The sequence below is a fragment of the Methylobacterium sp. D48H genome, assembly GCF_053345715.1.
In genome coordinates this window covers 774,869-1,000,744 of record NZ_JBKFAP010000001.1, presented here as the reverse complement: position 1 = coordinate 1,000,744, position 225,876 = coordinate 774,869, and the positions used below count along the sequence as shown (strand labels likewise).

Here is a 225,876-nt window from a genome sequence, read left to right as displayed (position 1 = left end):
GTGCGCGACGCTGCCCGGGCACGACGGGCTGATCGTCCCGGCCGGGGCCCGATGAGCGGTCCGCAGCGCATCATCCCCATCCGCCGGGACTACAACCGCTTCGTCGCCGACGAGACGCTGGAGGATTACGCCCTCCGCTTCACCGCTAAGAAGGCGCGGCGCTGGTCGAGCCTCGAGGTGGCGCAGACGGCCCTCGGCTCGATCTCGTTCCTCGCGCTGGAGGCGATCGGCGGGACGCTGGCGCTCACAGCGGGATTTCCCAACACGGTGGCGGCCGTGCTGGTCGTCGGCCTGATCATCTTCGCCACGGCGGCGCCGATCACGGTCTACGCCGCCCGCTACGGCGTCGACATGGACCTGCTCACCCGAGGCGCCGGCTTCGGCTATCTCGGCTCGACCGTCACCTCGCTGATCTACGCGAGCTTCACCTTCCTGTTCTTCGCCATCGAGGCGGCGATCATGGCGCTGGCGCTGCAGCTCTGCTTCGGGCTGCCGCTGGGCATCGGCTACCTGCTCTGCGCCGGGGCGGTGATTCCCCTCGTCGTCTACGGGATCCGGCTGATCAGCCGGTTCCAGATCTGGACGCAGCCGATCTGGATCGGGTTGAGCCTGCTGCCGCTGATCTTCGTGGCGGCGCAGGGCGCGGGGCCGCTGCGGGCGCTCGCCGGCTACCCGGGCCTCGACGGCGCCGGGGGCGGCTTCGACCTCGCGCGCTTCGGTCTCGCCACCGGCGTCCTGCTGGCGCTGCTCGCCCAGGTCGGCGAGCAGGTCGACTTCCTGCGCTTCGTGCCGGAGCCGCAGGGCCCGCGCGACCGCCACTGGTGGCTGGCGGTCCTGTCGGGGGGCGCCGGCTGGATCCTGCCCGGGATGCTGAAGATCCTGCTCGGCGCCGCGCTGGCGGTCCTGGCGCTGGGCCACGGCGTCCCGGCCGAGCACGCCGCCGAACCGACCCGCATGTACGCGGTGGCGTTCGGCTACCTGACGGGGGAGGGGAGCCGGGCGGCCCTGCTGCTCACCGGGCTGTTCGTCCTCGTGTCGCAGCTCAAGATCAACCTGACCAACGCCTATGCCGGCTCGATCGCGTGGTCGAACTTCTTCTCGCGCCTGACCCACAGCCATCCGGGGCGGGTGGTCTGGCTCGTGTTCAACGTCGCCATCGCGGTGCTCCTGATGGAGCTCGGCATCGACAAGACCATCGAGAGCACGCTGCCGCTCTACGCCTCCGTGGTCTCGGCCTGGGTCGGCGCGCTCGCCGCCGACCTCGCGGTCAACAAGCCGCTCGGACTCTCGCCCCCGGGCATCGAGTTCAAGCGCGCCCATCTCTACGCGGTGAATCCCGTGGGGACCGGCGCCATGGCGCTGGCCCTCGCGGCCGGGGGCGCGTCCTATGTCGGCTGGCTCGGCGCGACCCTGCAGCCCTTCGCGCCATTGCTGACCCTGGCGATCGCGTTCTGCGCCGCGCCGGCGATCGCCTGGGCGACGGCGGGGCGCTGGTACCTGGCGCGGGTCCCGAAGCGGGATTGGGGCGCGGCCGAGGTGGTCTGCCGGGTCTGCGAATTGCCCTTCGAGGGCGAGGACATGGCCCATTGCCCGGCCTACGACGCCCCGATCTGCTCCCTCTGCTGCTCGCTCGACGCCCGCTGCGGCGACCTGTGCAAGCCCCACGGGCGCCTGGAGGTGCAGGCGCAGGCCGCCGTCGCGCGGATCCTGCCGGGCCGCACCGCTGCCTGGATCGGCGCGCCACTGGGCCGCTACCTCGCGGTGATGCTGACGCTCTGCGCGGTGATCGGCCTGATCCTCGGCATCGTGCACGCGGGCGCGACGATCGCCCACCCGGAGAATCGCGAGTTCCTGCGCACGGCGCTGACCAGCGTGTTCTTCACCCTGGTGGTGATCCTCGGCGTCGTGGCGTGGCTCTTCGTGCTCGCCCAGGAGAGCCGGCGCGTCGCCCAGGCCGAGACGATGCGCCAGACCGCGCTCTACCAGGCCGAGATCGCCGCCCATAAAGTCACCGACGCCAAGTTGCAGGAGGCCAAGGAGCGGGCCGAGGCCGCCAACCAGGCCAAGAGCCGCTACGTGGTCGGGATCAGCCACGAGCTGCGAACGCCGCTCTCAACGGTGCTCGGCTACGCCCAGCTCCTCGAATCCGACCCCGCGATCCCGGCGCACCGCGTCAACGGCCTGCGGGTGATCCGGCGCAGCGCCCAGCACCTGTCGGGCCTGATCGACGGCCTCCTCGACATCTCGCGCATGGAGGCCGGGCGCCTCCAGATCCACCGCGACGAGGTCCGGCTGACCGACTTCCTCGACCAGCTGGTCGACATGGTCCGCCTCCAGGCTCGGGAGGCCGGACTGGAGTTCCGGTTCTCAAGGCCCGAGATCCTGCCGGCGGTGGTCGCCACCGACGAGAAGCGCCTGCGGCAGGTGCTGCTCAACCTGCTGTCGAACGCCATCAAGTTCACGGAAGCCGGCACCGTCTCGCTGGACCTCAGCTACCGGAGCCAGATCGCGGTGTTCACGATCCGCGACACCGGCCCCGGCATCCCGGAGGCGGACCTCGCGCGGGTCTTCGAGCCCTTCGAGCGCGGCTCGACCCCGGCCGCCCGGAGCACGCCGGGCACGGGGCTCGGGCTCACCATCGCCAACCTGCTGGCGCAGCTGCTGGGCGGCGAGATCACCGTGACCGCCGCCCCCGGCGGCGGCACGCAGGCGCGGCTGCGCCTGATGCTGGCCTCCGTGGCCCAGCCCGCGCCGATCGCCCCGGCCGCGCCGGCCGCACCCCCGGAGCGGGCCTACGCGGGCGCGCGCCGCACCGTCCTGGTCGCCGACGACGACAGCGCGCACCGCGCGCTGATGCGGGCGATCCTGGAGCCGCAGGGCATCTCGGTGCGGGAGGCCGGGTCGGGAACCGAGTGCCTCGCGACGGTCGCGCAGGGCGGCGTCGACCTGATCCTCCTCGACATCGCGATGCCCGGGATGAGCGGCTGGGCCGCGGCGGCGGCCCTGCGGCAGGCCGGGCATACCGGCCCGATCGCCATGATGTCCGCCAACGTCCACGAGATCAGCCCGACCCGGGGCGACGACGCCCCGCACGACGCGATCTTCGCCAAGCCCTTCGACCTGCGCGACGTGATGGAGCGGATCGGCAAGCTCCTGCACCTCGAATGGACCGAGGGCGCCGCGCCGGGGCGGTCCGGGGCGGCCGCGGCCACGGCGGACGTCCCGGGGCCGGGGCCCGAGCATGTCGGCGAGCTCCTGCGCCTCGGCCGGATCGGGCATATCCGCGCCATCGAGGCCAAGCTGACCCAGATGGAGCAGGACCCGACCGTGCCGCCCGCTTTCGTCGCCCGGATGCGCGGGCTCGTCGAGGGATACGACCTTCGCCGCTACCTCGCGGTCCTGCAGGAACTCGCCCGCCATGACTGAGGCGCCGAAGGTCCAGCCGCACCGGGACATCGTCCTGGTGATCGACGATTCGCCCGACACGCTGAGCTTCCTCACCGAGGCGATCGAGCGGTCCGGCGCCACCGTGCTGGTCGCGGTCGGCGGCGACCTCGCCCTGACCCTGGTGGACGAGATCACCCCCGATGTGATCCTCCTCGACGCGGTGATGCCGGGCCTCGACGGGTTCGAGACCTGCCGGCGGCTCAAGGCCAAGCCGCAGCTCGCCGGCGTGCCGGTGATCTTCATGACCGGGCTGAGCGAGACCGAGCACATCGTGAAGGGGCTCTCCGCCGGCGGGATCGACTACGTCACGAAGCCCATCGCCCCCGACGAGATCCTGGCCCGGATCCGCGTGCATCTCGCGAGCGCCCGCGCCGCGCAGAGCGCCCGGACCGCCCTCGACACGGCCGGGCGGACCCTGTTCGCGGTCGCCGAGGACGGCACGATCCTGTGGTCGACCCCGCAGGCCGGACGCCTGCTCGCCGGGCTCGGCGCGGTACCCTCCGGCGCCCCCGCGCTGCCCGCCGGCGCCCGCGAGTGGCTGCGCGGTTGCCTCGCCGGCGCCGCCCAGCCCCTCGCGCTGACCGATCGCGACGGCGTCGCCTACGCCCTGAGCTTCATCGGCCGCACCCCGGACGAGATCCTGCTCCGCCTGTCGCGCGACGCGCTGTCGGCGGGGGTCGAGCGGCTGCGGGTGCGCCTGCCGGTCACCGGGCGCGAGGCGGAGGTCCTCCTCTGGCTGTCCCGGGGCAAGTCGAGCCGCGACATCGGCGAGATCCTCGGGCTCAGCCACCGGACCGTGACGAAGCACCTCGAGAGCATCTACGCGAAGCTCGGCGTGGAGAACCGCACGGCCGCCTCGATCATCGCGGCGCGGCACCTGCAGGATTGAGCCCGCGCGGAGGCCTGTCGGCAGGGTTGCGCCGGCCGCGGATCCCCAAGCTTGTCCACAGGCGTCGATCCCCGGCGAAACGCCTTGGTAAGCCCCGCCGCCCCACGGTCCCGGCTCAGCCCGACAAGCCGAGTCCGGATGCGATGATGACCAGCCAGCAGCTCGCCGACGAACTGAAGCGGATCGCCACCACCCAGGTCAGCGACATCACGCGGGCGGTGAAGGAAGGCCAGAAGTCGATCGCCCTCAACGAGGTGCGGGACATGGCGCGGCGCCTCGGCCTGCTCGCGGACGCCTTCGATCCGAAATCCGCGGCCGAGAGATCCGAGGCCGACGGCGCGAGCGTCGCCGAAGCGGTCGACGACGCCCAGGCCGCCTGACACCCGTTGCCGGCGGCGCCCCGCCGGTCCCCTCCCAGGAGCGCTCCATGGTCCGCGCGCACTTCACCATCCGCCTCGGCAACGCCTCACTCCCGGCCTCGGCGGCCCAGTGGGTCGAGGATGTCGAGGCCGCCCGGTCGACCGCGCGCACGATCGTGCAGGGGCTGATGCGTCAGCACGGCGGCGACCCGCGCCTCATGGAGGCCGCGATGGTGATCACCGACGACGACGGCGCCGTGCTGCTCGAGATGTCCTTCTTCGACACGCTGTACCTGCCGGTCGAGCCGGTGCCCGACGCCGACCGGCGCCGGCCACGCGCGCCCCGCAGGGCCGCGCCGCGGGGACTGACGGCCGCCCTCGGCCCGGTCCGGCGCCTCGCCGGCGCGCTGGGCATGCGCGCGCAGCCGCAGCCGCGACCGCTGCCCGGGCGCTGAGACGCTTCAGCCGTAGAGATCGCTGACCACGAAGCCCCGCGGCGCGAGGCGCTCGGCCAGTACGCGCCGGTGGCAGCCGGCCGGATCGCGCTCGAAGCAGAGCAGGCAGATCGGCGACGCCTCGGCGAGCGCGGCGAGTTCGTCGAGCGCCGCGATCCCGGCAGCGGTGTCCAGCACTTCCTCGCAGTAGATCCGGCGCATCAGCGCCGCGTCCCCGGCCCGCGCCGCTTGCCGGCCGGATTTCGGGGTGCCGAGGCTGCGCAGATGCGCGTAGCCGAGCCCGGCCTCGCGCAGGGAGGTGCCGAGCGCGCCCTTCGAGAAGCCGCGCTTGCGCGAGTTCGCCACCGCCCGGACATCCGCCAGCACCGCGACCCCGGCCGAGCGCAGGACGCCGACGAGGCGCTCCGAGTCGAGGCCTTCGTAGCCTATGGTAAAGAGTTGCTTACTCACGGTGCCCCGTCCGGACTCGCGTTGCGGGACCGCGACTTAGCCGTATGCGGCCCTGTGAACCAGCCGGGGATCGACGCCGTATGTCGCGGGGATGCAACGCGTCCCGGAATTCCGCCGCAATGATCGCAAAGCTCCGTTAACCGCGCCAGGGCCATCGAATACGCCTGTCTGTGGCGCATCTTCGGTGGCGGGCTAAACACTGATGTCGCGGATCTACACGCCTTCGCGGTCACCGATCGAAGATCTCGCTCGGGGCCTGATCAGTCGCCTCAAGCCGGCCCGGCGTCTCGCCGGGCGCTTCGCCGCCGCCGCGATCCTGGCCGGCCTCGCCGCCTGCGCGTCGAACAACGACTTCTATCCGACGAAGGGCGACGCCAAGCCCCATCCGGGCGTGGCCAAGGCCAAGCTTCACCCGATCCAGGGCATCGATATCTCGAAGTGGCAGGGCAACGTCGACTGGGCCTCGGTCCGCGCCGCCGGCACCCAGTTCGCCTTCATCAAGGCTACCGAGGGCGGCGACCACGTCGACGAGCGCTTCCGGACCAACTGGGACGGCGCGGCCCGGGCCGGCGTGCCGCGCGGGGCCTACCACTTCGTGTTCTGGTGCCGCTCCGCCCGGGAGCAGATGGACTGGTTCAAGAAGAACGTCCCCAACGACCCCACCGCCCTGCCGCCGGTCCTCGACGTCGAGTGGAACGGCCACTCGCAGACCTGCCCGAAGAAGCTGCCCAAGGCCCAGGCCCTGGCGATGGTCACCGAGATGCTGGAGGAGATGGAGCGCTACACCGGCAAGCGCCCGATCATCTACACCGACATCACGTTCCACAAGGACGTCCTGGAGGGCGAGCTCCCCGATTACCCGCACTGGCTGCGCTCCACCGCGGCTGAGCCGGAGCAGCGCTTCGTCAACCGCAAGTGGATGCTGTGGCAGTTCACGTCCACGGGCCGGGTTCCGGGCGTGCGCGGCGACGTCGACCGCAACGCCTTCTACGGCACCCCGTCCGAATGGGCCTCGTTCCTGACGACCGACTGCGACCCGCGCGAGCACAAGCGGCTCTCCGAGCAGGGGCTCTGCACGGACAAGTAGATGAAAGGCGTCGGCGAAACCTAGGTTAGTTCAAGGACGTAGAGCGCGGGGTATGGCTGACCAGCCCGCGCACCGGCGGGCGAGCCCGAGAGGATCCTGACGGGAGACTCTCCTCCCGCACCTCTCCGTCCCCCATGCCGATCGACTCTGCCGCCTCCACCGGCAACCTGCTCCTCGACGCGCTGCCGGGTTCGGATCGCGCCCTGATCGCCCCCCACCTGGAGCCGGTGACCTTCGCCAAGGGGGATACGGCGCTGGCGGCGGGCGCCGCGGCGAGCCACGTCATCTTCCCCCGCGACCAGACCGTCGTGGCGCTGATCGTCGCCACGCGGGACGGCCGGACGGCCGAGATCGCGAGCGTCGGGCACGAGGGCGCGATCGGCGGGATCATCGGCGAGGGGCGGCTGCCGCCCGCGGTCAGCGGGCTGGCGCAGATCGGCGGCGCGGCATTGCGCCTCGACGCGGCGCGGCTCCGGCAGGCAGAGCTCGAGTCATCGACGCTCCGCGACCTGTTCGCGCGCTACGCCGACTGCTTCCTGGCTCAGCTGTTCCAGATCGCGGCCTGCAACGCCCTGCACCCGATCGAGCAGCGCTGCCTGCGCTGGCTGCTGTCGCTGCAGGACCGGACGGGCGGCGACACCCTCCCGATCACGCACGAGGTCCTGGCCTCCATGCTGGGGGTCCAGCGGACCTACCTCACGCGGATCCTGCGGGTGCTGCAGGAGCAGGGCCTCATCCGGGTCGGCCGTGGGCGCATCACGATCCTCGACCGCCGGGCGGTCTCGAACGCCGCCTGCGAGTGCCACGCCCGCGTGCGGATGCAGTGCGAGGCGGTGCTCGGCGCGGTTTTCCGGGCCGAGGAGCCCCGCCGGACCGAGCCGGTCGAGACGCTGTCGCGCGCCGGGTGAGGGACCGGCCCGCGATCCGTCGACCACGTCAGGCGACGACCGGCACGCAGACCGGCGCCGCGAGGCCCGGCACCGGCGCCACCACCACGTCGATCCCGTAGATCAGGCGCAGCAGCTCCGGCGTGACCGTCGCGGCGGCGGGTCCGTCGGCGACGAGGCGGCCCGCGTGCAGGGCGATGAGGCGGTCGGCGCAGAGCAGGGCGTGCCCGGGATCGTGCGTCGAGAACAGCACGGCGATGCCGGCCTGGGCGAGGCGGCGGACCTGCTCGAGGACGCGGGCCTGGTTGCCGAAATCGAGGCTCGCGGTCGGCTCGTCCATGACGAGGAGCCGCGGCTCGCCGCTGAGCGCCCGCGCGATCAGCGCGAGCTGGCGCTCGCCGCCGCTGATCTCGGTGTAGACCTGATCGGCGAGATGCCCGATCCCGAGCGCGGCCAGCGCCCGCTCGGCGGCGGCGACGTCCGACGGCCCGGGGGCGGCGAACGGGCCGAGCCGGCTCGCCCGGCCCATCACGACGACCTCGCGCACCGTGAACGGGAAGTACGCCGCGTGCGCCTGCGGCACGGCGGCGATGGTGCGGGCGACGGCTTTCCGCGACAGGCGCGACAGGTCGGTGCCGTCGAGGATCACCCGCCCGGAGCGGGCGGGCAGCAGGCCGAGCAGCGTCTGGAGCAGCGTGGTCTTGCCGCCGCCGTTCGGCCCGACGAGGCACAGCACCTCGCCGGCGGCGAGGTCGAACGACACGTCGTGGCCGACGATCCGGCTGCCGTAGCCGAAGGCGAGGTCCCGGACCCGGAGCAGCATCAGCTGAAGCCCCGGCGCCCGGACGCCAGCAGCCAGAGGAAGAACGGCGCCCCGACCAGGGCTGTCAGGATGCCGAGAGGCACCTCGACGGTGCCGAGATTGCGGGCGATCAGGTCGACCAGCACGAGGTAGCCCGCCCCGAGGACAAGCGAGGCGGGCAGCAGGCGGCGGTAATCCGGCCCGACCAGCAGCCGGGCGACGTGCGGCACGATCAGCCCGATCCAGCCGATGACCCCGGTCATCGCCACGGCCGCCGCCGTGATCAGGGTCGCGCCGGCGATCAGGACGGGGCGCAGCACCCGCGTCTCCACGCCGAGGGCCCGCGCCTCCGCGTCGCCGAGGCTCATCAGGTTCATGCGCCAGCGCAGCAGCACCAGCGGCACGAGGCCGAGAAGCAGCATCGGCAGGGTGGCGGCGACGTCGCCGAGGGTGACCGAGGACAGGCTGCCGAGGAGCCAGAAGGTGATCGCCGGCAGCTGGTTGTAGGGATCGGCCAGCACCTTGAGGAGCGAGATGCCCGCCCCGAGCACCGCGCCGACCGCGACGCCGGCGAGGACCAGCGTCAGGACCGGGTCGTGCCGCCGCACGGCGAGGCCGACGCCGTACACCGCCGCGACGGCGCCGAGCCCGCCCAGGAAGGCCAGGGCCTGGATCGGCGCCACCGGCAGGCCGAGATAGATCCCCAGGACGGCGCCGAGCCCGGCGCCGGCCGAGACGCCGAGGATGTCGGGCGAGACCAGCGGGTTGCGGAACAGGCCCTGGTAGGTCGCCCCCGCGGCCGACAGGGCCGCGCCGACGACCAGCGCGGCGATCACCCGGGGCAGGCGCACCTGCATCACGACCGTCTCCGCCGTCGCCGGAACCCGGAGGGGCAGCCCGAGCAGGCGGTGGCCGAGGATCGCGGCGAGGTCGGCGGGCGCGACCGGGTACTTGCCGACCGCCAGCGCCACGGCGGTCAGCGTCAGCAGGGCGAGCCCGGCCAGCAGCGCCGCGGGCAGGCGGAGGCGGGTGCGCGCCCGGATCGTCTCGGCGGCGGCCGGGACGCGACTCACCGCGCCGGGCCCGGGGGGGCGCCCGGCGGCGTCGGGGCGAGGAGGGCGTCGGCCTGACCGGCATCGAGGTCGACATGGTAGAAGCGGCCGTAGAAGGCGCGCACCACCTCGGGCATCGGTTGCGGGAACAGGTCCGGATGGAGCCGGGCCGCCAGCCAGCGCAGGCCGATCAGCCGGTTGACCCCCGGCGGGGCGTCGAACCACGGGAAAGGCTGGAGCGGCGCCACGTAGACCCGCCCGGTCTGCACGGCCCGGACGTCCCGCCACAGCGGGTCGGCGCGCAGCCCGGCCGCGAAGGCCGGGTCGAGGGTGACGATCACGTCGGGGTTCCAGGCGAGAACCTGCTCGGGCGAGACGTTGCCGAGGCGGCCGCCCCCGTCCTGCGCGACGTTGCGGCCGCCGGCGGCCTCGACCAGCTCGGTGTTGATCGAGCCGGCGAACCCCGTCTCCAGCCCGCGCGGCCCGCGCGCGTAGTAGACCCGCGGCCACTTGTCCTCCGGGACCGTCGCGACGGCGCGGTCCACCGTGTCGGCGAGGCTCTGGGCCTCCGCCGCCAGGGCGTCCGCGTCGGACTGACGGCCCAGGGCCGCGCCGAGCTGCCGATACGCCTCCGGGGTCTTCGCGAAGCTGCCGTCGAGCAGGATGTAGGGGATCCCGGTCTGCGCCTGGACCCGGTCGGCGAGCGACGCGTAGGTCGGCCCGAGGCTGCCCGAATCCACGATCAGGTCCGGCTTGGCGGCCAGCACCGCCTCGACGTTCGCCGTGCCGCCGCGCCCGGTCAGGCGGCCGTAGGCGGGGAGGGCCCGGGTCCGGGGCGCGAGCAAGGGCAGCGCCTCGGGATGCGGGGCGCTCACCCAGCCGGCCATGAGGTCGGGCGCCAGCGTGTAGAGGAGCACCGCGGCCGGCGGTCCCGCGGCGAGCACCCGCCCGACCCGTTCGGGGAGTTCGACCGTGCGGCCGGCCGCGTCCGTGAACGGGCGCGCCGCCGCCCCGCCGGACGCCGCCAGCAGCAGGATCAGCGCCGCGGTGAGGGCGCGGCGGCGCGCGGGTCGCGGCGCCATCAGGCGGATCTCCGCTCCAGGATCTCGATCAGCGCCCCGTCGGGGCCCTCTACGAAGGCGATCCGCAGGCCGGGGCCGCGCTCCGTGATGCCGGTCCGCACGGGCACGCCCCGGGCGGTGAGATCGGCCATCGCGGCCTCGATGTCGGCGACGCGCAGCCCGAAATGCTCGATCCCGAGGCAGGGCGTGGCGGTCGCCGGCGCGATCTCGTCCGGGGCCTGCTCGATGAAGACGGCGAGGCCGCCGAGGTCGAGCACGACGCGCTGCACCGGGTCCGCGCCGACGCGCTTCACCTCCCGGGCCCCGAAGGTGTCGACGTAGAAGGAGGCGGCCGCGACGGCGTCGCGGCTGCGCAGGTGGAGGTGGTCGCAGGCGTAGTGCATCGGCTCTCCGGTTTCAGGTGATCCAGACGGGCGCGGCCCCCGGCCCGGAGGCGCCGTTCCGCGCCGTGTCCGACGATAGGGCCGGCGCGGAGCCGCGGCGAGATCGGCCGCTTGACGTTCGGCCCGAACCCGCAGACTTTCGCCGCCAGAACCGTTGCAGGGATGCAACATCCATCCCACATCCCGGTTGCGAACCCACATCGCACAGCCAACCGCACAGCCAAGAGATCCATGCGCAATCCCTACGACGTGCTGGGCGTGGCCAAGGGGGCGAGCGAGGCCGAGATCAAGAAGGCCTATCGCAAGCTCGCCAAGGACTTCCACCCCGATCGCAACAAGAACGACGCCAAGGCCAAGGACCGGTTCGCCGAGGCGAATTCGGCCTACGAGATCCTGGGCGATTCCGAGAAGCGCAAGCAGTTCGACCGCGGCGAGATCGACGCCGAGGGCAAGCCGCGCGCGACCGGCTTCGAGGGGTTCGGCGGCTTCGGCGGCGGGCGCGGGGGCAATTTCGATTTCGAGAACATGGCGCGCGCGCAGCGCGGCGGCGGCGGCGGGATGGGCGAGGACATTTTCTCGCACATCTTCGGGGAAGCGTTCCGCGCCGGCGGGGCCGGTCCGGGCGGCCAGCGCCAGGCGGCCAGGGGCGAGGACGTCGCCGCGGAGCTGCTGGTGACGCTGGAGCAGGTCGCCAGCGAGGAGAAGCTGCGCCTCGCCCTGCCCACGGGCCGCGAGGTCGACGTCGTGATTCCCCGCGGCGTGGTCGACGGCCAGACCATCCGACTGCGCGGCCTCGGCCAGAGCGGCGGCCTCCGGGCCGAGCCGGGCGACGCCCTCCTTACCATCAGGATCCGGCCGCACCCGCGCTTCACCGTCGAGGGGGCCGACCTGCGCACCAGCGTCGACGTCCCGCTGGAGGATGCCGTGCTCGGCGGCACGATCCGCGTGCCGACGCTCACCGGCGCCGTCGAGATGAAGATCCCGGCGATGACGAGTTCCGGCCGCACCTTCCGCCTGCGCGGCAAGGGGCTTCCGAAGAAGGACGGCACCCGCGGCGACCTGTTCGCCACGACGGCGATCGTCCTGCCGGAGGGCGAGGACGCGGCACTGACCGAATTCGCCCGCGGCCGCCGGGCGGCCAACGCGGCCTGACGCGCCGGCGTAGCCACCGGGGCGCGCATGAAGGCGCTCGGCGGCGTCCCGGACTTCCGTCGCCGGGCCGCCTCCGCTAAGGAGGCCCCCCGGCCCCGAGAGGGGTCGCGCGGCTTCGGGATCGATCATGGCGGAACACGGGCAGGGCCTTCTGGCGGGCAAGCGGGGCATCGTCCTCGGGGTCGCCAACAACCGCTCGATCGCCTGGGGCATCGCCCGCAGCGCCCGCGCCCACGGGGCCGAACTGGCCTTCACCTACCAGGGCGACGCCCTGCGCAAGCGCGTCGAGCCCCTGGCCAAGGAACTCGACGCCCACGTAATCGGGCACTGCGACGTCACCGAGTCGGCCACGATCGACGCGGTCTTCGCGGAGGCCGCCAGGGTCTTCCCGGACGGCATCGACTTCGTCGTCCACTGCGTCGCCTTCTCCGACAAGGACGAGCTGACCGGCCGCTACATCGAGACCTCCGAGGACAACTTCACCAAGTCGCTCCTGGTCTCCTGCTACTCGTTCACCGCCGTGGCCCAGCGCGCCGAGAAGATCATGCGCCCGGGCGGCTCGCTGGTGACGCTGACCTATTACGGCGCCGAGAAGTGGATGCCGCACTACAACGTCATGGGCGTCGCCAAGGCAGCGCTCGAGGCGTCGGTGCGCTACCTCGCGGCCGATCTCGGCCCGAAGAACATCCGGGTCAACGCCATCTCGGCCGGCCCGATCAAGACCCTCGCGGCCTCCGGGATCGGCGATTTCCGCTACATCCTGAAGTGGAACGAGTACAACGCGCCCCTGCGCCGGACCGTGACGATCGGGGAGGTCGGGGAGACCGCGTCCTACCTCGTCTCCGACATGGCGGCCGGCATGACCGGCGAGATCCTCCACGTGGATGCCGGCTACCACGTCGTCGGCATGAAGAATCCCGAGGCACCGGATCTAACCCTCGACAAGGACTGAGACGGGTCGCTCGTCGCGGCGGCCCAGACCTGAGGCGTGAGCGGCCCGGTGCGGCTCACGCGTCCTCCCCCTCGTCGAACTCCCCCGAGAGCGTGAGCCCGTCGATCCAGGTCTCGCCGTCGCGCTTGATGACGGTGCGCGGCCGGACCTTCCCGTGCTCCGCGATGCCGGCCGCCAGCCGCTCCGAGTGCGTGACGAGCCAGACCTGCGTGCGCTCCGCGGCCCGCGCGATCAGCCGCGCCAGCGGATCCATGAGATCGGGATGCAGGCTGGTCTCGGGCTCGTTCAGCGCGATGAACGGCGGCAGCCGGTAGCCGAGCAGCGCGCCGGCCAGGGCGAGGTAGCGCAGGGTGCCGTCCGACAGTTCCGGCGGATCGAAGGTCCGGCCCGGGAAGTCGGGGAAGCGCAGGCCGAAGCGCGCGTGACGGCCCGGCTCCGGCAGCACGAGTGCCGCGCCCGGGAAGGCGCCGTCGACGGCCTCGTCGATCTCGGTCGTGTCCTCCCGGATATGCGCCAGGGTGGCGAAGACGGCGGCGAGGTCCGCGCCGTCGGACGCGAGGGTCGGCGTCGTCACCGCGAGGCATGGCCGGCGCAGGGGCGACTCGGCATCCGTCCGGAAATCGTGGTGGAAGCGCCACCCCGCCAGGGCGAGGCGGACCACGGCGATCTCGGGATGGCCGGTGGCGTCGAGGAGGCTGCCGAGGGCGGTCTCGGTCGGCAGCAGGTCGCCGCCGAGGGTGCGCTTGCGGCCCTCCGCGTCCCGGACGAAGCCGCTCCGCCCGTCGCGATCGAGGATCACGGCCGCGCGGCCGCGGGTGCGGACCGTCAGGCGCTCGGCCTTGACCTGCGGCTCCTTCCGGAAGGCGGCGCCGAAGGTCGTCCCGCCGACCTGCTGCACCAGCCCGATCTCGACGGCGTAGACGAATTCCTGCCCGATCGTGTCGTGGCGCAGGGTGGCCGACAGGCGGATCCGCGCCGCCTCGCCCTGCCGCCGGCGGCCGGCCCAGAGGGCGGAGTCCATGCCGCCCTCGGCGGCGAGGTCGCGGGTGAGGGTGCCCCGGGCGGCGGCCTGCAGCAGCTCCAGGGCCCGGTAGAGGTTGGTTTTGCCGGTGCCGTTGCCGCCGACGAAGACCGACAGCGCGTCGACCGGGAAGCCGATCCGCCGCAGCGAGCGGTAGCCCGAGACCGCGACCTCTCGAACCACCAGCATCCCGGATTCTCCCGCGTCAGTCGGGGACCGTCAGATCCGCGATGCCTTTGGCGGCCTCGGGGAATCGCGGGTCCATGGCCTCCAGCGTATCCGCCACGGTCCGGGCAATCACGTAGTTGCGGAACCACTTGTGGTTGGCCGGCACCACCAGCCAGGGCGCCTCGGGCGTCGAGCAGCGGCCGAGGGCGTCCGCGAAGGCCTGCTGGTAGGCGTCCCAGGATTTCCGCTCGACCAGGTCGGCCGGGTCGAACTTCCAGTGCTTCTCGGGGTCGGCGATCCGGGCCTCCAGGCGCCGCTTCTGCTCCGCCTTGGAGATGTGCAGGAAGAACTTCACGACCGTCGTGCCCGACTCGGTGAGCAGGCGCTCGAAATCGTTTATCCGGCCGTAGCGGCTCTGCCAGACCGCGTCCGGCACGAGGCCTTTCACCCGCACGACGAGCACGTCCTCGTAGTGGCTGCGGTTGAACACACCGATCATGCCGCGCCCCGGCACCCGGGCGTGGTAGCGCCACAGGAAGTCGTGATCGAGCTCCTCGCTCGAGGGCACCTTGAACGAGGCCACCGCGCAGCCCTGGGGGTTCACCCCCTTGAGCACCGACCGGATCGTGCCGTCCTTGCCGCCCGTGTCGATCGCCTGGAACACCAGCAGGAGGCTCCGGGCGCGCTCCGCGTAGAGGCGCTCCTGGAGGGCGACGATGCGCGCCCGCTCCTGGGCGAGGGCGTCCTTGGCCCAGTCCTTGTCGAGACCGCCGACGTCGTCGGGATCGACCGTGCCGAGATCGAAGGGCGCCCCCGGTTCGACCGCCACGATGCCGGGCGCCGGGCGGATCGGTACGGGCCCGTGCCGGCCGAGCGCCGCCGGGACGGATTCGGCCACGCTGTCGACGCTGCCGGCCCAGCGGGCCGTCGACGGGCGGTGATCCACGGTGGCGCCATGCAGATCAGCCTCACCTGTCATGCCGTCACCGCGTTTGTGGCCGCGATGATGCTTGCCGTGCTTCTTGGACATGGGGCAGGACCTAGTTCCGGATATTGCCGACCGCCGGCGAGAACGGCCGGTAGTCCAGGCTGTTCCGGACGCCTGTGCAGGACGGGGTTGAGACGGTTGGGTACGATCTACTTCATCCGGCACGGCCAGACCGCCTGGAACGCCGAGGGGCGCCTCCAGGGCGGGCGCGACACCGACCTCAATGCCCAGGGGGAGGCACAGGCCGCGGCCGTGGCGGAGCGCCTCGCCGCCGCGGCGGGGCCGGCCCTGGCAGAGGCCGATTTCGTCGCGAGCCCGCTCAAGCGCACCCGGCGCACCATGGAGATCCTGCGGGGCGCCCTCGGCCTGCCGCCCGAGGCGTACCGCGTCGACCCGCGCCTGCGGGAGATCGGTTTCGGCAGCTGGGAAGGCTCCACCTGGGCGGAGATCCGCCGCCGCGACCCGGCCGGGGCCGCCGGCCGCGACCGGGACCGCTGGCACTACCGCCCGCCCGGCCTCGGCGCGGAGAGCTATGCCGGCCTCGTCGAGCGCGTCGGGCCGATGATCGCGGGGCTGGAGCGGGACACGGTCATCGTCGCCCATGGCGGCGTCGCGCGGGCAGCGCTGGTCGCCCTCGGCCACCTCGACGTCTACGCGGCGCCCCGCCTGGGCATCCGCCAGGGCGAGGTCCTGATCCTCGAGCCCGGTGGCTGGCGCTGGGCTTGATCCCGTGCGCCGGCGCAGTGCAAAGCCGCCTCGATAACGGCATGATCGGCAGGCTATAGGGCGGCGGCCAGGACAGGCGCCGGCCCGAGCGGGCGGCCAGCGGAGCAGCGGATGAGCGACGTCGCCGAGAAGACCCGGCCCGGACCGACGGCCGGGGAGCCCGCGCCTCTCGGAGCCGCGGCGGCGATCCTGCGCGGCGACCACCGGCCCGACCTCATCCGCGACGAGGTCCTGGCCGAGATCTTCCTGCACGCGGCCGAGACCCGGCCCGATCATCCCTGCCTGGTCGACGGCGCCGGCGTCGGCGCCGGGGGCGTCCACCCGCACCTGACCTACGCGGAGGTCGCCGCCCGGGCCGGCCGGATCGCCGCTGGCCTCGCCCATCGCGGCATCGGGCTGGGTGACATCGTTGGCCTCTGGATGGCCCGTGGCCCGGACCTCCTCGTGGCGCAGATCGGCATCACGATGTCGGGCGCGGCCTGGCTGCCCTTCGACGCCGAGGCGCCGGCGGACCGGGTGGGCGTGTGCCTCGCCGACGCGGGCGCGAAGGCGCTGCTGGTCTCCCCGGCGCTCGCCGCGGCGGCGCCCGACGCCGCCCCGGCCCTGACGCCCGCCGATCTCGACTCCGGGACGCCCGCCGGCGCGCCGCTGCCCGATCCGCGCGCGGCCGGGCTGACACCCGAGCACCCCGCCTACCTGATCTACACCTCGGGCTCGACCGGCGTGCCCAAGGGCATCGTCATCAGCCACGCCAACATCTGCCACTTCCTGCGGTCCGGGAACGCCCTCTACGGGATGCGCGCCGACGACGTGGTCTTCCAGGGCGCCTCGGTGGCCTTCGATCTCTCGATGGAGGAGATCTGGGTGCCGTATCTCGTGGGCGCGACCCTGTTCGTGGCGAGCCCCGTCATGATGGGCGACCTGGAATCGCTCCCCGGCATCCTGGAGGCCGAGGGGATCACGGTGCTCGACACCGTCCCGACGCTCCTGGCGATGATCTCCGGCGACCTGCCGCGGGTGCGCCTCGTCCTGCTCGGCGGCGAGGCGCTGCCCGAGCCGCTGATCGCCCGCTGGGCGACCGGCGGCCGCCAGCTGTTCAACACCTACGGCCCGACGGAGGCCACCGTGGTGGCCACCGCGGCCGAGATGCGGCCCGGCGAGCCGGTGACCATCGGCGGCCCGATCCCGAACTACTCCGTCTACGTCGCTGGCGAGGATCTGACCCTGCTCGGCCGAGACCAGCAGGGCGAGCTGCTGATCGGTGGTCCCGGCGTGGCGCGGGGCTACCTCGCCCGTCCCGAGCTGACCGCGGAGAAATTCATCGCCAACCCGTTCGCGTCGGACGGGACCGACCCGGTGCTCTACCGCTCGGGCGACGCGGTCTCCCTCGACGCCGCCGGCCGGATCGTGTTCCACGGCCGGATCGACGACCAGGTGAAGATCCGCGGCTTCCGCGTGGAACTCGGCGAGATCGAGTCCCGGATCCGGGCGGTGCCCGACGTCAACCAGGCCGCCGTCGTGCTGCGGAACGACGACGGCGTCGACCGCCTCGTCGCCTTCCTGATCCCGGAGCGCGGCCGGTCCATCGACGCCGCCGCCCTGCGCCGGACCCTCGCCGGGCAGATGCCGCCCTACATGGTGCCCGGCCATTTCGAGGTGGCCGAGACTCTGCCCAGGCTCACGTCCGGCAAGGTCGACCGCAAGGCACTCAAGGTCGCCCCGCTCACGGTGGTCGCCGCTGACGGAGAGCAGGAGACGCCCGCCAACGAGACCGAGGCGGCCCTGGTCGCCGCGGCCAAGCAGATCTTCGGCAACCAGCCGATCGCCCTTGAGGGCGACTTCTTCGCCGATCTCGGCGGCCACTCGCTGCTCGCCGCGCGCTTCGTCTCGGCGGTGCGCGAGAACCCGCCGCTGGCCGGCATCACGCTGCCGGACGTCTACGCCCTGCGCACCGTGCGGGCGATGGCCGACGCGCTCATCGCCCGCACGGGCGGCATGGGCGCCGGGGCCGCGACCCGCGACCTGAGCTTCGCGCCGCCGCCGCTGCTGCGCCGGGCGCTGTGCGGCCTCGGGCAGCTCGTCGCGCTGCCCTTCGTGATCGCGCTGGCCACCGCGCAGTGGCTCGGCATGTTCGTGACCTACCTGCTGCTCACCGGCGGAGGCCTGAGCTTCTTCGCCGAACTCGGCGTGCTGCTCCTCGTCTACGTGGCGATCAACGGCGTGACCGCGGTCGCGGCGGTCGCCGGCAAGTGGCTGATCCTCGGCCGGACCAAGCCGGGCCGGTACCCGCTCTGGGGCACCTACTATTATCGCTGGTGGCTCGCGCAGCGACTGGCGCCCCTCGTCCACGTGAAGTGGCTCCAGGGCTCGCCCGCGATCGCCGTCTACCTCCGGCTGATGGGTGCGAAGGTCGGACGCGACACGCTCATCTCCGACATCGAGATCGGCGCGGCCGACCTCCTGACCATCGGGGACGGCGCGTCCCTGGGCGGCCGCCTCGTCATCGCCAACGCGGAAATCGTCGGCAACGAGCTGGTCATCGGCAGGGTCGAGATCGGCGCGGACGCGGCGGTCGGCACCTCCTGCGTGATCAGCCACGACGCGGTGATCGGGCCGCAGGCGGAGATCGCCGACCTCACCACGATCCCCACGGGCTCGCGGGTGGGCGCGGCCGAGCGGTGGGACGGCTCGCCCGGCCGCAAGGTCGGGATGGTCGACCCCGCGGAGCTGCCCCCCCCCGCCGAGGCCTCCTTCGCGCGCCGCGCGGCGTTCATGGCGGCCTACGTGGTGCTGCTCGGCGCGATCCCCGCGGTGGGTCTGCTGCCGATCTTCCCGGCCTTCTTCATCTTCGACCAGATCTCGGACTCGCTCTCCGACATCACCGACATCGACTACCACTGGTACCTGCCGATCCTCACCTGGCCGACCGCCATGCTGATGACCGCCGGCACGGTGCTGCTGATCGCCGGCATCCGCTGGGTGGTGCTGCCGCGGACCCGCTCCGGCACCTACTCGGTCCACTCGCTGTTCTACCTGCGGAAATGGTCGCTGGCGCTCGCCGTCGAGGTCACCCTGGAGACGCTCTCGTCGCTGTTCGCGACCGTCTACATGCGGGCCTGGTACCGGCTGATGGGCGCCAATATGGGCCACGGCGCCGAGATCTCGACCAACCTCGCGGGCCGCTACGACCTCGCCGAGGTCGGCGCGAAGAACTTCATCGCCGACGAGGTGGTGTACGGCGAGGAGGAGATCCGGCGCGGCTGGATGCACCTGGAGCCGGTGCGCACCGGCGCCCGGGTCTTCGTCGGCAATGACGCCGTTGTGCCGCCCGGCGCCGTCATCCCCGACGACGTTCTCATCGGCATCAAGTCGAAGCCGCCCGAGAACGCCGCGATGAGCCCCGGCGAGACGTGGTTCGGCTCGCCGCCGATCCGGCTGCCGGCCCGCCAGAAGGTCGATCTCGGCTCGACCGCCCAGACCTACGAGCCCGGCGCGTGGCCGAAGATCCGGCGCGGCGTCTTCGAGGCCTTCGCGACCTCGTTCTCGCCGATGCTCTACATCACCCTCGCGATCACGGCGATCGACTGGTACTTCTACCCGGCCATCCTGGAGCAGGACTGGTGGGGTCTGGCTTACAGCTTCGTCGGTGCGAGCGTCGCCATCGCGCTGATCCAGTCCTCGGCGGTCATCGCGATGAAGTGGCTGCTGATGGGCGTCTACAAGCCCGGCATGCAGCCGATGTGGTCGTGGTGGGCGATGCGCACCGAGGCGATCGCGGTGGCCTACTGGGGGCTCGCCGGCAAGGTGCTGCTCGAGCACCTCCAGGGCACGCCCTTCCTGCCCTGGGTGCTCCGGCTGTTCGGCGTGAAGGTCGGCAAGGGCGTCTGCATGCTCACCACCGACATCACCGAATTCGACTGCGTCACCATCGGCGACTACGCCACGATCAACCGCGTCTCGGCACTGCAGACGCACCTCTACGAGGACCGGATCATGAAGATCGGCCGCGTCGTCGTCGGGCGCGGCGTCTCGGTGGGTGCGTTCTCGACCGTGCTCTACGACACCAAGGTGGGCGATTTCGCCCGGCTGCGCCCGCTCACCATCGTCATGAAGGGCGAGTCGATCCCCGCCAACACCGAGTGGGAGGGCGCGCCCGCGGTCCCGGTGATCCACCGCGCCTGACGGGCGGGCCGCACCGCGCGTTCCGGCCCCGGCGTTCCGGGGCCGTGCGGGGGCGGGCCCGCGCCGAGGTCAGAGTCGGCGACCCTGCGGCACTCAGCACGGGAGACCCGGCAGGCTCCGGGACGAATATGCCGGTGTACTAGCACCCTCGTCCCGGTTGGCCGTTCTAATCTAGCTTACAGTGGCTTCCGGCAAGATAGAGCGATATACTCTGCCGGCTCGTATCGTTGCTCGGCCATAGTGCGACGCGGGGGCGGGGGCGGCTAACGTCCGGGTCGAGGATAGACAGGCGTCCGTGCAACTCGATCCCGCCACCCTGCTGGTCGTCAGCGCGGCGACGACCTTCCTGGTCGGCACGCTCTTCATGGCCTCGTGGCGGCAGGCGCCCGAATCCCGGGTGCTCGCCTACTGGGGCGCGGCGCATCTCGTGGGCGCGGCCGGATCGGCCGGCCTCGCGATGCGCAACCAGATCCCCGACCTGATCTCGGTGGGCTTGGCCAATGCCGTGGTGCTCGCCGCCTACGGCCTCATCTGGAGCGGCGTCCGCTCCTTCGAGCATCGGGAGCCGCGGGTGGGCATCGCCATGGCCGGCGCCCTCGGCTGGTGCGTCCTGTGCCTGATCCCGACCTTCTACGCGTCGATCGAGGCCCGCATCATCTACGCCTCGGGCACCGCGGCGCTCTATTGCTGCGCCGCGGCCGCGGAGATCTGGCGCGGTCGCGCCGAGCGGCTCGCCTCCCGGATCGCCGCCGCCATCATCCTGGGACTGCACGGCAGCTTCTACATCGTGCGGATCCCCGCGACGCTGGTGGCGCCCCCGCAGCCGGGTCTCAGCCCGCTCGCGTCGCACTGGGTGGCGATCCTGTGCTTCGTCACCCTGATGTTCTCGATCGCCTCGGCCTTCACCTTCATGGCGCTGGTCAAGGAGCGGGCCGAGCGGGAGCAGCGCATCGCTGCCTCCACCGACGCGCTGACGGGCGTGCGCAACCGCCGGGCCTTCGCCGGGGCCGCCGCGGACGCCATGGCGCGGCACGGCGACGCCGCCCTGCTGCTGTTCGACCTCGACCGGTTCAAGGCCGTCAACGACCGCTTCGGCCACGGCGTCGGCGACGCGGTCCTCGTCGGCTTCTGCACCATGGCGTCGACCCTGCTGCCGCGGGAGGCCCTGCTGGGCCGCCTCGGCGGTGAGGAGTTCGCGTGCCTCCTGCCGGACGTCTCGCCCGCCGAGGCCCTGGCCCGGGCCGAGGAGCTGCGCCAGACCTTCGCGCAACTCGCGGTTCCCGAGCTTCCGGCCTTGCGCGTCAGCGTCAGTATCGGGATCGCGCAGGCGCGCCCCGGCATCGCGTTCGACCTGCTGATGCAGCGGGCCGACGCCGCGCTCTACGCCGCCAAGAATGGCGGACGGGACCGGATCTCCGTGGCCGATCCGGCCGCCACCCGCGCGGCCTGAGGTCCTGCCGGGCCGGCTCACGCGAGGGCGCGCGCCGCCTCCGAGACCTTGCGCACCGAGGCGTCGACGACGCTCGCCGAGGAGGCGATCTCCGCCATGGCGGTGTGGATCGCCGCGACGCCCTGCGCCGCCGACTGCATGTTCTCGGTCATGTCGCGGGTCACCGCGGCCTGCTCGGTCACGGCCGACGAGACGCTGAGCGAGATCGCGCTGAGTTGCTCGATCGTGGCGCCGATCCCGTCGATCGCCGAGACGGCCCGGGAGGTCTCGGCCTGCACGGCGGCGATCTGGGTTCCGATCTCGCCGGTGGCCTTGGCGGTCTGCTCGGCGAGCGCCTTCACCTCGGCGGCGACGACCGCGAAGCCCTTGCCGGCCGCTCCGGCCCGGGCCGCCTCGATCGTGGCGTTCAGCGCCAGTAGGTTCGTCTGGTCGGCGATGGACCGGATCAGGCTCACCGCCGCCCCGATCCGGTCCGCGGCGCCGGTCAGCCCCACGACGATCGCCCCCGCCTCCTCGGCGCGGGAAACGACCAGATCGACGGAGGATTTCGCCTGCATCGCGTGACGGCTGAGTTCCTCGATCGAGGCGGCGAACTCCTCCGAACCCGCAGCGACCGCATCGACGTTGCGGCTTGTCCGGCTCGAGGCCTCCGCGGTCTCGTCCGCCTGCCGGACCACCCGGCTCATCGAATCGCGGATCGCCGCGATGTCGGCGTCGATCGCGCGCTGCCCCTCGGCCCGGCGCTGGCGGTCTTCGACCTGCCGGGTCACGTCGGTGGCGAACTTCACCACCGCGCAGGGCTTGCCGTCGGCGTCGAGGATCGGATTGTACGCGCCGAAGATCCAGACGGTGCGGCCGTCCTTCCCGACGCGCCGGAACTCGCCCGCCTGGTACTGGCCGTTGCCGAGCGCGGCCCAGAAAGCCGTGTAGTCCGGGCTGGCCGCCTCCGCCGGCGCCATGAACATGCGGTGATGCCGCCCGCGGATCTCCTCCAGCGTGTAGCCCATCGTGGACAGGAAGTTGCTGTTGGCATCCGTGATCGTCCCGTCGAGGGCGAAGCAGATCACCGCCTGCGAACGGTTGAGCGCTTCGACCTGACCGGCGTGGAGCGCGTTGCGGGCGCGTTCCGCGGTGATGTCGGTGGCGAGCTTGACGACCTTGGTGGGCTTGCCGCGGCGGTCGAGGATCGGGTTGTAAGAGCCCTGGATCCACACGGTCTGGCCGGCTTTCGTCACCCGCGGAAAGGCACGCGCCTCGTGCTGACCGGCGCGCAGCCGGTCCCAGAAGGCGCTGTAGTTCGGACCGGACCTGTCGGCCTCAGGCACGAACATTCTGTGATGCTGGCCCCGGACTTCGTCTAGCGTGTAGCCGACGAGGTCGAGGAACACGGCGTTCGCGTCGGTGACGGTGCCGTCGAGGTCGAATTCCACCCGCGCCATCGTCCGGTCGATCGCCGCGAGGAGGGCGTCGTCGCGTGAACCAAACATCGCCATCGGAGCCCGTGCCCGCCTGATCTGTAAAGTGCGGACGATCATGAGGAGACGCGCTTAAAAAACCGTCAATGGCGTGCTCTCGTCATGAAACGGGCTCAATGAGAGTGCGAGAAAGTTGTAGTAGAGCAGTTGATCGTCGCAAAATGCATTTATACAAACGAGAAAGATAACCGAGATATAAATCACTTTTGCGCCATTATCGGTCTTCGAGCCTATACATCGACCGATGGGCGTTCTCGACTGGTCATGGCTGGAGGCGGTCCGTCGGGTTGTTCGGCGCGCGGCCTGCGTTAGGAGGAGCGTAGAACGCCGGCGGTCCGAGACGATCGGGGCGGGGACAGCTCGCGACACGGCACTGCCTGGAGACCCGACATGGACGAGGCGACACGGATCGACCGCCTGGAGATGCGCCTGACCGAGCAGGACGCGACGATCGAGGATCTGAACCGGACCGTGACCGAGCAGTGGCGGGTGATCGACCGGCTCGTCCGGCAGCTCGACACGCTGCGGGAGCAGGTGGAGGAGGCGGCCGCCCGCGCGGCGCCGCGCGGGCCGGAACCGCCGCCGCCGCATTACTGAGGGGAGGGGCCGGCGCGCCGCGGCGCGCCGGCCGGCGCGTCAGAAATTCGCCTGCGTGACGAACTTGGTGACCAGGTAGGCGTCGAGGGCCTCCGGGCCGCCCTCGCTGCCGTAGCCCGAATCCTTGACGCCGCCGAACGGCGTCTCGGGCAGGGCGAGGCCGTGGTGGTTGATCGAGATCATGCCGCTCTCGACCGCGTTCGACACCCGCGCCGCGCGCTCGGCGGAGCGGGTGTAGGCGTAGGCCGCGAGCCCGTAGGGCAGGCGGTTGGCCTCGGTGAGCGCCTCCTCGTCGTCGGAGAACCGGTTGATCATCGCCAGGGGGCCGAAGGGCTCCTCGTTCATGATCCGGGCGGTCAGCGGCACCTCGGTGAAGACCGTCGGCTCGAAGAAATTGCCCTGGTTGCCGAGGCGCTTGCCGCCCGCCCGCAGCGTCGCGCCGCTGGACTCGGCGTCCGCCGCCAGCGCCGTGACGGCGTCGAGGCGCCGCCCGTGGACCAGCGGTCCCATCTTGGTCTCGGGATCGAGCCCGTCGCCGACCTTCACCGACTTGGCGAAGGTCGTGAAGCCCTCGACGAAGCGATCGAAGACCGAATCGTGCACGAGGAAGCGGGTCGGCGAGACGCAGACCTGGCCGGCATTGCGGAACTTCGAGGGGGCCAGGACGGCCACCGCCTTCTCCACGTCGGCGTCGCCGAACACGATCGCGGGGGCGTGGCCGCCGAGTTCCATCGTGGCGCGCTTCATGTGCTCGCCCGCGAGCGCCGCGAGCTTCTTGCCGACCACGGTCGAGCCGGTGAACGAGATCTTCCGGATGACCGGGTGCGGGATCAGGTAGGCCGAGATGGCTTCGGGATCGCCGTAGACCAGCGAGAGCGCGTCGCCCGGGATGCCCGCATCCAGGAAGGCGCGGACCAGGGCGGCGCAACTCGCCGGCGTGTCCTCCGGGCCCTTCAGGATCACCGTGCATCCGGTGCAGAGCGCCGCCGAGATCTTGCGGACCGCCTGATTGATCGGGAAGTTCCAGGGCGTGAAGCAGGCCACCGGCCCGACCGCCTCGCGGACCACCGCCTGCAGCACGCCGTCGGCGCGGCCCGGGATGACGCGGCCGTAGGCGCGCTTACCCTCCTCGGCGAACCAGTCGATGATGTCGGCCGCCGCCAGGGTCTCGACACGCGACTCGGCGAGCGGCTTGCCCTGCTCCAGCGTCATGATCCGGGCGATCTCGTCGACCCGGGCGCGCAGCAGGTCGGCCGCCTTGCGCATCACCTTGGCGCGCTCGAAGGGCGCGACTTTGCGCCAGGCCGGGAAGGCGCGGGCGGCGGCCGCCAGGGCCTCGTCGAGATCCGCCGTGGTGGCGACCGCGCACTGGCCGATCGTCTCGCCCGTGGCGGGGTTCAGGACGCCCAGGGTGTCCCGGTCGGCACCCGCGCGCCAGCGCCCGGCGATGTGAAGCTCGGTATCCGGATACATCGGTCGATTCCCGCTCGGCCGCACCATCGGCCGCAGGCGGAATGTGGCGATGTGGCGCGCCCCGGCAATCCCCGCGGCGGCATGGCTGGGGCCGTCTGTATTCAGGCGGCGGCGCGGGCGGGCTCCGGCGCCTCGACGAGCGTCGCGGTCCCGTGGCGGGCGCGCAGGGTCGCGCCCTTCGGGACCACCCGCCAGCCCTCGCGGCAGCCGTCGATCGGCTCCGACACCACCACGATGCCGCCCGGCCCCTCGCGATAGTACAGGCTCGGCGGCCGGCCGTCGCAGGCCCAGCGATAGGCGGTCAGCGTCTCGCCGTCCGTGAGCAGCGCGGTGAAGCGCAGCGGCTCGCAGACATTCGCCGACTCCATCAACTCGCGGACGGTCTTCAGCGTCCGCGCCATCGCGCCGACGGGGTCCGCCTCGAGGCCGTTGGCGAGCGCCAGGAGGAAGATCGCTTCCGAGTCGGTGCTGCCGCGGCGATGGTCGTAGTAGGAATCCGGGATCAGCGCCTCGAGGCGCCGCTTGATCCGGTGGTAGCCGCCGATCTGGCCGTTGTGCATGAACAGGTGGCGGCCGAACACGAAGGGGTGGCAGTTGGCCCGGGCGGTGGCCGTCCCGGTCGAGGCGCGCACGTGCGCGAAGAACGTCCGCGCCCGCACCTGCCCGCAGAGGTTCACGAGGTTCTCGTCCGACCACGCCGGGGAGATGTCGCGGTAGACACCCGGCTCGGGCCGCTCGGCGTACCAGCCGATGCCGAATCCGTCGCCGTTGGTCTCGGTCTTCCCCTCGTCGGCGTGCAGCGACTGGTGCACCAGCGAGTGGGTCGGCGCGCAGACGAGGTCGGAGAGGAAGACCGGCTCACCGCTGTAGGCGAGGAAACGGCACATGTCGGACGATGATCCTTCAGCTGTGGGCCGCGTTCGGTCCGGCGAGACGCCCCCGCGCGGGTGGGGACGTTCGGTCGCAGGACGTTAACAGTCGGTCCACTCCGGTGAACAGTTTCTTAACCGCCCGGAAACTGCGCCATTTTCGTGCGTTCCGCATGAAATTGGGGCCGTCTGTCCGCAGGGCAGGCATTCCCCGTCCGAGCGAGGCGACTCTTGTGAGCCGCCTCATGAAGGATCAGCATGGCCGAATCGGGGAATCAGAAGTTCGCCCTACAGGCGACCGCCCGACGCGGGGCAAGGCACCGGCATCAGGAGACTTTAATGGATCGCGCAACGCCCGATAGTTCCGCCCCCGTGGCGCTCGTCGTGGAGGACGACGCGGCTGTGCGCGATCTCGCGACGGCGGTGCTCGAGGAGACAGACCTCGGCGTGATCGCCTGCGAGAGCGCGGAGGCGGCGCTCTCGGTGCTGGAGCGCGCGGACGTGACGGTGGCGCTTCTCTTCGCCGACGTGCGCCTGCCCGGTGCCATGGACGGGGTGTCGCTCGCCCAGGCGGTGAAGCGGCGCTGGCCGGACGTGCGCGTGGTCGTCACCTCCGGCGCGAGCCGGGACGCGCGGCTCCCGGACCAGGCGGTCTACATGCAGAAGCCCTGGCGGGCCCTCGACGTGCTGGTCCAGGCCGAGCACGCCACCATGGCGGCCAAGGCGGCCTGAGCTGGCGGCCCGAGCGCGCGCCGGCCGACCCCCTTCACGTCATCGCGAGCGCTGCGACCCGGATCGCCGCCCGGCTGCGGCGCCGGGACCTCGAGCTGTTCCAGCTCGTGTCGCAGCGGGTCGGAAGGGCGACCCGGTTCGAGACAGCCGCGCCATGCCCCCTCTTCCGTGCGGGAGAGGGGGCATGGCGCCACACGCGGCTCGCGCGACCGGGCGCCTCCATCCGGCCGCGACGCAACCCAAAGAAAAAGCCCGGCCTGCGCGCGCAGGCCGGGCTTTCTCGTGACCGGAGAGATGTCGCTCAGGCGGCGGGGGCCGGGCTGACCGGGGTCTGGCCGGCGGCGTTGCCACCCTGGCCCTGCGCGGCGGACGGCGACGGGAAGCCGGGACGGCGGCCGCCGGCGGGGAAGCGGGGCTTCGGCTTCGGCGCGGCGATCAGGCCCTCGCGGATCGCGGTCTTGCGGGCCTGCTTGCGGGCGCGGCGGACGGCCTCGGCCTTCTCGCGAGCCTTGCGCACGGACGGCTTCTCATAAGCCTTGCGCTGCTTCATCTCGCGGAAGATGCCCTCGCGCTGCATCTTCTTCTTGAGGACGCGGAGCGCTTGATCGACGTTGTTGTCGCGAACGAGTACCTGCAACGGACTTGATCCTCTGGACCTGGATATCTGGGTTCACGTGGCCCGCCGCCGATCTGGAAACCGGCAACGTCCCTCGCCCGGTGAGAACCCGGGAGGGACGGGAACGTCGGTTTCCGAATCGGCGTGGAGCTCACGCCTTGACGGGGCTATTACACCAAGCGCGCACCAGTTCCAACCTGTCCGCGCGATCCATCTGCGCCTGCGCCGTGCTAGGTTGCGCGGATGAGACACGACGACTCGCAGCAATTCGCCAGCGACAACTATTCCGGCATCTGCCCGGAGGCCTGGACGGCGATGGAGGCGGCCAATCGCGGCCACGCCCCGGCCTACGGCGAGGACGCCTGGACCGCCCGGGCGGCCGACGCGTTCCGGGACCTGTTCGAGACCCCGTGCGAGGTGTTCTTCGCCTTCAACGGCACGGCCGCCAACGCGCTGGCCCTGGCGGCGCTGTGCCAGTCCTACCACAGCGTGATCTGCGCCGACTCGGCCCATGTCGAGACCGACGAGTGCGGCGCGCCGGAATTCTTCTCGAACGGCTCGAAACTGCTGACCGTCCGGACGGAGGGCGGCAAGCTCACGCCGGAGGCGATCCGCGGGCTCGCCCAGAACCGCAGCGACATCCACTTCCCGCGGCCGCGCGTGGTGACGATCACGCAGCCCACCGAGACCGGGCAGGTCTACAGCCTCGCCGAGCTGCGGGCCCTGTCGGCGACCTGCCGGGAGCTGGGCCTCGCCCTGCACATGGACGGGTCGCGCTTCGCCAACGCCTGCGCGAGTCTCGGCTGCAGCCCGGCCGACATGACGTGGCGGTCGGGCATCGACGTGCTGTGCTTCGGCGGGACCAAGAACGGCATGCATGCCGGCGAGGCGGTGGTGTTCTTCGACGCCGCGCTCGCCGAGGATTTCGGCTACCGCTGCAAGCAGGCCGGACAGCTGGCCTCGAAGATGCGCTTCCTCGCGGCGCCCTGGGTCGGCATGCTGGAGAGCGGCGCGTGGCTCAGGAACGCGGCCCACGGCAATGCCTGCGCCCGGCGCTTCGCCGAGGCGGTCGCCGGTCTGCCGGGCGTGCGGGCGCTGTTTCCCATCGAGGCGAACGCGGTCTTCCTGACGATGCCCGCGGCCACGATGGAGGGCCTGCGCGCCCGGGGCTGGCGATTCTACACCTTCATCGGCGGAGGCGCGCGCTTCATGTTCGCCTGGGATGCCCGGCCCGAGCGGGTCGACGAGCTGGTCGGCGACCTGCGCGCGCTGGCGGCCGCGGCGGCCTGATCCGCTGGACACAGCGGTTCGGAGCCGCACCGGAGGTGTTTCGCGCGCCGGTGCCGAGTTTCCCTGAGCGGTGTGAGTACGCTGGCGCGACGTGCGCACGCGCGTCCTTGCGAGCGCAGCGAAGCAACCCAGCGTCGCGCGACGCCGGCCGATGTCGTGCCGCCCTAAGTTGCTTCGCTGCGCTCGCGATGACGGAGAGATCGGAAACCCGGGCTCGGGAAGAATGGAACCGCGCGAGGCCGCGGCTCGCCCCCTACAGCAGCGCCAGATCCGCCGGGTCCGCGCTCGGGAAGACCCGCCGCAGGCTCGCCGGGTCGAGCCCGTAGAGCCGCCGGATCAGGCCGCCCAGCAGCCCGCGATAGTCGGTGAGTACGGGATAGTCCCGGTTCTGGAACAGGTGCGCCTCGTCGGTCCGCACCTGCGGCCCCGCGATCCGGCCGCCGCGCACCCCGCCGCCGAGGATCCAGTAGACGCTGCCGTGCCCGTGATCGGTGCCGCGGCTGCCGTTCTCCCGGAAGGTGCGCCCGAACTCCGACAGCACGACCACCACCGTGTCGGACCAGCCCGGCCCGATCTCCTCGGCGAAGCCCGCGAGGCCGCGCCCCAGCTCGCCGAGCCGGTCGGCGAGGTAGCCGGTGCCGGCGCCCTGGTTCACGTGCGTGTCCCAGCCGCCGACATCCACGAAGCCGAGGTTGAAATTCTCGCGCATCAGGCGGCCGATCCGCCGGGCCGACAGCTCGAAGCCCTTGGGCGAGACCGCCCCGCGGTCGGCCTGGCCGGCATGGTCCGAGATCGTGTGGTAGACCGCGTCGCGCACCCGGAACCCCTCGGTCACGGCGGCGGCCAGCTTGGTGTCGCTGTACATGGCGGCGATCAGGCGGGCCTGCCGGTCGTCGATGCCGGGCTTGCCGACGCCGTTGATGGCGATGTTGGGCACCGTCTCGCCGCCCCGGAAGATCAGCGGCATCTGGTCGGTGAAGGCGATCGGCCGGACCCGCGTCAGCTCCGCGGCGAGCCGGGCCATGAAGCCGGAATTGTAGTCGCGGGCGACCCCGACAGTCTGGCCCATCTCGATCGTGTCCTGCGTCTCGAAATGGCTCCGGGTCAGGTCGTCGGTGCCGGCGAACGGCACGAAGGCGGCCTGGCCCCTGGCGTAGAGCGGCAGGAGCGTCTCGCGCAGCGCCGGGTGCAGGCTCCAGTCGGCGTCGAGCGCCAGCGCCGCCCTCGGGTCCGACGCGTCGGGCTTGGCGATCGCGAGGTTCGGCCGCGACCGGTAGTAGAAGTCGCTGCCGGTCGGGATCACCACGTTGGCGGCGTCGTAGGCGCCGCGCAGGAACACCACGAGGAGGCGCGCGTCGGTCTTCGGGGCGGCCCAGACGCGGCCGGCCACCGTCGACAGGCCGAGGGCCGCGGCGGCGCGGATCAGGTCGCGACGGGTCATCGCATGAACTCCGGCGAGGCGAGGTAGAGGGTGTTCCAGTCCTGCGGCGAGACGGCCTGTGCGAGGGCCGCCCGCGTCGCCGCCGACAGGGTGCCGGACAACGCCGCGAAGTAGAGCCCGTTGGCGAGCACCGGGAAGGCCGGTTCCTCGGGCTGATCGGGCAGCGCCGGCTTGAACAGGCCGGCCGAGCCGGACCCGATCTGCCGGGCGATCTCGAACCGCGTCGCGAGCTGCCCGGGCCCGCTCCAGGCGGCCGCGTCGAGGGGGTAGCCGTCCGGCGTCGAGCGGTTGAACAGGCCCTCGCCGAGGCGGTTCAGCCAGCCGAGCACCGGGCCGGCGTTGCGGATGACTCGCGCGTCGTAGGCCATGCGCAGGGCCGATAAGACGTAGCGGACCGGGTCCTTGAAGGCGCCGCCGCGCTCGGCCGTGAAGGCTGGCTCGCGCACCAGCGCCTCCATCACCGCGGCGATGTCGCCGTCGGTCCGCGTGAAGACGGCGGCGAGCCGGGCGACGAGGGCGTCGTCGGGCGGCTGGCCGAGGAAGTAGGTTGCCAGCGCCCGGGAGACGCTGGTGGCGGTGGCGGGGTTGCGGGCGATCAGGTCGACCGCCTCCTCGACCTCGGGCCAGCCGCGCCCCCGGATGCGCGTGCCGAGGAAGACCTTGTCGCCGTAATCGTGCCGGTTCGGGTTGAACTCGAACAGGCCGTCCCGGCGGAAGTCGGCGGCGCGCTCGGGGCGGAGCTTCGGGTTCTCGGGCTTCAGGTCGATACCGACCCCGCTCAGGATCCGGGCCAGCGCCTCCACGTCACCCTGCGTGTAGCCGGAGCCGACACCCATCGTGTGCAACTCCATGATCTCCCGGGCGTAGTTCTCGTTCGGGCGGCCGGCGGCGTTGGCGTCGTTGTCGAGGTAGCGCAGCATCGCCGGGTGGCGCAGGCTCGCCATCAGCAGGTCGCGGAAGCGCCCGAGCACGTGCGGGCGGATCGCCGTCTCGACGTAGTCGCCCACGGCGGCGCGCAGCGTCGACTTTCCCTGGTGGACGTTGAGCCGGTTGAACCAGAACCACGTCAGGCGCTCGCGCAGCTGGTCGGGGCTGTAGAGCGCCCGCAGCACCCAGACCGAGGCGGCGTTCCGCGCGGCCGTGTTGAGCGCCGCCTGGAAAGCCTGCTGCGCAACTTTCTTGGCCTCGGGATCGGCGATGTCCTTCGCCGCCTTGGCCTGCGCGTCCAGGGCCTGGGCCCGCTCGAACAGGCTGCCCGCCGGGGTCAGCGCGTCGACCTGCGCCTGGGCCTCGGGGGGCAGGCGCATTTCGGCGGGCGGGTGAAGCTGATCGTGCAGCCAGCGCGCCCGCCCTTCCGCTGTGAGCTGCGCGAAGGCCGAGGGCGTGGCGCCCCAGGTCAGGGCATCGAGGAAGGCGGCGTCGGCCGCTGCGGCGCGCTGCTGTGCCTCGGCCGCGCGGGGCCCGGGACCCGCGGCGGCGAGCAGCAGGACGGTGACCAGACAACAGCGTGCTGCGGCGCGCGACATCGGGGCCTCGCGAAGCGTGGATCGACCGGGGAAGCGTGGTGTCGCGCCCCTGTACGGTGCCTGAAAGGCGGCCCCATTCTGCCGCCGTCTTTGCCAATATCGGGGCTTGCCGCTACACGATCCCGAGACCGCGCGAGTGCCGCGCCGCGCACCACCACGTTCCGCCGACCCAGGGCGTTCGCTCCATGCTGATGCAGACCAAGACCGAGGCGAGGCCGGCCGATCCGGTGTCGCGGCGGCGCACCTTCGCGATCATCTCCCACCCCGACGCGGGCAAGACCACGCTCACAGAGAAGCTTCTGCTGTTCGGGGGCGCGATCCAGCTCGCCGGCGAGGTGAAGGCCAAGCGCAACCGGGTCTCGACCCGCTCCGACTGGATGGGCATCGAGAAGGAGCGCGGCATCTCGGTGGTCACCTCGGTGATGACCTTCGAGTACGGCGACTGCGTCTTCAACCTCCTCGACACGCCCGGCCACGAGGACTTCTCCGAGGACACCTATCGGACGCTGACGGCGGTCGATTCGGCCGTCATGGTGATCGACGCCGCGAAGGGCATCGAGGCGCGCACGCGCAAGCTGTTCGAGGTCTGCCGCCTGCGCGACATCCCGATCGTCACGTTCGTCAACAAGCTCGACCGCGAGGCGCGCGACCCGTTCGAACTGCTCGACGAGATCGAGAAGACGCTGGCGCTGGACGTCGCCCCGGTCACGTGGCCGATCGGTACGGGCCGCAACTTCTCCGGTACTTACGAGCTCGGCGGCAACCGTGTCCGCCGCCTCGACGCCGCCGAGGATGCGGGGATGGTCGCGGTGTCCGGCCCGGACGACAAGCTGTTCGACGAATTGCTCACCGAGGACGGCGCCGCCGACGCGTGGCGCGAGGAGGTCGAACTCGCCGAGGGCGGCCTGAAGCCGTTCGACCTCGACGCGTTCCGCGAGGGTCACCTGACGCCGGTCTTCTTCGGCTCGGCGCTGCGCAATTTCGGCGTGCGCGACCTCATCGACGGCTTGGCCAAGGTGGCGCCGCCGCCGCGGGGCCAGGACGCTGACAAGCGCCTCGTCGAGCCGACCGAGCCGCGGATGACCGGCTTCGTGTTCAAGATCCAGGCGAACATGGACCCGAACCACCGGGACCGGATCGCCTTCATGCGGGTCTGCTCGGGCAAGCTCAACCGGGGCATGAAGGCCCGGCTGGTGCGCACCGGCAAGCCGATCTCGCTCTCGGCGCCGCAATTCTTCTTCGCCCAGGACCGTGCCATCGCCGACGAGGCCTACGCGGGCGACGTGGTCGGCATCCCGAACCACGGCACGCTGCGGATCGGCGACACGCTCACCGAGGGCGAGGACATCGTGTTCCGCGGGGTGCCCAGCTTCGCGCCGGAGATCCTGCGCCGGATCAAGCTGACCGACGCCATGAAGGCCAAGAAGCTGCGCGAAGCGCTCCAGCAGATGGGCGAGGAGGGCGTCGTCCAGGTGTTCGTGCCGCAGGACGGCAGCCAGGCGATCGTCGGCGTGGTCGGCGCGCTGCAGCTCGACGTGCTGAAGGAGCGGCTCCAGGCCGAGTACGGCCTGCCGGTGGATTACGAGACCTCGCGATTCTCGGTCTGCCGCTGGGTGTCGTCCGATTCGGAGGCCGAGCTCGACAAGTTCATCGACTCGCACGGCTCGGCCATGGCCAAGGACCTCGACGGCGCCCCGGTCTTCATGGCGACCACGGCCTTCTCGCTCCGCTACGAGGAGGAGCGCTACCCGGCCGTGCGCTTCACCGACGTGAAGGATTACCAGAAGCGGGCGGCGTGACGCGCTTCGGCGGCGCCTCCGCGTCGCCGGGCCCGCGAGGGGTGCGCGGCGTCAGAACTTGCCGAGCATCGGGAATTCGACGCTCAGGGTCGATTCGGACGCGATCGGCGCCTCGCGCTTGCGCGGCTTGCGGTTGAGGACCTGCTTCAGCTTGGTCTTCAGCACCGCCATGTCGAACGGCTTGAGGATGAAGGCGTCCGCGCCCGCCTGGTGGGCGAGGTTGATGTCCTCGAAGTCGAAGGACGACTCGGTGAGCATGAAGGGCGTGTTCATCAGCGCGTCGTCGGCGCGGATCTCACGCAGCAGGGTGAGCCCGTCCATGGGCTCCATGTCGAGATCGGAGATCACCAGGGCGTAGCGGCGCTGCCGCATCCGCTCCAGCGCCTCGGGCGCGTTGGTGACGCCCTCGACATCCGGGAAGCCGATGCGGGTCATCAGCATCACGATCAGCCGCAGAAGCTTCTCCTGATCGTCGACGATGAGAATCGGGGGCGTATCGCTCTCGGACATCGGCGGCTCAGATGAAGAGGTGGTCGATGCCCTGACGGGACATCGCGTCGGACTGCAGCGACAGGCACAGCCCGTGTATCGCGGACGCCTTCGGCGTTCCGCGCTGGAGCATCGGGAGCAGGTTGGCCTTGGCGAACAGGGTGTCGTTCCCGGCCGTGCGCTGCGCGCTCTTGAACGAGTGGACGAACTCGCGCTTGGTGATCTCCCGCCACTCGCTGATCTGGACCTCGCGGTGGCGGCTGTCGGCACTCACCCGGTCGAAGGTCTCGTGCACGGATGTGCGCTCGCCCTCGATGACCTGGCAGGCGAAGTTGCCCTCGATGACCAGAAAGCTCGTGATCACCGCGAACTCGTTCTTCTTCTGAGCGATGCGGCCGATATCGCTGATCTGCTCGGACCTCTTCGCCGCGTCCGACGACAGGTTGAGACGCGAGAAGTAGATGATGTGGACGAGGCTTGTCCGTTTCGCCCGCATGATCCCGAGATCCGCAATCCGTACCCGTTCAGCGCTTCCGGACAGGACGCACCGCGCGTGGCCCCGGCCCGGCGGCATCTTCGCGCGTGTCGAATAACACCGCGTAAACGCGGCGGACGGGACTTCCGGTCCGGATCTCCGCCCCTGCGGAACCGACCCGGCAGGATCTGCCGGGCGCGCGGCCATGACCGGTCAACCCTGCCGGGTCGTCGACAATCCGGTCCAGGATTCTCAAGCACTTAGCCCTGGCACGCCGGTTGCGGCCGGTCCGGCCTGCGGGCCAGTGCGGCGCGCATCGGGGTCGTTCGCCATGGATCTTTTCACCGCCCTGCAGACCTCGGTCTCCGGACTCCAGGCGCAGTCCTACGCCATCAGCAACATCTCCGGGAACATCGCGAACTCGCAGACGACCGGCTACAAGCGCATCGACACCAGCTTCGTCGACCTGATGTCCGAGAAGACGCCGGGCCGCGAGGTCGCGGGTTCGGTGCTGCCCCAGTCGCAGCTCACCAACACCCTGGCCGGCAACGTGGTGTCGTCGAGCGTGCCCACCAACATGGCCATCAACGGCCAGGGCTTCTTCACCGTCGTGCAGAAGACCGGCGACGCGAACGGCGCCACATCCTTCGGCGGCACGAGCCTGTACACGCGCCGGGGCGATTTCGCCCAGGACAAGGACGGCTATCTGGTCAACGGCGCCGGCGGATACCTGACCGGATCCAACCTCGATCCGATCACCGGTCAGACGACCAGCATCGGTCCGATCAAGATCGGCAACTCGGCGCTGCCGGCGCAGGCCACCACGACGATCACCTACGCCGCCAACCTGCCCTCGACGCCGAGCACGTCGGCCTCGGCGACGTCGGGATCCGATCTCTACAATCAGAATACCGCAGCGGTCGTGACCTCCGGATCGGGGCAGACCGGCGTCAAGGTCGATTCGACCCAGACCGGTGCCGTCTCGACCTTCATGAGCAACAGCATCGCCGGCCCGTCGCTGCCGGTCTACACGTCGACCGGCGCGCCGCTCACGCTGACGACCCGCTGGGCCAAGGTCCAGGACGCGACGACCACGCCGGCTCAGCCGGCCGTGTGGAACCTGTACTACTCCACCAACCCGAGCGCCCTCACCACGTCCGACTGGAACAACGTGGGCACGGCCTTCACCTTCGACTCCACCGGGAAGCTCACCTCGCCCTCGACGAACCCGATCCCGCTGGGGCCGATCACCATGGGTGACTACACGTTCCCCAGCCTCAACATGAACCTCAGCGCCTCAGGCCTGACGCAGTATGCCGACACGACCGGTGCGGCGACGACCAACGCGCTGACGCAGAACGGCAACAGCTCCGGGACGCTCACGAGCGTGGCCGTCGGTCCGGACGGCAAGGTCAACGGCACCTTCTCCAACGGTTCGGTCGTGGCTCTCGCCTCGGTCGGCGTCGTCCAGTTCGCGAATGCCGACGGCTTGAAGGCCGATACGAACGGGAACTATCTCCAGACGGTCGATTCGGGGCCTCCGCTCGCGGGCCTCAACGGCAGCACGATCTCGGGCGCGAGCAACGAGCAATCGAACACCGACATTGCGACCGAATTCTCTAAGATGATCGTAACCCAGCAGGCTTACTCTGCGAACACGCGCGTCATGTCGACGGCCCAGACGATGATGTCTGATCTGCTCAACGTGATCCGCTGAGTGAGGGTGCGATTCGAGCCGCGGAGGCCGTGACATGTCGCTGAATGCGATCTCCACCTCGAGCGCAGGCCTCGCCGCCACCCAGGCGGCGATCAACATCGTCTCGCAGAACGTCGCCAATGCCGGGACGGCGGGCTACGTCAAGCGCACGCTCTCGACGGTCGCCACCGGGACGAACAATTCCGGCGTGGCCGCCGGCACGATCACCCGCAGCTTCGACGCCGCGGCGCTGAACCAGCTCCGGCTGGAGACCTCGGGGGCCGCCTACACGGGCACCAAGTCCGGCATCGCCGCCCAGCTCGACGCCCTCTACGGCGTGCCCGGCAGCGCCACCTCCCTCGACGGGACGCTGAACACCTTCACCCAATCGCTCCAGGAACTCGCCGCGAACCCGACCTCGGCGGCCGCCCGCACGACGGTGCTGGGCAATGCCGCGGCCGTCGCGAGCCTCATCAACAGCGCCGCCGGAACGGTGCAGAACCTGCGCACCGGCCTCGAGTCGCAGCTCGGCACCGACACGAGCGCGGCGAGCACGATCCTGTCCAACATCGCGACGCTCAACGGCAAGATCCAGAACACCACCGACAGCACCTCGCTGACCGATCTTCAGGACCAGCGCGACCAGGCGATCAACAGCCTGTCGAGCTACATGGACGTGCAGACGGTCCAGCAGCGCGACGGGACGGTCTCGGTCATGACCCAGTCGGGGGTGACGCTGGTCGACCGCGGGAACGCCGCGACCCTGACCTTCGACGGACGCGGCGTGCTCAGCCCCACCGCGAGCTACTCGACCGACCCCGCCCAGCGGACGGTCGGAACCATCACGGCGACGCTGCCGGGCGGCGGTAAGATCGACCTCGGCGCCCCCGGCGTGCTGCGGTCTGGCAGCCTAGCCGCCGAGATCGAGATGCGCGACCAGACCCTGCCGCAGGCGCAGCGGCAGCTCGACGATCTCGCGGCCGGCCTCTCGAAGGCGCTCACGAATACCGCGACCACCGGGACGTACAGCGGGACCGACACGCAGATCAGCGTCTCGACGATGCAGCCCGGGAACACGATCACCTTCCCGGTCACCGACAACACCGGGGCCGTGCGCAACGTGACGCTGGTGGCGTCCGCGACCTCCAGCGGCGCGGTCGTGCCCGCCGCGCAGACCACGGATGCCAGCGGCCTCACGCTGACCTTCAACGCCAGCGGCGGGCCCGGCACATACGCGGCTGCGATCCAGTCCGCTTTCGCTACGTTCAACGCCTCCGGCAGCACCTACAAGCTGCCGACACTGTCGGCGAGTCCGGTCTCCTCGACCGCCACCAGCGCGACGCTGACGCTGGGGGCGGCCGGCAAGGTCGCCGGCGCGGCCAGCGCCAGCGTCACGGCCGTCTCGGCGTCGGACCTGAACACCGGCAACCCGTCGATCGCGATGTTCGTCGACGGTACGGGCAACAAGCTCTACACCGGCACGTTCGACGGCGGCTCGCAGCTCACCGGTTTCGCCCAGCGCATCACGGTCAACGGCGCGCTGGCGGGCAACACCGCCGCGCTGACGGCGGCGAGCGCCACGGATCCGAGCGCGTCCGGCGCGCGCGCCCAGAAGCTGTTCACGGCGCTCACCGCGAACCAGCAGACCTTCTCGTCGTCGAGCGGCATCGGCGGCGTCTCGGCCCCCTACAGCGCCACCGTCATCGGTTTCGCGCAGGACATCGTGTCCACGCAGGGGGCCAACGCGTCGAACGCCGCCGCCCTCGACGCCACCCAGCAGACGGCGCTCTCCACCGCGCAGAGCCGGTTCTCCGCCGGTGCGGGCGTCAACATCGACCAGGAGATGTCGAACCTGATCGCCCTGCAGACCGCGTACGGCGCCAACGCCCGGGTGCTCACCGCGGCCCGCGACATGCTCAACCAGCTGCTGCAGATCTGATCATGACGACGATCACGCCCTTCGCGGCCGGCTCCTACATCACCAACCGCAACGCCTCGCAGCTCCAGGCGCTGAAGAGCCAGCTCAACGACCTGACCAACCAGCTCTCGAGCGGTCAGGTCTCGCAGACCTATGGCGGCCTCGGCTCCGGGCGGTCGACGGCTCTGTCCGCGCAGGCCACCCTGAGCGCGCTCTCCGGCTACGCCGCCGGCATCACCGCCGCGCAGACCCGGACCGACCTCGCGGTCACGAGCCTGACGCAGGTTGCGACCCTCGGCACCTCCACCGGGACGATGCTCCAGAACGGCCTGCAGAGCGTGGCGGCGAACTCGGTCTCCGGCCGGTCGACGGCGCTGGCCAACCTGCAGACGGCGCTCGACACGCTCAACGAATCGGCGGCGGGCAACTACCTGTTCGGCGGCACCGACACCACGACCCAGCCGGTGGTCGATTCGAGCAAGATCCTCGACGGCACGACCGACGCGAGCGGCAACACGCTCGACGGCCTCTCGACCCTGATCTCGCAGCGGGTCACCGCCGAGCTCGGCGCGGGGGGCAACGGCCGCCTGACGCAGACTCTGGCCAGCCCGGCCACGAGCGTGCAGGTCACCGAAGAGTCGAACAACCTGACCCGAGGACAGTTCGGCTTCACCCTGGCGGGCGCGCCGACCACGACCGGCTCGGCGATCGGCGCGACCTACACGGCGGGCACGGCCACGAGCCCGGGCAGCTTCAGCCTCAGCATGACGACGCAGCCGAGCGCCGGCGACACCGTGTCGTTCGCGCTGAAGATGGCCGACGGCACCTCCACGACGATCACGCTCACGGCCGCGACGAGCGCGGACCCGAAATCGATCACCAACTTCGCCATCGGCTCGACGCCCGCCCAGACGATGGCCAACTTGTCGGCGACGCTGAGCAACGCGCTCACCGGCGCGGCCAACAGCACGCTGGCGGTGAACGCCACCGCGGCGACCGCGTCGAACTTCTTCTCCGGCGCGGCGGAAGGCGGCTCGTCGGGGTCGGGCGTGATGCCGCAGCGCATCCTGTACGATGGCACCACCCCGGTCGGCTACAGGGCGGCCACGCCTCAGGACACGGTGCTGTGGTACCAGGGCGAGAACACCTACACGCAGCCCGCGCCGCCGGCAGTCCCACAGCCGACCTCGGCGATCGACACGCAGTCGGTCCAGGTGAGCGCGACCGGGAGCGTCGGGACGGGCGCCCGCGCCAACGATCCCGCGGTCCAGAACGTGCTCGCCGGCCTGGCGACCATGGCCTTCGGCCTGCCCACCACGAACGACGCCAACACCTACAACACCTACCAGACGGTGGCGACGAAGGCCGGCAGCCTGCTCTCGTCCGCCAACCAGACCCCGAGCGTCCAGGACACGGTCACGCAGCTCACCGTCGCGTCGACGCGGCTCTCGAATGCCGGCACGACCAACAAGGCGCTCCAGAACACCGTCCAGAATACCCTGGACGGGATCGAGCAGATCTCCCCCGAGGAGGTCATCACCAAGCTGCTCGACGTGCAGAACCGGCTCCAGGCCAGCTATCAGGTGACCGCGACGCTCTCGAAGCTCTCCCTCGTGAACTACATCAGCTGAGCTGATCGCCGGGACCGGTCAACGCGCGCCTGACGCTCGAAAAATCTCGCGACGTGTCGGGTTCACCATAGTCTTGCCGCTTTCCGGGAATGAAGCGCAGCGTGCGGTCGCGCCCACGCGCCGTCATTCGATTGAGGAGAGGTCGGCATGGCGCTGTCCGGACCCATCGAACTCGTCCTTCGCCTGGGAGCCGTCCCGCGTAGCGGCGCGATCGTCCTGGTCGAGCAGGCCGTCGACACCTACCTCGCGGGCTACGCGCATCCCGAAGAGCGCGCCATCGCCCTCGACATCCTGCTGCGCGACCTCGCCCGCCTGCGCATCCACGAGCCCGACCTCGACGGGTTCGTCGGCGAGGTCGAGCACTACATCGACCTGCTCCACCGGGATCTCGCCCGCCAGGCCGCCTGAGATGCGCGGCCGGATCCCGGTCTGCGCTGCCCTCGCGGCGATCGTGGCCGGCGCGGGCCCGGCCGAGGCCCTCGACCTGCGGGATCTGCCCGTGATCCCGGGGCCGGCGCCGTGCCCGTCCAAGGGCCAGGGCTTCGTGCGGCTGCCGGGGAGCGGCAGCTGCCTCCGCGTCTCGGGCCGCGTCGTCGCGGGGGCGGATCTGGCCGCGGGGAGCGGCGTCGCGGCAGCGCCAGTTGTCGCCGGCCGCATCGCGGTCGACAACCGCGTCGACACCGATCTCGGCGAGGTGCGGACCTACGTCCGGATCGGCGCCGGCCGCCGTCCGGGCGGGCCCTAGAGGTTGCGCGAGAGGACCAGCGGCCCGCTGCGCACGCCGCGGCCGTACGGGGACGGCGCTGGCGTCTGCCGCCCGTAGCCGGAGGGGAGCTGTGCCCGGCCGATCTCCTCCGCCAGGGTCTTGATCAGCCCTTCCGAGACGGTCTTGGCGCTGGCGAGCACCGTCTGGTTCGCCTCCACGGCCGCGGTGAACCGCCGGTGGGCGGTGCGCAGGGCCTCGACCCCGTCGGGATGGAAGCGCTTCAGCGCGACGGCGTTCGCCTTCGCGACCTCGAGACCCTGCATGTAGGCGGCGGCCAGCGCGGCCTTCGGCTCGCCCGCGGCGACGCCCTCCTGCAGTCGCCCTTCCCGAACGTAGGCCGCCTCTTCGGCGAGCACGGCTTCCAGCGCGGCCATGTTGCCGAGCACGCCAGCCACCAGGGCCTCGGCGGTGATCCGGTCCCCGACGCGCAGCGGTTCAGCCCTTTGCATGGATCGCTCCCTCGCTGGCCGCGCCCTGCATCTTCATGATCTCACGGAAAACCGAATCGGCGATGCCGACTCCGCCGCTCTTCACGATCTGCTTCGCGTATTCCTTGGTCAGCATCGAGCGGTAGACACCGCCGCCGGTCCCGTTCTCGCCGAGCGGCCCGTCGGTGCCCTCCGACTGGGTCAGCCGGTCGAGGCTGTTCTCCAGGAACATCGATTCGAACTCGGTCGCCGTCTTCAACGCCTTGGCCTTGTTGGCGGTCTTGATGATCCCGTCGACGGCGCTCCCGGCCACCGAGGTTCCGACGCTGGCGGCGGCGCTGGCCGCGAGACTGGCGAGTTGCAGCATGGATCGTCCCTTCGCGTCCGTTCGGTCACATCAGCTCGATATCGGCCTGGAGCGCGCCCGCGGCCTTGATCGCCTGGAGGATCGAGATGAGATCCCGCGGGCCGACGCCCAGGGCGTTGAGACCGTCGACCAGCTCGCGCAGGCTGACACCCTCCTTCACCAGGGCGAGCTTGTTTCCGTCCCCGGTATCGACCTTCACCCCTGTGCGCGGCACCACGACGGTGCGTCCGTCGGAGAACGGCGCCGGCTGGCTGACCTGCGGCTGCTCGGTGATGGTGACGGTGAGGTTGCCCTGGGCGATGGCCACCGTCGACACGCGCACGTCCCGGCCCATGACGATGATGCCGGAGCGCTCGTCGACCACGACCCGGGCGGTCTGGTCGGGCTCCACCTTCAGCTGCTCCACCTCGGTGATGAGGCGGATCATGTTGCCGTTGTAGCGGGACGGGATCTGGATCGTGACGGTGGCCGGGTCGGTGGGCTCGGCGGTGTCGGCGCCCATGAAGTCGTTGATCGCCGCGGCGATCCGCTTCGAGGTGGTGAAATCCGGGTTGCGCAGCGACAGACGCAGCGAGCGGGCGTCGTTTAGCTTGAAGGCGATCTCGCGCTCGATATTGGCGCCGTTGGAAATCCGGCCGTTGGTCGGCACGCCCCGGGTGATCTTCGCGGCATCGCCCTCGGCGGCGAAGCCGGCGATCGCCACCGAGCCCTGCGCCAGGGCGTAGACCTCGCCGTCGGCGCCGAGCAGCGGCGTCACCAGCAGGGTGCCGCCCTGGAGGGACTTGGCGTCGCCCAGCGACGAGACCGTCACGTCGATCCGGGTGCCCTGCGCGGCGAAGGGCGGCAGGCTCGCGGTCACCATCACGGCGGCGAGGTTCTGCGTGCGCATCGTGGCGCCGCGGGTGTTGACGCCGAGGCGCTCCAGCATGGCCTGGAGCGACTGCTTGGTGAACGGGATGTTGTTCAGCGTGTCGCCGGTTCCGTTGAGGCCGACCACGATGCCGTAGCCGACAAGCTGGTTCTGGCGAACGCCCTCGATGGAGGCGAGATCCTTGACGCGCGACAGGGCGAGCGCCGGCGCGGACAGCGCGGCGAGAAGCAGGGCGCCCGCGAGGGCGACCGAGAGAGACCGGAGAGGACTGAACGCGTGACGCGGGCGCATGCCGTGTTTCGACCGTGACGGACCTGCCCCCATCCTGCCAGGGTCGTGCCAGCCGCCCGACCTGTGCAAGCCGTTGAAGAAAACAAAGTTTTTCCGGGCCAGGTCTGGCCCCGCGCCTCGCGGTGCCGGCACCGAACCTGCCGACCCGGCAGCTTCTGCCGGCTTGTTTACCCGCGCTTAACCCTGGCGGCCGAATTTCCGGTTCTGCGCGGGGGCGCTTGGAGCAACGCGAACCGGATCATGCGTGTCGAGACTCGCCAGCCGATCCAGAGCGCCGGCGGTGTCGCGTCCGCCCGGAAGCCCGAGGGCGGCGCGGCCTTCAGCCTCGGCGCGGCCCCGTCGTCGACGACGTCTGCCGGCGCGCCGGCCGCCGCCGCGACGCTCGCCGGGCTCGACGCGGTCCTGCTTCTCCAGGCCGAGGCCGACACGCCCCAGGAGCGGCGCCGGCGCTCCGCCCAGCGCGGCCAGGACCTCCTCGACGGCCTCGACCGGCTGAAGGCGGCACTCCTCGGCGGCCGCGTCGCGCCGCAGGATCTGCGCGCCATCGCCGGCCGCCTGAACGAGCGTGCCGGCCTCTCGGGGGATCCCCGGCTCGACGGCCTGATGGCCGAGATCGAACTGCGCGCCGCGGTGGAACTCGCCAAGCTGGAGATGGCCCGGCGCGTCTGACCGGGCTTCCGCACCTGACCCCGGGCGCATCCCGGTACCGCGCCGGGCGAGCGCCCGATCCCGCTACCCCGCCCGCTAAACCGCCCGCTAAACCGCCCGCCGCTTCGGACCCGTCGGCAGCATCTGCGGCTCGCCCGGTCCGGTCTCGACGCCGAGATCCGGCACCGCGATGATCGGTGCGCCGCGCAGGTCCTTGCGGGTGACGATGGCGCCGCGCTCCTCGAGATAGGCCAGCATCCGCCGCGCCCGGCCGCCCGAGCTGGTGCCGTAGGCCTCGGCCAGCACGGTGTCGGTGGGGCAGGGGGCGCCCTCGATGGCAGCCCGCGCGACCACGAGGAACAGGCCGGCGAGGTCGTCCGGCAGGCCGGCCGCGATCGCCTGGGCCTGCTCCCAGCCGGAATTGTTAGCGACCGCGCCGCCGGCCTCGGCCCGCGCGACCGCGAGGCGCCGCTTGAACTCGGGCAGACCCATCGTGTCGCCGCGCAGGCGCCGGATCCGGCAGCGGACCGTGAAGTCCTGGTAGAGCGTGGCGGGAGTGCAGGCGGCGGCGTCGGCATCCGCCAGCACGGAGGCCAGCACCTCGGCGAGCGCCGCCTCGCGGGCCTCCGGGTCCATGGGTTCCTCCTCCACCTCCTCCGCCGGAGCCGGCGGACGGTAATTGGCGAGCTGGACGAGCACGTCTGGCGCCGGCGCGGGGCGCGGCTTCGGCCGCGGCGCCAGCGGCGCGACGATCTCGGCGGGGCTCGCTGTGAGGATCAGCGCGCGGGCATCCTCCAGGGCGTCGGGCAGGGGCACGAGGACCGGCGAGGAACTCCGGCTCACGGTCTGGGTCGGCCCGACCGCGATGGTGAGCGGGCGCCGGGACAGGGCCGGCCCCAGGGCCACGAAATGCCCGCGCGGCAGGTCGCGGAACGTCTCGGCCTGCCGGCGCTCCAGCCCGAGGAGGTCGGCGGCGCGTGCCATGTCGATGTCGAGGAAGGTCCGGCCCATCAGGAAGTTCGAGGCCTCGGCCGCGACGTTCTTGGCGAGCTTGGCGAGGCGCTGCGTGGCGATGATGCCGGCGAGCCCGCGCTTGCGGCCGCGGCACATGAGGTTGGTCATCGCGCCGAGCGACAGGCGCCTGGCCTCGTCCGAGGCCTCGCCGGCGGCCGCGGGCGCGAAGAGCTGCGCCTCGTCCACGGCCACCAGCATCGGGTACCAATGGTCGCGGTCGGCGTCGAACAGGCCGCCCAGGAAGGCGGCGGCGGCCCGCATCTGGCCGTCGGCGTCGAGATTCTCGAGCGACAGCACCACCGAGACCCGGTGGGTCCGCACCCGGGCGGCGATCCGCTGCAGGGCGACGTCGTCGCCGTCGGCCTCCACCACGACGTGGCCGTAGCGGTCGGCGAGGCTGGCGAAGTCGCCCTCCGGATCGATGATCGCCTGCTGCACGAGGCCGGCGCTCTGCTCGAGCAGCCGCCGCAGCAGGTGCGATTTGCCGGATCCGGAATTGCCCTGGACCAGGAGCCGCGTGGCGAGCAGTTCGGTCAGGTCGAGGAGCGCGGGGCGCTCGCCGGTCAGGCCGAGATCGATGTCGGAACGCATGGGGCCTCATAGCACGGCTTGGCGGGTCCGGGTGTGCCGCCGCGGCGCTGTCCACGCTTCCCGCATGTGGGCCGCGTGTGTGCCGCATGCGGGCGTCGGTCCGAGGCGTGGCTCCGCCGCCGGTGCGCGATCGGGCCGTCAACCCCCTTGCGGGAGCCCCGGGCCCCGCTCTTCCGCCCTGGACCCTGGCATGTCGGCCCTGTAGGCCCACGGCCCTCCTCTCCATTCCCGGACCCACGACACGATGGCGGCCTGCGGCCTCGATTTCGGCACGTCGAACACCACGCTCGGGCATCTTGGCCCGGACGGCCCGACGCTGCTGCCCCTGGAGGGCGCGCACCGGACAATCCCGAGCGCGATCTTCTTCGAGCTCGGACGGGAGCCGATCATCGGCCGGGCCGCCACGGCGGCCTATGTCGAGGGCCGGTCCGGCCGGCTGATGCGCGGGCTGAAATCCGTGCTCGGCACGCCGCTCATGGAGGAGGCGACCCCGGTCGGCCGCCAGCGGCTGCGCCTGCGCGACGTCATCGCCCGCTACCTCACCGCCGTGAAGGCGCGGGCGGAGGCCGCCAGCGGCCAGAGCCTCGACACGGTGGTCCACGGCCGCCCGGTCCACTTCGTCGACGGCGACCCGGAGGCGGATCGCCGCGCGGAGGACACGCTGCGCGACATCGCCCGCGACGTCGGCTTCCGGGAGGTCTCGTTCCAGTACGAGCCGATCGCCGCGGCGCTCGACTACGAGCGCCAGGTCCGCGCGGAGGAGATCGCCCTCGTCGCCGACATCGGCGGCGGCACCTCGGACTTCTCCATCGTGCGCCTCGCGCCGGAGCGGCGGAGGCGGCCGGACCGGGCCGGCGACATCCTGGCCAACGACGGGGTGCGGATCGGCGGCACCGATTTCGACCGACAGCTCAGCCTCGGAACGGTGATGCCGCTCCTGGGCCTCGGAAGCCCGATGCGCCGCGGCGACCTCGCGGTGCCGAACGCCTACTACCACGACCTCGCCACGTGGTCGGCGATCAACCGCCTCTACAATCAGAAGACCCTGCGCGAGATCGACGAGGTCATCCGCGACGGCGCCCGGCCCGACCTGCTCGTGCGGCTGCGCGAGGCGGTGGAGGGCGAGCGCGGTCACGCCCTGGCCGGGGCAGTGGAGAGCGCCAAGATCGCGGCGTCCGAACAGGACGCGACCCTGCTCGACCTCGGCCTCCTGGAGCCCGGGCTCGCGGTCCCGGTGGATCGCGCGACCCTGTCCGCCCAGACGGGGGACCTCGCCCGCGCCGTCGCGGCCCGGATCGCGCGCTGCCTCGCGCAGGCGGAACTGACGGCCGACCGGGTCGACGCCCTGTTCCTCACCGGCGGCTCCACCGGCCTGCCGCACCTGCGCGCCGCGCTGACGGCCGCGCTGCCGGCCGCCCGGGTGGTGGAGGGCGACACGTTCGGCTCGGTGGGGCTGGGCCTGACCATCGAGGCGGCCAGCCGCGGAGCGTGAGGCCGCGCCCGGCCGGGCGCGTCGCCTCTGCGGCGATTGACGGGCCGGCCTTGATCCTCGACAAGGCGGTCCCTCCCGCTCGGAGACAACGGCGGCCCATCCGGGCTCCTCCGCGCCGCCTCGCCCGATGCTGTTCAACTCCTTCGTCTTCCTCCTCGCCTTCCTGCCGGCCGCGCTGATCCTGCACGGGCTGGTGGCGCGCGCCGCGCCCGCGTGGCGGCTGCCGCTCCTCGTCGCCCTGTCCTTCGTGTTCTATGGCTGGTGGGACGTCCGGTTCGTGCCGCTGCTGGCCGGCTCGATCCTGGCGAACTGGTGCGTGGCGCGCGCCTACCGCCGGTGGCCCGGCCGCTGGCTGATCCCGACGGCGATCGCCGCCAACCTCGCGCTGCTCGGCGTGTTCAAGTACCTCGACTTCGCGGCCGACCTCGCCAACCTGATCCCCGGCCTGGAGGCGCAGCGGCTCGGCCTCGCCCTGCCGCTCGGCATCTCGTTCTTCACCTTCCACCACATCATGTATCTCGCCGACCTGCGGGCCGGCCGGGCGCCGGGCTTCGGGCTCGTGAAATACGCCCTCTACATCGCGTTCTTCCCGCAGGTTCTCGCCGGCCCGCTCGTGCGCTGGAGCGAGATCATGCACCAGTTCGACGAGGCGCCCTACGCGCGGCCCGACGCCGCCGAGCGCTTCGCCCGCGGGTTGATGCTGCTGACCGTCGGCCTCGCCAAGAAGGTGTTCCTCGGCGATCCGCTCGCGGAATACGTGAACCCGGTGTTCCAGGCCGCCGCCGCCGGCAAGGCCGTCACGGTGGTCGAGGCGTGGCAGGCGACGCTCGGCTTCACGTTCCAGATCTACTTCGACTTCTCCGGCTACACCGACATGGCGCTGGGCATCGCGCTGCTGTTCGGCCTCGTCCTGCCGCAGAACTTCGACGCGCCCTACCGCGCCACGTCGCTCCGCGACTTCTGGCGGCGCTGGCACATGACCCTGTCGCGCTTCCTGCGCGACTACCTCTACATCCCGATGGGCGGGAACCGCCGCGGGCTGCCGCGGCAGGTCGGGGCGCTCGTCGCCACGATGACGCTCGGCGGCCTCTGGCACGGGGCCGGCCTGACCTTCCTCGCCTGGGGGGCGCTGCACGGGATCGGCCTCGGGGCCGGTGTCCTGGCGCGCCGGGCCCGGATCGCGATCCCCGCGCCGCTGGGCTGGGCGCTCACCAGCCTGTTCGTCGTGCTGACCTGGGTTCTGTTCCGCGCGACGAGCTTCGAGGCGGCCCTCGCGATCTTCAAAGGACTCTTCGGGCTCGCGCCGAGGGGCTCCGGCTTCAAGTGGCGCACCATCGCCATCGCCGCCCTGGTCGCGACGGTCGGGCCCACCGCCTGGAACGCGGTGCACCGGCTGCCGCCGCGCCGCCTCCTCGCCTTCGGCTTCGCGCTGCTGTTCGTGCTCGTCCTGCTGAAGATCGGCGACGATGCGAACTACGAGTTCATCTACTTCCAGTTCTGAGGATGGCGCCCGCACCCCCCACGACCGACAGGGACTGGCGCGGCTTCGCCCGCGCCCTGGCCCTGTCGATGGTCGGCCTCTTCGCGGGCTACTTGGCCCTCGCGGTGCTGGTCGACCCCTACGATACCGGCCGCTCGACGCTGCTGTCCCGGGGGGCCGTGCGGCCGCAGGGGCCCCGCACGGCCTCGGCCGTCCGCGGCCGCGATCCGGCCTATGCGGGCGTGGTGATCGGCAACTCGCACATCCAGCTCATCGAGCCGGCGGCACTGACCGGGCTCACCGGCATCCCGTTCCTCCAGCTCTCGGTGCCGGCCACCGGCCCGTCCGAGCAGTTCGCCCTGCTGGGATGGTACCTGCAGCACCACGCCCGCCCCGCCGCGATCGTGCTCTCGGCCGACGCGTTCTGGTGCGCGGACGACCCGTCCTTCCCGAGCGAGCACGGCTTTCCCTACTGGCTCGTGGGGGACTGGCCCGCCTACCTGCGCGGGCTGATCCGCTTCTCGGCCGCGCAGGAGACGGTCAACCGCATCGGCTGGCTCCTGAACCCGCGCAGCAAGACCGCCGCGGCCGACGGCTGGTGGGATTACGAGCGCAACTACCTGAGCCAGGGCTTCGGCGTCGATCCTGCCAAGAAGGCGGCGCTGGAGAAGCCGGTCGGGCCCGAGCCGGAGCCGCGGCACGGCGGGCCGTTCCCGATCGCGGCGCGCCTGCGCGCCGAGCTGACCCGGATCCCGGCGGAGACGCCGGTCGTGGTGGTGTTCCCGCCGGTCTACGCCCGCGGCGAGCCGCCGCCCGGCAGCCCTCGGGCGCGGGCCGAGGCGGCCTGCCGGGCCGAGGTACGCACCGTGCTGGCGACCCACGCGCTCAGCACGGTGGTCGACTGGCGCGACGGCCGCCCCGCGGCGGCCGATCCCGACCAGTTCTTCGACCAGACCCATTACAGGCTGCCGATCGCTCGGAGCCTGACCACGGAGATCGCAGAAGCGATCGTACGGTTGCGGACCAGATGACAGCGTAAAACATCTGTACCGTGGCCTGTTTGCCGCACGCGGCGATGCAGTGACAGCCAGTTACAGCCCCTGCATCCGTGTGCGTTGTGGCGATGAGGCACCTCGACTATACGGCACCTCACGTTATCGCCGCACACCGGCCATCCCCTGGTGGGCGGTTTACCATCCAGCGAGGGTGACGCATGGCGAAGGTGCAGCTGGAGGACGGCTACGTCCCGTCCGACGACGAGCCCTTCATGAACGACCGGCAGCGCGAATATTTTCGGCGCAAGCTGATGAGCTGGAAGAACGACATCCTGCGCGAGGCGCAGGATACGCTGGTGGCGCTGCAGAGCGAGAACGAGAACCACCCCGACCTCGCCGACCGCGCATCCTCCGAGACGGACCGGGCGATCGAGCTGCGGGCCCGGGACCGCCAACGCAAGCTCACCGGCAAGATCGACGCGGCGCTGGCCCGAATCGAGGACGGGTCCTACGGTTTCTGCGAGGAGACCGGCGAGCCGATCTCCCTGCGCCGCCTCGACGCGCGCCCGATCGCCACTCTGTCCCTCGAGGCGCAGGAGCGGCACGAGCGCCGCGAGCGGGTCTACCGCGACGACTGACCGGGTCCGGCCCGCGCGCCGGATCCCGCGCAGCGCCGGCGCGGCGCCTACTGAGTCAGCCGCAGCGCGCCGATGCTGGCCTGGATCGACTTGAAGGCCTTGATCAGGTCATCGGACGAGTTGGCGAGGTAGAACTGGTCCGGCGACGAGGCGCAGTTCCGCAACAGCGTCTGCCCGGCAGAATCGATCGGATCCGTCGGGATGCTGAAGCCGATCGTGTAGATCGAGATATTGACGGCCTTCGTGTTCGCGCATGCCTCGGCGGTGAGCGCGTCGAGCGCCTTCCGCGCCGTATTGCTGTCGGCGATATTGGTGTTCTGGTATGCCGTCGTCAGGCGCGGATTCGGCGTCGTGCCGTTGGCGTTCTTGAAGTACCCGGCCGCGAAGTAGAGTGAGCCGGTCGGCGCGCTGGAATTGGTGCCCCAGCTGTTCGTGCCGTCGGTCATCAGGATGATGATCTTGTTGATGGTCGTCGCGTTCGAGCTGTTCGCGCTCGACGCGTAGGGTTGGCCGTCCGCGAAGACGCTGTTGGGCGAGAGCGTGCGCCAGCCCCACATGAAACCCTCGTGGATGTTCGTCGATCCGGACGGCGCCATCTTGCTGATAAGGGTCTTCAACGCGTTCGTGTCGCTGGTCAGCCTCTGGAGCGGCTGGGTCGTGCACCCGAAATTCGGACCGTTCGGGATGCCGAGCGGGGCGCCGGAGGCCGCATCCTTGGGCGTGATGTACTTGCAGGCCTGCCCGAGCGCGGTGTTGTAGGTGCTGCTGTTCCGGCATGTCGGGCCGGTCTCGTCGTCGATGTAGCTGTTGTAGCTGTAGGCCGTCGCCCGCGAGGCGCCGACCGGGAACGACGCGCCGCCCGAGGTGCCGTCACCCGGCTCGTCGGGCGCGAGCAGCGGCACGTAGAAGGAATCCTTGGTCGTGGGCGCTCCGTCCTGGACGTTGAAGGGGTAGGGGAGCGCCTCGAGGCAGCCGGCCCATCCCCAGTTCCGGTTCGCCGCCTGCAGCTTCGCGAAAATGTCGAAGCGGTTCTTGAACGGCGCCGGATTCGACTGGACGATGTTCGTCCAGTGGTAGCTGGAGAGGCCGTTCTGATCGATCCAGCTCGCGTAGCGGTAGGCGGACGGATCGACCGCCACGGCGGCGGCGAAGGGCACGATCGCGACCTTGGTCGCGCTGGAGAAGGCCGGGCTGGTGTAGACGTAGTTGACGAAGTCGGTCGCGGCCGTCTGGACGGCCTGGAGCTTCGACTGTCCCCCGCTCGAGGCGGCCATCGAGCCCGTGTTGTCGAGCACGAGCGCGATCTCGAAAGTCTTCGGCAGCGGCGTGGCGCATTGCGAGACGGCGCCCGGGTTGATGCGCTGGGTGCCGGTCAGCCCGCCGAAGAAGGTCGTCGATTGCTTGTGAGCGGTCAGCGTGATCTTGCGCGGGCTGCTGGTGATGGCCAGCCGGTCGACCACGAGGCTCGCCGCCCCCATGGCACCGGTCATCGTCGTCTGCGCCAGGGCGTTGAGTTCGGTCTCGGACGTCGTCAGCGGTGTCTGGCAGAGCAGCAGCGCCGTGGCGTCGGCCGCGGCCTGGAGCTTCGTCTCCAGCCGCGTGGCGAAGCCGTAGTCGATCGCCGCGCCGCCGACCATCACCATCGGCACGCTGAGGAACGCGAACAGCAGGGCGACGTTGCCGCCGCGGTCGCGCAGGACATCGCGGCGCCGCTCGGGGCGGCCGTCAGGTTTTGCGGACGATCTTCGTGCCATCGCAGTTCGATTGTTTGTCGTCCGGCAGGACGACTTCCGTGTAGGTGCTGGTGCCGTAGGCTTGGCCGCCGCGGGTCGGCCACGGCGCGCTGCTGGTGAACGTGATCGTGTTGCTCACGCCTTTGGCGAGCTTGACCAGCGCGCTCCCGATCATCGGCGTGTAGCTGATGCTGACCTCAGCCAGGACGTAGCGCATGCCCGGCATCCGGTAGCCGTCCGGCACGGTCAGGCTGGGCGCGGGGCCGGGGCTCCGCGCGGTCCCGTTGGTGTTGGCGACGCTCGAGCAGACCACCGGAGGACCGCTCGGGTCCTTCGCGTCGGTGCCCATCGCGCTGACCACGATCTTGACCTTCGACGTGTCGAACGGGCGCATCACCGCCGTGGCGGAGGCGAGGATGTCGTTCATCACGGTGGTGCTGATCGGGTTCTGTGTGTCGCCCTGCGCCGTCAGGTCCGCCACGGTGCGGCCGAGCTGCGTCAGCTTGCGCCACTCGTCGATGGCGTGCGTCACCTCGGTCATGCCCGCCCAGATCGCGAGCAGGATCGGCAGGATGACGGCGAACTCGACGGCCGCGCCGCCGCGCCTGTCGTGCCGGAGCCGCGCCGCCCGCCGGGTCAGGACGGCGAGGACGGGCACGGGCTCGCTCCGACGATCTGATAGGGCTCGGTGCGGAACACCGCCGTGGAGGTCAGCAGGCTCGATCCCTCCGCGGAGCCGCTGGTGAACTGCTTCGTATTGAGGCCCATCAGATTGAAGAAGGTCGGGAACGGCACGGCCGCTGTGACGATCACGATCGTCCCGGGCGAAGCGCATTTGTAGTTGGAGCCGAAACTCGTGCTCCACGTGCCCGTGGCGGTGTCGATCGGCTTGGTCGCAGTCGCGCTCGCGAAGCTGCTCGAGGTCGCGACGTCGATCTTGACGTTCTGGCAGTTGAAGACGGTGGGCACGGGGCTGACGGCCGATCCGCACATCCTAGCCTTCAGGGTCGCGAGCACGGTCGCCGGATTGGTCTGGCCGGCGGTGTCGAGCTGGAACTGGCCGGTGAAGATCGTCCGGACCGCGTTCTGGAGCGCGCGATCGAAATTCTGCGTCGCCCACATCTGGAACACGATCTGGATGATCGCGCCGCACAGCGCCAGGAAGGGCAGGGCCACCAGGGCGAACTCCACCGCGGCCGCGCCCCCGGTGTCGCGCCCGAGGCGCGCGAGGAGGCAACCTGGCGTCACTCTGACCTGCGTTCCTACAAGTCCTCGGCTGTTCATATGCGAGCAGATCAGTCGGAAGTAGCCATCTCATCCGATGTGACGCCAAGCTTTTGCGAAACTCTTAATCCGATCGACTAGACCAGGGTTATCAAACAGCCGCTACTTTTGGTTGTAATAGCGCCGTCGTGTCGGCGACGCGCTGTTGACGCACCGCCTGCGCGCGCCAGTTCCCCGCGCGCAGGCCTGCCGGAGAACCCCATGAGATCCCCCCTGATCGCGCTCGTGGTCGGCGCGGTGGCGCTCGCGCTCGCCGCCTGCGATGCCACGAAGCCCGGACCGGCCGGACCTCCAGGGGCGAAGGGTGATCGGGGACCGGCGGGGCCGGCCGGGCCGGCGGGGGTGAACGGCGCCACCGGCGCCCGCGGCCCCGCGGGCGACCCGGGCCCGGCCGGACCAGCCGGGCCACCGGGACCGTCCCTGAACAGCCAGGTGCGCCTCGACGTGGCGTGCCGCCGTGACGAGGAATTGATTGGCGCTTACTGCCGAGGCATGGCGGTTGTGCCGTCGGTGACCGTCACGGACGGCGTGTCCACGGTCGGCTGCCTCGACATGACCGCCAAGGCCGCCAAGGATGCCCAGCCCGTCGCGGTCTGCATGAAGAAGCCATGAGACTCGCCGTCCCCGCACTCTTGGTCGCGCTGGTGTCCGGCCCGGCCTGCGCGCAATCCTTCGTGCCCACGGAACGGGCGGCGATTGACCTCGTGCGCGACCGGCGCACCGCCGGCTTCACCACGGTGGCGCGGACGCTGGCCTATGCCGAGCGCGCGACCGGCGGCGCCTTCCGTCTCGGCGGCTACCGGGTCGATTACCGCCCGGACGTCCCCTTCGCCCGGGTGCGGATCTGCTATCGCCTCGGGATCGACCCGCCGACCTGCGGCCTCGCTTACCGCGTCGCGGTCAATCCCGCCCATGTCGAGCCGGCCGACCGCTACAATGGGCTGACGCGCGACCTGGAGCACGGCCCGCAGGCCTTCCTCCGGGCACTCGCCCGGGAGACCGACCTCCAGCGCCAGCCGGACGTCCTGCGGAAGGTCGAGGCCGCGCTCGAGCCCTACAACCCCTACGACTGGCGCTGAGGGAGGCGGCTCTCAGAGCAGCCGCGGCCAGCGCAGGAGCCGCTCCGGCGCGAAGGCCGCGACCGGCACGGCCGGTTCCCGGCCGGTGGCGAGGTCGGCGACGATTTCGCCGGTGATCGGGCCGGTGGACAGGCCGATATGGCCGTGGCCGAAGGCGAAGAGCAGGCCGTCGTGCCGGGGGGCGCGGCCGATCACCGGCATCCCGTCGGGGGTCGACGGCCGGGAGCCGAGCCACGGCGCGTTGTCCAGCGGGCCGCCGAGCCGAAGGGTGGAGGCCGCCTCCCGGGACGCCGCATCGATCTGGGTGTGGTCGGGCGCGGCGGCGCGCGCGTTGAGCTCGACGCCGGACAGGACCCGGACCCGGTGCTCGCCCATCGGCGACAGGATCGACCCCGCGCCCGTGTCGAGGATCGGCCGGGTCAGCGGCGCGCTGTCCGGATGCAGGGCGTAGTGGCGGTGGTAGCCGCGTTCGGCCGCAACGGCGAAACGGTAGCCCAGGGTCCGGGCGATCGCCCCGGACGCGGCGCCGGCCGCGAGGATCACCTGTCGGCCCCGCACCGCGCCGCCGTCGTGATCGACGCGCCAGCCGTCCGCCTGGGGCTCCAGCCGGGCGACGCTGCCCCGCAGGCGGCGGCCGCCGAGACCGGTGAACAGGGCCTCGCACGCCTCGATGAGCCGGCCGGGCTCGCGGACCGATCCCGTCTCGGTGAGCAGCATGGCCCGCGCGTAGGGCCGCACCAGCGCCGGCTCGAGCGCGCGCAGCGCCGCGGTGTCGAGGATGTCGAAGGCGACCCCGTGTCCGGCCAGGATCTCGCGCTCGAGGGCGGCGGACGCGAAGGCCGCTTCGGTGCGGTAGGCCTTGATCCAACCCGTCCGCTGTAGCCGGTCGCCGGTCCCGGCCCGGGCCGCCAGCCGCTCGTGGGCCGGATAGGCGGCGCTGGTCAGCGGCAGCAGCGCCTCCGCGGCGCGGCGCCAGCGCGAGGCGCGCGCGGCGGCGAGGAAGTGCGCCGTGTAGGGCACGATCCGCGGGAGATGCCCGTAGTGCAGCCGCAGGCCGCGATCGGCGTTGCGCAGGTAGGCCGGGAGCTTGCCCCACAGGGCCGGGCTCGACATCGGCAGGATCGAGCCGCGGCTGACCACGCCGGCATTGCCGTAGGAGGTCCGGGCCCGCGCCTCGCCGGGATCCAGCAGCACCACGTCGAGCCCGCGGTCCCTCAGCGCGATGGCGCTGGCGAGGCCGACCATCCCGCCGCCGACCACCACGATGTCGGCCGTCTCGTCCGTCGCCATGCCGCTCACATCCTGCACCGCACCACGCGCGCCCTTCTGCCGGGTTTCCCGCGTCCTGGGTAGCGGGCGCCGCGGGGCGGCGCATCGGGCCGGTGTGATCGCGAAGTCCCGCGCACATTCCCGCGCAGATCGGCTAGAGAGCGGGCCATGACTCTCGTCCGCTTCGCACCCTCGCCGACCGGGTATCTCCATATCGGCAACGCCCGGCCGGCCCTGCTCAACGCCCTGTTCGCCCGCCGGGCCGGCGGCCGCTTCCTGCTGCGCCTCGACGACACCGACGCGGAGCGCTCGACGGAGGCCTTCGCCGAGGCGATCGGCGAGGATCTCGCGTGGCTCGGCATCCTGCCCGACCTGTTCGCCCGGCAGAGCGACCGCACGGCGCAGCACGACGCCGCCGCCGACCGCCTGCGCGCAGCGGGAAGGCTCTACCCCTGCTACGAGACGCCGGAGGAGCTGGAGCGCCGCCGCAGGCGTCAGCTCGGCCGTGGCCAGCCGCCGATCTACGACCGGGCGGCGCTGCGGCTGACCGCCGAGGAGCGGGCGGCGCTGGAGGCCGAGGGCCGCCGGCCGCACTGGCGGTTCCTGCTCGAGGCGCGCACCGTCGGCTGGGACGACCTCGTCCGCGGGCCCGCCCATGTCGACTGCGCGTCCCTGTCGGACCCGGTGCTGATCCGCGCCGACGGCAGCTACCTCTACACGCTGCCGTCGGTGGTGGACGACGCCGGTCTCGGGATCACCCACGTCATCCGCGGCGAGGACCACGTCACCAACACCGGCGTGCAGGTGCAGATCTTCGAGGCCCTGGGCGCGCCCGTCCCGGTCTTCGGCCACCACAACCTGCTGACGACGGCCGACGGGGAGGGGCTGTCGAAGCGCCTCGGCCACCTGTCGCTGCGCGGCCTGCGCGAGGCCGGCTACGAGCCCGCGGCGGTGCGCTCGCTGGCGGTGCTCACCGGCTCGGCCGAATCGGTGCGGGCGGTGCCAGACCTCGACACCCTCGCGGGCCTCGTCGATCTCGGCGAGATCTCGCGGGCGCCGGCCCGGTTCGACCCGGCGGAGCTCGACGGCCTCAACGCCCGCTTGGTCCACGCCATGCCGTACGCGGAGGCGGCCGCGCGCCTCGCGGCTCTGGGGATCCCAGAGGACCGGGCAGAGGCCTTCTGGCTCGCGGTGCGGGCCAATCTCGGGCGCGTCGCGGAGGCGGCCGACTGGTGGCGGGTCGTGGCCGGTCCCGTCGAGCCGGTGCTCACCGAGCCCGCCGTGATCGCGGCCGCCCGCGAGACCCTGCCGCCCGAGCCGTTCGGCCCGGAGACCTGGAAGGCGTGGACGACCGAGATCCGGACCCGCACCGGGGCCAAGGGCCGCGGCCTGTTCATGCCGCTCCGGCTCGCCCTCACCGGCCTGGAGCACGGGCCGGACCTCGCCGGCCTGCTGCCGCTGATCGGGCGGGAGCGGGCGGCGCGCCGGCTCTCCGGCGCGGCCGCCTGAGCGATCAGCGGCCGGGCTTCGGGCGCGCCTCGATCAGCGCGGCGTCGAGCAGGAAGCTGCCGTTGGCCTCGATGGCGAAATGCGCCGCGACTTCCGCGGGCGCGGTGACCTGCAGCGCCCGGATCGCTGCGACGTGGGTCTCCGGCGTCCGCATCCGGGCGATCCAGCTCGCGAACTCCATGCGCGGCCGGCTCGGCGTCGCGTCGCCGGGCGCGAATCCGGCCGCCTCCAGCAGGGCCCGCCATTCCGAGACCCGGTAGTCGCGCACGTGCGAGGGGTCGCGCAGCAGCTCCAGCGCCTGTAGGTGCGTGTCCAGCAGCGGATCCTCGGGCGCGACGATGTCGCTGACGATGAGGAACCCGTCCGCCCGCAGCACTCGTCGCGCTTCCGCCAGGGCCGCCGGCACGTCGCGCCAGTGGTGGGCGCTGTAGCGGGTCAGGACGGCGTCGAAGCTCGCGTCGGGGAAGGGCAGGGCCTCGGCGCCGCCCTGCCGGGTCTCGATCCGGTCGAGCCCCCGCCGGGCCGCCTCGGCTGATACGGCCGCCAGCATGTCGGCCGACAGGTCGTAGGCCGTGACGGCGGCGCCAGCGGCGGCCGCCGCGAAGGCGACGTGCCCGCCGCCGCAGCCGAGGTCGAGCACCCGCAGGCCCGGTCGCGCGCGGACCCGCTCGCCGATCCGGTCGAGATCGGCGCCGGCGGCGTGCACGGCGCTGGTCACGTAGGCGGAGGCCTGCGCGCCGAACTGGTCGACGACGTGTCGGGCGTGGCTGCGGGCGTTCATCGGCGGATCTCCCGGATCAGGTCGCGAGCGGCTTCAGGCGGGACAGCCGCAGGGCAATCATCAGCGCCAGACCGTACAGCCCGCCCACGAACAGCACCACGCCGTTCCACCCGGAATGGGCGAAGAACCAGCCGCCCGCGGTCCCGAGGACCGACGAGCCCAGATAGTAGAGGCCGAGATAGATCGCCGAGGCCTGGGCCCTGTCGCGCAGCGCCCGCCGCCCGACCCAGCTGCTCGCGACCGCGTGGGCGCCGAAGAAGCCTACCGTCGTCACTACGATGCCGGCCAGGATCAGCAGCAGGCGGTCCGAGAGCGTCATCACGATGCCGGCCAGGCCGACGGCGGTGGCGACCCAGAGGACACGGCGGCGGCCGAAGCGGCTCGCCAGCTCGCCGGTGACAGGGCTGCTGACCATACCGGCGAGGTAGACCGAGAAGATCATCCCGATCACCGCCTGGCTCAGCGCGTAGGGCGGGTCCAGCAGGCGGAAGCCGATGTAATTGTAGATGCAGACGAAGCCGCCCATCAGCAGGAACGCCTCGGCGAAGAGCCAGGGCAGGCCGGCGTCGCGGAAATGGTGGGCGAAGCTGCCCGGGACTTCCGCCCAGGCCAGCCGGCGCGGCACGAAGCGGCGCGAGGGCGGCAGCCAGCGCCAGAACGCCAGCGCGGCGGCGAGCGCGAGGCCGCCGATCACCGCGAGCCCGGCGCGCCAGCTGACAAAGTCCGCCATCACGCCGCTGATCAGGCGGCCCGACATGCCGCCCAGCGCGTTGCCGCCGACGAGCAGGCCCATCGACAGGCCGATGGCCTTGGCGTCCATCTCCTCGGCGAGATAGGCCATGGCGACGGCCGGGAGTCCGCTGGCCGTCAGCCCGGTGAGCGCGCGCAGCGCCAGGAAGCCGTACCAGCCGGGGACCAGGGCGGCCACGACCGTGAGCACCGCCGAGGCGACCAGCGAGGCCAGCATCACCGGCTTGCGCCCCCAGATCTCCGAGAGCGGGCTGACGACGAGCAGCGCCACCGCCAGCAGCCCGCAGGGCAGCGACAGGGCGAGGCTGCTCGCAGCCGGCGAGACGCCGAAATCCTCCGCGTAGATCGGCAGGAGCGGCTGGACCGCGTAGAGCACCGCGAAGGTCGAGAAGCCGGCCGCCGCCAGGGCCAGAGCCGTGCGGCGGAAGACCGGTGTGCCCGACCGGATGAGCCCGTCCTCCGCCTCGCTGTTCATGACCGTCCCGCGCCGCTGTCCTCAACCGGTGGTGAGGCGCTGTGGCCGCACGGTCAACTGCCGCACGGTCAACTGCCGCGCGGGACAGGCCCGCGCGGCGGCCGCCCTAGCGCGGCGGCGGAGGCGGCGGAGGCGCTGCCTGGCCCTGCCCCTGACCTTGCCCCTGCTGCAGCAGCGGCGTGATCCGCTGGACGACGACGCGGCGGTTCTCCCGCGACGGGCCCTGCGTGTTCACTTTCAGGTACTGCTCGCCGTAGCCCTGGGTGGTCAGGTTCTCCGGCGGCACGCGGAACTGCTCGGTCAGCACGGTCGCCACCGACTGGGCGCGCCGGTCCGACAGCGACAGGTTGTCGAGCGCGGAGCCGACGGCGTCGGTGAAGCCCTCGATCAGGAACACCTCCCGCGGGTTGGCCTGGATGGCGCGGTTCATCGCGCCGGCGATCACCGACAGCTTGGCTGCCTGATCGGGCGTGACGGTGAACGAGCCGGTGTCGAAGGTGATCGTGTTGATATCGACCGAGCGAAGGCGGGCGCGCAGGTCCGGGCTGTATCGGATCTGGTCCAGCGTGTACCGGCGGTCGACCTGCACCACGGGGGGCGCCGTCAGCGCCTCGTAGACCTCCGCCTCGTCGGCCTGGGCGTAATCCACGATGTAGCGGTCCCGCGGGATGCGGATCTCCGGCGGCGGCAGCACCACAACGTCCTCGTAGATCGGGCGGAGCGGGCCGGCGTAGCTGTTGTCGATCAGGACGAGCTCGCGGCCGTCGCGGTAGCGGAGGTAGCGGCGCAGCATCCGACCGTCGTCGTTCGTGACGGTGACGATCTGCTCGCCGCCGGGCCGGTCGACGTAGCTGTAGAAGTCCGCACCCTGCCGCTCGAACCGGTAGCCGCGCGGGTCGAGGGTGCGGAAGCGCTCGTTCTCGTCGTGGCGGATCAGGTAGCCGTCGCGGTCCTGCACGATGATGCGGCCCGGCTCCCGGTAATAGGTCCGGCCATCCTCCCGGAACTCGCGCCGGTCTGTGCGGACCTGATCGAAGTCGCGCACGCCGTCGTTCTGGCGGAAACCGCCGGGGACGTAGCCGGGCTGTCCCGGCCGGTTGAAGGCGTTCGGGTCGGCCGGACGGCCCGGGCCGCCCGCGGGCGGCTGTCCCGGCTGTCCCGGCTGTGCCGGCGCCGTCCCGGGCTGCGGGCCGCCGGGCGGCGGGGCCTGTCCGGGGGCGGGCGCCTGGCCCGGCGGCACGAACGGCCGTCCCGGAATCCCGGGGGCCATGTTGGGCGGCACCGGCCGTCCGGGCTCGGCGCCGGGAGCACCGTTGGGCTGGGCCGGCGCCCGTCCCTCGGGCTGGGCTCCCTGCGGCTGGAACGGCCGTCCCGGAACGCCCGGAGCGGCGTTGGGCGCCTGCGGCCGGCCGGGCTCGGCGCCGGGACCGCCATTCGGCTGAGCGCGATTCTCGGGCTGGCGGTTATCGGGCTGCGCGTCTGGGCGCTGGGCCGGCCGACCGGGTGCGCCGGGGGGCGCGTTCGGCGGCTGAGACCGGTCGCCGGGCGCACCCGGACCGCCCGGACGCTGACCCGGCGGTCCGCGATCCGGCGCGGACCGGTCGGGGGCCGCGTCGCGCTGCGCGGGACGGTTCGGCTGGTCGTCGGGACCGGGGCGATCCCGGTCGGGCGCCTGGCGCTGCTGCGGCGGGGCCGGCGGACGCTCCGGCGCGGGCCGCCCCTGGGGCGGCGGAGCCTGATCGCGATCCGGCGCCTGCTGACGCTCGGACCGCCCCGGGCCGGGCCGATCCTGTGGCCCGCGGTCCGGACGGTCCGGCTGCTGATCCCGCCTGTCTTGCTGCCGGTCCTGCTGCCGCTCCGGTTGGCGGTCCTGCCGGTCCGGCGCCGGGGGACGGGCCGCCGGCGGCTCCGGCCGGCGCTCGGGCGCGCGCTCCCGCGGAGGCGGTTCGGCCTGCGGCTGGCGCTGGGCGGGCAGTTCGGGCCGCTCGCGCGGGGGCGGCGGCGCCCGCTCCGGCCGGGGTTCGGGCCGCTCGCGCGCGGCCGGTGGGCCCGGCGGCGGGCCGGGACGCTCCTGCGGCGGCCGCTCGGGGCGCGGGCCGCCGTGTGGGGGTTCGCCGCCGCGGGGGCCGCGCTCCTCCGGTCCGCCCTGCGCCACCTGGATCCGGCCCGGCGCGGCGTCTGCGAGCTGCACGAGCGTCAGGCCCGGCAGCACCGTGCCGGTGAGGAGGATCAGGCGGAGCAGGCGCATCGCGGTCTCGTGTCGGTTCAGGCCGAGCCGAACACCGGACGTCGCGTATGGTTCCGCGCCCGTCGGCGCGAAACCGGTCTCAGGGGGTGAGGCGCTGGGGCACCGCGATGACGTCGGGCGCGATGATGCGCACGGCAACGTGATCCGGCTTGGCCTCCGCGGCCTCCGCGGCCTTCGTGCCGTCGGCCGCGGCAGGCTGGACCTTCGCCGCATCGTCGCGGCCGGGTCCCGCGCTTCCCTTCGTGTCGACGCCCGCGCGGCCGGCGGCGTCGGCGGCGAGCTCCGCCGCGGTCCGGTCGGCCCGGCCGACGAGGGTCAGGCGCACCTTCGGCCGGGACAGGGCCTCGGCCTGCATCGGCGTGACGAAGATGTCGCCCTTGTGCCGGACCAGCATGCTCTCGGCCTTCACCAGAGACTGCGCCCAGGACTTGCCCTCCGGCTTGCAGGAGCAGTTCGGCACGAATTCCTTGCGGAATTTGAAGGCGTTGGCGAGGTTTGTGTAGGCGCGGCTGCCCTTCACCGTGGCGGCGTGCTTCAGGGCGTCGTCGCCGTACGGCATGGAATAGGCCTGCGCCTCGGTCCCCGGGCAGAGCGCCTGACACATCTCGTCGGCGCCGCCGCGGCCCTCTGGCAGGTTCTTCATCGGGAAGTAGCCGCCGTCGCAGGTCCGCACGCAGACCATCTGCGGGCCGCCCCGGCCGTAGGCCTCACCGGAGCCGGCATAGGCCTCGCGCGGCGGGCAGGTGGAGGCGACCAGCCCCTGGAGCTCGCGCTTCCGGGCGCCGCTGTCGTCGATCACGGCGCCGCCGTAGGTGGCCTTGAGCGCGCGGATGCGCTGCTCCACCGCGCCGCACTGGGGCGGCCGGGTGTCGAAGAACAGGAACTTGCCGCCCTCGCAGTTCAGGCCGCGGAAATAGGCTTCGAGCCGACCGATCTCGTCGTTGAGCGCGCGCGTCGTGCTGGCGCCGCTCTGGAGCGAGGCCAGCTCCGCCCGGTAGCGCCGGCACTGCGGCGACGGCAGCTGCGGCGCCGGCCGCGCCTCGGCGGGCGCCGGGGCTGGCGCGGCCTCCTGCGCGCTGGCGGAGATGGCGAGCGGAGAGGACAGTCCGAGGGCTATGGCCGCGCTCAGGATGAGGCGGCCGAGCGTACGGACGATCGGGCGGTGAGGCATAGGCTGCATCGCGTTGATCGGGTGCGCGGCGATCCGGAGTATCCGGAGCCCGCGCGCATCCGCGCTTCGGGACGGAAGCGGGGCCATTCTACGCCCCCTCGCAAGACCGCGACACCCCTCCTACATCCGGCCCGCAAGCGTGAGGGGGAATTGACCGGCGATGTTGTTTCGGAGTCTCACCTATGTTGGGCTTCTCGCACTGGGCCTGGCAGCGGCCGGTCCGGCCGCGGCGCAGGAGCCGGACCGGATCTTCGACAAGTCGACGGTCTGGCGCCCGCTGACGCCCAACGACAAGCTCGTGGTCTACGGCGTCGACGATCCGGCGGTCTCGGGCGTGTCGTGCTGGTACACCCAGCCCGAGAAGGGCGGGATCAAGGGTACGCTGGGCCTGGCCGAGGATGTCTCGGACATCTCGCTGGCCTGCCGGCAGACCGGGCCGATCGCCTTCAAGGGCAAGCTCAGCCAGGGCGAGGTGGTGTTCAGCGAGCGCCGGTCGCTGATCTTCAAGTCGATGCAGATCGTCCGCGGCTGCGACGCGAAGCGCAACACGCTGATCTATATGGTCTACTCGGACAAGGTCATTCAGGGCTCGCCGAAGAACTCGACCTCGGCGGTGCCGCTGGCACCCTGGGGCACCGAACCGGCGCAGAAATGCGCCGACTTCATGAAGTGAGCGGCGCCCGGTGACGTGAGCTTTCCGCGCGGCGGCCCGGCGACGGGCCGTCCGCGGCCGGCTCAATCCTGGCAGGTGATCCGGATCGGGCGCTCGGACGGCGCCGGGACCGGTTGGCTGATCGCGCCGGTATACTCGTCGGCGGCGGCGACGCCGTAGGAGTTCGCCGCGGCGTAGCCCTGGGCCTCGCACCACGCGTTGGCGACCACCTGGCCGCAGGCGCTGCCCGGCGTCGTCAGGCACTCGCCGACGCCGTAGCCGTCGCTCGACGGGATCAGGAAGGTCTTCTCGACACGGGCCGGCGCCTTCGCGGGCGTCTCGCCGTCGGTGCCGGCCAGCGCGGCGTGGGTCAGGCCCGCGCAGGCGAGAACGGTGGCGAGAGCGAGGGAACCAACGGCCGAGCGTCGCATGGATTGTCCTTGGGCACAGGATCTGTGGCGTGAGGATCGTGGCCCGGACGGTCCGACGGCGCGGTTAAGGAAGCCTTACCCGCATGGCGCGCAAGCCATCTCGAATTCCTCACGCTTTTGGGTTAGCCCCATCGCGCGGGCCGCGCCGTCGCCGCGATGCAACAGGGTGCCGTGCCGGGGCTGGCCGATCCGCCACGTTTCGGCCGCTCTTCGCCGCGCGGGGCCCTCAGGTCGTTGAAGGCAGGGCCGGATTTCCGGCCACGGCTCCGGGCCGGACGTCATCCCCGGCGCCGGAGAAGGGATGGGTTTCATGGCGCCGATGTTGCGGCTCTACAACACGCTCACCGGCGCCAAGGAGGCGTTCGCGCCGATCGACCCGCAGCATGTCCGCGTCTACGCCTGCGGCCCGACGGTCTACGACGCCGCCCATATCGGCAACGCCCGACCGATCATCGTCTTCGACCTGCTGTTCCGCCTGCTGCGCCACCTCTACGGGCCGGAGCACGTCACCTACGCGCGCAACGTCACGGACGTGGACGACAAGATCAACGCCCGGGCGGCAGAGCGCGGCATCACCATCCGCGAACTCACCGACGGGACGCTGGCGCAGTTCCACCGCGACGTGCGCGACCTCGGCGTGCTCATGCCGGAGGACGTGAACGTGCCGGGCAAGCGAGCACGCTTCGTCGAGCCCCGCGCCACCGACCACATCGCCGAGATGGTGACGATGATCGAGGCCCTGGTCCGGGCCGGCCACGCCTATGTGGCGGAGGACCACGTGCTGTTCGACGTCCCCTCGATGCCGGATTACGGCGGCCTGTCGAAGCGGCCCCTCGACGAGATGGAGGCGGGGGCCCGGGTCGAGGTCGCTCCCTACAAGCGCTCGCCCCTCGACTTCGTCCTGTGGAAGCCCGCCAAGCCCGGCGAGCCGTCCTGGCCGTCGCCGGCCGGCATTGCCGCCGCCGGCCGCCCGGGCTGGCACATCGAGTGCTCGGCCATGTCGGCCAAGCATCTCGGCCGGACCTTCGACATCCACGCGGGCGGCATCGACCTGATCTTCCCGCACCACGAGAACGAGGTGGCGCAGTCCCGCTGCTGCTTCGGCACGCCGGTGATGGCCAACGTCTGGCTGCACAATGGCTTTCTCCAGGTGGAGGGGGAGAAGATGTCGAAGTCGCTCGGCAACTTCATCACCATCCGCGACGTGCTGAAGGACTGGCCGGGCGAGGTCGTGCGCCTCACCATGCTCAAGACCCAGTACCGGCAGCCGATCGACTGGACCCTGCGCGGCCTGGAGGAATCGGCCCGCGTGCTCGACCGCTGGTACAACGCCGCCGGGGATGCGCCCGCCGCGCCCGACATCCCCGCCGGGGTCGTCGAGGCGCTCTGCGACGACCTCAACACGCCGGCGGCGATCAACGAGCTGCACCGGCTCGGGAGCGGTGCGGAGGCGCAGCCCGGTGCGCTGCGCGCCGGCGCGAACCTGCTGGGCTTCCTCGCGCGCACCCGCAGCGATCGCGAGCAGGATCAGGTCGCGGCGTCCGGGGTCGACGTCGCGGCCGTCGAGGCGCTGATCGCCGAGCGCCGCGCGGCGCGGGCCGCCAAGGACTGGCCCGCCTCGGACCGGGCGCGCGACGCTCTCGCGGCCATGGGCGTCGCCGTGAAGGACAATAAGGACGGCACCACGACCTGGACGGTGGCGCGCTGATTGCTGAGCCGGCGGCCGATGACACGGACGTGACGGCGGCCGCGTCCTCGCGCCCGCTTGCGCGGCGCGGCGCGTGCGGCATCTGTGGTCCGGGGGCTCGCGGCGGAGATGAGCAGCACGTGATCAGCTTCGGGACCAGCTTCGGGACGACCTTCCGGACCACCGGGGCGCGGCGCGCCGCCGCCGCGTCGGCGCTCACCCTCGGTCTGGGCCTGTCGGGCCCGGCCGCCGCCATCGACGGCGGCTCGGCCGCCGGCCGGGATGCCCTGGCGCAGGCTACCGTGGCGATCGGCACGATCACCCAGCCCGAGGAGGCGCTGAAGCTGACCCGCTGCACCGGCGTGCTCATCGCGCCGGATCTCGTGCTCACCGCGGCCCATTGCGTGAACGGCGATCCGCTCGGCGCGCTGGTCGTGTTCTTCCGGGGCAGCGAGCCGGCGCGGCCGGTCTACGGGGCGCGTGTCGCCGCCCGCTACAGTCCCGATCCGGGGGAGATGCTGCCGAACGAGGCGTCGGGCGTCAGCTTCTCCGACCTCTCCCTCGACCTCGCGGTCCTGCGCCTGACCGAGCCGGTGCGCGACCGGCGGCCGGTGCCGCTGGCGGCGGATCCCGGCCGGGTCCCCAAGAGCCTGCGCATCGCCGGCGCCGGCCTCTCCGGTCGGACCGTCGGGCGCCTGCGCACCGCCACGCTGACGCCGGTGGCGGCGAGCAGCACCGGGCTGACCATCGCGCGGGCCAACGGTGCCCGGGTCTGCTTCGGCGATTCCGGCGGCCCGGTCGTCGCGCAGGATCGCCGCGGCACCTACATCTGGGGCGTGGCCAGCGCGGTGATCAGCCGGGCCGCGCCCTGCGGCGGCTACGTGGTGATCGCGCCCGCCGCGCAGGTCTTCTCGGCCACCGGGACGCGGTGAGGGCTGCGGATACCGCCGGAACGCGAAAACCCCGCGCGGCCGGACCGCGCGGGGTTTTTCAGGAGACGGTGCGACCGGCGGATCAGACCGCCATGCGCTCCTCGCCGTCCATCGGCTCGCGCAGCACGTAGCCGCGGCCCCAGACGGTCTCGATGTAGTTCTTGCCCTGGCTGGCGTTGGCGAGCTTCTTGCGCAGCTTGCAGATGAAGACGTCGATGATCTTCAGCTCAGGCTCGTCCATGCCGCCGTAAAGATGGTTCAGGAACATCTCCTTGGTGAGCGTCGTGCCCTTCCGGAGCGAGAGGAGTTCCAGCATCTGGTACTCCTTGCCGGTGAGGTGCACCCGGGCGCCGCCGACCTCGACGGTCTTCTGATCGAGGTTCACGATCAAGTCGCCGGTGGTGATGACCGACTGGGCGTGGCCCTTCGAGCGGCGCACGATGGCGTGGATGCGCGCCACCAGCTCGTCCTTGTGGAACGGCTTGGTGAGGTAGTCGTCGGCGCCGAAGCCGAGGCCCTTCACCTTGTCCTCGATGCCGGCCATGCCGGAGAGGATCAGGATCGGGGTCTTCACCTTCGCCACGCGCAGCGAGCGGAGCACCTCGTAGCCCGACATGTCGGGTAGGTTCAGATCGAGGAGGATGATGTCGTAATCGTACAGCTTACCGAGATCGACACCCTCTTCCCCGAGGTCGGTGGTGTAGGTGTTGAAGTTCTCGGACTTGAGCATCAGCTCGATGCTCTGCGCGGTCGCGCTGTCGTCCTCGATCAAAAGTACCCGCATCGTCGGTCCCCAGCCCCGCCGGCCGCATCAGCGCGCAGACACGTCCCAGCCTTCGCCCGCCACCGGCCTGTGGACGGGCGCTCCGTCGCTCTTGACGTGGAACGCTATGGATTAATCGTTAACAAAACCTGATTCCTGCCCGCAAGCGTCTCGTTCGAAGTTCCGCGAGCTTGACAGGAGAAACACCGTTCCTCCGGCCTTGCCCTCGGCCCCGATTCCGATCCGCCCCCGTCCAGGCCGCTCGCCCCCTTCGGCGTAAGTACTTCCTGCGCAACGGTTCGATCCCCGGTGTTGTCCGTCGGACACACCGGTACGACTTCGTCGGGCGCGATTGTGGTCGCGACCCGGATCGAGCCGCTACGAGCCCGTGACCCGCAGTGTTAAGGAGGCCGGTAAACGAAGCGTTGAGAGTCAGGCCGATGACACAGGATCCGGCAAGATCCGTTGCTTCGCTCGCGTCGGCGCAGGCCGCCCTCGAGCGGATCGAGGTGCTGGAGACGTTCGGGCGGGTCGTGGCGATCCGCGGCCTGCTGGTGGAGGTCGCCGGACCTGTGGCCGCGATGCGACTCGGCGGCCGGGTCGATGTCGAGGGTGCCAACGGCCACGGGCTGGTGCCCTGCGAGGTCATCGGGTTCCAGGGCGATCGGGCGCTCGCGATGCCGTTCGGCTCGCTCGAGGGCGTGCGGCGCGGCTGCCCCGCCTATGTCCGCGACGAATCGGCCGGCGCGATCCGGCCCTCCGGCGCTTGGCTCGGCCGGGTGATCGACGCCCTCGGGCGGCCGGTCGACGGGCAGGGCCCCCTGGTGCAGGGGCCAGACGTCTACCCCCTGCGCGCGGACCCGCCCCCTGCCCATGCCCGCACACGCGTCGGCGGACCGCTCGATCTGGGCGTCCGGTGCATCAACACCTTCCTGACCATGTGCGCGGGCCAGCGGATGGGCATCTTCGCCGGGTCCGGCGTCGGCAAGTCCGTGTTGCTGTCGATGCTGGCCCGCTACACGGCCGCCGATGTGGCGGTGATCGGCCTCGTGGGCGAGCGCGGCCGCGAGGTGCAGGAATTCCTCCAGGACGATCTGGGCGCCGCGGGGCTCGCGCGCTCGGTGGTCGTGGTGGCGACCTCCGACGAGCCGGCCCTGATGCGCCGGAACGCGGCCTACGTGACCCTGTCGGTCGCCGAGCACTTCCGCGATCAGGGCGCCAAGGTCCTGTGCATGATCGACTCGATCACGCGCTTCGCCATGGCCCAGCGCGATATCGGCCTCGCCGCCGGCGAGCCGCCCACCGCCAAGGGCTACACGCCGACCGTCTTCTCGGAGCTGCCGCGCCTGCTCGAGCGCGCCGGTCCAGGGGTGGGGCAGGGCACGATCTCGGCCCTGTTCACCGTCCTGGTCGAGGGCGACGACCACAACGAGCCCGTGGCCGACGCGGTGCGGGGCATCCTCGACGGTCACATCGTCATGGAGCGCGCCATCGCGGAGCGCGGGCGCTACCCGGCGATCAACGTTCTGCGCTCGGTCTCGCGCACCATGCCGCGCTCCTGCGACCCGGCCTACCTCCCGGTCGTGCGGCGGGCGCGGCGGCTGCTGTCGACCTACGCCGACATGGAGGAGCTGATCCGCCTCGGCGCCTACCGGGCCGGCTCCTCCCAGGAGGTCGACGAGGCGGTCGCGCTCATGCCCGATCTTGAGGCTTTTCTGGGGCAGGGTAAGGAAGAAGCAACGTCCATCGGCGATGGTTACGCACGGCTCACCGAGATCGTCGGCAGGGCCTAGGCACCATGGGCCGGGGCGTTAACGCTTCGGCGCGATCATGGTGCACGTGGGGGATCCGGGCGGGTTTGCCGTGGGCAGGCTCGCGCACAGGCTCGGTCCGGGCACGATCCCGGGCGCGGCCTCAAGCGTTGCGTGGAGTGAGCGTCCTGATGAAATCGCGTGACACGCTGATCCGCCTGCGCCGCTTCCAGGTCGACGAGAAGCGCCGGCGCGTGACCCAGATCGAGATGATGATGGCCGACTTCCAGCGCATGGCGGTGGAGCTCGATCGCGAGGTCGCCGTCGAGGAGGCCCGGGCCGGAATCACCGACGTCGGTCACTTCGCCTACCCGACCTACGCCCGGGCCGCGGCGACGCGCCGGGACAACATGATCCAGTCCGCCCAGGCGCTCGAGGGCCAGCTCGCCGAGGCGAAGGCCGAGCTGGGCGAGGCGTTCGAGGAGCTCAAGAAGGTCGAGATCCTGAACGACCGCGAGCGGACCGCCGAGCGCGCTGCCGAATCGGCCCGCGATCAGGCCGCCATGGACGGGATCGGCCTCAACCGCGCCCGGGGCTGACGCGGCCCGTCGGACCGCTCGGCCGGCTTCCGCGGCACGAAACCGTCACGATCACCTGACAAGGGGGATCGCGGCGGCGCCATGCCGCTTGCAGCGCGTCGCGTGCCGGCGCATCAGGGGCTCTCCCCAGGGCGTCGGTGTTCATGAAGAAGATCAGCGAGTTCATCTGGCCCTTGATCGGCCTCGCGGCCGTCGTGATATCGGGCTACTTCCTCTACCAGGAATTGAAGACGACCTCGCTCGCGGCGATCTGGGCCGCGATCCTCGCGATCCCGCCCCACCGGATCCTGCTGGCGGCCCTGTCGACCCTGGTCGCCTACGCGGCGCTCGCCTGGTACGACCGGATCGCCCTGCTGCATCTGGGCGTGCGCCACATCTCGTGGCTCTTCGTCTCGCTCTGCTCGTTCACGACCTACGCGCTCTCGCACAATATCGGCGCCTCGGTCTTCTCGGGCGCCCTGGTCCGCTACCGGGCCTACACGGCCAAGGGCCTGACGGCGGCGCAGGTCGCCGTGCTGGTGGCGCTCTGCTCGTTCACGTTCTTCCTCGGGACCGTCCTCCTCGGCGGCTTCACGCTGGTGGTCGATCCGAACCTGCTGACGCGCCTCGAGGGCAAGCTCCCGGGCTTCCTCACCGATTCCAAGACCGCGCTGATCGTCGGCATCGGCATGCTGGGCTTCGTCGGCCTGTACGTGATCGGCTCGATCCTGCACCTGCGGCCGCTGCACATCCGGTCGTTCAAGCTCGAGTATCCCCGGCCCGGCATCATGGGGCGCCAGCTGCTCGCGGCGCCGCTGGAGCTCCTGGGCGCGGCGGGCATCATCTACTTCGCCCTGCCGGAGGCGATGAACCCGGGCTTCATCCCGGTCCTGGCGATCTTCCTGGCCTCCTTCTCGGTGGCGCTGGCCTCGCACGCGCCGGGCGGCCTCGGCGTGTTCGAGATCGTGTTCATCACCGCGATGCACATCACCGACGAGGCGCAGAAGGACGCGATCATCGCGGCGGTGATCATCTTCCGGATCTTCTACTTCTGGCTCCCGGCCCTGGTCTCGGTGATCGTGGTGATTGCCTTCGAGCGCTCGCGGCTGGCCGCGGCGATCGGCTCGGCCGCGCACGGGCCCAAGGCGGCCGCCGTGCCGGAGCCGCCCGTCGTCGTTCCCGGTCTCGACGCGCACGAGCTGGAGCGGGAGCTCAAGCAGAAAGCGATCTGAGGGGCTGACCGGCGTCTCGACGCGGGGGTGACGCCGCCGCCTCGGCCCCCGCGCGCCACGCCGCGAAACCCGGGATCGCTTCGCCGCGCGCTTCGTCTGCGCGCGGCGCACCGATCCCGTGATTGCTCCCTCGGCCCGTGCGCCGGCACGAGTCTGCCCACGCCGGTGTCGCGACCCCTGGATCCTCAGATCGAGTTCACCGTCCGCAGCCGCGCCCGCGGGTGGATCTCCGCCTGGCTCATCACCGGCGTCTCGCGGCGGAAGCGCTCGATGATCGAGCGCACGAAGGGCCGCGTCTGGGCGGAGGTGACGAGCACCGGCATCTCGCCCTGGCGCGCCGCCGTCTCGAAGCGGTCGCGCACGGTGTTGACGAACTCGCTGAGCTTCGAGGGCTGCATCGCGAGGTAGCGCTCCTCGCGCTCGCCGACGATCGACTCCATGAACGCCTGCTCCCAGGCCGGCGACAGGGTGATGATCGGCAGCATGCCGTTCGGGTCCTGGTACTGTGCGCAGATCTGCCGGCCGAGGCGCGCCCGGACGTGCTCGACCACGTCGCGGGGATTCTTCACGGCGCCCGCCACCTCGGCGATCGCCTCCACGATCGCCCCGAGATCGCGGATCGAGACCCGCTCGGCGAGCAGGAACTGCAGCACGCGCTGGATGCCGGTGGTGGAGATCTGCGACGGCACGATCTCCTTGAGCAGCTCGGCGTGCTCTTTGGGCAGCTCGCGCAGCAGCTTCGACACCTCGACGTGGTTGAGGAGCTCATAGACGTGGGCCTTGATGATCTCGGTCAGGTGCGTCGACACGACGGTGGCGGCATCGACCACCGTGTAGCCCTTGAGCTGCGCTTGGTCGCGCAGGGCCGCGTCGATCCAGGTTGCCGGCAGGCCGAAAGTCGGCTCCAGCATGTGCTGTCCGGGCAGCTGGACCTGACCGCCCATCGGATCCATCGCCATGAACTGGCCCGGGAAGATCCGGCCGGTGCCCGCCTCGATCTCCTTGACCCGCACCACGTAGGCGTTGGCGTCGAGCTGGACGTTGTCGAGGATGCGCACCGACGGCATCACGAAGCCGAGTTCCGCGGCGAGCTGGCGGCGCAGGGCCTTGATCTGGTCGGTGAGCCGGTCCTGGCCCTCGCCGTTGACCAGGGCGAGGAGCGCGTAGCCCATCTCGAGCTTGAGGTCGTCGAGCTTCAGCAGGTCGGTGACCGTCTCCTCCTTGGCGGCGCTCGCCGCGGCGACCGCGGCCGCATCCATCGGGGCGCCCAGGGCGTCGAGCGGCGGCGCGAGCTTGGCGGTCTTGTTGATGCGCCACGCCGCGTAGCCGGCGCCGCCGCCCAGCAGGACGAAGGGCAGCATCGGCATGCCGGGCAGGAGGGCGATCAGCAGCATCACCCCGGCCGACATGCCCAGCGCCTTGGGATAATGCGCGAGCTGCTTGCCGAGCGCCTTGTCGGCGGCGCCGCGCACGCCGGCCTTCGAGACCAGCAGGCCTGCCGCCGTCGACACGATCAGCGCCGGAACCTGGCTCGCGAGGCCGTCGCCGATGGTCAGCAGGGTGTAGCTCTTGGCGGCCTCGCCGAAGCTCAGGCCCTGCTGCGCCACCCCGATGATGATGCCGCCGACCACGTTGATGAAGGTGATCAGCAGGGCCGCCACCGCGTCGCCGCGGACGAACTTCGAGGCACCGTCCATGGCGCCGAAGAAGGAGGATTCTTCCTCGAGCGCCGCGCGCCGCGCCTTCGCGGTCTTCTCGTCGATCAGGCCGGCCGACAGGTCGGCGTCGATGGCCATCTGCTTGCCGGGCATCGCGTCGAGGGTGAAGCGGGCCGCGACCTCGGCGATGCGGCCCGAGCCCTTCGTGATCACCACGAAGTTCACGATGATCAGGATCGCGAACACGATGATCCCGATGACGAAGTTGCCGCCCATCACGAAGTGGCCGAAGGCCTCGATGACGTGCCCGGCCGCCGCCGTGCCCTCGTGCCCGTGCCCGAGGATCAGGCGCGTCGAGGCGAGGTTGAGGGCGAGCCGCAGCATCGTGGCGATGAGCAGCAGCGTCGGGAAGACGGTGAATTCCAGCGGGTTGTCGATCGACAGGCCGGTCATCATGATCAGGACCGACAGGATGATCGACACGGCCAGCAGCAGGTCGAGCAGGATCGCCGGCAACGGGAAGATGAGGACCGCCAGGATCCCCAGCACGCCGGTCGCGAACAGCAGGTCCGACCGCTTCGACAGCGCCTGGAGATCGCCGCGCGTCGGCAGCGCGAGCTGGCCGAGGACGGCCGCCGCTCCTGTCTGTGCCGGCGCGCTCGCCGTCTCTGCCATCGCTGCCATCCGCTGCCGTTCGCCCGGGACAGGCCCGGGACGTACCCGGCAAGATCTGCCGAGCGGATGGTTAGCGCGGCGTTAAGATGGGGCCGGCGCTCGCGGGAACCCACGCCGCCGCGATCGCTTGATCGGTCGGCGAGAGCGTCGATCCGGCATCCGACCGCGCCCGCGTCCGGGCCGCCCGCGCCGCCGCCACGTCTCCGGGCCCAGGCCCGGACATACCGGGAGAGCTCGATGGCCCTGCGCGCCCTGACCGCCCTGTTCGACGATTACGACGCCGCCGCGGGGGCGGTGGACCGGCTGGAGGCCGCCGGCATCCCCCACGCGGACATCAGCATCATCGCGAATCGCAACGAGCCCGCGGTCCCGCCGCGGGCGCCCGGGACCGCCGTTCCCCGACCGGTGGACGCGGCGGATTCCGCCGGCACCGGAGCCACGGTCGGCACGGTCCTGGGCGGCGGCGCCGGCCTGCTCGCTGGGCTGGGCCTCCTGGCGATTCCGGGGCTCGGGCCGGTGGCGGCGGCGGGCTGGCTCGTCGCCACCGTGACGGGCGCCGGCGTGGGCGCCGCGGCCGGCGGCCTGATCGGCGGTCTGACCGCGGCGGGCCTCAGCGCCGACGAGGCCGAGACCTACGCCGAGGGCGTGCGTCGCGGCGGTACCCTGGTGACGGTGCGCGCCGACGAGTCCCGGGCCGAGCGCGTCCTGTCCATTCTCGACCAGGCGGGGTCGATCGATCTCGACCAGCGCGCCGAGGGCTGGCGCGCCCAGGGCTGGACCGGCGGCACCATCGGCCCGGCGGCGGACGACCGGGGCACCGGGGCCGGCCGCTGAGGATACCGGTCCGTCCCGGGCGAGCCCGGCGGGACGCGCGTCAGGTCATCATCTTCCGGGCGAACATCGCGGCGCCGAACAGGACGCCGGCGCCCGCGGTGATCAACGCGATCATCAGGAGCCGCCGCGGTTCGGTGGAGGATTCGGCCTTCACCGGCTCGACGATCGGGCTGAAGAACTCGATCTGCCGGGCCGCGATGATGCGCGCGCGCTCGTGGGCGGTCAGAACCTGCTGATAGTACTTCTCGGCGTTCTTGCGGTCGTTCTCCAGGACCTCGAACTTGGTCAACGCGTCGGAGAGCAGGCGCTTCTGCTCCGGATCCTGGCTGGCGGATTGCCGCTCGATCCGCGCGATGTTGTCGTCGAGGTCCTTCATCTGCTGCTTGATGTCGATGATCCGGCGGGCGTCGGGACCGAGGTCCCGCTGCCCGATCGCGAGCTGGAGCGCGAGGTTGATCCGCGAGGCCCGCATCTCGGCGATCATCTTGACGTTGATGTCGTTCGTCTTCTGCGCGTCGAGCACGCCCTCGCGGTTGCGCAGGTCGCGCGTCGCGAGGCGGATCTTGGTCATGCGCTCCTCGGCGAGCCGCAGCTCCCGCGTGCTCTCGGCGACGGCATCCTCGCGCGACTTGACGCTGAGGTCGTTCACCTTGCGCTCGGCCTCCTTCATGATGGCCTTGGCGATGGCGAGGGATTCCTGGGGATCGAAGGCCTCGACCTCCACCGACAAGATGCCGGATCCGGCCTCGACCTCGACGCCGACGCGCCGCTTCCAGTAGCGGACGAACTTCTCGATCGGCTTCTCCGGATCGAACCGCGAGAAGTAGTCGATGGACTCGCTGCTGAACCACTGGCGCAGCGGAAGCTGCGCCTCGAGGAGCTCCAGCATCGGACGGCTGAGGATGAACTCGCGCGTGATCAGCGTGTCCTGCGCCACCATCTGGTTCGCCATGCCGGAATTCGTCCCGCCGGTCTCCGAGGACGTCTTCTCGGCGGAGCCGATGGCCGGCCGGATCGCGAATCGCGCCTCGCTGACGTAGCGGTCCGAGGCGATCAGGCCGTAATAGGCCGCCCCGGCGAGCGTCGGCAGCAGGAAGCAGACGACGAACAGGATCGGGATCCAGGGATCGTTCTTGGCGTCGGCCTGAAAGGACCGGATGCCCTTCTTGCGGTCGGCGAAGCGCGACATGCGCGCGATCTGCCGCAGCGACTCGCTCACCGCCTGCTGGCGGTCCGCGGGCGTGACCGGCTGCCCCTCGGCCTTCCGGATCTCCATGTTCATGGTCTGATTCCCGGCCTCCCCGGCCTCGAAGGTCGACCCGTTACCGGGATCCCGCGCGCGCCGCACCCGGCGCCGCGACCGTCTCTCGCACGGCGAGGCGGCAAAAGCATGTCGTCGCGGTCCGGCCGCCGCCGGCGCGGTCAGGCGTTGAGGCGCCGGTACACCTCGATGGCGTCGTTCACGTCCTCGTAGATGATCGCGCGACCGTTCAGCAGGACCAACCCCTGCGTGCACCACTGCCGGATGGTCTCCATGGAGTGCGAGACCATGATGATGTCGGCGTTCTTCCGGCGCTGCGAGAAGACCTCGTCGCAGCGCTTCGAGAACCGCGCGTCGCCGACCGAGGTGATCTCGTCGATCAGGTAGCAGTCGAACGGGATCGCCATGCTCATGCCGAAGGCGAGCCGCGCGCCCATGCCCGACGAGTACGTGTAGATCGGCACGTCGAGGTAGCTTCCGAGTTCCGAGAAGTCCTCGACGAAATCGAGCACCTTGCGCGGGTCCTCGCCGTAGATGCGCGCCACGAAGGTGACGTTGTCGCGCCCGGTCATCTTGGGATGGAAGCCGCCGGCGAAGCCGAGGGGCCACGAGACCCTGAGGCCGCGGTGGATCCGGCCGCGCGTCGCGTCCTCGGTGCCGGCGATCAGCCGCATCGTGGTGGATTTTCCGGCGCCGTTGATGCCGAGGATGCCGTAGGACACGCCCGGCTTCAGGGTGAACGACACCTGTTCCAGGATGGTCCGTCGGTGGCCTTCCGTCCGGTAGACCTTGCTGACTTTCTCGAAACGGATCACCGAAATGGTCTCCCGGGCGGTGTGCCGAACCGCCGGTCCGAGCTGCCTGACGGGCGGTGTCCTGCTCGCTGAAAGCGGCAAATCTGAGAAGGACATGAGCGCCTTGCCGCGTCGCGCGGCGGCGGTCGAACGGCGCGCGTCGGCCGACGGCTTCGCCCGGAAAGCTCCACCGGCCGCTTGAAGAAAAGTGCCACCTGTCACCCCGTCGGTTGACGCCATTCTCCATTTGGCATACCAAATACCAACCGAAGAGGGCGGGTGACAGCCCTTCAAGGATGCGGGACCGGAATTTTACCGCCGTTTCCGCGCGTGACGTTCAGGAAGGGCCGCCCCATGACAAGGCGCCGGACTGCCGCGATCCACCTCTCGTCCGCGCCGCCGACCGGGTGGCGCCCATGACGGCGACCGGGCCGACCCTGGCCGCGCCCGGTTCCCTCGAAATCCACGGTCTGGCCGAGGCGATCGGCGACGCGGTGGTGGTGTCCGATCCGGACGGCGCCATCACGGTCTGGAACCCGGCCGCGGAGCGCATCTTCGGCTTCACCGCCGCCGAGGCCCTGGGCCAGACCCTCGATCTGATCACACCCGAGCGGCACCGACGCCGCCACTGGGACGGCTACGCCAAGACCATGCGCACCGGCGTCACCCGCTACGGGGCAGAGACCCTGAGGGTGCCGGCGCTCCACAAGGACGGCCGCCAGCTCTCCATCGCCTTCACGGTGGGGATGGTGCGGGACGCCTCCGACCGGGTGACCGGGATCGTCGCCGTGATCCGCGACGAGACCGAGCGCTGGGCCGAGGAGAAGCGCCTGCGCCAGCGCGTCGCCGAACTCGAAGCTTCCTCGGATCCGGCCCGTCGGGCGCCTTGAGCCCGCCGGACGATCCGAAGGATCCGATCACCGAACCGCACAGGGAGAACGCCCAATGAGCAAGCCGCTGGAAGGCATCAAGATCATCGACTTCACCCACGTCCAGGCCGGCCCGGCCTGCACGCAGCTCCTCGCCTGGTTCGGCGCCGACGTGATCAAGGTCGAGCGCCCCGGCGCCGGCGACGTGACCCGCACGCAGCTGCGCCACGTCGAGGACGCGGACGCGCTCTACTTCACGATGCTCAACTCCAACAAGCGCTCGCTCACCCTCGACACCAAGACCCAGGCCGGCAAGGAAGTCCTCGAGAAGCTCATCCAGGACTCCGACGTCATGGTCGAGAACTTCGGACCCGGCGCCCTCGACCGGATGGGCTTCTCCTGGGCCCGCATCCAGGAGCTGAACCCGGGCATGATCCTCGCCTCGGTGAAGGGCTTCTCGGACGGCCACCACTACGAGGACCTGAAGGTCTACGAGAACGTCGCCCAGTGCGCGGGCGGTGCCGCCTCGACCACGGGCTTCTGGGACGGGCCGCCCACCGTCAGCGCCGCCGCGCTCGGTGATTCCAACACCGGCATGCATCTCGCCATCGGCATCCTCACGGCGCTCCACCAGAAGAACAAGACCGGCAAGGGCCAGAAGGTCGCCGTGTCGATGCAGGACTCGGTGATCAACCTCTGCCGCGTGAAGCTGCGCGACCAGCAGCGCCTCGACGCGCTCGGCTACCTCGAGGAGTACCCGCAGTACCCCCACGGCGAGTTCTCCGACGTGGTGCCGCGCGGCGGCAACGCGGGCGGCGGCGGCCAGCCGGGCTGGGTGCTGAAGTGCAAGGGCTGGGAGACCGACCCGAACGCCTACATCTACTTCACGATCCAGGGCCACGCCTGGGCGCCGATCTGCAAGGCGCTCGGCAAGGAGGAGTGGATCACCGACCCGGGCTACAACACGCCGCGGGCCCGCCAGGACAAGATCTTCGACATCTTCAAGACGATCGAGGAGTGGCTCGCCGACAAGACCAAGTTCGAGGCGGTCGACATCCTGCGCACCTACGACATCCCCTGCGCGCCGGTGCTGTCGATGAAGGAGATCGCCGAGGACAAGTCCCTGCGGGAGAGCGGCACCGTCGTCGAGGTGGCGCACCCGAAGCTCGGCAAGTACCTGACCGTCGGAAGCCCGATCAAGTTCTCCGACATGCAGGTCGAGGTGAAGGCGTCGCCGCTGCTCGGCGAGCACACCGATGAGGTGCTCGCAGACCTGGGTTACACCCAGGAGCAGATCCGGGCGATGCACGAGGCCCGCGCGGTCTGATAAGGACCGCCCGACCTCAGCGACCCTGAGACAGGACGGCGCTCCCCGGGGCGCCGTCCTTTTCACGTGCGAGCCCCGGATCCGATGCGCGCATTCCTCAGCCGTTTCCTGCCGGAGCTGACCCCGGTCAGCAAGCGCGAGCGCCTGCGCTCGGCGGCCGGTGCCCTCGTGGGCATCCTGGCGACCGGCTTCGTCTGCCGGGTCTCCGTCCCGGCCGAGGCCCTGCCGGTGCTGATCGCCCCGATGGGCGCCTCGGCGGTGCTGCTCTTCGCGGTGCCGGCGAGCCCCCTGGCGCAGCCCTGGTCGATCCTCGGCGGCAACATCGTGGCGGCGCTCGTCGGCGTCACGGCGGCGGCCTGGATCGGCGACCCGTTCGTGGCGGCGTCCTGCGCCATCGGGCTGGCGATCGCGCTGATGATGGCCCTGCGCTGCCTGCACCCGCCGAGCGGGGCCGTGGCGCTGACGGCGGTGCTCGGCGGCCCGGCGATCCGGGAGCTGGGCTACGGCTTCGTGCTGTGGCCGGTGGCGGTCAACTCGCTGCTGCTGCTGACCACCGCCCTGCTGTTCAACAACCTCACCGGGCGCGCCTACCCGCACCTGCGCCCGGCCGGGCCCCGGACGGCGGATCCGCCCTCGGACGCCCGGGTCGGCTTCCGGGCCTCGGACCTCGACGCCGCGCTGGAGGATTTCGACCAGCTCCTAGACGTTGACCGGGGCGACCTGGAGCAGATCTTGCGGCGCGTGCAGATGCGGGTCTACGGCCGCCGCTCGGGCCCGATCACCTGCGCGGCGATCATGTCGCGCGACGTGATCGCGGTGGCGCCGGACGCGCCGCTCTCCGAGGCCATGCGGCTGCTGCGCCGTCACCGCATCAAGGCGCTTCCGGTCACCGACGAGGGCGCGCGCGTCCTCGGCATCGTCACGCAGACCGACCTGCTCGACAAGGCCGCCTGGGACCGGAGCGGGCCGCGCCTCGGTCTCGGCCGCCGCCTGCGCCTCACCGCCGAGCGCGGCCGCGCCCCCCACGGCTGCGCGGCCGACATCATGAGCGCGGTCGAGCCGGTCGGTCCCGACACGCCCGTGGCCGCCCTGGTGCCGCGGATGTCGGAGGCGGGGCTTCACCACCTGCCGGTGGTCGACGACGACGGCCGCCTGGTCGGGATCGTCTCGCAGACCGACCTGATCCCGGCGCTCCTGTCCGAGGCCGACGCGCCCGAGGCGCCGATCCGCGCCCGCGCGCCGGCCCGGGCCGCCCTGGCCTGACCCTCAGCGCCCGGCGGGCGGATCCGCCAGGAAGAACCTGACCGCCTGCGCCACCACGGCCGGCTGGTGGGCGTGCGGTCCGTCATACTCGACGTAGGTCACGGGATAGCCCGCCTCGCGCAGGGCCGGCACGTGGACCCGGGCGCTCCGGTCGATCGGGATCTGCTCGTCCCGTGTGCCGTGCGACAGGAAGATGCGCGGCGCGCCGACCTGCAGGTGCACCGATAGGAACCCCGCCGACGAGACGATCAGGTGGCTCGCCACGTCGCCGTTCGCGAGCCCCGACGAGAGCGTGTAGCTGCCGCCGTCGGAATGGCCGGCGAAGCAGAGCCGCTGCGGATCGAGCAGGAACCGGTCGGCGACGTGACCCAGCGCCGCCGCGACGCGCTCACGGTCGGGCCCGTGGCCGGCGATGACGATGTCCCAGGTCGGGAACAGGGATTGCGGCGCGAGGAGCAGGAAGCGCTCGGTCCGGGCGTGCGCCTCCAGCATCGGCAGGATGCGCTCGGCGCTGCCGCCGCCGCCGTGGAACAGCACCACGAGCGGGCAGGGCCGGCGCGGATCGAGGCCCTCGGGAACCACCAGCACCGCGTCGCGCTCGGCGAAGAGACCGAGGTCGTGCCGGCCCGTGGGGAGGGGCTCCTCGGTCGGGAGCCGGTGGCGGAAGTGCAGGCGGCCGGCGAGGTCGGGGTCGATCATGGATGCACCGTCACCGAACGGATGACGGATCCGGCGCCGTCACTGCGGGCACGGCGAAGCCATCCCCGCGCTCCGCGCGGAACTGGACCGCGCCGCGCCGGGCCGCTTCGCTTCGCTCGCTATGACGGTGCGGGGAAGGTCTCCCGGAGGCCGGGAGCTTCAGCGGAACACCGTCCCGCGCGGATCCGCGACGCCGTTCTCATCAAGGCAAAGAGCCGGGCTCGACACGCGAGCCCGGCTTCGATGGTGTGGGATCAGAGATCTCGCGAGGGGCTCGCCCTCACTTCTTCTTCTTGATCCCGCTCTGCGGGTTGAGGCTGCCGATGTTGCCGCTCTCGCTGCCGGCCGCCGGGTCGATGACGGCGTTGACGAGGGCCGGGCGGCCCGAGTTCATCGCCTCGTTGACCGCGCGGGTCAGCTCGTCCGGCGTGGTGACGTGGTAGCCGACGCCGCCGAAGGCCTCCATCATCTTGTCGTAGCGGGAATCCGGCACGAACACCGTGGTGGCCGGGTCGCGGCCGGTCGGATCCGTGTCGGTGCCGCGGTAGATGCCGTTGTTGTTGAACACCACGATGCAGACCGGCAGGCCGTACCGGCAGATCGTCTCGACCTCCATGCCGGAGAAGCCGAAGGCGCTGTCACCCTCGACGCAGAGCACCGGCTTGCCGGTCTCGACCGCGGCCGCGACGGCGAAGCCCATGCCGATGCCCATGATGCCCCAGGTGCCGACGTCCAGGCGCTTGCGCGGCTGGTACATGTCGATGATGCCGCGGGCGAGGTCGAGGGTGTTGGCGCCCTCGTTGACGAGGATCGCGTCCGGCCGCTCCTTGACGATGGTGCGCAGCGCGCCGAGCGCGGCGTGGAAGTTCATGGGCGAGGCGTTGCTCATGAGCTTCGGCGCCATCTTGGCGACGTTCGCCTCGCGCTTCGACTTGAGCGTCTCGATCCAGTCGGACGGGGGCTGCTGCCAGCCCTGGCCCATGCCGTCGAGCAGCGCCTGCACGCAGGAGGCGATGTCGCCGACGACGGGCGCCACGATCTCGACGTTCGAGTCCATCTCGCGGGGCTCGATGTCGATCTGGATGAACTTGGTCGAGCCCGGCTCGCCCCAGCTCTTGCCCTTGCCGTGCGACAGCAGCCAGTTCAGCCGGGCGCCGACCAGCAGCACCACGTCCGAGTCCTTCAGCGCCGTCGAGCGCGCCGCGCCGGCCGAGAGCGGGTGGGTGTCGGGCAGGAGGCCCTTGGCCATGCTCATCGGCACGTAGGGGATGCCGCTGGTCTCCACGAGGGCGCGGATGGCGTCATCGGCCTGGGCGTAGGCGGCGCCCTTGCCGAGCACGATCAGCGGCCGCTTGGCGGATTTCAGGACCTCGAGCGCCCGGGCGATCGCCTCGGGGGCGGGGTGCTGGGCAGGCGCCGGGTCGATCACCTTGACCAGAGACTTCTGGCCGGCCTCGGCGTCTATCACCTGGGAGAACAGCTTGGCGGGCAGGTCGAGGTAGACGCCGCCCGGCCGGCCCGAGCAGGCCGCGCGGATGGCGCGGGCGACGCCGATGCCGATATCGGCGGCGTGCAGCACCCGGAAGGCCGCCTTGCACAGGGGCTTGGCGATGGCGAGCTGGTCCATCTCCTCGTAGTCGCCCTGCTGCAGGTCGACGATCTCGCGCTCGGAGGAGCCCGAGATCAGGATCATCGGGAAGCAGTTGGTGGTGGCGTTGGCGAGGGCGGTCAGGCCGTTGAGGAAGCCCGGCGCCGAGACGGTGAGGCAGATGCCCGGCTTCTGGGTGAGGAAGCCCGCGATCGCCGCGGCGTTGCCGGCGTGCTGCTCGTGGCGGAACGAGATCACCCGCATCCCCTCGGCCTGGGCCATGCGGCCGAGGTCGGTGATCGGGATGCCCGGGACGCCGTAGATGGTCTCGATGCCGTTGAGCTTGAGCGCGTCGATGACGAGGTGGAAGCCGTCGGTCAGATCGGGCTCGGCCTCGACCTCGGGGGTGGTGTGGACGATCTTGGCGACTGCGGTCATCACGGTATCTCCCGGAGGATCGGTTTGTACGGGCGGGTCTCGGTGCCGGCTGGCTGGAGGATCCCCCACACTCCCGAGGAGGGGGAGGGCGGGAGATCCGCGAAGGTCGGGCGTCGCTTGCGCGACGTCGTGGGGCGGGGGCCTATCAGGCCGCCCGGATCGGCTGGGCGCTGAGCGCCGCGGGCTGGTCCTCCGAGGCGAGGTAGCGGGCCCGCATCGGGCGCAGGACGAACATCGCCAGCGCCGCCGCCGTCACGTTGAGGACGATGATCAGCGTGAACACCGCCGACCAGCCGTAGGCCGCCGACAGGATGCTGGCGAAGGGGACGAGGAAGGCCGCGGTGCCCTTGGCAGTGTAGAGCAGGCCGGCGTTGCTGGCGGCGTACTTGGAGCCGAACGTGTCGCCGCAGGTCGCCGGGAACAGCGAGTAGATCTCGCCGAAGACCCCGAAATACACCGCGGTGGCCAGGACGAAGACCATCGGGACGTGACCGTAGGTCAGCAGCACGATCACCGCCAGCGCCGCCGTCGAGAAGGCGATGAACATCGTATTCTCGCGGCCGATGTTGTCGGAGACGTAGCCGAAGAACGGCCGGCCGAACCCGTCGAAGACCCGGTCGAGCGAGATCGCCAGCGTCAGCGCCGCCATCTGGAGGCCGAACAGGCTCACCGGCACGCCGGCCACCTGGAAGTCGTGGGCGATCGGGGCGATCTGCGCCGCCGCCATCAGGCCGCCGGAAGCGACCATCACGAACATCACGTACATCACCCAGAAGACCGGGGTGCGCACCGCCTCGCGGGGGCTGCGGTCGACCTTGGTCTGCGGCAGGCGGGTCTTCTTGCGCTGGACCGGCGTGTTGGTCGACGGCTTGCGCAGCAGGAAGGCGAGGGCCAGCACCACGGCGCCCTGGCCGATGCCGAAGTACAGGAACGCGTCCTGGTAGCCGCTCGACGCGATCATGCGGGCGATCGGCACCACCGTGATGGCGGCACCCGCGCCGAAGCCGGCCGCGGTGGCGCCGGCGGCCAGGCCACGGCGATCCGGGAACCACTTGAGCGCGTTGCCCACGCAGGTGCCGTAGACCGAGCCCGCACCGATGCCGGCGACCACGGCGCCGAGATAGAGCATCGCCAGGCTGTCGGCGTAGGCGTTGATGGTCCAGGCGAGGGCGATCATCACGCCGCCGAAGGCGACGACGATCTTCGGACCGTAGCGGTCGACGAACCACGCTTCGACCGGCACCAGCCATGTCTCCGTGGCGACGAACAGCGTGAACGCGAGCTGGATCGCCGCGCGACCCCAATGGTAGCGCTGGTCGATCGGGTCCACGAACAGGGTCCAACCGTATTGAAGGTTGGCGATCATGGCCATGCAGATCACGCCGAAGGCGAGCTGCCACCATTTCGCCGAAGGCGAATCCTGGCGTTCCATCCCTGAGCCTCTCTCTTGGGCGGCGCGGCCTTGCTCTGGCGGCGTCTCTCGTGCCCCGACGATCATGCACATCCGTTCTAGGTATGCAATATACCAGGGTGAGACGGACCGGGTGAAGTGTCAGGACGGCGATATTATTCCGTTTGCCCGGCCGGAGGAATCGGTCCCCAGGCACCGAGCGTCGGTGCCTCAGCGGGGCTCAGAATCTCGTCGAGGGCGGGGATCGAGGCCGGCTCGGCCGGGAAGCCGATGAGGGCGCAGGCGGCCTCCCAGTCGGGCCCCGACTTCACCGCCGCCAGGGTTCCCGGATCCAGCGCCGTGATCCGACCGCGGTCGAGACGCATGAAGGCCCGGCCGGTCTCGGCCTGAACGAAGCGGACGACCGCCATCCGGCGCAGGCATTCGCGCAGGAAGCTGGTGTTGGCGGAGGCCGAGAGGTCGGCGCCGTCGAACACCGCGTCGGGCCCGTGGGCGAAGATGTCGACCTTGCGGAAGCGGTCGATGTCGATCAGCCCCTTCACGTCGAGGATGTTGAGAGTTCCGTCCGCCCAGAACGCGATGGTGCGCGGGCGCTCGCCCAGCGGCACGCTGTTGTCGAGGAACTCGCAGACCACCTGCTTGTCCCGTGAGAGCGCCCAGTTGAAGAACAGGCGCGGCATGCCGGTATAGGCCTCGACGTTGTGGGCCAGGAGGTCCTCGACGGCTTTGTAGCGGCCGAACAGCTCGCCGCGCTTCCAGGCGCGCTCCACGGTGTCGGCCGGAGGCGTGACCATGAACTGCATGTAGACGCGGTCGCCGAACCGGGTGAGCAACTGGCCGCCGCCGTCCGAGCCCGCGTCGGCCTGGAAGCTGTCGAACCGGAACCGGTCGATCAGCAGGTTCGAGATCCGCCGCTCCGCCGCCTTGCGGGTGACGTAGCGGTCGAGCTTCATGTCGATGATCTCGACCTCGTAGCCGGTCAGCGTCCCGGCGTACCGCGAAGCTTCGCCCAGGCTGTCGTAGTCGAGGAGGTACTTGCGCCAGACGTCGGGGGTGATCACCGCGAAGTCCGACCACGCCATGCCCAGCCGCCTGGCGAGGCCGAGCTGGTAGGGGCGGATCGTGCTCTTTCCCGACGCCGAGGCGCCCTTCACGTTCATCACCACCGGATGATCCTGCGGCGCCAGCCGCCGGTAGCGCTGCGCCTCGACGACGGCGTCGATCCAGGGCTCGATCTGCTCGCCGACGCGCCGGCTGCCGTAGCCGTTCGAGACCAGCGTCCCCGCGATGGTCCGCAGCAGCGCGGCGTCGCGGATGACCGCATTCTGCCGCGCGATGAGGCCCGACACCACGGCGCGCAGGGCCTCGCAGGCAGCCGTCTCCAGGGCGTCGCCGGCTTCGGCGGCGCGTCGCTGCCAGCTCTCGAGATGGCGCAGGGCCCGGGTCGCGAGATCCTCGCGCGGCGCCTGGACCGTCGGCGGGCGGCGCCCGAGCAGGCGGTCGAGCCAGCGCGGCTCTGGCGGCGGCGGGGGAGGTCTCTCCTCCAGGATGGCGGCGATCTCGCGGGCGAGCACCGCGTCGGCCTCGGCGCGGATCCGGTCGAGGGCGGACTCGACCTCGGCGAGGCGGGGCTCGATGCCCTCGCGCAGGATGGTCGCGACGATGGCGCGGAAGTTCACGCCGAGATCGGCGTAGACTTCGCCCACCGGCACGGAGAGATCCGACATCACCCGGATCAGGACCTCGTGGACGACGAGGCGCCCGGCCCGGAACCGGGTGAGCTGGCGGGCGGGCAGCCCGCAGAGATCGCTCAGGTCCAGGGCGTCGTGGAGCGGCGTCTCGACGTGCTCCGGCCGGTAGACGGTCACGAGGGGCAGGAAGGCGGACGGCAGATCGGACCGGACGCCCGGGTTCCAGGGGCCGATGGGCGGCTCGGGAGAGTGGACCGACGCGTCCGTCACGCGCGCGGCAGCCGTATCCGTCACCGCGCGCCCCGCCGAAGACCGCCCGAGAAGTCCGCAACGCCCGCCGCGACCTCGGGACGAGGGCTTGGATCGGGCAGACGCCTGCCCGGTCCTCGCGGCGAACCCGGCAGTCCCGACCCCGACCACACGGCCGCGGGCGGACGCCGGCTCTCAGAAGATCTTCTGGAACCAGCCGTGGGCGTCATTGGAATTGCCCCGCTGGATGTCCACCAGCAGGCTCCGCAGCCGCTGGGCCACGGGGCCGGCCTTGCCGTTCCCGATGGTGAAGCTCTCCTCCCGGCCCTTCACGGTACCGATCGGCGTGATCACCGCGGCGGTACCGCAGGCGAAGGCCTCGGTCAGGCGGCCCGCCCGCACGTCGGCGCGCCACGCGTCGATCGTGTAGGGCTCCTCCTTCACGGTCAGGCCCGCCTCCCGCGCCAGCGTGATCACCGAGTCGCGGGTGATGCCGGGCAGGATGCTGTCCGAGAGCGGCGGCGTCACCAGCGTGCCGTCCTCGAAGACGAAGAAGACGTTCATGCCGCCGAGCTCCTCGACGTAGCGGCGCTCGGCCGCGTCGAGGAACACCACCTGCTCGCAGCCCTGCGACGCCGCCTCCGACTGCGCCGCGAGGCTCGCCGCGTAGTTGCCGCCGCACTTGGCCGCGCCGGTGCCGCCCGGGGCCGCGCGGGTGAAGTGCTCCGAGACCCACACCGTCACGGTGCCGGTCGGATCCTTGAAGTAGGAGCCGACGGCCGAGGCGATCGTCACGAACAGGTATTCCGAGGCCGGCTTGACCCCCAGGAAGGCCTCGCTGGCGATCATGAACGGGCGCAGGTAGAGGCTGCCGTCCGGCGTGTCGGGGATCCAGGCGCGGTCGATCTCGACGAGCCTGCGCATCGCCTCGACGAAGGCGTCCTCCGGGAAGGGCGCCATCGCCATCCGCTCGGCGGAGCGGCGGAAGCGCAGGGCGTTGGCCTCCGGCCGGAACAGGGCCGCGCCGCCGTCCGCGGTGCGGTAGGCCTTCAGGCCCTCGAAGATCTCCTGCGCGTAGTGCAGCACCGCGGCGGCAGGATCGAGGGGGATGGCCTCGCGCGCCTGGATCCGCGCGTCGTGCCAGCCGCGGCCGGCGGTGTAGCGCGCCACCACCATGTGGTCTGTGAACACCTTGCCGAAGCCAGGATTCGCCATCAGCGCGGCCCGCTCCTCGGCGGTCCGCGGGGCCGGATGACTTTGGATCTCGAACGTCAGGTCGCTCACGGTGTGGTCCTCATCGACTGAGGCCCTTATGGCGCGCTCCGGCGCGCGAATCTACGGAGCCGGCGCATGACGGCGTCGCCGCACATGCGAGTCACTCGGCGCGTCACTCGGCGCGTCACCCGGCGGTCGCGGGCTCCGACAGCTGCAGACGGTGCAGGCGCGCGTACGCGCCGCCGGCGGCGAGCAGGTCGTCGTGGCGCCCGGTCTCGATCACCCGGCCCGCCTCCATCACGGCGATCTGATCGGCGTCGCGCACGGTCGAGAGCCGGTGGGCGATCACCAGGGTGGTGCGGCCGCGCATCAGCCGGGTCAGCGCCTCCTGGACGAGCCGCTCCGATTCGGAATCGAGGGCCGAGGTCGCCTCGTCGAGGAGCAGGATCGGCGCGTCCTTGAGGAAGGCGCGGGCCAGCGCCACCCGCTGCCGCTCGCCGCCCGAGAGCCGGCCGCCGCCCGGGCCGACCCGGAACCCGTAGCCTTCCGGAAGGGCCGAGACGAAGGTGTGGGCCGCGGCGGCCTCGGCCGCCGCCTCGATCTCCGCGGGCGTCGCCCCGGGCCGGCCGAAGCCGATATTGGCGGCGATCGTGTCGTCGAACAGCACGACCTCCTGCGAGACGACCGCCACCGCGGCGCGCAGGGAGGCCAGCGTCACCCCCCGAACGTCCTGGCCGTCGATGGTCACGGCGCCGCCGGTGACGTCGTAGAGGCGCGGAACGAGGTTGAGCAGCGAGGACTTGCCCGAGCCTGAGCGCCCGACGAGCGCCGTCACCGATCCGGCCGGGACCGCGAGGTCGATGCCCTCCAGCGCCGGCGCGTCCGGCCGGTAGCGGAACCGGACGTCGGCGAAGCGGATCGCGCCGCCGGTCACCGCCAGCGGCCGGGCCTCCGGCGCCTCGCGGATCGTGGCACTCTCGTCCATGACGTCGAAGTAGCGCCGCAGCGCGGCCGCCGCCTCCTGCAGGATGGCGTTGAGGTTGCCCAGCGCCCGCGCCGGCTGGGCGGCGAGGAGCAGGGCCGCCACGTAGCCGGTGAAGTCGCCGACCGTCTTCTCGCCGGCCAGGACCCGCTGGCCGACCAGCACCAGGACGCCCGCCACCGCGATGCCGCCGCCGATCTCCAGCAGCGGGTCGAGGCGGCCGCGGGCATTGGCGGCCTTCATCTTAAGGCGCCGCACCTCGTCGAGGGCCTCCGCGGCGCGGCCCTTGAGGTAGGCCTCCATCGCGTAGGCCTTGGCGACCCGGGCCCCCTGCAGGCTCTCGGAGATCAGGCTGGCGGTGGCGCCCATCTGCTCCTGGGTCGAGGTCGAGACCCGCCGGAGCTTCCGGCCGATCCGCCCGATCGGTCCCGCCACGAACGGGACCGTGACGCCGGCCACGAGGGTCAGCACCGGATCCATCCAGATCAGCGCCGCCACGAGCCCGATCAGCATCGCGATGTCGCGGAGCAGGACCGTCGAGATGCGGGTCAGCGCCTCCTTGATGAAGGCGAAGTCGGTGGTGAAGCGCTGGGTGAGCGCCGCCGGGCTCTCGCGGCCGAGCTGGGCGAGGTCCGAGTCGATGAGATGCCCGTAGAGCGCCGCCTGCATGTCGGCCTCGACCCGGGTCACCACCCGGTTGGTCAGCACCGTCTGGCCGTAGAGGGCGAAGCCGCGCGTGGCCGTGACGACGATCACCACCAGCGGTCCGTACGCGATGGCGGCGGCGTCCTTGCGGTCGAAGGCGTCGAAGGCGGCCTTGATCAGCGCCGGGTAGAGCCCGGTCGAGGCGCCGACCAGGGCGATCAGCACCAGCACCACCGCCAGGGTGGCCCGGTGCGGGTACAGCCACGTGCGCCAGAGCCGGGCGAGGAGGGGAGCCGTGTCGCCGGGAAGGCGCGCCATGAGACCTACCGGGTCGGATCAGTGCCGCCCCGGGGCAGGATGCGCGGCGGCTGCGGTTTGCCGCCGCCGCCGCCGCGGATCAAGGCTTTTGCTCAGCGGCCGTCGCCGCGCGGCCCGTGATCGTCGCCGCGATCGTCACCGCGGTCCCGGTGCCAGCCGCCCCGCATGCCGTGGCCGCCCATCGGGCCCATCGGCCGGGCGAGGATCATGGCGCGCCGCTTCTGGTCCTGGTCGAGGCTGGCGTAGAGCGGCTGGGCCGCGTCGGCGAGCTTGCGCAGGGCGTCGCCCCGCGCGCTCGCCGCGTCCGCCATCGCCCGCAGCGCCGCCGGGGCGTCGTCGCTGAACGTCGGCCGGTCGCGCATCGCCTCGCGGCGCTGCTGGCGCAGCTTGGCCATGTCGCGGATCGCCGTCTCCACCGGCGGCCACAGCTTCTCCTGGTCGGCGTTGAGCTTCAGGCCGGCATGCAGGGCGGCGATGCGGGCATCCGTGAAGGCCGCGCGGTCCTCGGGGGTCAGCGCGCTCCAGCGGCCGTGCCCGCGGAAGCCCTCGGGTCCGTGATCGCGCGCGACCGCCGCGCCGACGAGCCCGAGGCCGAGCGCCCCGGTCACCAGGATGGCCGCCGTCAAAGGTCGGGACATGGAAATCTCCGTCTCACGCTCGGGACGTCGCCGCGGCCCGCGGCGGCGCCCAACGCCGCGCATAGGGCACCCGCCGTGTATCCCGCTTGTGTATGTAACAATGTTACATTAGTGGCAGGCGCGACGGGGTTGCAGCAGGTGGAGCGGTGCGGCGCGTGGCGAGAACATTCCGGATCACGGCGCTCGCGATCCTGTCCCTGTGGTTCGGATCGGCGGGGCCGGTCTCGGCCGCACCGCAGGAGCGGCCGGTGCGGGCGGTGGCGACCTTCTCGATCCTGGGCGACCTCGTCCGGCAGGTCGGCGGATCGCACGTGACGGTGGCGACGCTGGTCGGTCCGGACTCCGACGCGCACGGCCTGAGCCCGTCCCCGGCAGACGCGCGCAAGCTCGCCGAAGCCGACATCGTCTTCGTCAACGGCCTCGGGCTGGAGGGCTGGTTCGACCGGCTGATCCGGGCCTCCGGCACGCGCGCCCCCGTGGTGGTGGCCTCCGCGGGCGTGAAGCCGATCCCCGCGCAGGACGAGCACGCCCACGAGGACGGCGATCACGGACACGGACACGGCGACCACGCCGTGGACCCGCATGCCTGGCAGGACGTCGCCAACGTGCGGACCTACGTGGCGAACATCCGGGACGGCCTCGCCAAGGTCGATCCGGCCCATGCCGACGCCTACCGGGCGGCGGCGGCCGCCTACCTCGCCGAGCTCGACGCGCTGGAGCGGGACGTCCGGGCGGCGATCGCTCGCATCCCCCCGGAGCGGCGGCGGATCATCACGACCCACGACGCCTTCGGCTACTTCGCGGCGGCCTACGGCCTGCGCTTCATCGCGCCGCAGGGCGTGTCGACGGACAGCGAGGCGAGCCCGCGGGACGTGGCCGCGATCATCCGCCAGATCCGGAAGGAGCGCGTGCCGGCGGTGTTCCTCGAGAACATCAGCGACCCGCGCCAGATGCAGCAGATCGCACGCGAGAGCGGCGCCCGCGTCGGCGGCAAGGTCTATTCCGACGCGCTCTCGGCGCCGGACGGCCCGGCCGCGACGTATCTCGACCTGATGCGGTCGAACCTGAAGGCGTTCGACGCCGCGCTGATGCCGGGCTAGCCCGCCGGGAGGGCGCGCCGCCGCGATCCTTCGCCTTCACGGCGTCGGACATGACATAGCGTAAACCGCCGGTTAAGAGGCCCCCACTAGCCTTACGAAACGGGTGCCAGCCGATCCTCGTGCGCGAGGGCTCAAGGCCTTGGGGCCTTCAGAACGCGTAGCTCGGAGATCGCGTGGCTTGGGGGCCTGACCGCTGGCGCTTCTATCGGCTCGTCGCGCGCGAGACCGCGCGCGCGGTCCGCGCCGCCGGCGCCAGCGTCACAGCCCCGCCCGACATCCTCGCCCGGATGCGGGTCGCCGGCCTGGTGATCGCGCCGCAGGACCTGCGCACCTCCGACGCGACCTTCGCGGACGACATCTATGCCGGGTTGTTCGTCTTCGCCGGCCGATCGCTCGCGGCGAGCGGCGGCTCGCCCTTCGACTACGCGGCACCGTCGCCGGAATGGGCCGACGAGCTCTACGGCTTCGGCTGGCTGCGCCACCTGCGCGCCGCCGACACCGCGCTGGCCCGCGCCAATGCCCGCGCCTTCGTGGCCGATTTCATCGCCGGCCGCGGCGACGCGGCGCTCGCCCGCCAGACGCCGGTGGCGGCGCGCCGGCTGATCTCGTTCCTGTGCCAGTCGCCCCTCGTGCTGGAGGGGGCCGACCACGGCTTCTACCAGAACTTCCTCAAGGCGATCGGCCGCAACGCCCAGCAGCTCGAGCGCGACCTCCGGCGCGGTGTGCCGCCGCAATGGCGCCTGAACGCCGCGGTGGCGCTCTGTTACGCCGGCCTGTGCTGCGACGGCATCCAGCCGATCCTGCGCCGGGCGACCCGCATCCTGACGCGGGAGCTCGACCGGCAGATCCTGACCGACGGCGGCCACCGCTCCCGCGACCCGCGCTACGCCATGGAGCTGCTCCTCGACCTCCTGCCGCTGCGGCAGAGCTACCTGAGCCGCAGCGTCGAGCCGCCGCTGGCGCTCCTGCGCGCGGTCGACCGGATGCTGCCGCTGCTGCGACTGCTCCGCCACCCGGACGCCTCGCTGAGCCACTTCAACGGCATGGGCGCCACGGACGCGGACCATCTCGCGACCCTGCTGGTCTATGACGGCGCGCTCGCCCGCCCGCTGATGCACGCGCCGAACTCGGGCTACGAGCGCCTGGAGGGCGGCCGGGTGGTGATCGTGGCCGATGTCGGTGCCAGCCCGCCGCTGCCCTACGCGGTGAATGCCGGTGCGGGCTGCCTCGCCTTCGAGATGTCGAGCGGGCCGCAGCGCATCGTGGTCAATTGCGGCCTGCCGGCCAGCGGCGCGGATCTGCGCCTCCTCGCCCGCTCGACGCCGGCCCATTCGACGGCCTCGGTGGCCCACGCCTCATCCTGCCGGTTCCTCACCCGCACCGGGTGGTGGGGCGAGCGGCTGCTGGCGGACTGGCTGATCGGTCGGCGCGGGCCCGTGGTCCTGAGCGGTCCATCGGCGGTGGCGGCCGAGCGGGCCGAGGAGGCCGACAGCGTCGTCCTCGCGGCCCGGCACAACGGCTACGCCCCCGAATTCGGCATCGTGCACGAGCGCCGCTGGCAGCTCTTCCACGCGACGGCGCGCCTGGAGGGCCGCGACGCCTTCCTGCGCCAGGGCAAGGGGCTCAGCCGCGGGCGGCGGCTGCGCCCGCAGGACGTGGCGATCCGTTTCCACCTGCATCCCGGCATCGCGGTGCGCAGCGTCCCGGAGGGGCTGGAACTCGCCTCGGCGCTCGGGGAGGTCTGGGTGTTCAGCGCCGAGAACGCCGAGATCGCCATCGAGGAGAGCGTCTACTTCTCGGGCCTGACCGGACCGCGCCGGACCGACCAGATCGTCCTCCACCTGCGGGTATCCGACGATGTGGAAGTCCGGTGGAGCTTCGAGCGTCGGGCCTCCGCGCCCCTGCGCGGCGTGGCGCCCTGACGGGTATCCGGACAGGTCTCCGGACAGGGCCGGCTGGCCGGGCTCACCGTTTCCATGCTACCGCGCCGGAAAATCTCGAACTTTCGGCACGAAGCTATGGCGCACGATCAGGTGCGGGTCTCCCGCGCGCTCCTCTCGGTCTCGGACAAGACCGGCCTCGTCGACTTCGCCCGGGCGCTCCACGCCCGCGGCATCGCGCTGGTCTCGACCGGGGGCACCCACCGGACCCTGCAGGAGGCCGGCCTGCCGGTCACCGAGGTCGCCGACCTGACGGGGTTCCCGGAGATGATGGACGGCCGGGTCAAGACGCTGCACCCAGCGGTCCACGGCGGCCTGCTCGCCATCCGCGACAACCCGGAGCACCAGGCCGCGCTCGCCGCCCACGGCATCGGCGCCATCGATCTCCTCGTGGTCAACCTCTACCCGTTCGAGGCGACCATCGCGGCCGACCGGTCCGACGCCGACTGCATCGAGAACATCGATATTGGCGGCCCGGCGATGATCCGCGCGGCGGCCAAGAACCACGCGGACGTCGCCGTCGTCACCGACGTGTCGGACTATGCCGGCGTCCTCGCCGCCCTCGAGGCGCAGGACGGCGCACTCGGCGCGGATCTGCGCCGGAGCTTGGCGCAGAAGGCCTTCGCCCGCACCGCGTCCTACGATGCCGCCATCGCCAACTGGATGGCGGGCCGCTTCGGCGCCGAGGCGCCGGCCCGGTTCCGGGCCTTCGGCGGTTCCCTGGGCCAGGAACTGCGCTACGGCGAGAACCCCCACCAGTCGGCCGCCTTCTACCGCGCCCCCGGTAAGGTCCGGGCGGGCGTGGCCACCGCCCGCCAGCTCCAGGGCAAGGAGCTGTCCTACAACAACTTCAACGACACGGACGCCGCCTACGAGTGCGTGGCCGAGTTCGACCCGGCCCGGACCGCCGCCGTGGCCATCATCAAGCACGCCAACCCCTGCGGCGTCGCCGAGGGGGCGAGCCTGCTCGAGGCCTACGAGCGCGCCCTGAGCTGCGACCCGACCTCCGCGTTCGGCGGCATCGTCGCCCTGAACCGGACCCTCGACGCCGAGGCGGCCCGCCGGATCGTCGAGATCTTCACGGAGGTGATCATCGCCCCCGACGCCACGCCCGAGGCGGCGGCCATCGTGGCCGGCAAGAAGAACCTGCGCCTGCTGCTGGCCGGCGGCGTGCCCGACCCGCGGGCCGGCGGGGAGACCGTGCGGACCCTCGCGGGCGGGCTGCTGGTCCAGAGCCGGGACGCGGCGGTCGTCGACGACATGCCGCTCACGGTCGTGACCAAGCGCGCGCCGAGCGAGGCCGAGCTGGCCGATCTCCGGTTCGCCTACCGGGTGGCCAAGCACGTGAAGTCGAACGCCATCGTGTACGCGAAGGCCGGCGCCACGGTCGGCATCGGCGCGGGCCAGATGTCCCGGGTCGATTCCTCGCGCATCGCCGCCTGGAAGGCCGCCGAGGGGGCGAAGCGTCTCGGGCTGGCCGAGAGCCTCGCTGTCGGCTCGGTGGTGGCGTCGGACGCGTTCTTCCCGTTCGCGGACGGCCTCATGGCGGCAGCCGAGGCGGGCGCCACCGCGGTGATCCAGCCCGGCGGCTCGATGCGCGACGCGGACGTGGTCGCGGCGGCCGACGAGGCCGGTCTCGCCATGGTCCTGACGGGGCACCGCCACTTCCGGCACTGAGCCGGCGGGCCGTCTCCCGCCCTCCGGGACGGCGCGCCACCTCGGGGGCGGCCGCACCGGTCCGGACGCCCCGGAACGCCCGCGGTCGCGCCGCCGCGCCGCGTTAACGATACGCCGCGATCGGATCGGCCGGGTCGATTGTTTGCCGAGCGGGCGCTCCCGCCCAGCATTGCCGTGAACAGACGCGGTGCCCGACCAAGCTCGGCAATGAATGGTCGGCGTCCGGGAAAACTATCTTTGGTGCAACATTACGGGTGTAATATTCCAAACTTATCGAATAGGCGCGGTGTCTGCGCCGCGGGTTGAAATTTTCTCGGCCGCACGCCATCATCGCGGAGAAATGCGCCGGAAGCTCGCGTGGAGAACTTCCTGGAACAGCTCCGGGTCGAGTGACGAGATGGTGGTCGCAGCGCTGTTGTTTCTCGTGGGATGGCTTCTCGGCCGATCCTACTCGGTGATCATCCTCGCCCTGACCTCGTCGGTAATCCTGTTCACCGCCACGACGATCTTCGTGTCGGTCTACGGGATCGACCTGCTGCGCGTCCTGATCGTGTTGGGATATCTCACCGCGCATCAGGCAGGGTATCTCCTCGGCGCCTATCTCACCGGGTACCCCGAGAGCGATCGGGGGCGGTGAGGCGCATCACCACCACCAGACCAGCCGTCCGGCGTACCCGTTGATCAGGATCCAGAGCCCAGTGGCGACGAGGGACCAGGTAATCACAAGGAGAAGCGGTGGCTTCGTGCCGGGCTGACTGCGCAGAAGTGTCAGGACGGTGTTCACGTTCGATATCCCAGGGGCCCGGTGCGGAGGGAAAGCCGATACGGGCTCGTACCGCATCGGGTTCCACCGGGCCGATTGTCGGCAGGTTAAATCTTGTCCAGGCTCGGGTGACGGGCGCGCCTTCGATGAGCTCAGGGTCGCCGGTCAGATTACTTGCAGTTGCAATAAGTCGCCTCTCGCAACATCAAAAGTTTGGACCAGGACAATTGACGCTCCGGATCCGGTCGGCGGAGGCCTGTTTCCGCCGGGCCTCGATACTTGACACATCCGTATAGGATCAGACGAAACGCAATCCGTGAGGAACCGCACGGGTCGCTATTTCGCCGCCGCGTTGCAGGCTCGACACAAGCGGGATGGCCGCGTCGTGCCGTACGAACGAGAACGCCCAGGCAGCGTGAGCTGCCTGGGCGTCTTTGACACGCGCCGGACCTCGGTCCGGTCGGCTCGCGCCGATCAGGTGTCGGCGAAGATGTCGCGATCCTTGGTCTCCGGCACGAAGAACACGCCGATGATCACCGTCGCGACCGCGATGACGATCGGGTACCAGAGGCCGAAATAGATGTCGCCGGTCTGGGCCACCATGGCGAAGGCGGTCGCCGGCAGGAGGCCGCCGAACCAGCCGTTGCCGATATGGTAGGGCAGCGACATCGAGGTGTAGCGGATCCGGGTCGGGAACAGCTCCACCAGCATGGCGGCGATCGGGCCGTAGACCATCGTGACGAAGAGCACGAGGATGAACAGCAGGCCGATCACCTGCGCGACCTGCGGCCGGAAGATGTCGAACGGGTTCGACATCTTGACGATCTCGGGGTCGCCGGCCTTCGGGTAGCCCGCGGCCTGCAGCGCGGCGGTCGTGGCCTTGTTGGCCTCGACGTTGCCGCCCTGCGGGTACGGGATCTCGGTGTCGTTGACCCGGATCGTGGTGGGCTGGCCGGCCGCGCCGGGGGCGGTCGAGTAGCGGACCGACGACTTCGACAGGAAGTCGCGGGCGAGGTCGCAGGGCTGGGTGAAGACCCGGGTCCCGACCGGGTTGAACAGGGTTCCGCAGGCGGCCGGATCGGCCGTCACCGTCACCTTCACGTTCTCGATCGCCGCCTCGAGCTTCGGGTTGGCCGTCGAGGTGATCCCCTTGAAGATCGGGAAGAACGTCGCCGCCGCGATCGCGCAGCCCGCCAGGATGATGACCTTGCGACCGATCTTGTCGGACAGCCAGCCGAAGACCACGAAGAAGCCGGTGCCGAAGAGCAGCGACCACGCGATCAGCAGGTTGGCCGTGTAGCCGTCGACCTTCAGGATCGATTGCAGGAAGAACAGCGCGTAGAACTGGCCCGTGTACCAGACCACGCCCTGGCCGGCGACGAGCCCGAACAGGGCGATGATCGCGAATTTCGCGTTCCGCCACTGGCCGAACGCCTCCGTGAGCGGCGCCTTCGAGGTCTTGCCCTCCTCCTTCATCTTCTGGAAGGCCGGGGATTCGGAGAGCTGGAGACGGATCCAGACCGAGATGCCGAGCAGCAGCACCGAGACCAGGAACGGGATGCGCCAGCCCCACTCGGCGAAGGCGGCCTCGCCGGTGATGGTCCGGGTCGCCAGGATCACCATCAGCGACAGGAACAGGCCCAGGGTCGCGGTCGTCTGGATCCAGCTCGTGTAGAAGCCGCGCCGGCCGTTGGGGGCGTGCTCGGCCACGTAGGTCGCCGCGCCGCCATACTCGCCGCCGAGCGCGAGGCCCTGGGCGAGGCGCAGGACGATCAGGATGATCGGGGCCGCGATGCCGATGGTCGCCGCGTTGGGCAGGATGCCGACGATGAAGGTCGACAGACCCATGATCAGGATCGTGACGAGGAAGGTGTACTTGCGGCCGACGAGGTCGCCGACGCGGCCGAACACGAGGGCGCCGAACGGGCGGACGATGAAGCCGGCCGCGAAGGCCAGCAGGGCGAAGATGTCGCGCGTGGCCGGCGGGTAGGCCGAGAAGAATTGCGCGCCGATGATCGCCGCCAGCGAGCCGTAGAGATAGAAATCGTACCACTCGAACACGGTGCCGAGCGAGGACGCGAAGATCACCCGCTTCTCGGCCGACGTCATCGGCCTCGCGGCGTCCCCTGTCCGCGCACTCGCGGTTGCCACAGCCATGAAACAGGTCCTCCCAGACGCATTTGGGCGGCCCGCGACACGGATCGCCCGCTCACCGGCCCGATTCCCGGGCGGTTCTGCGCACGGCGCAGATCACCTATGCGTTATCGCACCGATCGGAGCGGTCAACCGGTAAAGCGATCGTGAAGACCCCCATCAACATGGGCGCGTACGCAGTTGTCACCGGAACGACGAAGGGCGCGGCTCGCGCCGCGCCCTTCGCCTGTTCGACGCTTCGGAAGGCCGTCAGTGCGCGTGCGCGCCGGCCGCCCCGATGCCGGTCTCGGAGCGCACGTACTGCGCCTCGAAGGCGGCCCGCTCGCGCTGGGCCCGGCGGGACTTGTCCACGAGGGAGACGACCCAGATCGTCGCGAAGGCCAGCGGCATCGAGAACAGCGCCGGGTTGTCGTAGGGGAAGAGCGGGGCGGGATTGCCCAGCGTGGTCACCCACACGGCCTTCGACAGCACCACCATGATGACCGCCGCGAGCAGGCCGACGAGGCCGCCGGCGAGCGCGCCCCAGGTGGTGGTGCCGCGCCACAGGATCGACATGGCCAGCACCGGGAAGTTGCAGCTCGCCGCCACCGCGAAGGCGAGGCCGACCATGAAGGCGACGTTCTGGTTCTCGAACACGTAGCCGAGGTAGATCGCCACGATCCCGATCACCACGGCCGAGATCTTCGACAGGTTGACCTCGTGCTTCTCGGTGGTGCGCCCGCGGGCGATCACCTGGGCGTAGAGGTCGTGGCTGATCGCCGAGGCCCCGGCGAGCGTGAGCCCGGCGACGACCGCGAGGATCGTCGCGAAGGCCACCGCGGAGATGAAGCCGAGGAAGTACGGCCCGCCCACCGCGTTGGCGAGGTTCACCGCCACCATGTTAGTGCCGCCGATCATGTCCTTCAGCTTGTCGAAGGCGCCGGCCGGACCGAGCTTGAAGTAGACCGGGTCCGACATCAGCAGCGCGATGCCGCCGAAGCCGATGATGAAGGTCAGGATGTAGAAGTAGCCGATCAGGCCGGTGGCGTAGAACACCGACTTGCGGGCGGCCTGGGCGTCCGAGACCGTGAAGAATCGCATGAGGATGTGCGGCAGGCCGGCGGTGCCGAACATCAGGCCGACGCCGAGCGAGATCGCCTCGACCGGGTTCGACACGAGGCCGCCCGGCGCCATGATGGCGTCGCCCTTCGGGTGGACCTGAACGGCGCTGGCGAACAGCACTTCCGGGTTGAAGCCGTACTTCAGCAGCACCGCGCCGGCCATGAAGGTGGCGCCGCCGAGCAGCAGGCAGGCCTTGATCACCTGCACCCAGGTGGTCGCCTTCATGCCGCCGAAGGCGACGTAGACGATCATCAGGACGCCGACGATGATCACCGCGTAGAGGTAGGGCAGGCCGAACAGGAGCTGGATCAGCTTCCCCGCGCCGACCATCTGGGCGATCAGGTAGAAGGCCACCACCACCAGGGTGCCCACCGCCGAGATGATGCGGATCGCGGTCTGGTCGAGGCGGAAGCTCGCCACGTCGGCGAAGGTGAACTTGCCGAGGTTGCGCAGGCGCTCCGCGATCAGGAACAGCACGATCGGCCAGCCGACCAGGAAGCCCGTCGAGTAGATCAGCCCGTCGAAGCCCGAGGTGTAGACGAGGCCGGAAATGCCGAGGAACGAGGCCGCCGACATGTAGTCGCCGGCGATCGCCAGCGAGTTGGTGCCGGCCGAGATGCCGCCGCCCGCCGCGTAGAAGTCGGCGGCCGACTTGGTGCCCTTGGCGGCCTTGTAGGTGATGCCGAGCGTCAGCAGCACGAAGAACAGGAACATCAGGATGGCCGGCCAGTTCGTGGCCGATTGCGCGACGGCACCGAGATCCGGGCCGGCCGCGTAGGCGGCGCTCGCGACGATCGTGGCGAGCGTCAGGCCGAGGAGGAGGCGGTTCATCGGGCCACGCTCCGCTTCAGGGCTTCGCTCAGCGCGTCGAAGCGCGTGTTGGCCCGGGCGACGTAGACCCCCGTGAGCGCGAAGGCGAACAGGATCACGAACACGCCCGCGAACAGGCCGAGGGAGGCGGTGCCGCCGACCTTCACGGCGAGGAGCGACTTGTCGAAGGCGATCAGGCCGATGAAGCCGAAATAGACGACCAGCATCAGGATCGTCAGGATCCAGGCGAAGCGGGTGCGCTCGTGAACGAGCTGCTGGAACTCGGGTGTCCGGGCGATCCGCTCGACCTGCGGATCGGCGGCCGTCTCGCGTGGGCGTGGTCCCGGGGGCGCCGCGCGCCCTCGGGTGTTCAGTGTCGTGCCGCTCATGGGTGTTCCTCCCGCGAGGGCCTGCTCTGGCCCCCCGGTTCTTCGCGTTGAGACTCGTGGTTCTTGTTGGGAGCGGGCGCCGCCCCGGCACCCGCCCCGGTCCGAACCCGCGCCGCCGGGGCGGCGCGGGTGCGATCAGCCCCGGTTCTGCCGGTTCTCGATCAGGTCGTCGACGACGGCCGGCTCGGCGAGCGTCGAGGTGTCGCCGAGCGAGCTGAAATCGTCCTCGGCGATCTTGCGCAGGATCCGGCGCATGATCTTGCCCGAGCGAGTCTTGGGCAGGCCGGGCGCGAACTGGATCAGGTCCGGCGAGGCGATCGGCCCGATATCCTTGCGGACCCAGGTCACGAGCTCCTTGCGCAGGGCGTCGTCGCCCTCCTCGCCGTCGTTCAGGGTCACGTAGGCGTAGATGCCCTGGCCCTTCACGTTGTGCGGGTAGCCCACCACCGCGGCCTCGGCCACCTTCGGGTGGGCGACCAGGGACGACTCGACCTCGGCGGTGCCCATCCGGTGGCCCGAGACGTTGATGACGTCGTCGACCCGGCCGGTGATCCAGTAGTAGCCGTCCGCATCGCGGCGGGCGCCATCGCCGGTGAAGTACTTGCCCGGGTAGGTCGAGAAGTAGGTCTGCTCGAAGCGCTCATGGTCGCCGTAGACCGTGCGCATCTGGCCCGGCCAGGAATCGGCGATGCAGAGATTGCCCTCGCAGGCGCCCTCCAGGACCTTGCCCTCGGCGTCGACCATCTCGGGCTTCACGCCGAAGAACGGCCGGGTCGCCGAGCCCGGCTTCAGGGCGGTGGCGCCCGGCAGCGGGGTGATCAGGATGCCGCCGGTCTCGGTCTGCCACCACGTGTCGACGATCGAGCAGCGCTGGTCGCCGACGACGTTGTAGTACCACTCCCAGGCTTCCGGGTTGATCGGCTCGCCCACAGAGCCCAGCACGCGGAGCGATTGCCGCGAGGTCTTCTTCACCGGCCCCTCGCCGCCGCCCATCAGCGAGCGGATCGCGGTCGGCGCCGTGTAGAAGATGTTGACCTTGTGCTTGTCGACCACTTCCCAGAACCGGGAGGTCGACGGGTAGGTCGGGATGCCCTCGAACATCAGCGTCGTGGCGCCGTTCGCGAGCGGCCCGTACACGATGTAGCTGTGGCCCGTGACCCAGCCGACATCGGCGGTGCACCAGTACACGTCGCCTTCGCGGTAATCGAAGACGTACTCGTGAGTCATCGACGCGTAGACGAGGTAACCGCCGGTGGTGTGCACCACGCCCTTCGGCTGCCCGGTCGAGCCGGAGGTGTAGAGGATGAAGAGCGGGTGCTCGGCCTCCACCGCCACGGCGGGGCACTCGTCCGTCACCTGCTCGGCGGCCTCGTCGTAGTAGACGTCCCGGCCCGCCTCCATGGCGACGCTGCCGCCGGTGCGGCGCACGACGATCACGTGGTCGACGAGGTCGGTCCCGAGACGCTTGATCGCCTCGTCGACATTGGCCTTCAGCGGCACCTTGCGGCCGCCGCGCAGGCCCTCGTCGGCGGTGATCACCACCTTGGAGCCGCAGCCCTGGATGCGCGAGGCGAGGGAATCCGGCGAGAAGCCGCCGAACACGATGGCGTGGATCGCCCCGAGCCGCGCGCAGGCGAGCATCGCGTAGGCGGCTTCCGGGACCATCGGCATGTAGAGCGTGACGCGGTCGCCCTTGCCGACGCCGCGGTTGCGCAGGACGTTGGCCATCCGGCAGACCTGCGCGTGCAGCTCGCGGTAGGTGATGTGCTTGGATTCGTCGGGGTTGTCGCCTTCCCAGATGATCGCGGTCTGGTCGCCGCGGGTCTCGAGATGGCGATCGATACAGTTATGGGCGACGTTGGTCTTGCCGTCCTCGAACCACTTGATCGAGACCTTGCCGGGCTCGAAGCTGGTGTTCTTCACCGTCGAGAACGGCTTCATCCAGTCGATGCGCTTGCCGTGCTCGGCCCAGAACGCGTTGGGATCGGCGACCGAAGCCGCGTACATCTCCCGGTACTTGGCATCGTCCACGTGCGCACCCTCGCGCCACGCGGATTGAACCTCGATCACCTTGCCTACCATGGCGTCCCATCCCTGTTTTGGCGCCCGATCGTATCGCGGTCTCCGCCGCGCAGCCAGGACTTCCAAAGTAACGTAGCCGCCAATCTACGATGACGATATCATCGCAGTTTGGCGCGCTCCTGCGCAGCTCAATTCCCGTGAATAGATTGGGCGCAATGTAAGGGCTGATTGGGGCTTCGATGCTGCGCTGTCAAGCGCGCGCGCCCGAGCCCGCTGTCACCGGCGGCCCTCTGTTTCCGCCCCGCGGGGGTGGGGGGCGCTCACCCCTAGCCGTTGGCCGCCCGCCGCGCGGGCATGATGATCTCCACGAGCGTGCCGTCTTCCGGTCGGGCGGAGAGCTGCAGGCGCCCGCCATTGGCCTCCACGAGCGCCCGCGGCAGCGCCAGCCCGTCCTCGACATCGCCCTGCGGCGCTGCCGCCCGCGGCGCGTGGCCGGCGCCGGTCTCGCGCACCCGCACGGCGATCCCCGCCCGCTCGGCGGACCCGGTGGACACGATGATCTGGCTGCCGGCCGTGGAGCGTCGGATCGCGTTCTCGATCACCAAGCTGGCCGCGCGGCTGACCGAGCGCTCGTCGGCCTCCAGGTCGCCGATATCGGTCGAAAAGCTCGTCCGCATCACGATGCGCCCCCGCGCCGCCTCCCCCTGGAGCTGGGCGACACAGCTCGCCACGACGTCGTTGAGGTCGAGGGCGCGCGGCTCCAGGTGGAGCGCGCCGGCCTCGACGGCGGCGAGGTCCAGGAGCTTCCCGACGCGCTCCAGCATCGCCTCGCCCGAGGCCTTGATCTCGGCGAGGCAGCCCCGGTAGCGCGCGTCCCCGAGGGGGCCGAACGGTTCCTTCAGCATCGCGCCGGCCAGGTCGACGATCCCGGACACGGGCTCGCGGACGGCGCAGCCGAGCCGGTCGAGGGCATCGGCGCGGCCCGGCGCGGGCTCCGGGCCGCCCTCCGCGCTCCGCGCGAGGGCCTCGTCCTCGGCTCGGGCGATCTGGGCCACGCGCCGGCCCGCCGCCGCCGCCACGGTCAACGACATCCGAGCGCCGTCGATGCGCACGATCCGCCGCCCCGGGGCGGTGCCCCTCAGGGCATCGGCGACCGTCAGGACGCTCTCCCGGTCGAAGAGCGTGACGAAGCTGCTGCCGACGATCTCGCGCGGATCGCAGCCGAACAGGCCAGCCGCCGCGCGGTTCAGCGCGACGATGCGCCCGGCCCCGTCCACCGTGACGACGCCCGTGTCCAGCGCGTCCAGAGTCGCCTCGGCGCTGGCCGTCCGCTCGGTCTCAGCGGCGCGGGCGAGGCGCTCGGCCGAGAGGGCGTCGGCGATGTCGGCGTCCTCGACCGGGCGCACGACGAGGCACGTCGCGGTCGCGCCCGACCAGGGGAGGGCGCCGGCCCGGATTTCGACGGGACGGGCGCCGCCGTCGGCCGTCGCGACGGTCGTCCGGCGCGCGGACGGGTCGGCCGTCTCCGCCGGGGGGAGGCCGGGGAGCAATCCCGGGAGACCGAGGCGCGCGAGGCTCGGCAGGTCGGGATGGCCGGTCAGATCGAGGAAGGCGCGGTTCGCCGCGACGATCGCTCCGTCGCGATGGACCAGAACCGGCACCGGCAATCCGCCGAGGAGATCGGATTCCGGGGACGACGGCGCGTCGGCGACCGGCTCGGCCTCCACTGGCCCGGTCTCGACATCGGGATCCGCGGCGGTCGCGCCGGTCTCCGCCGGGCCGGCCTGCGGCGCCGGGAACGGCATGACCGCCCCACCCGCGGTCCGGGGCGACCCCGATCCGGCCTCGTCACCGGCGTAGCGGGCGCCCAGTGCGCGGGCGATCTCGCGGAACGCGGCGTGCTCGTCGTTCGACAGCGGCGCGGCGACATGATCCGCGTCGACCGCGACAGGAATCGCGACAGGAATCGCGACAGGGATCGCGGCGTCGCCGGTCCCGGCCGGGACGGCAGCGGGCTTGGCAACCTCGGACGTTGCCGGCTCCGGCGTCGCGGAGGGCACGGGCTCGGGAACGCGCTCGGGAACGCGCTCGAGCATGGGCTCCGGGGTCGGCTCCGGCGTCGCGACCGGTCTCGGGTTGCCGGCCGGGGCGCTGCGGATCAGGCCGAAGCCGCCGAAGCCCGAGAAGGCCGCGTCGCCCCGCCCGAGCGGGGCCCCGGACAGGTCGACCCGGAACGCCCCGGTGCCGGCATCGAGGACCGCCGGTTCCCCGCGGAAGGTGCGCCGGTCGCGCAGGGCCGCCAGCACGGCGTCGGCGCCGGAGAGGCGCCCGCTCTCGGCCAGATCCTGCCAGCGCTGCCCGACCAGCCCGGCGAGCGCCTCCGGGCCTGTGAGGGTCGTCAGGACACCCGCGGCATCGAGGCGCCAGAGGAAGCGGTCGTCGCGCCGGAGCGGAGTCGCCGGAGGCGATTGCGGCTCCTTGGGAAGCGCCCGCGCCGCCACCGGATGCCCGGCGGGCGCGTCGACCGACGGATCGAGCGGGCGGATCGGACGCGCGCGGCCAGACGCCACCGGCGCGGTCGGCACGACGAGGATCGCGGGCCGGCCGTCGGCCTGCGCGCCGCGCGCCAGCCAGCACAGGACCGGCGGCGCGATCCGGCGGACATCGAGGCGCAGGCGCGCGAGGCGGGGCGCGGCGTCACCCGCCACCGCGGTCGCGATCTGCCGGGTCAGGTCGGCGAGGGCCGGGCCGTCCAGAACCGCGGCGAGACCCGCCGCCGCTTCGGACGCGGACAGGATCCGGGCCTCCGACGGATCGATCACGAGATGCACGGCGTCGCGCGCGCCCAGAGCGGCCGCCAGCGCGGGCAGGCGCTCCCAGGTCGCGAAGGCAGTCCCCAGCCCGGGCGGGGCTGCAGCGGCCGTCGGTGTCACTGTCGTCTCCAAAGCCCGCGACCTCGAACCCTAACGCGATCCTGACGCTCAACGGTCCCGCTTTGCCCGAGAAACGCGCGCGACCGTAGCCCTATTGTAAACTCCCCCGCGCCGCGGCGCTGGACTCTCGGCGCAACCGTCACACGTTTACGTTATGTCAACCTTAACGCCGTGAGCGCGGGTGGCATATGGCGGCGAATCAGTTATTGTGCACCGCACAAAGCGCCATCCACAGGCCAATGAAGAGAGGAGACGACGTATGAGCAACCCCCCGAACTACGAAGTTCCGGCCGAGATGCGCGACTTCGCCGAGAAGAGCGTCGAGCAGGCCCGGAAGGCGTTCGACAGCTTCATCGGCGCGGCTCGCCGCACCGCCGACACCGTGCAGGGCTCTGCCGAGCTGGCGCGCTCCAACGCGCTGGACGCGTCCTCGCGCGGCTTCGAGTATGCCGAGCAGAACGTGAACGCGGCCTTCGACCTCGCCCAGAAGCTCGTCCGCTCCAGGGACATGCAGGAGGCGATGCAGCACCAGGCCGAGTTCGTCCGCAGCCAGTTCGCCGCCATCCAGGCCCAGGCGAAGGAGTTCAGCGGCCTCGCGCAGAGCGCGATGCAGCAGGGCGCCGAGCGCGCCAAGTCGGCGATGCAGCAGGGTGCCGACGAGGCCCGCAAGGCCATGGAGCAGGGCCAGGACGCCGCGAAGCAGACGGCCCAGAACGCCCAGGACGCCGCCGAGCGCGCGTCGCACTGACGCTCGCACCGACGAACGGGGCCGCGGCCCGCTCCCGATCCGGGGGGCGGGCCGTCTCGTTTTCGCCGGTATTGCCGCCGAGAGCCGCCGGGCGGACGCGTTGGGTCCGCGCCGAGTGAAGGGTTCAGGGATGCGCCTCACTGTTTCCGGCCGATCCGGCCTGCGTGGACCTCTCCGTCTGGCGGTCGCCGCTCTGGCGCTCGCCGCCGTCGCTCCGAGTAGCGCGGCCTTCGCCCAGTACTACGACGATCCGGGCTACGACGGCGGTTACCGGCCGGTCCCGCGCCGGGCGCAGCGCGCCCCGGTCGGCTACAATTGCGACGCCGTCCAGCAGGGAATCACCGGCCCGAAGCCGTACTCCTGCCCGCTGCCGGGGCCGCGGCCCCTCGGCGTGCGCTGCTTCTGCGACATGCCGATCGCCTCGTTCAGCCCGCCGCAGACGGCCGTCGGCCGCGTCGTTCCCTGAGGCACAGCCCCGCGCAGGCGACCGCACACGCGACGGGCCGCGCCCCCGGGTGGGATGACGCGGCCCGTGCGGCACAGGCGGGCTAGGGGCGCGGGTGATCCCGCGCCGCGCGCTCAGTTCAGGACGACGACCTTGGCGCCGACCTTCACGCGCTCGTACAGGTCGGTGACGTCGTCGTTGGTCATCCGGATGCAGCCCGACGAGACCGCCTGACCGATCGTGTCCGGCTCGTTGGAGCCGTGGATGCGGTACTCGGTGCTGCCGATATACATGGCCCGGGCGCCGAGGGGGTTCTCGATGCCGCCCGCCATGTAACGCGGCAGGTCGGGACGACGGGCGATCATGGCCTTCGGGGGCGTCCACGACGGCCACTCGCGCTTGGCGGTGATCTTGTTGGTGCCGCTCCAGCTGAAGCCCGGACGGCCGACGCCGACGCCGTAGCGGATCGCCTCACCGTTGCCGAGCACGTAGTACAGGCGCCGCTCGGCGGTGGAGACCACGATCGTGCCGGGCGCGTAGGGCCCGTTGAACGCGACGATCTCGCGGGGGATCGGCTGGACCTGCGCCTGCGGCGCGGCCTGCACGCCCTGGCCGTAGCCCGGGGCGTAAGAGCCCTGGTAACCGTACTGTCCCTGATCGGAGTAGTACTCGTCGGCACTATCCGTGCCGAAGGGATCGTACGACGAAGCGGCGAGGACGGGCGTGGCGGCAAGAACAGACACGCCCAGGAGCGCGGCGAGTGCGGTGACCGTGGTCTTCATGAGTGGCCTACCTGTGCAATAACCTTTGCCATTACAAGCGTGAGCATAGGCTGGCAGTTCCATACTTCCGCCCGGAATTTGCTGTCCGGCGGAATACGCAGGCCGGCTTGGCCGTGCGGTGCGCGATATCACGAACGCGTGCGCGGCTCAGGCGGCCTCGTCCGTGTGGATGTCGAATCGCGCGAGGTGGGCGTAGCCGAAGTTGGTCGAGATGGCGCAGTCGGTGGCGTCGCGGCCGCGGGCCATGACGATGCGGCCGATGCGGGGCCGGTTGTGGCGGGCGTCGAACGTGTACCAGCGCGGTCCCTCTGGGCCCTCGAGGAAGACCTCGAACCACGCGGAGAAGTCCATCGGCGCCGGGTCCTTCGGCACGCCGATATCGCCGAGGTATCCGGTGGCGTAGCGGGCCGGGATGTTCATGCACCGGCACAGGGTGATCGCCAGGTGCGCGAAGTCCCGGCACACGCCCTCGCGCTGCATGAAGGCGTCGTGCGCACTCCGGGTCGCGTCGGCGCGCTGATAGTCGAAGCGGATCCGCTCGTGCGTGTAGTCGACGATCGCCTGGACGCGGGCCCAGCCCTCCGGCGTGCCGCCGAACAGGGACCACGCGGTCTGCGAGAGCTTGTCGGTGTCGCAGTAGCGCGAGCCCAGGAGGAAGATCAGGACGTCGTCGGGCAGGTCCTGGACCGGGATCTGCCGGGCGTCCGGCACGACCGGATCGGGCTCGCCCGAATCCTCGACCGTGAAGTCGGCCGCGATGGTCAGCTGACCGGGCGGCGCGACGATGCGGTGGCAGATGTTGTCGAAGCCGTCCCGGTACGTCCGCGCCTCGAGCGGCGGATCGAACCCGATCGCGTGCGGGGTCAGCACGTCGTCGATCCGCGAGGGATGGACGCTCAGCATCAGGATCATCGGTGTCGGCTGCGACAGCGTGAAAGCGATATCGAAACCGGTCCTGATCTTCATCGGGGCCACCTTGCTCTGTCGCCGTCCGCGCGGAGTCGCCACGCACGCTCGTTCCGAGTCCGGGTGCGCGCGAACTCAACGCGCCAGGGACGTCTCCGGCCCCTGCACGGTTCGGGCCGCCGGCCCGTCGGCCGGCAGTTCCACCACGTCGACGTCGACGCGCATGCCGAGATCGTCGCTGGCGAGGCCGAAGAAGGAGCCGTGCAGCGGCACGGCCTGGGCCGGATCGCGGGTCACCGCCACGCGGATCAGGTCGCGGTTGCCCACGATGCCGTTGGTCGGGTCGAACTCGACCCAGCCGGCGCCCGGGAGGTAGACCTGCAGCCAGGCGTGGGTGGAGCCGCCGCCGACGTGGCGCGCCCGGTCGTTGCGCGGGTTGTAGAGGTATCCGGAGACGAAGCGGGCGGCCATGCCGAGCGCCCGGACGCCCTCCATCATCAGCACCGCGAAGTCCCGGCACGAGCCGAGCTTCGTGCGCAGGGTCGTCAGCGGATCCTGCACGCCCTTCTCGGAGCGGGCGAGATAGGTGAAGTTCGCCCGCACGCTGCGCGTCATCGCGGCCAGCAGCTCCTGCGTCGGGATACGGCCCTGCGGCGGCAGGAAGCTCCGCGCCCAGGCATCGACCTCGTGCCGCGGGTCCGGCCATTGCCGCTCGATGGAGCGGGCGAGGTCCGGCATGTCCTCGGCCCCGTAGCCGAACGGGTAGTGGGTCGCGTGCGGCGCCAGCGGGAAGACCGGCGCGTGCTCCGGGGTGTGGTCGAGGGTGATGCCGCAGTCGAAGGTCAGGGTCTCGGCGCGGGTGTCGAAGGTGGCGACCGCCACGCAGTTGCCGAACACGTCGAACAGCCAGCGCAGGGCGGCCGGCTCCGGGGCGATGTCGAGGGTCGCCGCGATCAGCCGCTGATCGTAGCTGTCGCGCGGCCGGAACATGATCCGGTGCTCGCCGAAGGCGACCGGACGCCGGTACCGGTAGACCGTGCGGTGGCGGACGGAGAGGATCGGCAAGTCGCAGGCTCCGGGCTCGCGCCGACGCGGTCACCGGCGATGCAAGGGCCGGGCCCGGCCGCGCGGAACGCCTCAGACCACCGGCGGGGCCGGGTCGGCGGCGGCGCGCTCGGCCTCGACCAGCACGTCGAGGGGGCGCCACGGCTTGGCGATGAAGACGGCCTCGGCCGGCAGCTCGGGCCGGGGAATGCCGTGGCCCGAGGTGATCACCAGGCGGGCACGGGGCCACAGGGTCGCCACCGCGCGGGCGAGCTGGAGGCCGTCCATCTCGCCGGCCAGCCGGACGTCGGCGAAGACGAGGGCGACGTCGCCCCCGCGCGCCTGGAGGACCGACAGGGCGGCCTCGGCGCTGTCGCACCCGACCACGTCGAGCTCGGTTTCCTCCAAGAGGGTCTCGGCCAGCGCGCGGATCTCGGGATCGTCCTCCACGACGAGCGCGAGACGCGGCGGGCCGGTCTCGGCCGCCACGACGCTCGGCGCGCCCGGGGCGGCCTCGTCGCCCTCGTTCTGCCGGACGCGGCGGACCAGGGCCGCCAGGTGCTCGGGCACGCCCTCGGTGACCAGATCATCGTAGAACGACGCCAGTTTCTGACCGATCTGATCGAGCGGAATACCCGGTGACAGCGTATCGGTGAGCGGCAGGGGTGCGCTCGTCTGGTGCTTTTTCAAGGACTCCCCCCGAAGTCGACTTCCGCGCCGCTCGAGGATGCGGCGCTCGAAGGAGGAAAGTCGGCAATCCGCCGCTGGTTGCGCCGGGCGTTCGGAATCCCGCCCGGCGTCACAGAGCCGTTACTGCGTGGCGAGCCCGGCGTCGGCGTCGGCATACGCCATGATTCCAGAGACTTGGCGGACGTTCTGGTAGCGCGTCCCGCGGGTGCTCATCATCGCCTCGAACTTCTCGTGCACCTGCGCGACCGACAGGCTCAGGGGCTTGCGGTGGCGGCCGCGCCCGACGAAGCGCCCGGCGGCGAAGAAGATCGAGCGGTTGGCCCGGGCCGGCCCCGGGAGCAGGGCCGCCGCGGCGGCGGCCGGCTTGTTCACGACGTTGGCGAGGAACTCCTCGGCGTCGTCCGGTCCGAGGAAGTGCGCGAGGTAGACCTCGCCGAGGGTCAGCTCGCGGCCGATGCGCAGGGCGATGCGGGCCGCGTCGCGCTTCAGCATCTCGCCGGCCATCAGCGCCGAGAGGTACGGGTCGCGGCGCAGTTCCAGCACCCGGGCGCGCTCCGCCGGATCGGTGATCACGGGCCGGTCGTTGGCGTCGGAGGTGATCAGCGCGGCGTCCTTCTCCAGCCCGTACTTGGCGCCGAAGTCGCGAACCACGCCGAGCCAGGTCCGCTCGATGAACTGGTAGAGGCCCGTCGCCGAGGAGGTCTTGGCCTGGACCGCCGTGACGAAGCTCGATTCCTTGTCGGCTACCGCCATCAGCAGCACCGGATCGGTCTGGACCGCCTGGGCCGCCCGGACGATCGTCTGCACGAGGTGGCGCCGGATCTTCATCGGACCGAACTCGAGGATGTCGTTCGGATCGCCGACGGCGCTCTCGGACAGCAGGAAGTCGTACGACACGCGGTCGACCGTGTTGGAGCCGAGCTCGGTGTCGAGGTCGTGCACCGGGGCGAAGCTCGCGGCGGCGCGCAGCGGCGTCTGCTCCAGCGGGGTGCTGAGGGCGACGGTGTGGATGCGCGGGCGCGGCATCGGGAGCTCGGTGGCGGCCTCCGCGACCGACACGGCCGGCGACAGGCCGACCTTGGCGAGGTCCACGCCCGACCCGATCAGCGCGGCGCTGAGGCCGCCGGCGATCATCGAGACGGTGAGCAGGGAGCGGAACAGCGCGGGGCGGCTGCCATGGGCACGGCCCAGCATGGGCTGTGCGGCGATCACGTCGGCGCGGCCCGAGCCGAAATGGCCCTGCTTGCCGGTGATGGTCCTCGGCGATCCGACCGTGCGGCCCTGCATCGTTATCCCGACTCTCCACACGCCGCTGTGGCGCTACGGACTCACCATCGCTTGACAGATGTGGCGACAACACGGCCGCGCTTGTGGCCGAGTTGCGGCGTCCCGTGGAGATTTCGGGGCAGGCCGCCCGTGACTCGCGCGACATCCCTCCTTAAGAGGGCGCCATGCGGGCGCCGGGCGGATGACGCGCGGCCGCCCTTTCCCGTCCGTACTGCCAGAGTCAGCCCCGATGAGCGGCGTCAACGAGATCCGGTCGACCTTCCTCGACTACTTCGCCAAGGCGGGCCACGAGGTCGTGCCGTCCTCGAGCCTCGTGCCGAAGAACGACCCGACGCTGATGTTCACGAACGCCGGCATGGTGCAGTTCAAGAACGTCTTCACCGGGATGGAGAAGCGCGCCTACGACCGGGCGACGACGGCGCAGAAATGCGTGCGGGCCGGCGGCAAGCACAACGACCTCGACAATGTCGGGTACACCGCGCGCCACCACACGTTCTTCGAGATGCTCGGCAACTTCTCGTTCGGCGACTACTTCAAGGACCGCGCGATCGAGCTGGCCTGGACGCTGATCACCAAGGAGTTCGGCCTCAAGCCCGACAAGCTCCTCGTCACCGTCTACGCCGACGACGACGAGGCCGCCGGCCTGTGGAAGAAGATCGCCGGCTTCTCCGACGACAAGATCATCCGGATCGGGACCTCCGACAATTTCTGGCAGATGGGCGATACCGGCCCCTGCGGCCCCTGCTCGGAGATCTTCATCGACCAGGGCCCGGCGCTGCAGGGCGGCCCGCCCGGCTCGCCGGACGAGGATGGCGACCGCTTCCTCGAGTTCTGGAACCTCGTGTTCATGCAGTACGAGCAGCTGGAGCCGGGCGTCCGGAACCCGCTGCCGCGGCCGTCGATCGACACCGGCATGGGCCTGGAGCGCATGGCGGCGATCCTCCAGGGCGTCCACTCGAACTACGACACCGACCTGTTCCGCGCCCTGATCGACGCCGTGGCCCACGCGGTCTCGCGGGCGCCGGAGGCGGCCACGATGGCGTCCTACCGGGTGATCGCCGACCACCTGCGGGCGGCCTCCTTCCTGGTGGCCGACGGCGTGCTGCCGGGCAACGAGGGCCGCGGCTACGTGCTGCGCCGGATCATGCGCCGCGCCATGCGCCACGCCGAGATCCTGGGGGCCCGCGAGCCCACCATGTTCCGCCTCGTGCCGACCCTGGTCCGCGAGATGGGCCAGGCCTACCCGGAGCTGATGCGGGCCGAGAGCCTGATCGCCGAGACGCTGAAGCTGGAGGAGACCCGCTTCCGCCGCACCCTCGAGCGGGGCCTGTCGATCCTCGACGCCGAGAGCCGCGACCTGCGGGAGGGCGACAAGCTCTCCGGCGAGACCGCCTTCACCCTCTACGACACCTACGGCTTCCCCCTCGACCTGACGCAGGACGCCCTCAAGGCCCGCGGCATCGGCGTGGACACCGACGCCTTCGCGGCCGCGATGCAGCGCCAGAAGCAGGCGGCCCGCGAGGCCTGGAAGGGCTCGGGCGAGGCGGCGACCGAGACGGTGTGGTTCGGACTGCGCGAGCGCGTCGGCGCCACCGAGTTCCTGGGCTACGAGACCGAGACCGCCGAGGGCATCGTGACCGCGCTCCTGCGCGACGGCGCCGAGGTGAAGGCCCTCGAGGCTGGTCAGACCGGCCTCGTCCTCGTCAACCAGACGCCGTTCTACGGGGAGTCGGGCGGCCAGGTCGGCGATACCGGCCTGATCCTGGCGCCGGGCGTGCGGGCGCGGGTGACCGACACCCAGAAGAAGCTCGGCGACGTGTTCGTCCATCACGTCACCGTGGAGGAGGGGTCGGTGAGCCTCGACCAGCCAATCGAGTTGAAGGTCGACAACGCCCGACGCAGGGCGATCCGGGCCAACCACTCGGCCACCCACCTGCTCCACGAGGCCCTGCGGCAGGTGCTGGGCGACCACGTCGCCCAGAAGGGCTCGCTGGTCAGCCCCGACCGGCTGCGCTTCGACATCAGCCACCCGAAGCCGATCGAGGCCGACGAGCTCGGCCGCGTCGAGGACATCGCCAACGCGGTGCTGCTGCAGAACGCGCCCGTCGTCACGAAGCTGATGGCCGTGGACGACGCGATCGCGTCGGGCGCCCGCGCGCTGTTCGGCGAGAAGTACGGCGACGAGGTGCGGGTGGTCTCGATGGGGCTGCCGGTCGACGGCGACGCCGCGCAACCGCGCGCCAAGAACTTCTCCGTGGAGCTCTGCGGCGGCACCCACGCCGCGCGCACCGGCGATATCGGGGCGATCACCATCGTGGCCGAGAGCGCGGTGGGCGCGGGCGTGCGCCGGATCGAGGCGCTGACGGCCGACGCGGCGCGCCGTCACCGGGCCGAGGAGGCCCGGACGCTGGCGGCGCTCGCCGGCATCCTCAAGGCGCCGGTCTCGGAGGCGCCCGACCGCCTGACCGCGCTGATGGAGGACCGGCGCCGCCTGGAGCGCGAACTGGCCGAGACCCGTCGCAAGCTCGCCATGGGCGGCGAGGGCGGCCCGGGCTCGGGCGCGCAGCAGACCGAGATCGGCGGAGTGGCCTTCCGCCGCTCCGTCATCGAGGGGCTCGACATGCGCGACCTCAAGCCGATCGTCGACGAGGAGAAGAAGCGCCTGGGCTCCGGCATCGTGGCGGTGGTCGGCATCGGACCGGACGGCAAGGCCGGGCTGGTGGTCGGCGTCACCGACGACCTGACCGCGCGCTACGACGCGGTCGGGCTGGTCCGGGCCGGGGCCGGGGCGCTCGGCGGGAAGGGCGGCGGCGGCCGCCGCGACATGGCGCAGGCCGGCGGCCCGAACGGGGCCGGGGCCGAGGCCGCCCTCGACGCCGTCGCGCAGGCCCTCACCGAGGCCGCCTGAGGCGCGACGGGCCGCGGAAGGGCCGCACCGTCACGGGTGCGGCCCGATCGTCCTCCGCGAGGCCGGCGCGGTCGCCCCGAGAGGCTCCCACGCCCGTTCTAGCCGCGGGCAAATATCACGGCGCCTCTCGCGGGTCCTGCGCCGCTCGGGTTACCGGGGATCAGGCGCCATCACCGGCTGCCGCCGCCGCCACCGCCCTGCGGCGCGACCCGCGACGGCTGGTTGGCATTGCCCGCCGCCGCCGAGTTGTTGGAGATCGTGTCGGCCGGCCGGCCGGTGGGCGAATAGCTCACGGCGGCTCCGTTCCCGGTGGCGTCGATCTGCTGGCTCACCACGCCCGGCGCGCCGGGAGCGGGCGCGACGGGCCGGGCCTCGACCTGGGCGCTGGCCGGCGCGACGGTGGCGAGGGCGAGAAGGGCGGCGAGACATGTCCGGGTCATGAGAATCCTTGCTGGTTCCAGACCCAGGCAACCTCAGTCGCGCGCGATCGATCCCGCGTTGTTGCGACGCGGCACCGCCTCGCCCCGGCGCCCTCCGCGCGCGATCACTTCACGCGCGTCCAGGTCTGCCGCTTGCAGAACACGCTCATGACGCAGCCGGAGACCTCGAGCGAGTCGGGTCCCGTGAGCTTCAGCGAACCGGAATAGGTCTTGCCGTCGTTCGGGTTGTAGAGCGACCCCGAGAAGCCGCCGCCTTCGGGCTGTCGCGCGTCGAGGATCTGGACGCCGACGACGCTGCGGCCTCGCAGGGCCGGGTCCGGGTTCTTCGCGTCGAGCCCCTTCCCGGGTGCGCTGATGATCGTGCCGCAGAAGCCGCCGCCGCAGGGCGCGATGCGGACCTTCGAACTGCCGGTTTCCGTCAGCCATACGCCGGCCGGATCGGCCGCCAGGGCCGGCGCGCACGCCGCGCCCGTCGCGAGCAGGGCCAGAACCGCGCGACGAAACCTCGAACCCATACCTGTTCCTCCCAACCGAGAACGCGGCCGGGTTCTACCGCGATGCCTGCGGCAGCGCACCGCCCAGATACGTCTCGACGACCTCGCAGAACGGCTGCCCGGCCCCGGTCGACAGCACGGCGTCGATTTCGAAGAGCGGATCGTCCGGTCCGGGCGCGGCGCTCCGGACCGGCGCGCGCACCTCGACGGTGCTGCGCACCGGGGCGAGGGGACGCACGACCCGGCCGAAGGGCGTGCGGGTGGTGTCCAGCGTCGCGTTCATCTCCGGCGTGAGCCGGGCCGGTACGTACCAGTTATCCGCCTCGGACAGGACTCGGTCCCCGCAGGCGAGACGGACGCGGCGGTAGCGCACCGGCTCGTCCGGGCCGATCGCGAGACGGGCGCGCTGCGCGGCCGTCAGGGGCTTGTCAGCCACGGGCACGCGTTCCGCCACGAGGTGCGGGTCCCCGGCGAGCTTGTAGTCGGCACACCAGCTCTCGAGGGCGAAGGTCGCGCTGTGCGCCGCGAGGATACGGCTCCGCAGCGAGGCGATGAGCGCCTGCGGCCCGTCGGCGGCGGACGGCGTATCGGCCGGCTTCGGCGCCTCGGCGGCATCGCGCGCCCAGCTCTGCGACCCGGTCACCGCGACCGACCCCAGCAGCACCGCGAGGGCCAGGGGCGGCACCCGGAGCGCCGGTGCGGCCGTTGCGGGCCGCGGGGCCCCGCGCGCCGATCGATCCCGTGCCAGTAATGGCAAAATGCGGACGGCATGGCGGAAAGACTTTCCGGTGTGCCACAGCATCTCGGATCATATCCTCCCAGCTGAACCACCAGATCTTCGCCACGTACCGCCGCATCGAGGCCCGGCAGAACGCTCCGACGGGACGGCTTCCCGGCCGAGCCGGCGACGCGGGCCGAGATCTATACAAGACGCGGCGATCCGTCGAGCCGCCGGGCGGACGGGCCCGGTGCCGACGTCGTGTCTACCGACGGGCGACCGGCGGCAGGTCGGTGCAGAGGCCGAGCCCGGCCTCCGCCGCCAGACCGATCGTCTCGCCGAGGGTCGGGTGGGGGTGGATCGTCCGGCCGATATCGGTGGCGTCGGCGCCCATCTCGATCGCCAGCGCGACCTCGCCGATCATGTCGCCGGCGCTCGGGCCGACGATGGCGCCGCCGACGACGCGCCTGGTCTGCGCGTCGAACAGCAGCTTGGTCAGACCGTAATCGGCGCCGTTGGCGATGGCCCGGCCCGAAGCGGCCCAGGGGAAGCGCGCCACCTCGACGGCCCGCCCGGCCGCCTTCGCGGCCGTCTCGGTGAGCCCGGCCCAGGCGATCTCCGGGTCGGTGTAGGCGACCGAGGGGATCACGGCGGCGTCGAACCCGGCCTTGTGGCCGGCGGCGGCCTCGGCGGCGACGTGGCCCTGATGCACCGCCTTGTGGGCGAGCATCGGCTGGCCGACGCAATCCCCGATGGCGAAGATGTGCGGCACGTTCGTGCGCATCTGGGCGTCCACCGGAACGAAGCCGCCGTCCAGCGCCACGCCGGCCGCGTCGAGGCCGAGCGTCGCCCCGTTGGGCCGGCGGCCCGCGGCCTGGAGCACGAGGTCGTAGGTTCCGGGCTCGGCCTCCCCCGAGAAGGTCACGGCGATCCCGTCCGGTTTCGCCTCGGCGGAGACGACCTCGACCCCCGTCAGGACGCGGTCGAAACGGTGGGCGTTGCGCTTCGTCCAGACGCTGACGAGATCCCGGTCGACGCCCTCGAGCAGGCCGGGCAGGCGCTCGACCACGTCGACCCGCGCGCCGAGCGCGCTGTAGACCGTCGCCATCTCCAGGCCGATGATGCCGCCGCCGATCACCAGGAGCCGGCGCGGCACGGCGGGAAGTTCCAGCGCCCCGGTGGAATTCACGATCCGCGGATCGTCGGGGAGCATCGGCAGGGCCACCGGCGCCGAGCCCGCCGCCACGATGGCGCCCGTGAAGGTGACGTCGCGCGTGCCGCCGTCATGCAGCGTCACCGAGACCGTGTCGGGCCCGGTGAAGCGGGCTCTCCCGCGGACCACCTCGACCTTGCGCTGGCGCGCCATCTGGGCGAGCCCCTCGGTGAGGCGGCGGACGGTGCCGGCCTTGAAGGTCCGCAGCTTCTCCAGATCGACCGTCGGCGCGCCGAAGCTGATCCCGTGCGCGGCCAGCCGGACGGCCTCCTCGGTGACCGCGGCCACGTGGAGCAGCGCCTTCGAGGGGATACAGCCCACGTTGAGGCAGACGCCGCCGAGGGTCGCGTGGCGCTCGACCAAGATGACCCGCTGCCCGAGATCGGCGGCCCGGAAGGCGGCCGAGTAGCCGCCCGGTCCTCCGCCGATCACCAGGAGATCGCAGCCCGCGCCGGCCTGCGGCTTCGGCGGCGGCGCGGCGGGCGTGGGCGCGGGGGTCGGGGCCGAGGCAGGGGCCGGTTCGCCGCGCGCGTCGGTCGCCTCGACCGCGAGGCGGGCGACGAGGGTGCCGGCCGAGACCGTGTCGCCGAGGCCGACCAGCATCTCCACGAGGCGGCCCGCCGCGGGGGAGGGGATGTCCAGCGTCGCCTTGTCGGATTCGACCACCAGCAGGGTCTGGTCCTTGGCGACCGGCTGGCCGGGCGCCACCGGGATCTCGATGACGGGCACGTCGGCGTAGTCCCCGAGATCGGGGACGCGGATGTCGAGGGTCTCGGGCATGGCGGCGGTCACAGGAGGGCGCGGCGCAGGTCCGACAGGACCGAGGCCACGTGGCCGAGGAAGCGGGCGGCGGCGACGCCGTCCACGACGCGGTGGTCCCAGGACAGGCTGAGCGGCAGGATCAGGCGCGGTTGGAAGGCCTTGCCGTCCCAGACCGCCTCGGTGCGCGAGCGCGCCGCGCCCAGGATCGCGACCTCGGGGGCGTTGATGATCGGCGTGAAGCCGTCGCCGCCGATGCCGCCGAGCGACGAGACCGAGAAGCAGCCGCCCTGCATGTCGGAACCCGGAAGTGTCCCGGACCGGGCCTTCTCGGCCATCGCGGCCATCTCGGTGGCGATCTCGATGAGGCCCTTGCGGTCGCAGTCGCGCACCACCGGCACCATCAGGCCCTTCGGCGTGTCCACCGCGAAGCCGACATGAACGTAGTCCTTCAGGACGAGGTCGCCGCCCTCGAGCGAGGAGTTGAAGCGCGGATAGGCGCGCAGCGCCGAGGCCGCCGCCTTGATCAGGAAGGCCACCATGGTGACCCGGGCGGGCGGCGTGCGCGTCTCCGTGTTGAGGCCGACCCGGAACGACTCGATCTCGGTGACGTCGGCCCGGTCGAAGTTGGTCACGTGCGGGATCGTCAGCCAGTTGCGGCTGAGATTGGCCCCTGAAAGGCTCTGGATGCGCGACAGCGGCTCGCGCCGCACCGGCCCGTACTTGGCGAAGTCGACCTCCGGCCAGGGCGGCAGGCCGGCGCCGATGCCGGACGCGGCGGCGGGCGCCTGGGCCGGCGCGTTGAGGGCCGCCTTGACGAAGGCGTGCACGTCCTCGCGCAGGATCCGCCCCTTCGGCCCGGTGGCGGCGACGCGGTCGAGCCCGACGCCCAGCTCGCGGGCGAGCTGGCGGACCGACGGGCTGGCATGCACGTCGCCGCTTGTCGCCTGGATCGGGGCGGCCCGCATCGGCTCCGGCGAGGCGCGACCGGCTCCCTCTCCCGTGCGGGCGAGGGCTGGGGTGAGGGGGATGCCGTCTCCGGACAACCCGGATCCCTCACCCTGTCCCTCTCCCGCACGGGCGCGGGGACCCGCGCCCTGTCCGGAAGCCGACGGCGCTGCGGCCGCGGCAGGCGGTGCCGCCGCGGTCTCGACCCCGCCGCCCTCGGCAGGCTCCACCGTCAGGATCGGCGTGCCCTCGGACACTTTCGACCCCACCGACACCAGCAACTCGCGCACGATGCCGGCGACCGGGGAGGGGACCTCCATGGTGGCCTTGTCGGACTCGATGCTGAGGATCAGGTCGTCCACAGCGAGGCGGTCGCCGGGCTTCACCAGAAGCTCGATGACCGGCACGTCCCGGTAGTCGCCGATATCCGGGAGGGCGATCTGCAGCGCGGCGCTCATGCGGTCGGATGTCCGTGGCTCGGGCGTTCGGAAAAGGGGTGGGGGGCGGCGCCCCGTGACCGGGCGCCCGGCCTCAGATCGTCCAGGGCGCGGGCGCGTCCGCCGCGATGCCGTAGCGGCGGATCGCGTCCGCCACCGTCGCGCGCGGCACCGTGCCGGCCTCGGCCAGGGCGTGCAGGGCGGCGATGACCACGTGCTGCCGGTCGACCTCGAAGAACCGGCGGAGCGCGTTGCGGGTGTCGCTGCGCCCGAACCCGTCGGTGCCGAGGGTGACGAAGCGCGCGCCGACATAGGAGGCGATCAGCTGCGGGTAGGCCCGGACGTAGTCGCTCGCCGCGACGATGGGCGCCGTGCCCGGCAGCAGCGCCGCCACGTGGCTGACCGGCGCCTCGGCTTCCGGGTTGAGCATCGCCTGTCGCTCGGCCTCGCGGGCATCGCGGGCCAGCTCGCTGAAGCTCGTCACGCTGAACACCTCGGCCGCGACGCCGAAATCCTGCGCGAGCAGCGTCGCCGCCGCGATCACCTCCGGCAGGATCGCCCCGGAGCCGAGGAGCCGCACGGCGCCGCTTCCCGCCTCCGGCCCCGACAGGCGGTACATGCCCTTCAGGATCCCGGCCTCCGCCCCCTGCGGCATGGACGGCTGGGCGTAGTTCTCGTTCATCGCCGTGAGGTAGTAGAAGGCGTCCTCGCCTTCCTCCATCATCGCCCGGGCGCCCCGGTCGACGATCACCGCCATCTCGTACGCGAAGGCCGGATCGTAGGCCCGGCAGTTCGGGATCGCGGCTGCCTGCATGTGGCTCGACCCGTCCTGGTGCTGCAGGCCCTCGCCGCCCAGCGTCGTGCGGCCCGCCGTGGCGCCGATCAGGAAGCCGCGGGCCCGCTGGTCGGCCGCCGCCCAGATCAGGTCGCCGACCCGCTGGAAGCCGAACATCGAGTAGTAGATGTAGAACGGCAGCATCGACAGGCCGTGGACGCTGTAGGACGTGGCCGCCGCCGTCCAGGACGAGATCGCCCCGGCCTCGGTGATGCCCTCCTCGAGGAGCTGCCCGTCCCGGGCCTCGCGGTAGTAGAGCATGGAGCCGGCATCCTCCGGCTCGTAGAGCTGCCCCTGCGGCGCGTAGATCCCGACCTGCCGGAACAGGTTGGCCATGCCGAAGGTCCGCGCCTCGTCGGCGACGATCGGCACGATACGCGGCCCGAGATCCTTGTGCTTCAGGAGGTTGCCGAACAGGCGCACCACCGCGGTGGTGGTCGACATCTCCTTGCCGCCCGCCTCGAGGGCGAAGCCCGCGTAGGTGGAGAGCTCCGGAACCGGGACCGTCGGCGCCGTGCGGCGGCGGGCCGGCAGGACGCCGCCGAGCATCTCGCGCCGCTCGCGCAGGTAGCGCATCTCGGCGCCGTCCTCGGCCGGCTTGTAGAAGGCGAGGCCCTCCACCTGCGCGTCCGACAGCGGCAGGGCGAAGCGGTCGCGGAAGGCGCGCAGCGCGTCGACGTCGAGCTTCTTGGCCTGGTGGGCGGTCATGCGCGACTCGCCCGCGCCGCCCATGCCGTAGCCCTTCTTGGTCTTGGCCAGGATCACCGTCGGCCGGCCCTTGGTGGCCTTGGCGGCCGCGAATGCCGCGTAGAGCTTGCGGAAGTCGTGGCCGCCGCGCTTCAGCCGGTCAACGTCGGCGTCCGACATGTGGGCGACGAGCTCGCGCACCTCTGGATCCTCGCCGAAGAAGTGCGCGAGGTTGTATGCGCCGTCCTTGGCACCGAGCGTCTGGTACTTGCCGTCCACCGTCTCGGCGAAGCGGCGCAGCAGGGCGTGGTTGGTGTCGCGGGCGAAGATCCCGTCCCACTCCGAGCCCCACAGCACCTTGATGACGTTCCAGCCGGCGCCGCGGAACAGGCTCTCCAACTCCTGGATGATCTGGCCGTTGCCGCGCACCGGTCCGTCGAGCCGCTGCAGGTTGCAGTTGATGACGAAGGTCAGGTTGTCGAGATTCTCGCGCGCGGCGAGCGCCAGGCCGCCGATCGACTCGGGCTCGTCCATCTCGCCGTCGCCGAACACGCCCCAGACGTGCCGCCCGGTCGTGTCGGCGAGGCCCCGGTCGCCGAGGTAGCGCATGAACCGGGCCTGGTAGACCGCGTGGATCGGGCCGATGCCCATGGAGCCGGTGGGGACCTGCCAGAAATCCGGCATCAGCCAGGGATGCGGGTAGGAGCAGAGCCCGTCGCCGGCGATCTCCTGGCGGTAATGCTTCAGCTGCTCCTCGGACAGCCGGCCCTCGAGGAAGGCCCGCGCGTAGACGCCCGGCGCGGAGTGCGGCTGGAAATAGACGAGGTCGCCGTCCGTGCCGCCCTTGAAGAAGTGATTGAAGCCGACCTCGAACAGCTCCGCAGCCGAGGCGTAGCTCGCCACGTGGCCGCCGAGCTCGCCGTAGGCCATGTTGGCACGCACCACCATGGCCAGCGCGTTCCAGCGCATGATCGAGGTCAGGCGCTCCTCGATGTCGAGGTCGCCGGGGTAGCGCGGCTGCTTCTCCAGCGCGATCGTGTTCCGGTAGGGCGAGTAGGGCAGGGCCTCGTCGAGGATGCCGATCTCCTTCGAGCGCCGCTCCAGGCGATCGAGGATGAAGCGCGCCCGGGCCGCACCCTCGGTGCGGAAGACGGATTCCAGCGCGGCGAGCCAGTCCTGGGTCTCGGCCGGATCGTGATCCACCTCGGCGGACCGCGCGATCGTGGCTTTCGGCGGTATGGCGTTCATCGGCGCGGCCTCCCTGGTCGGCGCGATCATACGAGGATCGCGGCGGCGGGACATGCCGGATATTTGCCGCTATGCCGGGGTTCGCGGATTGATATTCCCTGATACGGGCTGTAGGCGGCAAAACATGCCGCATCCTGCCCCTCAGGCCGCGCACGCGGCTCTAGACCGGAGACCGATCGCATGCCCGCCCGACCGGCTGCCCTCGACGCCGCGAGCCTGCGCATCCTCGAGTGCCTGCAGCAGGACAGCGAGATCAGCATCGCGGATCTCGCGGAGCGAGTCGGCCTGTCGACGTCGCCGTGCTGGCGACGCGTCAACGACCTGAAGGAGGCGGGGGTGATCCGCGGCTGCGTGGCGGTGGTCGACCCGCTGAGCCTCGGGCTCGCGGTCAACGTCTTCGTCCACGTCTCGCTGGAGAAGCAGACCCAGGCCGCGCTCCAGGCCTTCGACGAGGCGGTGCGCAGCCGCCCGGAGGTGATGGAGTGCTACCTGATGAGCGGCGAGGCCGACTACATGCTGCGCGTCGTGGTCGAAGATCTGGGCCAGTACCAGAAGCTCGTCCTCGACCACCTCACACGGATCCCCGGCGTGGCCAACATCCGCTCGAGCTTCGCCCTGGGGCAGGTGAAGTACACGACCGCGCTGCCGCTCGGTCACCTGACCCGCTGAGCCGGATTGATACAGCGAGGAGTCCCGATGCGGGCTTGGTCGGCCGGGACGGGTTCCGCCTGAAACCCTCGGGCGATGTCCTCTCCGCCGTCACGAGCAACGCGTGGTGACTCAGGACCGCGCGACCTCAGTCGTCGCGCCGACGGGATCGCTTCGCTGCGCGCGCAGGGACGGTGCTGTGGGGATCTGCCTGACGGCGCGGAAGGCCGGGACGGCCGCGTCGCGCCTGCGAGGAATGGTGGAGCCTAACGGGATCGAACCGATGACCTCTTCCATGCCATGGAAGCGCTCTCCCAGCTGAGCTAAGGCCCCATATTTTTAGAACGCTGTCCGCGTCCCCGACAGGGCCGCGTCGCGCGAGGGTGGGATGGTGGAGCCTAACGGGATCGAACCGATGACCTCTTCCATGCCATGGAAGCGCTCTCCCAGCTGAGCTAAGGCCCCACTTTTTACATCCACCGCGGTTTGGGTATCGCGGGGTCTCGCCGGTCCGGGTCGCGGTCGGCGAGGCCGGTTCTATAGGCGGCTCGCATCGCGGACTCAACCCCCTTTTTCGCTGCCGCCGGGGGTTTTTGGTCGGGAGAGACGGAGGCCGCCTCAGCCCTCCTCGTCGTTCTCGATATCGCCGTCGATCAGGTCGGAGACGTCGTCGTCGCCAGAATCCTCTTCCTCCAGGAAGGTATCGTCGTCGGAGGATTCCCCGTCCTCGACCGAGTCGTCCTCGGGCGTCGGATCCGCGTCGTCCTCGGCGGCCTCGACCTCGTCGAGGGAGACCATCTCCGGGCCCTTCTCGTCCGTCTCGTCCTCATCGTCGGAGTTGGCCGGGCCCCGCGACAGCGCCGGGGGGGCCGCACGGCTGGAGGTGGCCACCGCCTGATAGACCGCGCCGCATTTCGGGCAGACCGCGGGATCGCGGGCGAGGTCGTAGAACTTCGCGCCGCAGCTCATGCACTGGCGCTTCAAGCCAAGTTCCGGTCGGGCCACGGGCGGACACCTCGTCGTCAGTACTGTCTCGGGAGAGGCGCCCCGTTAGTCGCGGTGAAAGCGCCTGTCAATCGAGCCCGCGCAGGGCGTTTCGGGCGGCGCGCCCCCGCGTGCGGCGGCCGGGATCGGCGCGGGCAGCGGATGGATGACGGCGGGCGGTGCCCGTGTTAACGGCGCGGCGATTTCACCGTCCGATTGCAGCGCCGCGGCAGGGCCGCGCGACGCGCCGGATCCAGGCCCACGTCTCAGAGCCCGAACGGACGTCCCGTGTCGCACGATTCGACCCCCCAGCCCCTCACCGCCGCGCCGGGCGCCCCGCTGCGCGGACGCCTGCGCCCGCCCGGCGACAAGTCGATCTCGCACCGGTCGATGATCCTCGGCCTGCTCAGCCAGGGCGAGACGCGGGTCGAAGGCCTGCTGGAGGGCGACGACGTCCTGCGCACCGCCGCCGCCGCGAAGGCGCTCGGGGCACGGGTCGAGCGCCTCGGGGCCGGGAGCTGGCGGGTCCGGGGCGTCGGGATCGGCGGCCTCGGCGACCCGGCCGAGGTTCTCGATTTCGGCAATGCCGGCACCGGTTCGCGGCTGATGATGGGCGTGGTCGGCGGGCAGCCGGTGACCGCGACCTTCGACGGCGACGCCTCCCTGCGCTCGCGGCCGATGCGCCGCATCCTCGACCCGCTCACCCGGATGGGCACGCAGGTCCTGGCCGAGGCCGAGGGCGGCCGCGTGCCCCTGACCCTGCGGGGTCCCAGGGAGGCGATCCCGATCACCTACGAGACCCCGGCGGCCTCCGCGCAGATCAAGTCGGCGGTCCTGCTCGCCGGCCTCAACGCCCCCGGCGTCACGACCGTGATCGAGGCGGCTGCGACCCGCGACCACACCGAGCGGATGCTGCGCCTGTTCGGCGCCGCGGTCAGCGTCGAGCCGCACGGTCCGGGCGGCCACGGCCGCAAGGTCGCGCTGACGGGCCAGCCGACCCTGCGCGGCACCGACGTGGTGGTGCCGGCCGACCCGTCCTCGGCGGCGTTCCCGCTGGTGGCGGCGCTGATCGTGCCCGGCTCCGACGTGGTGATCGAGGGCGTGATGATGAACCCGCTGCGCATCGGGCTGATCACGACGCTCCTGGAGATGGGCGCGCAGATCGAGCGCGTGGCCGAGCGGGAGGAGGGCGGCGAGACCGTAGCCGACCTGCGCGTGCGCGCGAGCCGCCTGACCGGCGTCGACGTTCCGGCCGAGCGGGCGCCCGCGATGATCGACGAGTACCCGGTGCTGGCGGTGGCGGCGAGCTTCGCCGAGGGCCGGACCCGGATGAACGGCCTGCACGAGCTGCGGGTGAAGGAATCGGACCGCCTCGCGGCCGTGGCGGCCGGGCTCGCCGCCAACGGCGTCCGCCACGCGGTCGAGGGCGACGACCTCGTGGTCGAGGGCGACGGCACCGCGGCGCCGGGCGGCGGGACGGTGGCGACCCACCTCGACCACCGCATCGCCATGGCGTTCCTGGTGATGGGGCTCGCGGCGCGGAACCCGGTCACGGTGGATGACGGCGCGATGATCGCCACGAGCTTCCCGAGCTTCCTTCCGACCATGCAGGCCCTCGGCGGCCAGATCGGGGCGTGACCGACATGCCGCTCGTCATCGCGATCGACGGACCGGCCGCGTCCGGCAAGGGTACCCTCGCCAAGCGTCTGGCCGACCATTACGGCCTGCCGCATCTCGACACCGGGCTCCTCTACCGGGCGGTGGCGCTCGCCCTGATCGATGCCGGCCTGTCGCTGGACGATGCCGCCGCCGCGGCGCGGGCGGCCCAGGCCCTCGACGCCGGTCGGCTCGACGATCCGCGCCTGCGCGAGCGGGCGATGGGCGAGGCGGCCTCCCGCGTCTCGTCGGTGCCGGAGGTCCGCGCCGGACTGCTCGCGTGGCAGCGCCGCTTCGCCGCCGACCCGCAGGGGGCGGTGCTCGACGGGCGCGACATCGGCACGGTCGTGTGCCCCGAGGCCGCGGTGAAGCTGTTCATCACCGCCTCGTCCGAGGAGCGTGCCCGCCGTCGCCACCGCGAGCTGGCCGGCCGCGGCGAGGCGGCGACCTTCGCGGCGATCCTGGCCGACATCGAGGCCCGCGACGCCCGGGACGCGTCGCGCAGCGCCGCGCCCCTGCGCATGGCCGAGGACGCGGTCCGGCTCGACACCACCGAGCTCGACGCGGACGCGGCCTTCGACGAGGCCCGGGACATCGTGGAGCGGACCCGCGGCGACGCGGCCTGAGGGTTGTCCACCTCCGTCGTGTTGACCCCCCGGTCCCGCTCACCTATTGCGGACGCGCCGTCCCCGACGGGCCGCCGCGCGGCCCGGGACGCGAGCGCGTAGCTCAGCTGGTAGAGCAACGGACTTTTAATCTGTAGGTCCTGGGTTCGAGTCCCAGCGCGCTCACCACATTCTCGATTCTCACTTTTGACATCCGGCGCGGTCGGCGCCCTGCCCACATGAAAATCGGAACCCCTGGTTGCGCTTTGGGTTGGGGTCCCAACGCAACTGCGAAGGAGTCACCGATGCGCAAGCTCGCTCTCATCTCCGCCGTCACCCTGTCCCTCGGCGCGCTCGGCGCCACCGGCGCCCAGGCGCAGGGTTATGGCTACGGCTACGGCGGCCACCACGGCTACGGCTACGGCCGCGGCTACGATCGCGGCTACGGCCACCGGCGCGATTTCGGCTACCGCCGTCACCGCGGCCTGTCGACCGGGGCCGCCATCGGTCTCGGCATCGCGGGCGCGGCCGCCGGCGCCGCCGCGGCGGGCGCCTTCGACCGGGGCCCGGGCTATTACGGCCGCGGTTACTGAGCCGCCGCGCACCTGAGGGAGCAGAGCCCCGCCGCCACCGCGGCGGGGCTCTCGCTTTTAGAAGCGGCCGGGTTCAGCGCAGCCAGCGCCGGATCCGCTCCCGGAGCGTCGGGCGGACGGCCCGCCGCGCGCGCGACGCCGCGAAGCGATCGATGCGGATCCGGTCGTTCGGAACCTGCCCCAGGAACCGCTCGGCGATCTCGAAGACGACGATGTCGGGCCGGACATCCTCGACGTAGGCCCAGTCGATGTTCGCCGACCAGATCGCGTGCACCTCGGCGAAGGTCTCCGCCAGCATCGCCGTGAGCCGGGCGCCCGGGCTGTAGATGTAGGAATCGCCGAACAGCACCACGCGGCGCCGATCTGGCGCTTCCGGGTTCCTCAGGACGACGCGGGATCCGACGAACAGTCCGCGCGGCCGCACCGCCCGGCCGGATTCCCGCACGGCCACCAGGGCGTTCGCGTCGATCCGAGCCGCGCGGCGCGCGAAATCGTAGGCGACATACGCCTCGTCGACCGGCGGGACGAGCTTCTCGCCGAGGTCGAAGGTGAAGCGCTCGGTCGCGCCGGTCCCCGCGAAGACGTGCGCCGCCACCGGCGCGTCCAGGGCCTCGCAGAGCGCGCGGTACGCCGTCAGGTAGCCGCGGTAGGTCCAATGCGTGTCCGTCCGCAGGTAGACGGGCTCCTCGGCCCGCGCCGCCAGCAGCGGTGCCTGCAGGTCGACCATCGGGGCCCCGCTGTCCCCGGCGACCAGCCGGGCGAGCCGAACCCCGGGCGGATCGTCGAGCCCCGGGAAGGGGCGGCCGAGCAGGTCCGGATAGATCGCGAGCTTGTCGGGGACGACGGTGTGCACGTGCCGGATCCCGAGGTCGTCGAGGCGCCGCGCGCGCCGCCCGATGAGCCGCGTCCAGCGCTTCAGGATCCGCCGCGAGGTCGCGGTGTCGCCGTAGAAGGCTTCGACCTCGCGGGCGCGTCCGACCCAGTACAGCCAGCCATCGTGTCCGACGGCCACGCCGTTGCCGCTCGTCTTCAAAGCTTCCGGCCTCCCGCCGCCCGCGACAATCCCGTCGATGACGCTGGGCTCCCGCCTCGACGGATCCGCGCGGGATTGCAACCCCTTCGTCCCCGGGAGAGGCGGGAACGCGCCGGCGGCGTTCCCGGCGCGCCGTCGCTTTCGCCGGCGTATCCGCGCCGCGGTGAAACTTTATGGCCGCGCCGCGGGTACTCCCGTCAGGCGCATCACACGGCGCGGCGTTGCGAAGAAGGGTCGACCCATGTCCGCGCTTGTCACGTTCGTCGGCTGCGGCCTGGTCCTGTCCGGGTTCGCGGCCGAGAAGTTCGCCGAGCGTCGCTGGCTCGCGGCAAGCCGGCCCGCACCCCTCGACACCCTCGCGGTCCTGGCGCTGGCGCTGCCGGCCGTCGGGCTCACGCTGATGGCGACGCTCGCGGTCTGAGCCCGCAGGGTCGACCTCTCACACGGCCTCGCCGCAGAACAGGACGCCGACCGTCCGCTCCTTCCGCCAGACGAGCTGGACCGCGTAGCGCATCTCGGCGCTCGCCAGCACGAGGTCGAACACGTCCTCCAGCAGCACCGCCTGCGAACCCAGGAACTCCAGCATCGCGCCGCGATCGGAGATGTTCATGACCTGGCAGGGATAGCGCGCGCCGTCCCGTTGCTGGGCGAAGGCCAGCAGGGCGGTGGGTCTCCGCTCGGTCGCCCGGCGTTCCGCGACGGCGGCAGGGGTGCTGGCGTTGCGGGACACGGCCGAAGTTCCTGCCCTGGTCGGCCGGTATGGCGCGATATCAGTAAAAATGCGCCGGATTCGCTAACATGTTATTGATGATCGACATCCGAGCGTCAGAATAGAGAGTCGCGCTCTGTCTATCGGACCGGTCTCCGGTAATCACCGCCGGTCTCGTCTCGGCGGCCCTTCGCCGGCCTTGATGAACCGGCCGATCAGGAGGCCGAGCGGGATCGACACCAGGAACCAATTGCGCAGGAATCGCAGGGCGGTCATCGGCTCGCTCCCATGGCGCGGCGGGTGCCGCATCCGCGGGCGCCCATGGCCGGCGTCGCCGATGCGATGCTGTAACCTATCTGGTCCCGCGGGCGGGTTCTGCCAGTGCGATCCTGGGCGAGGCCGCGCCGAGAGGATATCCGGAGACGATCATGCGCATCCGCCCCGGCACCGCCCTGATGGCGTGCTTCGCGATCGGCGTTCCGACGGTCGCGGCCGCCGAGGCGCCCGGACAGCCGCCGCGCGCCGCGCCGGCGACGGATCCGGCGTCCGCACCGCAGCCGTGGCCGCCGAATTTCTCCCGCAGCGTGCAGGGGACCGGGGTGATGGGCCTCGATGGCGGCCACGTCTTCCTCTGGAACCGGCCCCAAGGCTTCGATCCGGTCTCGACGCTGCGGGTCGACCGGCACGTGCCGGAGGGGTCGGGCGAGGCCACCCACACCTACAAGGCGCTCTGGGCGCTCGGATCCACCGGCCCGCACAATGCCGGCTACGAGTGGACGATCACGGGCGAGCTGCACAACCGCGCCCTCGCGAGCACCGGCGCGCAGAACGTCGCGGTCAACGGCACGATCTTCAAGGAGCCCAACGGGCTGGGGCCGGTCGGGCCCTCCTGGGCCGGCAATTTCAACTGTGTCGACATGACCGACGAGGCCGATCCGGTCGCCTCCTGCATCGGCGCCGAGATCGACGTCTCGGCGCAGTCGCCGACCACCGACCGCAACCGCCAGCGGGTCGGACTGCAGATCTCCACCGGCGGCGTTCCGGGCGCCCATACCGGCTACGGGATCCTGATGGGCAACCTCACCGGCTCCATCACCGACCGGGCGATCTCGTTCCAGGGGGAGGGGACCTACGGCATCGGCATCGACGCCGCCGCCGCGCGCTTCACCGGCGTCCCGATGCTGCTCGCGGCCGGGCAGGCGATCGGGCTCGACGGCAACCGCGAGGGCGGCTTCTCCCGCAGGCTCGGCTTCGACGGGCGCGATCTGGTCTACGGCACGGCGGCCGGGCCGGTCATGCGCGTGAGCGACAACGGGCAGATCGAGGCCGCTTCCCTCCGCGAGAGCCTGCCGCGACCGCCCGCGAGCAGCCGCGCGCCCTGCACCCCCGGCGACCACGCCTGGGACGAGGCCTACGAGTACCGCTGCGTCGCGCCCGACCGCTGGAAGCGCGCGGTGCTCAGCGACTGGTGAGCGCCGCCGCCGGCCGTCAGCGGTCCAGGATGCGCACCACCGCGCGGGTGTCGGGATCGACGACCACGATCTTGTCGCCCGGCGCCACGAAGTAGCCGAAGCGGCGCAGGCGCGGATTGGGGGCCTCCGTGAAGGGCGCGAGCCGCACGTCGGGCGGCACGATGCTGCCGGGCCGCAGCGGGATCGATCCGACGATCGGGCCCGGACCCACCGGCCGGCGCACGATGTAGTCGCGCACCACGACGTCGTCGTCGGGGCCGAACTCGTCGGGCGTGACGATCACCGCCTGCGCGAGGGCAGAGCCGGTGAACAGCGCGGCGAATCCGAGGGCTGCGGCGAGGCTGGCGCGGGTCGACATGGCGGACTCCCGTGGGGCCCCGGCGGAGTGCCCGGGCCGCCGGAAACATCGGGGTCGGCGTTCGGGTTCCCGGACGGGCCGGTCAGCGGCCGATCTGCCCGGCCTCCGCGAGGGGAACCGGCGACCAGCGGGTCAGCTGGACGTACCCGTCGAGGGCCGCCACCACGACGTGGCGGCGGTGGCGATGCACCACCGCTCCGGGCGTGTGCGCGTGGCGCTCCTGCCACCCCTGCGCCTCCGCCACGTAGACCCGGGCATCGCCGAGCCGCGCGATCGTCTCGACCGTGCCGAAGGCCCGCACCCGGCGCAGGACCGTCTCGACGTCCTGCCGGAAGTCGAGCGTCCGGTCGGCGTCGGTCGCGCGCGGCCAGTAGGAGCCGTCGCCCTGCGGCTCGGAGCGCCGCCAGCGGTTGGGCAGGTCGCGGCCGAGGGGGCCCGCGGCGAGGCGGCGCGCCGCCATCTGGCACTTGGCGAGCAGCGTCTCGTGGCTCTCGCGGGGGCTCAGGGCGAAGATCTCCTGCGCCAGGATATCGCCGGTGTCGAACCCGTCGGCGAGCACGTGCGCGGTGACGCCCCAGGTCTCGTAGCGGTCGAGGACCGCCCGGAACAGCGGGTAGGGGCCGCGGCCCGTCGGGAGCGGGGAGGGGTGGAAGTTGAGGCCGTAGGCGGCGCGGCCCTTCCAGCCCTTGATGAGCCAGGGGTAGCCCGCGACCACGAGTGCCCAGTCGCGCCCGTGCTCGGCCTGCAGCGCCTCGATGTCCCGCTCGCGGATCCGGGAGAGCTGGATCGGCAGCCTCAGGGACCGGGCGCGGGCGACGACGACCTCGTTGTGGTCGTAGACCCCGTCGCAGGGGCGCGTGAACAGTTTCACCGGCGTCCAGCCGGCGTCCAGCAGACCCTCGAAGACCCCGCCGAGGAAGTCGATGCCGGCGAACGCGAACTTCATGTTTGCCGCCTGCGACCTTGTGCACGTGGAGGGCGCGGGTCCGCCGCCTGCCCGGCCGCGTCCCCGGGCCTACCTTGATTGGGCCGGCGGCGGTGGCAAGGGGGAACGGCGTGGTTCGGGTGATCTTCGACGGCGGGACAGGAGGGTTCGGCCGCGCCGCGGATGGCGGCCGCTCCGCCCCGGACGGGAGGGTCTAGGCATGGCCGGGAAACGCCGCGCCGCGCCGTCCGGAACCCTGCGCTTCGTCCTCGGCGATCAGCTGACCCGCCGAGTGTCGAGTCTCGTCGACCTCGACGCCGAGCGCGACGTCGTCCTGATCGTCGAGGTCCGCGACGAGGCGACGTATGTCCGCCACCACAAGCAGAAGATCGCCTTCCTGTTCGCCGCCATGCGCCACTTCGCGGCCGAGCTGGAGGCGGAGGGCATCACAGTCGCGTACGTGCGCCTGACCGACGCTGGCAACACCGGCAGCTTCACCGGCGAGGTGGAGCGCGCCGTGGCGCGCCACCGGCCGGAGCGGGTCGTGGTGACCGAGCCGGGCGAGTGGCGCGTCTGGGAGATGATGCAGGACTGGCGCGAGACCCTGGCGATCCCGGTCGAGATCCGTGCCGACAACCGCTTCCTGTGCCCGCGGGAGGATTTCGCCCGCTGGGCGGAGGGCCGGCATCACCTGCGGATGGAGACCTTCTACCGGGGCATGCGGCGCCGGACCGGCCTCCTGATGGACGACGGCGAGCCCGCGGGCGGCCGCTGGAACTACGACCCCGAGAACCGCAAGCGCCTGCCCAGGGGGCATCGTCCGCCGGACCGGATCGGTTTCCAGCCCGATTCCGTCACGCGCGCGGTCATCGCCCTCGTGGAGGCCGAGTTCAGAGACCATTTCGGTGATCTCACCGGCTTCTCCTGGCCGGTGACCCGGGCCGACGCCCTCGCGGCGCTCCGGCACTTCCTGGCCGACGCCCTGCCGACCTTCGGCGACTATCAGGACGCGATGAAGACCGGCGCGCCGTTCTTGTACCACGCGCTCCTGTCGCCCGCCCTCAACGCCGGGCTGCTCACCGCCGAGGAGGTGTGCTGGGCCGCCGAGCGCGCCTACCGCGACGGCGCGGCGCCGCTCCACTGCGTCGAGGGCTTCATCCGGCAGATCCTCGGCTGGCGGGAATACGTGCGCGGCCTCTACTGGGCCCGGATGCCCGCCTACCGCGACAGCAACGCCCTCGGCGCGGGTCGCGACCTGCCGTGGTTCTACTGGTCCGGCGAGACGGCGCTGAACTGCGTCGCGCAGGTCGTCGCCGAGACGCGCGCCCACGCCTACGCCCACCACATCCAGCGCCTGATGGTGACCGGCAACTTCGCCCTCATCGCCGGCCTCGACCCGGCTCAGGTTGAGGAATGGTACCTGATCGTGTTCGCGGACGCCTACGAGTGGGTCGAGCTGCCCAACGTCCACGGCATGGTGCTGTGGGCCGACGGCGGCGTCATGGGCTCCAAGCCCTACGCGGCCTCGGGCGCCTATATCGACAGGATGTCCGATTACTGCGCGTCCTGCGCGTACGACGTGAAGGTCAAGGCCGGGCCGGAGGCGTGCCCGTTCAACTATCTCTACTGGAACTTCCTCATCGAGAACGAGGACCGGCTGGCGGGCAATCAGCGGATGGCCATGCCGTACCGGACGCTCCGCGGGCTGGGCGACAGGCGCCGCGCCGAGATCCGCCGCGACGCGGCCGCGTTCCTCGACGCCCTCGAAGCCCGGCCGGTCGCCGATCAGAGGGGCGACCAGACGGACAGGCTCAGGTAGGGGCAGGCGCGGCCCCGGCCGCTCTCGGACTGGAGGCCCGCCGACGCGCGGAAGCTGTACCGGCCGAGGGCGAAGTCGGTCCCGTGCAGGCCGAGGCTCCACTTCGCGTAGCCGGTCCCGTCCGTGTAGAGGGCGGCCTCGGGACCGAGATAGGTCTCCCAGAGCCGGTAGCCCCAGGCGAGGCGCGCCCACAGGCTGTCGCGGGCCGACCCCGCGACGGCGCTCGCCTGGAGCAGCGTCGCCTCGCTCGGGCGTGCCCAGACCTCGCCGTGGAGCCGGAGCCCGAATCGCGTCGGCAGGGCGTCGAAGAGCGGCCCCGCGATCAGCATCTCCCGCGCGATCTCGGGCCCGGCAAAGGCCGCGACCGCGCCCCAGTCGAAGACCCACTGGTACCCGGCCAGGGCGGCGGCGGCGACCGTGTAGCGCGTGCGGGGGCCGTCCGGACCGGACTCCGCGCGCCGCCCGCCACCGACGCTCGCGAGCGCGGTGAACCCGTCCTGCGCGAGGGAGGTGAGGCCGGCCTTCGCCCCGATTGTCAGGAAGGTGTCGCCGCCGGCGTCGAGGCTGCCGAACAGCAGCGTGTCGATCTCGCTGCCGCCGGCGGGGTGCGAGACGGCCGCCTGTCCCGCGAGCAGAACCGCGAGAACGGGCGCACGTCCAGCGATCTTCGGGCGAGGGCGCTGGTTCGGCACAGTCGAGCCTCCGACGTCTGCGGAGAACGGTAGTAGAAAATTAACCGCGTTTCATCGCGATCCGCTCGCGATCCCCCGGAATTGCCGGATTCGCACGCCGATCTTCGGGTCGCAGGGACGACGTTGCCTCAGAAAGGTCCGTCGGTGCGCGAACTGTGCTTGCCGGGACTTCGAGGGCCGTCCGCCGCGCGTCCGCCCGCGGGACGCCATCGCGCTGTCGCGAATCTGCCGTGCTTGGCGTGCCAGATGTTCTCGGCTAGAGCCCCCGCGGGAAAGCGAAGGTTGGCAGATCCTTGACCTCCGGTGCACGAACGTCGGACGTCCTCACCGTGCTGGCGAGCCAGGAGGGCGAGCGCCTCACCGTGGGCGACATCGTCGCGGTCCTGCGGGACCGTGCCTTCGCGCTGCTCGTGGTCCTGCTCGGGCTGCCGAACTGCCTGCCCATGCCGCCGCCGATCCCGCTGATCTGCGGCCTGCTCCTGCTCCTCGTGGCGATCCAGATCGCCGCCGGGATGTCGGCGCCGTGGCTGCCGCGGATGCTCCTCGGCCGCTCGATCGCCCTGACGGATGTCCGGCGCGCCGTCACCCGCGCGGTGCCGATCCTGCGCCGCCTGGAGCGCTGGTCGCGCCCCCGCGTCAGTGTGTTCGAGACCGCGCTCGGCATGCGCGGCATGGGGATCGTCCTGCTCGCCCTGGCGCTGGCGCTGATCGTGGCCGCGCCCATCGTCGGGCAGATCCCGCTGGGTCTCGCCGTCTGCCTGGTCGGGCTCGGTCTCGTCGAGCGCGACGGTCTGGTCGTGCTGGGCGGTCTCGTGATCGGGATGTTCGGCGTCGCCATCAACGCCGGCTTCGCCTACGCGGTGATCGCCGGGATCATCGGCCTGCTGAACCTCTGAGGGCGCGCCTCAGAGGCGGTAACGGATCTGATCGGTCCAGAAGCGCTCCAGGCGGGTGAGGGCCTGGTTCAGGCGAATGAAATCCTCCTCCGAGATCCCGCCGATCGGCGTGATCGTCCGGGCATGCTTGTCGTAGAGCCCCTGGATGATCTCGTGGACCTGGCGGCCCTTGTCGGTCAGGCTGATCCGGACGGAGCGCCGGTCGGTCTTCGAGCGGGCGTGGTGGAGATAGCCGGCCTCGACAAGCTTCTTCACGTTGTACGAGACGTTGGAGCCCAGGTAGTAGCCCTTGGTCCGCAGCTCGCTCGCGGTCAGCTCCTTGTCGCCGATGTTGTACAGGAGCAGCGCCTGGACGCTGTTGACGTCCTCGCGGCCGCGGCGCTCGAACTCGTCCTTGATCACGTCGAGCAGCCGGCGATGCAGCCGCTCCACGAGGTGCAGCGCCTCGAGGTAGGAGCCCTTGGTCGAGGCGGCTTCCTCGGGAGCCTCGATCTGCGCGACTCGGGCGTTCTGGGTCTTCATCTCTGCCTCGCCATCCGATGATCCGGCACCCGTTGGATGCGGCGCCGTTGATGATGGCTAAGCTAGGGCTCGGGAATGAAAGGCGATTTAAGCGACAGGATGAATTCGCGATTTACTCTTCGCGGTAAAGACAAACTGAATGAAGACAAGAACGGTTCGTTCACCGTGCTTCCTGCGCGGCCAGCCAGGACAGCAGGAAGTACAACGTCACAACACAGCCTCCGAATACGAGCAGCGGCACCGATAACGGCAAGAGTTGCGGTGTCAGGACAGCGAGCGTCATCGCCGACGTGACGGCGAGCAACCAGATCACGCCGCCCCAGGCGCTCGTCAGCCACAATCCGATCGCCGCCGCGGCGTCGATCACCGCGAAGTAGACGATCGCGGATTGGCGGCCGAACGGCTCGGCCTCGAAGGGGCGCACGCCCGGCAGGACGTCGAGGATGGTCGCCCAGGCGAAGACGCTCTTCAGCAGCCAGACGAGGGCCGTGAGCCGCATGAACCAGATCAGCACTGTGTCCCACGTGCCGGACGCGGGGCCCTGGGCCCGCTCGATGCGGTCGCTCGGGATGCCGCCCGGCCGCGGCGTCCTGCGCCGGATCGGAAAGTAGCTGGGCACTATCGAGCGCTCGCGGATGGTGGGGGCCGGTTCATGGCGAAGGGCCGGGATCCTGATCGATCGGGCGGGGGTCGCCGGGTTGAAGCGGTTCCGCCGTCCGGCGTCAACGGTCGGGTTTCGTTGCGCCGGCCCGGTGTGGTAGTCGATCGCCTCCGGCGCACGGGCGCCGCGCGATCCGCGGCGTGGTCCGCGCGAACGGTAGCGAAGCCGCATGTCAGACACCCTGCCAGAGCCGCGCCCTCTCGCCGTGGAGGCCGCCCGCGAGGGCGCCCGCGTGGAGGGTCTGAAGATCACCCAGCGCCCGCGCCGGAACCGGAAGGCCGACTGGTCACGCCGCCTCGTCCGCGAGCACACTCTGACGGTCGACGACCTGATCTGGCCGATGTTCGTGATCGACGGCGAGGGCCGCCGCGAGCCGGTCGCCTCGATGCCGGGCGTCGAGCGCCTCTCGGTGGACGAGGTCGTCCGCGACGCGGAGCGCGCCGCGAAGCTCGGCATCCCGGCGGTGTCGTTCTTCCCCTACACGGAGGTGTCGCTGCGCGACCCGACTGGCTCGGAGGCGCTGAACGCCAACAACCTCGTCTGCCGGGCGGTCCGCGCCGTGAAGCGGGCCGTGCCCGAGATCGGGATCATGACCGACGTGGCGCTCGATCCCTACACGAGCCACGGCCACGACGGCCTGATGCGGGACGGCGCGATCCTCAACGACGAGACGGTCGCGGTCCTCGTCGAGCAGAGCCTGATCCAGGCCGAGGCCGGGACAGACATCATCGCGCCCTCCGACATGATGGACGGGCGCGTCGGCGCGATCCGCGCGGGCCTCGACAAGGCCGGCTTCCTCGACGTGCAGATCATGGCCTACGCGGCGAAATACGCCAGCGCCTTCTACGGGCCGTTCCGGGACGCGATCGGCACCAAGGCGGCGCTGGTCGGCGACAAGCGCACCTACCAGATGGATCCCGGTAACTCGGCCGAGGCCCTGCGCGAGGTCCGGCTCGACCTCGACGAGGGCGCGGATTCGGTGATGGTGAAGCCGGGCCTGCCCTATCTCGACATCATCCGCCGGGTGCGGGACGAGTTCCAGGTGCCGACCTTCGCCTACCAGGTGTCGGGCGAGTACGCGATGATCGAGGCGGCCGCCCGCAACGGCTGGCTCGACGGCGACCGCGCGATGGTCGAGGCGCTCCTCGCCTTCAAGCGGGCCGGCGCCGACGGCGTCCTCACCTATCACGCGCCGCGGGTCGCGGAGCGCCTGCGCAATCATCCGTGAAGCGCGGGCACCGCTGGCTCCTCGGGGCCGCGGTCGTGGTCGGCTTCCTCGGGGGGCTCGTCGCCTGCCAGGACACCCTGCGCCGGGATCGCGTCGCCACCTGCCGCCGGGCGCTCCCGGCGGTCGCGCCGCAGGACGGGATCCGGCTCCTGCGCGCGGCGCCGGGGCCGTCGGCGAATTCGGTGCGCGTCGACTACGCCGACGGGAACCGGCAGCACTGGCTGACCTGCCGCTTCGATGCCGGCACGACCCTGGTCGCCCTCGCCACCGAGGCCAGCACCCTGTCGGGCCCGTCCCTCTACATGCTCAAGCGCTTCTACCTCGACACGCCCGACGCCGCGGCCGGAGACCCGGCCGGGCGCTGAGGCGCGCCCACGCCCGCGTCTCCTCGCGGATCCCCTTGCGGCCTCCGCGACGCGCACCCACCTTCACGTCCGCAGCCTCGCTTGCAGGACGCGACACCATGCAGAACCCACAACCCGGATACGCGCAGCGCTTCGAAGCGCCCGGCTACGCCACCGCGTTGCCGATCCCGTTCGTGCGGGCGAGCCTGGGTGGCCGGACGGTCGCCTATCTCCTCGACATCCTGTTCATCTTCGGCTTCACGGCCCTGCTGACCCTCGCGATCACCGTGATCGGGGTGGTCACCTTCGGCCTCGGCTGGACGCTGTTCGCGGTCCTTCCGGCGAGCGGCATCATCTACAGCGCGATCACGGTGGGCGGGCCGAAGCAGAGCACGATCGGCCAGCGGATGATGGGCCTGCGGACCGTCGCGCCCGAGAGCGGCGCGCGGGTCGACGTCATCACGGCCGCGGTCCACGCGCTGCTGTTCTACGTGGCGATCTCGACCTTCCTGCTCTGGTGCGTCGACATCGCGTTCGGGCTCATGCGCTCCGACCGCCGCCTCGGGCACGACCTGCTCCTCGGCCTCGCCGTCGTCCACGCGCGCTGAGCCGCGATTCCCCTGATGAAAATCTGACGGTGCGACCGGCCGGGCCATTGAGCCCCGGCCGGTCGCCTGTACACTGTCACGCCGGCGCCGCGAGGTTGAACCCGGCGCAGGGTCTGTGAGAAGCGTGACCAGCCACCCGCGCGACACACCGCAATTCTACCTCACCGCCCCCTCGCCGTGCCCCTATCTGCCGGGGCAGGAGGAGCGGAAGGTCTTCACCCACTTGGTCGGACGGCGCGCCCGCGACCTGAACGAGATCCTGACCCAGGGCGGCTTCCGCCGCTCCCAGACCATCGCGTACCGGCCGGCCTGCGAGACCTGCCGGGCCTGCGTCTCGGTCCGCGTGGTGGTCGACGAGTTCGAGCCGAGCGCCAGCCAGCGGCGCATCCTGGCCCGCAGCGCCGACTGGGTCGGCACGCCGGAGCCGAACCGGCCCGCCTCCGAGCAGTACGCCCTGTTCCGCCGCTACCTCGACGCCCGGCACGGCGACGGCGGCATGGTCGACATGACCGTGCTCGACTACGCCATGATGGTCGAGGACAGCCACGTCGACACGCACCTCGTGTCGTATCGCCGGCACGGGCCGGACACGGCGATCACCGGCCGCGGCTCCGGACCGCCGCTCGCGTTCTGCCTGACCGACGTCCTCTCGGACGGCCTGTCGATGGTCTACTCGTTCTACGATCCCGCGGAGGCCGCGCGCTCGCCCGGGACCTTCATGATCCTCGACCACATCCGCCGGGCTCGCGGGCTCGGGCTGCCGTACCTCTATCTCGGCTACTGGGTCGAGGGCTCGCGCAAGATGGACTACAAGTCCCGCTTCCGGCCGCAGGAACGGCTGATGGGCCAGGGCTGGGTGCGGATCGACTGAGCCCGGCGCGGCGCGCGTTTCACGTCGGTTGCCGTCCCGGCATGCCCGATGCGCATTGAGCGGCCGGCCCGGCGCATGCTACCGGCCACGCACGCAATCCGGACCGTGCCGAGGCCCCCATGATCCCCCGCTATAGCCGCCCCGCGATGACGGCGATCTGGTCGCCCGAGAGCCGCTTCCGGATCTGGTTCGAGATCGAGGCCCACGCCACCACGGCGCTCGCCGAGATCGGCGTCGTGCCGAAGGCGGCGGCCGAGACGATCTGGACCAAGGGCAAGGACGCGGTCTTCGACGTCGCCCGCATCGACGCGATCGAGGCGGTGACGAAGCACGACGTCATCGCCTTCCTGACCCACCTCGCCGAGATCGTCGGTCCCGAGGCGCGCTTCGTCCACCAGGGCATGACCTCCTCGGACGTGCTCGACACCTGCCTCAACGTGCAGTTGGTGCGGGCCGCCGATATCCTGATCGCCGACGTCGACTCGCTGCTCTCCGCCCTGAAGACCCGGGCCCTGGAGCACAAGCTCACCCCGACCATCGGCCGGTCGCACGGCATCCACGCCGAGCCGGTCACCTTCGGTCTGAAGCTCGCCCAGGCTTACGCCGAGTTCGAGCGCAACCGCCGCCGCCTCGTCGCGGCCCGCGAGGAGGTCGCCACCTGCGCGATCTCGGGCGCGGTCGGCACGTTCGCCAACATCGACCCGCGGGTGGAGCAGTACGTCGCCGAGAAGATGGGCCTGACCGCCGAGCCGGTCTCGACCCAGGTGATCCCGCGCGACCGGCACGCGATGTTCTTCGCCACCCTCGGCGTCGTCGCCTCGTCGCTGGAGCGGCTGGCGATCGAGATCCGGCACCTCCAGCGCACCGAGGTCCTCGAGGCGGAGGAGTTCTTCTCCGAGGGGCAGAAGGGCTCCTCGGCGATGCCGCACAAGCGCAACCCGGTCCTCACCGAGAACATCACGGGCCTCGCCCGGATGGTGCGCGGCTACGTCACCCCGGCCCTGGAGAACGTCGCCCTCTGGCACGAGCGCGACATCTCCCACTCGTCGGTGGAGCGGATGATCGGCCCCGACGCCACCGTCACCCTCGACTTCGCCCTGGCGCGGATGACCGGGGTGATGGAGAAGCTGCTGGTCTACCCGGCCAACATGCAGAAGAATCTCGACCGGCTCGGCGGCCTGATCCACTCGCAGCGCGTGCTGCTGGCGCTGACCCAGGCCGGGGTCTCCCGCGAGGATTCCTACCGGCTGGTCCAGCGCAACGCGATGCCGGTCTGGCGCGGCGAGGGCGATTTCCTGGCGCTGCTCAAGGCGGACCCCGAGGTCGCCGCGGCGCTCCCGGCCGAGCAGATCGAGGCGTGCTTCGATCTCGGCTACCACTTCAAGCACGTGGACACGATCTTCGGGCGGGTCTTCGGCGACCGCTGAGATCCCGCACGATTCCTGCTTCGACCCGCGCTCGCGGGCCCGCGTTTCCGGGCCCGCGCCGAACACAGGACAGCTCCCCGTGACCGCTCCCCGCATCGTCTACCTCAACGGCCAGTTCCTCCCCTACGAGGAGGCGCGCGTGCCGATCATGGACCGCGGCTTCCTGTTCGCCGACGGCATCTACGAGGTCTCGGCGATCATCGACGGCAAGCTCGTCGACAACGCCGCGCACCTCGCGCGCCTCGACCGCTCGCTCGGCGAGATCGGCATCCGCAACCCGCACGACGCGGCGGGCTGGGAGCGCCTGCAGACCGAGCTCGTCGCCCGCAACGGCGTCACCGAGGGGCTCGTCTACATGCAGGTGACCCGCGGGGTGGCCGAGCGCGACTTCGCCTTCCCGAAGGCCGGCACCGAGCCCACCGTGGTGATGTTCACGCAGGCCAAGACCGTGCTCGCCAACCCGCTCGCCGAGAGCGGCGCCCGGGTGATCACCGTCGAGGACCTGCGCTGGAAGCGGCGGGACATCAAGTCGGTGGCCCTGCTGGCGCAGGTGCTCGCCAAGCAGCAGGCGGCCGAGGCCGGCGTCGCCGAGGCCTGGATGGTCGAGGACGGCGCGGTCACCGAGGGCTCCTCCTCGACCGCGTTCATCATCGGCCGCGACCGCGTGCTCGTGACCCGGCCGCTCTCCACGGCGCTCCTGCCGGGCATCACCCGGGCCTCGGTGTTGCGCCTCGCGCAGGAGGCCGACCTGCGGATCGAGGAGCGGCTGATCCCCGTGGACGAGGTCTACGCGGCGCAGGAGGCCTTCTACACCAGCGCCTCGGCCTTCGTGATGCCGGTGGTCGAGATCGACGGGCGCGCGATCGGCGAGGGGCGGCCGGGCGCGCTGACCCGGCGCCTGCGCGAGCTCTACATCGAAGCCGCCCGCCAGGGTTGAGACCGCTCTATCCCGTCCACAGGACGGGACATCGGACCCCGCCGCGGACAGGAACGGATCCCGTCCCCGGCTGTTCCTCCCCGAATTCGTGAATCGAATCGGGGAGGCCCTCGTGCCGAACAAGACCCTGCTCGCCGCCCTCGCGACGACCCTAGCGGCCGCCGTCGCGGCGGCGCCCGCCCGCGCCCAGACGACCAGCCCGGCGCCGCCCGAGCGCGTGCGCCCGAACGCGGACGCGCCGCCGCAGGACCAGTCGCTCAGCGACAAGCTCCAGAAGAACGACGGCGTGATCAAGCCGCCGGATTCCGGCACGACCGGCACCGTGGTGAAGCCCGACCAGTCCGGCTCCATGCCGGTGATCAAGCCGCACGAACTGCCCGGTCGGGACCCCGGCACCGAGGCCAAGTAGGCCGGTCGCGGCGAGGCCGAGAAGACCGCCATGCGGTCCGATCATGCGGCCCCTTGCTTGATTTCGCTGGCCGGATCGCGGAAACGGCTCACGACGTGCGCCGCCTGCACCCGTGGGCCGCGCCGTCCCGGTTTCCGTCGCGGGTAAGCAGGCAGGCATGGCCAACGTCGTCGTTGTGGGCGCCCAGTGGGGCGACGAGGGCAAGGGCAAGATCGTCGACTGGCTCTCCGAGCAGGCCGACATCGTGGTCCGTTTCCAGGGCGGCCATAATGCCGGCCACACGCTCGTCATCGACGGCGTGACCTACAAGCTGGCGCTGCTGCCGTCGGGCGTGGTCCGCGGCGGCAAGCTCTCGGTCATCGGTAACGGCGTCGTCGTCGATCCCTGGCACCTGATCGACGAGATCGAGCGGATCAAGGCGCAGGGCGTGGACGTCTCGCCGTCCTCCCTGCGGATCGCCGACAACGCCACGCTGATCCTGCCGCTCCACCGCGAGCTGGATCATTTCCGCGAGACGGCCAATGCCGGACTGAAGATCGGCACGACCAAGCGCGGCATCGGGCCGGCCTACGAGGACAAGGTCGGCCGCCGCGCGATCCGGGTCGTCGACCTCGCCGACCCCGACGCGCTGCCGGCCAAGATCGAGCGCGTGCTCACCCACCACAACGCCCTTCGGCGCGGCCTCGGGATCGACGAGGTGAATGCCGAGGCGCTGCTGACCGAGCTGAAGGCGATCGCGCCGAAGATCCTGCCCTTCGCCGACACCGTGTGGTCGCTGCTCGACGAGGAGCGCCGGGCCGGCAAGCGCATCCTGTTCGAGGGCGCGCAGGGCGCGCTGCTCGACGTCGACCACGGCACCTACCCGTTCGTGACCTCCTCCAACATCGTAGCCGCGCAGGCGGCGACGGGCTCGGGCCTCGGCCCGGGCGCGATCGGCTACGTCCTGGGCATCGCCAAGGCGTACACGACCCGCGTCGGCGAGGGACCGTTCCCCACCGAGCTGTTCGACGAGATCGGCGAGACCATCGGCAGCCGCGGGCGCGAGTTCGGTGTCAACACCGGGCGCAAGCGCCGCTGCGGCTGGTTCGACGCCGTGCTGGTGCGCCAGACGGTCCGGACCTCCGGCATCCACGGTATCGCGCTGACCAAGCTCGACATCCTCGACGGCTTCGAGGAGATCCGCGTCTGCACCGGCTACATGCTGGACGGCCAGCCGATCGACCATCTGCCGGCGAGCCAGGCCGCGCAGGCCCGGATCGAGCCGGTCTACGAGGTGATCCCGGGCTGGTCGGAGACGACCGCGGGGGCCCGGTCCTGGGCTGACCTGCCCGCGCAGGCGATCAAGTACGTGCGCCGGATCGAGGAGCTGATCGGGGCGCCGGTGGCGCTGCTGTCGACCTCGCCTGAGCGCGACGACACGATCCTCATGCACAACCCGTTCGAGGATTGACCCTTCGCGCGCTATCCCGTTGACGACGCGTGTTTTCGGCGGCCCTGCCTGTATCCAGTCCGCGCGGGCTTGATCTAGAACGGGCGGGCGGCCGGGCGGCCCGTATCGCGATCCGCCCGCCGTCTCGAAGGCAACCGGCGCGCGGGCCCTGATCCGCGCGGCGGGATACGACAAACCGGCCGACGGCCGCGACCGGACCTGTCGGGCGGGCGCGGACCTCGGTCCCCGGCCTCCGACCGGCTTTGCCGGACGGCGGCCGAAGGGGCGGACCAGAGTATCATGGCCGATTACTACCCGCTTCTGGCCCGCGCGCTCGACGCGCTGCCGGACCGAACGCCCGCCCTGCGCAAGGCGGTCTACGACCGCGCGCGCAACGCCCTGATCAGCCAGTTGCGCTCCCTCGATCCGCCGCTGTCGGAGGCCGATATCGATCTCGAGCGTCGGGCGCTCGACGCCGCGATCGAGCGGCTCGAGGTCGATCACGGCGGCCTCCCGGCCCCCGCCAACGATTCCGCGCAGGCGCCCGGGACGCCCGCTCCGGCCCCGGCCCCGGCCACTGTTTCGGCGCCGGCACCAGCACCGGCCGTCTCCGCACCCGCCGCGCCAGAACCCGCCGTCCCCGAGCCGATCGTCCCCGCGGCGACGGAGCCGGAGATCCCGGAGCCGTCCCCGCCGGAGCCGGGATCCGGTCCCGCGCTGGCGCCCATCCTCCCGTCGGCGAAGCCGCCCTTCGCGGTGGCGACCCGCGACGGGGATCGGGAGGCCGAGGACGGGCCGCGCGAGGCACCGATCCCGATCGCGCCGCCGCGCCCGGGCACGCCGCAGACGGCCGCGCCCGACACGGCCCCGCCGGTTGCCGAGACGTCCGGCGCTGGGACGTTTGCCGCCGAGGCGCCCGCCGTCGACGACCCTGACGCCGAGGCGGCCGAGGGCGCGGGCGGGCGTCAGCGTCCGCGGATCGAGGTGGTCCCCCCGCGCACCGGTCGGTCGCGCGTGCTGCGCAACGTCTTCGTGGGCGGTGTCCTGGCTGTGGTGATCGGCCTGATCGCCGTCGCGGCCTTCCTGCTGCGCGACCGGCCGCAGAACCTGCCGTCGAACGGCACGGAGACCGCGGACACGCAGCAGCCGGAAGGTGAGACCAAGTTCGGCGACCGGGTCGGCGGCGACGCCGCCCCGGCCCCCAAGGCCCCGACGCGCGTCGAGAACGGCGCGCCGGCACGGGCCGCGGCCACGCCCGCGCCGGCCGACGCGGGCGTCGCGGTCGCGCAGAGGGCGGAACTCGTCGAGGAGGCGACGGGGGCCGAGGGCGGTCAGCCGACCGTGACGCCGGGGCGGGTGACGTGGCGGCTCGAGACCGTCAACGGGGATCAGGGGCAGCCGGTCCAGAACGCCGTCGTCGCCACCGTGACCATCCCGGATGCCGGCCTGACGCTGGTGATGACCATCCAGCGCAATCTCGATGCGACCCTGCCGGCCTCCCACACGGTGAGCTTGGCCTTCAGCCAGAGCGGCAGCAACGCCGCGTCCAGAACCGTCCAGGATGTCGGGTTGCTCCAGGCCAAGGACGAGCAGAGCGCCCGCGGCTCGCCGGTCTCGGGCCTGCCGGTTCGGGTCCGCGACAACCTGTTCCTGATCGGCCTGTCGTCGCTGCAGAACGACGTCGAGCGCAACACCGACCTGCTCCTGCACCGGAACTGGTTCGATATCGCGCTGCGCTACACGTCCGGCCGCCGGGCGGTGCTGACCTTCGAGAAGGGCGCCGCCGGCGCCCAGGTGATGCAGAACGCCTTCGACGCCTGGCAGTGATCGGTCGACGGCGCCCGCCGTCCGAGCCCTGACCCGAACCGGCGCGCCCGGCGCGTCGCGCGCCGGGCGCGCGGCTCAGCGGGCCTCGATGCCGGTCCGGGGCAGCTCGCGGCTCGCGATGTTGCGCTTGACCGCTTCCTGCACCTTCTCGAAGGCGCGGACCTCGATCTGCCGGACGCGTTCGCGAGACACGCCGAACTCGCCGGAGAGGTCCTCCAGGGTGATCGGGTCCTCGGCGAGGCGCCGGGCCTCGAAGATGCGGCGCTCGCGCGGATTGAGCACACCGAGAGCGTCCTTGAGCGCGGAGAGGCGGTTCTGACCCTCCTGCTCCCGCGCCAGCACGGTCTCCTGGCTCGGGCTGTTGTCCACGAGCCAGTCCTGCCACTCGCCCTCGCCCTCCTCGCGCAGGGGCGCGTTGAGCGACGTGTCGCCGGACAGGCGCCGGTTCATGTCGATCACGTCCTGCTCGGGCACGCCGAGACGGGTGGCGATCTGCTTTACCTGATCGGGCTTGAGGTCACCCTCGTCGAGGGCCGAGATCTTGCCCTTGGCCTTGCGCAGGTTGAAGAACAGCTTCTTCTGGTTCGCGGTCGTGCCCATCTTCACGAGCGACCACGAGCGCAGGATGTATTCCTGGATCGCCGCCTTGATCCACCACATCGCGTAGGTGGCCAGGCGGAAGCCCTTGTCGGGATCGAAGCGCTTGACCGCCTGCATGAGGCCGACATTGCCCTCCGACACGACTTCGCCGATCGGCAGGCCGTAGCCGCGGTAGCCCATGGCGATCTTGGCGACCAGGCGCAGGTGCGACGTCACGAGGCGATGCGCGGCCTCGCGGTCGCCGGCGTCGCGCCAGGCCTTCGCCAGCGTGAACTCTTCCGACGGCTCCAGCATCGGGAACTTGCGAATCTCGTCGAGGTAGCGCGAGAGGCCACCTTCGTTGGCGAGCACGGGCAGCGTACCGGCCATGGCATTCTCCTGGACCTTATGTCCCCCTGTCGGGCGGACGCGACGGACAACAGTGCCGTCCACTCGGGCCGCTCTTGAGCCGACCCTGCCGGCCCCCCATCTCGTACGGGACGCCGGGGAGCCGGTCGCGGTCGATGACACCCACGTCGTCAACAACGCGCCACCGGCGATTTTGGTCGTACCATGTCACGATGTGACGCGGTACGGCGTGATCTTTCGCACGCCGCGACGCGGCGGTTACGGGCGCGGCGGCCCGTCCTCTTCCGCCCTCAGGGCCTGCACCAGCGCGGCCATATCGGGCGGTAGCGGGCTCTCGAACCGCAGCGTCGCGCCGGTCCGCGGGTGGCTGAAGCCGAGCAGTTCCGCGTGGAGTGCTTGGCGCCCGAGCGCCGCGAGGGCGGCGCGGGCCTCCGGCGTCAGGCGGGCCGCCTTGGTCCGGAAGGCGCCGCCGTAGACCGTGTCCCCGAGCAGGGGGTGTCCGCGATGGGCGAGATGCACGCGGATCTGGTGGGTGCGGCCCGTCTCCAGGCGGCAGCGCACGAGGGCGGCCTCGCGATACGCCTCGGCCACGGCGTAGTGGGTGACGGCGTGGCGCCCGCTCGCGTCCGAGACGACGGCGATCTTCTCCCGGTGGAAGCGCGACCGCGCGAGGCTGGCCTGGATCGTCCCGGCCCGTGGCTGGGGCAGGCCCCAGACCACGGCGGCGTAGGCGCGTTCCAGCGGTCCGGACCGGCCGTGATCGGCGAACTGGGCGGTGAGGCCCTGGTGGGCCACGTCGTTCTTGGCGACGACGATCAGGCCACTGGTATCCTTGTCGAGGCGGTGGACGATGCCGGGCCGGCGGACGCCGCCGATGCCCGACAGGCTGGCCCCGCAATGAGCGATCAGGGCGTTGACCAGCGTGCCGCTCTCGTGGCCCGGGGCGGGATGGACCACGAGGCCGGCGGGCTTGTCGATGACGATCAGGTCGTCGTCCTCGTGGACGATCGGAAGATCCGCGGCCTCGGCCACCGGCTCCGCCGGGGCTGCGGGGGGCACCGTGACCACGATGCGCGCGCCCGCGGCGACCTTGGCGGCCGGGTCGAGCGCCGGGAGACCGTCCCGCTGAACCTGGCCGGTGCGGATCAGATCCTGCAGCCGGGCCCGGGACAGATCCGGGAACAGCGCGACCAGCGCCCGGTCGAGCCGCACGCCTCCCTCGGCCACGATCCCGGCCCGCTCGTCCTGCACGTTGTCCACCACGACCGCTATTCGCCCCCGATCTGACCCGCCGCGGCGGATTTCCTGACGAAGGCACTTGCTCCCCCGCCGAGTGGTGGCTATAGCAGCCCCGCGCCGCCGGAAAGCTCCCATCGTCTAGCGGTCTAGGACGTCGCCCTCTCACGGCGAAAACAGGGGTTCGATTCCCCTTGGGAGCGCCAGCGCGCTGGCAGTCACCAGAATCTGCGAACTTTCTCCGAGAAACCTGATCGTGCGGAAAGCCCGACTCGTTCCGTGGGCGCTCCGCGCACTCGAGGCATGCGCGTCGTCCAGCCGCTGAGCTTCTTTACAGGCGATGGTTTGCGCCGGCCCCGTCGCGACCTCCCGAGGGCTGGGAAGCTCCGGCGGGACGGGGCCGGGTGTCCCGCCTTACCAGAACCAGATGGCGCGTTCGGCCACCGCGTAGATGACGAACCAGAGGCCGATGGCGAGGGCGACAGACGCCACGACAAGTGCCGGATGAGGCCTCCTGCGGGTGCGGCCGGGACGAGCGGGGGCGATCTGATCCATGAGCGAGGCGGACGGCATCTCCGGCCGAACGCATGCCCGAAGGCTGCTCGCCCGGGGCGCTCGAGGCCCCGTGGATGCGGTCGGCGACAACGGTGCCTTACGACCAACATCCGCCGTCGCTGTCTTCATCAAAAGATGCCTTCGCGCCGATCGGGTTGCCGGCTCAGCGCGTCGTACGGGTCTCCGATCGATTGCTGCCGAGCGTCGCAGCCTGTGATCGGCGGGGATATCGGGGATGGAACGCGATCCCACCGACATAGGATGTTGCGCGGCGCAACCCTTTAACACGGCGCGACTTTCCGCCGGGCATGATCGCACGATGCCTCAGCCTGCGAGTTCGCGATGCATTTCAGGATCCAAGCCACCGGACAGCATCTCTGGACCTGGTTGCTGCTCGACGAGACCGAGATGACGGTGGCCGAATCCGACCGGTCGTTTCCCTCCCGGACGCAGGCCTCGGCGGCGGCTCTGGCCTTCGCGAAGCTGGTCGCGCGCGCCAGCCGCTCGCTGAACGGGGGCGCGTCGAGCGGTCTGCTGTAGGTGATCGCGTCCGCTGCAACTCCGCTGCGGGTTCTCGCGCCGCGGCCGCGGCCGCAGTCGATCAGCGCCAGCGCTCCTTCATGCAAGCGAGCAGATGGACGGTGCGCATGCATCCCTCGCGATCCGACTGGGTGCGCGCGTTGCCCATGCAGGCATCCATTCCTAGGCGCAACAATTGACGATCGACGTCCGTCGTGCGGGCGCAGGAGAAGATCGGCTGAAAGCCCTCGAACCGGCTGACCTGCCAGAAGATCGCGACGAACGCCGTCAAGCAGAAGCCGAAGACCATTAGTCGGCTGTCGTAGAACCAGTGCCTAAGCTCTCGGCTATCGACGCCGCGCACGCGCATCCCTGTCCTCATCGCGCACTCGTATGCCATCGTATCACGGACGGCTCCACCCTGGCACAGGCGGGCCCCGCCACGCGGCGCGTGGCGTCGCGCGGGAAACACGCGGAAAATGGGATCTGGACTATGCGCCGCGGTCACCTCATCGCCCTGTGCCTCGCGCTGAATGCAGCTCGCGCTTGGGCCCTGGATGCGCGAACTGTTCCTCCCGCGCACGAACCGGAGCGGCCTCGTCCTGCCGAGAATGGCAGACAGTGGCGCGGTTCGAGCGACGCGCGATCCGAGGCGAATGCGGCGGCGACCCTGCCGAGCGGCAGCGTCGTGAGTCTCGACCAGCTGGCGGACCCGGTCGACAGCCCGCTCGTCGCCAAGTTCAGGGCCGTCCTGGCGACATACGATGATTTTGCCGCCCACGGTGATGGCAAGACGTGGACAGAATCCGCGGACGTGTGTCCCGCCATCAACGCCGCGTCGGCCTTCCTCGACGCTCGCGGAGGCGGGACCCTGGTCCTGCCTCCCGGCGTCGCCCGATGCGCGACGTCGCTGCGTGCGCCCAACATGTCCCGCATCAAGATCATCGGCCAGGGCGCAGGCGCCTTCTCCATCGCGGGAACCGAGCTGAAATGGGTCGGAGCGCTCGGTGTCGCGATGCTCGATCTTCGGAGCATGACACCTCAGACACCGGTGACCGCCGTCACGCTCTCGGACCTGACGCTGAACGGGAATGGACGAGCGAAGACCGGACTGCTGGTGCGCGGGCTGAAGAACTCCAGGATCGACATCATGGTGCGGGACACGACCGGCCCGGGCGTCGATATCGACGTCGACGAGGCTCGTGGTCCCCTCGCCAAGGGCCTCCTCACGGGATCCGTCTGGGCGGCGTTCACACCCGGTTCCGGCGGCCGGAGCGGGACCTACTCCGGTGTTTCCCTGGTTAGCGCCGGCATCGACACAGGAGAGGGCGCCAAAGCGACGATCACGGTCAAGGACGGGTCCGTGTCCACCATCGACGTTACGGAAGGAGGATCGAATTACGTGTTGGGCGATGTCCTGACTGTCCGGCCTTCCGACATCGGTGGGACACGGGACGTGACCATCATCGTCGCCAACTCCGGCAACGCCGCGTCCTCGTTCCTCGATACGTCGCAGAACGAGTGGAAGCTGCGCGTGACGCAGCAGGGCAGAGCGAGCCTGCGCGCGCAGGGCGTCCGCATCGGCCCTGGATCGCCTTGGCTCGACACCAACTCCAGTCAGTGGATCAACGTTCTGACGCTGACCCAAGAGGGAACAGGGTTCGAGATCGGCAACGCGGATACCAACGAGTTCATCTTCATCCGCGCCGATCGCGAAGGACGGACCGGAATCGGGATCGACCTGAAGGCCGGAGCCTGGACGTCGCCGTCCGCCGCGCGGGCCAATCGCTTCGGTACGATCTCCGCCACGGGCGGCCTGGTCGCGCGCGGGGGCGCTCGGCCGAGCGTCAGAAATGTCGTAGCCAAATACAATACCGAGAGCGGTGAGGCGCCGCCGAAATGGGAAGATGGTGCGGGCGTCAATATTACCGATGACAGCGGCCAGCCCATCGGGAATACGGGCTTTACGACGAACCTCGCGCGAACCGTCTACACGCCCGTCGTCGCCCGCGGTGGTACAGCCGCCGCGACTGTTTCGGCAACGGCCGATTACCGCCGATTCGGTCGCGAGATCCTCGGCATCCGGCTCGACGTCAGGGTGGTCGGCGGCTCGGGCTACATCACCGCATCGCTTCCCTGCCTGCCGTTCAAGGATACGGTCCTGACAGGATTCGACCGGGCGACCGGTCGATCCATGCAGGGACGGATCGGTTTCGCCGATCCGAAAGTCTACATCTACAGTATGGACGGGACGGTGCCGGCGACCGCCAATGCCCAGCCTCTGCTCACCGGCGATCTGGAATGCAAGGATTGACGCCCAAGCCTGCTTCCATGATCGCGGTCTGGGGTCGGCCGCAAAGCTCCTTTCCTGCGAGCGGGGAGAACCCGTCGATCAGAGCTGACGCCCCGGAGGCAGGACAGCCCGGGCCAATTCCTGGCCATCCGCGCTGCGGCGAAGCACGATGGTCTGCTCCACGTCTTTGCGCAGCGGTGGAAAGAACGCGTATGTGAAGCCGTGATGCGCGTTGCCGATACCCGCCTCGCGTAGATCCGGACGAAATTTGCCCGCGATGACCGTATTCACGGTTGATTGATTGACGACGATGGCGATCACGGTCGGTGAGTGAGGGGTGGAGGGCGTGAAGGCCCAGCCGCGGATCCGGCTGTGGTCGGCCTCGTCGATGAAGCCCTGCAGCGATACGGGATCATGCCCTCCCGGCGACGCGGGCGCGCCGTGAGCCGGTGCAGATCCGGTCTGTGTCACCGCACCCATCGACAAGGCGGCGCGGGCGAAACCGCTTCGTCCTTCGGCAAGACCGTTCTGCAGAAAGTGGAGCAGCGGGTTCTGTTCCGCGACAGCAACGTCCGGGTTCGCGGCCAGATAGCCTGTCGTGCTGAAACCTGGGCTCGGGTCACGCCCTTCCTTCCAGCCATGTTCGAGGAAGTGTTTCAGCGGATCCAGGCCGGCTTCGCGAACATCGGGGTTGCGATCAAGGTAGTAGGCCGGGTCGAAGCCGGGGAGCGGGTTGCCGAACAGGGGGCGGCGCTGATTGGATGAGAGGGGCAATCGGAACTTCATGGGCCATCCGAGCACGTCAGGGCTCGTGCTCGGTCTACCATTGCGGGTGAGGCCGCAAGCCCGGCGAACCGATTTCGAGCTGGCACGAAAGTCTCAGCGTCAGATGTGTCGCTGGCTCGCGGCGCAAGTTCGATCTTGAACCCCGCAGCTTCCGCGGGCTTCCGCGCTACGTCGATAGCTCCGCGTGTCGGTGGCTCGCTCCAGCCGCGCGCGTTGATCGTTCGCGGGGGACCGGATCCGATCCTCGCCATGCGCGATGGAGTGGAGGCGCGGTATTGCGAAGCGTCCGCCGCAGGCCATCGCGCATCGAGGCTGGTGGATGCCGGGCCATCACCGGATCGAGACGTGATCTACATGCCTGTCCGCGGTGCGTTTTCCGGTTGACGTCTGGCTACGATATGGAAGCCGAGTTCCGGATTGGCGTGTGCGTCCCAGTCGAAGGCGCGGGGATTGCCCGAACCACGCGGATAGTCGCGAAGCTGGAACGGGCTCTGGACCGGGTCAAGTCCTGACGCCGCGAAGGCGGTCTCCCACCAAGTGCGATCGCGGATCGTCGCGTGAAACCCGTGACCCGCCGCGTCGCAATCCGCGAAGGTCGCGATGGAGGCCACCACGACTCCGCCCGGTCTCAGGTGCTGGTGGATCGAATGCAGCAGTGTGGGCAGGTCCGTTTCCGGTATGTGCTCGAACAACTCCCAGGCCGTCACCAGATCGAACTGCTGGACCGCGCCGGCGCCGTCCTCGACGCGAAACGGGAAACGTACGTCGGCAGTGAACAGCCGGTCCGGAATGGTGCGCCACTCGGCGCGCTGCTCCTTCCGCGACCAGTCCGATCCCTCGATCCCGATCGAGAAATGTCCGCGCCGTGTGAAATCCCAGACGAGCCCTCCGCCGGCCGAACCGATATCGAGGTGACGCAAGGGGAAACCGAAATGGGTTTCGCACGCCGCGACGAAGCGGGGCGAGCGCGTGTTGTCAGCGGCTGTGCCTCGCGGAAACAGATGGTCAGGCGTGTCGCCGGCAAGCGGGTTCGCTGTCGCGACACGCAAGTCGACTGCTTCGACCTCGCTTCCTCTGATCAAGGTCTCCAAGATATCTCGCTGCCGATCCTCGCATTCGAGGACGAATCGATCGAATCGAGCCTTAAAGTTATTCCAATTGATCGAGTCATAGTAGCAGTGTGTCTGCAGCGCCGAGATGCGTCCCAAGAGATCGTCGAGCTTGGCGTCGATGGCCGCGACCCGATCGGAGAGTGGGAGGTCGGGCTGCTCGATAGTCGTCGCGCGAGCCGCGTCGCTGTTGTCCACCAACCCACTCCGTTAACGCGCACGAGCCCAACAGAACGACAGGCGTGATCGCGCATCTCCACTGTTCAGAGATATCTTAAGCCAAGCAGAGAGAAAAATACATTCACGTGAGGATTTCGTCGGAGCCGCCTGTGGACGAATCGCTGTATAATTGAGAAATTTCGCGCAGAAGTTAGTGTTTCAGATCGTATTCTTATATTATGAGATTGCCGACAACAACTCCGGGTTGATTTATGGCCGGGTTGCGCGGGGATGCTGTCATTGTGATTGGGCGCGCCGGATGGCCGACGGCATGGGACATCGGCGACGTATCCATTACCGGCCCGGGCGAAGGCGCCGCTGAGATCCGATAGGCTTTCGATCAGACTGCGCGGCGCGTGGCGCGCGAGGTCCCGTCGGTCGACACGTGCAGGCTCACGAGATTGTGCCTCTCCGCGTGCGCCAGATCTCGCGATCCGAGCGCTCGACCGCGTTCCGATCGCTGGATGAACCATCGACCAGCTACCGCGCAAGACGGATTTCGGCGCCCTGTGTTCGCTCTTCACGCGGGATACTCGATCCGTCGGTCGCTTGAGTAGCGTTAATTTCAGCCCGTCCCGTCGAACGCGCACCGATTGTCAGGGCGTTCTTGCGGACCGGAGTTTTGCCGTATACCCCACATCGGAGAGCCAACGCGCGATCGAGGGCCGGGGGGATGCCGCTGGTTGTCATCTTAGCCGCCCTGTGCGGCGGATTGCCTGTGCTTGCCTCTGGCTGGCAAACGTTCGGCTTCTACACGGTAATACTCGCGTCCTGTGTCGCCAGTGCAGTCGCCGTACTGGTGGGTGGCGGACTCGCGCTCCTGAAGGTCGCGAGGTCCCGGACTTCGCAGGATCCGGCGAAGATCTTCGACATCGACAGGCTCACGAGCGGCGATCGCAGCGACTTTCGGCTCGTTCCGCGGCGCCTCTACTTCGACATCGAGCACGGCCGCGAGATCATCAAGGACGAGATCGGCATCGAGGCAACGAGCATCGACCAAGCGCTCGACGACGCCCGGAGCGTGATCCGGGACATGGTCCAGGAGCTCGCCGACGAGGGCTACGCGGAGGACTGGGTGCTGGTCGTGCGCGATGCCAGAGGGACTTCGGTCGCGCGCCTGCCCATCGAGCGGACGCCCGCGGAGACGCGGCCGGACCGCCGCTCCGCCTGATCGATCGGGGGCCGCGTTCGCCTCCCGGCGATCGCCCGGCTGGCGACGATGGCCCAACATCCTGCGCTCGCCACCGGAGTCGCGCGTGTGTCAGCGCTCGCCCAGCTCGTGAAGCAGGCGGTCGCGGGCGCGGCTGACCCGGCTCTTCACCGTGCCCGCCGGGCACCCGATCACGGAGGCCGCGGCCTCATACGATAGACCGTCGACGGCCACGAGGATCAGCGCCTCGCGATAGGCCGGGTCGAGCCGGTCGATCGCGGCCCGGACCTCCTTCAGGCCCATGCTGTGCTCCTGGGCGGCCGGTTCGGAGAGGGTGACGGCGTGCGCGCCGTCGGGATCGGGAACCTCGAAGCGTCGCTTGCGTCGTCCGTTGATGAAGCCGTTGCGCAAGATCGTGAACAGCCAGGCCACCAGGCTCGTGCCGGGCTGGAAGCGCTGCCGGTGCTCCCACGCCTTGAGCAGCGTGAACTGCACGAGATCGTCGGCCTCGACGCCGTCGAACGTCAGCGACAGGGCGTAGCGGCGCAGGCGCGGCACCAGGGCGATCAGATCGTCCTTGAACGCACCGGGAACCTGCCGTTCGGACTCGGCGGCATCCAGGGCCGCGGACAGGCGGCCCAGCACGCCGGCCAGCCGTGAGCTCATCTCGATCGGCGCAACTTCTGAATAGTACTGGCGCAGCCGATGACCGAGTTGCGCCTGGATATACGAGATGACGGGAACGGACGCGCCGGCCGGATCGCGCTCTTCGACAGCGGGCTTCACGGTGAAGCTCTGGGCTCGATGGGGTGGAGACAGCGTCGCGACGGGCACGACATCTCGCGGGAGGGCTGCGAACTTATCTCTGGTTGATCTCGACGAGGTCAATGATGCAGGTATACCAGTGAAAATTGCGGATCGGGCGGAACCTGCTTGCGCGCAACCCGTTTGTGCCCCGCTGCGAGGGGCGCGGCGTCGAGGCGGCGGGGACCGGACGGATCGTGACGGCGGGTGTCGACAGGCATGAGCTCCGGCAGATCATCGCCGGCCTGAGCGAGGGCGTGATCCTGGTCGAGCCCGACCAGACCATCGCCTACGCCAACGCGGCCGCCCTGGCGATGCACGGTGCCGAGAGCCTCGACGAGCTCGGCCCCACCGTCGACGCCTATCGCGACCGCTTCTGCCTCCGCTACCGCAACAACCACGAGCCGGAGAACTACCCGATCGAGCGCGTGATCGCCGGCGAGACTTTCCACGACGTGGTGGTCGAGGTCACGCGGACAGACCGGCCCGGTGTCGAGTTCGTTCACTCCCTCAGAGGCTTGGTCGCCACCGACCGCGACGGCAACCCGAGCTGCCTGGCGCTGATCCTGAAGGACGTCTCCGACCAGTTCGAGGCCGAGGAGCGGTTCGAGCGCACGTTCAACGCCAACCCGGCCCCGGCCGTGATAACGCGGCTGTCCGACCTGCGCCACGTCAGGGTCAATCTCGGCTTCCTGGAGATGACCGGCTACACCCGCGACGCCGTCATCGGCCGCAGCGTCTACGAGGTCGACGTCCTGGCCGGCGCGCGCAACCGCGACCTCGCCGTCGCGCGGCTCAATGCGGGCGGCACGATCCCGCAGATGGAGGCCTGCCTCGACCTGCCCGACGGCGGGCGTCGCTTCGTGATCGTCGCCGGGCAGCCGATCGAGATGGGCGACGAGCCCTGCATGCTGTTCACCTTCGCGGACCTGGAACTGCGCCGGAAGGCCGAGGCCGCCCTGCGGCAGAGCGAGGAGCGCTTCGCCAAGGCGTTCAGGCTGACGCCGATCCCGACCGTGCTGGTGCGGGCCGACGACGGTCAGGTCACGGGCGTGAACGAGGCGTTCAGCCGGGTCTTCGGCCTGGGCGAGGACCGCGTCGTCGGCCGCTCGCTGGATGAGGCCGGCCTTTGGGTGACGTCGTCTCAGCGGGAAGCCTTCGAGAAGAGGCTGGTGAGCGAGGGCTACGTGCTGGGTCTCGAGGTCTGCCTGCGCCACGAGAGCGGCGCGAACCTCGACTGCCTGGTCTCGGCCGAGCGGATCACGATCAACGACGCCGATTTCCTTCTGCTGGTGCTGCAGGACATCACCGAGCGCAAGCACTCGGAGCGGGAGCTGTTCGACGCGATCGAGACGGTGATGGCCGACACGTCGTGGTTCAGCCGCGGGCTGATCGAGAAGCTGGCGAACCTGCGCCGGCCTGGCCGGGAGGGCGGCGACGCGGGGGCGCCGAACCTGACCGTGCGCGAGCGCCAGATCCTCAACCTGATCTGCTCGGGGCTCGGCGACGACGCGATCGCGCGCAAGCTGGGGCTGTCGCGCAACACGGTGCGCAATCACGGCGCCGCACTGTACCGGAAGCTCGGAGTCCATCGGCGGACCGAAGCGGTTGTTTGGGGCCGGGAGAACGGATTTCCACTCCAGGGGCCCCGGTAGCTGAATTTCATTATACTGGTAATTTGGAACTATTGATCCACCAGACGTCGCCATCATCTGACCGCCATCTCACCGTCGGCGGACCGTTCTCCGGTCACCGGGTGATCCCCTCGGCCCCCGCGTGCATGCGGGGGCCGTCTATCCCGGTGGGCCGCGCGCCCGACCGGAGCTCTCGACCGACGAGTACGACCACCACCACGACCGTGAAGGAGCGCACGCGATGAGCAGCACGACCGACAAGATCAAGGGCCTGGCCAACGAGGCGGTGGGCAACGTCAAGCAGGCGGCCGGCAAGGCGACGGGCAATGACAAGCTGGTGGCCGAGGGCAAGGCGCAGGAGCTGAAGGGCGAGGCGCTGAAGACCGTCGGCGACGTCAAGGACGGCGCCAAGTCCGTCGCCGACAAGATCACCGGCAAGCACTGAGCCCGTCCCGCGGCGCCGTCCCCTCGGCGCCGCCCTCAGGCCCTTGCCCGGCACGGTGCCGGGCCTGGCCGCTCGATGCGCGAGAGCAGAGCCGATGCGGCGCTTCGCCAGCCTCTTCCTGCGTCAGGAATTCGTCTTCCTGATGCTGGCCATCCTGCTGAGCGTCGGCGCGGGCGTGGCCTACTGGGCGTCGCGGGCCACCGTCCTGACGATCGCTGTCGCGCCGAAGGACGGAACCGAGCCGGCCCTGATCCAGGCCTACGCGGACGCCCTGGCCAAGCGCCACAAGGAGATCCGCCTCAAGATCCTGCCCTTCGACGACGTGCGCGACAGCGCCGAGGCGCTGGGCGACGGCCGCGCCGATCTGGCGATCGTGCGGCCGGATGTGGAGCTTCCGGATAATGGCCTGACGCTGGCGATCCTGCGCGACCAGGCGATGATCATCGCGTCGCCGGAATCCGCCGGGATCGCCCGCTTCCCCGATCTCGACCGCAAGCGCCTGGCGATCCTGGCCCACAGGGACGCCGACGAGGCGCTCATCCGCGCCATGCTGGAGCATTACGGTCTGACGCTGGTGACCACCGAGCCGGCAGGCGCGCTGCCGCCGCGCCACGTCGCCCTGGTCGAGATGGCCGAGAGCGACCTGGGCGCGGCCTTCGCCCGGAAGCGGGTCGACGCGGTGATCTCGGTCATCGCGCCGACCGCGCCGACGGCGCAGCGGATCGTCGGCCTCGTCCAGGCGGCCAGCCGCGATCGCAAGATCTCCTTCGTGGATGTCGAGAACGCCGAGGCGATCGTTGCCCGTCTGCCGCGGCTGCAGGTCGTCACCATGCCGGCCGAGACCTTCGGCGGCAGCCCCAAGGTGCCCGACGCGGAGGTTCACACGGTCGGCGCCTCGTACCGCCTGATGGCGCGCGCGAACCTCGCCCGTTCGGTGGCAGCCGACGTCACTCAGCACCTGTTCGAGCTGCGCAGCGCCATGGCCAACGTCACGCCCGCGGCCGACTATTTCCAGGCGCCCGCCTATGACGGGACCGTCGGCGCGACGAGCGCCCGGCTGCCGATCCATCCCGGCGCCGTCGACTATTACGAGCGCGAGCAGCAGAGCTTCATCGAGCGCTACGAGACCTGGATCTACCTGCTCGCCTTCCTCGGCGGCGGTATCGGCTCCGCGCTCGCCTGGATCGGTCAGCGCCTGTCGCGCCTGCGCCGGGAGCGCGTCGAGGAAGCGACGGACCGCTTGCTGAGGATCCGCCAGGAGGCGCAGGAGACGACCGACCCGGCGCGTCTCGAGAGCCTCGCCCGGGAGATCGACGACCTCGCGGGCGACATCGCCAAGCACGCCCTCGAGCGACCGACCGAGGCGCGGACCATGTCGGCCGCGGCCATCGCCATCGACGCCGCCCGCTCGACGGTCAAGCGCGCCATCACGACCGGACGGAGCGCGGAGGACGGGTCCGCGTTGGCTGGCCGGACGGTCGCGAGCGACGCGGGCCCGAGCGGGGCCTGACCCATTGCGGCGGATGACCGCCGTACCACCCGGGCCGAGGGCCCGCCTCAAGAGGACGACGCGATGAGCAAGGGATACCCTTCGATGACCGCCCTGCTGGGCCTGCTGGCCGTGGCCGGTTACCAGAACCGCGACCGGATCGCCGAGTGGCTCGGCGGCCACGCCAAGGACGCGTCCCGGTCGCCGGCGCCGCAGGTCCCGCCCGCGACGAGCTCGACCATCCCGGCGAACCTGGATCGGCTCCTCGGCGGCGCCAGCGCGGGCGGCGTCGGCGGCCTCATCGCCGGGGGCCTGACCGAGCTGGTCGACCATTTCACCAAGGGCGGCCACGCCGAGACGGCCCAGTCCTGGATCAATCACGGGCCGAACCGCGACATCCCGACCGCGGATCTGGAGCGCGCCATCGGACCGGACACGCTGGCGGCCCTGGAGCAGCGCACCGGCCTGAGCAAGAGCGAGCTGCTGGCGCGCCTCTCGCGCGACCTGCCCTCGGCCATCGGCCGCTACTCGCCCGACGGACGCCTGCCGGCTTTCAGCTGATCCGCTCCATCGCGGTCGTCGCGGCGGTGCCGCCGCGACGACCGGCACCGGTTCCGGCGGCCGCTACTCGACCAGCTCGTCCACCTTCGCCATCAGCGAGGGCGAGATGGTCAATCCCAGGGAGGCGGCCGTCGTCAGGTTGAGCAGGGTGATGAAGCGCTCGCTCGCCTGCACCGGCAGGTCGCCGACCACCGCGCCGCGCAGGATCCGATCGATGTAGCCCGCCGCCCGCTGCACGTCCTGCTCGACGCTGGTCGTGTAGGCGGCGAGGCCGCCGAGATGGACCGGCGCCGCGTAGGCGTACACGGCCGGCAGGCGGTGGGTCGCCGCCAGATCGACGATCAGCTGGCCGTACACCCCGGTCACCGCGTCCGGCAGCGCGATGAGGCCGCCCTTCGGCTGGGCGGCGAAGCCGGCGATCGCCGCCTCGATCTCGGCCGCGTCGTGCACGCCCGCGATCCGGGCATCGATCCCGAGTGCCGGGCCGATCCGGGCCATCTCGGCCGTGTAGCCCGCCAAGCGCGCCCGGTAATCGGGGTTGATGAGGGCGAGCGCCCGCGTCACGCCGGGGCTGAGTTCCTTCAGGAGCTGCAGCCACTTGCCGACGAGGACGAAGTCGAAGTTGGTGAAGCCGGTGAGGTTCCCGCCGGGCCGCGACAGGTTCGTCACGAAGCCGCCGCCGACCGGGTCCTGAAGCATCATGAAGACGATCGGAACCGTCGTGGTCGCCCGCTGGAGCGCGGTCGCGCCGACGACGCCCTGCGCGAGCACCACGTCGGGCGCGCGGGCGACGATCTCCTCCGCCTGGACGCGCATCCGCTCGGCGTCGCCGTTGCCGTACTGCAGGTCGACCGTGAGGTTCTCACCCCAGATCCAGCCGGCCCGCTTCAGGCTCTCCTTCAGCGTCTCGACGATGACGGGACTGTCGGGATGCGCCGCGCCGTAGACCAGCAGGATCCCCAGGCGACGCTGACCCTTCGCCGGCGCGGCGGCGAGGGCCGGCCACGCGGCCGCGCCGCCGAGGGCCGCGATGACGTCGCGCCGTCTCATCCGCCGGTCTCCCGTCCGAACCCGTTCCGAGCATCGCCGATCGAGAGGGATTCCGATCGCACGCCCTCGGACGGTAATAGGCGCTGCCTTAAGGCGGGGCTATCGGGGCGGGCGACGGGGAAGCCGGGCGCGCGCGACTCAGCGGACCTCGACCCGACTGCCGCTGCCGCCGTTCAGCAGCCGCTTCAGGTGGAAGGCCGCCACCCCGTCGTCGGGGCGCAGACCGACCAGGGCCGCGAAGGCGGCCAGCGCGCCGGCCTCCCCGGTATCGAGCTTGGCGTAGGCGTCCTGGTACTGGGCGAGCAGCGCGTCGCCGCAGGCTGCTTCCGTCAGGGGTTCGTAGGCGCGCAGGGCCGTCTGCTTGCCGCGCAGGAGGAGGTCGCCAAGGGGGCGGCCGCGGAACTGTCCGGCGCGGATCACGACGGCGTCGCTGACGCAGATCCGCGTGCCGAAGGCCTTGTTGGCGTTCTCCAGACGGGCGGCCGTGTTGATGGTGTCGCCGTAGGCCGTGTAGTCGAAGTAGCGGCCGCCGCCGAAGTTGCCCACGATCGCCGGGCCGGCATGAACGCCGATCCGCGTCACGCCGATCTCGATTCCCCGCTCGCGCCAGCGATTGCGGAAGCCCTCGGCCGCCTCGTCCAGGGCGAGGGCGCAGGCCACCGCCCGCGCCGCGTGGTCCGGCTGATCCCCCGGCGCGCCGAACAGGACGTGCAGGGCGTCGCCGACGATCTTGGCCACCGTCCCCTCGTGGGCGAAGACCACGTCGGTCATCTCGGCGAAGTAGCCGTTGAGGATCTCGGCGAGCTGCGCCGGGTCGAGGCTCTCCACCAGGCTGGTGAAGCCCGCGATGTCGGTGAACAGGGAGGCCACGTCGCGGCGGTGGCCGCCGAGTTCGAGGCCCGACGCGTCCCCCGCGAGCCGCTCGGCGAGGTTCGGCGAGAAGTACCGGGCCAGGGAGGCGTGGGCCCGCTCGGCGAGCGATTGCCGCCGCCGCCCCTCGCGCAGGTCCTCGACGTGGCGCAGCGTCCGCTCGATCGTCGTCTCGAGGTCGGCGAAGTCGATCGGCTTCGTCAGGAAGTCGAAGGCGCCCCGGTTCATCGCCGTGCGGATGTTCGCCATGTCGCCGTAGGCCGAGACGATGATGATCGAGGGGCGCTCGGCCAGCTCCTGCAGCTTGGCGAGCAGGGTCAGCCCGTCCATCCGCGGCATGTTGATGTCGGAAACCACCAGATCGACGTCGCGGCTCTCGGCCAGGCGGTCCAGCGCCTCCTGCCCGTCGTGGGCGAACAGGAACGTGACGAGGCCCTGCCGGATCTGGCGGCGGAACTTCTGGGTGATCAGCGCCTCGAGATCCGGCTCGTCGTCGACGACGAGGATCTTGGCGCTCGGCGCACCGGGCGTCATTCGGTCCCCGCGAAGGCGGACAGACGGCGATCGATCTCGGCCTTCAGAACGGCGAAGTCGATCGGCTTGGTGATCAGGCCCACGGCGCCGGCGGCGCGGACCTTCTCGCGCGTCTCGGCGTCGCCGTAGGCCGTGATCATGATCACCGGCACGTCGGGCCGGGCCGCGCGCACCAGGGGCAGCAATTCGAGGCCGGTCATCCCGGGCATGTTGATGTCCGACAGCATCAGGATCAGGCTCGGCTCGTTCGAGCCGTTGATCCGCTCCAGGGCCTCCGCGGCCGAGTGCGCGAAGGCCATCGCGAAGCGTCCGGCGCGCAGCTCGCGGCGAAACTGCTGCCGGAACAGGTCTGTCACGTCGGGTTCGTCATCGACGACGAGGATCAGGACGTTCATGGCTGGCTCTCAGTCTCGGTCGCCGCCTCGGTCGCCGGCTCGGTCGCCGCCACGGTCGGTGGCCGAGGCGGCGCGTCCGGCGTAACACTCTGCCGCGGCAGGGTGATGATGAATTCCGTGAAGGCACCCGGTTCCGTGGCGACGTCAACCGTTCCGCCGTGCTGCTTGACGAGGATGTCGTGGCTCAGCGACAGGCCGAGCCCCGTTCCCTCGCCGGCCGGCTTGGTAGTGAAGAACGGGTCGAACATCTTGGCCTTGACGCTGTCCGGGATGCCGGTGCCGTTGTCGTGCACCCGGATCTCGACGCCGTCGCCCCGGTCCCGGGTGGCGACCGAGAGCGTGGGCGCATAGCCTGGTTCGCCGTCGGCGGCCCGCTTCTCGGTGGCGTAGAATCCGTTCGACATCAGGTTCAGCAGGACCCGCGTGATCTCCTGAGGGTACAGGTCGGCGAGGCCGGCCGCCGGATCGTAATCGCGCACGAGGGTCACGTTGAAGCCGGGTTTCGCCGCACGGGCCCCGTGATAGGCAAGATTCAGGCTCTCCTCGACCAGCGTGTTGACCTCGACCGGGCGATGCTCGCCGGACCCGGTGCGCGAGTGGAGCAGCATGTTCTTGACGATCGAGTCCGCGCGCTTGCCGTGCTGGACGACCTTCTCGAGATTGCCCTTGAGCAGGCCGGCGAGCTCCTCGACCTCCGCGCGCGTGTCCGGGTCGAGGGAAGTCGGTTCGAGCACCTCCCGCAGCTCGTCCACCAGCTCGTTCGAGAGCGAGGCGAAGTTGTTGACGAAGTTCAGCGGGTTCTTGATCTCGTGGGCGATGCCGGCGGTGAGCTGCCCCAGCGAGGCGAGCTTCTCGGACTGCACGAGCCGGCTCTGCGCCCGCTGGAGATCGTCGAGCGACCGGTTGAGGTCGCGGGTCCGCTCCTCGACCTTGGCCTCGAGCGTCTCGTAGGAATCCTGGACCCGGCTCGCCATCGTGTTGAACCGGTGCGCGAGGGTCTCGATCTCGTCGCCGGTGCGGATCACGATCCGCTCGGACAGGTCACCCGCGCCGAACCGCTCCGCCCCGTCCTCGAGCTCGCGGATGGGCACGACCATGCGCCGCGCCAGGAAGGTGCCCGCCACCGCCGCCAGCAGGACGCCGAGACCCATCAACGACGTGGTCTGGATCACGGATTCGAGCGCCGGCCCCATGGCGTCGCGCAGCGATTCCTGCACGAAGACGATCCAGTCGACCCGCGGGATGGTGGCGTGAGCCGCCAGCACCCAGCCGCCGTCGAGGCCGGTCGTGATCTCGTAGTCCTGACCCATCATGCGGGAGCCGGGCAGGGCCGCCGCGACCTCGGGCAGGCCGGAGAGGTCGGTGTCGCGCAGGACGAGACTGAGGTCCGGGTGCGCGATCAGGCGACCGGTCGCCGTCGTCACGAAGGCGTAGCCGTGCTCGCCGACGTTGATCGCGCTGACCACGTCCCAGATCAGCTTGAGATTGACCTCCGCGACGGTCACGCCCGGGTCGCGGCCGGCATGGGCCACCGAGACGGTCATGTACGGCTCGGATCCGCGCCGGAAATAGACCGGGCCGAACCACGTCTTCTGGGCGAGCGCCTGGATGAAGCGCGGCGAGGTCGAGAAATCCTTGCCGCTGGCGACGGAGTCCGGCTCCAGTCGGGAGACGCGCAGCTGCTCCTTGCCGGCCGGATCGAGATAGGCCACCTCCGTGATGGCCGGCGCCTGGCGCAGCAGGCGGATGAAGTCGTAGCGCTGCTGCTCGGGGGAGACGCGCCGCCACTCGGCGCGCGTCGTCCAGCCGATCTGGCCCTCGATCGAGGATAGGAAGGCGTCGACGCGCTCGGCGGCGGCGCGCGCCTTGGTGCGTTGCGTCTCGATCGCGGTCCGCTTGGCGTCCTGGTAGTTCAGCGTCAGGTCGACGGCGCCGTTGATGAGCAGCACGAGGCTGACGAGGCCCACGAAGGCCACCGCGAACTTCCCCGCGAGCGGCAGGCGGAACCAGCGCGGCGGCGCTGTCGCGGCCGGCGGGGCGGCTGTCGGGCGCGGCGCCGTCATTCGACGATCTCGTCCGCCTGGGCGAGGAGCGCCGACGAGATCGTCACGCCCATGCTGCGGGCCGTCTTGAGATTCACGATGAAGTCGAACTTCGTCGGCGCCTGGACCGGCAGGGTCGCGGGGTTCTCGCCGCGCAGGATGCGGCCGACATAGGCGGCGGCCCGACGGACCGTCTCCACCGGATCCGGTCCGTACGACATCAGGCCGCCTCGGTAGGCGAAACGCCGGATCGCGAAGACCGCGGGGACCCGGAGACTCGTGGTGAGCGCGACGATGTGGTCGCCGTTGGCCTCGCTGAATGTGCCGGGGGCGACGATCAGGCCCCCGTCGCCCCGCCGCGCGAGCGCGGCGATCACGGGCTCGATCTCGGCCGCCTTGTCGATCTTCACCACCACCGGCTCGATCCCGAGCGCGGCCGCGGTGGCGCGGAACGGCTCGGCGTAGAGGTTCTCGCCGCGGATCTCGGTGCTTGGATTGGACAGGAGCGTGACGTGCCTGAGGCTGGGAACGGCCTCCTTGAGGGCCGCCACCCATTTCCCGCCCAGCGGCGCCTCGTAGAGCGTGAAGCCGGTGATGTTGCCGCCCGGGCGCTGGAGACTCTCCACGTACCCGAAGCGGACCGGGTTCGAGGCGCCGACGAACACGATCGGGATCTGCTTCGTCAGGGCCGCCACGGCCGTGAGCTGCGCGCTGAGGTAGGCGAAGATCACCTGCGGCTGTGCGGCCACGAGTTCGGTCGCGAGGAGACGCGTGCGCTCGCGGTCGGCCCCGGTCCAGCGATCGTCGACCCGCTGATCGGGATGACCGTGGTCGCGCAGGCCGGCATGGAACGATTCCGCCAGCACCCGGCCCTCGGGATCGCCCTCCGCGAACGGCCAGAGGGCCGCGACATGGGCCTGACCCTGCGCCAGCACGGTGCGCGGCCACCCGGCGAGCGCCAGGGGCAACCCAGCGAGTACGGTTCGCCGCCTCATCGGACCATCGCGCCACATCCCCGCCCACGGCCCCGCCGCGCGCTCAGGCCCCGCCCTGCGATCGACTGCCGAAGCATAGTGCACGCTCGACTGCGACACCACGCGCGAGCCGCCGCGCAGTTATCAAAATGCCAGCCGCATGCCGCCGACGATGTTTCGCGGAGCACCCGCGAAGACCGATCCCGTGGTGGTCGCCAGCACGGCGGCGCCGTTCTGGAGTCCGGTCGTGCCGCTGATGCTGTTGGCGAGGTTCTGCGCGGAGGCGACGTAGGTCGTGTCGAACAGGTTGCGCACCTCGACGTACAGGCTCAGCCGCTTCGCGTAGCCGCCCGTCAGCTCCGTGGCGTAGTGCAGGTTGGCGTTGACCACCGCGTAGCCGGGCGCCTTCAGCAGGTTGGCGTTGTCGAGGTAGAAATCGCCCTGGACGACCGTCTCCACGAAGGCGCCGAGACCCGCGAGTGGGCCGCTCGGCACGTCGTAGCCGAGGCGGGCGAGGAGCTGGTGGGCCGGAACCCCGGGGATCCGGTTCCCGGCCCGGTCGAAGGACCGGGTCAGGCTGCCGGCGCTGAGCTGCTCGGTGTAGCGGGTGTAGATCTGGTCGTCGAACGTGTAGGCCAGCGTCCCGCGCCAGCCGGGCGCGAAGGCCCAGTCGGCGCCGACCTCGATGCCGCGATGCTCCGAGGCCGGCGCGTTGAACGTGTAGGCGAGGAGGCCGGCCCCCGGCGATTGCGAGACCAGCTCGTTGCGGAAGAACTCGTAGAACCCGGTCACGCTCAGGCGGAGATCGGCCACCGGGCTCCACTCGGCGCCGAGATCGAAGCCGAGGTTCTCCTGCGTCCGGAGCTGCGTGTTGTTGCCGGGCAGCCCGGCCGGGGTGATGAACAGGTTGCTGGCGGCCGGCGTGGTGTAGCCGGTGGCGACCCGGCCGCGCAGCGCCCAGGCCGCGTCCGGCCGGTAGACCAGGGCCAGTTCGGGGGCGACGTTGAGGAAGGACCGGTTCGCGTCCGCCACCGTCCGCGTCGTGCCGCTCGCCGCGTACGCGTAGGCGATGTTGCGCCCGGTGATCGAGGTGGTCTCGGCGCTCAGGCCGAGGATGCCGGTCCACTGGTCCGACAGCGCCAGCTCTAGCCGCGCCCGGCCGCCGAGGTTCGACTGCACCGCCGCCTGATCGCCGATGAGCGCCCCGAGGCGCGGGCCGTCGTACGGGGCCCGGTTGAAGGTGGTGATGTGGTTGTCGATCGTGTTGTAGGCCAGCGCGACGTATCCGGTCGCCGGCAGGCCGAACAGGTCGCCCCGCCGGGTCAGGTCGGTCAGGAAGTTCCAGGACGGGTAGGAGCCCCGCGACGAGGTCGTGTAGAACGGCTGATCGAAGTTGCGCTCGTCGAAGCCGAGCTGCGTGCGCCACGTGGTGAACGCGTCGATGTCGTGCTCCCAGCGGGCGGCCACGAGGGTCCGGCGGTCGTTGCGCCCGAAGCCGCCCTCGTCGGCGGTCACCGGCACGGTCGCGCCGAACGCCCCGTTCCGGAACAGGTTGAAGGTGGTGCAGCCCGGGGTCGCGCTCGCCGCGGCGGCGCAGCCGCGCTGGTACGGGTTGATCCGGTACTGGGCCAGCGACGCGCGGGCGGGCAGGTTGGCGTCGAGGGTGTTGTTGATCACCTTCAGGGTGAAGCGGTTGTCCGGAGTCGGGGTGTAGCTCGCGAGCAGGTTGATGGTCTGCGTGTCGTAGCTCGCGTGGTCCTGGTAGCCGTTCGCGCGGACATCGCTGGCGAACAGACTGATCTCGAACGGGCCGCTGACGCCGCCGACGGTGAAATAGTTGCTGAGGTAGCCGAAGCTGCCGGCATCCACCCCGATCTCGTAGCCGTCGATCTCCCGCCCGGTGCGTGTCCGGAACGCGATGGCGCCCCCGGTGGCGTAGTTGCCGAAGAGCGGCGATTGCGGCCCGCGGAACACGTCGATCCGGCCGTAGGCGCGGGGGTCCGTGAGGTCGAAGCGCGACGCCCCGTCCGGCTGGGTGAGGATGAAACCGTCCTCCAAGACGACGGTGTTCTTGATCACGCCGGTGGAGCGGGCGTTGTTGCCGCGGATCGAGATGACCACGTCGCGGCCGCCGTTCCCCTGCCGCACGGTCACGCCGGGGCTGTTCACCAGGACCGAGCCGATGCTGGTCGCCGGCCGGTTCGCGATCGTGTCGTCGCGGCCGATGCCGGTGACGATCTCGCCGACCGGGTGCTCGATCACCGCGGGCGCCGAGCCCGGCGGCGCCGCCACGCCGAAGGCCGGCGCGGCGGGCCGGCCCGCAACGGGCGCGGCCTCGCCCTCCACAGAGAGTTCCTCGAGGGTGACGGCGGCCTGGCCGAGGGCGGGGAGGGGGCTTCCGGCGAGCAGGAACGCGAGGGCGCCGCCGCGCAGGACGGGGGAGTCGGAGGTCATCGGAGGTCTCGTCTGATCGATGGGGCGAGCGGCGGCGCCGCCCGGAGGACGGGCGATCAGGCGGAGCGGGGCGGCCCGCGGGGCTGGCCGATGACGGCGGGGACCGACGCGGTCCGGACGGGGGGCGGGATCGGCCACGCCACCGCCGTCCAGCGCAGGCGGCGCGCGAGGCCGGGCGCGTGCGGGAGCAGCGGCGGGACGGCACCGGCCCGACACAGCCCGCAGAGGGCGCAGGACCCCGGTGCCGGCGCGCCAGGGCCGACCGCTGCGTCACCGGCCTGATCCGGCGCGTGCCCGCGCAGGATCTGGCCGGGCAGCGCGCCCCGATCCGCCTGCACCATCCGGAGCGCGACGGCCGGCGCGAGCGCCTGGATCCAGAGCGCGAGCGCGATCAGCACCGCGCCCGGGAGGCCCGGGCGCCCGCGTCTCAGGCGCGCAGACGTGTGCACGGGCACGGCGCCCGCCCGCACCGGCTCAGCGCGCCCACCGTCTTCGGAGCCGGCCCGCGGCGAGGTCGAGACCGACCATGGCGCCGATGGCGAGCCCGGTCAGCGGGAAGAGCGCTCCGAGGCCGAGGATGATCGCGGTCACGGTCGCGGCCACCCGCCGATCCGCGGGCCAGGGTGGCACGCCGAGGCCGCCGGCCGGGCGCCGCTTCCACCACATCGTCCCGGCGGTGACGGCGAGCAGGAATGTGGCGAGGCAGAAGCCCAGCATCGCCAACTGGTTCGCGCGGCCCCAGTGCTCGCCCTTGTGGATGCCGATCCCGTACTGGATCGCCCGGCCGACCGGTCCGAGATCGGTGAAACGGACGTCCACCAGCGGGCGGCCGGAATACTGGTCGAGGGTGATGACCCGCTGCCGCGTGACGTCGCGCGGGTAGATCGCGGCGGCGTAGACGCCGTCCGTGCCGACGGGCAGCGCCAGCTCGAAGCCGGGGGGCATCCCCAGACGTCGAAGGATCGCCACGGCTTCGTCGATCCCGACGCTCGCGGCCGCGGCCGGCACGGAGCGCGGCACCGGCGCGTCCTGCAGGGTCCACCCGGCATCCTCCAGCCGGTCGCGCAGCGGCACCGTCGAGACCGGCCGATTCGCCCAGAGCGCGGCCGGTTGCCCGAGGCCGACGGCGTTCGACCACGCGCGCAGTTCCTGCCCCCACCAGATCGACCAGGGCAGGCCCGTGAGGGCCAGGAAGAGCAGCCCGCCGCCGGCCACGAACCCGGTGACGGCGTGAAGGTCGCGCCACCACACGCGCCGGCGCGGGCCGCCCCGCACCGTGACGACGCCGCCCGCGCGGCCGCGGGGCCACCAGAGATACGTGCCGGTCAACACCAGGACGATCGCGAAACCGGCGACGATCTCGATGACGGCGTTCGCGAGGGGCCCGACCAGGGCGAGGCTGTGCAGTCCGCGGACCACCGCCATGAGCTCGCGGTCACGGTCGACGCGGTCGAGGACGTCGCCGGTATAGGGGTTCAGGTAGACGTGGATCCGGCGGTCGCCGGAAGCGAGCGTCACCCGTGCCGCGGCGTCCGGCGCGGCCGGGTCGATGTAGGTGACGGGCGCGCCGTCGGGCACGGCCTGCAGCGCGTTGAAGATCAGCCGGTCCGGGCCGATCGGCGCCGTCGCCTGCGGCGCGACCCGGGTCCGGTACGCGAACAGGCTGCCGTTGATCTCGTCCTTGAACAGGTAGAGTGCGCCGGTGGCCGAGAGGCCGATCAGGAAGGGCAGGCAGAGCAGGCCGGCGTAGAAGTGCCACCGCCAGACGGCCCGATAGACGGCGTCGCGGGACAGTCGCCGCGTTGCCGCCGCCCCGTACGCGGGGGCGTCGCCGTGGAGAACAATCGACATGATGGGAGGTCCGTGCCTGAACGATCGGGAGCGGGATCGTCAGGCCTTGGGTGGACCTCGCGCGGTGCCCGTCGAGGCCGGCGGGCCGGTCTTCGGGATCTCGGATTCGGGGCGCCACGCGCGGCGCGTCTCGGCGGCGACGGGCCAGTCGGTCGCGGTCGGGTTGATAATCGGCAGGACCAGCGCGCCGGCCTGCACGAGCGTGCAGCACGGATGCGCGTGCGCCACCGGGCCGGCGGGGTCACCCGAGGCGTGACCGGCACAGATCACCGCGTCCGGATCGACCCGGGCCTGTGCCGGGATGGCGAAGCCGAGGAAGGCTTGAAGCAGCAGCGCGTAGAGCGCGACCAAGCCGATGATCGCGCGCCCTCGAACCGTGAGAGGCTGGCACCGGCGCATGGACCGATCTAGGCGGCCGCGCCGCGGCGCGTCAACGGCCGACCGCTGTTCGGTCCGTGCCAGACTCGCGCCTCGCTGAGGATCAGAGGATGCGCCGGGTTCCGGGCAAGAAAAAACCCGCCGGATCTGAGATCGGGCGGGCCGGCGCGGTGGCTGGGGGACCTGGATTCGAACCAGGACTAGAGGAGTCAGAGTCCACCGTTCTACCGTTAAACTATCCCCCAATCAGCCGTCAGCCCTGCGCATCCGGTTTCGAAGATGGCGGGGCAGAGCCCGCAGCGCATCGAGCGGCTCCGGGCGTGGGCGGTGAGATAGGCGGAATGGTTCGGGAGGTCAACCGGTTGTTCTGCGGTTGACGCCACCTCGGCCGCGGCCGTAACCGTGAGGTCGCCGATGCTGCCAGGAAGGGTGGCCGAGTGGTTTAAGGCAGCGGTCTTGAAAACCGCCGTGGGGGCAACTCCACCGTGGGTTCGAATCCCACCCCTTCCGCCAGTAGGCCTGGATTGTGGAGAGATCCCCGCCGTTTGGCGGTCCACCCCACCATCTGCCCCACCAGTTGACGGGGCTCGTTGGCTCAGGGACCCCCGACCGTCTCCGGGCTGCGCGAGGCCGCCGAGATCACGGATCAGGCGATCGACGCCGCGGTCGACGTGGTGCTAGGGCGCGACCGGGGCCCACTCCTCATCGGAAACGTCGGACGGATACGGCTCGCGGGCAGGGCTCATCCCCACCCATCCGAGCATCAGCCCGACCCAGGACCCTAACAGCCTGAGAGCGCGTCTGATGAGCAGAACGCACAATAGCCCCGCGCGGCGGTGTCGGCGGGGCAGAAGATGATGCTCTGGAAGAGCCGGAGCGGGTGTCGCATACCGCGGACCATATTGCCAAGCCTGATGTGTTAGGTCCAGCAGTTGCCGGCGCCAGCGGCTGAGCTATTCTCATGTCCGAAGCGCGTCCAGAAGGGTGGGCGTGCGAGGAACGCGACGACCGTGTCGGGCTGCCGGAGCCGGTCCTGATTGTCCGCTCAGGATGGCAATTGGATGTCGCGCTTTCGTCTCGAAGCGGACGTGCTGCCTCCGGTTCGATCCTGCTGATTGGACCGATGCGCGCTGGTTCCCCGCGCGGACAGAAGGGGAAGCGGTCCGATAGGTGTTGCTTCGACCAGACACTGGCGCATCATCTCATGCGGCAGGTGCCCCTATGGAATGCCTAGGCCCTCAACCCGGAAGGCGACCGGTCATAAGGCGGGCAGGGCATCGTGACGCGTTATTCATTGTCGCGGATGCAGTCAGCGCAATAAGATCAAGCATCGTGAGGAAACTGCTCGCAAATAGGCGATATGATACTCTCATCAAATGAGAGACTTTAAGATAGCGTCATGGCTTCGGATCTTCCTTTGTCCGCGTTCCGCATCTTCGAGGCAGCGGCGCGACGTCGCTCTTTCAAGGAGGCTGCCGGCGAGCTGAATCTCTCGGCCAGCGCCGTCAGCCACGCCATGAGCAAGCTCGAGGAGTCGCTCGGCGTGCCTCTCTTCGAGCGCGTCGGGCAGGGTATCGCGCCAACGACAGCGGGAGAGGCGCTCCTCGATCACGTCAGCCGGGCTTTCGCCGAGCTGCATCGCGGGCTCGACATGATCTCGACGCGCGGCTCGCAATTGCTGCGCCTGCATTGCGCCCCGAGCTTTGCCGCACAGTGGCTGACGCCCAGGCTAGCGGGTTTTCTGCGCGACCATCCTGGGATGGAGGTGCGACTGGCCGCAGGCATGGACTACGCGCGCTTCACCAACGACGAGTTCGATGCCGATATCGTCTACGGCCCCCCGCGCGGCGAGGGCTTGCTGCGCATGCCTCTCGGCGTGGAAACGGTGACGCCGCTCTGCGACCCGTCGCGAGCAGAGCAGATCAAGAAGCCGTCCGATCTGTTCCGGCATCCCTTGATCCAGAGCGACACGAAACTGGTGCGCTGGCCGCACTGGTTCGACAAGAACGGCCTCACGGCGCCGGCATCCGCAGCCCTGCGCTTCGACCGCAGCTTCCTGGCATTGACCGGAGCGGCCGACGGCCTCGGCGTCGCCCTGGAGTCGACACGACTCGCGGAACGGGAAATGACGATCGGACGCCTCGTGGCGCCGCTTGCAGGTCGGTCAGTGGATATCCACTACACCGGTCACCATCTCGTCTTTCCGCCATCATCGCGACGGCGCGAACCTCTGAGGATCTTCGCGCGCTGGCTCGCTAAAGAACTGTCTGTATCGCCGATCTCGGAGCTGGAATAGCGTTTAATGAATTTCATTCATGTTTGAATGCAATCTTCGCGTTTGTTCATTGCCTCTCGGGCAGCCATAAGGGCGTCAACGATAGGACGCGAGGAAACGGCTCGGACGCTGACGCCCGTCAGAGCGCGGCCCAAGAGGGTGAGCTGGCTTCATGCCACGCTTTCTCCGCCTCCCATCGCAGAAGAAGCCGGGTTCGGCCGGTTTGCAGGGAGGGTCTACATGCTTCTCGAGAACAAGGTCTGCGTGATCACCGGGGCGGCCTCCGCCCGCGGCATCGGCAAGGCCACCGCGCGGCTCTTCGCGAAGCAGGGCGCCCGCGTCGTCATCCTCGACCTAGACGCCGGCCAGGCCGAGGCGGCCGCCCGCGATCTCGGTGACGGTCATCTCGGCCTCGCCTGCAACGTCACCGACCGGGGTGCATGCCAAGCTGCCGCCGATGAGACGATCGCCCGCCTCGGCTCGATCGACGTGCTGATCAACAACGCCGGCATCACCCAGCCGCTCAAGCTGATGGATGTGGGGCCGGAGAACTATGACGCGGTCACCGACGTCAACCTGCGCGGCACGCTCTACATGAGCCAGGCCGTGGTCCCGCAGATGCGGAAGCAGAAATCCGGCTCGATCGTCTGCATGTCGTCGGTCTCGGCTCAGCGCGGCGGCGGCATTTTCGGCGGCCCGCACTATTCCGCGGCGAAGGCCGGCGTCCTCGGCCTGCAGAAGGCCATGGCTCGCGAGCTGGGCGCTGACAGCATCCGGGTCAATTCCGTCACTCCCGGTCTGATCCAGACCGACATCACCGGCGACAAGCTCACCCCCGAGCTCAAGGTCGAGATCGCCAAGGGCATCCCGCTCGGCCGCCTCGGCGTCGCCGACGACATCGCCAATGCCTGCCTGTTCCTGGCCTCCGACCTGTCCGCGTACATCACCGGCTCGGTGATCGACGTGAACGGCGGAATGCTGATCCACTGAGAGGGAGGACCTCATGTCAACCGAACGGCCCCACGAGGGTTCGAACATCTCGCTGGCCGACCGGGCCTACAATATCCGCCGCCACGCCCTGCTGATGGGCGAGGTCCAGGGCCAGGGCTACATCGCCCAGGCGCTCGGCATCTCCGATGTGCTGGCGGTGAGCTACTTCCACGCGATGACCTACCGTCCGGAGGATCCGGAATGGGAGGGCCGCGACCGCTTCTGCCTCTCCATCGGCCACTACGCCATCGCGCTCTACGCGGCGCTGATCGAGGCCGGGATCATCCCGGAGGACGAGCTGACGAGCTACGGCGGCGACGACAGCCGCCTGCCGATGTCCGGCATGGCCGCCTACACGCCCGGCATGGAGATCACCGGCGGGTCGCTCGGCCACGGGCTCGGGATCGCGGTCGGCATGGCGCTTGGGCTCAAGCGGAAGAACGCGAAGAGCTTCGTCTACAACCTATTCTCCGACGGCGAGCTCGACGAGGGCTCGACCTGGGAGGCCGCCATGTCGGCCGGCTCGTTCAAGCTCGACAACCTGATCGGCATCGTCGACGTGAACGGCATGCAGGCGGACGGCCCCTCGCACGGGGTTCTCAACTTCGAGCCGCTGGCGCCGAAGTTCGAGGCGTTCAACTGGTTCGTTCAGCGGGTCGACGGCAACGATATCGACGCGCTCGTGAAGGCCTTCGATGCCGCCCGGCACCATCCTGGTCCCGAACCCCGGGTGATCATCTGCGACACGAAGATGGCCAAGGGCGTGCCGTTCCTCGAGGAGCGCGAGCGCAACCACTTCCTGCGGGTCGAGCCGGCCGAGTGGACGCAGGCGCTGGAGATCCTGGACGAGGGGAGGGTGCAGTGAGACGCTCGAAATATGAGAGGCCCGCGCCGCGCGTCGGCGGCGGCGCCAAGACCTCGGCGATGATCGCCTCGCTGGCCGCCCCGGGGCAGCGCACGAAGCCCGCCCCGTTCGGCCACGCCCTCGTGGAGCTCGCCAAGACCCGGCCCGACATCGTCGGCCTCTCGGCGGATCTGGCCAAGTACACGGACCTGCACATCTTCGCGCAGGCCCATCCGGACCGGTTCTACCAGATGGGGATGGCCGAGCAGCTCCTGATGAGCGCGGCCGCTGGCCTCGCCCGCGAGGGGTTCGTCTCGGTCGCCACCACCTACGCGGTGTTCGCGGCGCGGCGCGCCTACGACTTCATCTGCCTCGCGATCGCGGAGGAGAACCTCAACGTCAAGATCGCCTGCGCGCTGCCCGGCCTGACCACCGGCTACGGGCCCAGCCATCAGGCGACCGAGGATGTCGCGATCTTCCGCGGCATGCCGAACATGACGATCCTCGACCCGTGCGACGCGCACGAGATCGAGCAGATGGTCCCGGCGATGGTCGCCCACCAGGGCCCGGTCTACCTGCGGCTGCTGCGCGGCAACGTCCCGCTGGTGCTCGACGAGTACGGCTATCGGTTCGAGTGGGGCAAGGCCAAGACGATCCGCGATGGCCGCGACGTGCTGGTGATCTCGTCGGGCCTGATGACGATGCGCGCCCTGGAGGTGGCCGAGGCCCTGCGCGAGGATCGGGTCGACGTGGCGGTGCTGCACGTGCCGACGATCAAGCCGCTCGACGCGGCGACGATCCTGGCCGAGGCCCGTCGCGGTGGGCGCCTCGTGGTCGTCGCCGAGAACCACTCGGTGGTCGGCGGCCTCGGCGAGGCCGTGGCGGGATTGTTGATGCGCGACGGTACCCTGCCGGAGCGCGGCTTCCGTCAAGTCGGCCTGCCGGACGAGTTCCTCGACGCCGGAGCGCTGCCGACCCTTCACGAACGCTACGGCATCTCGACCGAGGCGATGGCTCGAAGCATCCGCGGTTGGCTGTAGGCGCAGCCGTCGCTCGCGCCGACAAGCGACTGCTCGCACCCATAACTGAGCTGAATTGAGATGATCGCGGATCTCCGCGTCCGCGATCATGCTGTGCCGTAGAATGATTTCTCTATTCATTCGGTCGCATCGCGCGCTCTGAGCGATGATGCGCGCCTGAAAACAATTATCGAATTCAATATTCGATCAAAACAATAAAAACGCTCAGCAAAAGGGCGACCTGCGCGCATGGGCAGAGGCCGGCGATCTCAAGGACCGTAGCAGGCGGGATCGCGCCACCGAGCATCATCAGGGAGTGAAATCGTGAGCACATTCAACATAAGCCGTCGGACACTTCTTGCCGGCGCCGCGGCTGTCCCGATCTTCGGCATCATCACGCGCCGGGGCGAGGCCGCCGAATTCGGCTACAAGCTCGCCACCGGCCAGGACCCGACCCATCCGGTCAACGTCCGGGCGCAGGAAGCGTGCGACCGGATCCGCGAGACGACGAGCGGGCGCGTCGACATCAAGTTGTTCCCGGCCAATCAACTCGGCTCGGACACCGACCTGCTGTCGCAGGTGCGGAACGGCTCGGTCGAGTTCTTCAACCTCTCACACTCGATCCTGTCGACCTTCGTGCCGGCGTCCAGCCTGCCCAACACCGGCTTCGCCTTCAAGGATTACGATGCCGTCTGGAAGGCCATGGACGGGGCGCTCGGCGACTATGTCCGCGCCGAGATCGCCAAGACGCCGATCACGACCATCTGCAAGAGCTGGGACAACGGCTTCCGTCAGATCACCTCATCGACCCGTGAGATCAGGACGCCCGAGGATCTGAATGGCTTTAAGATTCGCGTGCCCCAAGCACCGATGCTTACCTCGCTCTTCAAGGCCCTCGACGCCGGGGCCGCGCCCATCAATTTCAACGAGCTGTACTCGGCGCTCCAAACCAAGGTCGTGGAGGGCGAAGAGAACCCGCTGCCGATCATCGCCACCACGCGCCTCTACGAGGTGCAGAAGTCCTGCAGCCTGACCGGCCACGTCTGGGACGGCTACTGGATCCTCGGAAACAAGCGCGCTTGGCAGAAGCTGCCCGAGGACCTGCGCGCGATCGTGACCAGGGAGTTCGACCGCTCGGGTCAGGATCAGCGTGCGGACGTGGCCAGGCTCAGCGACTCTCTGCGCACGACCCTGTCAGAGAAAGGGATCAGGTTCATCGATGTCGACCGAGAGCCTTTCCGTGCCGCTCTCGCCAAGACGAGTTTCTACAAGGACTGGAAGGCGAAGTTCGGTGAAGTCGGCTGGAGCCACCTCGAAGCCGTATCCGGCAAGCTCGGTTGAGGGTGGGGTGTTATGCACGTCGATATCGCCGCCGCCGCCTCTGTCGAGGCAACGCCCAGTCACGGCCTGCACGGGCCCCCGCTGAGCGGTCACCCATGGCTCGGGACCGCCGATCGGTTCCTCGGTCATCTCGTCGAGATCCCGGCCGCTCTGCTGGTGCTGGCCGAGATCGGTGTGCTGCTCGCCGGCGTCGTGAGCCGCTACGTCTTCCATGAGCCGCTCGTCTGGTCGGACGAACTCGCCGGCATCCTGTTCCTGTGGCTCGCCATGCTGGGCGCCGTGGTCGCCTTCCGCCGCGCCGAGCACATGCGCATGACGGCGATCGTCGCCATGACCGGACCCCGCACCCGCGCCTTTCTGGAAACAGTCGCGCTGGTGGCCGGCCTGATCTTCGTGAGCCTCGTCCTGCACCCCGCCTACGAGTTCGCGGCCGAGGAAATCTACGTCCAGACGCCGGCCCTCGATCTCAACAATGCGTGGCGCGCCGCTGCCTTGCCGATCGGCCTCGGCCTGATGCTGCTGGTCGCCGTCATCCGCCTCTTCGAAACGGCCGATTGGCGGATGACGGCCGGCGCGCTGGTGCTCGGCATTGCGGTCGCGGGTGGGCTCGCCGCCCTCCAGCCTTGGCTGGCGGGGCTGGGCAACCTCAACCTGCTGCTGTTCTTCGTCGTCGGCGTCGGCGCGCTGGTCTTCTCCGGCGTGCCGATCGCCTTCGCGTTCGGCCTGTCGACCTTCGCCTACATCACGCTGACCACCAACGCCCCGTCGATGGTGGTGGTCGGTCGCATGGACGAGGGCATGAGCCACCTCATCCTGCTCGCCGTGCCGCTGTTCGTGTTCCTCGGCCTGCTAATCGAGATGACCGGCATGGCGAAAGCCATGGTCGGCTTCCTGGCCTCGCTGCTGGGACACGTCCGCGGCGGCCTGCACTACGTGCTGGTCGGGGCCATGTACCTCGTCTCGGGCATCTCCGGCTCCAAGGCCGCCGACATGGCCGCCGTCGCCCCCGTGCTGTTCCCCGAGATGAAGGCCCGCGGCGCCAAGGAAGGCGACCTCGTGGCCCTGCTCGCCACCACCGGCGCGCAGACCGAGACGATCCCGCCCTCGATCGTGCTGATCACCATCGGCTCGGTCACCGGCGTGTCGATCACCGCGCTGTTCACCGGCGGCCTGATGCCGGGCCTCGTCCTCGCCGCGACGCTGTGCGCGCTGGTCTGGTGGCGCTACCGCCGCGAGGACCTGAGCCACGTCGCCCGGCCGTCCGGCCGGGTCATCGGCCGCGCCTTCCTGGTGGCGATCCCGGCGCTGGCGCTGCCCTTCGTGATCCGCTTCGCCGTGGTCGAGGGCATCGCCACCGCCACCGAGGTCTCGACCATCGGCATCGTCTACGCGGCGCTGGCCGGCCTGCTGATCTACCGTCAGTTCGAGTGGCGGCGGCTCTACCCGATGCTGGTGACCACCGCCGCCCTGTCCGGCGCGATCCTGCTGATCATCGGCGCGGCCACCGGGATGGCCTGGGCGCTCACGCAGTCGGGCTTCTCGGAGACGCTGGCCGTCGTGATGAAGGGCCTTCCGGGCGGCGCGCTCGGGTTCCTGTTCGTCTCGGCCTTCGCCTTCATCATCCTGGGCTCGGTGCTGGAGGGCATACCGGCGATCGTGCTGTTCGGGCCGCTGCTGTTCCCGATCGCGCGGGCGGTGGGCGTGCACGAGGTGCACTACTCGATGGTGGTGATCCTCGCCATGGGCATCGGCCTGTTCGCCCCGCCCTTCGGCGTCGGCTACTACGCGGCCTGCGCCATCAGCCGGATCAACCCTGACGCCGGGATGCGCCCGATCGTCGGCTACATCCTGGCCCTGCTGGTCGGGCTGCTCGCCATCATCCTCGTCCCCTGGTTCTCGATCGGGTTCCTCTGAGGCGCTGCAACGCGATCCAGGAAGCGGCTGCATCCAACGGAATGCAGCCGCTTCCTCGTCGGGGGACGGTCCGATCAGCGCATCCTGGGAGGTGCCGCCGACCCGCGAGGCCGCACGGCCCGACCGAAGAGGGCGGCGAGCGCGGCCTGTCGCTCATCGGTCGCCCAGGACAAGGCCACGTGCTGGATCGGATCGCCGCTTGCCCCCGCGATCGCGTGCGACTGCGCCGGCTCCTTCCATTGCACGCGCGTTCTGGCCCGGAAGATCGGGGCTGCAATGCCTTGAGGGCCGGCACCGATCGCCTGCCTGAACAGCTTCTGCGGCGACAGCAGGGGCGGACCCGAGGCTCATCGCGCGGCGACGTCCGAGCATCCGGTCGAGCATCACCCAGCGTTCCGATCCGCTGGCCGCGATGACGCGGTAGAGGCCCCGCCGTCACCGGCCCTCCAGCCCGTCACGGCCGTTCCGTGCGGCGCCTCGATTGACCGTCAGCCAGTACGGCCGCAGCCGCGCGGCGCCGTGACTGATTTGCGCCACGTGCCCGATACGGTTAGTCAGCCTTAACCGTGTCGTCTTTCCCTGCTCGATGGCGCGACGCGACCGGCGGGCGTTCAGGCGATGGCCTGTCGCAGCCGATGCTCACTTCGTCCGCGCGACCTGCAGGACATTATTAACTATTCGCGGATTGCTTGTTGGCAATCTTGATTTGACAGCGCGCCACGTCCGGCGAACCAGAACGGTGATGAGACGGCGTCGATGCTTGATCTGACGGGCTATCGCCTGACCTACGACGACGAGTTCAACGCGCGCAGCATCTCGCAGAACGGCGTCGGGACGACCTACCGCGATATTCGCGCCGAGTGGCGGTACGACGCCAACTCCGACATCGGCTTCGGCCGGTCCTCGTTCCTCGATTCCGGGTCCGGTTACGATCCCTTCAGCGTCCAGAACGGTGTCCTGACGATCACGGCGGCGCCGCCCGGGACGAGCGCGTCCGGCTATCCGGGCAGCTGGCAGTCCGGCCTCATCAGTACGCAGGGCAACTTCTCGCAGACTTACGGCTACTTCGAGATCCGCGCGGATTTCTCCAACAATCCCGATGCCTGGGACGCCTTCTGGCTGCTGCCGAATCAGCAGAGCCCGCAGTCGAGCAGCGCCAACGGGCACCAGGAACTCGACGTCGTCGAGCATTACGGAAACAACGACCGCGGCGTCTACAGCACGATCCACACGACCGACCCGCAGCCGCCCGGAACGACCTGGCAGCAGACCCGCCAAGTCTACAGCGAGATGCCCAATCCCAACGGGTATCACACCTACGGCATGAACTGGCAGGCCGATCGCATCAGCTTCTACGTGGACGGTCAGCTCGTCGGTTCGCAGGCGACGCCGTCCGACCTGCACAGCCCCATGTATCTGCTGGCCAACCTGGCCGTGCAGAGCACGGCGACGACGGGCACCCGCTTCAGCTCGAGCATCGACTATATCCGCGTCTACTCGAACAACCCCAACGCGGTCGCGGTGCCGCAGGACCGCGTGTCGTCGCCGGATGGCCGGGATCCGGGCCTGTACGGGGCGACGGCCGGTCTCCGGTCGGGCGCCGGCGCGGCCGGAGCGCAGCCGGGCGCGACCGGGTCGAACTCCGGTTCGACGGCGCCTGCATCGGGCGCCAACGGGTCGAATGGATCTTCTCAATCGTCCTCGGGAACGCCTCAAGGGACCGCGGCGTCGGGAAACGCCCCGTGCTACTGCACCGGCACGTCCATCAGGACCGACCGCGGCGACGTCGCTGTCGAGCGGCTCGCGGTGGGCGACAGGGTCGTCACGGCCGCAGGCCTGCATCGGCCGATCCGGTGGATCGGTCGCCGCACCTATCCCGGATCGTCGGCTCCGCCGACCGAGCGGCCTGTGCGCATCCGGGCCGGCGCGCTCGACGATGGCGTCCCCGCCCGCGATCTGCTCGTCTCGCCGGACCACGCCGTCTGGCTGGACGGGCTGTTCGTCGCCGCCGGCCACCTCGTCAACGGAACCAGCATCACCCGCGGTGAGCGCGTGATCGATCTCACCTACTGGCATGTCGAGCTCGACAGCCACGACCTGTTGCTGGCGGAGGGCGCGCCGGCCGAGAGCTTCCTGCCCGCTCCCGGCCTCCGGCGGCTCTTCGACGGCCGCGATCCGGACGACAGCGCGATCGGTCCGCAGGCCTACGCGCCGCGCACCGCGCTCGGTCCCCAGCTCGCCGCCCTGCGCAGGCGGCTGATCCGTCGGGCCGGCGCGACGTCGCGTCCGGGCGCGGTGCGGGCGTGGCTGGATCGCTGCGCGCTGCGCGCGGACGGCGCGCTGCGCGTGGCCGGCTGGGCCCAAGACGCCGCGCAGCCCGACGCCCCCGTATGCCTGGACATCGTGGTCGACGGGACGATCGTGGCGGTGACGGTGGCGGCGGAGTACCGCGCCGACATCGCGGCGGCGGGCGTGGGCGACGGTCGGCACGGATTCGACCTCGGCGTCGAGGCGCCCCTCGCTCCCGGTGTGCCGCACGTGGTCGAGGTGCGCCGCTCGATCGACGAGGCGGTCATCTGCGCCATGGCCGCGGACGCGGCGGGCGTGTGGCGGCCCCTGCTGGCCGCCTGACGCGCCACCGCGGCCGCGCGGCGGACGTCAGGCGCGCCGCATCAGGCTGGACGCGCGGAGGTCCGACGCGCGCAGGTCCGACGCGCGGCCGCGCGCGGCCGGACCGCGCGACCCGGCCATGCGCGGCGGCTCGGCCTGCCGGATCTGGTCGAGCAGCAGCGGGCGCGCGAAGTAGTAGCCCTGGGCGCAGCGGATCTGCGTGGCGCCGAGCAGGTAGGCGACCTCCTCGAAGGTCTCGACGCCCTCGGCAACGACCGTCATGCCGAGCGCCGCACCGAGCGACTCGATCGCCTTCAGGACGATCTGGCTGCGCGGCCGCTTGTCGATGTCGGTGATGAACGAGCGATCGATCTTCAACTCGTCCGCGGTGATGTCCGCTAGGGCCGCGAGGGACGAGTAGCCGACGCCGAAATCGTCGATCGAGACGCGCGCGCCGATCGCCCGGATCTTTGGCAGGACCTCGCGCTGGAAGCGGCCCGTCGTGAAGAAGGCCTCCTCGGTCAGTTCGAGCACGAAGCGCTCCGCGAGTCCCGTCTCGCCGAGCGCCGCGCAGAAGGCGGTCATGAACGGCACGTCGCAGGCCTGTTTGGCGGCGATGTTGAGGCTCACGGTGACGTCGGGTCCGAAAACCTCGTCGATGTCGGGCATCGCCCGCACCGTCTCGGCCAGGAGCTGCAGGGTGATCTCGTTGATCAGCCCGAGCTCGATGGCGAGGGCGATGAAATCGCCGGGCGCCTGGATCATGCCGACCTCGTCGCGCCAGCGCAGGAGCACCTCGACGCCCGTGACCGCGTGGGAGCGCATGTCGACCTTGGGCTGGAAGGCGCAGCAGAAGCAGCGGTCGCGGATCGCCAGCCGGAGGCGCTGCTCCACGGCCATGCGGGCCGTGGCGGCCTGGCGCATCGCGTCGTCGAAGACGCTGACGCCGCCCTTCAGCTCGCCCTTCACCCGGTACATCGCGTTGTCGGCCTGCCGGGCGAGGGTCTCGTAGCTGTCGCCGTGCTCCGGGAAGAGGCTGACGCCGATGGAGGCGGAGGCGAAGATCTCGTGCCCGTCGATGAAGAACGGCTGCTTCAGGCGCTCCGAGATGGCGCGCACGGCGGCCAGCGCCGCGTCCCCGTCGGTGACGGGAGCGAGGAGCAGCACGAACTCGTCGCCGCCGATCCGCGCCAGGAGGTCGCTCGGGCGCAGCGCGCCGCCGATCCGGTCGGACACCTTGCGCAGCAGGGCATCGCCCGCGGCGTGGCTGTAGTAGTCGTTGATGTGCTTGAAGTTGTCGAGATCGATGAAGGCCAGGGCGAACCGGTCTCCCGGCGCGGACCCCGCCAGGACATCCGCGATGCTCTGCTCGAACATCGTCCGGTTGGGCAGGCCGGTCAGGGCGTCGATGAAGGCCTTGGTGATCAGCTCCCGCTGGATCCGGTGATGGTGCGTGACGTCGATCAGGGTCGTCAGCGTGAAACCGTCCCGGTCCTCGGTGACCGGCCGCGTCCGCACCTCGAGCATCCGGTCGTCGAACGCCTCGACGGTCCCGGCGTCCCGGGCGCCGGCCGCCGCGGCGGGAAGCGCCTGGACGGCCCTGTCCCCGAGGGCGCGCGCCGCGGCGTTGGCGAGGACGCAGTGACCCTGGCCGTCATGGACCACGACCCCGACGGGTAGCGCCTGGATGGCGGCCTCGAGCAGGGTTCGACGCTCCGGGAAAGCGGGCTCGCTCATGCCCCGCCCTGCTGCCACAGGGGCTTGGCAGTCTGGGCGCCGGTCTGGGCGCCGGTCTGAGCTTGGTCGCCGCCCTCCAGGGGGCGGCGGAGGAGGCGGCGATGCACCTGCTCGAGGGCGGCGCCGTGCGGGCTGTCCGAGCCCGCCTCGCGCCCGAGGCGCGCCGCCGCGGCCGGATCGCCGTCGTACCCGGCGACCTTGTTCATGGTTGCCCCGCGCCAGCGCTCGACGACGGCGCCGACGAAGGCCGCGCCGGCGACGGTCGCGTCGTCCTCGGCGGCCCTGCCGCTCGCGTCGTTGCGCGGGTGACGGGCCGACGGCAGCGGCCGGAAGGTCATCCGCGCCGGGATCGGGACGCCCTCGCCGAAGGCGATGACCTCGCCGGTCCCCAGCGACGGCACGAAGGTGAGGAGGTTGGCGGCGTCCGACACGGCCGCGGCCAGGAAGGCCTGGTCGCGCGCGTTGGTCATGCGCATGGCGAACAGGGTGCTGCATTGCGACATGATCGTCGCGTCGAGCTCGGCCGGGCGCTGGGTGACCAGGCCGAGATGGACGCCGTGCTTGCGGCCCTCGCGGGCGATCCGCGCCAGAGCGCGGCGCGTCGGCGTGAAGCCGACCGAGCGGTCGGCCGAGGCGAAGCGGTGGGCCTCTTCGCAGACGAACAGCAGTGGGACGGCGCCCTCGCTCCAGATGCCGAACTCGAAGGCGAGGCGGCACAGCACGCACACGACGGCGTCGACGACCTCCATCGGAAGACCGGCGAGCTGCATGATCGTCATCGGCCGCCCGTCGGGATCGAGCCGGAACAGGTGCGCCAGGATCTCGCCCATCATGTCGCCGCCGACATTGGCGTTGTCGAACATGAAGCCGTGCCGGGGATCGTTCCGGATCGCCTCGATCCGGGTGATCAGCCGGTGATAGTGCATCCGGGAGACGCGGTTCTCGAGCCGACCCATCCGCTCGTCGATGAGCGCGAGCAGATCCTGCAGCATGTAGGGGACCGGCGTGTCGACCGTGTAGCCGGCGCCCTTGCCGAAGGGCCGCTTGACGATCTGGCGGTCGCTCGCCTCCTTGTACTGCCCGTACTTGCTCTTCGCGAGGGGGATCACCTCGGCCAGGATCTCGATCTCCTCGTCCACGGCCGGCCGGCCGCCGTAGATAACGTCGGCGATCTCCTCGAGGTTGAACAGCCAAAACGGCAGCTTGAGGGTCCGCGGGCTGATGACGCTCGCGCGGTCGCCGAAGCTGGCGGCGTACTCGTTGTGCACGTCCAGCAGGAAGACGCGCACGGACGGTCGCGCCCGCATCACCTCGTCGAGGATGACGGTGACGCCGCTGGACTTCCCGACACCGGTCGCGCCGAGCACCGCGAAGTGCTTGGAGAGCAGGTCGTCGATCTTGATGCAGGCCGGAGTCTCGGGATCCTGGTAGAGCGCGCCCACGGCCGCCGTGCCGGTCGCCGAGACCTGATGGACGATCCGGAGGTCGGTGGCGGACAGGAGTTCCACATCGTCGCCGATCGCCGGGTAGCAGCTCACGCCGCGGCTGAAGCGGTGCGCGCCGTGCGCCGCGACGATCTCGCCGAGCAGGTCGAGGCTCGCGTAGGCGCCCGGCCGGTGCCCGCGCTCGCTGCCCGAGGACAGCGTGGTGACGATGCCGACGAGGATCGCCTCTCCGGCACGGATCCGGACCAGATTGCCGACGGTGACGCGCACCCTGGGCCGGCCGCCCTGCACGATGAGTTCGAGATGGACCTTGGATCCCTCGATGGACGTCACCGCGCCCATGGGCGACGCGGCATCGTCATGCCGGACCGTTCCGTGGCCGCTCAGCATCGTTCGCACCTTGGTCAGAAACAGAATCGGCGCGATACTGGTCGGGCGTGATTAAACTTCTGACAAAGAAATATGGCCAGCGAAACAATGCTTAACCGATGCCTTACGGTTCGTGGGCATCGTCAAGGTTGTATTTGATGCCGCCTCGACGGTCACGCGGGAGGACGCGGACCGGTCGGCGCATGATCCGGCGGGATCGTCTGCCATCGACATGCCGGCGCGGCGCGGAAACACCCGCGACCATCCACATGGAAGGTCGTGCCCGCCCCTGCCGGTTGCGGCCGCAGCCTACGCGACCTGACCGTCGCCGAAATGCTCGCGCATCCAGCACTCTCCGGAGATCCGCGCTCCGTTCTGCGTCACGAACGCGTAGGGCGAGTGCTCCACGACCGCGCCGCCGCGGCTGCGGATGATCCAGCGAAAACACCGCGGATCGTCCAGGCACGGGACGATCTCGACGGTATGAGAGCGCGTGATTTCGGTCGTCATGACCGGTAAACGCTCGAGCGCGGGACTCCGCTCCACGGATCGTGTGTGGAAGGTTACCGAGCGGTGTGGGTGCGCACGCCAGTTGGACCTGTCCGTCAGGTTCCGTGGCCGGAACCTTCCCCACCGCGGCCCGGTTCGGGCCGAGCCCTCCGGCCGGGCGCGACCCGGCTCCGCGCGACAAGGATGCTGCATGCCGATCAAGGCCCTCAACGACCGCAAGAAGCTGTCGAACGACTTCAACGAGGCCAACGACGCCTTCATCGACGAGGTGCTGAGCGCGCTCCAGGGCGGCCGGATTCCGGTCGATCTTGCCCGCGCCTACCTCGCGCATCCGGTCGCGATGATGCACACGGACGGGGCGCAGGCCGTCGCCAACTACTTCGAGCGCATGCTGGCCCAGCGCCCGAACATCGACTGGACGCCGGGCGCCTGAGCGCGGCGAGGGACCCCGACGAGAAGGAGCGCGGATGACCGCCGACGAGATCGAGGATCTGAACCGGGCGCGCGCCGCCCTGGCCCGCCAGCGGAACGCCATCGCGCGGCGCCTGGGCGGCCTCGACCTGGCGCCGATCTCCATGGCCGAGGACCTGACCCGGACCCTGCTCGCCATCGAGGCCGTGGACCGTGCCCTGGTCGACGCGGGCCAGCCGCATATCGACATCGGCCACCGGCCGGACGCCTAGGGATTGCGAAGCGCTCGGTCGCGCCCGAGTCTTCGCGCCCGAGTCTTGCGCCGCACTCCCAGGCGTGCGTACAGGCTCGGGTGCTCTGAGGAGACCCGACGATGTCCGACCGCATGCCCGGCTTCAACACGCTGGCGATCCACGCGGGCGCCGCCCCCGACGCGGCCACCGGCGCGCGGGCGACGCCGATCTACCAGACCACCAGCTTCGTGTTCGACGACGTCGACCACGCCGCGTCGCTGTTCGGGCTCCAGGCCTTCGGCAACATCTACACGCGGATCACCAATCCGACGAACGCTGTCCTCGAGGAGCGCATCGCCGCGCTCGAAGGTGGGACCGCAGCCCTGGCGGTGGCCTCCGGCCACGCGGCCGAGTTCCTGACCATGCACGCCCTGATGCAGCCGGGCGACGAGTTCGTGGCGTCCAACAAGCTCTACGGCGGCTCGATCAACCAGTTCAACCACTCGTACAAGAACTTCGGCTGGTCGGTGGCCTGGGCCGACAACGACGACCCCGCCTCCTTCGAGGCAGCGATCACGCCGCGCACCAAGGCGATCTTCTGCGAATCGATCGCCAATCCCGGCGGCGTCATCACCGATCTGGCGGCGCTGTCGCAGATCGCCAAGAAGCACAACATCCCGCTCGTCGTCGACAACACCATGGCAACGCCGTACCTGATCCGGCCGTTCGAGCACGGCGCCGACATCGTGGTGCACTCGGCAACCAAGTTCCTCGGCGGCCACGGCAACTCGATCGGCGGCCTGATCGTCGACGGCGGCTCTTTCCAGTGGGCCGGCGACGCGCGCTACCCGATGATGAGCCAGCCGCGGCCGGAATATTCCGGCATGGTTCTGGCCGAGACCTTCGGCAATTTCGGCTTCGCCATCGCCTGCCGGGTGCTGGGCCTGCGCGATCTCGGACCGGCGCTGTCGCCGTTCAACGCCTTCCTGATCCTGAACGGGATCGAGACGCTGCCGCTGCGCATGCAGCGCCACTCCGACAACGCGCTGACGGTGGCCAAGCACCTGTCGACGCATCCGGCGGTGTCGTGGGTCAGCTATCCCGGCCTGGAGACCGACCGGTACCATCAGCTCGCCCGGCGCTACACGCCGAACGGCGCGGGGGCCGTCTTCACCTTCGGGCTCAAGGGCGGCTACGACGCGGGCGTCAAGCTGGTGTCGAGCCTGCAGCTGTTCTCGCACCTCGCCAATATCGGCGACACGCGCTCCCTGATCATTCACCCGGCCTCGACGACCCACCGCCAGCTCACCGACGCGCAGAAGACCGCCGCGGGCGCGGGACCCGACGTGGTGCGGCTGTCGATCGGCCTGGAGGATCCGGCCGACCTGATCGAGGATCTGGACGCGGCACTCGGTGCGTGAGCCCGGCGTGATCGCGAGCGCGGTGAAGCAACCCTGGATTGCTTCGCTCCGCTCGCAAGGACGGCGGTGCTTCCAGCGATCTGACCAGAAGCCGCCGGCTGGCGCGAGGCGCACAGCCGGCGGCCTGCTCAGAACGCCTCCGCCTCCAGCGCCATGGTGCTCTCGGCCCCGGCCTTGATCCGGTTGAGGCGCAGGGCGGTCTCCGGCAGCATCCGCTCCATGAAGAACCGGCCGCTCGTCAGCTTCGACTCCCAGCGGGGGGAGGGGGCCTCGGCGTGCTTGGCCTGGGCGGCCTTTGCGATCTTCGCCCACATGTAGCCGAGGGCCACGAGGCCGAAGAGGTGCATGAAGTCGGTCGCGCCGGCGCCGGCATTGTCGGGCTTGCTAAACGCGTTCTGCATCAGCCACATCACGGCACCCTGGAGGTCGTTCAGCCCGGCCTGGAGCGGCTTGGTGAACGGCGCCATGGCGGGATCCTCGCCGTGGTCCTTCAGGAAGGTCTGGACCTCGCCCAGGAACGTCATCATCGCCCGGCCGCCGTCCTTCGGCAGCTTGCGGCCGATCAGGTCCATGGCCTGGATGCCGTTGGCGCCCTCGTAGATCATGGCGATGCGGGCATCGCGCACGAACTGCGACATGCCCCATTCCTCGATGTAGCCGTGGCCGCCAAGGAGCTGCTGGGCCTCGACCGCGTTGGCGAAGCCGCGGTCGGTGAATACGCCCTTCACCACCGGGGTCATCAGGCCGAGATGGTCGTCGGCGGCCTGCCGCTCCTTGGCATCCTCGGAGCGGTGCAGGATATCGGCCTGGAGCGCGGTCCAGAGCATGAGGGCCCGGGCCGCCTCGTTGAAGGCGCGGATCTGCATCAGCGTGCGGCGCACGTCCGGATGGACGATGATCGGGTCGGCGGCCTTCTCGGGCGCCTTGGCGCCGGTCAGGGCGCGGCCCTGGAGCCGGTCCTTCGCGTAGGCGGCGGCGTTCTGGTAGGCGACCTCTGACTGGCCGAGGCCCTGGACGCCGACCGCGAGCCGCGCCTCGTTCATCATCACGAACATGGCGTTGAGGCCGCGATTCTCCTGGCCCACGAGCCAGCCCGTAGCCCCGTCGTAGTTCATCACACAGGTGGCGTTGCCGTGGATGCCCATCTTGTGCTCGAGGGAGCCGCAGGACACGCCGTTGCGCGCCCCGAGGGACCCGTCGGCGTTCACCAGGAATTTCGGCACCACGAACAGCGAGATGCCCTTTGTGCCGGCGGGCGCGCCCTCGATCCGCGCGATGACGAGGTGCACGATGTTCTCGGCAAGGTCGTGCTCGCCGGCCGAGATGAAGATCTTGGTGCCGGTGAGGCTGTAGGAGCCGTCGCCGTTCGGAACGGCCTTGGTTTTGAGAAGCCCGAGATCCGTGCCGCAATGCGGCTCGGTCAGGTTCATGGTCCCGGTCCAGGCGCCCTCGACCATCTTGGGCAGGTACAGCGCCTTCTGCTCCTCCGAGCCGTGGACCAGCAGCGCCGCCATCGCGCCCTGCGTCAGGCCGGGATACATGCCGAAGGCGAGGTTCGCGCCCGAGGCGAATTCCTGGATCGCCGTATTCAGGGTGTGCGGTAGGCCCTGGCCGCCATAGGCCTCCGGCACCGACAGGCCCATCCAGCCCCCGCTGGCGTAGGTGTCGTAGGCGGCCTTGAAGCCGGTCGGCGTGCGCACCGTCCCGTCGGCCTCGCGGCGGCAGCCCTCGACGTCGCCCGTGCGGTTGAGCGGGGCGAGCACCTCCTCGGCGAGCTTCGCGCCCTCGCGCAGGACGGCCTCGACCACGTCGGACGAGGCGTCGGCGAAGCCCGCCAGGTTGTCCCGGGCGTGGAAGCCGAGGACGTCGGTGAGCAAGAACAGCGTATCCTCGACCGGAGCGCGATACTGCGGCATCTCTGGCTTCCCCCGTCTGGTGCGGGCCTCTCGGAACGGCCCGCCGCGTTGGCCGCATGTAAACGCCGCGCCGCTCCCGGAGCAACGGCTCCGCCCGCCCGGAGCGCGACACGCGCGGCCGTTCCACAGCGGCGCGTTGGTCGCGGTCATTACCGGGCCCATCAAACCTTAACTTCGTGTTTACCAAGAAAGTTAATGGTCACGCTCGAACGATCCGACGCGTGCGTCCGTGGATACCGAATTCCGGTCCCGCTCTGCGCCGAGGAAACGGACGCCGAACGCTGCCGACGACAGGCCACCGATGACCCGCAACGCGATGCCGCAGCTCGACAGTTTCGATCCCGAGGTGCTCGACGCGGCCCGCGACGTGGCGGCGCGGGCCGGGGTCCCGCTCGAGACCTGGATCGCGTCGGTGGTGCCGCAGCAGCAATCGGCCGGTCAGGGAAATCGCCGGCACCGGCGGCGCCACCGCGCCGAGCAGCTCGCCCTCGGCGGCAACCGGCCCGAGGCCTCGGCCGAGCGCGCCCTCCCGCCGGCCTCGCCCGACCAGCGGGCTCACGGGACCGCGCCGCGCGCCGAGGGTTACGGCGACGGCATCGCCGCTCTGATGGACCGCCTCGACGGTCTCGACCGCGCCCTGGACCACGAGCGCCGCGCCGCGCAGGATGCCGAGGCGCGCCGCCTCGCGGAGATCGAGGCCCGCATCGAGCGCGCCCTGAAGGCGGCCCCCGTCCAGCAGGTGACCGAGCGGCTCGGCGACATCGAGCGCCGCATGTCCCAGCTCGGCGAGCAGGTCGCCGCGACCCGGACGCCCGGCCGTCGCCCGCGTCCCGCCGCCGCCGACATCCGCAGCGCCGTCCAGGACATCCGCCAGCGCCAGCGCGAGCTGGCACAGGGCGCCGAGCCGGCGCTCGCCGCGTCCCCGGCCGATGGCGGCGTCGTCGCCAGCATGCGCCTGGACCTCGCCCGCCGCCTGGAGGCGCGGATCGAGGAGGGCGTCGCCCCGTCGACCGCCCTGATCGAGCTTCAGGAGGAGACCACGCGCCTGCGCGAGGCGATCAACCAGCTCGCGACGAGCCGGGACATCGGCGCCCTCGAGCAGGCCGTCGTCACCCTGGCGAGCGGAATCGAGCGCGCCCAGGCGGGAACCGATCTCACCGCCATCGCGGTGCCGATCGAGCAGGTCCGGGCCCAGGTCGAGCGCCTCGCCGAGGAGGTGGCCGAGAACGTCCACAGCCGCGTCGCGGAGGACGTCCGGCGCCTCGCCGAGCGCCTCGACACCGCCGCCGCGACCGGCGCCGCCGGTCCGGACGACCGGACCCTCGCGGGCCTGTTCGCCGAACTCGAGGAGATCCGCCGTCAGATCGCCGCGCTCGCCGGCCCGGAGCGCATCCAGGGTCTCGCGCAGAGCCTGCAGGCGGTGAGCGCGCAGATCGCCCAGCTGCAGCGGACGGCCGCCGGCCCGGACCTGCGGCCGATCCTGGAGGAGATCCGCAGCGACGTGAAGATCGCCGCGCCGGCGGCGCTGGCGGAGCAGATCCAGGCACTCGTCGAGAAGGTCGACGTGCTCTGCGCGCGGGACGACTGGTCCGAGCGCACCGGCGACGTGAACGTGGCCCGCTCGGGCGACATGGCCTCCATCCACGCCATGCTCCGCAGCCTCGCCGACAAGGTCGATCAGGTCGGCACCCGGTCCGAGCACGAGGGCCTCGACGCCCTGGAGCGGCAGGTGGTCTCGCTGGCCGGCCGCCTCGACGCGCCGCACAGCGCCGATCCGGCGCTGGCCGGGCTGGAGCGCACGATGGGCGACCTGCTGCGACAGGTCACGGCGCTCCGGGAATCGGCGCCGAGCGAGGCCGCGGTGGAGCGCGCCGCCCGTAACGCGGTCGCGCAGAGCCTGCAGACATCCGGCCTCGGTGCCGCCGAGTCGGGCGAGATCGGCCTCCTGCGCGCCAGCCTCGCGGACATGCAGGCCCGGCAGGTGGCCTCCGATCAGCGCCTCGGCGCGACCCTCGACGGGGTTCAGTCGGCCCTGGAGCGGCTCCTCGTCCGGCTCGGACCCGCCGAGGCCGTCCTGGCGCGGGGGCCGTCCCTCGACGAGCGCCTGATGTCGTCGACGAGCCCGGATGTGGCCCTCGCGCCCGTCGAGGCGCGCGCAAGGTCGCGGCGCGACAATGCCGAGGCATCCCGCCTCGCCGACGACCTTCTGGAGCCCGGCAGCGGCCGGCCGCCGCGCGAGCCGCGCGCTGCCCGCGAGCCCTCCGCCCGCCGGGCCGTGCAGGAGCGCCTCGGCGACGTCGCCGCCGCGCGATCCGCGGCCGATTCCAAGTCCGAGACCGACATCAAGACCAGCTTCATCGCGGCCGCGCGCCGGGCGGCCCAGGCTGCCCAGGCGGAGCTGGCCGCCGAGGCGCCCGCCGAGCGCGGGGAAGCCCGGAGTGACCGGGTCGCCGCTCTCCAGGGGGCGGCGACCGGCCGCCTCGGACGGTTGCGCGCCGAGATCGATCGCCGTCGCCGGCCGTTGCTGCTCGGCCTCGCGGCCATCGTGCTGGCTCTCGGCGCGCTCCAGGCGATCACCATGCGCGGCACGGACGAGCCGCGGCCTGCGGCTCCGACGAGCCAGGTCGCGCCGTCCCGCGGCGATGCCGCGGAGGTCCAGAAGGACAGTGTGGACGTCTCCAAGGACGCTTCGAAGGACGCTTCGAAGGACGCCGCCAAGGAGAGCACGGAGTCGAAGCCGGCGCCGGCTGATCCGACGACGACCCAGTCTCTGCCCAACTCCGTTCCCTCGGACGCCCGGCCCAACGCCAAGGCGGCGGTGCCGCAGGTCTCTGGGATGAACAGCCTGCAGGCCGAGTTCGGCAACCTGCCGCCGGCGCTGGCGAAGGTGAAGCTCGCCGCCCTCGACGGTGACGGCACGTCGATCTGGGACCTCGCGACGCGGGAGGCCGATGGCCGCGGCATGCCGCGCGATCTGTCGATCGCCGCCAAGCTCTTCGAGAAGCTGGCCGCGGCCGGCTACGCGCCCGCCCAGTACAAGGTCGCGGGCCATTACGAGAAGGGCTCGGGCGTCGTCCGCGACCTCGACAAGGCGAAGCTCTGGTACGGCCGCGCCGCCGAGCAGGGCCATGCCCGCTCCATGCACAATCTGGCGGTGCTCTACGCCGAGAACCCGGCCGCCAACGGCAAGCCGGATTTCGCCTCCGCGGCCTCGTGGTTCCGGCAGGGCGCCGAGTTCGGCGTCCGCGACAGCCAGTACAATCTCGGCGTCCTCTACGCGCGCGGCCTCGGCCTGACGCAGGACCTGATTCAATCCTACGCGTGGTTCTCCGCCGCCGCGAGCCAGGGCGACGACGATGCCGGCAAGAAGCGCGACGACGTGGCCAACAAGCTCAGCCCCGCCGACCTCGCCAGCGCCAAGAGCCTCGCAGCGAACTTCAAGCCGCGAAAGATCGACGCGGCGGTCAACGAGCCGCCCGCGCCGAAGATGCCGGCGAGCGCGCCGATGTCCCTCCTCGGCGCGCCGATGCCCGGCGCTGTCCCGTTCACGGCGCCGCCGCGCCGGAGCTGACGCCGCTCCGGGCCCGCGGCCCGGCCGCGGGTCCGACCTTGACCGCCACGCCGCGATGCGGGAACGCTGCGGCAGGGCGGCGTCGGACCGGGGTCGGATCGCGCGGGTCGCCAACCCTTGCCGATGCCCGGAGGATGGATGGCGCACCGGAACTCTGTCCCGATCGGCGCAATCGTTCTCGGCGTGGCCGGACTCATCCCGTTCCTGGGCTTCGCTGCCCTGGCGGTGTCGGGCACGGACGGCGGCCTGAGCAGCATCGGCCTGTCGCCGCGCACCATCCTGTCGGCCTACGGCGCCGTGATCGCCTCGTTCCTCGGCGGGATCCGCTGGGGCGCCGCCGCGGCGCGCAATGGCGGCAACGGCGATTATCTCGTGGCCATCGTGCCGTCCCTGGTCGCCTGGGCCGCGATGGCCGCCCCCGCACCGTGGGACCTGCGCATCCTCGGCGGCCTCGTGCTCGCCTGGGGCCTCATCGATCAGGATCTGCCCCGCCGCGGGCTCACGCCCCTCTGGCTCGGCCGCCTGCGCCTGGTCCTCTCGGGCGTCGCCGGGGCGGCGCTCCTCGTGGCGGCCTGACCGCGGAGCGGCGGCCGTGCGGCACGCGCCGTCAGGTCTCGCGGCTCATCTCGCGCAGCAGGTTCAGGACGGCGGTGCGCCGCGCCGGCGACTTGATCGCCTGGAACAGCGCGGCGACCTCCGCGCAGTCGCGCGCGTCCTGGTCCGCCGCGGTCTCGTCGGGCCGCTCCGTCTGGAGGAAGTAGGTCGGACAGACATTCAGCGTGGCTGCGATCCGTTCCAGTAGCCAGCGCGTCGTCGGCGGGGTCGCGTCGTCAGTCATACCGTTGAAACTCGCACTCCGCCCGCTGGACCGATTCAAACGGCAGAGCTTTCCGCGGCTACCCTAGCCTTTCAGCGGCGGCGATGCCATCCTCAGGTTGCGTTCGACTCATCATTTGTCGCAGTGCGTGCATCAATTTCGAGCTAGGGCATGCCGCATTCGAAGCACCTCGACAGGACCTTCAGCGTGTTGCGCGATCTGGAACGGGCCGCCTCGCCCGACGAGATCGCTCGGCTCCTGGTCGACGCCTTCACCCGCTACGGTGTCTCGTACATCATGGCCGGGATCGTCCCGGAACCCGGCCTGCCGAAGCGGCGGCACGCCGGGTTCGTGCTCGCGAGCACCATGCCGGAAGGCTGGGCCCGCCGGTACGTGACGCAGGGCTACGCCCTCCACGACCCCACGGTCCGCCGGCTGTGCACCACGGCGACGCCGTTCGACTGGAGCGCCGTGCTACCGGATACCCCGACGGCCGGGCGCGTCATGAACGAGGCCGGTGATTTCGGCATACGCGCGGGCATCACGATCCCGTTCGTGACCCTCGACGGCGAGCCGGGCGGGATCAGCGTCTCGGGGGAGCGGATCGAGATCGATCCGGCCGAGCGCGTCGCCCTCAATCTCGTCGCGACCTACGCGGTCGGTCAACTGCTGCTGATGAACAGCCGGCCGGCCGGGCGCGCGCCGGTGCGCCTCTCGCCGCGGGAGCGCGAGACCCTGCAATGGGCGGCGGAGGGCAAGACCGACGTCGAGATCGGCATCGTCATGGGCATCACCGCCGCCGGCGTCGACTACCATCTGCGCTCGGCCCGAGCGAAGCTCGACACCGTCAACCGCGCCCACACCGTGGCGCAGGCGCTCCGAGCGGGTCTGATAACCTAGAGCAGGCGCCACGCGGTCCGCACATTCCGTGGCCCGGCATCGGCGAACGCGGTTCGGACCGCGGCAAGTCCTTGGCGCCGCTGCCGGCTGCGCTCGCGGACCCTACGGTTTCTCGTAGTACACAGCCCCCGGTGAAACGACGAAAACTCACGCCAGACCAACGTGAGGTTTGCTCGTGATCCACATCGTCACCCCCGCCAACGCGGATCGCTACGCCGACGCGATGGAGCAGGCCTGGCGCCTGCGCCACGACATCTTCGTCGCCGAGAAGGGCTGGAGCGAGCTGGCCAGGCCGGACGGCCGCGAGATCGACCAGTTCGACACGCCGCACGCGATCCACTTCCTCGCCATGGAGGACGACACCGTCGTCGGCTACAGCCGGCTCCTGCCGACCACGCGCCCGCATCTCCTGTCGGACGTCCTGCCGCAGCTCTGCGAGGGCGAGCGGCCGGTCGGCCCCCAGATCTGGGAATGGACCCGCCAGGGCGTCGCCCGCTCGCACCGGGCCAAGGGCCGCGTCGTCAATCCGGTCTCGATCGCGCTGCTCACCGGGATCGTGGAGTGGGGCCTCGCCCACGGGGTCAACAGCCTGCTGCTGCAGATGCCGACCCTCTACATGATCCACGTCATCCAGCTGCATTTCCGCCCGCAGCCGCTCGGCCTGCCCGTCCAGATCGCCGGCGAGGAGATCATGGCCGCGACCGCCCGGTTCGACGCCCGCACCCTGGCCAAGCTCCGCGCCGTCCGCGGCGACAGTCGCTCGGTCCTCGTCTCCGAACCCGCTTACCTGGTGGCCTGAACATGATCTTCGACAGCAAGGATACCGCGCTGGACGCGCTCGCCGCGCAGTGCCTGCAGGTTCGCGAACTCATCGACTCGGTCGGCGATCCGCTGATGCGGGCCGCCATCGACCTCCTGCTTCTCGAGGTCGCCCGGGCCCTCGCCCAGACGGGTCCGCAGGATCAGGCGAGCGGCGCCTGAGGCGCCGGCGGCACGCGGATGTGAAAGCGGCGGGCGTCCCGGAGGACGCCCGCCGCTTTTCGCGTCGAGGCTGGAGCCTCAGGCGCCCATCGCGGTCTTCAGGTTCTGGTCGACCTTGTCGAGGAAGCCGGTGGTCGAGAGCCACCTCTGGTCCGGTCCGACGAGGAGGGCGAGGTCCTTGGTCATGTGGCCGGCCTCGACCGTGTCGACGCAGACCTTCTCCAGGGTGGCGGAGAACTTCGCCAGATCATCGTTGCCGTCGAGCTTGGCGCGGTGCGAAAGGCCCCGGGTCCAGGCGAAGATCGACGCGATCGAGTTGGTCGAGGTCTCGCGGCCCTTCTGGTGCTCGCGGTAGTGGCGGGTGACGGTGCCGTGCGCGGCCTCGGCCTCGACGGTCCGGCCGTCCGGCGTCATCAGCACGGAGGTCATCAGGCCGAGCGAGCCGAAGCCCTGCGCGGCCGTGTCGGACTGCACGTCGCCGTCGTAGTTCTTGCAGGCCCAGACGTAGCCGCCCGACCACTTCAGGCAGGAGGCCACCATGTCGTCGATCAGGCGATGCTCGTAGGTGATGCCGAGCGGCTTGAACTTCGACTCGAACTCCTCCTCGTAGACCTTCTGGAACAGGTCCTTGAACCGGCCGTCATAGGCCTTGAGGATCGTGTTCTTGGTCGACAGGTAGACCGGGTACTTGCGCGCGAGGCCGTAGTTCATCGAGGCGCGGGCGAAGTCGATGATCGACTGGTCGAGGTTGTACATCGACATCGCGACGCCGGCCTCGGGGAACTTGAACACCTCCTTCTCGATGACCGTGCCGTCATCGCCCTCGAACTTGATGGTCAGGCGGCCCTTGCCGGGCACCTTGAAGTCCGTGGCGCGGTACTGGTCGCCGTAGGCGTGGCGGCCGATCACGAAGGGCTGGGTCCAGCCGGGCACCAGGCGGGGCACGTTCTTGCAGATGATCGGCTCGCGGAAGATCACGCCGCCCAGGATGTTGCGGATCGTGCCGTTGGGCGAGCGCCACATCTCCTTGAGGCCGAATTCCTGCACCCGCTGCTCGTCGGGGGTGATGGTGGCGCACTTCACGCCGACGCCGTGGCGCTTGATCGCCTCGGCGGCGTCGACCGTGACCTTGTCGTTGGTGGCGTCGCGGTGCTCGACGCCGAGGTCGTAATACTCGAGATCGACGTCGAGATAGGGGTGGATAAGCTTGTTCTTGATCTCGGCCCAGATGATCCGGGTCATCTCGTCGCCGTCGAGCTCGACGACGGGGTTCGCTACCTTGATCTTCGCCATGGACCGATGCCTTCCCGCGTTGTCCCCGCGCACGGCATGCAAGGGCCGTGCGGTCGTTGTCCCGAGTGGCCTGACGGGCGCCCCGGGCCGGAATCGCCCCGCGACATAGCGCGGCCCTTCCGGCGACGGAAGGCGCGCGCTGTCATCCGGGCGGCATCGTCACTCGGCCCTCGACGGGCGCGGGCCCGCCGTGCCAGACGGCCGCCATGACGAGCCGAGACGCACAGGGCGACGCCCCCGAGATTTCCCCGAGGAAGGTCACCGAACTGCCGCCCGGGATCGCCCCCGCGGTGATCTTGGTCGAGCCGCAACTCGCCGAGAACATCGGCATGACCGCCCGTGCCATGGCGAATTTCGGCCTCTCGGAGTTGCGCCTCGTCAACCCGAAGAACGGCTGGCCCAAGAAGGGCGTGCGCGAGGCGGCCTCGGGCGCGACGCACGTCCTGGACGCGGCCACGATCTACGGCAGCGTCGCCGAGGCCATCGCCGACTGCCGGTACGTGCTGGCGACGACGGCGCGCGAGCGCGGGCAGATGAAGCGGGTCTTCGCGCCCGAGGAGGCCATGGGCGAGCTCGCGGCCCGCGAGGGCCAGCGCACCGCGGTGATGTTCGGCCGCGAGCGGGTCGGCCTCACCAACGACGAGGTGTCGCTCGCCGACGCGATCGTCACCTTCCCGGTCTCCCCGGACTTTCCCTCGCTCAACCTCGCCCAGGCGGTGCTGCTGGTCGGCTACGCGTGGCGGCAGGCGAGCGGCCGGGCGCGCCTGCCCTTCACGGGCGAACTCCTGTCGCCGCCGGCGACCCGCGAGGCGCTCATCGCGCTGTTCGGAAGCCTGGAGGCGGCGCTCGACGGGGCCGGCTTCTACCCGCCGGAGAAGAAGGAGATCATCGCCCGCAACATGCGCGACATGCTCCACCGCATGAGCCTGACCGAGCAGGATGTGCGGACGTTTCGCGGGGCGCTGCGGGCCCTGGCGCGGAAGGGCGGCTGATCAGCCGGAGGCCGGCTTCATCTCCGGGGGCTTGCCGCCGCCGAAGCAGCGGCCGACCGCCTCCCAGAACGCCGTCTGCTCCTCGGGGGTGCACTGCGCCATGCGCGCCTCGACCTTGGCGCGTCCGGCCACCGCGTCGGGCGTCGCGGCGACCTCGGTCTCGCTCGGGTTCCTCGCCTCGGCCATGGGCAATCCTCCGTTGCAGAACGAAAGCGCAGCTGGGCCGTGCGGTTCCGTTCCGCGGCGCAATCGGGCATGGAGTCGGCGATTGGCCGAGCGGCCGCGCGGTGGCGGGACGAGGGCGGGGTATCGGGTGCGGCTCAGCGTGGACAATCTGGCCTGCCGCCGCTCCGGCCGCCGCATCTTCGCCAACCTGTCCTTCGCCCTCGGACCCGGCGACGCCCTGGCAATCACCGGGCGGAACGGCGCGGGCAAGTCGAGCCTCCTCGCCATCCTGTCGGGCCGGCTGCGGGCCGATGCCGGGCGGGTCGACGTCTCCGACGTCGGCGAGGCGAGCCTGCCCGAGTGCCTCCACGCGGTCGGCCACCGCGACGGGCTGAAGAGCTCGCTCACGGCGGGCGAGAACCTCCTTTTCGCGCAGCGGCTCCTGGGCGCGCCGCGCCTGGACCCGCGCGCCGCGCTGGAGCGGCTAGGCCTCGGCCACGCGCACGACCTGCCGGTGGCCTATCTGTCGGCGGGCCAGCGGCGGCGCGTGGCCCTGGCGCGGCTCCTCGTCTGCGCCCGGCCGCTCTGGCTCCTGGACGAGCCGACCGCCGCCCTCGACACGGCCTCGCAGGCGGTGCTCGCCGCGCTGATGGAGGGCCATCGGGCCGGCGGTGGCCTCGTGATCGCCGCCACCCACCAGTCGCTCGGCCTCGCCGGCGCGGCGGAGCTGCGTATCGAGACCGCGTCCGCGGCCGCGGCGCCGGTCGCGGACGCGCTGGAGGAGTGGGCGTGATTCGCGCGGTCCTCGCCCTCGTCGCTCGCGACCTGCGCCTCGCCGGCCGGGTCGGCGGTTCCGGCGCCCTGTCGCTGGTCTTCTTCCTGATGATCGTCGCGCTGGTGCCCTTCGCCCTCGGGCCCGATCTCAACCTGCTGTCGCGGATCGGACCGGCGATCCTGTGGCTCGCCGCCGTGCTGGCGACGCTGATCGGCCTCGACCGCCTGTTCCAGGCCGACGAGGAGGACGGCTCCCTCGACCTGATGACCGCCGCGCCGGTGCCCCTCGAGCTTGTGGTGCTCGGCAAGGTCGCGGCGCACTGGCTGACCACGGGCTTGCCGCTTGCCCTGGCCGCGCCGCTCTTCGGGCTGCTGGTGGCCCTCGACGGCACCGCCATGGGCGCGACGTCCCTGACGCTGCTCGCCGGCACCCCGGCCCTGAGCTTCATCGGCGCGGTCGGCGCGGCGCTCACCGCCTCGATTCGCCGGGGCGGCCTGATCCTCGCCGTGCTGGTCCTGCCTCTGATGATCCCGACGCTGATCTTCGGCGTCTCGGCCGCGCAGGCGGCGAGCGGCGGCACGGTGCCGTTCCTCGTGCCGCTGGCGGTGCTGGGGGCGCTGACGCTGATCGCCGCCGTGGTCGGGACGCTGGCGGCGGCGGCGGCCCTGCGCTGGCCCGAATAGCCGGGGCTCGTTTGCGGGAGCCGGCCGGCGCACGTCATCGTCGCGGCGATGCGGCCTCGCGCGATCCGACGTCTTCAAAGAAGCCTGCCGTATGCGTCCCGGCGCCCGGACTGAGGCCGAGGCCCGCGATCCGGTTTCGCCTCCGAGCGCGTTGACGCGCGGCGCCCCCCTGACTATAGAAGCCGCTTCGCCGAGGGGCCGCGCTTTCGCGCGCGCTGCGTCTCGGCCATCGCCAGACAACCTGACGCGACGACCGATTTCCGGCCCAGCCGGCCCGTCGGCATCGCCCGACGAGAAACACGAGGACGTACATGGCCAACACCGCTTCGGCCAAGAAGATGACCCGCAAGATCGCCAAGCGCACGGCGATCAACCGCTCGCGCCGCTCGCGCATGCGGACCTTCGTCCGCAAGGTCGAGGAGGCCATCGCCACCGGTAACCAGCAGGACGCGCTGGCCGCCCTCCGCGCCGCCGAGCCCGAGATGATGCGCGCCGCCCAGCACGGCATCGTTCACAAGAACAACGCCTCGCGGAAGGTCTCGCGCCTCGCCGCCCGCGTGAAGGCGCTCGCCGCCTAAGCCGCCACGCACCACCGAGACGGTCTCGAGCCCGGCCTTCGCGCCGGGCTTTTTCGTGCGCGCTGTCCGGATCGGGCCGCGCGCTGCCGGCGGCGCCATGAGTCGAAAGCGTTAACCCTATCCAAGAATCAGCACGATTGCGGTTCCCGGAAACGGCGTGTAGCTTAACAGAAACTGACACCGGGCAAGCAAAACACGGCGATTTCGGGACTCCAGCGAATCGATCTGATTCGCCAAGACTCTAGCCGCCGTGTTCAGCTCCTGCGCGAACACTTGCGAATGGGAATCGGCGCCGTCCCCACAAGTCCCACTGTTAAAGGAACCGTAGGTAATTGTTGATAGGCTCTCCCAATCGGCAAAAGTTCCTCGCGGCGGGGTTGACTCCGTCCAGAGGACTCTGTCCCGCCCGTTCTTGCGGGACGCTGAGGGCGTAATTCGTGCGTACGCGCCGCCTGCGGGCTTCCGTGGGCAGCGTCGGGAGAGCCAGTGATGCGTGTCGACGGAACGGTGGCGAGCGACGACGACGGGGGCCGCAACGGCGGCGGCAACACGGATTACGGGTCTGCCTGGGCCCGGGTGAAGCGCCGGCTGCGGGCCGAACTCGGCGAGGACGTGTTCGCCAGCTGGTTCGCCCGGCTGGAGCTGGAGGCCGTGGCCGGCGGAACGGCCCGCCTGACGGTCCCGACCCGCTTCCTGAAGAGCTGGATCGAGTCGCACTACCTCGACCGCGTCCTCAACACCTTCAAGGCCGAGGTCGAGGAGATCGCGCGGATCGAGGTCGGCGTGCGCGGGACCGGGGCGCCGGTCCGTCCGGTCGCCGTCGGAGCCGCGAAGGCAGGCCCGGTCAGCGGCCCGCTCGCCCGCCTCCACGCGACCAGCGCGCCGATGCCGGTCGCCGCGGTCGCACCGACGCCCGAGGCGCGCGGCGCCGAGGCCGGCGGTGACCTGAGCGGCACGCCGCTCGACGCGCGGCTGACCTTCGCGAGCTTCGTGATCGGGCGCTCGAACGCGCTGGCGCACGCCGCCGCCGAGCGGGTCGCCAATCACCAGGGGGAGGGCGCGCTCTACAACCCGCTCTACCTCCACGCGGGCGTCGGGCTGGGCAAGACCCACCTGCTGCACGGGATCGGCCACGCCGCCCGCGAGGCCGGCCGCCGGGTGATCTACCTGACCGCCGACCGCTTCATGTACGGCTTCGTCAACGCCCTGAAGACCCAGTCGGCGCTCGCCTACAAGGAGCGGCTGCGGGGCATCGACCTGCTGATCCTGGACGACGTCCAGTTCATCCAGGGCAAGTCGATCCAGGCCGAGTTCGGCCACACGATCAACGCGCTCATCGATGCCGGCCGTCAGGTCGTGGTCGCCTCCGACCGGCCCCCGACCGAACTCGAGGCCCTGGACGAGCGGGTGCGCTCGCGGCTCGGCGGTGGCCTCGTGGTCGAGATCACGGCCCTCGACGAGGCCCTGCGCGTCTCGATCCTGTCGGCACGCCTCGCCGCCGTGCGGGCCGCGCATCCGGGCTTCGACGTCTCGCCGCAGGTGGCAGCCTACGTGGCCCGCGCGATCACCGCCAACGGCCGCGACCTCGAGGGCGCGGTCAACCGCCTGCTGGCCCACGCCACGCTCACCGGCACCGCCGTGACGATGGAGACGGCCGAGAGCGCGATCCGCGACCTCGTGAAGAACCGCGAGCCGAAGCGGATCAAGATCGAGGACATCCAGAAGCTGGTCGCCTCGCGCTACAACGTCTCGCGGTCCGATATCCTGTCGGAACGGCGCACCGCCGCGGTGGTGAAGCCGCGCCAGATCGCCATGTACCTGTCGAAGGTCCTGACGCTGCGCTCGCTGCCGGAGATCGGCCGCCGCTTCGGAGGCCGCGACCACACCACGGTGCTGCACGCCGTGCGCAAGATCGAGAAGCAGATCGGCGAAGATTCGGTGCTCGGCGACGAGGTCGAGCTGCTGAAGCGGATGCTTCAGGACTAGTCGAACGCGCGAGATTTCCCGCATCGCGTCCGGGCTGAGTTTGCTCTTTCCGGAGCAGGTTCGATCCGGGCGGGCGCGGGGACCGCCGGTCATCCGGCTGATCTGGCCGAGCCCGCACGAGCACGACCAAACCACCCCCGCTGTCACGCGCCCTTCGCCAGCTCCCCGCTATCGGGGCTGGCCGAGGGCGCGCGCGCCGTGGCAGACTGGCGCGAACCGAGACGGCCCTGTAAGGCCGCGTCGCCGACCGGCGAAGATCGACGCCCCGGGGGAGTGCTGATGACGGACGCCTTCATCTACGACCACGTTCGCACGCCGCGCGGGCGCGGCAAGGCGGACGGCTCCCTCCACGAAGTCACCGCCCTGCGGCTCGCCGAGACCGCGCTCCGCGCCCTCAAGGACCGCAACGGACTCGATACCGGCCTCGTCGACGACGTGGTGCTGGGCTGCGTCGATCCGGTGGGCGAGGCGGGGGGCGACATCGCCCGCGCCGCCGCCCTCGTGGCGGATTACGGCGCGCACGTGCCGGGCGTGCAGATCAACCGCTTCTGCGCCTCCGGCCTCGACGCGGTGAACTTCGCCGCCGCGCAGGTCATGAGCGGCCAGCACGAGATGGCGGTGGGCGGCGGCGTCGAATCGATGAGTCGCATCGGCATCGGCGCCTCGGGCGGCGCCTGGCCGGTCGACCCGGCGATCGCCATCAAGTCCTACTTCATGCCGCAGGGCGTCTCGGCCGACCTGATCGCCACCAAGTACGGCTTCACACGGGACGATTGCGACGCCTACGCGGTCCGCTCCCAGGAGCGCGCCGCGAAGTCCTGGGGTGAGGGGCTGTTCGACCGCACGGTGGTCCCGGTCCGCGACGTGAACGGCATCACGCTCCTCGACCGCGACGAGCACATCCGTCCAGGCACCGACATGCAGTCGCTCGCCGCGCTGAAGGCCTCGTTCGTGCAGATGGGCCAGATGGGCGGCTTCGACGCCGTTGCGACGGACGCGCATCCGGACGTGGAGAGCGTGGAGCACGTCCACCACGCCGGCAACTCCTCCGGCATCGTCGACGGCGCCGCCGCCGTGCTGATCGGTTCCCGCGCTGCCGGCGAGGCCGCGGGCCTGCGCCCGCGCGCCCGGATCCGCGCCTTCGCCAATATCGGGTCCGACCCGGCCCTGATGCTCACCGGGCCGGTGGACGTCACCCGCAAGGTCCTGGCGAAGTCGGGCCTGAGCCTGTCGGACATCGACCTGTTCGAGGTCAACGAGGCCTTCGCGGCCGTGGTCCTGCGCTTCTGCCAAGCCTTCGACCTCGATCCGGAGGCGGTCAACGTGAACGGCGGCGCCATCGCCCTCGGCCACCCGCTGGGCGCCACCGGCGCGATGATCCTCGGAACCGCGCTCGACGAGCTGGAGCGGACCGGCAAGGAGCGCGCGCTGGTCACGCTGTGCATCGGCGCCGGCATGGGCACCGCGACCATCATCGAGCGGGTGTGAACCCCCGCGCGCCCGGGAGCGGCGCCGCGCCGCTCCCCAAAATCCGGGAACGCTGCTAGAGGCGCGGGCGACGCTCGGCCCTTTCGCGGTCCGGACGATAAAACAACGGGAGACAAGCCCTTGAACCGCCTGATTGCGACGCTCTGTCTGGGCGTCACCCTGAGCCTGCCGGTGGCCGCCCGCGCCGATGACGCGGCGGACCGCGTCGCCGCGGCCACGAACCTCGTCAACAAGACCCTGATCAAGAACCTCCAGACCGGGTTCAACGTCGCCCTCGAGAAGACCGTGGCGCCGATGCCGGAGGCCCGCGCCGAGGCCGTGCGCAAGGAGCTGCTGGACGAATTCGAGAAGCAGCGGACCCTCATGGTCCAGGGGCTCTCGAAGGACTACGCCGAGAAGTTCAGCCTCGCCGAGCTCAAGCACCTCGACGAGATCTACTCGGACCCGACCTACCTCAAGTTCCAGACGATGAATGCCGATCCGAACTCGTCGGTGACGGCGATCTCGCAGAACTCCGTGACCAAGCTGCTCAACATGCTGGCGGTGGCCGCGGCGACCGACAACGGACCGAAGCCCGGCACCCCGCCGGTGCCGCCTGCGCCGCCGGCCGCTGCGCCGACCCCGGCGCCGAAGTAGGCGATGAGCGCCGCGCGCGTCGGTCCGGTGTCAGGCCGCGCGCGCGGCCACCATGGGGGCGAAGCCCGCGACCGGGGGCAGCCCCTCCAGGAGGGGCTTGGCGAAGTGGTAGCCCTGCACGAGCGTGATCCCGATATTCCGCAGGGCGTCGAGTTCCGCCGCGGTCTCCACGCCCTCGGCCAGAACCGTCACCCCGAGGGCGCGGGCGATGGCGACCACGCCCGAGACGATGGCGTAGCGCCCGGCGTCGCTGTCGAGGCCGCGCAGCACGTCCATGTCGATCTTGATCAGGTCGGGGCGGAAATTGGCGAGCAGGCTCAGGCCCGCGAAGCCGGCGCCGAAATCGTCGAGCGCCGTCAGGAACCCCTGCTTCCGGTAGGCGGCGACGATGCCCTTGACGTGCTCGATGTCCCGGAAGCGCTCCTGCTCGGTGAACTCGAACATGATCCGCCGGTGGGCGAAGTCGATGCGCCGCGCCGCCTCGAGCGAGGCGCGGATGCAGGCATTCGGCTCGTAGACCGCGTTGGGCATGAAGTTGATCGACAGCCGCGTGGCGCTGTCGCGGGGGAACAGCGTGCCGGCGAGCTCGATCGCCTTGACGCGGGCGGCCTGGTCGAACTGGTAGCGGGTCTCGTCGGTCACCCGGTCGAGGATCGTGTAGGCCGGCTCACCCTTCGGGCCGCGCACCAGCGCCTCGTAGGCCCAGACGCTGCCGTCCGCGAGGTCGAGGATCGGCTGGAACGCCATCGTGAAGTCGAAGTCGAGCTTGGTGCCGGCGCGACAGGCGCGGCAGCCGGAATCCTTCGTCATGTGCGGCTTTCGGTGAGTGACCCCGGCCGGCAGACAATGGCCGGACGCGCTCAACACAACCTTAATGCAAGTGCGCCGGCGGATCGTCGGCGGAACCCAGGGAGGACGGCACCGTGACGCTGACCGATTTCCGCTTCGAGACCGATCCCGACGGCGTCGCGCTGGCGACCTGGGACATGCCCGGCCGCTCGATGAACGTGATCACCGAAGGTGTGATGGACCAGCTCGAGCAGATCATCGAGCAGGTCGCGTCCGACCCGGCGATCAAGGGCTGCGTCATCACCACCGGGAAGGACAATTTCTCCGGCGGCGCCGATCTCACCATGCTCCAGGGCCTGGGCCGGGCCTACGAGCAGCTGAAGGCCGAGCAGGGCGAGGAGGTGGCGATGCGCCACTTCTTCGAGGCCTCCCGACGCCTGTCGCTGCTGTTCCGGCGGCTGGAGACCTGCGGCAAGCCCTTCGCGGCGGCGATCCAGGGCCTGTGCCTGGGCGGCGCCTTCGAGCTGGCGCTGTCGTGCCATCACCGCGTCGCCTCCGACGACGGGAAGACCCGGGTCGGCCTGCCGGAGATCAAGGTCGGCCTGTTCCCGGGCGGCGGCGGCACGCAGCGGGTCGCCCGCCTGATGCAGACCGGCGACGCCCTGCAGATGCTGTTCAAGGGCGAGCAGATCCGCGCGCCCATGGCCAAGGGCATGGGGCTGATCCACGCGGTGGCGCCGCAGGCCGAGATCGTCGAGCGCGCCAAGGCCTGGATCCGCGAGGGCGGCTCGGCTGTGGCGCCCTGGGACGTGCCGAAGTTCAAGGCGCCGTCCGGCAAGGTCTACTCGCCCGCCGGCATGATGATCTGGCCGCCGGCCAACGCCATCTACCGCCGCGAGACGCACGACAACTACCCGGCCGCGAAGGCGATCCTGGCCTCCGTCTACGAGGGCATGCAGCTGCCGATGGACCTCGCCCTGCGGGTCGAGAGCCGGTACTTCGCGCATATCCTGCGCTCGACCGAGGCGGCGGCGATGATCCGCACGCTGTTCATCTCCATGGGCGAGCTGAACAAGGGTGCGCGCCGCCCGAAGGACGTGCCGGCCACGAACCTGCGAAAGGTCGGCGTGATCGGCGCCGGCTTCATGGGCGCGGGCGTGGCCTACGTCACCGCCCAGGCCGGGATCGAGGTGGTGCTGGTCGACCAGTCGGTCGAGGCGGCCGAGAAGGGCAAGGCCTACGCCCACACGCTCATCACCGGCCAGATCAACAAGGGCCGCGCCAAGACCGCCGACCGGGAGGCGCTGCTCGGCCGGATCCAGGCCACGGCGGATTACGGCGCCCTCGCGGAGTGCGACCTCGTGATCGAGGCCGTCTTCGAGGATCCGCGGGTGAAGGCCGAAGTGATCCAGAAGGTCGAGGCGGTGATCCGCCCCGACGCGATCTTCGCGTCCAACACCTCGACCCTGCCGATCACCGGCCTGGCCAAGGCGTCGCAGCGGCCCGCGCAGTTCGTCGGCATCCACTTCTTCTCGCCCGTGGAGAAGATGATGCTCGTCGAGATCATCAAGGGCGAGGCGACCGGGGACGCGGCGCTCGCCACCGCCCTCGACTACGTGCGGCTGATCAAGAAGACCCCGATCGTCGTCAACGACGCCCGCGGCTTCTTCGCCAACCGCTGCGTCGGCGCCTACATCCTCGAAGGCCACAAGATGCTCTTCGAAGGCGTGCCGCCGGCGATGATCGAGAGCGCCGGCCGCCAGGCGGGCATGCCGGTCGGGCCGCTATCGCTCAACGACGAGGTCGCCCTCGACCTCGTGCTCAAGATCGCCAAGGCCACCGAGGCGCAGGTCGGGCAGGGCGCCGTCGACCCGGCGCAGAAGGCGATCCTCGCCGAGATGGTCGAGAATCAGGGCCGGCTCGGCCGCAAGAACCGCAAGGGCTTCTACGACTACCCGGAGGGCGCGCCGAAGCGCCTGTGGCCCGGCCTGCAGGACCTGCAGCCGAACCGCCTCGACCCCGACGCCGTCGACTTCACCGAGCTGAAGCAGCGGCTCCTCGTGGTCCAGGCGCTGGAAGCCGCCCGCACGGTCGGCGAGGGCGTGGTCACCGACCCGCGCGAGGCCGATGTCGGCTCGATCCTCGGTTTCGGCTTCGCGCCGTTCACCGGCGGGACCCTGTCGTACATCGACTTCATGGGCGCGGCGGCCTTCGTCGACCTCGCGCGGACGCTCGAGGCCAAGCACGGGCCCCGTTTCCACGTGCCCGACAACCTGGCCGCGATGGCCGAGAACGGGGGCACCTTCTACGCCGGCGCCGAGAAGCGCGCCGCGTGAGCGACGTCGGCCGGACGCCCGCTCGCGGCGTCCGGCAGCTGGGCGAGCTCCTCCAGCAGGACCGTGCGCGCGCAGGCACCGAAGGCCCGCATCAGCCGCCCCCGGGCGTGGTCCGGGGGGAAGAGCAGCGCGAAATGCACCGGGAGGGCGGGGGCGAAGGGCCGGATCGCGATCGGCGAGACCTTCGCCTCCTCGTGGGCGGCCAGGGGGTTCATCACGCTGACCCCGAGCCCGGCCGAGACCAGGGTGCAGATCGAGGCGCCGAGGCCGGCCTCGGCGGTGATGGTCAGGCCGATGCCGGCGGCCTCGAAGACGGCCTCGGTCCGGCCGCGCAGGGCGCTCCCGAGCGACGCGGCGACGAAGGGCACGCCCTGAAAATCCGCGGGCGCGAGCGATTCCCGCGCGGCGAGGGCATGGTCCCGCGGCAGGACGGCGACGCAGGCGCGCGTCTCGACATGCTCGGCGCGCGCCTCCGGGGCGTCGCCGTACAGCATCGTCAGCGCGGCGTCGCAGGAGCCGGTGGCGAGCCAGTGGTTCACGGTCTCGTCGTCGCCGGAATGGATCGCCACGATCACGTCCGGATGCGCGGCCCGGAAGCGGACGACCGCGCGCGCGAGGAGCCCGCCCGCCAGTCGCGGCATCGCCGCCACCCGCAGCCGCTCCGCCCCGAAGGCGCGGATGCGCGCGGCCGCCGATTCCAGGCTCGTGAGGCCCACGAAGGCGCGCTCGACCTCCGCGTGGAACCGCGTCCCGTCGAGGGAGGGCACGACCCGGCTCCCGCTCCGGTCGAACAGGGGCAGGCCGGTGATCGCCTCCAGCTGCGCGATCAGGCGGCTGACCTGCGGCTGCGAGGTGTGGAGCCGGCGGCTCGCCTCGGTCATCGACCCGGTGGCCACCACGGCCCGGAAGGCCTCGATGTGCCGGAAGGTCATGCGCCGCTCGGCCATATCAGATCCGTATGCTCGGCAGGTGAATCGGCATTGGACGCACGCGCGCGGCCGCTCCTAGGATCAGTCGGCAAAGCTTCGGGCCGACTCCCCGTCGGGGCGGCCGGGCGCTTCGCCGGTTCAGACATAGCGAGGGGGTTCGGATCGTGTCGAGGACGCTGCCGCTTCTGTTGGCCACTCTGTGCTGGGCCGGCCTCGCCGCGCCGTCGGTCGCCGAGGGGCGCCTCGACAAGATCCGCGCGACCGGACAGATCAGCCTCGGCTTCCCGGACGCGTCGCCGCCCTTCGGCTTCCTCGACCAGAACGCCAAGCCGGTCGGCTATTCGCTGGAGATATGCGAACACGTCGCGCAGAAGCTCAAGGCCGCGCTCGGCCTGCCCAAGCTCGAGGTGCGCCACGTGCCGGTGATGTCGGCGACCCGGATCCCGCTGATCAACAACGGCACGATCGACCTGGAATGCGGCACCGCCAGCAACCTGCCCGAGCGGCACAAGCTGGTCTCGTTCGCGCCGACCACCTTCGTGGCGCAGGTGGTGCTGGTGGCCAAGAAGGACACGCCGGTGGATGTCGACGACATCGCCTCGTTCCGCGGCAAGGCCATCTCGGCGCAGGCCGGCGGCGAGACTCAGCGCGTCGCCACCCGGATCAACGTCCGCGACAAGCTCGACATCCAGGTGATGCCGGCCAAGGACACCGCCGAGGTGTTCCTGCTCGTGGAGACCGGCCGCGCGGCGGGCGCCATCAACGACGACGCCCTGGCCCACGCCACGGTGGCGGGGGCCAAGCGGCCGGCGGATTACAAGATCGGCACCAAGGGCCTGGAATTCGCCCCCTACGGGATCCTGGAGCCGAAGGACGACGCGGCCTTCAAGGCTGCGGTCGACAAGGCGGTGGTCGAGCTGATCCAGGACGGGACCGTGGCGCGGCTCTACGGCAAGTATTTCGAGCAGCCGATCCCGCCGAAGGGTATCAACTTGGAGTTGCCGATGAGCGACGTGCTCAAGCGGGCGCTCGCCAACCCGACCGATTCCGGCGACGAGGCGGCCTACCGGTAGGGCGGCGAGACCGACATGCGAGACGATCACGGCGAAGCCACGGACGCGCCGTCCGTGGTCGACCTGCGGAGCGACACCGTCACGCGGCCGACCGAGGCGATGTACGCCCGGATGCGGTCGGCGCCGCTGGGCGACGACGGGCTCGACGCCGACCCGACCGCCCGCGCGCTGGAGGAGACCGCCGCCGCGATGATCGGCAAGGCGGCGGCCCTGTTCGTGCCGAGTTGCACGATGGGCAATCTGCTGGCGATCCTGGCCCAGGTTCAGCGCAGCGAGCAGGTCCTGCTCGAGGCCCAGGCCCACATGCTCCACACCGAGCGCGGCGCCGCCACCCTGACCGGGGCGTTCCTGGACGGGATCGCCGGGACCGACGGTGCCATGGATCTCGACCGGCTCGAGGACGCCCTCCGGCCGGGCGCGAGCCCGCTGTCGACGGCCATGATCGCGCTGGAGACCTCGCACAACGCCGCCGGCGGCACCGTGCTGCCGCCGGAGCATATGGCCGCGGTGGCGGAGATCGCCCGCGCGCGCGGCATAAAGGTCCATCTCGACGGGGCCCGCCTGTTCAATGCCGCCACCCATCTCGGGGTCGCGCCGGCGGACCTCGCGGCCCATGTCGACACCGTGTCGCTGTGCCTGTCGAAGGGCCTCAGCGCTCCGGTCGGCGCCGTGCTTGCCGGCGACGGACCGGTGATCGCGGCGGCACGGCGCCTGCGGAAGATGATCGGCGGGACGCAGCGGCAGGTCGGGATCGTGGCGGCCGCCGGCCTCGAGGCGATCACCGTCATGGGCGCGCGCCTCGTCGAGGACCACGACCGGGCCCGGCAGCTGAGCGCCGGGCTGAACGCCCTGCCGCGCCTCGCGGCGAACCTGCCGCAGACCAACATCGTGCAGGTCGACCTCTCTCGGACCGGGCGGGACAGCGCGCGCTGGGTCGCGGATCTCGACGCGGCCGGCATCCGCACGCGCCCGCTCGGCCCGCGGCGGCTGCGGCTCGTCACGCACCGGCACATCGCGGCGGCCGACATCGACCGCGCCGTCGCGGCCTTCCGCGCCTGCCTCGACGCGGCCTGAGCCCGGTCAGGCCGCGCCCGCGACCCGGGTCTTCGCGCCGAGCATGCGGGCGAGGAGCACGACGTCGCCGGCATTGTCCGAGAGCAGGTCGGTGATGTCGCCGACCTCCAGCGCCTTCACGTGGCGGCAGCGCATGCCGTAGCGGCCGGCCGTGCAGGTGCAGCGCAGCTCCGGGCCCCCCGGCCGTTCCTCCAGGCTGACGTGGTAGCGGTTGCCGGTCGAGCCGCGCATGGCGAACCGCAGGGCCGCCGGCGCGTCGGGGAAGCTTGCCACGGCCCGGGCGCTGATCGCACCCGGCACGCGGCGCGGCACGGCGGGGCCGCCGACCGCCCGCGCGACCGGGAGGCCGAGCGCGGCCGCGAGGGCGTGCACGTCCGCGACCGCCCGCTCGCGCATCGCGGCGAGCGCGATCTCCGCGCAGGCGAAGGCGTCCTCGCCGGCGTCGTGGTGCTCGAAGCGGATGCCGAGGCGCCGCGCGACCTTGCCGAGCCCGCAGCCCTCCGGCGCCGGGAAGACCCGGCGTGCCACCTGGACCGTGCAGAGATAGGCGAGATCGGGGACCGGCAGGCCGGCCCGCGTCAGCCCGGCGCGCAGGACGCCGATATCGAAGCTCGCGTTGTGCGCCAGGATCAGCCCCCGCCCGAGATCGCCGAGATAGGGCGCCATGACGGCGGCGAAGTCGGGCTTGTCGGCGACGTCGGCCGGCAGGATTCCGTGGACGCGGATGTTGCCCGGTGCGAAGCGCATCTCGGGCGGCCGGATCAGGTGGCTCGCGCGGCGCACGACGCGGCCCTCCGCGATCCAGGCCAGACCCACCGCGCAGGCGCTGTCACGCCGCTCGTTGGCCGTCTCGAAGTCGAGGGCCAGGACCGTCATCGCGGTTCAACCATGCCGGGTGGAAGTTCTCGGGGTGTTCCCCGAGAGGTCTAGGCCGCCCGGACTCGGGCATCAACCCTGCGCCACCATCGCCAGCCAGTCGTCCTCCGAGACGACCCGGACGCCGTGCTTCTGCGCGTCCTTCAGTTTCGAGCCCGCACCGGGGCCGGCCACGACCAGGTCGGTCTTGGCCGAGACCGAGCCCGAGACCTTCGCGCCCAGGCGCTCGGCTACCGCCTTGGCCTCGTTGCGGGTCATCTTCTCCAGGGTGCCGGTGAAGACCACGGTCTTTCCCGCGAACGCTGAGGCCGCGGCGGCCCGCTCCATCGGCTGCACCGCCACCGCGTCGAGCAGGGCCGCGACGGCGTCGGCATTGTGCGGCTCGGAGAAGAACAGGAGTAGCGCGTCGGTCGCCACCGGGCCGATCTCGCCGTCGTCGGCGAAGACCCGGTAGGCGTCGCCGGGACGCTGCGCCGCAGCCCGCGCGATCGCCGCGCGTACCGCGTCGACGTCGCCGTAATGGGCGAGGAGGTTCTCGCGCTGGACGGCGCTCAGGCGCGCCCGCTCCTTGGCCGGCGCCGCGTCGTCCTCCGGGAAGCCGAGATCGAGGAGCCGGTCCCGGGTCGTGCCCCCGACGCGCGGCACCGCGGTGAGCTCGACCCAGTCGGGACCGGGCTGCGCCGCCGCGGCCTCGCGGATCGCCGCGATCAGCGTCGGCATCTCGGCGAAGCGCTTCGCCAGCGCCTTGGCGGTCGCCTCGCCGATCTGCGGGATGCCGAGGGCGAAGAGCAGGCGGTTCATCGGCACGGCGCGCCGCGCCTCGACGGCGGCGAGCAGGTTCCGGATCGCCTTGTCTTCGTCGTCGCTCTTCTTCTTGGCGGCCTTCTTCGGCGGCTCGGCCGTCCCCGAATCCGCGCGCCGCTCGGCCGAGAGCGCCTCGCGCCGCGCCACGATGGCGGCCTTCAGTTCCGCGAAGTCGAGGCGGAACAGGTCGGCGGGCTGGCGCACGAGCCCGGCCTCGAACAGGACCTCGATATAGGTCTCGCCGAAGCCCTCGATGTCGAAGCCGTTGCGCGACACGAAATGCTTCATCCGCTCGACGCCCTGCGCCGGGCAGATCAGCCCGCCGGTGCAGCGGCGCACCGCGTCGGGCCGGCCGGTGCGGGGGTTGACGGCGCGGACGGCGCGGCTGCCGCAGGCCGGGCAGGTCTCCGGGAAGGCGTAGGGCCGCGAGTCGGCCGGGCGCTTCGTCACGTCGACATCCATGACCTTCGGGATGACGTCGCCGGCCCGGACCACCGTGACCGTGTCGCCGACGCGGATGTCGCGGCCGTCGCGGATCGGCTCGCCGTCGGCGCCGACGCCCTTCACGTAGCCCTCGTTGTGCAGGGTGGCGTTCGACACGACGACGCCGCCGACCGTCACGGGACGGAGCTTGGCGAGCGGGTTCAGCGAGCCGGTGCGGCCGACATTGATGACGATGTCCTCGACGACCGTGGTGGCTTCCTGGGCGGCGAATTTGTGGGCGAGCGCCCAGCGGGGCGAGCGCGAGACGAAGCCCAGCCGCTTCTGGAGCGCGAGGTCGTCGACCTTGTAGACGACGCCGTCGATGTCGTAGCCGAGCCCGGCCCGGTCGGCCTCGATGCCGCGGTAATGGGCGAGCATCGCCTCCGTGTCGGTGAAGGTCTGGGTCCGCGGGTTCACCGGCAGGCCCCAGGCCGCGAAGTGCTCCAGCACGCCGGTCTGCGTGTCGGCGATCGGCGCCGACAGCTCGCCCCAGGCATAGGCGAAGAATCGCAGCGGCCGGGACGCGGTGATCGCGGGATCGAGCTGGCGCAGGCTGCCGGCGGCGGCGTTGCGCGGGTTGGCGAAGAGCGGCTTGCCGGCCGCCTCCTGCCGGGCGTTGATGGCGGCGAAGTCGGCGTGGGACAGGTAGACCTCCCCGCGCACCTCGCAGATCTCCGGCCAGCCGGACCCCGCGAGCACCGCCGGGATGTCCTGCACCGTGCGGGCGTTGGCCGTGACGTTCTCGCCCACCTCGCCGTCGCCGCGGGTGGCGGCGGTGTCGAGCCGGCCGTTCACGTAGCGCAGGGACAGGGACAGGCCGTCGATCTTCGGCTCGGCCGTGAAGGCGAGGGGGGCGTCGTCCGGCCAGCCGAGGAAGCGGCGCACGCGCGCGACGAATTCGGCCACCTCCGCGTCGTCGAAGGCGTTGCCCAGCGAGAGCATCGGCACGGCGTGCCGCACCTTGGCGAACTTCTCCGAGGGCTTGGCGCCGACCGACGTGCTGGCGGCGCCCGTGCCGGCGAGATCGGGGAATCGGGCCTCGATGTCCTCCAGACGGCGGCGCAGCCGGTCGTACTCGGCGTCCGATATCTCGGGCGCGTCCTCCTGGTAGTAGAGGCGGTCGGCCTCCAGGAGCGCGTCCGACAGCCGCGCGTACTCGGCGCGCGCTTCCTCGGCGGTGAGGTCGAGATCGAGCGGTTCGGATTTCGTGGCGGCCATGCCGGGGTTCTAACGCATCGGCGGCCGGCGGGGAGTCGGCCGCGGCGCGCGATCCCCGATTCCCTCACCGGCGGGCGCCGAGCAGATCGCCGCGCCCCGCCATCCGGAAGGCCGCGAAGAACGTCGCGGCGACGAGGGCGGCGACCGCCTGGAGCGGCAGGACCGGGGCCAGCCAGCCCGCGACCGCCGTCCCGGCGACCGAGCCGAGGTTCATGGCCGCCATGTAGACCTCGAACTGCGTGGCCGCGCCCGGACGGCCCCGGCTCGCCGCGAGCAGGGCCGGCATCAGGGCGACGATCAGCAGGCCGGGCAGCACGCTGGTGAGCGCCAGGATCGCCGGCGCCGCGGCCCCGACGAGGCCGGCGCCGATCAGGATCCCGGCCAGCACGAAGGTGACGGCACTGCCCAGCAGCAGGGCGCGCAGCGGCGACGCCGCGCCCGCGCGGTCCGACCAGAGTCCCACCGCGACCGCACCGGCCGTCCCGCTCACCAGGGTCAGGACCGCCTGGAGACGCGACAGGCTCGCGGCCTCCCAGCCCTGACGCTGGAGGAGGTCGATCGAGAAGGGCAGCTCGAACAGGCCGAGGGCCGCGTCGAGGCCGAAGCACAGGGCGAGCAGCCGCAGGGCGCGCGGGCGGCGCAGGGCGATCACGGTGCGGCGCAGGAAGCGGCGGAACGGGAGGCGCCGCGGCGCCGGTCCCCGGCGCTCGAGCGACCAGAGCGGATCGGCCGGCGCCTCGCGGACCAGCAGCATCGGCAGGCTCGCGACGATCGCGGCGACGAGCAGCCAGCGGGCGCTCGCGGCGAAGCCCCAATTCGCGAGCGTCCATCCGAAGACAGCGGCGCTGAGGCTCGTTCCGGCCACGAAGCCCGCGCGGGTGCAGGCGCTGACCCGGCCGAGTTCCCGGGGGGGGACGTGGTCCATGATCATCCGGTCGCAGGCGGTATCGAGGAGCGAGGCGAACAGGCTGTGGACGAGGAAGACCAAGCCGAGCGCGCCGACGGCGTCGCCCCCGGCGACGAGGAGCAGCGCCAGCGTCGCGTGGCATCCGACCAGCGCGGCGACCGCGAAGGGCCGGCGCCGTCCGATCCGCGTGTCCCCGGCCCGGTCCACCCAGGGCCCCCACAGCAGCGGCTGCAGCGTCCAGGGCAGGCCGGCCAGGGCGAAGTGCAGCCCGACCTCGGTCGCCGGGACGCCCCTGGCCGCGAGGTGGTTGGCGAGCGCCGTCAGCGAGAAACCCGCGACGAGGCCCTGGTAGAGGTAGGTGGCGAAGAAGACGCCGTAGCGGACGGACCGCCGGCCGAGGCTCGGTCTGCCCAGGAGGCCGACGCGGAGATCCGCGCTGGACCGCGTCACCGCGCGCGGCGCTTCTTGCAGGAGACGGGCCGCGATCCGATGCTGCTCATTCCTGCCCCATCGGATCGTCGCCCGTGCCGTTTCGCTCTCCCGACGCTAGCGCCCCAGCTCCCGCCTCGCGAGGTGTCGCGTGAGCGCGGTGCAGGTCTGGATCGTCGACCTCGCCCTGTCTCCGAGCCAGGTCGACCGGTGCGATGCCGTCCTCGACGCCGCGGAGCGCGCGCGGGCTGACCGATTCCTGCGCCCGGCGGATCGGGCGCGGTTCCGCGCCAGCCACGCCGCGCTGCGGCTGGTCCTCGGCGACGCGCTCGGTCTCGCGCCGGCCGACGTCGAGTTCGCCGCCGGAGCCGGCGGCAAGCCGGAGCTCGCGGGCCCGGCACGGGGCGCCGCCGACTTCAACCTCTCCCATTCCGGGGGCCGCGCGCTGATCGGGCTCACTCGGGGCGCGGCGATCGGCGTCGATGTCGAGGCCGTGCGGCCGATCGCGGACGCGCTGCGGATCGCGGCGGCCCATTTCGCCGCCGACGAGGTGACGGCCCTGGCCGGGGCCCCGCGAAGCGCGGTCGAACGGCGCTTCTTCGGACTGTGGACCCGCAAGGAGGCGGTGGTGAAGGCTTTGGGCAGCGGCCTGTCGCTGCCCCTCGACCGGTTCAGCGTCAGCGTTCCGCCCGAAGCGCCGCGCCTTGTCCGGGCCGCCGGTGACGCGTCCTGGAACCTGGACGGTCCGTGGAGCCTGGCCGAGGTCGATTGCGGGCGCGATCACGTCGCCACGGTGGCGATCCGCTCCGCGGAGGCGGAGATCACCTGCCACCGTCTCCCGGACGACTGGCCCGATCATCTGGGCTGAAAAGGCGCAACAGCGCGCTTGCGGTGCGGGAAAGGCGCGGCTATACACCCGCTCGCCGGCCCTGGCGGACACGCAGGACGGCCTTCGGAGTGTAGCGCAGTCTGGTAGCGCACCACGTTCGGGACGTGGGGGTCGCAGGTTCAAATCCTGCCACTCCGACCAAAATTCCCGCGATCTCAAGTTCAGCGAGACGAACGGTCACCCTTCGCAAGGGACCTCGCGGACAGATGACGTGTAGCCTCGCTGGTCGGCGTCCGCATATTCCCAGACTCTCGCGAACGCGGCCACCTCGACCGGACCGAAGGCGTCGCGCCATCCCGGCTCCGCATCAGGCCGGTCCCTGTCTCGCGCTCCGCTGATCACTGCGCGCGGAGGATCCTGAGGCCGCCCCGTCTGGGCCGTCCGAGCCGCGATCCTGGGACGGAGTCTCCCCGGACCCCGCCGTGCCGGGGCTCTCGCCCTGCGGGGTCAGGGGCGCCATGGGCACGCTCTCCACGAGCAGCGCGATCATCTCGGACCGTGAGCTCAGGAGAATGGCCGGCGGCTCGCCGGTGATCTGCCGCCATCGCCTGACGAAATCGCCCGCCGGCAACTCGGCGAGAGCGTCCTGTTCGGTCGCGGGTTGGTCCGTTCTGAGGGCTGCGGACTGATCCATGCGCCCCAACGGCTCGGACCACGATTCGGCCTCAGCGTCCGCCCGGGATGGTGAAGCGAGCGTTAGTCCGATCGCGGAAGACGATGCCCGCAACGGCGGACCGGCGGGCGAGGCCCGGGACGCTCGATGCGTAGAGGAGCACGCGCCTCTCCCTGACGGAAGCGTGCGCGCCGGTCAGTTCATCGGCGGCACACAGGGAGGCGCGTCGAGGAATGGACCCGGCGCGCGGCCGCGCGGGATGTCGTCGTTCTCATGGGCCCTCATCGCACGACGCGGGGTCCGAGCGCGGTCAGGCGGCGAGCCGGAAACCGGTTCCGCGGGCCGTGCGGGGCGCGACCGTCGACTTGTCCCGGGGCAGCAGCAGGTCGATCTGCGAGCAGTGCAGCGCCAGGACGTTCTGCTCCTCCGCCATGGCGCGCGCCGCGCCGCTGAACCGGCCATTGGTCATCACGCACGCCGTGGTCGACCCGGCGCGCTCCGCCGCCGCCGCGACGTCCGAGATCGGGAGACACGCGACGTCGCGGTCCGCCCAATGCAGGCAAACTACGACGCGCGTTCGGGCCCGGAGGAGCACGAAGTGGTCCTGATCCTGGTAATCCAGGCGCCAGCCGGCCGCCTTCAGGCACCGCAGCATCAGCGCCTCGTATTGCGCCTGCGTGGCGCTCGCGCGGTCGACGAAGGTCCAGGACGCGACCTCGGCCGGCAGGATCGACGCGAGTTCCGCGCTGACAAGACGCCTGAAGCCGCGGAACCGGACGACGGCGCGGAGCGGGCGCCAGAGATGGGCGTGGTGCAGCCTGACGAGTTCCCGGTTCCAGAGCGCCTCGAACGCGGCCGCTCCGCGCGCGTGGTGCTCCATCCACCGGTTCTCGATGATCAGGCGCTCGATCTGCGGTCGGATCGCGCGGCGACACCGCTCGGTGACCCGCTCCTGCAGATGCAACCAAGCGAGCAGAAGCAGGATGGCTATCACCCACAGGGCGAGGCTCGTCGCGAACATGGCGGCGGGACTTTGCGAAATAAGGCCGATGTCGCCATTTATCCGCCTCAGGAATTAAGCGGACATTGCCGGTCACATGCGTACTGAACCGATCAGTGCAAGTCTTTGGAGATGGTGAATTCTAAATTTATGTCCGCCCCGCAGCCGCTCAGGTCCGCATAGCCACGAACATGCTCCGGCCCTGCTGGTGGTAGTAGCCGCTCTCCATCGAGCCGCGGATGTCGTGCCCCAGCATGTCGTACTGCTCGTAGACCATGTCGAAGCCGCACTCCTTCAGAAGCTGGATCAGGGCCGGCTTGGTGGGCCAGAAAGAGCGCTTGTTGCTCCACGAGGTCCATTTGTGCGCCTCGAGCTGGCTCGTGTCGTCGAGATCGTGCTCGTGCATCCAGCGACCCGGCAGATCTTCATTCTCGGCGGGCGGCGAGAGCTGAAACAGGGCCTCGTTCGTGTCGGTCGCGAAATGCGTGTGCAGGATGACCACGTCGCGGACGCACTCGGCCATGAGGCGGATGAAGGCGGCCGGCCTGTCGAGGTGGTAGAGCAGTCCGCAGCAGAAGGCGGCATCGAAGGGGCCGTGGGCCGCCAGATTCCACACGTCGTCGTTGACGAAGGCGAGACCGGGGACGCCCGTCCCCTCCTTGACCCGCAGGCAGTTCTCGAAGTTGGAGCGGCGCACCTCGACACCGGTGGCGCGCATCCCGGCGCGGGCGAATTCGAGCGTGTAGCCGCCCTCTAGGCAGCCCAGATCGACGATCGACCGGCCGGCCAGCCTGTGCCCGTAGAACAGCCGGAGCGAGCGCAGGGCCGCCTGCGTCCAGGGGCTGTCGGCGATCAGCCAGCCCGCCTCGGGCAAGGTCTCGGACCCGTCCGCGAGGCGGATGTTGTGTGCCGTGAACGTCATGCCGCCTCCCCACGCCGCCCACCCTCGCCGAGCGGGGCCACGATGAGTTTATACGGGCCGCGCTCGATCGGTTCACGCGGTTTGTCGATCCACCCGTGTCGAAGGGACGGCAGGCGGATCGGGATGCGCGCGGCGCGCGTTATCGGCGCGCCCGCTCGAAGAAACGGCGGATCGGATTTCGGGCCGGGGCACTCCCCTCGGCCCGCGGAGATTGCGGGGAAACGGCTGGCGGCAGCGCCGCAGCCTCCGGCTCGGCGGTCCAGCCATCCTGCCAGCGCAGGTGCCGGACTGTGCCCCTGGCGGTGCCGGTCCGCTGTTTCAGCGCCAGCGTGTCGAGGAAGCGGCTCGCGCGATGGCTGAACGTGTTCCCATCGCGCACGACCCGCGCGGCTGCCGTCGCGAGCTTCTGTCTGAGCCGGCCGCTGCTGTCGAGCTCCCGATGCAGGTGAAGCGCCTCGGCAGCGTTGTTGAAGTACAGGGCCGACTCACCGTGCGGGAAGAGGGCAGCGCAGTCGCGATTATACTGGGACAGGCACGGGACGCCGTGCGAAGCGGCGTCGAAGCTTCTGAAATTGGGGCCACCGTTCATATTCTGGATGTGGAAAATGTTCAGGCAGATTCGATACCGGGCCATGTAGGTGCGCATCTGATGTTCGCCGACGACGCTGTTGATGGAAAACTTGTGTAGGAGGTGAGGAGCCGCGGTCCAGAGTTCCTTGTACCAGCTCGGCGGTCCCTGAATTTCGAGATCGGTCGCCGAGAAGTAAGAGAGGAGTTCCAGTCGGTGCATCGACGACTGGAAATTGAAATACTCCATCGCGTTGATCGGCGTGCCGTCGGGGAGACTCCACGCCTCGTCGATCATGAAGAACGGCGAACGCATCCGGTCGCGAAGCTCGACCCCCACAGGCAGAGGGCCGGTGCGGGAGCCGACGAGACCGTCCTGCGAGCGCGCCGCGTAGAGGGCAATGTGATGCAGCGACCCGAGGAAGCCGACTGAGGTCACGGCTCGGTTCTGGGACGGCCGTGGATCGAAGCCGGCGAAGGGCAGCCAGTCGGCCCGCGACGCCTGCGGATGCTCCGCGAAGTTGCTGCACGCGACGCTCAGCAACACGCTCGCGGGGATCGTGAGACCCGAGAAGTAGAAGGGGCTGTCGACGAACCACGCCGCGTGCGCCACGCCGCGCCGCGCGAGGCCCTCATAGACCGGCGCGCACAGGCCGACCGCGTTGATGCTCAGGGCGCCGTCGATTGCGATGCCGTCGGCTTCGAGGAAGGAGAGCAGGGTCTCGGCGAGTTCCTCCGACTGGCTGAGGTGGGTATAGGCAAAATTCGCGACGACGACGTCGCATCCGGCCGCCGCGAAGGCGTCGATGAGCCCGCTGCGGCTCGCATCGAGGATGCCGAAGACATCCATCAGCAACAGGGTGGCCTTCGACATGCGCTCAGGCGTCTTCTTCTGTCTGTCTGAAGATCAGGATCCGGTCGCGGCTCGTCACGGCCAGCGGATCGTTCTGCACCACCAGACCGGGTTTGCGGTCCGTGCAGCGCGCGCCGACCTCCGGGGCCTGCAAGACCCGGAAGCGCCGGTCGCCGACCGCGATACGCGCGTACAGATCCGGCGGGAAAAGGTAGGCGCGCACGTGCCGGTCAATCTGGGCCGCCGTTCGGTGAAAGTCGATCTCTGTCCGCGTGTAGTCGATATCCGCCTTGCCGAAATAGGTCGCCGCCGCGTCGTCCTGAACAACGGCCATTTCCGACAGGCCGCGCGCCGCGGTGACCGACGCGAACTTGGCCGCGTTCCGCTCGATCAGCCGCACGCCGGCCTGTTCGCAGAGGCTGTAGACCTCGCGATTGGACCGGCCCTCGATCGCGAAGGTCTCCTGATCCTCGACGGCGCCCGTGTCGATCCCGGCATCGATGATGTGAAGCGACACGCCGAAGGTCGCGTCGCCGTTGAGGATGGCGAGCGTGATGGGCGCCATCCCGCGGTAGCGCGGTAACGGCGAGAAGTGGAGGTTGATGAGCCTGTCTCTGCCGTGCTCGATGATGTCGTGTCTCAAGATGATCGAGAACTGAACTGAGAGGAGCAGAGTGGGGTCGATCTCGAAATACGTGCGCGCGAAGCCTTCGGCATCTTGGACGCCGCGGCTCTCGATGCCGAGGCGGTGCGCCGCGTCGCGCGCGACCCGCGCTGAAATCTCATCCTTGTCGGCGTAAACGTACACGATCGTGTGACCTGGCAATTCACGACGAATGATCTCGAGCGTGTCGGCACAAACCTTGTTTTTCCCACACACAAGAATCGACGGCGTCTTCGACATCGCAACCGCATCACTGAGTGTCGTTGCTGAATTGTTCGTGCGGGCTGCGTGCCGTGATCGTCATCAATTTCGTTGAAATCAAATCGTCGCGCGCCGGCAATCCACCCTGACACATATACATAATAGGGGAAGTGCAGGAAGCCACGTCCCGCTGCAACAACATGTGGGCTTGCCGTTTCGTCGCAGGTTGTACACACAGTCGTTGTGCTCGCGGCGCGGGTGAGGGGGCTGGCAAACGGGTGGACGCGCAGTTGCGACGTGGCCGGCCAAACGGCGTATGAAGCCCCCCGATGGATTCGCCTTCACACAGCCGAGCCGGACAGCGACCCGCAGGATGGGCCGGCTTCGCGCGCAGCTTCCTCGTCAGCGCCGCCTGCATGGGCCTGGCGCTGATCGGCTTCGTGGCCGCGGTCGATCCCTACGGACTGCGGGCCGCGCCCGGGCATCCGCCGGGACCGATCATGGATGCCAATCAGCGGCTCTCCTATCCGCAGATCGCCCGCGGGGGGCCGTTCGACGCGGCGGTCTTCGGCACCTCGACGGCGCGACTGCTCGACCCGCAGGCTCTCGACGCGGCCTTCGGTGTCCGGTTCGCCAATCTGGCGGTGAATGCCGCGACGCCCGACGAGCAGGGTCGGCTCGCCGCGCTGTTCCTGGCCCGCCGGCCGATCCGCGCGGTCCTGTTCGGCCTCGATGCCCCGTGGTGCGCCGCCGATCCGCCGGCCCGGACCGCCCATGCCTTTCCCGACTGGCTCTACGCGGACCGCGTGCCCGGCGATGTCCTGCGTCAGGTCAGCCTGCGCTCGGTCACGACGGCCGTCCGGGCCGGGCTCGCCGATCTCGGGCTGACGCGGGCGCGGATTCGCGGAGACGGCTACGCGGTCTTCACGCCGCCCGAGGCGCGCTACGACCTCGCACGCGCCCAGGCCCATATCCGCGCAGGCCGCGTGGACTCGGCGGCGGCGGACGCCCCCGAGCTGCCGATGCCGGCCCTCGACCGCCTGGACGATCTCCTCGGTCGCGTGCCCGCCCAGGCCCTGAAGATCGTGGCCTTCATGCCGGTGCATGCGGGGGCGCAGGGTTCACCGGGATCGGCGGCGGGCCGTCGCGAGGAAGCCTGCAAGGCGCGCGCCGCGGCGATCGGGAAGCGCCGGGGCGCGGTCGTGGTGGATTTTCGCCGGATCTCGCCGCTGACGACCCGGGACGCGAATTATTGGGACGCGCTGCATTACCGCCTGCCCGTGGCGGCGCGCGTCATCTCGGATCTCGCGCGCGCCGTCGCCACCGGCCGCGACGATCCGGATGGAATCTACCGGGTGCTCGCGCACCCGTGACGCCCGGTCAGGCGGCGGCGCGCTCGGCGCTCGCCCAGCCGGCGCGGGTCTCGGCGCAGTACTCCGCGTAGCGGCCGTCCCGGATCGCCGCGCGCGCGCCGGCCATCAGGTCCTGGTAGTAGGCGAGGTTGTTCCAGGTCAGCAGCATCATCCCGAGGATCTCGTTCGAGCGCACGAGGTGATGCAGGTAGGCACGGGAATAGTCCCGCGCGGCCGGACAGGTCGAGGTCTCGTCGAGCGGCGCGGTGTCCTCGGCGTGGCGGGCGTTGCGCAGGTTGACCCGTCCGTGGCGCGTGTAGGCGAGGCCGTGCCGGCCGGCGCGGGTCGGCATCACGCAGTCGAACATGTCGATGCCGCGGGCGACCGCGCCGAGGATGTCGTCCGGCGTGCCGACGCCCATCAGGTAGCGGGGCTTGCCGGCGGGCAGGTGCGGCTCGACCGTCTCGATCATGGCGAACATGACCGCCTGCGGCTCGCCGACGGCGAGGCCGCCCACCGCGTAGCCCTTGAGATCGAGATCCGTCAGCGCGCGGGCGCTCTCGACGCGCAGGGCCGGCACGTCGCCGCCCTGGACGATGCCGAACAGGGCCCGTCCCGGCTGCTCGCCGAACGCGACGCGGCAGCGCTCGGCCCAGCGCAGCGATAGGTGCATGGCCTTCTCGATGGCCCCGTGGTCCGCCGGCAGGCGGACGCACTCGTCGAGCTGCATCTGGATGTCGGAGCCGAGCAGACCCTGGATCTCGATGGAGCGCTCCGGGCTCATGTGATGCGCGGTGCCGTCGATGTGCGAGCGGAAGGTCACGCCCTGCTCGTCGATCTTCCGCAGTGCGGAGAGCGACATCACCTGGAAGCCGCCGGAATCGGTCAGGATCGGCCGGTCCCAGTTCATGAAGCGGTGAAGGCCGCCGAGCCGGGCCATGCGCTCGGGGCCGGGCCGCAGCATCAGGTGGTAGGTGTTGCCCAGGACCACGTCGGCGCCGAGATCGCGGACCTGGCCGGGGTACATGGCCTTGACGGTCGCGGCCGTGCCCACCGGCATGAAGGCCGGGGTCCGGATCTCGCCGCGCGGCGTCGCGATCACGCCGGTGCGGGCGGTGCCGTCCCGGGCCAGCAGGTCGAAGCGGAAGTGTGCGCTGTCGGTCATGGGTTGTCCGCGCCCGGGCCCGGGAAGAGCAGGCTGGCGTCGCCGTAGGAGTAGAACCGGTACCCGGCGGCGATCGCGTGCGCGTAGGCCGCGCGCATCGTCGCGAGACCTGAGAACGCCGAGACCAGCATGAACAGCGTCGAGCGCGGCAGGTGGAAATTGGTCACGAGGGCGTCGACCGCGCGGAACCGGTAGCCCGGCGTGATGAAGATCTCGGTGGGTCCCGAGAAGGGCGCGAGCGTGCCGTCCGGTCGGGCCGCGCTCTCCAGCAGCCGCAGGGCCGTGGTCCCGACCGCGACGATCCGGCCGCCCGCGGCCCGCGCGGCGTTCAGGGCCTCGGCCGTGGCGGCGTCGAGGATGCCGATCTCCGCGTGCATGCGGTGGGCCTCGGTATCCTCGGACTTGACCGGCAGGAAGGTCCCGGCGCCGACATGCAGCGTGACGTGGCGGCGCCGCAGACCGGCGGCGTCGAGATCGGCCAGCAGCGCGTCGGAGAAGTGCAGGCCGGCCGTGGGAGCCGCGACCGCCCCCGGATTGCGGGCGTAGACCGTCTGGTAATCGGTGGCGTCGCGGTCATCCGTGGCGCGCTTGCCCGCGATGTAGGGGGGCAGCGGCAGGGCACCCTCCGCGGCGATGGCCGCGTCGAGGTCGGGCCCGGCCCGGTCGAAGGCGAGGACGATCTCCCCGGCCTCGGCCTTCTCGAGAACGGTCGCCGCCAGATCGCCGAAGCGCAGCGCGTCGCCCGCCGCGAGCCGCTTGGCCGGACGCGCGAAGGCGCGCCAGCGGTCGGGGGCTTCCCGCAGGTGGAGCATCACCTCGGTGCGCTGGCCGGGGGCGCCGGGCCGTGTGCGCACGCCGTTCAGCCGGGCCGGGATCACCCGCGTGTCGTTGAAGACTAGGGCGTCGCCGGCCCGGAGGGCCTGGGGCAGGTCGCGCACGGTCCGGTCGGCCAGCGGCGCGCCGGGTCGGACCACGAGCATCCGCCCGGCGTCGCGCGGCTCGGCCGGGCGGAGGGCGATGCTGGTCTCCGGCAGATCGAAATCGAAGAGGTCCACGCGCATCGCCGGCTGCCTGCACCGAACGGCACGCGGTTTCAACCGCGGAACCGCCGGGGAGCGCGTCCGTTTCTAGCGTCACCGAGACGCGAGGCTCCCGATCCATGCCCTGGTACGCCGTTCGCCCCCGTGACGCCGCCGATCCCCGCTGGCCGCTCCCCGGCACGTCCGAGATCGTGCTGAAGGCCGAGGATCCCGACACCGCCCGCGCGAAGTTCGAATCAGCCTACCCGAGCCAGCCCTTCGGCAGCCCCGGAATCCCGGTGCCGAATACCGGCGCCGGCAGCTTCCGCGGCGATCCGGACGCCCTGGTCGTGGCCGAGACGGGCGAGCCGCCGGCGCCGCGGGGGAGCGACGCGTGACGCCCCGCGGTCGCCCCCGGCGGGTCACCCTCGACGGGCAGCTCCTCGGGTATTGGGAGCGCGAGGCCGCCCGGCTGGAGACCCTCGCCGCCGGAGCGCGCTTCGCCTGGCAGCGCCGTCGCTTCCTGCGCAAGGCGGAGGCCGCGCGCGCCAAGGCGGAGCCGAGCCGGCGGCGCGAGGCCGCCCGCGACAACGGCGGCGCGTCGGAGACTTAGCCGCGGCTAACACGTTTTCGGCGGCGTCGAACCTTTGCCGTGGCCTTGGCCGCGGCCGGTGCCGTATGGGCGCGGCGTCACCCCAACGGCGCGAACCATGGACCGCACCCAGAAAGCCGCCCTCTTCAGCGCGGGCATCGGCCTCGCCGTCACGGCGATGAAGTTCTACGCGGCGTGGCTCACCGGCAGCCTCGCCCTGTACTCCGACGCGCTGGAGAGCATCATCAACGTGGTCGCCGCAATCGGCGCCTTCGTGGCCCTGCGGGTCGCCGCGCGCCCGGCGGACGAGGACCATCCCTACGGTCACCACAAGGCCGAGTTCTTCTCGGCGGTGATCGAGGGCGCGCTGATCGTGGTGGCGGCGCTGCTGATCCTGCGCGAATCCTATTTCGGGCTGCTCGCCCCGAAGGCCCTCGACGCGCCCGCGGTGGGCCTCGCGATCAACTTCGCGGCCGGGATCGTCAACGCGGTCTGGGCGGCGGCACTGATGCGCTGGGGAAGGCGGTGGCGGTCGCCGGCCCTGATCGCCGACGCGCGCCACGTCTTCGCCGACGTAATCACGTCCTGCGGCGTCCTGGCCGGCGTCGGCGCCGTGGTGGTGACGGGCTACCCGGTCCTCGACCCCGTGGTGGCCGGGCTGGTCGCCATGAACATCCTGTGGTCCGGCTTCCGCATGGTCCGGGAATCGGTCGACGGCCTCATGGACAGGGCCGCCCCGGCCGAGATGGTGAGCCAGATCCGGTCGCTCATCTCCCAGCACGGCGAGGGCGCGCTGGAGGCGCACGACGTGCGCACGCGCTCCGCCGGTCAGGCGACCTTCATCGACTTCCACCTCGTCGTCCCCGGCGCGATGACCGTCGAGGATTCGCACGCGATCTGCGACCGGCTGGAATCAGCCCTGGAGACGACGATCCCCGGGGCGGTGGTGACCATCCACGTCGAGCCCGGCGAGGAGGCCAAGGCGCGGGGATTGCCGGTGCTGTAGGCCGCCGATCAGCTCCAGGCGTGGAGCGGCGGGTTCACGCCGTTGAGGGCGTGGTTGCCGACGATCGCGTATTTCCAGCGGACGGGATCGTGCAGCGTGTGCGTGCGCGCGTTCCGCCAGTGACGGTCGAGATTCTCGGCGGCCAGAGTCGAGCGGGTCCCCGACAGCTCGAACAGCTTGTTCGACGCCGCCAGGGCGACCTCGGTGGTCAGCACCTTCGCCTCGGCGACCGCGATCTGGGCCGCCGCGACCGTCTCGGCGTCCGGCCGCGCGACGGCCGCGTCGAGGGCGAGACCGGCCCGGTCGAGCAGCGCCTCGGCGGCGTGCTGCCGGATGGTCAGGTCGCCGACCGCCTGGATCGTGTAGGGATCGTCGGACGCCCGCTCCAGCCCGCTGTCGATCCAGGGGCGGGCCTTGTCGCGGACGAAGCCGATAGTGTCGTCGAGGGCCTCGCGGCCGATCCCGGCATCGACCGCGGCCTGGATGATCTGGAACACGGCGCCGTCGGCGGTCGGCGCCGCGTAGCCCTTCCAGGCCGGCACCAGATGGGTCTTGGGCACGCGCACGTCGTCGATCAGCACGGTCCCGCTCGCCGTGCCGCGCTGGCCGAAGCTCGACCAGTCATCGATCACCGTGAGTCCGGGCGCGCCCCGCTCGGCGATGGCGTACCAAGCGCGTCCCTCGGCATCGAGGGCGACGATCGGGACCAGGTGCGCGAGGAGGGCGCCGGTGGCGTAGAACTTCCGGCCCCGCACCACGACGTGGTCGCCGTGATCGGTGAAGCGCGTGTCGAAATCGGCCGCCCGCTTGGTGCCGCGCTCCGAGAAGGCGTTGCCGAACCGCGTTCCGCGCAAGACCTCGCCGAACAGCAGGTGCTTCTGCGCCTCGTCCGACACCGTCCGGATCGCCGCCAGGATGCCGAGATGGTTCTGGGCGATCTGCGCGATGGCGGGATCGGCGGCCGCCACGATGGCGATGACCTGCGCGAGGGTCCGGTAGGAGACCTCGGGGCCGCCATAGGCGCGCGGCACGTTGATCGACCAGAGGCCGCTCTGCGAGAAGGCGTCGAGCTCCTCGAGCGGCCGCACGGCGTGGCGGTCCCGCTCCGACGCGCCGGCCCGGAACTCGGCCGCGAGCCCGTGGGCCACGGCCAGCGCCTCGGCGTCGTCACGGATCACGTGGGCGGGTGAGGGCGGCCGCGCGGGGCCGGGAGCGCCCGGGCGGTGCTCCGGCTCGAGCGTGCGCGCATCGACGGCGATGTTCATGGCTCACTCCGATCAGTCGGATTAGGGTTCGGCGGGCGGCGCTCAGGCGGCCTCGGCGCGCCGGTCGCGGGCGGCCTCGAGGGCGCGGACCCGCGGGATCACGTGCGCGCCGAAATACGCGACGTCCTCTTGGAAATGCAGGAAGGCCAGCAGGGCGAGGTCCGCTCCCGCATCCTTCAGCGCCAGGATCCGCTCGGCGATCTGGTCGGGCGTGCCGATCAGGTCGGTCTTGAAGCCGTCGTTGTACTGGACGAGATCCTCGAAGCTCGACTTGGCCCAGTTGCCTTCCCCTTCCGGCGAGGCCTTGCCGGCATTCTTGACCTCGTGACCGAAGGCCTTCACGGCGTCCGGGTCGGCGTTGTCGATGATCTCCTGAAGGACGGCGCGGGCCTCCTCCTCGGTGTCGCGGGCGATGACGAAGGCGTTGACGCCGATCCGGGGATGATTGCCGGTCTCGGCCGACTTGGCGCGGATATCGTCCACCTGGGCGCGGATCGTCTCCGGCGTGCCGCCATTCGTGAAGTACCAGTCCGACACGCGGGTCGCCATGTCGCGCGCGGCGCGCGACGAGCCGCCCTGGAAGATCTCGGGCAGCGGCTGGGCCGGCTTCGGCTTCAGCGTGTAATCGCTGTAGCGGTAGAAGTCGCCGCGGAAGGTGAAGCTGTCCTGCGTCCAGATCCCGCGCAGGCTCCGTATGAACTCCTCCGACCGGCGGTACCGCTCGTCGTGGTCGAGCCAGGGCTCGCCGATCGCCCGGAACTCGCCCGAGAACCAGCCCGAGACGATGTTCACCGCGATGCGGCCTTCGGTGAGCTGCGAGATCGTGGCGATCTGCTTGGCGGCGAGGGTCGGATGCCAGGGACCGGGCAGGAGCGCGGCGATCACCTTGAGCTTGGTGGTCGCGGCCAGCAGGGCGTGGCTGAAGGCGACCGATTCGTGCTGGTACTCGGCGCCGTAGCCCGCGGTGAACCGGATCTGCGTCAGCCCGTAATCGAATCCCGCCTCCTCGGCGATCTGCGCCAGCTTCCGATTGTAATCGGCATCCCAGCTCGTGCGCTGGGGGATCTTGCTGATGACAAGCCCCCCGGAGACGTTGGGCACCCAGTAGGCGAAGCGGATCGGCTCGCGCGCCGCCGCGTCGGCGAGATGGCTGGTCATCCGGCGTTACCTCAGTTGCACGGCGGTTGGGCGCCGTGTCGTCTTCGGATGATCGCCGCGAACTGAATACACTATGCAGAACGCGGCCGATCGCTCAAGAACACCGAAAGTATTCCGGGGCGATGGCCGTCGGTCAAAGGAACGGGTTGCCGTTTTTCAGCCGATCTCGGCGAGACTTTTCTTCGCCGAGATCCTGCGCGCGCGGCTTTGTCCTAGGCGGCGCGGGCCGCGGGCGAATCGTGCAGGCGGCGCCACGCGAAGACCGAGAACACGCCGATCAGGCAGGCGGCGAGGCCGAACCACGTGAATGCGTATTGCAGGTGGTTGTTCGGCAGATCGACCCGGAGCTGGCCGCCGCGCGGCCACGTCGTCTGCCCGGGAACGGCGTCGGCCTCGATCAGGTAGGGCTCGACCGTTCCGAGGCCGCGCGCCGCCGCGATGCCGGCGATGTCCCGGTTGAACCACTCCCCGCGGGCGGGATCCGGTTCCGGCACGAACATCCCCCGGGCCTCGCTCGCGCGGAGGATGCCGGTGACCGTCGTCGACCCGTCGATCAGGCCGTCCCGGCGATCGCTCTGCGCCTTCAGCTCCGTGGGGACGAAACCCCGGTTGATGATCACCATGCTCCCGTCGTCCCGGCGGAACGGCGTGAGCACGTAGTAGCCCTGCAGGGCGCGGCCCGGCGTCTCGCCGGGCGCCAGCCCGTGCACGAGGGTTTCCCGGTCGTTGAGGAACTGACCGCTGACCCGGACGTGCCGGAACTCGTCGCGCGCCGGATCCCAGGCCGCCGCGGTCGGCGGCGCCACCGGCTCCGCGCGGCTCTGACGCACGATCCTGGCGATCAGGTCTTCCTTCCAGGCCCTGCGCTCGAGCTGCCAAGTCCCCAGCCCCAGCAGGATGGCCAGGGCAACCAGCGAGGCGAGCCCCGGCGCGACCAGGTCGCGCCAGCCAGCGCGGTGCGGTCCGCTCGCGGTCACGGCTCGAAGCGCCCTTGCTCCGCCCGGTTGCTGAACTGCAGGGCGATCAGCAGGCCCTTGAGGGGCCGCACCAGGATCAGGCTGAGCCCGACCGAGAGGGTCAGGGCCACCAGGGCGTGGACCCAGATCGGCGGCTCGTAGGTGATCTCCAGCCAGAGGGCGAGACCGACCACGATCAGGCCGACGATCGACATCACGAAGAAGGCCGGCCCGTCCGCGGAGTCGAAATGCGCGTAGTCGAGCCCGCACGCCTCGCAGGAGGGGCGCAGGCTCAGGAACCCTTTGAACAGGTGACCCTCGCCGCAGCGCGGGCACCGGCCGCGCAGGCCGGTCGGGATCGGCGGCGGCGGCGAGTAGGTTCGGTTGTT

199 protein-coding genes and 7 tRNA genes (1 of these 206 running past the window's edge) are annotated in these 225,876 nt (G+C 71.0%); 103 read left to right on the top strand and 103 right to left on the bottom strand.

The annotated features are described in order from the left end of the window. Positions 1–51 precede the first annotated feature (51 nt). The 4 genes from ACLBX8_RS04860 (at position 52) to ACLBX8_RS04845 (ending at position 5,150) form a co-directional block, all read left to right on the top strand. The gene (locus ACLBX8_RS04860; RefSeq protein WP_447698463.1) at positions 52–3,426 is read left to right on the top strand and encodes a hybrid sensor histidine kinase/response regulator; all 3,375 of its coding nucleotides are present in this window, start codon (positions 52–54) and stop codon (positions 3,424–3,426) included. Continuing rightward, on the top strand, positions 3,419–4,336 hold the full coding sequence (locus ACLBX8_RS04855; protein WP_056531874.1) for a response regulator transcription factor: 918 nt from the start codon (positions 3,419–3,421) through the stop codon (positions 4,334–4,336). Before ACLBX8_RS04860 ends, ACLBX8_RS04855 begins: the two co-directional genes overlap by 8 nt. Before the next feature lie 143 nt (positions 4,337–4,479). Next, positions 4,480–4,716 carry a hypothetical protein gene (locus ACLBX8_RS04850; protein WP_020092961.1) on the top strand — a complete coding sequence of 79 codons (237 nt, stop codon included), beginning with the start codon at positions 4,480–4,482 and terminating at the stop codon, positions 4,714–4,716. A 47-nt stretch (positions 4,717–4,763) separates the two neighbouring features. Next, positions 4,764–5,150, top strand: a complete 387-nt coding sequence (locus ACLBX8_RS04845) for a DUF6894 family protein (RefSeq protein WP_447714674.1) — start codon at positions 4,764–4,766, stop codon at positions 5,148–5,150. A 6-nt stretch (positions 5,151–5,156) separates the two neighbouring features. Here ACLBX8_RS04845 and ACLBX8_RS04840 read toward each other — a convergent pair whose 3' ends face one another. After that, a complete protein-coding gene (locus ACLBX8_RS04840; RefSeq protein WP_020092959.1) occupies positions 5,157–5,600 on the bottom strand; it encodes a DUF488 domain-containing protein in 444 nt (147 codons plus the stop codon). A 202-nt stretch (positions 5,601–5,802) separates the two neighbouring features. On the opposite strand from ACLBX8_RS04840, the gene ACLBX8_RS04835 reads away from it, so the two are divergent. Then, positions 5,803–6,687 (top strand): glycoside hydrolase family 25 protein, encoded by an 885-nt coding sequence (locus ACLBX8_RS04835; RefSeq protein WP_020092958.1) that lies wholly within the window; start codon positions 5,803–5,805, stop codon positions 6,685–6,687. 134 nt (positions 6,688–6,821) lie between these two features. Then, a complete protein-coding gene (locus tag ACLBX8_RS04830; protein ID WP_020092957.1) occupies positions 6,822–7,595 on the top strand; it encodes a Crp/Fnr family transcriptional regulator in 774 nt (257 codons plus the stop codon). Positions 7,596–7,623: 28 nt separating this feature from the next. On the opposite strand, the gene ACLBX8_RS04825 is transcribed toward ACLBX8_RS04830, so the two are convergent. The 4 genes from ACLBX8_RS04825 to ACLBX8_RS04810 are packed head-to-tail and all read right to left on the bottom strand — an operon-like array spanning position 7,624 to position 10,893. Beyond that, positions 7,624–8,397 (bottom strand): ABC transporter ATP-binding protein, encoded by a 774-nt coding sequence (locus ACLBX8_RS04825; RefSeq protein WP_447714673.1) that lies wholly within the window; start codon positions 8,395–8,397, stop codon positions 7,624–7,626. Continuing rightward, positions 8,397–9,449: a FecCD family ABC transporter permease gene (locus ACLBX8_RS04820; protein WP_447714672.1), complete on the bottom strand. Its 1,053-nt coding sequence runs from the start codon at positions 9,447–9,449 to the stop codon at positions 8,397–8,399. The genes ACLBX8_RS04825 and ACLBX8_RS04820 overlap by 1 nt, the downstream gene beginning before the upstream one ends. After that, entirely contained in the window at positions 9,446–10,510 is a 1,065-nt protein-coding gene (locus ACLBX8_RS04815; protein ID WP_447714671.1) for an iron ABC transporter substrate-binding protein, read from the bottom strand. Before ACLBX8_RS04815 ends, ACLBX8_RS04820 begins: the two co-directional genes overlap by 4 nt. Further along, the gene (locus tag ACLBX8_RS04810; RefSeq protein WP_447714670.1) at positions 10,510–10,893 is read right to left on the bottom strand and encodes a VOC family protein; all 384 of its coding nucleotides are present in this window, start codon (positions 10,891–10,893) and stop codon (positions 10,510–10,512) included. The genes ACLBX8_RS04815 and ACLBX8_RS04810 overlap by 1 nt, the downstream gene beginning before the upstream one ends. Positions 10,894–11,124: 231 nt before the next feature. Between ACLBX8_RS04810 and ACLBX8_RS04805 the strand changes: the two genes are divergently transcribed. Both ACLBX8_RS04805 and fabI read left to right on the top strand, forming a co-directional pair. Beyond that, complete coding sequence (locus ACLBX8_RS04805; RefSeq protein WP_056531888.1) at positions 11,125–12,045, top strand: DnaJ C-terminal domain-containing protein; 921 nt, start codon at positions 11,125–11,127, stop codon at positions 12,043–12,045. 127 nt (positions 12,046–12,172) lie between these two features. Then, positions 12,173–12,997, top strand: coding sequence for an enoyl-ACP reductase FabI (gene fabI / locus ACLBX8_RS04800; protein ID WP_132366064.1), 825 nt, complete (start codon positions 12,173–12,175; stop codon positions 12,995–12,997). Between the two features lie 55 nt (positions 12,998–13,052). Here fabI and ACLBX8_RS04795 read toward each other — a convergent pair whose 3' ends face one another. Next, positions 13,053–14,207 carry an AAA family ATPase gene (locus ACLBX8_RS04795; protein WP_447698467.1) on the bottom strand — a complete coding sequence of 385 codons (1,155 nt, stop codon included), beginning with the start codon at positions 14,205–14,207 and terminating at the stop codon, positions 13,053–13,055. A gap of 16 nt (positions 14,208–14,223) precedes the next feature. Then, positions 14,224–15,216, bottom strand: coding sequence for a polyphosphate kinase 2 family protein (locus tag ACLBX8_RS04790; RefSeq protein ID WP_020092949.1), 993 nt, complete (start codon positions 15,214–15,216; stop codon positions 14,224–14,226). 96 nt (positions 15,217–15,312) lie between these two features. Between ACLBX8_RS04790 and ACLBX8_RS04785 the strand changes: the two genes are divergently transcribed. The 3 genes from ACLBX8_RS04785 (at position 15,313) to ACLBX8_RS04775 (ending at position 21,532) form a co-directional block, all read left to right on the top strand. Further along, positions 15,313–15,900 carry a histidine phosphatase family protein gene (locus ACLBX8_RS04785; RefSeq protein ID WP_020092948.1) on the top strand — a complete coding sequence of 196 codons (588 nt, stop codon included), beginning with the start codon at positions 15,313–15,315 and terminating at the stop codon, positions 15,898–15,900. 111 nt (positions 15,901–16,011) lie between these two features. After that, positions 16,012–20,082, top strand: a complete 4,071-nt coding sequence (locus ACLBX8_RS04780) for a Pls/PosA family non-ribosomal peptide synthetase (protein WP_447698468.1) — start codon at positions 16,012–16,014, stop codon at positions 20,080–20,082. A 295-nt stretch (positions 20,083–20,377) separates the two neighbouring features. Next, entirely contained in the window at positions 20,378–21,532 is a 1,155-nt protein-coding gene (locus ACLBX8_RS04775) for a diguanylate cyclase domain-containing protein (RefSeq protein ID WP_447698469.1), read from the top strand. A gap of 17 nt (positions 21,533–21,549) precedes the next feature. On the opposite strand, the gene ACLBX8_RS04770 is transcribed toward ACLBX8_RS04775, so the two are convergent. Continuing rightward, the gene (locus ACLBX8_RS04770) at positions 21,550–23,025 is read right to left on the bottom strand and encodes a methyl-accepting chemotaxis protein (RefSeq protein ID WP_447698470.1); all 1,476 of its coding nucleotides are present in this window, start codon (positions 23,023–23,025) and stop codon (positions 21,550–21,552) included. Between the two features lie 372 nt (positions 23,026–23,397). Here ACLBX8_RS04770 and ACLBX8_RS04765 point away from each other — a divergent pair, with 372 nt between their 5' ends. Then, positions 23,398–23,604 (top strand): SlyX family protein, encoded by a 207-nt coding sequence (locus tag ACLBX8_RS04765; RefSeq protein WP_447698471.1) that lies wholly within the window; start codon positions 23,398–23,400, stop codon positions 23,602–23,604. A gap of 39 nt (positions 23,605–23,643) precedes the next feature. Here the strand turns inward: ACLBX8_RS04765 and ACLBX8_RS04760 are convergent, their stop codons facing one another. Together ACLBX8_RS04760 and ACLBX8_RS04755 are read right to left on the bottom strand one after the other, a co-directional pair. After that, positions 23,644–25,077, bottom strand: coding sequence for an NAD-dependent succinate-semialdehyde dehydrogenase (locus ACLBX8_RS04760; RefSeq protein WP_447698472.1), 1,434 nt, complete (start codon positions 25,075–25,077; stop codon positions 23,644–23,646). A 101-nt stretch (positions 25,078–25,178) separates the two neighbouring features. Further along, positions 25,179–25,964 carry a class II glutamine amidotransferase gene (locus tag ACLBX8_RS04755; protein ID WP_020092942.1) on the bottom strand — a complete coding sequence of 262 codons (786 nt, stop codon included), beginning with the start codon at positions 25,962–25,964 and terminating at the stop codon, positions 25,179–25,181. Between the two features lie 321 nt (positions 25,965–26,285). On the opposite strand from ACLBX8_RS04755, the gene ACLBX8_RS04750 reads away from it, so the two are divergent. Beyond that, positions 26,286–26,678, top strand: coding sequence for a response regulator (locus ACLBX8_RS04750; protein ID WP_012322423.1), 393 nt, complete (start codon positions 26,286–26,288; stop codon positions 26,676–26,678). Between the two features lie 301 nt (positions 26,679–26,979). On the opposite strand, the gene rpsU is transcribed toward ACLBX8_RS04750, so the two are convergent. Then, complete coding sequence (rpsU, locus tag ACLBX8_RS04745) at positions 26,980–27,315, bottom strand: 30S ribosomal protein S21 (protein WP_012322424.1); 336 nt, start codon at positions 27,313–27,315, stop codon at positions 26,980–26,982. Positions 27,316–27,537: 222 nt separating this feature from the next. Here rpsU and ACLBX8_RS04740 point away from each other — a divergent pair, with 222 nt between their 5' ends. Beyond that, positions 27,538–28,584: a threonine aldolase family protein gene (locus tag ACLBX8_RS04740; protein WP_447714669.1), complete on the top strand. Its 1,047-nt coding sequence runs from the start codon at positions 27,538–27,540 to the stop codon at positions 28,582–28,584. Positions 28,585–28,837: 253 nt separating this feature from the next. On the opposite strand, the gene ACLBX8_RS04735 is transcribed toward ACLBX8_RS04740, so the two are convergent. After that, complete coding sequence (locus tag ACLBX8_RS04735; RefSeq protein WP_447698473.1) at positions 28,838–30,025, bottom strand: DUF1501 domain-containing protein; 1,188 nt, start codon at positions 30,023–30,025, stop codon at positions 28,838–28,840. Further along, a complete protein-coding gene (locus ACLBX8_RS04730) occupies positions 30,022–31,551 on the bottom strand; it encodes a DUF1800 domain-containing protein (RefSeq protein ID WP_447698474.1) in 1,530 nt (509 codons plus the stop codon). Before ACLBX8_RS04730 ends, ACLBX8_RS04735 begins: the two co-directional genes overlap by 4 nt. 185 nt (positions 31,552–31,736) lie before the next feature. Between ACLBX8_RS04730 and ACLBX8_RS04725 the strand changes: the two genes are divergently transcribed. Beyond that, a complete protein-coding gene (locus ACLBX8_RS04725; protein ID WP_020092937.1) occupies positions 31,737–33,350 on the top strand; it encodes a peptide chain release factor 3 in 1,614 nt (537 codons plus the stop codon). Between the two features lie 51 nt (positions 33,351–33,401). On the opposite strand, the gene ACLBX8_RS04720 is transcribed toward ACLBX8_RS04725, so the two are convergent. Together ACLBX8_RS04720 and ACLBX8_RS04715 are read right to left on the bottom strand one after the other, a co-directional pair. Beyond that, a complete protein-coding gene (locus tag ACLBX8_RS04720) occupies positions 33,402–33,860 on the bottom strand; it encodes a response regulator (RefSeq protein WP_020092936.1) in 459 nt (152 codons plus the stop codon). Positions 33,861–33,867: 7 nt separating this feature from the next. Continuing rightward, positions 33,868–34,335 carry a BLUF domain-containing protein gene (locus tag ACLBX8_RS04715; RefSeq protein ID WP_020092935.1) on the bottom strand — a complete coding sequence of 156 codons (468 nt, stop codon included), beginning with the start codon at positions 34,333–34,335 and terminating at the stop codon, positions 33,868–33,870. Positions 34,336–34,645: 310 nt separating this feature from the next. Between ACLBX8_RS04715 and ACLBX8_RS04710 the strand changes: the two genes are divergently transcribed. The 5 genes from ACLBX8_RS04710 (at position 34,646) to ACLBX8_RS04690 (ending at position 40,304) form a co-directional block, all read left to right on the top strand. Further along, entirely contained in the window at positions 34,646–36,031 is a 1,386-nt protein-coding gene (locus ACLBX8_RS04710) for a flagellar hook protein FlgE (RefSeq protein ID WP_020092934.1), read from the top strand. A gap of 34 nt (positions 36,032–36,065) precedes the next feature. Then, positions 36,066–37,949, top strand: a complete 1,884-nt coding sequence (gene flgK / locus ACLBX8_RS04705; RefSeq protein WP_447698475.1) for a flagellar hook-associated protein FlgK — start codon at positions 36,066–36,068, stop codon at positions 37,947–37,949. 2 nt (positions 37,950–37,951) lie between these two features. After that, complete coding sequence (locus ACLBX8_RS04700; RefSeq protein WP_447714668.1) at positions 37,952–39,559, top strand: flagellin; 1,608 nt, start codon at positions 37,952–37,954, stop codon at positions 39,557–39,559. A gap of 147 nt (positions 39,560–39,706) precedes the next feature. Beyond that, positions 39,707–39,967, top strand: coding sequence for a hypothetical protein (locus ACLBX8_RS04695; RefSeq protein WP_056531919.1), 261 nt, complete (start codon positions 39,707–39,709; stop codon positions 39,965–39,967). A gap of 1 nt (position 39,968) precedes the next feature. Further along, positions 39,969–40,304, top strand: coding sequence for a hypothetical protein (locus ACLBX8_RS04690; RefSeq protein ID WP_447698477.1), 336 nt, complete (start codon positions 39,969–39,971; stop codon positions 40,302–40,304). Here the strand turns inward: ACLBX8_RS04690 and ACLBX8_RS04685 are convergent. From ACLBX8_RS04685 to ACLBX8_RS04675, 3 genes are read right to left on the bottom strand one after another with little or no spacing between them, the layout of a single operon-like run. Then, positions 40,301–40,774, bottom strand: coding sequence for a hypothetical protein (locus tag ACLBX8_RS04685; RefSeq protein ID WP_447698478.1), 474 nt, complete (start codon positions 40,772–40,774; stop codon positions 40,301–40,303). The two genes, ACLBX8_RS04690 and ACLBX8_RS04685, sit on opposite strands and share 4 nt — an antisense overlap. Next, entirely contained in the window at positions 40,761–41,120 is a 360-nt protein-coding gene (locus ACLBX8_RS04680) for a rod-binding protein (RefSeq protein ID WP_020092928.1), read from the bottom strand. The genes ACLBX8_RS04685 and ACLBX8_RS04680 overlap by 14 nt, the downstream gene beginning before the upstream one ends. A 25-nt stretch (positions 41,121–41,145) precedes the next feature. Next, positions 41,146–42,282, bottom strand: a complete 1,137-nt coding sequence (locus tag ACLBX8_RS04675) for a flagellar basal body P-ring protein FlgI (RefSeq protein ID WP_331299751.1) — start codon at positions 42,280–42,282, stop codon at positions 41,146–41,148. A gap of 240 nt (positions 42,283–42,522) precedes the next feature. Between ACLBX8_RS04675 and ACLBX8_RS04670 the strand changes: the two genes are divergently transcribed. Further along, positions 42,523–42,951 carry a flagellar assembly protein FliX gene (locus ACLBX8_RS04670; protein WP_020092926.1) on the top strand — a complete coding sequence of 143 codons (429 nt, stop codon included), beginning with the start codon at positions 42,523–42,525 and terminating at the stop codon, positions 42,949–42,951. 87 nt (positions 42,952–43,038) lie between these two features. On the opposite strand, the gene ACLBX8_RS04665 is transcribed toward ACLBX8_RS04670, so the two are convergent. Continuing rightward, on the bottom strand, positions 43,039–44,535 hold the full coding sequence (locus ACLBX8_RS04665) for a helicase HerA domain-containing protein (RefSeq protein WP_447714667.1): 1,497 nt from the start codon (positions 44,533–44,535) through the stop codon (positions 43,039–43,041). A 244-nt stretch (positions 44,536–44,779) separates the two neighbouring features. On the opposite strand from ACLBX8_RS04665, the gene ACLBX8_RS04660 reads away from it, so the two are divergent. The 4 genes from ACLBX8_RS04660 (at position 44,780) to dksA (ending at position 49,140) form a co-directional block, all read left to right on the top strand. Then, positions 44,780–46,027, top strand: a complete 1,248-nt coding sequence (locus ACLBX8_RS04660) for an Hsp70 family protein (RefSeq protein WP_447698480.1) — start codon at positions 44,780–44,782, stop codon at positions 46,025–46,027. A gap of 127 nt (positions 46,028–46,154) precedes the next feature. Next, positions 46,155–47,528: an MBOAT family O-acyltransferase gene (locus ACLBX8_RS04655; protein ID WP_447698481.1), complete on the top strand. Its 1,374-nt coding sequence runs from the start codon at positions 46,155–46,157 to the stop codon at positions 47,526–47,528. A gap of 2 nt (positions 47,529–47,530) precedes the next feature. After that, complete coding sequence (locus ACLBX8_RS04650; protein WP_447698482.1) at positions 47,531–48,538, top strand: hypothetical protein; 1,008 nt, start codon at positions 47,531–47,533, stop codon at positions 48,536–48,538. A 182-nt stretch (positions 48,539–48,720) separates the two neighbouring features. Continuing rightward, a complete protein-coding gene (dksA, locus tag ACLBX8_RS04645; protein WP_132366079.1) occupies positions 48,721–49,140 on the top strand; it encodes an RNA polymerase-binding protein DksA in 420 nt (139 codons plus the stop codon). A gap of 47 nt (positions 49,141–49,187) precedes the next feature. Here dksA and ACLBX8_RS04640 read toward each other — a convergent pair whose 3' ends face one another. From ACLBX8_RS04640 to ACLBX8_RS04630, 3 genes are read right to left on the bottom strand one after another with little or no spacing between them, the layout of a single operon-like run. Beyond that, complete coding sequence (locus tag ACLBX8_RS04640; RefSeq protein WP_354454873.1) at positions 49,188–50,894, bottom strand: pilus assembly protein TadG-related protein; 1,707 nt, start codon at positions 50,892–50,894, stop codon at positions 49,188–49,190. Continuing rightward, entirely contained in the window at positions 50,866–51,531 is a 666-nt protein-coding gene (locus ACLBX8_RS04635) for a TadE/TadG family type IV pilus assembly protein (protein WP_100250747.1), read from the bottom strand. The genes ACLBX8_RS04640 and ACLBX8_RS04635 overlap by 29 nt, the downstream gene beginning before the upstream one ends. Continuing rightward, the gene (locus ACLBX8_RS04630; RefSeq protein WP_244603177.1) at positions 51,510–52,121 is read right to left on the bottom strand and encodes a TadE/TadG family type IV pilus assembly protein; all 612 of its coding nucleotides are present in this window, start codon (positions 52,119–52,121) and stop codon (positions 51,510–51,512) included. Before ACLBX8_RS04630 ends, ACLBX8_RS04635 begins: the two co-directional genes overlap by 22 nt. A gap of 237 nt (positions 52,122–52,358) precedes the next feature. Here ACLBX8_RS04630 and ACLBX8_RS04625 point away from each other — a divergent pair, with 237 nt between their 5' ends. Together ACLBX8_RS04625 and ACLBX8_RS04620 are read left to right on the top strand one after the other, a co-directional pair. Next, a complete protein-coding gene (locus ACLBX8_RS04625; protein ID WP_354454870.1) occupies positions 52,359–52,769 on the top strand; it encodes a hypothetical protein in 411 nt (136 codons plus the stop codon). Further along, a complete protein-coding gene (locus ACLBX8_RS04620) occupies positions 52,766–53,236 on the top strand; it encodes a hypothetical protein (RefSeq protein WP_091678920.1) in 471 nt (156 codons plus the stop codon). Before ACLBX8_RS04625 ends, ACLBX8_RS04620 begins: the two co-directional genes overlap by 4 nt. Before the next feature lie 12 nt (positions 53,237–53,248). On the opposite strand, the gene ACLBX8_RS04615 is transcribed toward ACLBX8_RS04620, so the two are convergent. Beyond that, complete coding sequence (locus tag ACLBX8_RS04615) at positions 53,249–54,526, bottom strand: NAD(P)/FAD-dependent oxidoreductase (RefSeq protein WP_447698483.1); 1,278 nt, start codon at positions 54,524–54,526, stop codon at positions 53,249–53,251. Positions 54,527–54,673: 147 nt separating this feature from the next. On the opposite strand from ACLBX8_RS04615, the gene ACLBX8_RS04610 reads away from it, so the two are divergent. Beyond that, a complete protein-coding gene (locus ACLBX8_RS04610; protein ID WP_447698484.1) occupies positions 54,674–56,014 on the top strand; it encodes a glutamate--tRNA ligase in 1,341 nt (446 codons plus the stop codon). A 4-nt stretch (positions 56,015–56,018) separates the two neighbouring features. On the opposite strand, the gene ACLBX8_RS04605 is transcribed toward ACLBX8_RS04610, so the two are convergent. From ACLBX8_RS04605 to ACLBX8_RS04590, 4 genes are all read right to left on the bottom strand, one after another. Then, positions 56,019–56,795, bottom strand: a complete 777-nt coding sequence (locus ACLBX8_RS04605; protein ID WP_447698485.1) for a class I SAM-dependent methyltransferase — start codon at positions 56,793–56,795, stop codon at positions 56,019–56,021. 16 nt (positions 56,796–56,811) lie between these two features. Next, positions 56,812–58,020: an MFS transporter gene (locus ACLBX8_RS04600; RefSeq protein WP_091925134.1), complete on the bottom strand. Its 1,209-nt coding sequence runs from the start codon at positions 58,018–58,020 to the stop codon at positions 56,812–56,814. 106 nt (positions 58,021–58,126) lie between these two features. Continuing rightward, positions 58,127–60,268 (bottom strand): OmpA family protein, encoded by a 2,142-nt coding sequence (locus tag ACLBX8_RS04595; protein ID WP_447714666.1) that lies wholly within the window; start codon positions 60,266–60,268, stop codon positions 58,127–58,129. A gap of 79 nt (positions 60,269–60,347) precedes the next feature. After that, positions 60,348–61,439, bottom strand: coding sequence for a DUF2865 domain-containing protein (locus ACLBX8_RS04590; protein ID WP_447698487.1), 1,092 nt, complete (start codon positions 61,437–61,439; stop codon positions 60,348–60,350). Positions 61,440–61,599: 160 nt separating this feature from the next. Between ACLBX8_RS04590 and ACLBX8_RS04585 the strand changes: the two genes are divergently transcribed. Further along, positions 61,600–62,112, top strand: coding sequence for a CreA family protein (locus ACLBX8_RS04585; RefSeq protein WP_020092910.1), 513 nt, complete (start codon positions 61,600–61,602; stop codon positions 62,110–62,112). 62 nt (positions 62,113–62,174) lie between these two features. Here ACLBX8_RS04585 and ACLBX8_RS04580 read toward each other — a convergent pair whose 3' ends face one another. Then, positions 62,175–62,522: a hypothetical protein gene (locus ACLBX8_RS04580; RefSeq protein WP_042672904.1), complete on the bottom strand. Its 348-nt coding sequence runs from the start codon at positions 62,520–62,522 to the stop codon at positions 62,175–62,177. Between the two features lie 310 nt (positions 62,523–62,832). On the opposite strand from ACLBX8_RS04580, the gene cysS reads away from it, so the two are divergent. Both cysS and ACLBX8_RS04570 read left to right on the top strand, forming a co-directional pair. After that, positions 62,833–64,230 (top strand): cysteine--tRNA ligase, encoded by a 1,398-nt coding sequence (gene cysS / locus ACLBX8_RS04575; protein ID WP_447698488.1) that lies wholly within the window; start codon positions 62,833–62,835, stop codon positions 64,228–64,230. A gap of 119 nt (positions 64,231–64,349) precedes the next feature. Beyond that, a complete protein-coding gene (locus tag ACLBX8_RS04570) occupies positions 64,350–65,141 on the top strand; it encodes a trypsin-like serine protease (protein WP_447714665.1) in 792 nt (263 codons plus the stop codon). 82 nt (positions 65,142–65,223) lie between these two features. On the opposite strand, the gene ctrA is transcribed toward ACLBX8_RS04570, so the two are convergent. Then, on the bottom strand, positions 65,224–65,925 hold the full coding sequence (gene ctrA, locus ACLBX8_RS04565) for a response regulator transcription factor CtrA (RefSeq protein ID WP_010683835.1): 702 nt from the start codon (positions 65,923–65,925) through the stop codon (positions 65,224–65,226). A gap of 419 nt (positions 65,926–66,344) precedes the next feature. Here ctrA and fliI point away from each other — a divergent pair, with 419 nt between their 5' ends. The 3 genes from fliI (at position 66,345) to ACLBX8_RS04550 (ending at position 69,465) form a co-directional block, all read left to right on the top strand. After that, positions 66,345–67,697: a flagellar protein export ATPase FliI gene (gene fliI, locus ACLBX8_RS04560; protein ID WP_447714664.1), complete on the top strand. Its 1,353-nt coding sequence runs from the start codon at positions 66,345–66,347 to the stop codon at positions 67,695–67,697. 149 nt (positions 67,698–67,846) lie between these two features. Then, the gene (fliJ, locus tag ACLBX8_RS04555) at positions 67,847–68,254 is read left to right on the top strand and encodes a flagellar export protein FliJ (RefSeq protein ID WP_012322462.1); all 408 of its coding nucleotides are present in this window, start codon (positions 67,847–67,849) and stop codon (positions 68,252–68,254) included. Positions 68,255–68,397: 143 nt separating this feature from the next. Further along, a complete protein-coding gene (locus ACLBX8_RS04550; protein ID WP_020092903.1) occupies positions 68,398–69,465 on the top strand; it encodes a lysylphosphatidylglycerol synthase domain-containing protein in 1,068 nt (355 codons plus the stop codon). A 185-nt stretch (positions 69,466–69,650) separates the two neighbouring features. On the opposite strand, the gene flhA is transcribed toward ACLBX8_RS04550, so the two are convergent. Continuing rightward, on the bottom strand, positions 69,651–71,798 hold the full coding sequence (gene flhA, locus ACLBX8_RS04545) for a flagellar biosynthesis protein FlhA (RefSeq protein ID WP_447714663.1): 2,148 nt from the start codon (positions 71,796–71,798) through the stop codon (positions 69,651–69,653). A 237-nt stretch (positions 71,799–72,035) separates the two neighbouring features. Here flhA and ACLBX8_RS04540 point away from each other — a divergent pair, with 237 nt between their 5' ends. Beyond that, positions 72,036–72,632: a hypothetical protein gene (locus ACLBX8_RS04540; RefSeq protein ID WP_020092901.1), complete on the top strand. Its 597-nt coding sequence runs from the start codon at positions 72,036–72,038 to the stop codon at positions 72,630–72,632. Between the two features lie 40 nt (positions 72,633–72,672). Here the strand turns inward: ACLBX8_RS04540 and ACLBX8_RS04535 are convergent, their stop codons facing one another. Both ACLBX8_RS04535 and ACLBX8_RS04530 read right to left on the bottom strand, forming a co-directional pair. Continuing rightward, positions 72,673–73,914 (bottom strand): capsule biosynthesis protein, encoded by a 1,242-nt coding sequence (locus tag ACLBX8_RS04535; RefSeq protein WP_026604889.1) that lies wholly within the window; start codon positions 73,912–73,914, stop codon positions 72,673–72,675. A 140-nt stretch (positions 73,915–74,054) separates the two neighbouring features. Further along, complete coding sequence (locus tag ACLBX8_RS04530) at positions 74,055–74,708, bottom strand: ABC transporter ATP-binding protein (protein WP_012322467.1); 654 nt, start codon at positions 74,706–74,708, stop codon at positions 74,055–74,057. Between the two features lie 395 nt (positions 74,709–75,103). On the opposite strand from ACLBX8_RS04530, the gene ACLBX8_RS04525 reads away from it, so the two are divergent. The 3 genes from ACLBX8_RS04525 to ACLBX8_RS04515 all read left to right on the top strand — a co-directional run bounded on the left by ACLBX8_RS04525 (position 75,104) and on the right by ACLBX8_RS04515 (position 78,146). Beyond that, positions 75,104–75,577: a PAS domain-containing protein gene (locus tag ACLBX8_RS04525; protein ID WP_020092899.1), complete on the top strand. Its 474-nt coding sequence runs from the start codon at positions 75,104–75,106 to the stop codon at positions 75,575–75,577. Between the two features lie 55 nt (positions 75,578–75,632). Next, a complete protein-coding gene (frc, locus tag ACLBX8_RS04520) occupies positions 75,633–76,883 on the top strand; it encodes a formyl-CoA transferase (protein ID WP_020092898.1) in 1,251 nt (416 codons plus the stop codon). 84 nt (positions 76,884–76,967) lie between these two features. After that, complete coding sequence (locus ACLBX8_RS04515) at positions 76,968–78,146, top strand: HPP family protein (RefSeq protein WP_447714662.1); 1,179 nt, start codon at positions 76,968–76,970, stop codon at positions 78,144–78,146. Between the two features lie 3 nt (positions 78,147–78,149). On the opposite strand, the gene ACLBX8_RS04510 is transcribed toward ACLBX8_RS04515, so the two are convergent. The 7 genes from ACLBX8_RS04510 to ACLBX8_RS04480 all read right to left on the bottom strand — a co-directional run bounded on the left by ACLBX8_RS04510 (position 78,150) and on the right by ACLBX8_RS04480 (position 88,020). Next, a complete protein-coding gene (locus tag ACLBX8_RS04510) occupies positions 78,150–78,845 on the bottom strand; it encodes an alpha/beta hydrolase (protein ID WP_447714661.1) in 696 nt (231 codons plus the stop codon). A 280-nt stretch (positions 78,846–79,125) separates the two neighbouring features. Further along, positions 79,126–80,871: an oxalyl-CoA decarboxylase gene (gene oxc / locus ACLBX8_RS04505; protein ID WP_447714660.1), complete on the bottom strand. Its 1,746-nt coding sequence runs from the start codon at positions 80,869–80,871 to the stop codon at positions 79,126–79,128. A 145-nt stretch (positions 80,872–81,016) separates the two neighbouring features. Continuing rightward, positions 81,017–82,303, bottom strand: coding sequence for an oxalate/formate MFS antiporter (oxlT, locus tag ACLBX8_RS04500; protein WP_056531965.1), 1,287 nt, complete (start codon positions 82,301–82,303; stop codon positions 81,017–81,019). A gap of 134 nt (positions 82,304–82,437) precedes the next feature. Beyond that, positions 82,438–84,243 (bottom strand): hypothetical protein, encoded by a 1,806-nt coding sequence (locus ACLBX8_RS04495; RefSeq protein WP_447698493.1) that lies wholly within the window; start codon positions 84,241–84,243, stop codon positions 82,438–82,440. A gap of 174 nt (positions 84,244–84,417) precedes the next feature. Next, positions 84,418–85,506 (bottom strand): branched-chain amino acid aminotransferase, encoded by a 1,089-nt coding sequence (locus ACLBX8_RS04490; protein ID WP_091682026.1) that lies wholly within the window; start codon positions 85,504–85,506, stop codon positions 84,418–84,420. Between the two features lie 115 nt (positions 85,507–85,621). After that, the gene (locus ACLBX8_RS04485) at positions 85,622–87,382 is read right to left on the bottom strand and encodes an ABC transporter ATP-binding protein (RefSeq protein WP_447698494.1); all 1,761 of its coding nucleotides are present in this window, start codon (positions 87,380–87,382) and stop codon (positions 85,622–85,624) included. A gap of 92 nt (positions 87,383–87,474) precedes the next feature. Further along, positions 87,475–88,020, bottom strand: a complete 546-nt coding sequence (locus ACLBX8_RS04480; RefSeq protein WP_447698495.1) for a Spy/CpxP family protein refolding chaperone — start codon at positions 88,018–88,020, stop codon at positions 87,475–87,477. A gap of 155 nt (positions 88,021–88,175) precedes the next feature. On the opposite strand from ACLBX8_RS04480, the gene ACLBX8_RS04475 reads away from it, so the two are divergent. From ACLBX8_RS04475 to ACLBX8_RS04460, 4 genes are all read left to right on the top strand, one after another. Beyond that, positions 88,176–89,120, top strand: a complete 945-nt coding sequence (locus ACLBX8_RS04475; RefSeq protein WP_447698496.1) for a metal ABC transporter solute-binding protein, Zn/Mn family — start codon at positions 88,176–88,178, stop codon at positions 89,118–89,120. Positions 89,121–89,293: 173 nt separating this feature from the next. Continuing rightward, complete coding sequence (locus tag ACLBX8_RS04470) at positions 89,294–91,042, top strand: heparinase II/III family protein (protein ID WP_091925096.1); 1,749 nt, start codon at positions 89,294–89,296, stop codon at positions 91,040–91,042. Between the two features lie 96 nt (positions 91,043–91,138). Continuing rightward, positions 91,139–92,737 (top strand): bifunctional phosphoribosylaminoimidazolecarboxamide formyltransferase/IMP cyclohydrolase, encoded by a 1,599-nt coding sequence (gene purH, locus ACLBX8_RS04465; RefSeq protein WP_091925093.1) that lies wholly within the window; start codon positions 91,139–91,141, stop codon positions 92,735–92,737. Between the two features lie 397 nt (positions 92,738–93,134). Further along, positions 93,135–93,374: a hypothetical protein gene (locus ACLBX8_RS04460; protein WP_020092886.1), complete on the top strand. Its 240-nt coding sequence runs from the start codon at positions 93,135–93,137 to the stop codon at positions 93,372–93,374. Positions 93,375–93,974: 600 nt separating this feature from the next. Here ACLBX8_RS04460 and ACLBX8_RS04455 read toward each other — a convergent pair. The 5 genes from ACLBX8_RS04455 to ACLBX8_RS04435 all read right to left on the bottom strand — a co-directional run bounded on the left by ACLBX8_RS04455 (position 93,975) and on the right by ACLBX8_RS04435 (position 102,909). Then, positions 93,975–95,609, bottom strand: a complete 1,635-nt coding sequence (locus ACLBX8_RS04455; RefSeq protein WP_020092885.1) for an MFS transporter — start codon at positions 95,607–95,609, stop codon at positions 93,975–93,977. A gap of 294 nt (positions 95,610–95,903) precedes the next feature. Further along, the gene (locus tag ACLBX8_RS04450) at positions 95,904–97,586 is read right to left on the bottom strand and encodes a cation acetate symporter (protein ID WP_447714659.1); all 1,683 of its coding nucleotides are present in this window, start codon (positions 97,584–97,586) and stop codon (positions 95,904–95,906) included. Then, entirely contained in the window at positions 97,583–97,954 is a 372-nt protein-coding gene (locus ACLBX8_RS04445) for a DUF485 domain-containing protein (protein WP_020092883.1), read from the bottom strand. The genes ACLBX8_RS04450 and ACLBX8_RS04445 overlap by 4 nt, the downstream gene beginning before the upstream one ends. A gap of 135 nt (positions 97,955–98,089) precedes the next feature. Further along, a complete protein-coding gene (gene acs, locus ACLBX8_RS04440; RefSeq protein WP_020092882.1) occupies positions 98,090–100,036 on the bottom strand; it encodes an acetate--CoA ligase in 1,947 nt (648 codons plus the stop codon). 266 nt (positions 100,037–100,302) lie between these two features. Next, positions 100,303–102,909, bottom strand: coding sequence for a PAS domain-containing protein (locus ACLBX8_RS04435; protein WP_447714658.1), 2,607 nt, complete (start codon positions 102,907–102,909; stop codon positions 100,303–100,305). A 259-nt stretch (positions 102,910–103,168) separates the two neighbouring features. Between ACLBX8_RS04435 and ACLBX8_RS04430 the strand changes: the two genes are divergently transcribed. After that, positions 103,169–103,657 carry a phasin gene (locus ACLBX8_RS04430; protein WP_012322487.1) on the top strand — a complete coding sequence of 163 codons (489 nt, stop codon included), beginning with the start codon at positions 103,169–103,171 and terminating at the stop codon, positions 103,655–103,657. A gap of 130 nt (positions 103,658–103,787) precedes the next feature. After that, positions 103,788–104,123, top strand: a complete 336-nt coding sequence (locus tag ACLBX8_RS04425; protein WP_020092880.1) for a hypothetical protein — start codon at positions 103,788–103,790, stop codon at positions 104,121–104,123. Between the two features lie 113 nt (positions 104,124–104,236). Here the strand turns inward: ACLBX8_RS04425 and ACLBX8_RS04420 are convergent, their stop codons facing one another. The 5 genes from ACLBX8_RS04420 to ACLBX8_RS04400 all read right to left on the bottom strand — a co-directional run bounded on the left by ACLBX8_RS04420 (position 104,237) and on the right by ACLBX8_RS04400 (position 108,811). After that, positions 104,237–104,884, bottom strand: coding sequence for a L,D-transpeptidase (locus ACLBX8_RS04420; RefSeq protein WP_447680219.1), 648 nt, complete (start codon positions 104,882–104,884; stop codon positions 104,237–104,239). Between the two features lie 147 nt (positions 104,885–105,031). Then, positions 105,032–105,850: a transglutaminase-like domain-containing protein gene (locus ACLBX8_RS04415; RefSeq protein ID WP_447714657.1), complete on the bottom strand. Its 819-nt coding sequence runs from the start codon at positions 105,848–105,850 to the stop codon at positions 105,032–105,034. 75 nt (positions 105,851–105,925) lie between these two features. Next, a complete protein-coding gene (locus ACLBX8_RS04410) occupies positions 105,926–106,855 on the bottom strand; it encodes a transglutaminase family protein (RefSeq protein WP_042672246.1) in 930 nt (309 codons plus the stop codon). Between the two features lie 72 nt (positions 106,856–106,927). Then, complete coding sequence (locus ACLBX8_RS04405; protein WP_447714656.1) at positions 106,928–107,524, bottom strand: NepR family anti-sigma factor; 597 nt, start codon at positions 107,522–107,524, stop codon at positions 106,928–106,930. A gap of 120 nt (positions 107,525–107,644) precedes the next feature. Next, the gene (locus ACLBX8_RS04400) at positions 107,645–108,811 is read right to left on the bottom strand and encodes a transglycosylase SLT domain-containing protein (RefSeq protein ID WP_056531990.1); all 1,167 of its coding nucleotides are present in this window, start codon (positions 108,809–108,811) and stop codon (positions 107,645–107,647) included. 229 nt (positions 108,812–109,040) lie between these two features. Here ACLBX8_RS04400 and alaS point away from each other — a divergent pair, with 229 nt between their 5' ends. After that, positions 109,041–111,719 (top strand): alanine--tRNA ligase, encoded by a 2,679-nt coding sequence (gene alaS / locus ACLBX8_RS04395; protein ID WP_447714655.1) that lies wholly within the window; start codon positions 109,041–109,043, stop codon positions 111,717–111,719. 170 nt (positions 111,720–111,889) lie between these two features. Here alaS and ACLBX8_RS04390 read toward each other — a convergent pair whose 3' ends face one another. The 6 genes from ACLBX8_RS04390 to mdeB form a co-directional block, all read right to left on the bottom strand. Next, complete coding sequence (locus ACLBX8_RS04390) at positions 111,890–112,159, bottom strand: hypothetical protein (protein WP_100250768.1); 270 nt, start codon at positions 112,157–112,159, stop codon at positions 111,890–111,892. 104 nt (positions 112,160–112,263) lie between these two features. Further along, a complete protein-coding gene (locus ACLBX8_RS04385) occupies positions 112,264–112,674 on the bottom strand; it encodes a DUF2147 domain-containing protein (protein ID WP_020092873.1) in 411 nt (136 codons plus the stop codon). A 34-nt stretch (positions 112,675–112,708) separates the two neighbouring features. After that, positions 112,709–113,455 carry a hypothetical protein gene (locus ACLBX8_RS04380; protein ID WP_447714654.1) on the bottom strand — a complete coding sequence of 249 codons (747 nt, stop codon included), beginning with the start codon at positions 113,453–113,455 and terminating at the stop codon, positions 112,709–112,711. Positions 113,456–113,636: 181 nt separating this feature from the next. Further along, positions 113,637–115,364 (bottom strand): dihydrolipoyl dehydrogenase, encoded by a 1,728-nt coding sequence (lpdA, locus tag ACLBX8_RS04375; RefSeq protein ID WP_447714653.1) that lies wholly within the window; start codon positions 115,362–115,364, stop codon positions 113,637–113,639. Positions 115,365–115,372: 8 nt separating this feature from the next. Then, a complete protein-coding gene (locus tag ACLBX8_RS04370; RefSeq protein ID WP_447714652.1) occupies positions 115,373–116,749 on the bottom strand; it encodes a 2-oxo acid dehydrogenase subunit E2 in 1,377 nt (458 codons plus the stop codon). Between the two features lie 73 nt (positions 116,750–116,822). Further along, positions 116,823–119,498 (bottom strand): alpha-ketoglutarate dehydrogenase, encoded by a 2,676-nt coding sequence (mdeB, locus tag ACLBX8_RS04365; protein ID WP_447714651.1) that lies wholly within the window; start codon positions 119,496–119,498, stop codon positions 116,823–116,825. Positions 119,499–119,678: 180 nt separating this feature from the next. Between mdeB and ACLBX8_RS04360 the strand changes: the two genes are divergently transcribed. After that, a complete protein-coding gene (locus tag ACLBX8_RS04360; RefSeq protein WP_020092868.1) occupies positions 119,679–120,167 on the top strand; it encodes an Lrp/AsnC family transcriptional regulator in 489 nt (162 codons plus the stop codon). 236 nt (positions 120,168–120,403) lie between these two features. Here the strand turns inward: ACLBX8_RS04360 and ACLBX8_RS04355 are convergent. From ACLBX8_RS04355 to ACLBX8_RS04345, 3 genes are all read right to left on the bottom strand, one after another. Next, a tRNA-Ala gene (locus ACLBX8_RS04355) sits at positions 120,404–120,479 on the bottom strand. Between the two features lie 56 nt (positions 120,480–120,535). Further along, a tRNA-Ala gene (locus ACLBX8_RS04350) sits at positions 120,536–120,611 on the bottom strand. Positions 120,612–120,764: 153 nt separating this feature from the next. Next, a complete protein-coding gene (locus ACLBX8_RS04345) occupies positions 120,765–121,151 on the bottom strand; it encodes a TIGR02300 family protein (protein WP_447698509.1) in 387 nt (128 codons plus the stop codon). 267 nt (positions 121,152–121,418) lie between these two features. Between ACLBX8_RS04345 and aroA the strand changes: the two genes are divergently transcribed. The 4 genes from aroA to ACLBX8_RS04325 all read left to right on the top strand — a co-directional run bounded on the left by aroA (position 121,419) and on the right by ACLBX8_RS04325 (position 123,984). After that, positions 121,419–122,768: a 3-phosphoshikimate 1-carboxyvinyltransferase gene (gene aroA, locus ACLBX8_RS04340; protein WP_447698510.1), complete on the top strand. Its 1,350-nt coding sequence runs from the start codon at positions 121,419–121,421 to the stop codon at positions 122,766–122,768. 5 nt (positions 122,769–122,773) lie between these two features. After that, on the top strand, positions 122,774–123,412 hold the full coding sequence (gene cmk, locus ACLBX8_RS04335) for a (d)CMP kinase (RefSeq protein ID WP_051123743.1): 639 nt from the start codon (positions 122,774–122,776) through the stop codon (positions 123,410–123,412). Positions 123,413–123,504: 92 nt separating this feature from the next. Beyond that, positions 123,505–123,580: transfer RNA gene (locus ACLBX8_RS04330), tRNA-Lys, on the top strand. A gap of 116 nt (positions 123,581–123,696) precedes the next feature. Further along, entirely contained in the window at positions 123,697–123,984 is a 288-nt protein-coding gene (locus ACLBX8_RS04325; RefSeq protein WP_012322505.1) for a hypothetical protein, read from the top strand. A 73-nt stretch (positions 123,985–124,057) separates the two neighbouring features. On the opposite strand, the gene ACLBX8_RS04320 is transcribed toward ACLBX8_RS04325, so the two are convergent. Beyond that, the gene (locus tag ACLBX8_RS04320) at positions 124,058–124,996 is read right to left on the bottom strand and encodes an alginate O-acetyltransferase AlgX-related protein (protein WP_447714650.1); all 939 of its coding nucleotides are present in this window, start codon (positions 124,994–124,996) and stop codon (positions 124,058–124,060) included. 262 nt (positions 124,997–125,258) lie between these two features. Between ACLBX8_RS04320 and ACLBX8_RS04315 the strand changes: the two genes are divergently transcribed. Beyond that, positions 125,259–125,438 carry a hypothetical protein gene (locus tag ACLBX8_RS04315; protein ID WP_020092863.1) on the top strand — a complete coding sequence of 60 codons (180 nt, stop codon included), beginning with the start codon at positions 125,259–125,261 and terminating at the stop codon, positions 125,436–125,438. 18 nt (positions 125,439–125,456) lie between these two features. Here ACLBX8_RS04315 and ACLBX8_RS04310 read toward each other — a convergent pair whose 3' ends face one another. After that, complete coding sequence (locus ACLBX8_RS04310; RefSeq protein ID WP_020092862.1) at positions 125,457–125,747, bottom strand: PilZ domain-containing protein; 291 nt, start codon at positions 125,745–125,747, stop codon at positions 125,457–125,459. Between the two features lie 407 nt (positions 125,748–126,154). On the opposite strand from ACLBX8_RS04310, the gene ACLBX8_RS04305 reads away from it, so the two are divergent. Next, positions 126,155–127,198, top strand: coding sequence for a hypothetical protein (locus ACLBX8_RS04305; RefSeq protein ID WP_447698512.1), 1,044 nt, complete (start codon positions 126,155–126,157; stop codon positions 127,196–127,198). 16 nt (positions 127,199–127,214) lie between these two features. Here the strand turns inward: ACLBX8_RS04305 and ACLBX8_RS04300 are convergent, their stop codons facing one another. Continuing rightward, positions 127,215–127,556: a hypothetical protein gene (locus ACLBX8_RS04300; RefSeq protein ID WP_020092859.1), complete on the bottom strand. Its 342-nt coding sequence runs from the start codon at positions 127,554–127,556 to the stop codon at positions 127,215–127,217. An 82-nt stretch (positions 127,557–127,638) separates the two neighbouring features. After that, the gene (locus ACLBX8_RS04295) at positions 127,639–128,502 is read right to left on the bottom strand and encodes a formyltransferase family protein (RefSeq protein WP_091681999.1); all 864 of its coding nucleotides are present in this window, start codon (positions 128,500–128,502) and stop codon (positions 127,639–127,641) included. A 199-nt stretch (positions 128,503–128,701) separates the two neighbouring features. Here ACLBX8_RS04295 and ACLBX8_RS04290 point away from each other — a divergent pair, with 199 nt between their 5' ends. Next, the gene (locus ACLBX8_RS04290; protein WP_447714649.1) at positions 128,702–130,300 is read left to right on the top strand and encodes a cryptochrome/photolyase family protein; all 1,599 of its coding nucleotides are present in this window, start codon (positions 128,702–128,704) and stop codon (positions 130,298–130,300) included. On the opposite strand, the gene bcsS is transcribed toward ACLBX8_RS04290, so the two are convergent. After that, a complete protein-coding gene (bcsS, locus tag ACLBX8_RS04285; protein WP_447714648.1) occupies positions 130,267–130,992 on the bottom strand; it encodes a cellulose biosynthesis protein BcsS in 726 nt (241 codons plus the stop codon). The genes ACLBX8_RS04290 and bcsS overlap by 34 nt on opposite strands. A gap of 293 nt (positions 130,993–131,285) precedes the next feature. Here bcsS and ACLBX8_RS04280 point away from each other — a divergent pair, with 293 nt between their 5' ends. Next, the gene (locus ACLBX8_RS04280) at positions 131,286–131,888 is read left to right on the top strand and encodes an exopolysaccharide biosynthesis protein (RefSeq protein WP_267965786.1); all 603 of its coding nucleotides are present in this window, start codon (positions 131,286–131,288) and stop codon (positions 131,886–131,888) included. Positions 131,889–131,897: 9 nt separating this feature from the next. Here the strand turns inward: ACLBX8_RS04280 and ldtR are convergent, their stop codons facing one another. Both ldtR and ACLBX8_RS04270 read right to left on the bottom strand, forming a co-directional pair. Further along, entirely contained in the window at positions 131,898–132,410 is a 513-nt protein-coding gene (gene ldtR / locus ACLBX8_RS04275; protein ID WP_056527383.1) for a transcriptional regulator LdtR, read from the bottom strand. 160 nt (positions 132,411–132,570) lie between these two features. Continuing rightward, complete coding sequence (locus tag ACLBX8_RS04270; protein WP_026604878.1) at positions 132,571–133,029, bottom strand: DUF6163 family protein; 459 nt, start codon at positions 133,027–133,029, stop codon at positions 132,571–132,573. A gap of 211 nt (positions 133,030–133,240) precedes the next feature. Between ACLBX8_RS04270 and hemB the strand changes: the two genes are divergently transcribed. The 9 genes from hemB (at position 133,241) to ACLBX8_RS04225 (ending at position 142,151) form a co-directional block, all read left to right on the top strand. Further along, the gene (hemB, locus tag ACLBX8_RS04265; RefSeq protein WP_447714647.1) at positions 133,241–134,299 is read left to right on the top strand and encodes a porphobilinogen synthase; all 1,059 of its coding nucleotides are present in this window, start codon (positions 133,241–133,243) and stop codon (positions 134,297–134,299) included. Continuing rightward, positions 134,296–134,664 (top strand): hypothetical protein, encoded by a 369-nt coding sequence (locus ACLBX8_RS04260; RefSeq protein WP_020092850.1) that lies wholly within the window; start codon positions 134,296–134,298, stop codon positions 134,662–134,664. The genes hemB and ACLBX8_RS04260 overlap by 4 nt, the downstream gene beginning before the upstream one ends. A gap of 98 nt (positions 134,665–134,762) precedes the next feature. After that, on the top strand, positions 134,763–135,251 hold the full coding sequence (locus ACLBX8_RS04255; RefSeq protein ID WP_042672022.1) for an RDD family protein: 489 nt from the start codon (positions 134,763–134,765) through the stop codon (positions 135,249–135,251). A 124-nt stretch (positions 135,252–135,375) separates the two neighbouring features. After that, the gene (locus tag ACLBX8_RS04250; RefSeq protein ID WP_091925038.1) at positions 135,376–136,122 is read left to right on the top strand and encodes an arginyltransferase; all 747 of its coding nucleotides are present in this window, start codon (positions 135,376–135,378) and stop codon (positions 136,120–136,122) included. Positions 136,123–136,241: 119 nt separating this feature from the next. Then, a complete protein-coding gene (gene purB, locus ACLBX8_RS04245; RefSeq protein ID WP_026604876.1) occupies positions 136,242–137,549 on the top strand; it encodes an adenylosuccinate lyase in 1,308 nt (435 codons plus the stop codon). A gap of 79 nt (positions 137,550–137,628) precedes the next feature. Further along, the gene (locus ACLBX8_RS04240) at positions 137,629–138,486 is read left to right on the top strand and encodes a D-amino-acid transaminase (protein ID WP_447698517.1); all 858 of its coding nucleotides are present in this window, start codon (positions 137,629–137,631) and stop codon (positions 138,484–138,486) included. Between the two features lie 112 nt (positions 138,487–138,598). Continuing rightward, positions 138,599–138,895, top strand: coding sequence for a hypothetical protein (locus ACLBX8_RS04235; RefSeq protein WP_091681985.1), 297 nt, complete (start codon positions 138,599–138,601; stop codon positions 138,893–138,895). Positions 138,896–139,052: 157 nt separating this feature from the next. Continuing rightward, positions 139,053–140,345: an adenylosuccinate synthase gene (locus ACLBX8_RS04230; RefSeq protein WP_091925032.1), complete on the top strand. Its 1,293-nt coding sequence runs from the start codon at positions 139,053–139,055 to the stop codon at positions 140,343–140,345. Between the two features lie 279 nt (positions 140,346–140,624). Further along, the gene (locus ACLBX8_RS04225) at positions 140,625–142,151 is read left to right on the top strand and encodes a histidine kinase (RefSeq protein WP_447698518.1); all 1,527 of its coding nucleotides are present in this window, start codon (positions 140,625–140,627) and stop codon (positions 142,149–142,151) included. A 75-nt stretch (positions 142,152–142,226) separates the two neighbouring features. Here the strand turns inward: ACLBX8_RS04225 and rpoH are convergent, their stop codons facing one another. After that, a complete protein-coding gene (gene rpoH / locus ACLBX8_RS04220; RefSeq protein WP_042672026.1) occupies positions 142,227–143,120 on the bottom strand; it encodes an RNA polymerase sigma factor RpoH in 894 nt (297 codons plus the stop codon). 237 nt (positions 143,121–143,357) lie between these two features. Continuing rightward, positions 143,358–144,362, bottom strand: coding sequence for an RluA family pseudouridine synthase (locus tag ACLBX8_RS04215; protein WP_447698519.1), 1,005 nt, complete (start codon positions 144,360–144,362; stop codon positions 143,358–143,360). A 103-nt stretch (positions 144,363–144,465) separates the two neighbouring features. Here ACLBX8_RS04215 and ACLBX8_RS04210 point away from each other — a divergent pair. Continuing rightward, a tRNA-Glu gene (locus tag ACLBX8_RS04210) sits at positions 144,466–144,541 on the top strand. Positions 144,542–145,232: 691 nt separating this feature from the next. Further along, positions 145,233–145,430: a hypothetical protein gene (locus tag ACLBX8_RS04205; RefSeq protein ID WP_447698107.1), complete on the top strand. Its 198-nt coding sequence runs from the start codon at positions 145,233–145,235 to the stop codon at positions 145,428–145,430. Positions 145,431–145,491: 61 nt separating this feature from the next. Here ACLBX8_RS04205 and ACLBX8_RS04200 read toward each other — a convergent pair whose 3' ends face one another. After that, positions 145,492–145,791 carry a hypothetical protein gene (locus ACLBX8_RS04200; protein ID WP_447698106.1) on the bottom strand — a complete coding sequence of 100 codons (300 nt, stop codon included), beginning with the start codon at positions 145,789–145,791 and terminating at the stop codon, positions 145,492–145,494. Between the two features lie 111 nt (positions 145,792–145,902). Here ACLBX8_RS04200 and ACLBX8_RS04195 point away from each other — a divergent pair, with 111 nt between their 5' ends. After that, the gene (locus ACLBX8_RS04195; RefSeq protein WP_447714646.1) at positions 145,903–147,723 is read left to right on the top strand and encodes a hypothetical protein; all 1,821 of its coding nucleotides are present in this window, start codon (positions 145,903–145,905) and stop codon (positions 147,721–147,723) included. Between the two features lie 78 nt (positions 147,724–147,801). Here the strand turns inward: ACLBX8_RS04195 and ACLBX8_RS04190 are convergent, their stop codons facing one another. Next, a complete protein-coding gene (locus tag ACLBX8_RS04190) occupies positions 147,802–148,488 on the bottom strand; it encodes a hypothetical protein (protein ID WP_447698104.1) in 687 nt (228 codons plus the stop codon). Positions 148,489–148,838: 350 nt separating this feature from the next. Beyond that, positions 148,839–149,795: a class I SAM-dependent methyltransferase gene (locus tag ACLBX8_RS04185; RefSeq protein ID WP_447698103.1), complete on the bottom strand. Its 957-nt coding sequence runs from the start codon at positions 149,793–149,795 to the stop codon at positions 148,839–148,841. Positions 149,796–150,489: 694 nt separating this feature from the next. On the opposite strand from ACLBX8_RS04185, the gene ACLBX8_RS04180 reads away from it, so the two are divergent. After that, positions 150,490–150,987, top strand: coding sequence for a DUF6894 family protein (locus ACLBX8_RS04180; RefSeq protein WP_447698102.1), 498 nt, complete (start codon positions 150,490–150,492; stop codon positions 150,985–150,987). A 90-nt stretch (positions 150,988–151,077) separates the two neighbouring features. Here the strand turns inward: ACLBX8_RS04180 and ACLBX8_RS04175 are convergent, their stop codons facing one another. After that, positions 151,078–151,752, bottom strand: coding sequence for a sigma-70 family RNA polymerase sigma factor (locus ACLBX8_RS04175; RefSeq protein ID WP_447698101.1), 675 nt, complete (start codon positions 151,750–151,752; stop codon positions 151,078–151,080). Between the two features lie 215 nt (positions 151,753–151,967). Here ACLBX8_RS04175 and ACLBX8_RS04170 point away from each other — a divergent pair, with 215 nt between their 5' ends. The 4 genes from ACLBX8_RS04170 (at position 151,968) to ACLBX8_RS04155 (ending at position 155,899) form a co-directional block, all read left to right on the top strand. Beyond that, positions 151,968–153,425 carry a helix-turn-helix transcriptional regulator gene (locus ACLBX8_RS04170; protein WP_447698100.1) on the top strand — a complete coding sequence of 486 codons (1,458 nt, stop codon included), beginning with the start codon at positions 151,968–151,970 and terminating at the stop codon, positions 153,423–153,425. 220 nt (positions 153,426–153,645) lie between these two features. After that, positions 153,646–153,849, top strand: a complete 204-nt coding sequence (locus tag ACLBX8_RS04165) for a CsbD family protein (protein ID WP_447698099.1) — start codon at positions 153,646–153,648, stop codon at positions 153,847–153,849. A gap of 94 nt (positions 153,850–153,943) precedes the next feature. Continuing rightward, entirely contained in the window at positions 153,944–155,359 is a 1,416-nt protein-coding gene (locus ACLBX8_RS04160) for a TAXI family TRAP transporter solute-binding subunit (RefSeq protein ID WP_447698098.1), read from the top strand. A gap of 63 nt (positions 155,360–155,422) precedes the next feature. Next, complete coding sequence (locus ACLBX8_RS04155) at positions 155,423–155,899, top strand: YidB family protein (protein WP_447714645.1); 477 nt, start codon at positions 155,423–155,425, stop codon at positions 155,897–155,899. Between the two features lie 63 nt (positions 155,900–155,962). On the opposite strand, the gene ACLBX8_RS04150 is transcribed toward ACLBX8_RS04155, so the two are convergent. The 10 genes from ACLBX8_RS04150 to ACLBX8_RS04105 all read right to left on the bottom strand — a co-directional run bounded on the left by ACLBX8_RS04150 (position 155,963) and on the right by ACLBX8_RS04105 (position 166,692). Next, entirely contained in the window at positions 155,963–156,949 is a 987-nt protein-coding gene (locus tag ACLBX8_RS04150) for an ABC transporter substrate-binding protein (RefSeq protein WP_447698097.1), read from the bottom strand. A gap of 138 nt (positions 156,950–157,087) precedes the next feature. Next, positions 157,088–158,353 (bottom strand): adenylate/guanylate cyclase domain-containing protein, encoded by a 1,266-nt coding sequence (locus ACLBX8_RS04145; protein WP_447714644.1) that lies wholly within the window; start codon positions 158,351–158,353, stop codon positions 157,088–157,090. After that, entirely contained in the window at positions 158,350–158,748 is a 399-nt protein-coding gene (locus ACLBX8_RS04140; RefSeq protein WP_020096377.1) for a response regulator, read from the bottom strand. Before ACLBX8_RS04140 ends, ACLBX8_RS04145 begins: the two co-directional genes overlap by 4 nt. Then, positions 158,745–160,811 (bottom strand): sensor histidine kinase, encoded by a 2,067-nt coding sequence (locus ACLBX8_RS04135; RefSeq protein WP_447714643.1) that lies wholly within the window; start codon positions 160,809–160,811, stop codon positions 158,745–158,747. The genes ACLBX8_RS04140 and ACLBX8_RS04135 overlap by 4 nt, the downstream gene beginning before the upstream one ends. Beyond that, positions 160,808–161,785: an ABC transporter substrate-binding protein gene (locus ACLBX8_RS04130; protein WP_056527425.1), complete on the bottom strand. Its 978-nt coding sequence runs from the start codon at positions 161,783–161,785 to the stop codon at positions 160,808–160,810. Before ACLBX8_RS04130 ends, ACLBX8_RS04135 begins: the two co-directional genes overlap by 4 nt. Positions 161,786–161,908: 123 nt before the next feature. Then, positions 161,909–164,218: a TonB-dependent receptor family protein gene (locus ACLBX8_RS04125; protein WP_447714642.1), complete on the bottom strand. Its 2,310-nt coding sequence runs from the start codon at positions 164,216–164,218 to the stop codon at positions 161,909–161,911. Between the two features lie 56 nt (positions 164,219–164,274). After that, a complete protein-coding gene (locus ACLBX8_RS04120; RefSeq protein ID WP_447714641.1) occupies positions 164,275–164,667 on the bottom strand; it encodes a DUF2946 family protein in 393 nt (130 codons plus the stop codon). Between the two features lie 25 nt (positions 164,668–164,692). After that, the gene (locus tag ACLBX8_RS04115) at positions 164,693–166,069 is read right to left on the bottom strand and encodes a PepSY-associated TM helix domain-containing protein (protein ID WP_447714640.1); all 1,377 of its coding nucleotides are present in this window, start codon (positions 166,067–166,069) and stop codon (positions 164,693–164,695) included. Between the two features lie 39 nt (positions 166,070–166,108). Continuing rightward, positions 166,109–166,420 carry a hypothetical protein gene (locus tag ACLBX8_RS04110; protein WP_447698090.1) on the bottom strand — a complete coding sequence of 104 codons (312 nt, stop codon included), beginning with the start codon at positions 166,418–166,420 and terminating at the stop codon, positions 166,109–166,111. Positions 166,421–166,618: 198 nt separating this feature from the next. Continuing rightward, positions 166,619–166,692 (bottom strand) — tRNA-Gln (locus tag ACLBX8_RS04105). A 178-nt stretch (positions 166,693–166,870) separates the two neighbouring features. Here ACLBX8_RS04105 and ACLBX8_RS04100 point away from each other — a divergent pair. The 8 genes from ACLBX8_RS04100 to ACLBX8_RS04065 all read left to right on the top strand — a co-directional run bounded on the left by ACLBX8_RS04100 (position 166,871) and on the right by ACLBX8_RS04065 (position 177,461). Beyond that, positions 166,871–166,960: transfer RNA gene (locus ACLBX8_RS04100), tRNA-Ser, on the top strand. A gap of 886 nt (positions 166,961–167,846) precedes the next feature. Then, positions 167,847–168,743, top strand: coding sequence for a LysR substrate-binding domain-containing protein (locus ACLBX8_RS04095; RefSeq protein ID WP_447698075.1), 897 nt, complete (start codon positions 167,847–167,849; stop codon positions 168,741–168,743). A 219-nt stretch (positions 168,744–168,962) separates the two neighbouring features. Beyond that, a complete protein-coding gene (locus tag ACLBX8_RS04090) occupies positions 168,963–169,712 on the top strand; it encodes an SDR family NAD(P)-dependent oxidoreductase (RefSeq protein WP_447698074.1) in 750 nt (249 codons plus the stop codon). Between the two features lie 13 nt (positions 169,713–169,725). Further along, positions 169,726–170,577 carry a transketolase gene (locus ACLBX8_RS04085; RefSeq protein ID WP_447698073.1) on the top strand — a complete coding sequence of 284 codons (852 nt, stop codon included), beginning with the start codon at positions 169,726–169,728 and terminating at the stop codon, positions 170,575–170,577. Continuing rightward, positions 170,574–171,596, top strand: coding sequence for a transketolase family protein (locus ACLBX8_RS04080; protein WP_447680261.1), 1,023 nt, complete (start codon positions 170,574–170,576; stop codon positions 171,594–171,596). Before ACLBX8_RS04085 ends, ACLBX8_RS04080 begins: the two co-directional genes overlap by 4 nt. 303 nt (positions 171,597–171,899) lie before the next feature. Next, entirely contained in the window at positions 171,900–172,916 is a 1,017-nt protein-coding gene (locus ACLBX8_RS04075; protein WP_447698072.1) for a TRAP transporter substrate-binding protein, read from the top strand. 12 nt (positions 172,917–172,928) lie between these two features. Then, a complete protein-coding gene (locus tag ACLBX8_RS04070; protein ID WP_447714639.1) occupies positions 172,929–174,830 on the top strand; it encodes a TRAP transporter large permease in 1,902 nt (633 codons plus the stop codon). A gap of 756 nt (positions 174,831–175,586) precedes the next feature. After that, on the top strand, positions 175,587–177,461 hold the full coding sequence (locus tag ACLBX8_RS04065) for a Hint domain-containing protein (RefSeq protein WP_447714638.1): 1,875 nt from the start codon (positions 175,587–175,589) through the stop codon (positions 177,459–177,461). A 27-nt stretch (positions 177,462–177,488) separates the two neighbouring features. Here the strand turns inward: ACLBX8_RS04065 and ACLBX8_RS04060 are convergent, their stop codons facing one another. The 3 genes from ACLBX8_RS04060 to ACLBX8_RS04050 form a co-directional block, all read right to left on the bottom strand. Continuing rightward, positions 177,489–179,177 (bottom strand): putative bifunctional diguanylate cyclase/phosphodiesterase, encoded by a 1,689-nt coding sequence (locus ACLBX8_RS04060; protein ID WP_447698069.1) that lies wholly within the window; start codon positions 179,175–179,177, stop codon positions 177,489–177,491. Beyond that, positions 179,174–181,012 (bottom strand): ATP-binding protein, encoded by a 1,839-nt coding sequence (locus ACLBX8_RS04055; RefSeq protein ID WP_447714637.1) that lies wholly within the window; start codon positions 181,010–181,012, stop codon positions 179,174–179,176. The genes ACLBX8_RS04060 and ACLBX8_RS04055 overlap by 4 nt, the downstream gene beginning before the upstream one ends. 288 nt (positions 181,013–181,300) lie before the next feature. After that, positions 181,301–181,501 (bottom strand): hypothetical protein, encoded by a 201-nt coding sequence (locus ACLBX8_RS04050; RefSeq protein WP_056522129.1) that lies wholly within the window; start codon positions 181,499–181,501, stop codon positions 181,301–181,303. Positions 181,502–181,691: 190 nt separating this feature from the next. Between ACLBX8_RS04050 and ACLBX8_RS04045 the strand changes: the two genes are divergently transcribed. The 3 genes from ACLBX8_RS04045 (at position 181,692) to ACLBX8_RS04035 (ending at position 183,566) form a co-directional block, all read left to right on the top strand. Then, positions 181,692–181,934 (top strand): hypothetical protein, encoded by a 243-nt coding sequence (locus ACLBX8_RS04045; protein WP_020091367.1) that lies wholly within the window; start codon positions 181,692–181,694, stop codon positions 181,932–181,934. 34 nt (positions 181,935–181,968) lie between these two features. Beyond that, a complete protein-coding gene (locus ACLBX8_RS04040) occupies positions 181,969–182,184 on the top strand; it encodes a hypothetical protein (RefSeq protein WP_056522126.1) in 216 nt (71 codons plus the stop codon). 101 nt (positions 182,185–182,285) lie between these two features. Beyond that, on the top strand, positions 182,286–183,566 hold the full coding sequence (locus tag ACLBX8_RS04035; protein WP_020091369.1) for an O-acetylhomoserine aminocarboxypropyltransferase: 1,281 nt from the start codon (positions 182,286–182,288) through the stop codon (positions 183,564–183,566). 128 nt (positions 183,567–183,694) lie between these two features. Here ACLBX8_RS04035 and ACLBX8_RS04030 read toward each other — a convergent pair whose 3' ends face one another. Continuing rightward, a complete protein-coding gene (locus tag ACLBX8_RS04030; RefSeq protein ID WP_447698067.1) occupies positions 183,695–185,482 on the bottom strand; it encodes an acyl-CoA dehydrogenase C-terminal domain-containing protein in 1,788 nt (595 codons plus the stop codon). A gap of 301 nt (positions 185,483–185,783) precedes the next feature. On the opposite strand from ACLBX8_RS04030, the gene ACLBX8_RS04025 reads away from it, so the two are divergent. Together ACLBX8_RS04025 and ACLBX8_RS04020 are read left to right on the top strand one after the other, a co-directional pair. Continuing rightward, a complete protein-coding gene (locus ACLBX8_RS04025) occupies positions 185,784–189,053 on the top strand; it encodes a hypothetical protein (RefSeq protein WP_447698066.1) in 3,270 nt (1,089 codons plus the stop codon). Positions 189,054–189,191: 138 nt separating this feature from the next. Further along, the gene (locus ACLBX8_RS04020) at positions 189,192–189,629 is read left to right on the top strand and encodes a DUF3429 domain-containing protein (protein ID WP_020091372.1); all 438 of its coding nucleotides are present in this window, start codon (positions 189,192–189,194) and stop codon (positions 189,627–189,629) included. A gap of 31 nt (positions 189,630–189,660) precedes the next feature. Here ACLBX8_RS04020 and ACLBX8_RS04015 read toward each other — a convergent pair whose 3' ends face one another. After that, entirely contained in the window at positions 189,661–189,891 is a 231-nt protein-coding gene (locus ACLBX8_RS04015) for a hypothetical protein (RefSeq protein ID WP_020091373.1), read from the bottom strand. 150 nt (positions 189,892–190,041) lie between these two features. Between ACLBX8_RS04015 and ACLBX8_RS04010 the strand changes: the two genes are divergently transcribed. From ACLBX8_RS04010 to ACLBX8_RS04000, 3 genes are all read left to right on the top strand, one after another. Beyond that, positions 190,042–190,770, top strand: a complete 729-nt coding sequence (locus ACLBX8_RS04010; RefSeq protein WP_020091374.1) for an autoinducer binding domain-containing protein — start codon at positions 190,042–190,044, stop codon at positions 190,768–190,770. Between the two features lie 175 nt (positions 190,771–190,945). Then, positions 190,946–191,569: an acyl-homoserine-lactone synthase gene (locus ACLBX8_RS04005; RefSeq protein ID WP_026604656.1), complete on the top strand. Its 624-nt coding sequence runs from the start codon at positions 190,946–190,948 to the stop codon at positions 191,567–191,569. Between the two features lie 2 nt (positions 191,570–191,571). Further along, on the top strand, positions 191,572–191,751 hold the full coding sequence (locus ACLBX8_RS04000; protein WP_447698065.1) for a hypothetical protein: 180 nt from the start codon (positions 191,572–191,574) through the stop codon (positions 191,749–191,751). A gap of 78 nt (positions 191,752–191,829) precedes the next feature. Here the strand turns inward: ACLBX8_RS04000 and ACLBX8_RS03995 are convergent, their stop codons facing one another. Continuing rightward, a complete protein-coding gene (locus tag ACLBX8_RS03995) occupies positions 191,830–193,044 on the bottom strand; it encodes an NADP-dependent isocitrate dehydrogenase (RefSeq protein ID WP_447698064.1) in 1,215 nt (404 codons plus the stop codon). Positions 193,045–193,250: 206 nt separating this feature from the next. On the opposite strand from ACLBX8_RS03995, the gene ACLBX8_RS03990 reads away from it, so the two are divergent. After that, positions 193,251–194,036 (top strand): RNA methyltransferase, encoded by a 786-nt coding sequence (locus ACLBX8_RS03990; protein ID WP_447698063.1) that lies wholly within the window; start codon positions 193,251–193,253, stop codon positions 194,034–194,036. On the opposite strand, the gene ACLBX8_RS03985 is transcribed toward ACLBX8_RS03990, so the two are convergent. Continuing rightward, positions 194,037–194,222, bottom strand: coding sequence for a hypothetical protein (locus ACLBX8_RS03985; RefSeq protein ID WP_020091379.1), 186 nt, complete (start codon positions 194,220–194,222; stop codon positions 194,037–194,039). Between the two features lie 127 nt (positions 194,223–194,349). Here ACLBX8_RS03985 and ccmA point away from each other — a divergent pair, with 127 nt between their 5' ends. From ccmA to ACLBX8_RS03955, 6 genes are all read left to right on the top strand, one after another. Then, positions 194,350–194,994, top strand: coding sequence for a heme ABC exporter ATP-binding protein CcmA (gene ccmA / locus ACLBX8_RS03980; RefSeq protein ID WP_447714636.1), 645 nt, complete (start codon positions 194,350–194,352; stop codon positions 194,992–194,994). Beyond that, the gene (ccmB, locus tag ACLBX8_RS03975; RefSeq protein ID WP_447714635.1) at positions 194,991–195,659 is read left to right on the top strand and encodes a heme exporter protein CcmB; all 669 of its coding nucleotides are present in this window, start codon (positions 194,991–194,993) and stop codon (positions 195,657–195,659) included. The genes ccmA and ccmB overlap by 4 nt, the downstream gene beginning before the upstream one ends. 311 nt (positions 195,660–195,970) lie before the next feature. Continuing rightward, positions 195,971–196,237, top strand: coding sequence for a 30S ribosomal protein S20 (gene rpsT, locus ACLBX8_RS03970; RefSeq protein ID WP_007561677.1), 267 nt, complete (start codon positions 195,971–195,973; stop codon positions 196,235–196,237). Positions 196,238–196,726: 489 nt separating this feature from the next. Beyond that, the gene (gene dnaA / locus ACLBX8_RS03965; RefSeq protein WP_020091382.1) at positions 196,727–198,223 is read left to right on the top strand and encodes a chromosomal replication initiator protein DnaA; all 1,497 of its coding nucleotides are present in this window, start codon (positions 196,727–196,729) and stop codon (positions 198,221–198,223) included. Between the two features lie 279 nt (positions 198,224–198,502). Further along, positions 198,503–199,711 carry an acetyl-CoA C-acetyltransferase gene (locus tag ACLBX8_RS03960; RefSeq protein WP_447714634.1) on the top strand — a complete coding sequence of 403 codons (1,209 nt, stop codon included), beginning with the start codon at positions 198,503–198,505 and terminating at the stop codon, positions 199,709–199,711. 120 nt (positions 199,712–199,831) lie between these two features. After that, positions 199,832–200,347, top strand: coding sequence for a hypothetical protein (locus ACLBX8_RS03955; RefSeq protein WP_427507546.1), 516 nt, complete (start codon positions 199,832–199,834; stop codon positions 200,345–200,347). Positions 200,348–200,377: 30 nt separating this feature from the next. On the opposite strand, the gene ACLBX8_RS03950 is transcribed toward ACLBX8_RS03955, so the two are convergent. Beyond that, entirely contained in the window at positions 200,378–201,157 is a 780-nt protein-coding gene (locus tag ACLBX8_RS03950) for an EAL domain-containing protein (protein ID WP_447698060.1), read from the bottom strand. A 113-nt stretch (positions 201,158–201,270) separates the two neighbouring features. Here ACLBX8_RS03950 and ACLBX8_RS03945 point away from each other — a divergent pair, with 113 nt between their 5' ends. After that, positions 201,271–203,472 carry a 3-hydroxyacyl-CoA dehydrogenase NAD-binding domain-containing protein gene (locus ACLBX8_RS03945; protein WP_447714633.1) on the top strand — a complete coding sequence of 734 codons (2,202 nt, stop codon included), beginning with the start codon at positions 201,271–201,273 and terminating at the stop codon, positions 203,470–203,472. Here the strand turns inward: ACLBX8_RS03945 and ACLBX8_RS03940 are convergent. Continuing rightward, the gene (locus tag ACLBX8_RS03940; RefSeq protein WP_447714632.1) at positions 203,442–204,404 is read right to left on the bottom strand and encodes a LysR substrate-binding domain-containing protein; all 963 of its coding nucleotides are present in this window, start codon (positions 204,402–204,404) and stop codon (positions 203,442–203,444) included. The genes ACLBX8_RS03945 and ACLBX8_RS03940 overlap by 31 nt on opposite strands. 185 nt (positions 204,405–204,589) lie before the next feature. On the opposite strand from ACLBX8_RS03940, the gene ACLBX8_RS03935 reads away from it, so the two are divergent. Further along, positions 204,590–205,474 carry an amino acid ABC transporter substrate-binding protein gene (locus ACLBX8_RS03935; RefSeq protein ID WP_056522091.1) on the top strand — a complete coding sequence of 295 codons (885 nt, stop codon included), beginning with the start codon at positions 204,590–204,592 and terminating at the stop codon, positions 205,472–205,474. A 15-nt stretch (positions 205,475–205,489) separates the two neighbouring features. After that, positions 205,490–206,548, top strand: coding sequence for a GntG family PLP-dependent aldolase (locus ACLBX8_RS03930; protein WP_447714631.1), 1,059 nt, complete (start codon positions 205,490–205,492; stop codon positions 206,546–206,548). 6 nt (positions 206,549–206,554) lie between these two features. Here ACLBX8_RS03930 and ACLBX8_RS03925 read toward each other — a convergent pair whose 3' ends face one another. The 3 genes from ACLBX8_RS03925 to ACLBX8_RS03915 form a co-directional block, all read right to left on the bottom strand. Continuing rightward, entirely contained in the window at positions 206,555–207,424 is an 870-nt protein-coding gene (locus ACLBX8_RS03925) for a 3'-5' exonuclease (RefSeq protein ID WP_091980495.1), read from the bottom strand. Between the two features lie 72 nt (positions 207,425–207,496). Further along, positions 207,497–209,929, bottom strand: coding sequence for an NAD-dependent DNA ligase LigA (gene ligA / locus ACLBX8_RS03920; protein ID WP_447698055.1), 2,433 nt, complete (start codon positions 209,927–209,929; stop codon positions 207,497–207,499). A gap of 64 nt (positions 209,930–209,993) precedes the next feature. Continuing rightward, entirely contained in the window at positions 209,994–211,286 is a 1,293-nt protein-coding gene (locus ACLBX8_RS03915; protein ID WP_447698054.1) for an MFS transporter, read from the bottom strand. 130 nt (positions 211,287–211,416) lie between these two features. Between ACLBX8_RS03915 and ACLBX8_RS03910 the strand changes: the two genes are divergently transcribed. Further along, on the top strand, positions 211,417–212,133 hold the full coding sequence (locus tag ACLBX8_RS03910; protein WP_447698053.1) for a 4'-phosphopantetheinyl transferase family protein: 717 nt from the start codon (positions 211,417–211,419) through the stop codon (positions 212,131–212,133). Positions 212,134–212,218: 85 nt separating this feature from the next. After that, positions 212,219–212,295, top strand: a tRNA-Pro gene (locus ACLBX8_RS03905). Between the two features lie 782 nt (positions 212,296–213,077). Here the strand turns inward: ACLBX8_RS03905 and ACLBX8_RS03900 are convergent. From ACLBX8_RS03900 to ACLBX8_RS03885, 4 genes are all read right to left on the bottom strand, one after another. Next, positions 213,078–213,788: a restriction endonuclease gene (locus ACLBX8_RS03900; RefSeq protein ID WP_447697976.1), complete on the bottom strand. Its 711-nt coding sequence runs from the start codon at positions 213,786–213,788 to the stop codon at positions 213,078–213,080. A 148-nt stretch (positions 213,789–213,936) separates the two neighbouring features. Further along, positions 213,937–214,689, bottom strand: a complete 753-nt coding sequence (locus ACLBX8_RS03895; RefSeq protein WP_447697975.1) for a class I SAM-dependent methyltransferase — start codon at positions 214,687–214,689, stop codon at positions 213,937–213,939. Positions 214,690–214,828: 139 nt separating this feature from the next. Then, positions 214,829–216,130: a glycosyltransferase family protein gene (locus ACLBX8_RS03890; protein WP_447697974.1), complete on the bottom strand. Its 1,302-nt coding sequence runs from the start codon at positions 216,128–216,130 to the stop codon at positions 214,829–214,831. A 4-nt stretch (positions 216,131–216,134) separates the two neighbouring features. Further along, positions 216,135–217,013 carry a methionyl-tRNA formyltransferase gene (locus ACLBX8_RS03885; protein WP_447714630.1) on the bottom strand — a complete coding sequence of 293 codons (879 nt, stop codon included), beginning with the start codon at positions 217,011–217,013 and terminating at the stop codon, positions 216,135–216,137. A 290-nt stretch (positions 217,014–217,303) separates the two neighbouring features. Between ACLBX8_RS03885 and ACLBX8_RS03880 the strand changes: the two genes are divergently transcribed. Then, complete coding sequence (locus ACLBX8_RS03880) at positions 217,304–218,347, top strand: hypothetical protein (RefSeq protein WP_447697972.1); 1,044 nt, start codon at positions 217,304–217,306, stop codon at positions 218,345–218,347. Positions 218,348–218,354: 7 nt separating this feature from the next. Here the strand turns inward: ACLBX8_RS03880 and tgt are convergent, their stop codons facing one another. Both tgt and queA read right to left on the bottom strand, forming a co-directional pair. Next, complete coding sequence (gene tgt, locus ACLBX8_RS03875) at positions 218,355–219,491, bottom strand: tRNA guanosine(34) transglycosylase Tgt (RefSeq protein ID WP_447697971.1); 1,137 nt, start codon at positions 219,489–219,491, stop codon at positions 218,355–218,357. Further along, a complete protein-coding gene (gene queA, locus ACLBX8_RS03870; protein ID WP_447697970.1) occupies positions 219,488–220,552 on the bottom strand; it encodes a tRNA preQ1(34) S-adenosylmethionine ribosyltransferase-isomerase QueA in 1,065 nt (354 codons plus the stop codon). Before queA ends, tgt begins: the two co-directional genes overlap by 4 nt. 98 nt (positions 220,553–220,650) lie before the next feature. On the opposite strand from queA, the gene ACLBX8_RS03865 reads away from it, so the two are divergent. The 3 genes from ACLBX8_RS03865 to ACLBX8_RS03855 all read left to right on the top strand — a co-directional run bounded on the left by ACLBX8_RS03865 (position 220,651) and on the right by ACLBX8_RS03855 (position 222,108). Further along, the gene (locus ACLBX8_RS03865; protein WP_020091400.1) at positions 220,651–220,908 is read left to right on the top strand and encodes a hypothetical protein; all 258 of its coding nucleotides are present in this window, start codon (positions 220,651–220,653) and stop codon (positions 220,906–220,908) included. Beyond that, positions 220,905–221,123, top strand: coding sequence for a hypothetical protein (locus ACLBX8_RS03860; protein WP_020091401.1), 219 nt, complete (start codon positions 220,905–220,907; stop codon positions 221,121–221,123). Before ACLBX8_RS03865 ends, ACLBX8_RS03860 begins: the two co-directional genes overlap by 4 nt. A gap of 97 nt (positions 221,124–221,220) precedes the next feature. After that, complete coding sequence (locus tag ACLBX8_RS03855; RefSeq protein WP_056522056.1) at positions 221,221–222,108, top strand: cation diffusion facilitator family transporter; 888 nt, start codon at positions 221,221–221,223, stop codon at positions 222,106–222,108. An 8-nt stretch (positions 222,109–222,116) separates the two neighbouring features. On the opposite strand, the gene ACLBX8_RS03850 is transcribed toward ACLBX8_RS03855, so the two are convergent. The 4 genes from ACLBX8_RS03850 to ACLBX8_RS03835 all read right to left on the bottom strand — a co-directional run. After that, positions 222,117–223,373, bottom strand: a complete 1,257-nt coding sequence (locus ACLBX8_RS03850) for an SfnB family sulfur acquisition oxidoreductase (protein WP_447714629.1) — start codon at positions 223,371–223,373, stop codon at positions 222,117–222,119. A 42-nt stretch (positions 223,374–223,415) separates the two neighbouring features. After that, on the bottom strand, positions 223,416–224,531 hold the full coding sequence (sfnG, locus tag ACLBX8_RS03845) for a dimethylsulfone monooxygenase SfnG (protein WP_447714628.1): 1,116 nt from the start codon (positions 224,529–224,531) through the stop codon (positions 223,416–223,418). Positions 224,532–224,743: 212 nt separating this feature from the next. Continuing rightward, positions 224,744–225,508 (bottom strand): SURF1 family protein, encoded by a 765-nt coding sequence (locus tag ACLBX8_RS03840; RefSeq protein ID WP_447697968.1) that lies wholly within the window; start codon positions 225,506–225,508, stop codon positions 224,744–224,746. Next, a protein-coding gene (locus tag ACLBX8_RS03835) for a DUF983 domain-containing protein (RefSeq protein WP_026604660.1) crosses the window boundary here: on the bottom strand, positions 225,505–225,876 show its 3' portion. Its footprint extends 3 nt past the window's final position; only the last 372 of its 375 coding nucleotides appear in the window; its start codon lies off the right edge, out of view; the stop codon is at positions 225,505–225,507. The genes ACLBX8_RS03840 and ACLBX8_RS03835 overlap by 4 nt, the downstream gene beginning before the upstream one ends.

Excerpts from the sequence above, each read along its gene's own strand:
- ACLBX8_RS04860 (WP_447698463.1), top strand. The coding sequence starts at position 52 with ATGAGCGGTCCGCAGCGCATCATCCCCATCCGCCGGGACTACAACCGC.
- ACLBX8_RS04855 (WP_056531874.1), top strand. The coding sequence starts at position 3,419 with ATGACTGAGGCGCCGAAGGTCCAGCCGCACCGGGACATCGTCCTGGTG.
- ACLBX8_RS04850 (WP_020092961.1), top strand. The coding sequence starts at position 4,480 with ATGATGACCAGCCAGCAGCTCGCCGACGAACTGAAGCGGATCGCCACC.
- ACLBX8_RS04845 (WP_447714674.1), top strand. The coding sequence starts at position 4,764 with ATGGTCCGCGCGCACTTCACCATCCGCCTCGGCAACGCCTCACTCCCG.
- ACLBX8_RS04835 (WP_020092958.1), top strand. The coding sequence starts at position 5,803 with ATGTCGCGGATCTACACGCCTTCGCGGTCACCGATCGAAGATCTCGCT.
- ACLBX8_RS04830 (WP_020092957.1), top strand. The coding sequence starts at position 6,822 with ATGCCGATCGACTCTGCCGCCTCCACCGGCAACCTGCTCCTCGACGCG.
- ACLBX8_RS04825 (WP_447714673.1), bottom strand. The coding sequence starts at position 8,397 with ATGCTGCTCCGGGTCCGGGACCTCGCCTTCGGCTACGGCAGCCGGATC.
- ACLBX8_RS04815 (WP_447714671.1), bottom strand. The coding sequence starts at position 10,510 with ATGGCGCCGCGACCCGCGCGCCGCCGCGCCCTCACCGCGGCGCTGATC.
- ACLBX8_RS04810 (WP_447714670.1), bottom strand. The coding sequence starts at position 10,893 with ATGCACTACGCCTGCGACCACCTCCACCTGCGCAGCCGCGACGCCGTC.
- ACLBX8_RS04805 (WP_056531888.1), top strand. The coding sequence starts at position 11,125 with ATGCGCAATCCCTACGACGTGCTGGGCGTGGCCAAGGGGGCGAGCGAG.
- fabI (WP_132366064.1), top strand. The coding sequence starts at position 12,173 with ATGGCGGAACACGGGCAGGGCCTTCTGGCGGGCAAGCGGGGCATCGTC.
- ACLBX8_RS04795 (WP_447698467.1), bottom strand. The coding sequence starts at position 14,207 with ATGCTGGTGGTTCGAGAGGTCGCGGTCTCGGGCTACCGCTCGCTGCGG.
- ACLBX8_RS04790 (WP_020092949.1), bottom strand. The coding sequence starts at position 15,216 with ATGTCCAAGAAGCACGGCAAGCATCATCGCGGCCACAAACGCGGTGAC.
- ACLBX8_RS04780 (WP_447698468.1), top strand. The coding sequence starts at position 16,012 with ATGAGCGACGTCGCCGAGAAGACCCGGCCCGGACCGACGGCCGGGGAG.
- ACLBX8_RS04770 (WP_447698470.1), bottom strand. The coding sequence starts at position 23,025 with ATGGCGATGTTTGGTTCACGCGACGACGCCCTCCTCGCGGCGATCGAC.
- ACLBX8_RS04765 (WP_447698471.1), top strand. The coding sequence starts at position 23,398 with ATGGACGAGGCGACACGGATCGACCGCCTGGAGATGCGCCTGACCGAG.
- ACLBX8_RS04760 (WP_447698472.1), bottom strand. The coding sequence starts at position 25,077 with ATGTATCCGGATACCGAGCTTCACATCGCCGGGCGCTGGCGCGCGGGT.
- ACLBX8_RS04755 (WP_020092942.1), bottom strand. The coding sequence starts at position 25,964 with ATGTGCCGTTTCCTCGCCTACAGCGGTGAGCCGGTCTTCCTCTCCGAC.
- ACLBX8_RS04750 (WP_012322423.1), top strand. The coding sequence starts at position 26,286 with ATGGATCGCGCAACGCCCGATAGTTCCGCCCCCGTGGCGCTCGTCGTG.
- ACLBX8_RS04740 (WP_447714669.1), top strand. The coding sequence starts at position 27,538 with ATGAGACACGACGACTCGCAGCAATTCGCCAGCGACAACTATTCCGGC.
- ACLBX8_RS04735 (WP_447698473.1), bottom strand. The coding sequence starts at position 30,025 with ATGACCCGTCGCGACCTGATCCGCGCCGCCGCGGCCCTCGGCCTGTCG.
- ACLBX8_RS04730 (WP_447698474.1), bottom strand. The coding sequence starts at position 31,551 with ATGTCGCGCGCCGCAGCACGCTGTTGTCTGGTCACCGTCCTGCTGCTC.
- ACLBX8_RS04725 (WP_020092937.1), top strand. The coding sequence starts at position 31,737 with ATGCTGATGCAGACCAAGACCGAGGCGAGGCCGGCCGATCCGGTGTCG.
- ACLBX8_RS04720 (WP_020092936.1), bottom strand. The coding sequence starts at position 33,860 with ATGTCCGAGAGCGATACGCCCCCGATTCTCATCGTCGACGATCAGGAG.
- ACLBX8_RS04715 (WP_020092935.1), bottom strand. The coding sequence starts at position 34,335 with ATGCGGGCGAAACGGACAAGCCTCGTCCACATCATCTACTTCTCGCGT.
- ACLBX8_RS04710 (WP_020092934.1), top strand. The coding sequence starts at position 34,646 with ATGGATCTTTTCACCGCCCTGCAGACCTCGGTCTCCGGACTCCAGGCG.
- flgK (WP_447698475.1), top strand. The coding sequence starts at position 36,066 with ATGTCGCTGAATGCGATCTCCACCTCGAGCGCAGGCCTCGCCGCCACC.
- ACLBX8_RS04700 (WP_447714668.1), top strand. The coding sequence starts at position 37,952 with ATGACGACGATCACGCCCTTCGCGGCCGGCTCCTACATCACCAACCGC.
- ACLBX8_RS04695 (WP_056531919.1), top strand. The coding sequence starts at position 39,707 with ATGGCGCTGTCCGGACCCATCGAACTCGTCCTTCGCCTGGGAGCCGTC.
- ACLBX8_RS04690 (WP_447698477.1), top strand. The coding sequence starts at position 39,969 with ATGCGCGGCCGGATCCCGGTCTGCGCTGCCCTCGCGGCGATCGTGGCC.
- ACLBX8_RS04685 (WP_447698478.1), bottom strand. The coding sequence starts at position 40,774 with ATGCAAAGGGCTGAACCGCTGCGCGTCGGGGACCGGATCACCGCCGAG.
- ACLBX8_RS04680 (WP_020092928.1), bottom strand. The coding sequence starts at position 41,120 with ATGCTGCAACTCGCCAGTCTCGCGGCCAGCGCCGCCGCCAGCGTCGGA.
- ACLBX8_RS04675 (WP_331299751.1), bottom strand. The coding sequence starts at position 42,282 with ATGCGCCCGCGTCACGCGTTCAGTCCTCTCCGGTCTCTCTCGGTCGCC.
- ACLBX8_RS04670 (WP_020092926.1), top strand. The coding sequence starts at position 42,523 with ATGCGTGTCGAGACTCGCCAGCCGATCCAGAGCGCCGGCGGTGTCGCG.
- ACLBX8_RS04665 (WP_447714667.1), bottom strand. The coding sequence starts at position 44,535 with ATGCGTTCCGACATCGATCTCGGCCTGACCGGCGAGCGCCCCGCGCTC.
- ACLBX8_RS04660 (WP_447698480.1), top strand. The coding sequence starts at position 44,780 with ATGGCGGCCTGCGGCCTCGATTTCGGCACGTCGAACACCACGCTCGGG.
- ACLBX8_RS04655 (WP_447698481.1), top strand. The coding sequence starts at position 46,155 with ATGCTGTTCAACTCCTTCGTCTTCCTCCTCGCCTTCCTGCCGGCCGCG.
- ACLBX8_RS04650 (WP_447698482.1), top strand. The coding sequence starts at position 47,531 with ATGGCGCCCGCACCCCCCACGACCGACAGGGACTGGCGCGGCTTCGCC.
- dksA (WP_132366079.1), top strand. The coding sequence starts at position 48,721 with ATGGCGAAGGTGCAGCTGGAGGACGGCTACGTCCCGTCCGACGACGAG.
- ACLBX8_RS04640 (WP_354454873.1), bottom strand. The coding sequence starts at position 50,894 with ATGGCACGAAGATCGTCCGCAAAACCTGACGGCCGCCCCGAGCGGCGC.
- ACLBX8_RS04625 (WP_354454870.1), top strand. The coding sequence starts at position 52,359 with ATGAGATCCCCCCTGATCGCGCTCGTGGTCGGCGCGGTGGCGCTCGCG.
- ACLBX8_RS04620 (WP_091678920.1), top strand. The coding sequence starts at position 52,766 with ATGAGACTCGCCGTCCCCGCACTCTTGGTCGCGCTGGTGTCCGGCCCG.
- ACLBX8_RS04615 (WP_447698483.1), bottom strand. The coding sequence starts at position 54,526 with ATGGCGACGGACGAGACGGCCGACATCGTGGTGGTCGGCGGCGGGATG.
- ACLBX8_RS04610 (WP_447698484.1), top strand. The coding sequence starts at position 54,674 with ATGACTCTCGTCCGCTTCGCACCCTCGCCGACCGGGTATCTCCATATC.
- ACLBX8_RS04605 (WP_447698485.1), bottom strand. The coding sequence starts at position 56,795 with ATGAACGCCCGCAGCCACGCCCGACACGTCGTCGACCAGTTCGGCGCG.
- ACLBX8_RS04600 (WP_091925134.1), bottom strand. The coding sequence starts at position 58,020 with ATGAACAGCGAGGCGGAGGACGGGCTCATCCGGTCGGGCACACCGGTC.
- ACLBX8_RS04595 (WP_447714666.1), bottom strand. The coding sequence starts at position 60,268 with ATGCGCCTGCTCCGCCTGATCCTCCTCACCGGCACGGTGCTGCCGGGC.
- ACLBX8_RS04590 (WP_447698487.1), bottom strand. The coding sequence starts at position 61,439 with ATGCCTCACCGCCCGATCGTCCGTACGCTCGGCCGCCTCATCCTGAGC.
- ACLBX8_RS04585 (WP_020092910.1), top strand. The coding sequence starts at position 61,600 with ATGTTGTTTCGGAGTCTCACCTATGTTGGGCTTCTCGCACTGGGCCTG.
- ACLBX8_RS04580 (WP_042672904.1), bottom strand. The coding sequence starts at position 62,522 with ATGCGACGCTCGGCCGTTGGTTCCCTCGCTCTCGCCACCGTTCTCGCC.
- cysS (WP_447698488.1), top strand. The coding sequence starts at position 62,833 with ATGGCGCCGATGTTGCGGCTCTACAACACGCTCACCGGCGCCAAGGAG.
- ctrA (WP_010683835.1), bottom strand. The coding sequence starts at position 65,925 with ATGCGGGTACTTTTGATCGAGGACGACAGCGCGACCGCGCAGAGCATC.
- fliI (WP_447714664.1), top strand. The coding sequence starts at position 66,345 with ATGACACAGGATCCGGCAAGATCCGTTGCTTCGCTCGCGTCGGCGCAG.
- fliJ (WP_012322462.1), top strand. The coding sequence starts at position 67,847 with ATGAAATCGCGTGACACGCTGATCCGCCTGCGCCGCTTCCAGGTCGAC.
- ACLBX8_RS04550 (WP_020092903.1), top strand. The coding sequence starts at position 68,398 with ATGAAGAAGATCAGCGAGTTCATCTGGCCCTTGATCGGCCTCGCGGCC.
- flhA (WP_447714663.1), bottom strand. The coding sequence starts at position 71,798 with ATGGCAGAGACGGCGAGCGCGCCGGCACAGACAGGAGCGGCGGCCGTC.
- ACLBX8_RS04540 (WP_020092901.1), top strand. The coding sequence starts at position 72,036 with ATGGCCCTGCGCGCCCTGACCGCCCTGTTCGACGATTACGACGCCGCC.
- ACLBX8_RS04535 (WP_026604889.1), bottom strand. The coding sequence starts at position 73,914 with ATGAACATGGAGATCCGGAAGGCCGAGGGGCAGCCGGTCACGCCCGCG.
- ACLBX8_RS04525 (WP_020092899.1), top strand. The coding sequence starts at position 75,104 with ATGACGGCGACCGGGCCGACCCTGGCCGCGCCCGGTTCCCTCGAAATC.
- frc (WP_020092898.1), top strand. The coding sequence starts at position 75,633 with ATGAGCAAGCCGCTGGAAGGCATCAAGATCATCGACTTCACCCACGTC.
- ACLBX8_RS04515 (WP_447714662.1), top strand. The coding sequence starts at position 76,968 with ATGCGCGCATTCCTCAGCCGTTTCCTGCCGGAGCTGACCCCGGTCAGC.
- ACLBX8_RS04510 (WP_447714661.1), bottom strand. The coding sequence starts at position 78,845 with ATGATCGACCCCGACCTCGCCGGCCGCCTGCACTTCCGCCACCGGCTC.
- oxc (WP_447714660.1), bottom strand. The coding sequence starts at position 80,871 with ATGACCGCAGTCGCCAAGATCGTCCACACCACCCCCGAGGTCGAGGCC.
- oxlT (WP_056531965.1), bottom strand. The coding sequence starts at position 82,303 with ATGGAACGCCAGGATTCGCCTTCGGCGAAATGGTGGCAGCTCGCCTTC.
- ACLBX8_RS04485 (WP_447698494.1), bottom strand. The coding sequence starts at position 87,382 with ATGGCGCGCCTTCCCGGCGACACGGCTCCCCTCCTCGCCCGGCTCTGG.
- ACLBX8_RS04480 (WP_447698495.1), bottom strand. The coding sequence starts at position 88,020 with ATGTCCCGACCTTTGACGGCGGCCATCCTGGTGACCGGGGCGCTCGGC.
- purH (WP_091925093.1), top strand. The coding sequence starts at position 91,139 with ATGGCGCACGATCAGGTGCGGGTCTCCCGCGCGCTCCTCTCGGTCTCG.
- ACLBX8_RS04460 (WP_020092886.1), top strand. The coding sequence starts at position 93,135 with ATGGTGGTCGCAGCGCTGTTGTTTCTCGTGGGATGGCTTCTCGGCCGA.
- ACLBX8_RS04455 (WP_020092885.1), bottom strand. The coding sequence starts at position 95,609 with ATGACGTCGGCCGAGAAGCGGGTGATCTTCGCGTCCTCGCTCGGCACC.
- ACLBX8_RS04450 (WP_447714659.1), bottom strand. The coding sequence starts at position 97,586 with ATGAACCGCCTCCTCCTCGGCCTGACGCTCGCCACGATCGTCGCGAGC.
- ACLBX8_RS04445 (WP_020092883.1), bottom strand. The coding sequence starts at position 97,954 with ATGAGCGGCACGACACTGAACACCCGAGGGCGCGCGGCGCCCCCGGGA.
- acs (WP_020092882.1), bottom strand. The coding sequence starts at position 100,036 with ATGGTAGGCAAGGTGATCGAGGTTCAATCCGCGTGGCGCGAGGGTGCG.
- ACLBX8_RS04430 (WP_012322487.1), top strand. The coding sequence starts at position 103,169 with ATGAGCAACCCCCCGAACTACGAAGTTCCGGCCGAGATGCGCGACTTC.
- ACLBX8_RS04425 (WP_020092880.1), top strand. The coding sequence starts at position 103,788 with ATGCGCCTCACTGTTTCCGGCCGATCCGGCCTGCGTGGACCTCTCCGT.
- ACLBX8_RS04420 (WP_447680219.1), bottom strand. The coding sequence starts at position 104,884 with ATGAAGACCACGGTCACCGCACTCGCCGCGCTCCTGGGCGTGTCTGTT.
- ACLBX8_RS04415 (WP_447714657.1), bottom strand. The coding sequence starts at position 105,850 with ATGAAGATCAGGACCGGTTTCGATATCGCTTTCACGCTGTCGCAGCCG.
- ACLBX8_RS04400 (WP_056531990.1), bottom strand. The coding sequence starts at position 108,811 with ATGCAGGGCCGCACGGTCGGATCGCCGAGGACCATCACCGGCAAGCAG.
- alaS (WP_447714655.1), top strand. The coding sequence starts at position 109,041 with ATGAGCGGCGTCAACGAGATCCGGTCGACCTTCCTCGACTACTTCGCC.
- ACLBX8_RS04390 (WP_100250768.1), bottom strand. The coding sequence starts at position 112,159 with ATGACCCGGACATGTCTCGCCGCCCTTCTCGCCCTCGCCACCGTCGCG.
- ACLBX8_RS04385 (WP_020092873.1), bottom strand. The coding sequence starts at position 112,674 with ATGGGTTCGAGGTTTCGTCGCGCGGTTCTGGCCCTGCTCGCGACGGGC.
- ACLBX8_RS04380 (WP_447714654.1), bottom strand. The coding sequence starts at position 113,455 with ATGCTGTGGCACACCGGAAAGTCTTTCCGCCATGCCGTCCGCATTTTG.
- lpdA (WP_447714653.1), bottom strand. The coding sequence starts at position 115,364 with ATGCCCGAGACCCTCGACATCCGCGTCCCCGATCTCGGGGACTACGCC.
- ACLBX8_RS04370 (WP_447714652.1), bottom strand. The coding sequence starts at position 116,749 with ATGAGCGCCGCGCTGCAGATCGCCCTCCCGGATATCGGCGACTACCGG.
- mdeB (WP_447714651.1), bottom strand. The coding sequence starts at position 119,498 with ATGAACGCCATACCGCCGAAAGCCACGATCGCGCGGTCCGCCGAGGTG.
- ACLBX8_RS04360 (WP_020092868.1), top strand. The coding sequence starts at position 119,679 with ATGCCCGCCCGACCGGCTGCCCTCGACGCCGCGAGCCTGCGCATCCTC.
- cmk (WP_051123743.1), top strand. The coding sequence starts at position 122,774 with ATGCCGCTCGTCATCGCGATCGACGGACCGGCCGCGTCCGGCAAGGGT.
- ACLBX8_RS04325 (WP_012322505.1), top strand. The coding sequence starts at position 123,697 with ATGCGCAAGCTCGCTCTCATCTCCGCCGTCACCCTGTCCCTCGGCGCG.
- ACLBX8_RS04315 (WP_020092863.1), top strand. The coding sequence starts at position 125,259 with ATGTCCGCGCTTGTCACGTTCGTCGGCTGCGGCCTGGTCCTGTCCGGG.
- ACLBX8_RS04305 (WP_447698512.1), top strand. The coding sequence starts at position 126,155 with ATGCGCATCCGCCCCGGCACCGCCCTGATGGCGTGCTTCGCGATCGGC.
- ACLBX8_RS04300 (WP_020092859.1), bottom strand. The coding sequence starts at position 127,556 with ATGTCGACCCGCGCCAGCCTCGCCGCAGCCCTCGGATTCGCCGCGCTG.
- ACLBX8_RS04295 (WP_091681999.1), bottom strand. The coding sequence starts at position 128,502 with ATGAAGTTCGCGTTCGCCGGCATCGACTTCCTCGGCGGGGTCTTCGAG.
- ACLBX8_RS04290 (WP_447714649.1), top strand. The coding sequence starts at position 128,702 with ATGGCCGGGAAACGCCGCGCCGCGCCGTCCGGAACCCTGCGCTTCGTC.
- ldtR (WP_056527383.1), bottom strand. The coding sequence starts at position 132,410 with ATGAAGACCCAGAACGCCCGAGTCGCGCAGATCGAGGCTCCCGAGGAA.
- hemB (WP_447714647.1), top strand. The coding sequence starts at position 133,241 with ATGTCAGACACCCTGCCAGAGCCGCGCCCTCTCGCCGTGGAGGCCGCC.
- ACLBX8_RS04255 (WP_042672022.1), top strand. The coding sequence starts at position 134,763 with ATGCAGAACCCACAACCCGGATACGCGCAGCGCTTCGAAGCGCCCGGC.
- purB (WP_026604876.1), top strand. The coding sequence starts at position 136,242 with ATGATCCCCCGCTATAGCCGCCCCGCGATGACGGCGATCTGGTCGCCC.
- ACLBX8_RS04230 (WP_091925032.1), top strand. The coding sequence starts at position 139,053 with ATGGCCAACGTCGTCGTTGTGGGCGCCCAGTGGGGCGACGAGGGCAAG.
- ACLBX8_RS04225 (WP_447698518.1), top strand. The coding sequence starts at position 140,625 with ATGGCCGATTACTACCCGCTTCTGGCCCGCGCGCTCGACGCGCTGCCG.
- rpoH (WP_042672026.1), bottom strand. The coding sequence starts at position 143,120 with ATGGCCGGTACGCTGCCCGTGCTCGCCAACGAAGGTGGCCTCTCGCGC.
- ACLBX8_RS04205 (WP_447698107.1), top strand. The coding sequence starts at position 145,233 with ATGCATTTCAGGATCCAAGCCACCGGACAGCATCTCTGGACCTGGTTG.
- ACLBX8_RS04200 (WP_447698106.1), bottom strand. The coding sequence starts at position 145,791 with ATGAGGACAGGGATGCGCGTGCGCGGCGTCGATAGCCGAGAGCTTAGG.
- ACLBX8_RS04195 (WP_447714646.1), top strand. The coding sequence starts at position 145,903 with ATGCGCCGCGGTCACCTCATCGCCCTGTGCCTCGCGCTGAATGCAGCT.
- ACLBX8_RS04190 (WP_447698104.1), bottom strand. The coding sequence starts at position 148,488 with ATGAAGTTCCGATTGCCCCTCTCATCCAATCAGCGCCGCCCCCTGTTC.
- ACLBX8_RS04180 (WP_447698102.1), top strand. The coding sequence starts at position 150,490 with ATGCCGCTGGTTGTCATCTTAGCCGCCCTGTGCGGCGGATTGCCTGTG.
- ACLBX8_RS04165 (WP_447698099.1), top strand. The coding sequence starts at position 153,646 with ATGAGCAGCACGACCGACAAGATCAAGGGCCTGGCCAACGAGGCGGTG.
- ACLBX8_RS04160 (WP_447698098.1), top strand. The coding sequence starts at position 153,944 with ATGCGGCGCTTCGCCAGCCTCTTCCTGCGTCAGGAATTCGTCTTCCTG.
- ACLBX8_RS04155 (WP_447714645.1), top strand. The coding sequence starts at position 155,423 with ATGAGCAAGGGATACCCTTCGATGACCGCCCTGCTGGGCCTGCTGGCC.
- ACLBX8_RS04150 (WP_447698097.1), bottom strand. The coding sequence starts at position 156,949 with ATGAGACGGCGCGACGTCATCGCGGCCCTCGGCGGCGCGGCCGCGTGG.
- ACLBX8_RS04145 (WP_447714644.1), bottom strand. The coding sequence starts at position 158,353 with ATGACGCCCGGTGCGCCGAGCGCCAAGATCCTCGTCGTCGACGACGAG.
- ACLBX8_RS04140 (WP_020096377.1), bottom strand. The coding sequence starts at position 158,748 with ATGAACGTCCTGATCCTCGTCGTCGATGACGAACCCGACGTGACAGAC.
- ACLBX8_RS04135 (WP_447714643.1), bottom strand. The coding sequence starts at position 160,811 with ATGACGGCGCCGCGCCCGACAGCCGCCCCGCCGGCCGCGACAGCGCCG.
- ACLBX8_RS04130 (WP_056527425.1), bottom strand. The coding sequence starts at position 161,785 with ATGAGGCGGCGAACCGTACTCGCTGGGTTGCCCCTGGCGCTCGCCGGG.
- ACLBX8_RS04125 (WP_447714642.1), bottom strand. The coding sequence starts at position 164,218 with ATGACCTCCGACTCCCCCGTCCTGCGCGGCGGCGCCCTCGCGTTCCTG.
- ACLBX8_RS04115 (WP_447714640.1), bottom strand. The coding sequence starts at position 166,069 with ATGTCGATTGTTCTCCACGGCGACGCCCCCGCGTACGGGGCGGCGGCA.
- ACLBX8_RS04095 (WP_447698075.1), top strand. The coding sequence starts at position 167,847 with ATGGCTTCGGATCTTCCTTTGTCCGCGTTCCGCATCTTCGAGGCAGCG.
- ACLBX8_RS04090 (WP_447698074.1), top strand. The coding sequence starts at position 168,963 with ATGCTTCTCGAGAACAAGGTCTGCGTGATCACCGGGGCGGCCTCCGCC.
- ACLBX8_RS04085 (WP_447698073.1), top strand. The coding sequence starts at position 169,726 with ATGTCAACCGAACGGCCCCACGAGGGTTCGAACATCTCGCTGGCCGAC.
- ACLBX8_RS04070 (WP_447714639.1), top strand. The coding sequence starts at position 172,929 with ATGCACGTCGATATCGCCGCCGCCGCCTCTGTCGAGGCAACGCCCAGT.
- ACLBX8_RS04065 (WP_447714638.1), top strand. The coding sequence starts at position 175,587 with ATGCTTGATCTGACGGGCTATCGCCTGACCTACGACGACGAGTTCAAC.
- ACLBX8_RS04060 (WP_447698069.1), bottom strand. The coding sequence starts at position 179,177 with ATGAGCGAGCCCGCTTTCCCGGAGCGTCGAACCCTGCTCGAGGCCGCC.
- ACLBX8_RS04055 (WP_447714637.1), bottom strand. The coding sequence starts at position 181,012 with ATGCTGAGCGGCCACGGAACGGTCCGGCATGACGATGCCGCGTCGCCC.
- ACLBX8_RS04050 (WP_056522129.1), bottom strand. The coding sequence starts at position 181,501 with ATGACGACCGAAATCACGCGCTCTCATACCGTCGAGATCGTCCCGTGC.
- ACLBX8_RS04045 (WP_020091367.1), top strand. The coding sequence starts at position 181,692 with ATGCCGATCAAGGCCCTCAACGACCGCAAGAAGCTGTCGAACGACTTC.
- ACLBX8_RS04040 (WP_056522126.1), top strand. The coding sequence starts at position 181,969 with ATGACCGCCGACGAGATCGAGGATCTGAACCGGGCGCGCGCCGCCCTG.
- ACLBX8_RS04035 (WP_020091369.1), top strand. The coding sequence starts at position 182,286 with ATGTCCGACCGCATGCCCGGCTTCAACACGCTGGCGATCCACGCGGGC.
- ACLBX8_RS04030 (WP_447698067.1), bottom strand. The coding sequence starts at position 185,482 with ATGCCGCAGTATCGCGCTCCGGTCGAGGATACGCTGTTCTTGCTCACC.
- ACLBX8_RS04025 (WP_447698066.1), top strand. The coding sequence starts at position 185,784 with ATGACCCGCAACGCGATGCCGCAGCTCGACAGTTTCGATCCCGAGGTG.
- ACLBX8_RS04020 (WP_020091372.1), top strand. The coding sequence starts at position 189,192 with ATGGCGCACCGGAACTCTGTCCCGATCGGCGCAATCGTTCTCGGCGTG.
- ACLBX8_RS04015 (WP_020091373.1), bottom strand. The coding sequence starts at position 189,891 with ATGACTGACGACGCGACCCCGCCGACGACGCGCTGGCTACTGGAACGG.
- ACLBX8_RS04010 (WP_020091374.1), top strand. The coding sequence starts at position 190,042 with ATGCCGCATTCGAAGCACCTCGACAGGACCTTCAGCGTGTTGCGCGAT.
- ACLBX8_RS04000 (WP_447698065.1), top strand. The coding sequence starts at position 191,572 with ATGATCTTCGACAGCAAGGATACCGCGCTGGACGCGCTCGCCGCGCAG.
- ACLBX8_RS03995 (WP_447698064.1), bottom strand. The coding sequence starts at position 193,044 with ATGGCGAAGATCAAGGTAGCGAACCCCGTCGTCGAGCTCGACGGCGAC.
- ACLBX8_RS03990 (WP_447698063.1), top strand. The coding sequence starts at position 193,251 with ATGACGAGCCGAGACGCACAGGGCGACGCCCCCGAGATTTCCCCGAGG.
- ACLBX8_RS03985 (WP_020091379.1), bottom strand. The coding sequence starts at position 194,222 with ATGGCCGAGGCGAGGAACCCGAGCGAGACCGAGGTCGCCGCGACGCCC.
- rpsT (WP_007561677.1), top strand. The coding sequence starts at position 195,971 with ATGGCCAACACCGCTTCGGCCAAGAAGATGACCCGCAAGATCGCCAAG.
- dnaA (WP_020091382.1), top strand. The coding sequence starts at position 196,727 with ATGCGTGTCGACGGAACGGTGGCGAGCGACGACGACGGGGGCCGCAAC.
- ACLBX8_RS03960 (WP_447714634.1), top strand. The coding sequence starts at position 198,503 with ATGACGGACGCCTTCATCTACGACCACGTTCGCACGCCGCGCGGGCGC.
- ACLBX8_RS03950 (WP_447698060.1), bottom strand. The coding sequence starts at position 201,157 with ATGACGAAGGATTCCGGCTGCCGCGCCTGTCGCGCCGGCACCAAGCTC.
- ACLBX8_RS03940 (WP_447714632.1), bottom strand. The coding sequence starts at position 204,404 with ATGACCTTCCGGCACATCGAGGCCTTCCGGGCCGTGGTGGCCACCGGG.
- ACLBX8_RS03930 (WP_447714631.1), top strand. The coding sequence starts at position 205,490 with ATGCGAGACGATCACGGCGAAGCCACGGACGCGCCGTCCGTGGTCGAC.
- ACLBX8_RS03925 (WP_091980495.1), bottom strand. The coding sequence starts at position 207,424 with ATGACGGTCCTGGCCCTCGACTTCGAGACGGCCAACGAGCGGCGTGAC.
- ligA (WP_447698055.1), bottom strand. The coding sequence starts at position 209,929 with ATGGCCGCCACGAAATCCGAACCGCTCGATCTCGACCTCACCGCCGAG.
- ACLBX8_RS03900 (WP_447697976.1), bottom strand. The coding sequence starts at position 213,788 with ATGTTCGCGACGAGCCTCGCCCTGTGGGTGATAGCCATCCTGCTTCTG.
- ACLBX8_RS03895 (WP_447697975.1), bottom strand. The coding sequence starts at position 214,689 with ATGACGTTCACGGCACACAACATCCGCCTCGCGGACGGGTCCGAGACC.
- ACLBX8_RS03890 (WP_447697974.1), bottom strand. The coding sequence starts at position 216,130 with ATGTCGAAGGCCACCCTGTTGCTGATGGATGTCTTCGGCATCCTCGAT.
- ACLBX8_RS03885 (WP_447714630.1), bottom strand. The coding sequence starts at position 217,013 with ATGTCGAAGACGCCGTCGATTCTTGTGTGTGGGAAAAACAAGGTTTGT.
- ACLBX8_RS03880 (WP_447697972.1), top strand. The coding sequence starts at position 217,304 with ATGGATTCGCCTTCACACAGCCGAGCCGGACAGCGACCCGCAGGATGG.
- tgt (WP_447697971.1), bottom strand. The coding sequence starts at position 219,491 with ATGACCGACAGCGCACACTTCCGCTTCGACCTGCTGGCCCGGGACGGC.
- queA (WP_447697970.1), bottom strand. The coding sequence starts at position 220,552 with ATGCGCGTGGACCTCTTCGATTTCGATCTGCCGGAGACCAGCATCGCC.
- ACLBX8_RS03865 (WP_020091400.1), top strand. The coding sequence starts at position 220,651 with ATGCCCTGGTACGCCGTTCGCCCCCGTGACGCCGCCGATCCCCGCTGG.
- ACLBX8_RS03855 (WP_056522056.1), top strand. The coding sequence starts at position 221,221 with ATGGACCGCACCCAGAAAGCCGCCCTCTTCAGCGCGGGCATCGGCCTC.
- ACLBX8_RS03850 (WP_447714629.1), bottom strand. The coding sequence starts at position 223,373 with ATGAACATCGCCGTCGATGCGCGCACGCTCGAGCCGGAGCACCGCCCG.
- sfnG (WP_447714628.1), bottom strand. The coding sequence starts at position 224,531 with ATGACCAGCCATCTCGCCGACGCGGCGGCGCGCGAGCCGATCCGCTTC.